This is a genomic window from Maribacter arcticus, from assembly GCF_900167935.1.
Classification (GTDB): domain Bacteria; phylum Bacteroidota; class Bacteroidia; order Flavobacteriales; family Flavobacteriaceae; genus Maribacter; species Maribacter arcticus.
The window spans coordinates 115,343-304,870 of sequence record NZ_FUYL01000005.1; the positions used below are offsets into that span (position 1 = coordinate 115,343).

A 189,528-nucleotide genomic window follows, 5' to 3' on the forward strand; every position below is an offset into this window, starting at 1 on the left:
TAAATTCTTCTTCACCTACAATCAATTTTATTTTATAATTTTTAGGTACCACTCTTGGGCCGAATTGACCGCGCCACAAATCTAAATCCCAAGTAACTAAAGGGCGCCATCCTTCACCATTTAGTTGTACCCATGGCCTTCCTGGAGGTGTTGTCTTTAATTTTGCTTTATAAGTGGGTTCATATCTCAAATCCCACATTACTCGATGTATTCCTGCATTCTGTTTGCCTTTTAAGGTTCTGATAATTTCATCGTTATCAGTTAATACTTGAATTTCTACTTTTTGATTGGTGCTATCCTGTAAATAATAATGGATGTCTGCTCCGTAAGCAGGGTTGGTTCCGGAGTTCAAACTTGGTCCATCAGTTTTTATACTTTGTTGGTCTATAAATCGATATGCTGGTCGTAGACTAAATAAATGTGCTGATTTATTCTTTGCATCTAAATCGAATTCACGTAATGGAGCTACATTATCTAAGATGTAATAACCTCGGCCATATGTACCCACAACTAAATCATCAAACCGTTCTTGTATCTCAAGCCAATAGACAGGAGCTGGTGGTAAGTTGTTTCGAAAACGCATCCAGTTAGCACCATCATCGTAGCTTATATAAAGACCGTTGTCAACGCCGAGGTATAACATGCCTTCTCTTTTGGGGTCTTCCTTTATTACATGTGCAAAGCTATGTACTGATTTTGGGACAGTGGAGCTTATCAATTTCCACGATAATCCATAATCTTCGGTTTTATATACATAAGGATTAAAATCTCCCATTTGATGTAAGTCTACGGTGATATATGACGTTCCTTTTTGATAACGAGATATTTCAATATTGGCAATGGTACCCCATTTAGGTAAATCTGGAATATTTGCGGTTACATTAGTCCAACTTGTACCTCCATTTTTTGTTAATTGAACTTGTCCGTCATTACTGCCTGTCCATATTAGGCCAGGTTCCAACTCAGATTCTTCAATACTGAATAATACAGAACCATCAAAGGTCATCAGATTATCAACGGCTATCCCTCCAGAATTTTGTTGGTGTGTTTTATCATTTAAAGTTAGATCAGGACTTATAACTTGCCAACTTTGACCTCCATCATCACTTTTATGTACAAATTGACTCCCTACATATACTCTATGTTTGGTATGCGGTGAAAATGCTAATGGAAAATTCCAATGCCAGCGATATTTTAATTTACCGGGCTCCCAACCATAACCTGCTTCTGGCCATACACGAACATCACGTACATGCCCTGTTTTTGCATTGTAGCGTTGTAGTCCCCCGTCATAACAGCCAGACCATACTATGTCATTATCAAAAGGGTCTGGTTGTGCAAAACCGCTTTCGCATCCTCCAACGCTTTGCCACAACCCTAAAGGAATATAACCTTGCCTACTATTGCTCGGTCCTTTATAAGAATAGCCATCTTGTCGATTACCATAAACGTTGTAAGGAATCTGATCATCTACTGAAACATGATACATTTGTGCTATTGGCAGCACGATGCGTTGAAAAGTCTCGCCGTGATTTATACTAATACTTGCTCCACCGTCATGAGCGACCATTATTCGGTCAGCATTAGAAGGGTCTATCCAAATATCATGATTGTCACCTCCTGCACTATACCCTCCTTTAATTGTCTTTCCTCCGTCTTTTGAAATACTAAACTTTACACTGGCAAAATATAGTTCGTTTGGATCTGTGGTAGATACCGCCATACGAGTATAATAAGGTGCTCTTTCTGCTATATCGTGATTTCGAGTTTGTAAAGTCCATGTTTCTCCAAAATCTTCGGAACGGTATAACGCTGGACTGTCAATTTCAAAAAGAGCATATACGATATTTGGATTTGAATGGGAAATGGCAACCGCCGTTTTACCTACAGGATTTTCTTTACCTCCAGGGAGTCCTTTTTTAGTAAGTGGTTCCCAATTTTCACCACCATCTGTTGTTCTGTATACACCGCCTCCAGGGCCGCCACTATTTAATCCCCAAGTATTTATTTGGATGGACCACATACCCACTAATAGGCGATTAGGATTTTTCGGGTCTATAGCTAGCTCGGCCGCACCGGTGTTTTCATCTATAAAAAATATGCGTTTCCAAGTTTCACCACCATCTACCGTTTTATAAACGCCACGTTCTTGTTGTTTACCATACGTATGGCCTAATGCTGCAGCGTATACGATGTCAGGATTAGTAGGATGCACGATTACGCGACCAATGCGACCCGTTTTTTCCAGACCCATATTTTTCCAGGTCTTTCCGCCGTCTATAGATTTATAGATACCATCTCCCATGGCGTGAGCAGGTCTAATAACAAAGGTCTCACCAGTACCAACCCATACAATATCTGGGTTGGTAGGTGTTATAGCTAAAGACCCTATGGAAGATACTTCTTGATTATCAAAAATTGGTTTCCAAGTAGTACCTGCATCGGTCGTTTTCCATAACCCGCCCGATGCTGCCCCAATATAAGTCGTCATTGGATCTTCTGGTATTCCTGCAATAGCAATGGTGCGATTGCCTTCAGGACCGATAAATCGAAATTCTAGATTTTCAAAAATAGAACTTTGAGTTTGGGCTAGTGTAGATAAGAATACTAAAAAAAATAGTGGTGTAATAAGAAGCCTATTTTTCATTAGTTATCAGTTTTTTTGGTTGAGACACACAAGTTAACTATTTGTCAGTTAAAATTGTTTTAACAGCAGTTCGATTCTCATATTTTTGAAAGCTGTTGAATGCTTAATTGATATGGATTTCTTAGTTTTAGTTTGAAGTTCAAATTCAATTTTATGATTAATAAAGTCGAAATAATAATTTTTGCATTGTTTTTTAGCACGTTTTCTTTCAACCAAAAAAGCTCGTCAGTTTTTATTAAATATTCTTCATTAGTACAGAAGGGAGAATCATTAGTGTTAGAAGATAATTTTAAAAAAGCATTGCATTACTATAATGTGGCATTTCAAACTTGCACCCCGCTTGCTTCAGATTGTTTTACGGCTATGCAATTAGCTGCTGTTAACAATAATAGTAAACTATTTAAAAAATTTATGATTAAAGGATTTCAAGTAGGACTAAAAAAAGTAGACCTTATTAAAGACTCTTTGCTTTATAGTTATTTTAATAAAAAAAAGCTTAACGATTTTGCAGAAGTTAAATACAGGAAAAATCAATTCAAATATGAAAAAGGGTTAAACCCCTTTCTAGTGGACACCTTGAATAAGCTCTCAAGTATAGATAATCGTTATAAAACAATGTATTTAGATTCTCTTGCGAGAGTGGATACACTAAATCGTAATATTTATGAAAAAATATATGATTCAATTGTATCCAATTTAGTTGAAAATAGTTTGATGCCTCTGATTGAGAAATATGGATTTCCAGGACAACGTTTAACGGGAGTAGCAAAAGTTGGTCAAATAAACGATCCCTATAACTATAGTTTTTCTAATAATAAAGCGCTTTTTATTTTACTGCATTACTATTCAAATCCTAAAACATGCGAATATAATTCACTTTTCAAAAATGAGGTGTTTAAGGGAAATATGCGTCCTGAAGTTTTTGCTAGCATAATGGATTTTCAATTTAAATACGGAAAGGATGCTTATTGTAAAGCCAAGCCCTATAACCAATGGCACAAAAGTGAAGATAGTGCTGAGTTTGAGATAATAAACGAAAGGCGTAGACAGATTGGTTTAGCGTCATTTCAAGATGAAGAAGAGAAGTACAAAAGAGGACTGAATATTTGTTACAAATATGATAATAGGGTTTATAAACACATCAGGTTATTCTACTGGTGTGGTTAAAATAGAAGTTTATACTTTAATATTAAAAGGCATATAATGAATCCTTAACTTTGGTTTTTAAACATAAATTCATGAAATACAATCAAATACCTAATTTGTTATTTATAAAGAACCGAAAGAAATTTATGGACCGCATGCAGCCTAAAAGCATTGCTGTCTTTAATTCGAATGATATTTACCCCATAAGTGCCGATAGTGTATTGCCTTTTGAGCAACATAGAGATATTTTTTACTTGTCTGGGGCAGATCAAGAAGAGACTATTTTAGTCATGTTTCCAGATTCAATTAATAAAAAACATCGTGAAATTTTGTTTGTTCGTGAGACAAACGAGCATATAGCAATTTGGGAAGGAGCCAAATTGACTAAAGAGATGGCAACAGAGGTTTCGGGAATTGAAACTATTCATTGGTTAAAAGATTTTGATAAAGTCTTTTTTGATTTGATGACCGAAGCAGAAACTATTTACATCAATACTAACGAACACTACAGACAAGCTGTAGAAACGGAAACTAGAGAGGATCGTTTTATTAAAAAGTATAAGCAACAGTTTCCAGCGCATCGTGTTGCAAAAAGCAATCCTATTTTACAAGAAATTCGTGGTATAAAGGAGCCCGAAGAATTAGAATTGATGCAAACGGCATGTAATATTACAGAGAAAGGTTTTCGAAGATTACTTGGTTTTGTAAAACCCGGAGTGATGGAATATGAGATTGAGGCAGAATTGGTTCATGAATTTGTAAGTAATCGCTCTAAAGGTTTTGCATATCCACCAATTATCGCTTCAGGCAACAACGCTAATGTGTTACACTATTTAGAAAACAACAGAGCTTGTAATGATGGTGATTTAATTTTGATGGATGTTGCTGCAGAATACGCAAACTACTCAAGTGATTTGACAAGAACTATTCCTGTAAACGGAAAATTCACAAAACGCCAAAAAGAGGTTTACAATGCTGTTTTACGCGTAAAAGATGATGCTACGAAAATGTTGGTTCCTGGTACGCTTTGGGCAGAGTACCATAAAGAATGTGGTAAATTAATGACTTCTGAATTACTAGGATTGGGTTTACTGGATAAGGCAGATGTTCAAAATGAGAACCCAGATTGGCCAGCATATAAAAAATATTTTATGCACGGCACTAGTCATCATATTGGTTTAAATACGCACGATTATGGTGCATTAAAAACACCTATGAAAGCAAACATGGTTTTTACTGTAGAACCAGGAATCTATATACCAGGGGAAAAAATGGGTGTTCGTTTAGAGGATGATGTAGTTATTCAAGATAAGGGAGAGCCTTTCAACTTAATGGCCAATATTCCTATACTTGCAGAGGAAATTGAAGAGTTAATGAACAAATAATACCAGAGAATGAAATTAGTATCATGGAACGTTAATGGCATTAGAGCTTCTGTAAAAAAAGGATTTGAAAAAATAGTCCAAGATTTTGACGCTGATATTTTTTGTATTCAAGAAACAAAGGCACAAGATGATCAGGTGAGTGAAGCATTGAAAGGTATAAGTGACTATGAACTGTTCACTAATAGTGCGGATAAAAAAGGATATTCTGGTACCGGAATTTTGACAAGACAAAAGCCAGTTCAATTCAAAAAGAACATGGGCATTGCAGAGCATGACTTAGAAGGTCGTATCACCCATTCTGAATTTGAGGATTTTCATTTGGTCAACGTGTACATTCCTAATAGTGGAAATGGACTAAAGCGATTGGATTATAGAGCTGGGTGGGACAAGGATTTTACAAACTACCTTAAAGAACTGTCAAAAAAGAAACCGTTGATTATTACAGGCGATTTTAATGTTGCCCATACTGAAAATGATTTGGCGAATCCGAAAAGTAATTACAACAAAACATCTGGCTTTACACAGATAGAAATTGATGGATTTGATAATATGCTGAACGAATTGAATTTGGTGGATAGTTTTAGAGCATTACACCCTGATACTTTTGATAAATATACATTTTGGAGTATGCGAGGTGGTGCACGAGATAGAAATGTAGGTTGGCGTCTCGATTACTTTTTAGTTAGTGAAGCCATTTGGGACAAAGTGAAATCTGCTGAAATTCATGATCAAGTTTTGGGTAGTGATCATTGCCCAATTAGTTTAGAAATAGAATTTTAGGATATGGGGTTATTTCTATTGTTTCAAGACGCTTCAGAGATTGAAAAAAAGATGCAAGAAGCACCTGATAGCTCCTATGAAATAGGTATAGCTATTGGAACCTACCTTCCTTTTGTAGTGTTGGTTTTAATAGCTTATGCCTTTTATTACTATTCGAAAAAGAAAAAAAGTCGGGAATAGGCATTTTGAAGTTTATTCAGGCTTATTTCTACTTATACTGTTAGTCGCAACAAATACAATCAGTGCTGGCAATACCCACCCCAAGCTATACTCTTGAAGCGGTATCCATGAGAAGGTATCAGCCGTAGGAGCGATAGCGCTAATACTTCCTAAGAAATCTGGAATACTAAATAAGATAGTCGCTATGGTAACAGCTTTAAAAACTAAAGGTGATCCATACTTGTCTGGTACTACATTTAGTAAAATTAAAATGATAGTAATAGGGTAGATGAACATTAATGATGGCAATGCAACTGCAATGATATAACCAACATTGAATTGGCCCATTAACACCCCTAAAATACTCCCTATAACTGCTGTTATGTTATATGCGGTTTGAGAATCGTTGAATCTCGATTTAACAAAGTCTGCAGTACCCGTAACAATACCTACTGCAGTAGTGAAACAAGCTATACCTACGAGTATGCTAAGAAACAAATTACCAACGCTACCAAGGCTGTTTATGGCTAAGCCAGACAGTAATGCTGTCCTACTTGTGTTTGCATCAAAAACGGAGTGCGCCAAAGCTCCAGACAGTATTAGACCTAAATAAATTAAGAATAGGGCCAAGCCCGCTAACCATCCTGCACTACGTATTAAAGATTTTTTGTCTTCATAAGATGCATCGGTATATCTTAAATTAATAGAAATAATGATTACTCCACCAACTACCACAGCCCCAATTGCATCAAAAGTTTGATAACCTTCCAGAATTCCATTGGTAAAAGGACTGGCAATCATTGTTGTTCCAAATTCGAATGGGAAAGAGAAAATTGTAATTCCGATAACAAAAAGTAAAATAAGAATAATTGCCGGCGTCAATATTTTTCCCAAAATGACCAATATTTTTGAGCGGTTCATGGCAAAAACGAATACTAAACCAAAATAAAAACTGCTAGTAAACCAAGGAGAAATATCCCAAAAAGGTTGTATTGCCATTTCATGTGTAACCGAAGCAGTCCTGGGGCTAGGTAATGCTATAGCTATGGCATAAATGAAAAAGGCGTAGATCAAACTAAAGGTCGGAGATATCTTTTTACCGAAATCCATTAACGTTCCTTGTAATTTGGCATGTGCTAAAATGCCTAGAATGGGAATTACCATGGCAGAAAGACAAAAACCTATGGTTACGATTAGCCATTGATTTCCAGAATTAAAACCTAATAATGGAGGTAATATTAAATTACCCGCTCCAAAGAAAAGGGAGAAAAGGGCAAAGGCGGTAACGAGAATTTCCTTCTTCTTGAACATGGTTACAAATTAAGTGAAAGATTATGAAATAACAGACATGCCGTTGTTTTTGATTTTGTAAGACACCAAAAAAAAGTGGATTGACAACATGTTAGGCAACACTCACAACAATTACTGGTGCAGTCGCTTAATATACAGTACTTTAATCAGAGGAAATTTAGCGTATGCGATTTCTCTTGTTAGTTCAACTTAAAATATTAATCGCATTTTCTCGATCACCCAAATCGAAATTCTCGCAAAAAACCTACAGCATGAAAAAAATATTCTGCAACATTTTCGGCCATCACTATTCCGTTTCAAAAAAAGTGACCTCTCATATTAAAGAATACAAGTGTATTCACTGTCAAAAAGAAGTAACAACAGATGTTAGTGGAAACCTTGCTTTACTAACACCTGAATTACAAGATATCAACAGAACTTTAGAGCATATTTATCAAAGAAGACACACTGCTACACAACAGGTAGCTTAGTAAATTCTCTATTAGGTAAAAGAATTCCAACCCTGAGCGGTTAATGGAATCTTCGAATTATTCCTGGAAATTAAGAAAGCACCTTCTTCTTTACCCGTGGTATGCCCCACGACGGTTAAGTTAGGATTGCCCTTTATTTTCGGGAATTCTTTTTGGTCTATCGTAAACAATAACTCATAATCTTCACCGCCACTTAAGGCTACAAGCGTACTATCTACCTTAAATTCTTCACAGGCAGCAATCACCGTTGGGTCTAAAGGAATTTTATCTTCATATAAATTGACACCCACACCGCTACTTTTACTTAAATGTAAAATTTCAGATGAAAGTCCGTCACTTATATCAATCATTGAAGTTGGGTGCACATCTAATTTTTTCAATAATTCAGTAATATCTTTTCGAGCTTCTGGTTTTAACTGTCGCTCTACGATATAGGAATAGGGCTCTAAGTCTGGCTGACTATTCGGGTTAACCTTAAACACCTCTTTTTCTCGCTCCAGGACTTGAAGGCCCATATATGCTGCGCCTAAATCACCCGAAACGACTAAAAGGTCATTTGGTTTGGCGCCTGATCTATACGCAATATCTTCTTCATTAGCTTCACCTATTGCAGTTACGCTAATCATTAAGCCTGTTTTAGAGGAGGTAGTGTCACCGCCAACTAAATCAACATTATAGGTTTTGCATGCTGTAGCTACACCTGCGTAAAATTCTTCTAATGCTTCTAAGGGAAATCTATTAGAAACCGCGATAGAAATGGTTACTTGTGTTGCAGTAGCATTCATCGCATAGATGTCTGATAAGTTCACTATGATAGCTTTGTAGCCTAAGTGTTTTAATGGCATATATGCAAGATCGAAATGCACACCTTCTATTAATAAATCAGTACTAATGACTGTTTTTTTGTCTTTAAAATCTAAAACGGCAGCATCATCACCAATACCTTTTAAAGTAGATTTTTGCTCAATTTTAAAGTCCTTTGTAAGATGTTCTATCAGGCCAAATTCACCTAATTTCTCTAAGGATGTCTTTTCTTGATTCTTGTCTTCTAGCATGCTGCAAAAATAAGAAGTATTACTAGACCAAGGACATAAAAAAAACCGAAGCTTTTCAGCCCCGGTTTTACTACTAAAATTTAGAATTAAATCTATCCTACTGAATAACCATCTCTATAAGTACGCTTAACGTATTTATTCGCTGGTTCGAAATTGGTAATTTTCATATTTGCGGCATCCCACTGTAAGCGTTTTCTACCGTGGTATTGTTTGCCGCTACCCCAGAAGCTTTGATTTTCAACTGTAGGGTCTACTTCGAAGTATGATTTTAATGCCAAGTTACCGATAAGAATACTCTCAGTAAACGGACCTGCATAATCGAATGAAGAACTGGTTTCTGCATTTCCATAACCCGCCATACAAGCATTTACCCATTGTAAATAATGACCTTCTGGTACACGTGCTATAGTTTGTTCTACCTCGAACTGTTCGTTTAAACTTAATGGAAGAAGTCTAGGGTTTGCACCATAACAATCTGCCATTAATTTTCCTTTGGTGCCAATAAATAAAACACCACCATCCCAGTTTCCTAAAGCTTCATCATCGCCTAGTTCTTCTGGTCTTTCAGGCAGTAAACCACCATCCATCCAAGTAACTTTTATTTTACCTTTTCCATCTGTTCTTGGGTAGCTTAAATGTATTTTGCTAGAGTTCGGAAAACTTTTTGGATAATCGGCAGTTTCGAACTTCCCTTTAAAAGAATCTGAAACACTGCATTCTACGGTATCAGGATACAATATTGGCAATATTCTGTAAACCGGATCCATAATATGACAAGCCATATCGCCTAGAGCTCCGGTACCAAAATCTGACCATCCTCTCCAATCAAAAGGTAAATATGCGTTGTTATAATCTCGCATTGCTGCGGTACCTAACCAAAGATCCCAATTTAAACCTTTTGGCACTCTGTCTTTTTTAGTAGGGGTTTGCAATGCTTGTGGCCAAATAGCTCTGTTTGTCCAACATTTTACGGTATGTACTTCACCTATGATTCCTGTATCATAAATTTCTTTCATGGTTCGAACACCATCTCCAGAACCACCTTGGTTACCCATTTGAGTAACTACTTGGAATTTTTTAGCAGCTTCGGTCAGCATTCTAGCTTCCCAAATATCATGGGTTAAAGGTTTCTGTACATATACATGCTTGCCCATTGACATTGCCTGGTAAGCTGCAACAGCATGGTTGTGATCAGGAGTAGAAACAGATACAGCATCGATATTGTCTCCTTCTTTTTCTAGCATTTCTCTAAAATCATTGAAATAACTAGCTTTTGGGAATGCTTCTCTAGAGGCAATTGCTTGTCTGTCGTCAACATCACAAAGTGATACAATATTTACATTCGGACTCTCAGCAAAGGAGGCAATGTCGCTTTGTCCTTTGCCGCCCACACCAATTCCCGCAATGTTTAGTTTATCGCTTGGAGCTATAAAACCAGGACCGCCCAAGACATGCCTGGGTACAATCATGAATCCGGCCGCCGCCATACCGGTATTTTTCATAAATTTTCGACGCGAGTTCTTTTTTAAATTCGTCTTTTTGCTTGACATAAAATGAAGTTGTTTTAGTTGCTTGATTATTTGGACTTCAAGATAATTCAATTAAGTCAATTACTTGAAGGTCGTTGCAGTTTTATGATTATTGAAACAATGCAATTAGTATCTTTAAGTATTGAAATTAAATCAATTACATGAAAAGGGGACTTTGGTTTTTAACATTTATTGTGATTTTCGGATGCTCTTCAGATGACAATATGGAAGTTGAGGTTGACGACCAAATGGAAGAACAAGTAGAAGAAACACCACCTTCAGAAAATAACATGACCGCTATTGTGCCATGTGAAAATGGAATGGCGGGTATTTACCCTTGTAACGGATATGATTTAGTCGCCCATATTTCTCTAGGCGAAATGTCTGCTGAGGAAGGTAATGATATCTGGGGTTGGACGGATGCCGAAAGTGGTAAAGAATACGCGTTAATGGGGTTAGATAATGGAACCGCTTTTATAGATATATCAGATGCAGTAAAGCCTATTTACCTTGGTAAGCTGCCTACTGCCACAAGTTCAAGTCCATGGAGAGATGTGAAAATTTATGGAGACTTTGCCTATATCGTATCAGAAGCTAATGGTCATGGCGTTCAAGTTTTTGACTTAAAAAAATTGCGAATCGTAAGTAATCCTCCTCAAATATTCTCTGCTGATGGGCGTTATACAGCCTTGGGGAATGCGCATAATATTGTGATTAATGAAGCATCTGGTTTTGCGTACCCTGTTGGCACCGATAGAGATGATCAGTTTAATGGTGGGGTGCATTTTTTAAATCTTGAAAACCCTATAGCCCCTGCTTTAGCCGGTGGCTGGGGGTTGAATGGGTATACGCATGATGCTCAGGTCATTACTTATAATGGTCCTGATAATGCCTATGTAGGGGCAGAAATATTTGTGGGTGCAAATGAGGATCAGGTAGTGGTGGTAGATATTTCAAATAAGAATGCACCTGTAACTTTAGCCAACTTGCCTTATCCAAATATTGGATATACACATCAAGGTTGGTTTACAGAGGATCATCGTTATTTTATATTGGGAGATGAGTTAGATGAGGTTCGGCAAGGGTTTAGAACACGTACCCTTATTTTTGATATGTTAGATTTAGATAATCCGGTTTTACATTATACCTATTTGGGTCCAACAAATGCAATTGACCACAACGGATATGTTTTAGGTGATGAATTTTTCTTAGCAAATTATACGGCAGGTGTCCGTGTTTTAGATATTACCGAAATTGAAGGTAAAACAATAATTGAGAAGGCATTTTTTGACACCTATCCTGCTAATAATAATACACAATTTGCAGGAGTTTGGAGTGTTTACCCCTATTTTGAAAGCAGTAATATTATCATTAGTGACATTAATAGCGGGTTTTTTATAATCCAAAAATCAAATTAATTATGCGAAAGGTATTTTTACTAGTACTCGCTTGTTTCATCTTTTCTTGTGCAAAAGAAGAAGCTGAAATTGCATTTGACTCATTAAATACTGAATTTAAGGGAGAACTTGATTTTATTAAAAATTTTGGAGGTAGTGGTAATGAAAGTACCCAGGCAATTATAAAAACCACCGACGGCGGTTTTGCAATTTTAGGATATACAGGAAGTACTAATGGTGATATCTCAACAAAAGCTAAAGAAGAAAATGATTATTGGTTATTGAAATTTGATGAAAATTCGAATTTGCAATGGAATAAAACTTACGGTGGAAGCAAAGATGATATAGGACAAAGCCTCGCTCAAACAAGTGATGGAGGCTTTATATTAACAGGCTATTCTATGAGCAGTGATGGCGATGCTTCAAATAACGAAGGCTTTCATGACAACTGGATTTTAAAGTTAGATGCTCAAGGTAATTTGGAATGGGAAACTAGTTACGGTTTTTCAGGTCACGATCATTCGTACGATATACTTGAAGCATCGCAAGGAGGATATTTTTTTACAGGATTTTTAGATATCACATCGGCTAGGGCGGATGGGAATACTGAAAAAGGCAATTCGTTAACTAGTCATGGCGTAGGAGAGTTTTGGGGAACGAAAATAGATGAAGAAGGTACCGTGCAGTGGCGAGGTTATTTTGGGGGAACCAATAATGACCGGGCACACGGGGTCGTGCAAACGAAAGATGGCGGCTTTGTGATGGCAGGTTTTACGGAGAGTGATGATTTTGATATCAGTAATACCAATGGTAGCTACGATTTTTGGGTGGTTAAAGTAGATTCTTTTGGCAATCTAATTTGGGAAAAATCTTTTGGGGGCGAGGGTATTGAAGTTTCTTATGATATTGCTAAAACGTCAGATAATGGTTTTGTAGTGGTAGGTAATACTTTTAGCACCAATGGAGATATTTTATTAAACCACGGAGAATCTGATATGTGGATGATAAAGCTTGATGAAGAGGGTAATTTGATTTGGGAACAAACGTATGGCGGTAGCCAGTTCGATTTGGCACAGGCTGTTGTTCAAAGTAAAGATGGGGGTTTTTTAATAACTGGTAATACTAAAAGCGATGATAAAGACAGTTCATTAAATAATGGTGAAAATGATATTTGGTTGGTTAAAACCAATGCTTTTGGTGACCTTGTTTGGGAAAAATCTTTTGGAGGTTCTGGACTGGATTTTGGTTTTGATCTTCTTGAAAATACAGACGGCAGTATACTTATTGTAGGCGAATCTTCAAGTACGGATTTCGGTTCAATATCTTCTAAAGGAAATTCAGACTTAATTCTTCTTAAAATCAAATAGTCGCTTCCGGTATTTCTTATAGTATTTCTCTATGAATACATACGTTATAATAATGTTAGAGCCGATGGGAAAACTTATATATACCGTATATTTGAAAACTATTTAGATTAAATCTAGATAATAATATTAGGTTTGATGAAAAAAACCGACTTATAGATTATATTTGTAAACTATTTAGATTAAATCTAGTTAATTATGATTCAAGTATCAGAAACGGCAAAACAAAAAGTCATCAACCTTATGACAGAAGGAGGTTTTGATGCGACAACTGATTATGTGCGTGTTGGAGTGAAGAGTGGTGGATGCAGTGGATTATCTTATGAGTTAGACTTCGACAATAAGAAGGATGATACTGATAAGGTTTTTGAAGACAACAACGTGCGAATTATTGTAGACAAAAAAAGTTTTTTATATTTAGTAGGTACTGTTTTGGAATACTCTGGTGGTCTCAACGGTAAGGGTTTTGTTTTTAATAACCCAAATGCTCAACGAACTTGTGGTTGTGGCGAGAGTTTTTCATTATAAATCGATAATTGTTAATTGAGTAAAACCAATTGACCAATTAAATTATATGGCATATACAGAAGAAGAATTAAAAAAAGAACTTGAAACCAAAGAGTACGAATATGGTTTCTATACAGATATTGAATCTGACACCTTTCCTATTGGCTTAAGCGAAGAAATTGTTATTGCCATTTCAAAGAAAAAAGAAGAGCCAGAGTGGATGACTGACTGGCGTTTAGAAGCTTTTCGAATTTGGGAAAAAATGGTAGAACCTGAATGGGCAAATGTCCATTATGAAAAACCAAATTTTCAGGCGATTAGTTATTATTCTGCTCCAAAAGCTGCAGACCCTAATAAATCATTAGATGATGTAGATCCTGATTTGTTGGAAATGTATCGCAAGCTTGGTATTTCGGTTGATGAGCAAAAGAAATTGCAAAATGTCGCTGTTGATATTGTTGTAGATTCTGTTTCTGTCGCAACAACCTTCAAGAAGACGTTGGCAGAAAAGGGAATTATTTTTATGCCTATTTCAGAGGCTATTCAAGAGTATCCAGAACTGGTAAAGAAATATATGGGCACGGTTGTGCCAAAGACTGATAATTTTTATGCCGCTTTAAATTCAGCGGTCTTTACAGATGGTAGTTTCTGTTATATTCCAAAAGGTGTACGTTGCCCAATGGAGCTTTCAACTTACTTTAGAATCAATCAGGCTGGTACAGGTCAGTTCGAACGTACCTTGTTAATTGCCGATGAAGATAGTTATGTAAGTTATTTAGAAGGTTGTACCGCTCCATCAAGAGATGAGAATCAACTGCATGCCGCCGTAGTAGAATTGATTGCTTTAGACGGTGCAGAAATTAAGTACTCAACAGTACAGAATTGGTTTCCTGGTAATAAAGAAGGTAAAGGAGGGGTGTTCAACTTCGTTACTAAAAGAGCGTTATGTGAAAAGAATGCCAAAGTATCTTGGACACAAGTTGAAACAGGTTCGGCCGTAACTTGGAAATATCCATCTTGTATCTTAAAAGGAGATAATTCTATCGGAGAATTTTATTCAATTGCGGTTACGAATAATTACCAACAAGCAGATACCGGTACCAAAATGATTCATTTGGGCAAGAATACAAGAAGTACCATTATTTCAAAAGGTATTTCTGCTGGAAAATCACAGAATAGTTACCGTGGTTTGGTACAGATAAATAGTCGTGCTGACAATGCTCGAAACTTTTCTCAATGTGATTCCTTGTTGATGGGTAACGAATGTGGAGCTCATACATTTCCATATATAGAAGTAAAAAATAAGTCTGCCCAGATAGAACACGAGGCTACAACAAGTAAGATTGGTGAAGATCAAATATTTTATTGCAACCAAAGAGGGATACCTACTGAAAAGGCAATTGCATTAATTGTAAATGGATTCAGTAAAGAAGTACTGAATAAATTACCGATGGAGTTTGCCGTAGAGGCTCAAAAGCTTTTGGAAATTAGTTTAGAGGGTTCTGTAGGATAAATTGAAAATAATAATGAAAAATTTTTTAATCATAGTAGTACTTTTTGTGGCATATAGCTGTAAAGAAAACAAGAGCAAAACCAAGGAGGCAATAGCTTCTGAGGAGGTAGCAAAGCCAGAGGTGAAATTATACACTTTTAATGGTGGTACTGTAATGGTAAATGATTTGGAGTTATTCTCTCAGGATACGACATATCATGGTCAGACAAAAGAATTTGCGGATCCTTTTTATGTGATAAGTCATCCGAAAGGAAATTTAATGTGGGATGCCGGACTTCCAGAAAGTTTGGTTGGAGCTGAAGCACCATTTACAACTCCAAATGGTAATTTTACGATTTCTCGAAAAGAAGGTGTTTTAGACCAGTTAAGTACTATTGGAATGTCGCCTTCGGATATAAATTATATTGTCCTATCACATACTCATTTTGACCATACGGGTCATGCCAATGTTTTTAAAAGTTCGGTATGGTTAGTTCAAAAAAATGAACATGACTTTATTACCAGTCCAGAGATTATGGAAGGTAATGCAGATTTACATAATGCAATATCACAATTGAACAATATACAAGAACTAAATGGTGATTTTGACGTATTTGGTGATGGGACTGTGGTTATTAAAACTATGCCTGGTCATACTCCAGGACATCAAGTTTTGTATTTAGATTTAGCTGAAAACGGACCAACATTATTAACAGGTGACTTGTATCACTTTTATGAAAATAGAGAAAACAGAGGCGTTCCTAGTTTTAATACTGATGTTAATCAAACCCTTGCCAGTATGGATGTGTTTGAGGCCTATGTGAAGGAAAATAATGCAAAAGTATATATACAACACTCAAAAGAAGATTTTAATAAAATGCCTAAGGCACCAGAATATTTAAAGTAGCATATTATGTTGAAAATCAAAAACTTACACGCTAGCGTGGAGGATAAGGAAATATTAAGAGGAATAAACCTAGAGGTAAAGGCAGGTGAAGTACATGCAATAATGGGGCCTAATGGTTCTGGTAAAAGTACATTGGCATCTGTAATTGCTGGTAAAGATGAATTTGAAGTTACCGAAGGTTCAATTGAATTATATGGTGAAGATTTAGAGGATATTTCTCCTGAGGAAAGAGCGCATATGGGTGTTTTTCTTTCTTTTCAGTATCCTGTAGAAATACCAGGGGTTTCTGTAACCAACTTTATGAAAACTGCAATTAATGAGTCTCGTAAAGCAAAAGGTTTAGAAGATATGCCTGCAAAGGAAATGTTAAAGCTAATCCGTGAAAAATCTGAGTTATTGGAAATTGATCGTAAGTTTTTATCTAGATCATTGAATGAAGGTTTTTCTGGTGGTGAGAAAAAGCGTAATGAAATCTTTCAAATGGCAATGTTAGAGCCTAAAGTGGCCATTTTAGATGAAACTGATTCTGGTTTAGATATCGATGCATTACGTATCGTAGCTAATGGTGTAAATAAATTGAAGAGTAAAGACAACGCCGTAATCTTAATTACACACTACCAACGTTTGTTAGAATATATTGTACCTGATTTTGTACATGTATTGCACAATGGTAAAATCGTTAAGTCTGGTGGTAAAGAATTAGCACTTGAGCTTGAGGAGAAAGGTTACGATTGGTTAAAACAAGAAGCAACAGTATAATTTGCAGTATACAGGATCAGTGAGCAGAATCTTCTGCCAACTGTAACTGAGCACTGCCAACTGAAAAAGTATGGATTTAAAAGATAAATTGATTTCCTCCTTTATGGCGTTTGAGAACAACGTGGATGTTGAACATCCGGTACACGACGTTCGTACGGCTGCCATTAAAAATTTTGAGGAAAAAGGGTTCCCTTCTAAAAAGGAAGAAGCTTGGAAATATACTTCGCTAAATAGCTTACAAAAAATTGATTTCAGTATTTTTCCAAAACAGGAGAATACCCTGGAGTATAAAGATGTTAAGCGTTATTTTCTTCATGAAATCGATTCTTATAAGATTGTTTTTGTTGATGGTATTTACAGCTCATATCTTTCAGAAACAACACATGATGGGGTAGATATCTGTTTAATGAGTTCGGCATTAACAAAGCCAATGTATAAGCAGGTTATAGATGTGTATTTTAATAAAATAGCATCAAAAGATGAGTCATTAACTTCGTTGAATACAGCATTTAGTCGTGAAGGGGCATATATCTATATCCCAAAAAATAAGATGCCTAAAAAGCCAATAGAGATTTTACATTTCTCTACAGGTAATGAAGCTTCGCTAATGTTACAGCCAAGAAACTTGGTAGTAGTAGAGGAAAATGCAGAAGTTCAGATTATTGAACGTCACCAGAGTTTAACGAAAAATGAGGTGCTTACCAACGCTGTTACTGAAATATATGCGGCTAAAAGCGCTATTGTTGATTTTTATAAAATACAGAATGATGCCTCAACTGCATCTTTAATCGATAATACATATATTGATCAGAAAGATAAAAGTGTTGTTAAGGTTCACACGTTCTCTTTTGGAGGAAAATTGACACGTAACAATCTTAATTTTTATCAAAATGGGGAGTTTATCGACTCTACCATGAAAGGTGTAACGATATTAGGTGAGAAACAACATGTGGATCATCATACTTTAGTACATCATATAGAGCCTAACTGCGAAAGTCACCAAGACTATAAAGGTATTTATGGTGATAGTTCAACAGGGGTGTTTAATGGTAAAATTATCGTTGATAAGATTGCCCAAAAAACAAACGCTTTTCAACAAAATAACAATATACTAATTAGCGATAAGGCTAGCATCAATACAAAACCTCAGTTAGAGATTTTTGCTGATGATGTGAAATGCTCACATGGTTGTACAATTGGTCAGTTAGATGAAGATGCAATGTTCTATTTAAGGTCAAGAGGTATTCCTGAAAAGGAAGCTAGAGCTTTGTTAATGTATGCGTTTGCAAATAATGTATTGTCTTCTGTTCGTATTCCTGAATTAAAGGCTAGAATTAATAAGTTGATTGCAAAAAAGCTAGGGGTGAACCTTGGTTTTGATTTGTAAAGTTCTGTGATATTATATTTTTAAGTGTATAAAAGGATAGTTAATTATTTAACTATCCTTATTTATTTAATTCTGAATTGGAGCGAAATAAAGTGCCTGCCATATATATGTTTTCATTATCGGGTATCTTTGTAAATAAGAAGATTGACTATGTTAGATATTAAAAAAATTAGAGCGGATTTTCCTATTCTAAAGCGTAATGTAAACGGTAAACCATTGGTTTATTTAGATAATGCGGCTACCTCTCAAACACCGCAGCAAGTGATTGATGCTATTGTAGACTATTACCAAAATTATAACGCTAATATTCATCGTGGTGTACACACGCTTTCGCAAGAAGCTACGGACAAATACGAACAGGCAAGAAATAAAATTCAAAAACATTTTAATGCAGCAAAGGCTTATGAAATAATTTTCACTTCAGGAACTACGCATAGTATAAACTTAGTTGCTAATGGTTTTTCTTCTTTAATTAAAAAAGGGGATGAAATACTGGTTTCTGCCATGGAGCATCATTCGAATATTGTGCCTTGGCAAATGCTTTGTGAACGAACAGGGGCTTTATTAAAGGTGATTCCAATGAACCAAGAAGGGGAATTGCGAATGGATGTTTATGACGAATTACTTAATAATAAGACCAAATTAGTTTTTTGTAATCATATCTCAAATGCCTTAGGGACTATTAATCCTATTGAGGAGATAATTGAGAAAGCGCACAAAGTAGGTGCGGCGGTTTTAATTGATGGTGCACAGGCTGCTCCACATTTAATAGCAGATGTTCAGGCACTAGATGTTGATTTTTATACGTGTTCGGCACATAAAATTTGCGGGCCAACGGGTGTTGGTATGTTGTATGGAAAGGAAAATTGGTTGAATAAATTACCGCCTTATCAAGGTGGTGGAGAAATGATTGCTGAGGTTACTTTTGAAAAAACTACCTATGCAGGTCTTCCACATAAATTTGAAGCAGGCACACCCAATATTTGTGGTGGTATTGCTTTTGGCGCAGCGTTAGATTATATGAATGCTATAGGTTTCGAAGAAATTGCCAAGTATGAGCATGAGTTATTGGAGTATGCAACTCAGGAGTTGTTAAAAATTGACGGACTCAAAATTTATGGTACTGCCAAGAACAAGACCTCTGTAATTTCATTTAATATAGAAGGAATACACCCGTATGATATGGGAAGTATTTTAGATAAACTAGGTATTGCTGTTCGAACTGGCCATCATTGTGCACAACCGATCATGGATTTTTATAAAATACCAGGTACTGTGCGGGCAAGCTTCGCTTTTTACAATACATTAGAAGAAGTAGATGTACTTATCACTGGGGTATTGAAAGCTAAAAGTATGTTGTTGTAAAACAACCAATTATCGTTTCTGTTAACTTTTGAAATCCATCAATTGTTATCGTATTTTTGCATAAAATAAAGCAATGGAAATTAAGGATATACAAGAAGAAATTATCGACGAATTTTCTATGTTTGATGATTGGATGCAAAGGTATGAGTACATGATAGACCTTGGCAAGTCACTTCCATTAATCAATGAAGCATATAAGACTGAAGATAATATTATTAAAGGTTGTCAAAGTAAGGTTTGGGTACACGCAGAATTAGAAAATAATAAATTGATTTTTACTGCCGATAGTGATGCAATTATTACAAAAGGAATTATTGCCATTTTAATACGTGTGTTTAGTAATCAAAAACCGCAAGATATATTAGATGCCGATACTCAGTTTATAGATGAAATTGGGTTGAAAGAGCATCTTTCGCCAACAAGAGCGAATGGTTTGGTTAGTATGATCAAACAATTGAAACTATACGCGGTAGCGTATCAAACACAAATTGAAGATTAGAACGTTATGAGTAAAGAAAATATAGCTGAGGATAGTGCAGATTTAGGAGAAAAAATAGTTAGAGTATTAAAGTCAATTTATGATCCAGAAATTCCTGTCGATATATATGAATTAGGATTGATATATGATGTTTTGGTCAACGAAGATAACGAGGTTAAAATTCTAATGACTTTAACCTCACCGAATTGCCCAGTTGCAGAATCTTTACCTGCAGAGGTTGAAGAAAAGGTGAAATCTCTTGATGCCATCAAAGATGCGGAGGTCGAAATTACTTTTGATCCACCTTGGACTCAAGACTTAATGAGCGAGGAAGCAAAATTAGAATTGGGACTTCTTTAATTAAAAGTCGATTTCTGTCTAGATTTTAAATCTATTCTTATGCAAGATGAAATAGTTAATAGAGTAGCCCAAAGTAAACTTATCACCTTTAATCTTGAGGATTATTATCCAAAAGGAGAAAGGATGGTTTTAGATATTAAAGACTGGCTTTTTGAAGGGTTTATTCTAAAAGAAAAAGATTTTAGAGCTTCTGTAGAAGCACATGATTGGGGCCAATATGAAGGAGCTTATGTCGCTATGCAATGTTCTACAGATGCTATTATACCAGGGTGGGCTTACCTATTGATTAGTTTAAAACTTGGTGCTTTCGCGAAAAAGGTGATACAAGGTACTTTGGTAGATTTAGAAACGAGTATTTATCAATCTATCATTGAAAAATTAGATGTTTCTGAGTTTCAGGATAAGTCGATTATCATTAAAGGATGCAGTAAAAAGCCAGTTCCAGAAAATGCATATTTATTTATTGCACAAAGGTTAAGACCTGTTGCTAAGTCTATTATGTATGGGGAGGCTTGTTCTTCAGTACCCTTATACAAAAGAAAATAACAATTTCCTATTCAGAGTTTTTGTTTACTATTCTTACCTTTGCGCCACTATAAACTATAAACATTTTATTATGAAGAAAATTATTTTAACCGTGGTGGTTGCATTCATTGCTACCATAGGTTTTTCTCAAACAGAGGAAGAACTTAAAGGTCAATTAGGGGCAGCGAAAGATTCGATAGCTGCTATTCAAGGTAGAGCTGACGCTTTACAAGGCCAAATCGATAAATTACCAGGATGGAAGAAAGGTGCTTTTGGCACTATTGGTGCTAATATCAGCAGCTTTAACAATTGGTATGCGCAAGCTTCACCAAATAATTCGACTGGTAATATTGGTGCAACAGTTAATGCGTTTGCGAATTTAAATCAAGATAAATTTTTCTGGAGAAACTCAGGAAATATCAACTTAGGATGGGTAAAGTTTGACGATAAAGATAACCCAGATGATGATGATAGCTTTAGACAAGCAGCAGATGTTTTTACTATTAATTCTTTATATGGTCGTAAATTGAGTGAAAAATTTGCGATATCAGCTTTAGGTGAATACCGTACAACTATTCTTGATAATTTTAATGATCCAGGATATTTAGATTTAGGAGTTGGTGCTACTTGGACACCAATTGCTGATCTTGTTGTGGTAATACATCCACTTAACTATAACTTTGTATTTAGTAGCAATGATGCAATTTTTGAGTCTTCTTTGGGAGCTAAAATTGTAGCTGATTATACTAAAAAAATCGGTGCAGTTAATTTCAAGACAAATTTTTCTACGTTCCAGAGTTATAAAAGTGGAGATTTATCAAATTTTACTTGGATCAATAGTTTAGGATATACGTTGTGGAACGGTATAGGTCTTGGTTTTGAATTCGGTTTACGTAATAGTAAACAAGAAGCTTTGAACTATGCAGCAGTAACAGGACCAGTTCCTGACCCTACAATTACTTTCGATAATGTTGATAACAATTTACAGACTTATCTATTGTTAGGTTTAAACTATGCATTCTAAATTCTGAAATAGATTTACGTTTTAAAAATAAAAAAGCCCTCTATAAGAGGGCTTTTTTCGGTTAAGTAATTATCGTAAAATTTGGGGTTTTACTTTTAGTCTTTATAAGATAAATATTGATTTGGGGTCAATACTTACACTTAAACACATGGTAAAATTAACCCAATACCTTTGCTGGTAATAATTTATGTTGTGAACACAACTTAAAATGTGGTGAGATTTATTAATCGTTTAATTTCATCGATGAACTACACATTTTTCATTATAATTGGTAATCAATATTCGTCTAAGTGTTCTGGATAAAGAAAATTATTATATGGAAAACGGGTCACATGAATGTCTCTTACTTCATCATAAACTCGTTTTCTAAACTCATCTAGATTTTCTTTATTCAAGGCAGAAATAAAAAGTGCTCTGTCTCCGACTTTTTCCATCCATGTGTTTTTCCAGTCTGCAATTGTAAAATGTCTTCCTGTGCGTTCTGTGATTAAATCATCATCATCAATAGTTTCATGCTCATACTGATCAATCTTATTAAAGACCATAATGATTTTTTTATCTGAACTTTTTATTTCAGCCAAAATCTTGTTTACAGATTCAATATGCTCTTCAAATTGAGGATGCGATATGTCTACTACATGTAGCAGTAAGTCTGCCTCACGCACTTCATCTAAGGTGCTTTTAAAACTTTCTACAAGTTGTGTAGGTAACTTTCTAATAAAGCCTACCGTATCGCTTAAAAGAAATGGTAAGTTGCCGATAACGACTTTTCTTACTGTAGTATCTAAAGTCGCGAAGAGTTTGTTTTCTGCGAAAACGTCACTTTTACTTATCACATTCATCAAGGTAGATTTACCTACATTGGTATAGCCTACTAGGGCAACCCTAACCAAGGCACCACGGTTACCTCTTTGGGTTTCCATTTGCCTGTCAATCTTGGTTAATTTCTTTTTAAGCAAGGTTATACGATCTCGAACGATACGTCTATCTGTTTCAATTTCCGTTTCACCAGGCCCACGCATACCAATACCACCTTTTTGACGCTCTAAGTGAGTCCAAAGTCCGGTAAGTCTAGGCAGTAGATATTCATATTGTGCGAGTTCTACCTGGGTACGAGCATAGCTAGTTTGAGCCCGTTGTGCAAAAATGTCAAGAATTAAACTAGTTCTATCAATTATCTTGCAACGCAGTTGTTTTTCTATGTTACGCTGTTGGCCAGGGGTAAGCTCATCATCAAAAATTACAGAACCGATCTCATGTTCTTCAACATATTTTTCGATTTCCTCCATTTTCCCTGTTCCAATCATGGTTTTTGGGTTGGGGATGTCCATGCGTTGTGTAAAACGTTTAAAAACCTCCCCACCGGCAGTGTAGGTCAAAAATTCTAGTTCATCTAGATATTCCTTAACCTTTTCCTCATTTTGGTCTTTATTGATAATACCAATAAGAACCGCCTTTTCATAATCTATACTCTTCTTTTCTATCATAATACTGTAAAGTGCAAAATTAAGCAATTAGCCATAAGCTATTTCGTATTTTTATTGATACAATAAATAGCTTCATGCGCATACCATTTTTTAAAAAAAAATCTAAAAAACAGCGATATACTATTGCATTCTACAATTTAGAAAATCTATTTGATCCAGAACGAAATAAAAATACCTTAGATAAGGATTATACACCTACCGGATTAAAAAAGTGGACGGTAGAACGGTATCGACGTAAGCTTTCTAAACTTGCAAAAACCATAACTAGAATTGGGGATGAAAATCATTCATATCCACCAGTATTAATTGGTGTTGCCGAGGCTGAAAACAACAGTGTTCTTGAGGCGCTTTTGGGTACGGATCCGATGGAGGATTTAGACTATGACTTTATACATTTCGATTCGCCCGATGAAAGAGGTATTGATACAGGACTAATTTATCGTAAAAAGTTTTTTAAAGTTCTTCATGCAGAACCTTTGGCCCTAATGGTCAATAACGCTGGTGGTATTAGAGATACTACTAGAGATATACTTTATGTAAAGGGTGAATTAAACAAAGAATTAGTTCACGTCTTTGTAAATCATTGGCCATCTAGGCGCGATGGTGATGTTGAAACTGAATACAAAAGAGTAATTGCTGCGAAAGAAATCATTCAAAAGATTGTAAGCATTAAGTTGCATGAGCTAGACCCGAACATTATTGTAATGGGTGATTTTAATGACGATCCATCCTCAAAGAGTATTCAAGTACTGAAGGAAGGCGCAAGTTTATTTAATGCAATGGAGACCTTACATATTCCTGATAGTAGAGGTACTTCTGTCTATGGCGGAAAATGGAATATGTTCGACCAAGTCTTGATTTCAAATTCATTCTTCAACTTTGAAAAGAATACCCATAGTTTTGATACTGCCGGTATTTATGATCATAAATCATTAAAAGAAAAGAAAGGTAAATTTAAAGGTACACCCTATAGAACCTTTGTAGCCCATAGATATATGGGTGGTTATAGCGATCATTTTCCAGTTTACGCTGTATTTACGCTGAACTTATGATGCATTAAATACGAAAGAAAAATCTTACACATCATAAATTGATGTTTTCACAACAGGTTCACCGTAATGTATAGGTAATTCATCGAATAAAAGTGTTCATTTATCGAACATAGCCATTGGTTTATATATTTGTAGTCCAAATCTTACACTTATATAACCTAACGATGAATACAAAAAACTCTACCTACAGCGCAAGTAGTATTCTAATATTACTTTTTTTGGTGTTCTCAGCAGTAACTAACCTCAGCGGTCAAACTACCGAGCAACGTTTACAGATAGCTTCGAACAATAAGAGTATCGAGCTGGCTAGTTTTAAATCTAATTTGGTTTCTGATTATGAAATGAAAAGAGTACAATTGAAAGAAGTTGCAAAACTGAACAATTGGAAAATTAAGGAAACACTTGCAAACGGTAAAAAAGTTGAATTACAAGAAATAGGTGAAGATGGTAGTCCTTTATATTATGAGACATATTCTGATGAGGCTGGTTTAGTATCCAGAGCTAGTGCGTTAAATACAAATGGTATGTTGGGTCTTCATTTAGATGGTGATGGTATGCAAGTAGGTGTTTGGGATTCAGGCGTAGCTTTAGAAAACCATGTTGAATACTCATCTAGAATTAAAATCGGTGATGCTGATACCGAAGTAGATTCTCATGCAACCCGAGTAACCGGCAGTATTATCTCAACTGGTCATAAGAAAGATGCGAAGGGCGTAGCTAGTATGGCAAGTGTTGTATCTCATGATTGGACAAGAGATAAAATTGAAGTTACTGAGGCTGCTGCTGACGGGCTTTTACTTTCTAACCACTCATACGGTATTAAAGCGGATCGTGTACCAGATTGGTATTTTGGTGCTTATACTAAAGTAGCTCAAGATTGGGACAAAATTATGTACAACGCACCTTACTACTTAATGGTTTCTGCTGCAGGTAATGCACAAAAAAGTAGAGATAACGAATCACCTACTTACGGTACAACTGCAGATGGTTTTGATGTATTGTTAGGTTTCACTTTAGCTAAAAACGGAATTACAGTAGCTGGCGCAAATTCTAAAATTGATAGAAACGGTAACTTGAAAAGTGCAGATGTTTCTGCTTACAGTAGTTTTGGTCCCGTTGATGATGGTAGAATTAAACCAGATATCGCTGGTAATGGTGGATCAGTGCTTTCTACAGATTCTTCTAGTAATACTAGTTACTATACCTCTTCCGGTACTTCAATGGCTACCCCAGGTGTTACTGGATCTTTATTATTGTTGCAACAGTATAATGAAGAATTATATGGTTCTTATATGAAGGCTGCTACTCTAAAAGGTTTGGCTTTGCATACAGCAGATGATGTTGATGCTCAAGGGCCTGATTATAAAATGGGATGGGGTATTATGAATGCAAAGAGTGCTGCTGAGGTTCTTTATAATAAGGACTTTACTAGTCATGTTGCCGAAGAGTCATTAGAAAACGGAGAAACATTTTCAATGACTGTTTCTGCAGAAGGAAATGAGACATTAATAGCTTCAATTTCTTGGACAGATTTAGAATCAAGCTTTATTAATAGAGGTGAATTAAATAATAACACTGCAGCTTTGATTAATGATTTAGATATTAGAATCACCCAGAATGGCAAGACTTTTTTGCCTTGGAAATTAAATCCTGCACAGGCAAGTAGTGCTGCAACCACAGGAGATAATAAGGTAGACCCTTTTGAACGTATAGAGATACTAAATGCAAATGGTACGTATACCATTACAGTTACTCATAAAGGTGAATTACAAAATAACACGCAAGATTTTTCTATCATTCTTTCAGGTGTAATGATGACTACTTGTTCAATTGAAGCTCCAGAACAAATTTCTTTAGAAGAAACCGAAATTTCTAGCGTAGGCCTTACTTGGGATGCTACTGTAGACGGACTTTATGAAATACAGTACAAAGAAGTTCACCAACAAGAATGGTCTACAGAATACATTACCATCAATAATTTTGCTTGGAATGGATTAATTGTTGATAATACGTATTCTTTTAGAATAAGAACTTTTTGTTCTCAAAATGTAGCTTCTGAATACAGCGATCCAGTTACTTTTATCTTTCAAGGTGAAGATACTGTATTGGAAACTTTTAATACATTAAGTATTGATTCTGAAATTCCTTTTAGTGTATATCCTAACCCTGCTGTTGACGAAATTCAATTGAATATTGAAACTACCGATAGTACAGTTTATAGAATTGTAAGTACAGGTGGTGTAGAGTTGAAAATGGATTCAGCTACCAATTCTAGAATTAATGTTTCTGATTTGCCTACAGGATTATATGTTTTACAAATTCAAGATTTTGACGTGAATAAGAGCACAAAATTCTATAAATATTAATATTATTTTATTCTTCTAGATTGTGTTGTAAATGAAAGTCCTTGTTGACCAACCGTTGAATTCATAACCCCTTCAAACAAAGGTTCAGGGGAACCTATAGGAGATTTCCATTCAAAAATAAAATTCGAACCAGTGCCGCCTTCAACATCCATCTCATCGATAATTATCGCAGTAGTTTCCAACGGTGCTAAATAAATAGGATGACTAAAGTAGTTCCTTAAAGAAGTGCCGTGGGTATCAAAATATTCTGCCTTCAATATAAAGAGTGTGTCCTTCTCACTGGTATTTCTTAAACTCACCATAGCAGTTAGGTTATGTGTTTTGTGTTCAGTACTACTATAAATTTGGGAATAGATGGATAAATATGATTTTCCATGCATTAAAGAATCTTTAGTTGGTATGGAGACTTCCCTTTTCGACCAGTTTTCAGGATTTATGGAACTGATTTCCTTTTCTTGCATACAACTGAATAGTGTTATAGTTACAAAGGATAATAAAATGAACTTTTTCATACGTAAGTGTTGTTTAGAACAAATTGCACTGCTAACAAAATTACATCATTCATGCTGTTTTTAGAGCTCTGATTTTTATTTTTAGTAAGAATTAAACCGTTTTTATGATATTATCTATTTGGCAACCTTCTTTACTTCATCATCTTTTAATAACGGTTCATTTCGTAGTCTTAAATAAACTTGTGCTGTAGTAAGAACATCTAACTCGCAATAAGTTACAATTCGTTTTAAATCGTTTTTCTCATAATAGATTGCTTTTACCATACTACCATCAATATCTTCTTTTGGAGAGGGTATGCCCAGAACATGAGCCATTAATTTTAAAGATGTATAATGTTTGTAGTCTCCAAACTTCCAAAGTTCCATCGTATCTATGTGTGGAATCTCCCAAGGTTTTTTGCCGAATAGGTCTAATTTGTTCGGTAAAGAAATGCCGTGAATAATCATTCTACGCGCTATATATGGAAAATCGAATTCTTTGCCATTGTGAGCACACAATATGTTTTTTGTATGGTTAAAATGATCATTCAACAATGTTTTAAATTCCTGTAATAACGTAGTTTCTTCTCCGTGAAAAGTAGTCAGTCTAAAACTTCTATCTTTTCCTTGAAATGTAAAATAGCCTACTGAAATGCAAATGATTTTGCCAAATTCTGCCCAAATTCCTGCTCGATCGTAATATTCTTCTGCAGTAAATTCCTCTTTACGTTGGTATTGAGATTTGTGCGCCCATAGTTCTTGTGTAGTATCATCTAATTGGTCAAAAGAACATTTTTCTGGTACTGTTTCAATATCTAAAAAAAGAATATGCTCAAGTTGTATCTTATTTGGCATAGAGATGTAAATTGCTATGAAATAGGAATTTAAGATTATTTCTTCAATTCTAAGCCTAATTTAATTGGTTTCAAAATATGGTATCTTTAAAACTGGATATCAATTGCTATGAAATCTTACAATTATATTTTAGCCGAATATTCTGCCTAATTACTTTTAAAACTATACATGATATCCATAATTACGGGTTATAAACGCCAAATTATTTTAGTTCTTTTTGCCGCGATTATTCTTTTTTCGTGTAGTAACGACAATATTCAAGAAACAGAGAATATTCAAGATTTTAATCTTACAATTATAGGTGAAGACTTGCAAGATGTTTACCAATATGACTATGAAAGTGTAAATAATACAGGAACCCAGACCAACCTTTCGAGTGAATTAGGTATACAGAATAATTACTTAACTCTGCGCGAATTTGAGGGTTCGTTGTCATTTTATTCGTTTTCAAATAATGCAATTTCTATTACTCAAAAGAATTTAGCCACAGGTAGAATTACTGATTTTCCTAATTTTTATACTATTAGCGCTGAACGGTCTTTGGTTTGGGGAATTAATGATGAGAGTTCAGTTTATTTCGGATTATACAAACCTCTTGGGTCTACTAATTTGACATTACGTGTTGTTTCTCTTGCCGAAATGCAGGGTTTTGATATTTCACTAGAATTTGGAATTGATAGGTTGTATGAACCTTTATATGATAATGGAAATTTGTTTATTACCTACTTAACTGGAAATGAAAATTATAAACTTATAATATATAATGCGGATGCTAACGCCATTGTGAAGACCTTTGAGTTTGGAAAAGAAAAACCTAGTTTTCTTATTACAGACTTGGGTAATTTGGCAATCTTCACGCAAGATGGCAATGGTAATACCAATTTAGAAATGTTTGATACATTAAACTTTCTTAGTATATCTACTTCCATATTTTCAATGACCCAACCTTTTAAAGTAGGTCCGATAAATGGCGCTATAGTGAATGAAAAATTATATTACCAATATGTCTATACCCAACCTTTTGAAATTGAGAACGGACCTGCTTTTCTAGACTTGACTTCTGGCGATAATAGGATTTTGGATATTATAGGTCTGATTAATAAAGTAAATGATGATGAAGGTATAATTATACGGCCGTTATTTGGTCAGTATCTTTCAGATATAAATCTCTTTGTCATTTCATATGCACTTCAAAATGCGATAGGGGAAGAAATAGGAGGCTTTTTATTGGTTTCCTTAGATGGTAATTTGGTCGTACAAAGAAATTTGGCATTCCTTCCAACACATTTTATTGATTAAGGCATTACCGACCACCTAGTCTATATTTCACTTGCAAATGGACTTAGGATTTTAAAAAAAGAAAGATGGAAAACTAATTTTTATCGACCAAAACCTATTTAACTGTCGAGAAACCTGTTTTTTAATTATAAAACAAACTGGATAGTCTGTTTAGTAAAACCTAAAAATAGATGCTTTAGAATAAACTCTGTTGTTTGTGCGGACTTTCATGTTCTAATAACCACTTTTTTCGGTGCAGTCCACCGGCATAACCAGTAAGAGAGCCATCACTGCCAATAACTCTATGGCAAGGAACAACAATCCAAAGTGGGTTTCTGCCATTTGCAGATCCTACAGCTCTAATGGCTTTGGCGTCACCAATCAATTTAGAAAGTTCCATATAGGAAGCAGTTCTACCATAGGGTATATTTTGCAGTTCTAACCACACCTTTTTTTGAAATTCTGTGCCCTCAGGGTTTAGGTCTAATTGAAATTCTGTTCGAATTCCTTCAAAATATTCATTCAGTTGATAAACGGCATCTTCTAATGATTCTGGTATAACATCAGTTAGTGGTTCTTCAGAATCTAATACAATGATAGAGGAAAGTCCTTCAGAGCTGCCAGTTATTTTCGCAACCCCTAATGGTGTAGTAATAAATGCAACATCCTCCATTGTAATAATTTGGTTTTTATTCGTCTGGTGAAACACTTGGCTTTTCAATGACTCCGGAAGCTTTTGCCCGTATTTCCCAATTTTTTCGGGCTAGCACCTGTAAATCTGCGATATTATCGCTTTCATCCATTATTTCTAGTCCTAATAAGGTTTCTATAACATCTTCCATAGTTACTAATCCACTCACAGAACCATATTCATCTACTACAAGTGCGATAGCTTCACGTTTTTGAATAAGGGTTTCAAACAATGTTGGGATTGGTGTGCTTCTTCTTGTTACAAGTATTTCGCGCTTAATCTCTTTTAATGGTATCTCTCCGTTTTGATCAATCATCTCTTCGAGAACATTATCCTTCAATACATATCCGGTAATGTTATCCATTATTTCTGTGTACACAGGAATTCTAGAAAAACGTAATTTTTGATTATCCTTGAAGAAATCTGCTATCGATTTCTCTTCAGAAGCTATTTTCATAACTGCTCTTGGTGTCATAATATCCTTTACAAGGATATCTTCAAAGCGCAATAAATTTTTAATAATTGTAGATTCAGATTTCTCGAAAACCCCTTCTTTATGAGCCATATCGGTCATGGCGTGGAAATCTTCTCGACTAAATACACTACCATGATGTTTGCCACCACCGACCATTTTTGTGAAAAGGCGTAATACCCAGAGTAGCCCTGTGTATTTTAAGCCTAACACCATAACATTTAAGGTTTTTGCCGAAAAATTAGCGAGTTGTTTCCAATAGGTAGCACCGATTGTTTTAGGGATAATTTCTGATGCAACAAGTATAAGAATTGTCATTATAGTAGATACAACACCTACCATAAGGTCTTCTGTAAATTCTAAACCAAAAAATGAACGACTTTCATCACCATATAATTCAGCATAGGCTGCTTTGGCCTGTACACCTACTAAAATTGCCCCCACCGTGTGGGCAATGGTATTTATAGTTAGTATAGCGATTAAAGGTTGATCTACGTCTTTCTTGAGAACCTCTAAAGTTTTACCAAACGATTTACCCTCTTTAAGTTTAACGTTTATAAATGTAGGCGTAATGCTTAACAATACTGCTTCTAATATGGAACATAAGAATGAAAAGAAAATGGAAATGAATGCGTAAAATGCTAATAGTCCCATAACATGGTTTTATAAATCGAAGATATCAATAAAATTACTAAGGTTTGTACTGTATTGCATTATCGAATGCCTGATAAAAGACTTGTTGAATAGCTGACCGAATATTAAGTTCGTAAATATTTCTATTATCTCTAGTGGGGTACACTCGATTTGAAAGAAAAATATAAATTAATTGATGCTCTGGATCTGCCCAGACAAAGGTTCCTGTGAAACCACTATGCCCAAAACTATTTTGACCTACTTCTGGAGCGGGGTAGGCATCTGTCAAGGTAAAATTGCTATTATTCAAGTATGGTTTGTCAAAACCTAAACCTCTTCTGTTTTCGTTTTCTGGATACTGTGTTCTGGTAAATTCTTCCATTGTTGTTTCTGAGATATATCGTTTACCTGAATAAATTCCTTTTTGAAGAAACATTTGCATGATTATAGCTAAATCGGCTGTAGTGCCAAATAGCCCGGCATTACCTGAAATACCACCTAATAACGAAGCATTTTCATCATGTACCCAACCCTTAGTTAAAGTATGTCTATAAATAGTATCTACCTCGGTTGGAACAATTTTGTTAGTGAAATTTTGATTGCTAGGTAGAAATCCAAAAGTTTTCATACCAAGTGGTTTGTAAAATTCCTGAGCCATATAATCCTCATATGGCATTCCTGTAATTTGCGAAACTACCTCTGGAAAGATTAGAAAAGTTAATCCTGAATATGTGTACTTTTTATCAGTTGAGACTTCAGAACGATTTATCATTCTGTACATTTTCCTATGAAATCTATTTTTTACATAGATGTTTTCATACGCTTCGTTCTGAAATCTTTTGCTCGTCTTACCACGCAAAAACCTTTTTTTAAACTGACCGTTATTTTTTAAAGCTTCACTTAGAAAAACAATATAGGGCTTAAGACCTGCTTGATGTGCTAATATTTCTCTAAGCGTAATGTTTCTTTTGTCTGCCCTGTGTTTCCAAGGTTTCCAATAGGAGCTAAAGGGTTGGTCTAAATCAAGTTTTTCTTCATCAACCAATTTCATGATTGCCGGTAATGGACCTAAAATTTTGGTTACTGAGGCCAAATCGTAAATATCATTTAGGGAAACAGATTGTATACTATCGTAGGTGTGAAACCCATAAGTTTCATGAAAAATAATGTTTCCTTCTTTTGCGATTAATAGTTGCGCTCCTGGAAAAGATTTATTTTTTATACCATTCGTTATGATACTATCTACCTTTTGGTAAATACTTAAAGAGTCTAATTCAAAATGTGCTAAAGAAGATTTTTGTAAAGTGGATTCTTCTGGTAACAATAAAATATTCAATTGATTTTCTTGCGCATTAAGCCCAAAAAATAATAAACCAAATAGTATTATATGTATTTTTTTCATGAAAAAACGGTCAAATAATTATCCCATAATCCGTATCACATCTTTCGCAAAGTAACTCGCGATGACATTGGCGCCAGCTCTTTTGATAGCAGTTAATTGTTCCATCACTACGGCATCGTGATTTAACCAACCTTTTTCTGCCGCTGCTTTTACCATAGCGTATTCACCAGATACTTGATAAACAGCAACAGGAACATCTACCTCATTCTTTATTTCGCGAACGATATCTAAATAGCATAAACCTGGTTTTACCATTACAATATCAGCTCCTTCTTCAATATCCATCTGAGTTTCTCTAATTGCTTCAAAGCGATTAGCGAAATCCATTTGGTAGGTATTTTTATCTTTGGGGACGTTTTTAATATCTACAGGGGCAGAGTCTAAAGCATCTCTAAACGGACCATAAAATGCACTAGCATATTTTGCACTATATGCCATAATTCCTGTATTTATATATCCTTCATCTTCTAAGGCTTCACGAATACTTAAAATACGGCCATCCATCATATCACTTGGAGCTACAAAATCAGCTCCCGCTTTCGCGTGCGATATGCTCATCTCTGCTAGAACTTCAACGCTTTCATCATTTAATATTTGTCCATTAGAAACAATACCGTCATGACCATATGAGGAATAGGGGTCAAGGGCAACATCGGTCATTACCAACATATCTGGACATGCATTTTTTACCGTTTTTATTGCTAATTGCATTAATCCGTTTTCGTTCAATGCTTCAGAACCGCTGTTATCCTTTAAACTATCAGGAACTTTTACAAATAATAAGACAGAGTGTAAGCCCATTTTCCAAAGTTCTTTCACCTCTTTTGTTAAATTGTCTAGGCTAAGACGGTAATAGTTGGGCATTGAAGCGATTTCCTCTTTTATCCCTTTACCCTCTACCACAAATAGTGGAACCAAAAAATCACTTGGACTAATTATGGTTTCGCGCACCATATTGCGAACTGCTTCTGAGCTTCTTAATCTTCTATTTCTTATAAGTGGGTACATGTATTTATTTTTATCTATTAGTTTATAATTTAATCTCTCCAATCAAATAGCAAACCGCATTTCCTGATATTTTAACACGGTCTCCATTATGTTGACATTGTAGCTCACCACCTCGTTCAGAAAGTTGTTTTGCAGATAATTGAAGCTTCCCAAGTTTTTTAGACCAATAAGGGGCTAAAGTGGTATGAGCAGAACCGGTCACCGGATCTTCTGGAATACCACATTGTGGTGCAAAAAATCGAGAAACGAAATCTACTTCATTCCCCTTTGAAGAAACAATAACTCCTCTGCAATCTAATTTATTTAAAAGATGAAAATTTGGTTGAATTGCTTCTATGTCCTTTTGTGTTTCATAGATTAGCATATAATCGGTTTTCCCTTTAAAGGTTTCTAACGGTTGTTTCCCTATCGCTTTTGAAATATCGAGTTGTTCTGAAACAGCGATTAAATCATCCGTAGGAAAATCCATAGTAAATAGTCCAACTTCATTTTTTTGAACTAATAGCTCACCACTTCGAGGAGAAATAAACCGAAGCGTATTTTCTTTGAACCCATAGTAATTATAAAGTACGAAAGAAGTTGCTAAAGTAGCATGACCGCATAGGTCCACTTCAATTTCTGGAGTAAACCAACGAAGCTCGTAGTGATTTTCTTTTTTAACCGCAAATGCGGTTTCAGCTAAATTATTCTCTGCAGCAATCTTCTGCATTAGTTCATTTGAAAGCCATTCATCTAGAATGCAAACTGCTGCGGGATTACCACCAAACAATTTTGTAGTGAATGCATCAATTTGATATATTTTTTGCTTCATGCTAAACTTTTAGTCTATACCAAATTTACGACTTATCTCGTCGGCCTTGTTAATCCACTTTTTTGGCGCATCAAAGCGATATCCCACATAGAACTCAAGAAAACTAATAGAGTCATCTAATATTAAATTATCTGCCGAGGTATGCGTCAATAATTGTGTGTTAATATTAACGCCGCTAAAAAATGTTTCGGAATTATAACCACCTGTTAATCTAAAAATTAACTGAGCAAGGCCAGTTAATGAAGTTTCTCCTTGCGATTTAGACAGGTTAAATCCTAAACCACCAGTAGCACCTGCTGAAATAAGATAATTCTCGTCGAACACCCAATTGTAGTAATATCCTGGTCCAACTGCCAGTTTGAATGAATGTTCAAGTTGATTTTCTATGATAGGATCTTCTAATTTAAACTTGGTGTAGTAATACGAAATGCTGGGAATAAAACTACCGACACTCTCTTTTTGCCATTCGTTTTGAAAACCTATTGCGCGAAAAGAAAAATCTGGATTAAAAATATAGCTCGATGTACCACCAATTTTGAATGTTTTTAAATCATCTATGGGTAATGTTAAATCTTGTGTTCTTATAAAGAATCCCTTTTGTTTATAGATATCTAAGGTCTGCATATATTGACCAAAAAAAGTACGAATATTGAACGTAATTAGCTTTGAGTCACCGTTGTCTTTATTTTCTGATAAAAAATTAGGGGCATAGCCAAAATCGATTTCTAAAAAGCGAAATAGCACCGATAGGCCTAAATAGCTTTTGTCATTTGGTATAAACTCGGTCTTGTTGCGTGTTATCTTGTCTCTAAGCGTGAAATTATTAGAAGTAGTCTGTAAGGCTAGCCGAAAAGTAATTTTATCAGGAAATGCTTCTTTATACGCTGAATGTTGCGCAATACCATATTGGGTTATACATAACACGCAACAAAATAGAATTGTTCTTAAACCCATTCCTTAGGTTTCATTAATATTTTCAATAATCGTTCTTCTTCACTACCTTTTTCAGGTTGATGATCATATACCCATTGCACATGAGGAGGAAGGCTCATTAGAATACTTTCAATTCGCCCGTTGGTCTTTAGACCGAACAAGGTTCCCTTGTCATGAACCAAATTGAATTCTACGTATCTGCCTCTTCTAATTTCTTGCCAATCCCTTTGTTCTTTGGAATATCCAAGTCCTTTTCTTTTTATAACAATCGGTACATATGAATTTAGAAAGCTGTTTCCTACTTCGGTTACAAAGTCATACCAAGCTTGCATATCCATTTCTGAAGTTGCTTTGCAGTAGTCAAAAAATAACCCTCCAATACCACGCGCTTCATTTCTATGGGTGTTCCAGAAATAGACATCGCAGCGTTTTTTGTAGGTGTTGTAAAAAGTGTCATTGTGTTTGTCGCAAGCGGATTTACATACCTCATGAAAATGCACTGCATCCTCATCAAATAAATAATACGGAGTCAAATCTTGACCGCCACCAAACCATTGGTCTACAATTTCGCCATCTTTTCCATACAATTCAAAATAACGCCAATTTGCGTGAACCGTTGGCACCATTGGGTTCTTAGGGTGTAACACTAAACTTAATCCGCATGCAAAGAAATTAGCGTCTTCCACGCCAAAATAAGCTTTCATACTATCAGGAAGTTTACCATGTACTCCAGAGATATTTACACCACCTTTCTCAAAAACAGACCCATTTTCAATAACTCGAGTTCTTCCACCACCACCTTCTGGGCGTGTCCAGATATCCTCTTTGAATTTAGCCGAACCATCAATTTCTTCCAATTTAGATGTAATGGTATTTTGTAGTTGTTCTATGTAAGCGTAAAATTTAACTTTCATAATGATAGAAATATAAAATCTTGTAAATAACAAAATTACGGTTAAAAAAAGGGTGTTTATTTAGTTTAATTATATAAAAATAGCGGACACTTAGTTAAGTGCCCGCTATTAAAATCTATTAGTATACGGATCTATTACTTAAAATCGCCTGCATTTACCACAGACCATTTTTCGTAAGGTTGAATATATTTTTGAATCGCAGCATTTACTTTAGTCACTGTTAAGGCACTTACTTTGTTTTCTATTGATTTTTGAAAATCCATAGTGCGCTTATAAAAAATGTTGTTGTTTATTAAGCTACTTAATTCATTATCCTTGGCCCTAGAGACATTTTGAGATTGGATCCAACCATTAATAGCATTGGTTAACTCTTCTTCAGTAATACCGTCTTTTATGAATCTAGCGATTTCTTCTTTGAAGCCTAGTTGTACTTTGTCAAAATTTTCTGGTGCATAGATAGCATATAAATACATTTGTGAGTTTTGATCATTGTTGTCGCCATCACCCTGAAAACCTGCTCCTGCACCATAACTAACACCGTCTTTTTGTCGTAAGCGGTCTGCAATACGTGAATTTAAAAAACCACCTCCCAAAATGGAAGAAGCAATTTCTAGTGCTGGATAATCTTCATGATATTCACTGATTTTAACACTGAAATTACCCAATGTCATTGCATTCTGCTTGTCTGGAGTAATGATGTTTTCATTTACCTCTTTCATTGGTTTGTATGGACTGGCAATTTTCGAATAAGGATATTTACTCTTAAATGTTCCAAATTTTTCTTCCATAAATGTTTTTACTTCCTCAGAGGGTACATTTCCAATACCGATAAGTATAGAATAGCCTAACCCGTAATAATCATTATAAAAAGCTTTTAAATCTTCAACTGATAGTTTTTTGATAGCCGCTTCTTGCTCTGCTAAACTCATTGAGTATAATGGGTGACCAATGGGGTAAGTATTATTAATTTCACTTAATTTTTGGGATGCCAAAAATTGGGGTTCAGTTTTATTGCTTTCTAAATAAGCAAGTTCCTCTGTTTTTAGTTTTTCAAGTTCTGCTGGGTCAAATGTTGGATTTTTTAATATATCTTCCATAAGAACAAGAGTGGGCATTAAGTCTTTTTCAGTAGAAGAAATATTTGCGTATATATTACCATTGGTTCCTCTAAAATAGATTGAACTTTTAAGTTTGCTTAATTCATCTTCTATTTGTTGGCGCGATTTGGTAGTTGTGCCCTTGTTCAGTATACTTGCCGTAAAACGTGGAATAATACCTTTATTCATTAATGAATTTACATCTCCGTTTCTTCCACTAAAACTCAAATTAACTGTATTTCCTCTATTATTTTTTTCGATAAAGGCATAATTTATGCCATTTGAGAGTTTACCACCGTCTATACTATTTTGAATTGCATCATAAGTAACATCAAAGGCATCTCCCATACTCATGGCTTCTTTTCCCTTGTAATCCTTCACAAGTGACTTAATGTCTTCAGTATGTGGTATAGAAATACGTTCTGGTGTTTTTGTCGGGTAAAATCGACCTATAGTTCTATTGGTGGGGATAAGATATTTAGTCATGGCTGTATTTACCTCATCTAAAGTTATATTCTCTATCCTGTCTCTTTGTAAAAAGGCTAAACGCCAGTCGCCTCCACCAATAAACTCGCTCATATAGGTACCTAAATAGGCTGAGTTCCTATAAATTTGATCTATTTGTTTTAGAATATTGGATTTTGCTCTGTCCAATTCCTCTGTTGTAATTGGATTATTTTTTAAATTATCTAAAGAGGTACGTAAAATGGTCGATACCTCGTCGGCATTTTTGTCTGAGGGTACGTCAATATTTATATACAGAAATCCTGGTTCTTTTGTAAATGGTGAAAAGGACCAAAGAGAAGATGCTTTTTGCGCTTCTATTAGGGCTTTATAGATTCGACCCGAAGGTTCATTTGTTAGTATATTTTCAATAACCGACATGGCTGCGTAGTCTGGACTTGAACCAGCAGGTGTGTGATATAAAGCACTTACCAATTGTAGGTCACCAACTCTACTTACAGTAACTGTTTTTTCACCGTCTTGTGCTGGTTCTTCAGTATGTGAATCGCGTAATGGTGTTGTTGGTTTTGGTATTGCACCAAATTTCTTTTCAATTAAGGCTAGTGTTTTTTCTTCTTCAAACTTACCAGTAACCATTAGTACTGCATTGTCTGGGCGATAGAATTTTTTATAAAAGGCTTTCAGGTTTTCAATAGGGACTCTCTCAATATCAGAACGGTTTCCGATGGTAGAATTACCGTAATTGTGCCATAAGTATGCACTGTTAATCACTTTTTCCATTAAAACTCCGGTAGGGTCGTTTTCACCGCTTTCAAATTCGTTTCGAACAACGGAAAACTCTGATTCAAGATCTTTTTTAGCAATGTAGGAGTTTACCATACGATCGGCCTCTAAATCTAAAGCCCAATCTAAATTCTCGTCAGTTGCATTAAATGTTTCGAAATAATTTGTTCGATCGTACCAAGTTGTTCCATTAGGTCTTGCGCCGTGAGAGGTCAATTCTTTTGGAATATCAGGATGGTTTGGAGTGCCCTTAAAAACCATATGCTCTAATAAATGCGCCATACCTTTTTCACCATATCCTTCATGTCTAGACCCTACTAAATATGTAATGTTTACGGTAATGGTTTGTGCAGAATTGTCTTGGAATAGTAATACTTTTAAGCCATTCTCCATTTTGTATTCTGTAATACCCTCAACGGAAGCTACTTTTGTCATTTGGGCAGAAGAAACTGCGAATCCTGCTATTAGAAAATAGCAAATGAGAAATTTTTTTATCATTTTCAATAAGTTTTTGGTGTAAGTTCAATATTACAAAAAATAAAGCTAAAGGCTTCAATTCTTGAAAATTAGTAGGGACGGAAGATTTAATATAAGATTTTGTAAATAGTGAAAGGGAGCTAAAATTATAATCCTAATTTTTAAAAATGTAAAGTTCCATATCTAACGGATCCTCGTTAGGTGGAGTGTGTTCTTTTGCTAATGTTTCTTTCCAAAGATAACCACAATTTTCTGCTACCTTAATACTCCCAATGTTAGATTTGTGAACTATGATTCTAAGTTGTATTAAATGTTGCTCTGTAAACCCCCATTCTGATATTTTTTGAACAGCGAGAGAAGCAAAGCCTTTGTTCTTATAGGGATAAGCAATGCAGTAAGCAAGTTCTGCTTCTTTGGCACTTCTTTTCAATTCTTTTAAATAAACCAGGCCAATGATTTTCCTATGTTCTAGTTCTTTTAATGTGAATAAGTATTCTTTGCCAGAAATAAAATCTGAAACTTTTTGTTCAACAAAAATGCTTGATAAATTCGGAGTAAGATTTGCAGCGACTGTCTTTGGAAAATATCGTTTTAAAAAGTCTGAATTAGATGTTATAAAATCACATAACCGCCAACCATCTCTTTCGGAAATAGGATTTATTTCAAATTGGGATAGTTGGAATGAATTCATGTTTTTAGGAACAGTTTAAGCAACCTATTAAAAAATCTCCTCCCTACCAGTAAAACATTATTCTGCTTTATACTCCTTTACAGCATCAATAAATGCCTTTGCATTTTCTACGGGTACATTTGGTAAGATGCCATGACCTAAATTAACGATATAGCTGTCCTTGCCAAATTCATTGATCATTTGGTGTACCATCTTTTTTATCATAGCAGGCGGCGATAACAAACGCGCAGGATCAAAGTTACCTTGCAAGGTTATTTTACCACCACTTAAATAACGAGCGTTTCTTGCAGAACAAGTCCAGTCTACACCAAGTGCAGAAGCACCTGATTTTGCCATATCGCCTAAAGCGAACCAGCATCCTTTTCCGAATACAATAACCGGCGCTTTATCTTTTAAAGCATCTATGATTTGTTGAATATATTGCCATGAGAATTCTTGGTAATCAGTAGGCGAAAGCATTCCTCCCCAAGAATCGAATATCTGAACAGCATCTACACCTGCAACAACTTTAGCTTTTAAATAGGCTATTGTAGTATCGGTAATTTTTTGTAAAAGTTCATGAGCCACCAAGGGTTGAGTAAAACACAATTCTTTGGCTTTGTCAAAAGTTTTGCTTCCTTGACCTTGAACACAGTAACATAAAATGGTCCACGGTGAACCGGCAAAACCTATTAAAGGAACTTCATCGTTCAATTTTTCCTTTGTAGCTTTTATGGCTTCCATCACATAGCCCAATGTTTCATGAACATTTGGTACTATTACACGGTCTAAGTCTTTTTGTGAACGAATAGGATTGGGCAAATACGGACCAAAATTTGGTTTCATTTCCACTTCAATATTCATGGCTTGTGGAATAACTAGAATGTCACTAAACAAAATTGCAGCATCCATCCCATACCTGCGAATTGGCTGAACAGTAATTTCCGAAGCTAATTCTGGAGTCTGGCAACGGGTGAAAAAATCATATTTTTCTTTGATAGCCATAAATTCAGGCAAATATCTACCTGCCTGGCGCATCATCCATACCGGAGGTCTTTCTAGAGTTTCTCCTTTTAAAGCTCTAAGGAATAAATCATTTTTTAAGCTCATACTTTCTTCTTATTCGTCTTTGCGAGCTGAGCGAAGCAATCTGTTTCCTAGGAACAACAATAGAGCAGTTTACTTCGTCGCCAAAAGCTCCTCGCAATGACGTTAATTTTTATAATCCTCGTTCACTAAATCAATAACACTTTCTACGGTCGGAATTTTTGCAACTTTTATTTCCTTAAAGTGTGCTTTGGCTGCATTAGCGGTGGTTTCACCAATACAGTATGCTATTTTATCTGCTGAATTCTCTTTTAAATAACTTTCTACATTTGAAGGACTGAAAAACATGATTCCTTTCACCTCCTCAGGTATTTTTTTGCCAGATAATTTTGTTCTATATGCTTCTATAGGATTAACAGTAATGTTATTTTCCGTTAGAATTTTTGGTAAATCTTCTAAACTGATATTACCATGAAAGTACGTAATTTCAGACCCTTCTATGAATTCCACTAAGTACTTGGCTAAATCTGTAGCGCTATTTTCGAAGTGGGCTACTTTTCCAAATTTATTTTTAATGAATCGGCGTGTTTTTCTGCCAACACAATAGATGTTTTCAAATTTTAACTCTGCCGCGCTACTACTTGTTAAAATAGCTTCGACCGCATTTTTACTTGTAAACACAACATTTTTGTGTTCTTTTTTCAATACGATAGGTGAAATACGGTTCGGACTTATTTTTATAAAATCATCTGAATCGGCATTCGCAGCTATATTCAGGCGTAACTGTTGTTCGTTGGTTAATTTTTTAGTCGAAAAAACGTTAACTGCAGCACCTGCATTCGCTAATTCTGTCATTAGTCTTTTGCCGCCTCTGGCCAAAATACTTTTGGCACAATCAATACCTAAATTTTGATGTTTTCCTAAAGGAGCTGTTAAATCGGCTTCTAATTTTTTACTTCCATCAACATTTAATAAAATTCCTTTAAGAGTTACCATATTTTCTTTATCGATATACGATAAAGCACCAATTGGGGCACTACAACCACCTTCAAGTTCTCTTAAGAATTCTCTTTCTAAGGTGACGCAAGTATCGGTTTCCTCATGGTTTAATTGAGCACATGCTTCACGAATTTCTTCATCATTTTCCATTGCTACAACCATAATTGCGCCCTGTGCTGGTGCAGGTAACATCCAAGTTAGTCCTATAGTATTTTCAGGCTCTAAACCAATACGTTCTAAACCGACAGCGGCAAATATGGCACCGTTCCATTCATTGTTGTATAGCTTTTCTAGTCTACTATTAATATTCCCCCTTAAATCTACGACCGTATGGGTCGGGTATCTATTTAGCCATTGCGCTTGGCGACGTAAACTACCGGTAGCAATAATACCTTCACGCTGCCCTAAGAACTCTTCATTTTCTTTAAAGGCAAGAATGTCCATGTAATTACCGCGTTTTAAAACTGCAGCTTTCACTATACCCTTTGGTAGTGCGGTAGGTACATCTTTCATGGAGTGTACAGCGATGTCGATGTCTCCATTGAGCATGGCTACATCTAAAGTTTTTGTGAAAATACCAGTTATACCCAACTCATAAAGAGGTTTGTCTAAGACTAAATCTCCTGTTGATTTTACCGGAACTAATTTAACAATATACCCTAAAGCTTGTAATTGGTCCTTAACGGTGTTTGCCTGCCATAACGCTAATTCGCTATCGCGTGTTCCTAATCGTATTATTTTACTCATTTTTGGTCCAATTCTAATTGAAATACTTTTTGGATAAATTCTAAGCTTGAATTGGAATCTACCGTGTCATCCTTAAGATGATTTGCAAATTGTGTAGTTATTTTTTGAATGATGCGATTCGTAATCACATCTGCCTGATCTGCGTTGAAATTAACTGTTTTCTTAGATTGATAGTCAAGCTCTTCATCTTTCATAGTCTTAAGCTTTTTCTTCAATGCTTTTATAACAGGGGCAAATTTTCTAGTTTCTAACCATTGGTTGAAATCATGCATTACCTCGTCATTGATAGCTTCCGCTTCGGGTATGAATTGTTTTCTTCGTTCTAGTGTTTCATCGGTCATTTGTGATAAATGATCTAAATGAATTACAGTAACGTTTTCCATATCTGAAATAGCATCGTCTACATTTTTAGGAACGGATAGGTCTAATATCAGCAATGGTTTTTTTGTATAAATTAACTCTTTCGTAATCGTAGGTTTCTGTGCACCTGTCGCTACAACCAATATATCAGATTTTCTAATTTCAGATTGTAGGTCACCGTAATCTTTCACCATAAGGTTAAACTTTCCGGCAATTTGTTCAGCCTTCCCTTTAGTTCTATTGATTAAGGTAATGTGTGGATTTTTAGTATGCTTGATAAGGTTCTCACAAGTGTTACGGCCTATCTTACCTGTTCCAAAAAGAAGAATATTCTTTTCTGAAACGTTAGGCACATTTCGCATGATGTATTGAACAGAAGCGAAAGCAACAGAAGTTACTCCTGATGAAATTTCCGTTTCATTTTTTATTCGCTTACTAGCTTGTATAATACAATTACACAATCGTTCTATAAAATGATTTGCAAGACCGAGTTCTTTAGAACGTTTGAAGCTTTGTCTAAGCTGACTTATGATTTCAAAATCTCCAAGAATTTGACTGTCAAGTCCAGTACCTACACGAAATAGGTGATTGATAGCTTCCTTATTTTTATAAACATAAGCTACTTCTTGAAAAGCTTCAACAGTACCATTAGAATGGTCACATAATAATTTGATAAGTTGAAATGGGTGTTGGGCAAAACCATGAAGCTCGGTACGGTTACAGGTCGATGTAACTAAAAGACCGTCAATCCCCTGATTTTTAGCTTCTACTAGAAGTGATTTTACAGCTACTTCGTCTAAACTGAATTTACCACGCGCTTCTGCATCAGCCTTTTTATAATTAAGGCCGATAGTATAAAAAGAGTTGTGTTTAGAAATATGGTAGTCTTTCATAAAGCGGATACAAAAGTATGGGCATCAATCTTATAAAAATAACGCTTGCGGTACAATAAGTGTCGTCTGCAGAATTTTTGGACGAAAAATGATATTTATCAGTTTAATAGTATAATTTTATAGGGTTGTCAGGCAAATGAAAACTATTTATTTAGATGCTTTCTAAATAGATTGAAAATTATTTTACTAATATGGAAGTTAAAAATAACGCTCAAAGGTCATATAATGAAGTTCTGATTGAAGACGGATTTTACGTGCTTAAATTTCAGAATGAGCAAGATCTTAATGTTGGCTATTCTCGTGAAATTAATAAGAAATTTATCCAATTTCATTTTTGCTTGAAGGGTAAGGGTACATTTTCATTTAATCAAGGTACTTATAGTTTAAATGTTACAGAAGAGAACTCTTTGTTGCTGTATAATACACAGTTAGACCTTCCGCTTAATTTAAAATTGGCGCCAAAATCTTCCATAGTTTCAGTGGTAATGACCTTGCGAAAATTTCATTCTCTATTTACTGCAGAAGCTGATTATATTCCTTTTCTAAGTACAGATAATAAAGAGAAGAAGTATTACGCTCAAGAACCTTTCTCGCCATCTATAGCGGTTATTTTGAGTCAGATCATTAATTACAATCTGCATCCATCTATAAAAGCGTTATATATAAAAGGTAAGATTTACGAATTAATCGCTTTGTATTTCAATAGGAGTCCGAATGCAGATATAGAGCAGTGTCCTTATTTAGCGGATGAAGAAAATGTCAAGAAAATAAAATTGGCAAAAGAAATTATATTGGATAGAATGGCAGAACCCCCGACCTTACCAGAATTGGCTTCTGAAATTGGGCTGAGTCTAAAGCGACTTAAAGAAGGGTTTAAGCAAATTTATGGTGATACTGTATATGGATTTCTATTTGATCATAAAATGGAGTACGCTCGTAAAATGTTAGAAACAGGTCAATTTAACGTTAATGAGGTTGGCTTAAAAGTAGGTTATAGTACAGCTAGTCATTTTATATCTGCCTTTAAAAAAAAGTACAGTACTACCCCTAAAAAATATTTGACCACTTTAATATAAAAATTAAGGCAGTCATTTTTTTTTGAATTAATATTCTATGTAATTAAGGTCTAATAATTAGAGAGGTCTTGCGACCATAATGCCAGTATTGCTTTTAATGCCTTTTAAGTACTCTGCCAATGGTTTTTTAGAAACTTCAACTTCCATAGAACCAGTTGAGGCATGCAGTAAATGAATTCTACCATCTTTTTCTCGTGTTGCAATACCTGTGTGCGTTACATCTAGTCCATTTATTGATGTGGCCAATGCAATGATATCTCCTGATTGAATAAGGTGATCGTTTTCAGCAATTTTATCCTGTGCCAAAACACATATTGCTTGACTATTAAGATAGTTTTCTGATGCCTTTATTTTCTCGAAGTTGGCATCATCAGCTAAAAATGGATATAAATCTCTGTGCGTACTCATAAAGTCAATATCCTTGGTGATTTCTGCGCCACCAATTTCACCAGTAATATCTTTTAAAAGTCCTTTTTCAGCATTATTGGCAATCCATTCTGAGAAGTAGTGTAAGCGTGAAGCGTATCCATCTAAATCTCCATCTTTATACCGAATAACTTCAAGGTTTTTAACAAATGCATCAAACGAATCTTCTTGCTGTTTAAGAAGCATAGAAAAAGCCAATACATTTTCCACGAACGTGGTACAATCCAATCCTTGAAGATTAACCACTAACGTTTCAGTATCCCCAATTTCCAACGTTTTGGCTACGTATGGTGTTTTCATAAAGGTTTTACCAACGGATACTATTGTGCTTCCAAAATCGGGCTGTAGCAATTCTTCAATGGCCTTGATTTTTTCTTCAACTGCAACTTTGTCTTTTGGAGAGCAGGTGATTTGTTGTGTGTGCCCTAACTGATAGTTGATAAGTACTATAAGAAGTAGTAAAACCTGTCGCATTGTATAAAATTATAAATTATTACTTTCCTCTATGTTATTTTCCATAATTACTCTAGTCCGAACAATACTCTCAGGATAATTCTCTTGTAAAAAAGTAATGAGTTTTTCGCGAACAAAAACACGTAAATCCCAAAGTGTAGAAGCATCTTGAGCGCTGACCATTGCCCTAATTTCAACACAAGTGGGCTTTGAATCTGTTACTTGTATGTTTTGGTTTACTCCATCCCATAAATCGGTAGTTTTTAAAACTCGCTCTAATTCTGTTCTAAGGGCATCAAAAGAAACCCTATAATCAGTGTATAAATATATAGTGCCTAATAAGTCGGCCGATTTTTTTGTCCAGTTTTGAAATGGTTTTTCAATAAAATATGAGGTAGGCACAATCAATCTTCTCTTATCCCAAATATTTACAACCACATAGGTTAATGTAATTTCCTCAATTCTACCCCACTCACTTTCGACAATAACGACATCATCAATTTTTATGGGTTGGGCAATAGCAATTTGAATACCCGCCAAAATACTCGCAATCATTTTTTGAGCAGAAAGACCTACAATGATACCTGCAACGCCAGCAGAGGTAAAAATGGTCAACCCAATTTCACGTATGCTTTCAAAACTCATAAGTGCAATGCTTACCCCTATGATGATAATGACGAACATGATTATACGCTCTAAAATATTGAATTGCGTGTAGACCTTACGCGCCCTGTAATTATCGACTGAATTTACATCGTAATTTTTTATAATTTTTCGTTTCGCGATTTTTAGCCCAATAATTAGCAGCCAGGTAAAGGCAAAAATTATAGAAATAGTACTTATTTTACTTAGGGCATAGGTAATCTCTTCAAATCCTAAAAGGCTATGAAACGTTTTAATACGAATGGCAATGGCCATAAAAATTATAAAAATGGGCTTCGTTATATTTTTTATATCCTCTTTATCAAGAAGGTATTTAGGGTTTTTGCCTAGCCTTCTTAACAATTTAACGGTTATTAATTGAAGCAATAACAATGCTAATATTGCACCAAATATGTAAGCTAGCAGTATCGGATTTTTGGTTAAATTTTGCATTCAGTGTAGCTTTCGTGTAGAAAGAACAAATTTAGACAATTAAATATGTAAAATAAGAAAGGTTAAACACTATCAACTTTACTTATACATTGATTTGAAACTTTTTTGGGTTCGCAAATGTGGGTAGTATTACTTGTGTTATTTTTGCAATTGGAAAAACTAACACTATGAAAGGAGTATTACTGGTCAATTTGGGTTCACCCGAAAGTCCTACTGCAAAAGATGTAAAGCCTTATTTAGATGAATTTTTAATGGATGAAAGGGTAATCGATGCCCCTAAATGGTTGCGCGCTTTTCTTGTAAAAGGGATTATTCTACAAACCAGACCAAAGAAATCTGCTAAGGCCTACGCTAAAATTTGGTGGGACGAAGGTTCTCCGCTAATAGTGCTTTCAGAACGTTTTGCCAATAAAGTGCAACAACATACAAAAATGCCGGTTGCATTAGGTATGCGTTATGGCAAGATGACAATTAAGAATGCGTTGCAAGAGTTAAAGGAGAAAGGAGTAGATGAGGTGCTTTTGGTTCCCTTATATCCTCACTACGCTATGTCTAGCTTTGAAACAGTTGTGGTAAAAGTTTTAGAGGAGCAACAGCAATATTTTCCTGAAATGGAAGTAACGACGTTACCTGCTTTTTACAAAAATGCAGATTATATTCAAGCCCTTTCAGAAAGTATTAAAGACGGATTAAAAGATTTCGATTACGACCACATATTGTTTTCATATCACGGTATTCCTGAACGTCATATTCGCAAAAGCGACCCTACACGTTTTCATTGTAAAATAGATGGTAGTTGTTGTAAGATTAATTCAGTAGCACATAATACGTGTTATAGACATCAAGTTTATGATACTACAGAAATGGTTAAGGCATATTTAGGATTGCCTGAAGAACAAGTTAGTTCTTCTTTTCAATCTCGTTTGGCGGGTGACCCATGGTTAAAACCGTATACGGATTTTGAATTTGTACGTTTAGCCAAAGAAGGTAAAAAACGCTTAGCAGTTATTACTCCGGCTTTTGTAAGTGATTGTTTAGAAACCTTAGAGGAAATTGCCATGGAGGGTAAAGAACAGTTTATGGAAGCTGGTGGTGAAAATTATAAGCACATACCCTGTATGAATGATAATGAAGCATGGGTGAAGGTGATGGCTAAATGGGTCAATGAGTGGGAAGCTAAAGGGGTTTTGGCTGTTACGCCAAGTACTTAATAAATATATTACAAATTCTTAGAAAATCACTGCTATGAAAATCGAAGAAATAGAAGTTTCATTATTGCCGTTAAGAGACCAATTAAGAACTCATGAGTTATATAAAAGTTTAAATTCTTTATCGGATATTAAAATATTCATGGAAAACCATGTGTATGCTGTTTGGGACTTTATGTCTCTTTTAAAAGGATTACAAATACACTTGACTTGTACTACCCTGCCTTGGCAACCTGCGAAAAATACTAATACCGCTCGATTTATTAATGAAATTGTTTTGGAGGAGGAAAGTGACCGTGATGAAGAGGGTATCTTTAATAGTCACTTTGAAATGTACTTGGACGCTATGGAAGAAGTTGGCGCTAGTACATCCAATGTGAAGAATTTTTTAAATAGCGTTTCCAATATTGAAACTATTCTTGAGGTTATTGAAGATTCAAACTTAAACGTTGCGGTAAAAAACTTTTTGAAATTTACGTTCGAGGTTATCAAAACTAATGAACCTCATAAAATAGCAGCTGCATTTACCTTCGGTAGAGAAGAGTTGATTCCAGATATGTTTCTAGAGATAATAGAACAAGCAGGAGAAGAAGAATACCCTAAATTAGGATATTATCTTAAAAGGCATATAGAACTTGATGGAGATGAACACGGACCATTATCTTTGAAAATGATTCAAGAACTTTGTGGTATCGACAATAAAAAATGGTTAGAAGTGGCAGAATGTTCTAAAAATGCGTTGGAAAAAAGAGTTCAACTTTGGGACTATATTTTGTTAGAAATTAGAAAGAACGCTACGGTTTTGGCATAGCATTTAATAAAACGTCCTTATAATTAAATAACTAAGCTTAAGAGAATGGCAAATGTATCCGCTGAACAATTAGGCTCGGAATCTATTTCAAGTTTACTTATTAAACAGGCCGTACCTGCCAGTATTGGAATATTGGTGATGTCCCTCAATGTTTTGGTGGATTCTATTTTCGTCGGTAATTGGATAGGTTCAATTGCCATAGCGGCAATAAACGTCGTATTACCAGTTTCTTTTTTCATTGGTGCGTTAGGCATGTCTATTGGTATTGGCGGTGCAAGTATTATATCCAGGGCATTAGGGGCTAATAATACAGAAAAGGCCTTACGAACGTTTGGTAACCAAATTAGCTTTACACTTTTAGTCACCATACTAATGGTTGTGTTAGGGCTTACCTATGTTGATTTCCTTATACCAGCTTTTGGTGGTAAAGGGTCCATTTTTGAACTGGCTAAAATCTACTATGTAATCGTTTTGTATGGCGTGCCACTTCTAGCTCTAAACATGATGGGTAATGCCGTTATTAGAGCTGAAGGGAAGCCTAAGTTCGCCATGATTGCTATGATTATCCCATCCTTAGGAAATTTAGTGATGGATTACCTTTTCATCAATGTATTGGATTATGGTATGGAAGGAGCGGCATGGGCAACCACTATTAGCTACTTTTTATGTTTTAGTTACATTCTATATTTCTTTCTATCTAAACATTCTGAACTAAAGCTAAATCTGCAATATTTTCGCATCAATTTTTCTATTCTAAAGGAAATTAGTTCACTTGGTTTCGTAACCTTATCTAGGCAAGCAGTGGTTAGTATTATTTACTTGTTGATGAACAATATTCTTTTTAATCTAGGAGGAGAAGCAATGGTCGCTGTTTATGCCATTGTTGGAAGAATGTTGATGTTTGCTCTTTTTCCGGTTTTTGGGATTACACAAGGATTTTTGCCCATTGCCGGATTCAATTACGGAGCTGGAAAATATGATAGGGTTAAAGAGTCTATTTACACAGCAATAAAATATGCTGCAATTTTAGCCACTGTTGTTTTTGTTGGGTTGATGCTCTTCCCAAATGAGATTGCAAGTCTTTTTTTAAGCGATAAACCTAATATGACCGCAATGGAATTGGCTACCAATGCCTTTGTTTTAGAAAATACGCCTTCCGCCATGCGTTGGGTGTTTGCCGCCACGCCTATCATTGCGTTACAGCTGATTGGCGCAGCCTATTTTCAAGCCATAGGAAAGGCAGTGCCAGCTTTGTTATTGACGTTATGTAGACAAGGGTTTTTCTTCATTCCTCTCATTCTTATTTTGCCAACTTATTTAGGTGAATTAGGGGTTTGGATATCTTTTCCCATTGCGGATGTTTTGGCTACTATTGTTACAGGTTACTATTTACGTAAAGAGGTAAATAGAACATTAGTTTCTGAAAAAATCTAGTAAAACCAAAACCAATAAAAAATCATTCGTAGGTAACTTTAGAAACACTAAAGTACACACGTATGATTTTTATCTTATCACAACTTATTGTCGTTGCTATTTTTTTTTGGTCGGGAAACTTAGGGAGTTGATAAGCAATCAGAATACCTATATAGAATTGCTAAAGGAAGACGCTATCAAGTCTCCAGTTTTCAGACAAAGAAATTAATTGGTTGGGTTAGCATGTAGCAACTCCATTCCGGTGGAGGACCTTGGCTTAAACCCTGTCCAATCTTTTTCGTTAGAATTTTCTTGTAGTTCCAGGAACTTGCCATAATCTTGATTTTTCAGATGGATGCCCAAAAATGCCGTCACAAAATGTTGATTGATGTTATTCAGTTTTCGTTGGTCCCAAGAGGGTTCCGCATACCTGTAATACTCATCTATATGCAACCCTAGAGCTAATGCTTCTGCTGGCGGTGGGTTTGGTGCTACATTGTGGCGTGCATTTTTATAGGTCAATAAAAAACGATCCGCATTAACAGCTCCTTCATATATGGCCTTAATTCCCTTTTCATATCCAGAGATATCATCTTGGCTACCTGCTACAAAGAATGTAGGTGTTTTTAAACCTTTTAATCCTTCTGCATCCCAAACACCTCGTTCCATTCCCCATGGTGCAAAGGCTACGATAGCTTTAATTCTATCATCTGCCAATTTCTTGTACTCTTCGTTATTAGCAGTGTTCACTGAAATAGATGTGCTACCACCAGTCATTCCGGTATAGAATCCAGCAAATGCTTCGCTATATCCAGCGCCACCAACATTAAGAACACCATACCCACCCATAGAATAGCCTATAATGCCGGTGTTATTGGAGTCAATAAGATTTTCTAATTTATTTTTTGAACCTATAGCACCAATTTTTTCCATTTCATTAATTATGAAGCGAATATCTTTCGGTCTGTTCAAAAGGGTGCTTTGAAATGCATTAGCATCTTTAAAAGTAGAATCGGTATGGTCTATGGCTGCTACGATATAGCCTTTTGATGCTAAATTTTCAGTTAAATAGGTCATTAAATAACGCGAGCCTACATAACCATGCGATACAACTATTAGGGGGAATTTACCTTTGCCTGTCATAGGCGTTGCATCTCTGTATGCTCTTCCCTTAAAGGCAAAAGGAGTCAAAGGTCTTAAGGTATCACCGGCTGTTCCCATTACTTCATCATAAACGACTGTTTTAGCATCTTCACTAACAGATGCAGGATACCAAATTTCAATAGTAATAGGTCGGTCATATAAGGGGTCTTTACCTTCTTTTGAATTTAGAATATCAACTTGATTTTTATGAACCAGGTTAATAGTTTGCACACCTACTTTGTATTCTCCTCTTGCACTTAATTCTGGTGCATCAGGTAGTTGGTCGCCATATAGAAAATTCCCTGATTGAGCATGAACAGATGGAATGAGTAATCCGTTTAAAAGAATAAGAAATAAGGATAAAGAGAATAATAGTGGTCTAAATTTCATAATTGTTAATTTGTTCGTCTAAATATAGGAATACTTTAAATATCGGTTAATTTTTTTCAATTTTGTTAAACTATTTTTTACATGGATACTTTTTTTATGTCTTTTTCTGAATTTTTCGATTCAGGAATAGACATAAAAGCTGGCATGCAATGAAGAGAATTTTTAGAACCTTTTTTTAAGAATATTGATTGAAACCATAAATTGATTGATAATTTGATAAATGTGCTTGTAGATAAGTGCTAATAAAACCTTAAAATCAACATTTTCACAACATTTTGTTTAATTTAGGATTGACTAATATCAAACCAAGAAAATGAAAAAGCACCTTACCAAGGCTAGCATCATCATGCTGGCACTTGTACTATTGCCATTATCCTTACTATCTCAAAGAAGGAACAAATCACAAATTAATACTCCAACCTACCCAGAAGAACTTTATTCTAGTTTAGAATATCGTTCAATAGGGCCGTATCGTGGAGGTCGTTCTGCTGCGGTAACCGGTGTGCCTGGTGAACCCAATTTGTTTTATTTTGGTGCTGCAGGTGGCGGAGTTTGGAAAACCCTTGATGGTGGACGTACATGGGATAATATTTCTGACGGATATTTCGGTGGAAGTATAGGTGCTGTTGAGGTAGCCAAAAGTGATCCAAACGTAATTTATGTTGGTGGTGGCGAAAAAACCTTAAGAGGAAATGTTTCTTCAGGTTATGGAGTATGGAAAACTGAAGATGGTGGTAAAACGTGGGCTACCGCAGGTTTAGAGAAAAGTAGACATGTGCCAAGGCTTCGTGTGCATCCAACAGATTATAATACGGTATATGCTGCTGTTTTAGGAGATATCTATAAACCAACTAAAGATCGTGGTGTTTATAAAAGCATCGATGGTGGAAAAAATTGGAAACAAGTTCTATTTGTAAACGAACAAGCGGGTGCGGTTGATTTAACTTTCGACCCTAATAACCCAAGAATATTATATGCTTCTACATGGCATGCACAACGTACACCTTATAGTTTAATTAGTGGTGGTGATGGTTCTGCTTTATGGAAGAGTGTGGATAGCGGTGAAACTTGGACAGAAATTTCTAATAACGAAGGTTTTCCAAAAGATACATTAGGGATTATCGGCGTAGCAGTTTCTCCAAAAAACTCTGAACGTGTTTGGGCAATTGTAGAGAATAAGGAAAAGGGAGGTTTATACCGTTCAGAAGATGGTGGTAAAACTTGGTCTGTTGTTAATGAAGAACGTAAAATTAGACAACGTGCTTGGTATTATACTAGAGTATATGCTGATACACAAGATGAAGATGTGGTTTATGTGTTAAATGTAAATTATCACAAGTCTACAGATGGAGGTAAATCGTTCAATACATTTAATGCACCACATGGGGACCATCATGATTTATGGGTTTCTCCAGAAGATTCGCAACGTATGATTATTGGTGATGACGGTGGTGCACAAATCTCTTATGATGGTGGAGAAACATGGAGTACCTATAACAATCAGCCTACCGCACAGTTTTACCGTGTAACTACCGATAATTCATTTCCATATAGAATTTATGTTGCGCAACAAGACAACTCTACATTGCGTATAGATCATAGAAGTGATGAAAATAATATTGGTAATGGTAATTGGGAAGAAACTGCAGGCGGTGAATCAGCTTGGATAGCTGTTGATCCTAAAGATAATGACATTGTTTATGGTGGTAGTTATGACGGATTCTTAACTCGAGTAAATCATAAGACAGGTACAGTTAGAGGTATAAATGTATGGCCAGATAACCCAATGGGTGCTGGAGCAGAAGCCATGAAATATCGTTTTCAATGGAATTTTCCTATTCTGTTCAGCAGACATAATCCAAAGAAACTATATACGTTTTCTAACTATGTTCATGTGACTGAAAATGAAGGTCAGAGTTGGGAAGTATTAAGTGGCGATTTAACTCGAAATGATCCTACAAAATTAGTTTCTAGTGGAGGTCCGATTACCCAAGATAATACCAGTGTAGAATACTACTGTACTATTTTTGCAGCGAATGAAAGTCCGTTGAAAGAAGGTATTCTTTGGGTAGGCAGTGATGACGGATTAATTCATGTATCAAAAGATTCTGGCGCAACATGGGATAATGTTACCCCAACCAATATGCCTGAATGGAACATGATTAATAGTATTGAACCTTCTTATTTTGATGAAGGTACGTGTTATGTGGCTGCTACAAGATATAAGTTGGGTGACTTTCAGCCGTACTTGTACAAAACCACTGACTATGGCAAAAGCTGGACAAAAATTACTAATGGTATACCAGCTGAACATTTTACTAGGGTAGTTAGAGAAGACCCTAAAAAGAAAGGGTTATTATATGCAGGTACAGAAACAGGTATGTATGTTTCTTTTAATGATGGTGCTAGTTGGAGTCCGTTTCAAATGAATTTACCAATAGTCCCGATTACTGATTTGGCTATTAAAGATGATAACTTGATTGTTGCAACACAAGGGCGTAGCTTATGGATTATTGATGATTTAACAGTGCTTCACCAATTAGATGAAAGCAAAAAGAATCAAAATACCATTCTTTTTAAGCCTAGAGATTCATATCGTACAAAAGGAAGAGCATCTAAAAAGCCTTCTAAAACATCGGGACAGAATTTAGAAAATGGAGTAATTACACATTTTCTACTTAAAAATTATACAGAAAAGGACACGGTTCAGTTGACGTACACAAGTATGGCTGGCGATACTTTAGCTAACTATAATTCGTCTGCGAAGAAAAAAGACAAAAAGTTAGAAGTAAAAAAGGGCGGTAACACATTTGTATGGGATACCCGTGGTAAGGGAGCTGAAAAATTGGAAGGAATGATTTTTTGGTGGGCCAGTTTCGACGGTGCTAAAGCAGTACCGGGTAATTACAAAGTTCATTTAAATGTTAACGGCAGTACTAGTTCTGAAACATTTACCATTTTGCCAGACCCAAGAGCAGAAAGCTCAGTGGCCGAAATGCAAAATCAGTTCGATTTTATTACCGATATAAATACAACAATCGAAAAAGCACATCAATCTATAAAGAAGATTAGAAATGTAACTGAACAATTGAATGCGTTTACTGAACAGTATAAGGATGATGAAAGAACTAAGGATCTTGTAGAAAAGGCTAAGGCAATGAAAGATAAGTTGGGTGAGGTGGAAAAGGCATTGTATCAAACTCAGAATAGAAGTGGTCAAGACCCATTGAATTTTCCAATTAAATTGACCAACAAATTAGGTCATTTAAATAGCTTAGTGTCTATTGACGATTTTCCGCCTACAGAGCAAGATATTGAGGTAAAGAATGAGTTGACCGCTAAAATAAACAAGGAGCTTAAAATATTCGATAATGTAATTTCATCAGAACTACTAGAATTTAACGCAGCATTTAATACATTAGAATTGAATTATTTGTTTATCGACGACAGCAAATAAGTACTCTAAAAAAACCTCTCTACTTCTAGAGAGGTTTTTTTATTCAATTCAGAACGTAATAAAAGAACAATCAAACATCACACTATATGAAAAAGCAACTAGTATCATTGCTAGTGGTCTTTATGACCACATTTACCTTTGCACAAACAGCAAATGATTATTTTAAACCTTTAAAATATCGAAATATTGGTCCGTTTAGAGGTGGTCGCTCTGTAACAGCAACCGGAGTTATTGGTGACCCAATGACCTATTATATGGGAACCACAGGCGGCGGACTATGGAAAACTGAATCTGCCGGTCAACGATGGGAAAATGTATCTGATGGATTTTTTGAATTAGGTTCCGTAGGGGCAGTGTCTGTTTCTGCATCTAATCCGAATATAGTCTATGTAGGTATGGGTGAGCATGCACCGAGAGGTGTTATGACTTCGTATGGTGACGGAGTTTATAAATCTACAGATGCTGGAAATACATGGAAAAAAATTGGCCTTGAAAAAACCCAACATATTTCCCGAATAATCATACATCCAACAAATCCAGATATCGTTTATGTCGCTGCACAAGGGGCTCTTTTTGAAGGCAATCCAGAACGTGGAGTGTACAAATCAATCGATGGTGGTAAGACTTGGACGAATACCCTTTTTGTAAATGAACTAACGGGTGCGTCTGAGCTTTCTATGGACGCTAATTATCCTGAAATTATGTATGCTGCGATGTGGGAACACCAACGAAAGCCAAATATGGTCGTTAGTGGTGGTGCGGGTAGCGGACTGTATAAATCTACTGATAGTGGAAATACTTGGAAAAAAATACACAAAGGCCTTCCAGAGGAAAAAGGGAAGATGGCAATTGCCGTAAGCCCATCAAATTCAAATAAAGTGTATGCTTTAATTGAGAGTGATTCAGATGCCGATAAAGGAGGCTTATTTGTATCTAATGATGCTGGGGAATCTTGGTCTATGATAAGTGGCGATAATCGTTTGGTGCAACGTGCTTGGTATTACATTGAAGTTTTTGTAGACCCTAATGATGAAGATACCGTGTATGTGTTAAGTGCCCCGGCACTTCGTTCTGAGGATGGTGGTAAAACTTGGAAAAATGTTGAGGTTGCCCATGGCGATACACATGATTTATGGATTAATCCTAACAACTCAAAAAATATGGTTTTAGCAGATGACGGTGGGGCTGCTGTTTCTTTTGATTACGGAAAAACATGGTCAACGCAAAGCAATATGCCTACAGCACAGTTTTATAGAATCAGTGTAGATAATTTGTTTCCATATAATATTTATGGCGGTCAGCAAGATAATGCGTCTGTAAAGATTGCTAGTCTTTCTACTGGCAGTGGAGGTATAACTACCAGAGATTGGACGGATTCTGCAGGTGGTGAAAGTGCATTTTTGGCTTTTGACCCAGATAACCCACGTTATGTAATGGGTGGTCAATATTTAGGTACTGTAGAGGTAATGGATATGGTATCAAAATCTTCTACTCAAATAATGCAAGCGCCGATTCAATATTTGGGTCGCGAGGCTAGAAACATGCGGTATTTGTTTAATTGGAATGCTCCGATTATAGCTTCAACACATGAGCTTGGAACTTTTTATCACGGTGCTCAATATGTGTTTAGAACAAGAGATATGGGGGTAACTTGGGATAAGATTTCTCCAGATTTAACGCGTGATATTGATGAAAAACAAGGTAATGGTGGCGGACCTTATACCAACGAAGCGGTAGGTGCCGAAAATTATGGAACACTTGCGTATATATTAGAATCTCCACATGAAAAAGGGCATATCTGGACAGGGAGTGATGATGGTTTGGTGCACTTGACCAAAAACGGAGGTGAATCATGGGAAAATGTGACGCCTAAAGGATTAAAGGAATGTTTAATCAATGCTATTGAAGTATCTCCGCATGACCCAGCAACTGCTTATATCGCTACAACAAGATATAAGTTCAATGACTACACGCCTGGGTTATATAAAACGACAGACTATGGTAAATCGTGGACTGCTATAAACAACGGTCTTCCTTATGGTGCTTTTACACGCGTAGTTCGAGAAGATGAATTTAAAAAGGACCTGTTGTATGCAGGTACTGAAAAGGGAATATATGCATCATGGAATGGTGGCAAAACTTGGGAGCCTTTTCAATTAAATTTACCGATGACTCCAATCACGGATTTGAAAATGCATAAGGGTGATATGGTAGTCGCCACTTCTGGTAGGTCATTTTGGATTCTTGATGATGTTATAGCTTTAAGTCAATACCAACCTTCTAAAAAAGGACTTCAGCTATTAAAACCTAAAGATACGTATAATGGTTCTTGGGGTAGCCCATTAAATGGTAATTCAGATAAGTTTAAAGGCAGTGACACTTTTGATGGTATAAACCCGGCAAACGGCGTGGTATTATATTATGAGCTTCCGAAGCTTAAGGATAGTACGGTAATAACGCTAGATATTTTAGATTCGAAAGGGAAAACTATTAGAACAATAAGTTCAGAAAAAGACCCAACATATAAGCCACATAATGGTGGTGGTGCTCCACCGGCTCCATTGCTTAGTAAAAAAGAAGGCTTGAACCGTTTTGTGTGGGATATGGAGTATCCAATTATGCCGGGAATACCAGGGGTTTATATTGAAGCAGGATTTGGCGGTCATAGCGTATCTCCAGGCACATATACTTTTAAATTAATGGTCGATGGGCAAACGGTTTCTACTACGGGAATAATTAAGGAGTTGCCTACGTACGAAACGATGTCTGGTCAATATGAAGAATATGATGCTTTTATGACAACTACCGAACAAGAGTTAACCAAAATGCATAACATGATTAATCAATTGCATGCAGTTCAGGGAAATCTAAAAGAGATGTTGAAAGAGGTTTCGGATCCTGATGTTAAAAAAGAAGGCGAAAAATTACTTGCCGACATGAAATCGTGGGATGAAGATATGGTTCAACGTAAATCTCAAGCCTATGATGATGTGGAAAATTTTCCAAATAAATTTTCAGCAGAATACATATTTATGATCAATCAGACCAGTAGTACTATACCAAGATTAAACAAGGCAAGCAAAGACCGCAAGGTAGAATTAGATGCGCAATGGGTTGGCTTAAAATCAAGAGGTAATCAATTCATCAACACCGCTATTCCTGCATATAATAAAGTATTGTGGGAAGCTGGTATTGGCGCTTTAAGATTATAATATAGAATCTATACGCTTTTGCTAACTTTGAGCTTGAACTTAGCATATTATGAGCGAATATTACAATTATATAAAGTCCCTGCATCTCATCTTCGTAATTACGTGGTTTGCAGGGCTTTTTTATATTCCTAGGTTATTCATTTATCATATTGAAGCCAATCAAAAACCTTCTCCTGAAAAGGAGATTCTTTCTAAGCAATTGAAACTGATGGCCAAAAGGCTTTGGTTCATTATTACTTGGCCTTCTGCGATATTGGCCACTATTTTTGCTTTATGGCTTTTAGTTATTTACCCTGGTTGGTTAACACAACCATGGATGCACGTTAAACTAGGTTTCGTATTATTATTAATTCTCTATCATTTAAAAAACCATCAAATTTTCAAGAAATTTCAACGTGATGAAATCAATTATACATCTAATTATATGCGTATTTGGAACGAGGGTGCTACTCTTATACTTTTCGCGATTGTTTTCTTGGTGATCTTAAAACATTCTTTTAATTGGATTTTTGGAGTCGTAGGAATCATAGTTTTGGGGATTCTACTCATGTTGGGTATTAAATTGTACAAGAGCATACGGAAAAAGAATCCGGAGGCTTAATTAATAGAGCGCAACATTTTTCAGTATTAATAGCTTTCAATTATAACTATATTTTACAAAAACTTTTTTGGTGCGATATTTGTTAACTTTAGACGAAATAACAGAATCTTGTTAACAAGAATATCTTTACGGTCCCGTATTTTTTTCGCCATGATATTTTTGGTGCTTATCGCATCAGTATTAATTGCTGGGGTAACGGTGTATCAATACCGCGAGCAATCTAAAGATTACCATGAGAATAGAATGGAGCGTAAAGAGGAGCAAATACGCCAAAGTATTGACCTTGCCATTCAGAAAACAACGTATCCGGTAACGACCGAAAACCTAGACCTTATTTTTAAAAATGAAATTTATGAAATTGCCGTAGTGCAAAACATGAATTTTAATATTTATAGTTTAGATGGTCAACTCATAAAAAGTTCGAGACCAAAATTTGCAAACGATTCTATATCTATGTGTTTAGATGCTGAGGTATTGAACAAATTAGAAATAAGTCCTGATAAACGATATGTGCGTGAAAATGCGTTGGCAGGCGATAAGTACCAAGCATCATTTACCTATATCGCAGACCAAAAGTTTAAGCCAATTGGTATACTCAACCTGCCTTATTTCGAAGACAATTCGTTTAATGATTATGAGCTGAAAGAATTTTTAATTCGCTTGTCTGGCGTATATCTCTTCATGCTACTCATTGCTATTTTATTTGCGTTTTTCATTTCAAAATACATCACCCGTTCTTTGGAGACTATTTCGGATATGATGGGGCGTACCAATTTGAATAAGCAAAACAAAAAGATTATTATAGATAATCCTGGGGAAGAAATCGAAAAGCTTATTTCTGCCTATAATGGAATGATTGATGAGCTGGGGCATAGTGCTGCAAAGTTGGCTAGAAGTGAAAGAGAGCAAGCTTGGCGTGAAATGGCAAAACAAGTAGCTCATGAAATTAAAAACCCGTTGACCCCCATGCGTTTGAGCGTGCAGAGTTTCGAGCGTAAATTCGACCCTCAGGATCCTAAAATTCAAGAAAAGGTCAAAGAATACTCAAGTACGTTAATACAGCAAATCGACACTCTTAGTAGCATTGCCTCGGCTTTTTCTAATTTTGCGGAAATGCCAGCCCAACAAAATGAGACCTTAAATGTGGTGAAAATTGTGAAGTTGGCTTTAGATATTTTTAATGAAGATTACATACATTTTATAGCAGATGAAGAGGAGATAATAGCGAAATTAGACCGTACTCAGTTAATACGGGTAGTGACTAATTTGGTTAAGAATGCCATACAAGCGGTACCTGATGTAAAATCACCAAGAGTTTTAGTGTCTGTAGCTTCTGAAGGTAATATGGTTAAACTGTCTGTAGCTGATAATGGTATTGGTATCGAAAAAGAGAACGAAGAAAAAATATTTGAACCTAAGTTCACGACTAAAACCAGTGGCATGGGGTTAGGTCTGGGTATGGTTAAGAATATTGTGGAAACCTATAAAGGCACTATAAATTTCACCTCGCAATTGGGCAAGGGTACGGTGTTTTGTGTAAAGTTTCCGAAGGAAAATTAAAATAGAAAAATAATCAATAAAAAATCAGAATATGTCTTTCGAAACCATACTTATTCAAAGAGAATTATCAACGGCAATTGTAACTATTAATCGTCCTAATAAGTTAAATGCACTAAATAAAGCAACCATTGATGAATTACAAGATGCTTTTAAAGAATTACAAAAAGATAAAAAAGTTAAAGCAATAATTCTAACAGGTAGTGGTGAGAAGGCGTTTGTAGCTGGTGCAGATATTTCAGAGTTTTCAGATTTCTCAGTAAAAGAAGGAAAAAAATTGGCCGCCAAAGGACAAAAGAAGCTATTTGACTTTATTGAAAATTTATCGACTCCGGTAATTGCTGCAGTTAATGGTTTTGCTTTAGGCGGTGGTTTAGAATTGGCAATGGCCTGTCACTTTAGAGTGGCCAGTGATAATGCTAAAATGGGACTACCTGAGGTTTCTCTAGGCGTAATACCTGGTTATGGAGGTACGCAGCGTTTACCTCAGTTAGTCGGCAAGGGCAGGGCAATGGAAATGATTATGACCGCAGGTATGATAACTGCAGAACAAGCATATTCATACGGTTTGGTCAATCATGTAACTACACAAGAAGAATTGTTGCCATTATGCCATAAGATTATCTCGAAGATTACTAATAACTCATCCGTAGCCATTTCTTATGCAATAAAAGCAGTAAATGCTGGTTTTAAGAATACTGTAAATGGTTATGAGCAGGAAATTGAAGCTTTTGGTGCTTGTTTCGGAACTGAAGATTTTACCGAAGGTACTACCGCTTTTTTAGAAAAGAGAAAAGCAAATTTTCCAGGTTCATGACATAAACCAAATCGGTTATGTTGAATCGTAGTATTTTTTTATTTCTATTAGTTATTGGTTCATTGAGCGTTTTCGCACAAGAAGAGCCAGTTACCTATACAATTGGTGAAAAATTCAATGATAAATATCGGTATTCTAATATGTTGGCCATTGCAGATGATGGCAATGAAGGTACTGTAGTCGTTCGTGCCTATTATACAGGAATTATTTTACGCCCTAAAGGGTATTTTATTGAACATTATAATAAGAGTCTTGAGCTTATATCTGAATATAATTATAAACTTAAGGATGCCAATTTTATTGATGCCTATGTAAGTAATGGACAAGTATATTTATTGTTTTTAGAATATAGTTATAGCGATAAAAGCTACCAGTACGAGGTACATAGAAGTCCGTTTTCTCAATTTCAGTTTACAAAAGAGACTATTCTGTCAATTGAGTCTGACCCAGTAGAACAGCCATTAGATAGAAATTTTTATAATAGAAATTTCTCCTCAGGATTTACAACATCGGTTCTTTTCAATGATGATAAATCGGCATTTGCTATTACAACGCATTACAAGAAGAAAAAGGTTGATCAGCATACAATTCATGTGTTCAATTCAAACTTGACTAAATTGATGGAGCATGACTTTTCTGATGAGGTTGAAGAAAAGAACTATGCCTTCGAGAATATCCTATTTTCAAAAGATTTACAAAACGTTTACCTTGTAGGTAAAGCTTACTTTAAAAAGAAACGGTTTAATGCTACAGAACGTAAATTTCAATATGAAATGGTTCGCATCTCGAAAGATAGCCGAAGTGTTCAATCTTTCTATACTCCCAATAAATTTCCAGAAGCGCTGAAGCCTATTTTTAAGGGTAATGAATTACTATGTATCGGGTTTTATGCTGACCGAAAGGATAATCGCTATAACGGAATTTCTTACTTCAAATTAAACCCTATTTCTTTAGAAATGGAGACGAGTAAGTTTAATCCTTTTTCAGAACAGTTTATGCTGGATAAATTTGGTAGGGAAGATGATAAAGCGATAAAAGATTTAGTTTTTAAAGGAATGGATGTCACCAAAGACGGTAACATTCTTTTTAATGCAGAGGAGTATTTTACAAGTTCGAGTATACAATCTAACACAAGTGGTGGTCGTGTACTGGTGACTAGGTATCACCATAATGACATCATTAGCGCAAAATTAAGTTCGACAGGAGATTTAGTATGGGCTCGAAACATTAATAAAACCGAAGTTACCCAAGGCGATGGAGCATATGCTTCCTATAGTGCGTATACAAAAGATGATACTACATACTTTTTTATAAGTACATCGGCAGAGAACCCACAGCTGTTAGGCGATGATAGAATCATGTTTAAACAGGGGTTGAGTAGAAATAGAAATGTTTTCCTAATTCGATTAGATGAACAGGGTCATATGACCTACAGCAAGGTTATTGATGACACTGAAGCGCGACTACCTTTAATGGTTTCAGTGCCCTATATTGACCATTTGAAAGATGAATTAGTATTCTACGCCAAAAGAGGAACTAAAAAGCAATTAGTACAAGTAGCTGTTAAATAACATCATTATTAGGATTATTTCCATAATTTTGGAATAAATCCTAATAATGAATTCTGATTCTTTTATTAAGGGTAGAGGTGCCCAACAAAATACCGACAATAAATTTTCAGCATATAGCTACGAAAGCCGTGATGATTTTTTGGAGTTTTGTAGATTGGAAGGTGAATCTGCGGATACCAACAAAACTCAGTACATTCCTATATTTCCTAAAACAATAGTCAACAAAGTTACTAGTACTGATATCGGTATGAGTTACTCCATGAACATGTATCAAGGTTGTGAACATGGTTGTATATATTGTTATGCTAGAAATTCACATGAGTATTGGGGTTACAGTGCAGGGCTTGATTTTGAACGCAAAATTTTAGTAAAACATGATGCGCCAAAATTATTAGAAGCCAAACTAAAAAGCAAAAGCTGGAAAGCATGTACTATCGTTTTATCGGGTAACACAGACTGTTATCAGCCTGCTGAAAAGGAATTTCAACTAACTAGAAAATGCTTAGAGGTATTCTTTAAATATAGACATCCGGTAGGTATTATTACTAAAAATACATTGATACTGCGTGACTTAGATATTCTAAAAGAATTGAATAATCACGGATTAATCGGAGTTAATATTTCAGTTACTTCACTTTCAGAAAAAACGAGAAGAATATTAGAGCCTAGAACTACCACGATTAAAAAACGATTAGAGGCTATGCGTGTTCTGTCTTCAGAAGGTATTCCTGTAAATGCGATGTTAGCGCCAATCATTCCAGGAATAAATAGTCATGAAATTCTAAATTTAGCTAAGGCAGTATCTGAAAATGGAGCGTTTTCAATGACTTTTACCATGGTGCGCCTAAATGGAGCAATCGGCGAAATATTTACCGATTGGATAAAAAAAGCACTTCCAGATAGAGCAGACAAAGTATTGCATCAAATACAAGAGTGCCATGGTGGTACCTTAAGCGATAGTAGGTTTGGTATTCGGGGTAGAGGAGAAGGTAAAATTGCAACCCAAATTCACGACATGGTCCGTTTGGCAAAGCATTTATATTTTATTGATAAAAAGTTTCCTAAACTTAACACCGAATTACATCAACCTTTTAAAGATGGACAAATGAAATTGTTTTAAAATCACTCCATTTTACGAGGGTGAATAGACTGGCCAACTAACTTCCATTCTCCACCAATTTTTTCTAACATACGAATTTCGTAGGTATACGTGATAACTCCTTCTTTGGTGGTTGATTCTTCATCATGACTTACCCAGGCATTATCACCGCTAACATTCATTTTGTAATTGGTATTTTTTGATGTCCCACCGTTACCCATCATATTTGCTGGAGGATTGATCATCATTTCTGGTGGTACATCAATACTATTTCCATCTGGTGTCGATACGAATATTCTACTGTAGGACTTAATTGACCAGCAATTTGCATGGCCTTCAATATCACCAGAACGCCAAGTTGAAGATTCTCTTTCGAGAAGCGAAATAATCGATTCTTCATCGGTTTGGCCGTAGCTGATTGAAATAGTTAAAACAAGTAGAAGAAATATACTTTTCATAGTTAGTTGGTTTAATTTTTAAATGTATGCTAAAAAGTTCAATTTCTTAAATTATCAGCATAAGCGCATGATAACTAGAAGAATATTACAAATAAGTTGAAAAATTCAATCAAAAAAAGTGTTGTTTCTAGATTGAATTTTATGCATTAGTTGAAGGGGGTAAATTATTTTAAAAGTTTTGTTAAATGAACGTTCAAAGAACGTCCAAAGAACAACTATGCACGTACATAGGTGGAATGTAATAAATAGTAGAACCATTTATGAAAACCAAGAATACTACCAAAAACGAATTGAATACCGCTAAAGAGAAAAATACCATCACCAAAAAGAAATCTTTTTTCGCTAAAATCGGACACCTAATAGAAAACGCCAATGCTTGGGGTATTTTTGTAATGGGAAGCACATTTGTGCTAATGTTCGGTTCAGCTTATCTAGCTTATATTTTACAAAACGATTTTACGCAGTTACATTTAGAAAGACGAAGCACTTTAATCGGCTTAATTTTTATGGTAGTGGCTGTAGTGTTTTTTATTTTCAAACTAAGCTTCTTCATATACACTTTTATAAGATTTTTAAAATATAAAGCAATACCATCAGTGTCAAATGAAGAATTGCCAACGGTTACCGTAATTGTACCAGCTTATAATGAAGGAAAACAAGTTTGGGCAACGTTAAAAAGTTTGGCAGAAAGTGATTATCCAGAACATAAGGTTCAGTTATTGGCTATTAATGATGGCAGTAAAGATGACACTTGGAATTGGATGTTAGAGGCAAAAAAAGAATTGGGTGACCGTGTTTCTATTTGTCAACAACCAAAGAATATAGGTAAACGTCATGCTTTATACAGGGGCTTTAAAGAAGGTACTGGTGAAATTTTCGTTACTGTTGACAGTGATTCCATAGTAGATAAGGATACGCTTAGAAACTTAGTTAGCCCTTTCATAGTTGATAAGAATTGTGGAGCAGTTGCAGGTAATATTCGCGTATTAAATAATAAGAGCGGAATTCTACCTAAGATGCTAGATGTAAGTTTTGCACTTAGTTTTGAGTTTGTTCGTTCATCTGAAAGTACTTTGAATTCGGTATTATGTACTCCTGGTGCTTTAGCAGCATATAGAGCCACAGCTGTATTCGCTTGTTTAGATGATTGGATTAATCAAACATTTATGGGTCAGCCTTCAGATATTGGTGAAGATAGAGCTATGACCAACATGATTTTAAGACAAGGATTTCATGTTCTTTTTCAAAGAAATTCATACGCTTATACCAATGTGCCTGAAAAATATCAAGGGTTATACAAAATGTTTATTAGATGGGGTAGAAGTAATGTTCGTGAGAATATTCAAATGTCTAAATACGTTTTCACAAACTTTAGAAAAGGTCCAAAAGCAGGAACAAGATTATTATTCTTTAGCCAATTTTCAAGAATAGTACTTTGTTACCCATTCGTATTGTTCATGTTGGTATTTGTAGTTACACATCCATTATTATTCATAAGCTCAACGTTCGTAAGCATAATGGTGTTATCAACTTTTCCAGTGATTTTTTACGCTAAAAGATATACTTTAATAGAATCTTTCTGGGCATATTCATATAGTGTGTTATATACTTTCGGCTTATTCTGGATTACACCTTATGCTATTGCAACTGCAAGTAGAAGAGGTTGGTTAACCAGAGAGTTACCACAGAAATAATTACACACTTGTAAGACTTAAAAAGGGTTTCAATATGTATATTGAACCCCTTTTTTTATAATTTAATTTTTTATTTAAAATTCAAAACAAGTTCTATGAATGTTTTTTAAATGATAATGGATTCCACTCATAATAAAATTGCTCTAGGTAATCTAACATGTATTGGTGTCTTTCTTCAGCTAAACGCTTACCTGTTTCGGTATTCATTTTACCTTTTAGTAAGAGTAACTTTTCGTAGAAATGATTAATAGTCGGTGCTGTAGAAGTTTTATACTCCTCTTTGGTCATATCAAGATTTGGTGGAGTACTAGGGTCATAAAGCATTCGGTTTTTGAATCCACCATAATTAAACGCGCGTGCTATTCCTATTGCACCAATAGCATCTAATCGGTCTGCATCTTGTACAACTTGCAGCTCTTTCGATGTAAATAGTTTCTTTTTTATCTTACCATCGCTCAATCCAGCCTTAAAAGAACTGAATTTTATAATTTTAACGACGTGGTTAATAGTCTCTATTGGTACATTTATAGAAAACAGAAAATTTTCAGCCATTTTAGGGCCTAATGATTCGTCGCCATCATTAAATTTTGCATCTGCAATATCATGAAGTAATGCTCCGAGACTCACTACTAAAACATTCACATCCTCTTCTTTAGAAATCAGAATGCTATTGTTGAATACCCGCTGTATATGAAACCAGTCGTGGCCTCCTTCTGCATTTAGCAAGGTTTCTTTAACAAAGACGATAGTCTCCTCTATAATCTCAGAGTTTGTCATTTAAAGCTGGTTACGCCATTAGTTACTGAAGATTCTATTTGAACGATAAGTTCATCTAAATCGCCCTTATTTTCAATAGGCTGTTGTACATCAAAACTAACTTTTGCGGCTAAGCCCATCGGAAATTGACCAAACCGTACTAATTTCCAAGAATTATTGATGCTTACAGGCACTATTAATGCAGATGGTGCTTTTTTAAGAAGCATTTTCAAGCCCATAGGTTTAAATGGTTTTGGATGACCATCTCTACTTCTTGTTCCTTCTGGAAAAATAACGGCACTCCTGTTATGCTTTTCAATATAGGAGCCAAGTTTTCCTATTTCCATTATGGCAGATTTACCATCATTTCTATCAATTAAAACAGAACCACCATGAACTAAATTGAAGGATACGCTTGGTATACCTTTTCCTAATTCTTTTTTACTGACAAATTTAGGGTGGTGTTTACGCATGTACCAAATTAATGGTGGAATGTCGTACATGCTCTGATGATTCGTGACGATTATTAGTGGCCTATTTGTGGGTAAATCATGATTGTTAGTGAACCTATATGTAGTGCCCAATATATTGGTACATCGCATTAAGCAAAAGTTGAGCTTACTGACTACTGGTTTTAAGCCAGAGTATCCAAAAAGTTTAAATCCCAGCCATTGTAACGGATGAAATATAAGCAGGCAGAGGCCAAAGGCTATGAAAAATACGGGTGTTATGAGGTAAGAAATCAACTTCTGCATATTGCAAAAATAAAAAACCGCTCTATTAAGAGCGGTTTTTTAAGACTATTATTTTATGCTAAATAAATTCTAGCAAAACTCGTCGTAAGCTTGTGCCAAGTTTTGAGCTATCATTTCAGCTGGCCTTCCTTCAATATGGTGACGTTCAATCATATGAACTAACTCACCATCTTTAAATAATGCCATTGAAGGAGATGATGGAGGAAAAGGAACCATAAGATTTCTTGCCGCATCAACAGCTTCTTTATCTACACCAGCAAATACCGTAACAGCATAATCTGGTTTTTTGCTATTCTGCAAGCTCATTTTGGCTGCAGGCCTTGCGTTTGCTGCTGCACAACCACAAACAGAATTTACAACTACCAAAGTAGTTCCTTCTTTTTTGATGGCATTTGCTACTGCATCTGCTGTATATAATTCTTCAAATCCGGCAGAGGCCAGATCATCTCTCATTGGTTTTACTAATTCTGCAGGGTACATAATGTTATATTTAAATTAATCTATTACAAAGATAACCAATTAGTCGTAGAGGTGCTTCACACCTTAACTTTTCATTGGCCTTACTTTCTATTTGTAATATTTTATCTTTGGCGAAATTGAGAACACGAAATGATTAAATGGTTGGGAGCCGTTGTAGGCTTTTTTTTAAGAGGACTGTCTGGAGCAGTTTTAGGATTTTTTGCAGGGAGTATTATAGATGGTTTTTTTGGCAATAATAAAAGTAATGCACGTTCAGTCTTTCAAGATTATACAAGAGCTAATGTCTCGCCCGCAGATTTTGAATTGAATTTACTTTCGTTATGCTCTATTGTTATAAAGGCAGATGGACAAGTGAGTCAATCTGAAATGGATTACGTGCGTCAGTATTTTGTAAGCACTTATGGTAAAGATAAAGCCAATGCTATTTTTAGAAGCTTCAATGAAATTAATAAAAAGGGTGAAATATCCGCACAACGAGTATGTACATTTTTAGCACAACGTACCCGATATGAGGTTCGTTTACAGTTGCTTCACTTTTTATTCGGTATCGCACAAGCAGATGGCACCATTAGTAATCCTGAAATTCAAAAAATACGGGAAATTGCTGGTTACCTTCGAGTGCCATTAAATGAATTTGACAGTATTAAGGCAATGTTCGTAAAATCTGCCAATAACTCCTATAAAATATTGGATGTTCCAAAATCGGCAACAGATGCAGAAGTTAAAAAGGCTTACAGGGAAATGGCCAAAAAGTATCATCCAGATCGTGTGAATACTCAAGATGAGGCTATTAAAAAAGGTGCCGAAGAAAAATTTAAACAAGTGCAAACGGCATACGAGACTATTCAGAAAGAGCGAGGTTTAAATTAATTGGAGACTTATAATAACTCTTATTATGGAAGAATTCTGGTTTTATATACAATTGGGCTTACATCACGTATTAGATGTCAATGCCTATGACCATATATTATTTTTATCTGCATTAGCACTTCCCTTTGCATTTAAAAGTTGGAAAAATGTATTGCTTTTGTCAACGGTTTTCACCATCACCCATTGTTTAGCTTTAGTAGTATCTGTTTATGAAATAATGCATATTGATGCTAGTTGGATAGAGTTTTTGATTCCTGTAACCATTTTATGTACTGCCATCTATAACTTAATAGATAAGAAAGTGCAAAAAGGAACAAAGACCATATGGTTTCATGCATTGGCAACTGGTTTCTTCGGATTAATACATGGTTTCGGATTTTCAAATTATTTCAAAATGATGATAATGGGAACTAATGAAAAATTGGGGCCATTATTCGGTTTTGCTGCTGGTATAGAAATTTCACAAGTGGTCATCGTTTTATTGGTTCTTGTACTGGCTTATATTGTTCAAATAATGTTTCATGTAAAACAAAGTTTGTTCGTTATCGTAGGTAGTATCTTAATAATGTTGATTACAATACCGTTATTATATCAAACGTTTCCATTTTAAGATTGTTAAATTTTAGCCTAAGATATTGTCCTTGCCTTACAAAGCAGGTACCTTAGTGGATTAAGCTTTTGAAAAGCTAGAAGAATGAAGAGAGAAAAACAATTGAAATACGACAGGGCCTATTTAAGAATGGCTAAGGAGTGGGGTAAACTGTCTTCCTGTAAGAGAAAGCAAGTAGGAGCTATCATCGTTAAAAATAGAATGATAATTTCCGATGGCTATAATGGCACACCTACTGGTTTTGAAAATTTTTGTGAAGATGATGAAGGTTATACAAAATGGTATGTCTTACATGCCGAAGCCAATGCTATTCTTAAGGTAGCGAGTTCTACACAATCGTGCCAAGGTGCTACGCTTTATATAACATTGTCCCCTTGTAGAGAATGCAGTAAGTTAATTCATCAGTCTGGCATTAAACGTGTAGTGTATCAGATTGGTTATAAAGATGATTCTGGATTAAAATTCTTGGAAAAGGCGGGAGTTGAATTGGAGCATATGCCAGAAATAAATGTTACTATCTAACGTTTGAACTAATGATGAACAAGAAAAATAGTTTTCTAATGCCCTTAATAATTGCCTCGGCTATCGCTGTTGGGTTTTTTATAGGAGGAAAACTTAGTTTTAATGATTCACCAGAAAGACTTTTCTCTACTAATTCTAAAAAGGATAAACTCAATAGACTTATTGATTATATCGATTATGAATATGTAGATGATGTTAACACAGATAGTATTGTTGATGTTACGGTAAATAGTATCCTCGAAAAGCTAGATCCACATTCGGTATACATTTCAGAGAAAGAAATGGATCGCGTATCTGAAAACATGAAAGGTGATTTTGTAGGTATTGGGGTAAATTTCTATGCTTATAAAGATACAATCACCGTTATTAAAACAGTAAAAGATGGCCCAAGTTTTTTAAAGGGTATTTTACCAGGTGACCGTATTTTAATGGCAGATAACGATACGTTGTACGGAAAAGATTTTCAAAGTGAAACGATTGTCGAAAAGCTAAAAGGTAAAGAAGGTACCACGGTCAACCTTAAGGTATTTAGAAAAGCAGAAAACAAAACGTTCAATGTTAAGGTTAAACGTGGTGTAGTGCCATTAAAAAGTGTAGAAGCTTTTTATATGTTGACTAAAGATATAGGTTACATAAAAGTGAATCGTTTTGCCGAATCGACCTATAAGGAATTTAAAAATTCACTAGTTGATTTACAAAAAAGAGGGGCGAAAAAATTGGTTCTCGATTTACGTGATAATCCAGGTGGCTATTTAGGAATGGCAGAAGAGATGGCCGATGAGTTTTTAGAAGATGGTAAACTTATATTGTTCACCAAGAATAAGAAAGGCAAGATAAATAAGAGTTTTGCTACTGATGAAGGTAGTTTTGAAGATAAACCCATCTATGTTCTTATAAATGAAAGGTCTGCGTCAGCAAGTGAGATCGTTGCAGGGGCGTTACAAGACAATGATATTGGAACAATTGTAGGTCGTCGTTCATTCGGTAAAGGATTGGTTCAACGTGAAATGGCACTAGGTGATGGTTCGGCCGTACGATTAACAGTTTCGAGGTATTATACTCCTACTGGGCGCAGTATTCAAAGAACATATGCCAACGGTACTAAAGATTACTACCAACGCTTTACAGACAGGTTTCATAGTGGCGAAATGGTTTCAGTGGATAGTATCAAAGTAGCAGATTCTTTAAAATTTGTGACTCCTAAAGGAAAGGTTGTTTATGGCGGAGGAGGAATAATTCCCGATGTATTTGTGCCTATTGGTAGTAATGAGGAAGAGGCTGTTGAGAGTATGGACAACTTGGGCTTCTTATCCTTTTTTGTATTTGAACACTTAGAAGAAGATCGTGATAGATATGCGAACTATTCACAAGAAGAGTATGTGAACGATTTTAAAGTTGATGATATACTTTTTGAAAAATTCGTAGAGTATTCTGTAAATAGAAATTTAAGGATGAATTTCTATGACCATGAACAAAGCATAAAGCGGTTTTTAAAGGCAAGCATTGCTGAGCAATTGTTCAATACTAATATACATGCGAAGATTAAGGCAGATGAAGACCCTATGCTTCAGAAAGTATTAGAATTGGATAGTAATGTAGTGCAACAACAAGAATCTAGCTTAATCAAAGCTAATAATTAATCCTTATTTATTTTATCTTGAATCTTTTTGCTTGTCACAAAAACCAAAAGTAGTATTATGGCACATAAAGAAGCCATAATACCAATAAGTGCAATGGTACTATCTTTCTCAAACGGATTGGCAAAATCTACCATCGTTACGTTATAGGCAATTAAAGCTACTGCAATAGCTATGAAGATAATTGATATTGTCTTGCTCATAAACTAGTTTTTTATAAAGTTACAACCTTCTTCTTTCCTAGAAAAGTTGATTGATATTGGCCGCGAATAATTTTACTGCAATTGCCATTAGAATAACCCCAAATACTTTTCGAATAACATTAACACCACCTGATCCCAGCATTTTTTCAATCTTAACAGATGACTTAAGAACTATAAAAACGAAAATAATGTTTACAATAATTGCAATTATTATATTTTCAACATAAAACTCAGCTCTTAATGAAAGAAGAGAGGTTAGGGTGCCTGCACCGGCAATTAATGGAAAAGCTATAGGTACAATAGATGCACTCTCGGGTTCATCATCTCTATATAATGTTATACCCAAAATCATTTCGATAGCTAAGAAAAATATAATGAAAGCACCAGCAACGGCAAATGAGTTTACATCAATACCTATAAGGTTTAAAATTTCTTCTCCAAGAAATAAAAAGGCAACCATAATAATTGCGGCAACAACAGAAGCCTTTTCAGATTGAATATGCCCAACCTTATTTCTAAGACCAATAATTATGGGAATACTCCCTAAAATATCAATAACAGCAAAGAGTACCATACTTGCTGTAATAATCTCCCTAAAATTAAAATGAAACTCCATGTTGAAAATTTTTGCAAATTTACGTTTATAAATTTCGACTTGGTTGATTATTCTAGAAATATTCTAAGACCATTACTTTTTAAAAAATGTATCTTGCGGCCTTTAAATTAGACCATGTTTCAATTAGGAAAAACTATTGTATCAGAAGAAATCATCGAGAATGATTTTGTATGTAATCTTAACGCCTGTAAAGGTGGTTGCTGTGTAGATGGCGAAGCTGGTGCGCCAGTAGAGGATTCTGAAACAGAGATTATGGTTGATATTTATGCTAAAGTAAAACCCTTTTTACGCCCAGAAGGCATAAAGGTTATAGAAGAACACGGTGCATTTGTAAAAGGTGAAGATGGTGAGTGGGAAACTCCATTAGTGAATGGTAGTGAGTGTGCATATGTTATTTTTGATGAGCGCAAAATCGCTAAATGTGGTATCGAAGAAGCGTATAACCAAGGTAAGATTAAATGGAAGAAACCTGTTTCATGTCATTTATATCCAGTAAGGGTTAAAGAGTATACCGAGTTAACTGCTGTAAATTATCATAAATGGCAAATTTGTGACCCTGCTTGTTCATTAGGTGAAGAATTAAAAGTTCCGGTTTACAAATTTGTAAAAGAAGCTTTAATTCGAAAATTTGGTGAAGTTTGGTATAAGGAGTTAGAAGAAGTGGCGAAAGACCATCTCAAATAATTGGTATATAAATAACTATTTGGGTGCCAATTGGGTTGGTGTCATCATCGAATTTATCTATGATTTCAACATGAAAATAGTTCTCGTAATCACGTGAAAAATTTGCTAATCGTTCTTTAGTTATATCTATACCGACAGATTTTCTTTTTAGAACTTTACTGTCTTTAATCTTTTCGGCAGCATCTCGTCCTACTCCGTTATCGGTTATGTTTATTTCTATAAAGCCGTTTTTTCCTTTTTTGATTTCTAGGTCAATATTTTTTGCTCCATCTTTAGAAGATAGTCCATGCCATAAAGCATTTTCTAAAAATGGCTGTAAAATTAGAGAGGGTATCTTTATATTATGAGTGTTAATGTCATCTTTTACATAAACATTAAAATTGATTTCGTTAGAAAATCTAATGTTTTCAATATTCATGTAAAGGGCAACCGTTTCTAATTCTTCAGCTAGTGATATTTCTCTTTGTGAAGAAGCTTCAAGTATTTTACGAACTAGTTTTGAAAACTTATTTAGATAATGAACAGCATTTTTTTTCTCGTTATTTATGATATATAATTTAATTGAATTTAAAGAATTGAATAGAAAATGAGGATTCATTTGACTTCGTAACATACTTTGTTCTAAAGTCAATAATTTTTTCTCGGCATTTAACTGACTTTGTCTGTATAGTATATAAAGTATGCCTATTAACAGTATTAAGAAGATTGCTATAACGATTAAGATTGTCCTGTTTTTCCTAAGTTTTAAACGAACAGATTCGTTTTCTTCTGAGAGTCTTTGTAATTGATTAGTCTTAATTTGAGATTCATACCTCAAAATCATATCATTTACATATCTCAAATTTAAGGAGTTTGTAATTCCCTCTTCATATTTTTTAAACTCTTTATAATAGTTCATACCTTTTTCATAGTCATCACGCTTAATCCAAAGTTCAGATAGAAACTTATTTGCTTCGGCGATTTCAGCATTTATATCATAGGTTTTAGCCAAGTTAAGCCCAGCTTTTAAGTTTGTTTCTGCCGTTTCATAATCACCTAAATGTATCAACGCCCAGCCAAGATTAATATAGATAATGGTGACTATGTTTTGGTCTCCCAAAGCAATTGCCTTGTTAAGGTTTGTTTGTAATATGTTTATTGCTTCATTAATTTTTCCGTTGTGGACATAAACATGGGCAATGCTATAATTACAAATAATCTTTCCTTTTTCAGAATCGATTATTTCATTGTAAACTAGAGATTTTCTGAAGTTTTGAAGTGCAGGTTCTAATTTTCCTTGAGCTTCATAACACTCTCCTAAATTTTGGTGATTAATTGCGAGACCTAATTTATTGTCGAGTTCTCTTTCAATAATCATTGACTTTTCGAATTTTTCTATGGCGAGATCATATTGCTCTAGTAATTGATAAATATTACCAATACTATTTAGTGAAACATTTTTGCTTCGCTTTAGGTCATTACTAGGTTCAGTCACTGTTTCAGCTAATTCAAGAGCTTCTTGACTATAGTCGAGAGCAGATTTTACAGCTTCCGTTTTTCTATATACTACACTGATCATGTTAAGACTATAGACCCTAAATTCTATACTATTCGCATTGACGGAGATTTTAAGTGCATCTTGAAATAAATCTAATGCCTTTGGATATAAAGAAACATCGCTATAAATTCTACCTAATTGATTAAGTGCATAAGCTTGTCCATATAAATACCCTTTATCCTCAGATATATTGTCAACGTATCGAATTAGGGTACTATCTTTTCTAAATTCTTTTAAAACTTTATCAATTTCTTCATAAGTTTTAGGAGCTGCTGTTATTAGGCTATCGACCTTCTTTTTGAATGTTGAAGGTATGGTTTGAGAATAGTTGTATTGTATGAAAAATAGTGTGCTTAAAAAACAAAATAGGAAGTTGAGCCTGTTACTATGTGCTGAATTCTCAGAATTAGGCATATGTATTCGTAGTGGATTAAACATAAAATGGTTTACAACAAATCTAAAAAATCTGATTTCTTTTGTCTGGAAACCGGTATTTTATGGTTCGATTTTAGCACCACATAACCATCAGTTTTCAAGAATTCTTTTATTTTGTTTAGATTGATAATATAGGAATTATGAATTCTAAAAAAGGAGTCTGACGGTAATAATTCGTTTACTTCTTTTAATTTTTTAGTAAGCACAATTTTCTGACCATCTGTTAAAAATATCGTACTATAATTACCGTCAGATTCGGCGTATAGAATTTCGTCACTCTCAAGAAAAAGTAATTTGCCATCTGTATTAAGGGTAATTCTTTTATGAATGGATCTAGAATTGAAATTGAGCATTGCCATCTCTAATTTTTCGACAGAGAAATTTTTATTGTTGAACTTTTTTATTTTGGCAATAGTATTTTCTAGATCATCAGTGTCAATAGGCTTAAGTAAGTAATCTAAAGCTTCATTTTTAATTGCTTTTAGGGCGTATTGGTTGTATGCTGTAGTAATAACAACAGGAAAGTTTTTATTGGTAAGCTTTTGTATAAATTGAAATCCATCCATAGTAGGCATTTCAATATCAAGAAAAAGACAATCCGGAGTGTTTTTTTCTAAATATTCTAAAGCATCATGTGGGTTGGTGAAAGAGGCTATAACATTGATTTCATCACTGAAATTTGTGAGTTCCCAAGTTAAACTTTGCAATGCCTTTATTTCATCATCAACAATTACGGCTTGTAGCATATTAAAATTATATCAAGTTAGAAAGTTAGGAAAAATTAGGGGGTTCACTAGCTCTAAGACACAAATTTGTATCAATGGATGCTATTCTCGTATAATCGGTTGAAAAAGTAATAATGCTGATGCAATTCTCTCGATTCAATACTTTTGAAAGAAAAAGATTACAAAATTAACAAGTAGGAGTTCTCTTCAAATTTTGCATAGCCCGTTTACACAAAAAAAAGGACAGGTTATACAATACTAACGTAGCTTTTTCCATCTTAATTTACCTTTAGGCAACAAGTTAGAATTAGTTTAAACCTAATTAACATGAAAAAATGTAGCATAATGTTTGCGCTATTTATAGTGTTCTTGGTGATTGCTTCTAAAGTTTTGAAAACTGATAATCAATTAAGCGAAAATTTAGTTGTCGAAAATGAAATTAAGGAGCAACCGATTATTCGACCATGAATATTTTTTTACGTCAACATGTAATCTATGATTCCAATAGTAGGTAAGTCTCTAAAATTGTTTTTTTTCGGTTTTATACCGTTGTTTTTGTTTTCTAGTGGTTCTAAGCCGACTGTAGATTACCCTGCTCTTAAGAGTGGGTCGTGTCAGTTTAATGTCACGGGTAAATATAATTTGAAAATTGAGGGGGTAGCAACCTTTCAATATAGTGCCGAAGAAGATGAATTGGGCAATAGGCGCAACAAGCTAATGCTGAATTTTGTGCCGAATGGTAATGCTGAAGTGCAAACAATTGAATTTGTTATCGCTCAGAATGAAATGCTAACTGGATTTTATAGAATAAAAACTTTGAATGGCTTAATTAATGGGTTTGACGGTGTTTATGGTTTTGCCGATATGGATGGGCCGAATGAGCTTCCTTTTTTTATTAAAACAGGTGGTGTTAGAATTATTAAAAACTATAACGATGCTATTGATGGTAGTCTAGAGGTACAATTTAAAAATGCAAATGGAGAATCTTTGAATATCAAAGGTTCTTTTAGTGCGGTTACAAAAATATAATAGTAAAAACATAAGTACGGTTCTTTATAAAATAGTGTATGTTATTTTATTTCTGATGTTTTGAGCGCCAATATAAGTAAGGTTACGGCTTATCCGTATAATTACATTCTAAGAAAAGGTTTCGGGGGAACTACCTTTATTAGTCTTGGTGGGCATTTTTCATAATATGAGCATTAGAGGGGCCGTACATTTTTTGTAAATTCTTCCAAATCCCTAATATTCTTTCAAATAACATTAATAAACCATCTAGTATGATTTTTTATACTTTTTGGTTTATAATTGTTTTGTTTAATATTTAAAAAAGTTACTCCAAAGAATCGATTAGTCTTAGGGCAATGAACATCACCTGTGAGCCTAGATTTCAACATTTTGTGTTAAAAACTTTGTTGCCTAAATGCTAAAACACCCTTTAAAAATTGAATGCATTTTTGAATCTTTGTTAGTCCCTACAAGAAGGTAGAATTCAACTTCTTTACAATTAATTTTTTAAAATATAATTATATGTCCACAGCCCTAGAGCCTATTTTGGAAGAAAATGCAGACCGATTTGTTATATTCCCTATAAAACATCATGATTTATGGGATTGGTACAAAAAATGTGAAGCTTGTTTCTGGACAGCAGAAGAAATCGATTTAAGTGAAGACTTAAATGACTGGAATAATAAGCTGAATGATGACGAGCGGTACTTTGTTAAGCACATACTTGCTTTTTTTGCCGCTTCTGATGGAATCGTAAATGAGAATTTAGCTGAAAATTTTGTAAGTGAAGTACAATATGCCGAGGCCAAGTTTTTCTACGGATTTCAGATTATGATGGAGAATATCCATTCAGAAACATATTCTTTATTAATCGATACCTATGTGAAGGACGAGAAAGAAAAGAATATACTTTTTAAGGCTTTAGAAAATTTCCCTGCAATTAAGAAAAAAGCTGACTGGGCCTTAAACTGGATAGAGTCTCCAAGTTTTGCAGAACGCCTAATTGCCTTTGCGGCCGTAGAAGGTATTTTCTTTTCAGGTGCTTTCTGTTCAATTTTCTGGTTAAAGAAAAGAGGTTTAATGCCAGGCTTAACGTTTTCCAATGAGTTGATTTCTAGGGATGAAGGAATGCATTGTGACTACGCTGTACATTTGCATAACAAGCATTTAATTAACAAGGTGCCAAAAGAGAGAATCACCGAGATTTTGACTGAAGCACTAGACATAGAACGTGAATTTATTACAGAATCGTTACCAGCAAGTTTAATTGGAATGAATTCTAAATTGATGACACAGTACCTAGAGTTTGTTACTGATAGACTTCTTGTAGAACTGGAGTGTGATAGGGTTTATAATACGACAAACCCATTCGACTTTATGGATATGATTTCGTTGCAAGGAAAAACAAACTTCTTTGAGAAAAGAGTTGCTGAATATCAGAAGGCAGGCGTAATGAATAATGATGAAGAAGCACAGAAAATCAGCTTCGACGCAGATTTCTAAATATAATTAAAGTCTAAATATGGCCAGTACAAACTGGTAAGACTTTTGATCCATAGTAGAGAATAACAACTTTAATTTTCGCCTACACTTTTTAGTTACGCTTACCCTTACTAGCTAAAAATTGTGGGCTTTGATGACCAATAGTAATAACCTTTAAAAATAACAGTAGCCACATGTATGTATTAAAAAGAGACGGAAGAAAAGAGTTGATCATGTTTGACAAGATCACGGCTCGAGTAAGAAAATTATGTTACGGTCTAAATGGACTTGTAGATCCTTTGAAGGTGGCTATGCGTGTTATCGAAGGTCTTTATGATGGGGTTACGACCTCAGAATTGGATAATCTTGCGGCAGAAATCGCTGCAACAATGACGACATCTCACCCAGATTACGCAAAATTGGCTGCTCGTATTTCTGTTTCTAATTTACATAAGAATACAAAGAAGTCGTTTTCTGAAACAATGGAAGATCTTTACCTATACGTTAATCCAAGAACAGGTAAGAAAGCACCATTATTATCAGACGAGGTGCACAAGGTTATTGCGGATAATGCAGAGCTTTTGGATTCAACAATTATCTATAACCGAGATTTTGGTTACGACTACTTCGGTTTTAAAACATTAGAACGCTCATACTTATTAAAGTTAAACGGTAAAATTGCAGAGCGTCCACAACATATGTTAATGCGTGTATCTGTTGGTATCCATTTAAATGATTTGGATTCTGCAATAGAAACGTATGAGTTGATGTCTAAGAAATACTTCACTCATGCTACACCTACATTGTTTAATTCGGGTACACCAAAACCTCAAATGTCATCATGTTTTCTTTTGGCTATGAAAGATGATAGTATTGATGGTATATACGATACGTTGAAGCAAACTGCCAAGATTTCACAATCTGCTGGGGGTATTGGTCTATCTATACATAATGTTAGGGCTACAGGTTCTTATATTGCTGGTACAAACGGTACATCTAATGGTATTGTACCAATGTTACAGGTGTTTAATGATACCGCTCGTTACGTAGATCAAGGAGGCGGAAAGCGTAAAGGAAGTTTTGCTATCTATATGGAGCCATGGCACGCCGATATTTATGAGTTTCTTGACCTGAAAAAGAATCATGGTAAAGAAGAAATGCGTGCTAGAGATTTATTCTATGCAATGTGGATTTCTGATTTGTTTATGAGAAGGGTTGAAGCAAATGAAGATTGGACATTAATGTGTCCTAACGAATGTCCAGATTTGTATAATAGGCATAGTGAAGAGTTCGAAAAACTATATCTTAAATACGAGGAAGAAGGTAAAGGGCGTAAGAAAGTTAAAGCACGTGAATTGTGGGAGAAAATCTTAGAATCACAGATTGAGACTGGTACGCCATATATGTTGTATAAAGATGCGGCCAACCGTAAGAGTAATCAAAAAAACCTAGGTACTATACGTTCTTCTAACTTATGTACCGAGATAATGGAGTACACCTCGCCAGATGAGGTTGCAGTATGTAATTTGGCCTCTATAGCGTTGCCAATGTTTATTAAGAACGGAGAATTCGACCATAAAGAATTGTTTAAGGTTACAAAACGTGTAACTAAAAACTTGAATAAAGTAATTGATAGAAACTACTACCCAGTTAAAGAAGCAGAAAATTCGAACATGCGTCATAGACCAATAGGTCTTGGTGTTCAAGGTTTGGCTGATGCTTTTATAATGCTACGTTTACCATTTACAAGTGATGAGGCTAAGAAGTTGAACCAAGAAATTTTTGAAACCTTGTATTTTGCCGCAGTGACAGCATCTGTAGAATTGGCAAAAGAAGAAGGTCCTTATTCTACTTTTGAAGGTTCGCCAATGTCTAAAGGAGAATTTCAACACAACATGTGGGGAATTAAAGATGATGAATTATCTGGAAGATGGGACTGGGAAAAACTAAGAAAAGAGGTTGTGAAAAACGGGGTGCGTAATTCATTATTAGTTGCCCCTATGCCTACAGCATCTACCTCTCAAATATTGGGTAACAACGAATGCTTTGAACCTTACACTTCAAATATTTATACAAGGCGTGTGCTTTCAGGTGAATTCATAGTGGTCAACAAGCACCTTTTAGAGGATTTAGTTGGATTGGGAATGTGGAATGAGAACATGAAGCAAGATTTAATGAGGGCGAATGGCTCAATTCAACATATAGAGACGATACCAAAAGATATAAGAGAACTATATAAGACGGTTTGGGAGTTAAGTATGAAGGATATCATAGACATGTCTAGACATAGAGGATATTTTATTGATCAAAGTCAATCTTTGAATTTATTCATGGAGAACGCAAACTATTCGAAATTGACTTCTATGCACTTTTATGCGTGGAAAAGTGGCTTAAAAACGGGTATGTATTACCTACGTACTAAAGCGGCGGTAGATGCAATTAAATTCACCTTAGATAATTCTAAGAAGAAGGAAGCTCCAGTAGCTGAGGCTGTAGAGGCAGAAGTTGTTACATCTGTTGTTAATGAAGCGGTAGTGAGTGATGGAGGGACTGTTTCTAAGTTGGCTCCACAAGCTGAGTTAGATATAAAGCCAATGTCTCCACAAGAGATGAAGGAGATGATTGCAAGGGCTAAGGAAGGTCAAGCAGATGATGATTGTTTAATGTGTGGTTCTTAGTTGAACGGCAGATACATAATAAAAAAGACCCCTTAATTAAGGGGTCTTTTTTATTTACGGCTAAAGCCGAGGTTAAGTCAGGGGATTCTTATTTATCATTCTTGATATAGGGCTTCAACACAGTTGTAAATACTAATGCAGCTGCGTAGATTATCAAAATTGTTACGTACTTTTCCATAGCTTAAGTATTAGGGTATAAGATATATACGAATAAAATCTCCTTTTGGATTACGGAAATTTTATCGTGTCATTGAAAAGACTGTTAAATACCAATCGTAAATGATTTTTAAAATTTATCCATTTAAAGATTAGTTTCAATTGATATAATTCGAAAGAAGTCGTTTTTATGTTCTTATAGATATAATAAGATAATTTGGAGGCCAAAAATAATCCGATGTAGACGAGTAATGTGTTTAAGTATGGGGACATATACAAAAGAACGAATAAGTAGGTAAATTCTTACTTTTGTGATATGTATTTCATCGAAATATTATTTTTTTTCGATGAAATACATTTTTTGCCTTTCTTTAATTACTTTGAGAGGAAGGTTTTAAAGTTCTAGGATGTTATAAAAAGTTATCCTCTTGCTTATAAGCATCTATTACTGCTTGTTCGCCTTCTTTGCCATCTTTAGAGTTACCATGTTCCATTCCAAGAACGCCATCGAAACCTTTTTCATGAATCCATTTAAAAACGTTGCGGTAATTAATTTCACCTGTAGTAGGTTCGTTTCTTCCAGGGTTGTCTCCAATTTGGATATAGGCTATTTCATTCCAAGTAAGTTCCATATTATGTATTAGATGCCCTTCATTCTTTTGCATATGATAGATATCGTACAATATCTTACACGATGGGCTATCTACACCTTTACAAATCAAATACGTTTGTTCAGAGGTCTGCAAATGAAGATCAGGAGAATCTGACAATGGTTCTAATACCATGGTCAATCCGTGTGGTTCAAGAATCTCTGCACCTCGACGCAATGCTTCTATTACATTGGCATTTTGAATACCGATTGGCAAGTTTCTTTCATAACCACCAGGTACAACAGTCATCCATTTCGCATTTACCCGTTTTGCTGTATCCACAGCTCTTCTGCATCCATCTAAAAAAATATCAAGATGTTCTTGTTTGCCAGCTGCCAAAGTATTTGCCATGTTACCACCTTTATCTACAACAAAAACCCCCATCGTCATGCCTCGTTTGGCCAAAGTGTCACCCATCTTTTCTTGTACGGCTTTATCGCGGCTCATCATTCCATTATCTTCAAATGCAGTAAAGCCTTGATCTGCCATAAAATTTAGCTGATCAATGGGATCATCACCGGCGAGATGTTTGAACATACCTAAATGTGGTGCGTATTTCAAATTAAATTGATGAGCATTCCCAGCACTAGTAAATTGGTTAGCGTAAGTTAGGGTGCCGGTTAATGACAACGCTCCAGTACTTAAGGCCGTTTTTTGAATAAAACTTCTTCTTTTCATTGGTTAGGATTTAAAAAGCCAAGAGTCATAAAATATAGGACCCTTGGCTTTAAGATATAAAATTATTGCCTTATAAAGACCAGGCCTTTCCACCTGTTAGCTCTTGAACATCACCACAAGCAATATACTCGCCAGGTACTGGTAAATAGGCTAAAACTTCTTCACCTACATATTCAGATGCCTTGTAACCCCAAATAGTTAGACCACGTAAATTATTTGCAAAAGCAAACCTTGTCGTCTCGTCATCTAATGCAGAAGTTTTACCTTCTACTAATGCTTCGGTATAACTGGTTATTGAATCATTCATTTTTATTTGGTCATCCTTGGAATATTTTAAGGAACTAGCTAAGACTGGCTCCAAATCTTCAGCGGTTAAATCTGCGGCTTTTTCTTTGCCAGAATCAGCTAAAGCTTTATCTAAAAATTTTCCCATTGACATTTTGAAAAAATCTTGTTGTTCTTTCTCCATTACATCATTGGCGAATTTATCAATAAATATATTGACATTAACCTCCGAAGCCGATAGGGTATCAGTTTTAGGTATAATGATGTCTACTAATTTGGTCAATACATTTCCTTCGTCTTGTGTTAAGAATTCGGGTGTCCAAGTTATTACAGGTTCACTCTTACAACTTTGTACAATTCCTAATAGTGTTGGGGTGGCCACCATATATCCAAGTGACAGCCCCATATTTTTCAATACACGTCTTCTATCCATTATATATTTCCTTTTTTAAGTTCTTGAACTGCATGGTCTGCAGCTCTGGCCGTAAAGGCCATGTACGTTAATGATGGGTTTACACAATTTGCGGAGGTCATGAAAGAACCATCTGTTACATAAACATTTGATACATCATGTAATTGGTTGTTGCCATTCAATACAGAAGTTTTTCTATCTCTACCCATACGTGCGGTTCCCATTTCATGAATTCCCAATCCAAGAGCACCTGGATTATCATAAGGAGTAACATCTTTTAAACCTGCTTTTGTCAACATGTCGACTGCAGATTGTTTCATGTCTTCACGCATTTTCCATTCGTTTTCTTTGAATTCTGCATCAAACGTAACAGTTGGTAAGCCCCAATCATCTAATTTATCATAATCTAAAGTAAACCTGTTTTCTTCATAAGGAAGAACTTCGCCAAAACCGGTCATACCGAATTGCCATCCACCAGGTTTTAATACCGCATCTTTTAAATCTTTACCATAGGCCAACTCGGCTACAGTGTCTTCCCAATTACCTCTAGAAGCACCACCTTGGTAGCCAAAACCTCTTTTGTATTCAGACTGTTCAGATTTTCCTCCCAAGTTTCTAAATCTTGGAATGTAGATACCACTTGGTTTACGACCTTTATAATAATTATCCTCAAAACCATCAAATTTGCCACTTGCACCAACACCTAAATGGTGATCCATGATATTACGGCCTAATTGGTCTGATTCATTACCCATTCCATTAGGGAACGTATCAGATTTTGATTGCATTAAAATTGAGGTAGAAGCGATTGCCGATGCACAAAGAAAAATTACTTTGGCCTTAAATTCAAAAGTTTCTTTGGTATTTGCATCAATAACTTTTACACCAGTTGCTTTTTTAGTATCGGGATCATACATTATTTCGTGTACAATTGAATCAGGTCTTAGTGTCATGTTCCCAGTCGCTTCTGCTGCTGGTAGGGTAGAAGAAAGACTACTGAAATAAGCGCCAAAAGGACACCCTCTTATACATCTGTTTCTAAATTGACATTTACTTCTGCCGTCAAACTGTTTTGTGCCAGTTAAGTGAGCTGTACGACCTGCGGTTACAACGCGACCATCAAAATTTTCTGCTACTTTTTCCCTAAAATGTTGCTCTACACAGTTAAGTTCCATCATAGGTAAAAACTCACTATCAGGCAACTGTGGTAGGTTCAATGCCTCTCCACTAACTCCTATGTAGGTCTCTACTTTAGAATACCAAGGTGCTATATCTTTATATCTTACAGGCCAGTCAATTGAAATACCTTCCTTTTTATTGGCATTAAAATCAATATCACTCCAACGGTAACTTTGACGCCCCCATTGTAAAGAACGACCTCCCAAATGATAACCACGCATCCAATCAAATCGTTTGGTTTCGTTGTATGGATGTTCTTTATCATTTACAAACCACATGTGGCTTGCCTGATTAGTAGTATATCCAGTTCTATTTTGCTTAGGTTGTTGTTCAATTATTTCCTTAGTTGCCTCACCACCATTTGGAAAATCCCATGGGTCTTTGTTTGCAGTTACATAATCATCTATATGCTTTACCATACGACCACGTTCTAAAACTAATGTCTTTAGGCCTGCTTCACATAATTCTTTAGCAGCCCAACCACCACTAATTCCCGTTCCTACAACAATGGCGTCATAGGATTCTTGTTCTTCGTTATAATAAAATTTGCTCATAAAAGTTGTTTATTCTCTAAATTTATTAAATATAAAATTAATTCTATACATTTAATGTCCATTCTTCTTGCGAAATTCGCTAAAATTAGAATCTAGTTAGATTAATGTATCAATTATTAATTTTAACGTTAACTGTTAAGGTTATATTTCAAACAACAACAAACTACCAAACATGAAAAGAAAAAGTTTTATTCGAATTGCCTCTGCTGTAGGTATTGGAATCTCGTTACTAGGAACTTACGCTTGTAAGGAAACGAAAAAAGAAAAAGTAGAAGATTCTGAAATCATTGTAAGTGATAGTAACTCAGAGCCATTTTTTGAGTTATCATTGGCACAATGGTCCATGCATAAAATGATTAATGAAGATGGTGTGGATCCATATTCTTTTGCCGAAAAAGCAAAAAATTGGGGATTTACCGGACTTGAATATGTTAGTCAGTTGTATAATCCTGAATTGGCAGATGCAAATTATTCTGAAGAGGCAATGGCAAATTTTGTTGCTAAATCTAATGCAGAGGCGAAAAAGTACGGTATGAAGAATGTTTTGATCATGATCGATGGTCAAGGTAATTTAGCCGTTAATGATGAAACCGAAAGAAATGAAACGGTCGAGAAACATAAGAAATGGGTTGATGCGGCAGCTGCTATGGGGTGCCATGCCATTAGAGTTAACCTATCGGGTAGTAATGTACCAGAAGAGTGGATTAAGAATTCTGTCGACGGATTGACTAAGTTAGCTACTTATGCGAAAACCAAAAACATAAATATATTGGTAGAGAACCATGGCGGCTTATCTTCTAACGGTGAACTTCATGCAGAAGTAATGAAAACCGTAAATATGGATAACTGCGGAAGTCTGCCTGATTTTGGCAATTTTTGTATAGAACGCAAACCAGATAGTTGGGATTGTTTAAAGGAGTATGATAAATACAAAGGTGTTAAAGAATTAATGCCATACGCTAAGGCGGTAAGTGCAAAATCTAACAATTTCGATGCTGATGGATATGACACTGGTATAGATTATGTACAAATGCTAAAAATTGTTAAGGAAGCTGGATACACCGGGTTCATTGGTGTTGAATTCGAGGGTTCTGAAATAAGCGAGGAAGCTGGAATAATTGCTACCAGAGATCTTTTATTAAAAGCAGCAAAAGAAATAGAATAATCTAGACAGAATCGAATATGAAGGCCTTTTTTAATGAAATTTTTGATTACAATTTTCAGTGTAACAAAAAACTTATCGATGAATGTTTAGGACTATCTGAGGTGTCACCAAAAACTAAAAGTTTATTTAGTCATATATTAAATGCACACCATATTTGGAATGCTCGAATATTACAAAAGGCAACTGAGTATGATGTTTGGCAAGAACATGATATTAAAGATTGGGCTGATATACATTATGAGAATCAACGCAGCTCTTTTGAAATTTTAACCAATGCTGACAGATTTGATAAGCGTATAGATTATGAAAATTCTGAGGGTAGACTTTTTACCAATACCTTAAAAGACATGCTGTTTCATATTGTAAATCATTCTACGAATCATAGAGGTCAAATAGCTGTAGATTTTAAAAGTAATGGTATAACTCCTTTAGGGCTAGATTATATTCATTATAAAAGATAGATGAAAAACAAAGTCAGAGTACAACTTTGCTTAATGATGTTTTTAGAGTTTTTTATCTGGGGCGCATGGTTTGTTACCCTTGGTACATTTCTTGGAAATAATTTAAAAGCTACAGATGGTGAAATCGCATTGGCATTTTCCACACAATCTTGGGGAGCAATAATTGCTCCCTTTGTTATTGGAATTATTGCTGACAGATATTTTAATGCTGAGCGTATATTAGGAATTCTACATTTACTGGGCGCTGTACTTATGTACTTCATGTACGAAAGCACAGAATTTAGCGGGTTTTATATCTTAGTCTTAGGGTATATGATTTTATATATGCCTACTCTGGCTTTAGTTAATTCAGTATCGTTTAATCAAATGAAGAACCCAGCGAAAGAGTTTTCAATGGTTAGGGTGTTTGGAACGTTAGGATGGATAACAGCCGGACTTTCAATCAGCTATGTTTTTTATTGGGACCATGGCACTAATATTGACCAAGGTTTATTGAAGAATACTTTTTTAATGACCGCAATTGCATCTTTAATTTTAGGAGTGTTCAGTTTTATGTTACCAAAGACACCGCCAAGAGCTGCAAAGTCAGAAAAATTTAATATCAAGGAAATTTTAGGTCTAGATTCTTTACGTCTTTTTAAAGACCGAAATTTTTCAATTTTCTTTATCTCGTCAGTTTTAATATGTATCCCGTTGGCATTCTATTATCAAAATGCAAATCCTTTTCTAGTAGAAATGGGAATGGAAAATCCAACAGGTAAAATGACGATAGGGCAAGGTTCTGAAATTCTATTTATGTTGTTATTACCTTATTTCTTTACCAAATTCGGTTTTAAGAAAACCATTCTCGTTGCCATGGCTGCTTGGGTGGTACGTTACGTATTGTTTGCCTTTGGTGATGCTGAAGGTTTGGGTGTTTCGTTGCTACTAGGTATTGCACTTCATGGTATATGCTATGATTTTTTCTTTGTCTCAGGGCAAATTTATACAGACAGTAAAGCCGGTGAAAAATTTAAAAGTTCTGCCCAAGGTCTTATAACATTAGCAACTTATGGAGTTGGTATGTTGATTGGTTTTTGGATAGCTGGTAAGATATCAACGGCCTATCTTTTAAATGATGGGAAACATGTTTGGGAAACCATTTGGCTATATCCGGCTGGTTTTGCCTTAGTGGTTTTTGTTTTGTTTGCGATTTTCTTTAAAACCGAGAAAATAGACTATCGGTCTTAGATAAATTCTTTAATTTAAACGCCTGAAAATTGTTTCTTAAGGAATGGCTTACCTGTTTCTTAATAGCTAGATAATTTTCAAAATTCAATAATTATATAAATCCATACGGATTTTAGAGAATAATATTTTCAATTTAAACCACAATAAAATGCCAAAGAAAATACGCTTAGGAATATTAGGAGGGGGAGGCGATTCCCTAATAGGAGTACTACACAGAGTAGCTTCACATATTAATGACAATTATCAAATTACAGGCGCGGTATTCAATCCAGATTTTGAATCAAATATGGCTTTTGCGAAGGAAATAGATGTGCCTTTGAATAGAATTTATAAAGATTTTGATACTTTAATAGAAGAAGAATTAAAGTTGCCAAAAGATGAACGTATTCAAGTATGTTCAATACTTACGCCAAACTTTTTGCACTATCCAATGGCCAAGAAATTATTGGACAATGGATTTCATGTTATCTGTGAAAAACCAATGACAACTTCTTTGGACGAAGCGAAAGATTTGCAAAAGGCTCATGAGAAGGCGGGTACAGTTTTCGCTTTGACCCATACATACACAGGTTACCCAATGGTGCGTCAAATGCGTGAAATGATTAAAGCTGGTGCTTTAGGTAAAATTCATAAAGTTGATGCGGTGTATTACCAAGGGTGGATTAATACCATTATTCATGATAAAGAGAAAAGATCTTCTGTTTGGAGATTAGATCCAAAAAAAGCAGGTATAAGTTCATGTATGGGTGATATAGGTGTTCATGCCTTTAACCTTGTAGAATATACAACAGGTCTTAAGGTGAATGAATTACTTTGTGACTTCAATTATCTTTACGAGGATAATAAAATGGATGTTGACGGTACTGTTCTTATACGAATGAGCGATCATGTTAAAGGTGTAATAAGAGGAAGTCAAGTTGCTACCGGAGAAGAGAATGGTTTGGCCATTGCTATTTACGGTGAGAAAGGTGCTTTTAGATGGGAGCAGGAGCGTCCAAACTTTTTATATAAATTGAGTGATACAGAACCAACCCAAGTGTATAAGCCAGGTCATGCTTACAACTCTGAATTATCGTTAGATGGAACAAAACTACCTGCTGGTCACCCAGAAGGAATTTTTGATTCTATGGCAAATATTTACAAAGGAGCTGCAAGGGCAATAAGAGGTGAGAAATATAATGACGGCGAATTTCCAACAATGAAAGATGGTGTTCGTGGTATGAATTTCATTGAAGCTACAGTAGATTCTCATAAAAATGGAAATACTTGGGTTGCATTAGAAAAATAATCAACTTAAACTAATACATAAAAGAGCCGCATTATGCGGCTCTTTGTATTTGGTAAAATATTGATATCGTTTAATAAACCTTTTCAAATTCTTGACAAATAATAATCATACTCTCTCTAGGTTCTCTCCCGAATTTTTGTAACTCTCTTGTGTAGTAATCCCAATGTGTTTTTTTCCAGTAGTCAAGTGATTTATCACCTTCACCCTCTATTTGGGCGTAAGCGGTATCAATACTAAAATAAGGTTTGAGTTTTACATTGGTTGTGCGAACAATGCATTGAGCTTCACCACTCCAATTAGTAACTACGATAAAGTCTCCTATTTTAGGTAGTTTTTCATTGCGATTTTGTAAGCCGAGCAAAGAATATGATGTTGCTTTTTTTACCCCTTTTTTTGTTAGGTCTGCCAACGTATTGGCATCTATTTCATTATCACCAAAAAAAGTTGTTGAGGGTGCATGTTCAAATGCATGTTCTAAATGTGCATTTAAATAATTACCCCACATATTTCTGGCCGAAGCATTTTCCATAAGCTAATATTTACTTTACTGTAACGAAATTAGTTGTCGTTATAGTTTAAATTGTAATTAAATAATTAAGAAAATTTACCCGCCTTTAATTGTTCGGCAGCATGGTTAGCTGCTCTTGCGGTAAATGCCATATAGGTTAGTGATGGGTTTACACAGCTTGACGAAGACATAAAAGCACCATCGGTTACATATACATTTGGAACTAAGTGAACTTGATTGTTTTTATTTAAAATGGAAGTTTTAGAGCTATGACCCATTCTTGCGCCACCCATTTCATGTATGCCTAATCCTGGTCCTGTTTTTTGATCATAGACATTCACATCTTTAAATCCTGCAGCATTGAACATGTTTGCGATTTGTGTTTTAATATCTTCACGCATATTATATTCATTTTCCTTGAATTCAACATCAAATGCTAATTGAGGTAAACCCCATTTATCTTTTTCGGTCGGGCTAAGTGTTACTCTATTGTCATCATAAGGTAAGAACTCTCCAAAACCAGTAACTCCAATAGTCCAATGACCTGGTTTTAGTATTTGCTCTTTTAGATCTTTACCGTAATTCATTTCTGCTATATTCTCAGACCAATCACCTCTACTTGCTCTACCTTGATAGCCAAAACCTCTTAAGTAATCTTTCTTTTTAGTTTTCTCATCCAGATTTACAAACCTAGGGATGTAAAATCCGGTCGGTTGTCGACCTTTATAATATTTGTCTAGATACCCATCTACTTTGGCCGATGCTCCAAGCTTATAATGATGATCCATAATTCCTCTACCTAAGGCATCAGAATCATTGCCCAACCCATTCGGGAACCTTTCAGATTTTGATTGTAGTAATATGCCTACTGAAGCCATGGCCGATGCACAAAGGAAAATAACCTTTGCTTTAAATTCAATTTTTTCATTGGTTTCGGCATCTATAACTCGAACTCCGGTTGCTTTTTTAGTAAGGTCATCATACATTATTTCATGAACTATTGAATTTGGTCTCAAGGTCATATTGCCTGTGCGTTCGGCAGCAGGTAGAGTAGATGAGTTACTGCTGAAATAACCTCCGAAAGGGCATCCTCGCCAACAGCGATCTCTATTTTGACAAGTACCTCTACCTTCAAAAGTTGCATTTGGGTCGGTGATATGAGCCGTGCGTCCAATTGTAATCAAACGGCCATCATCAAACTTCTCTGAGGTGCTTTTTTTAAAATCTTCTTCAACACAATTTAACTTCATGGGCGGTTGAAATTTACCATCGGGTAAAACTTTCAATCCTAAGTTTTCACCACTAACACCAATATACTCCTCTACTTTATCATACCATGGCGAAATATCTTTATATCTAACGGGCCAGTCAACTCCAATTTCTTCTTTCTTATTGGCTTCAAAATCAATATCACTCCATCGATAACTTTGACGCCCCCAAGTAAGTGATCTTCCGCCTACTTGATAACCTCTTATCCAATCGAATCTTTTGGTTTCTACATAAGGGTGATCTAGGTCGTTTACAAAAAAGTGTTTCACATCTTGTTTTGGAGCCCAATTTACACGCGACTGCTTTTGATATTTTTTCTTTTCCTCTTTAGATAATTCTCCCTTTAAAGGATAATCCCAAGGGTCATCATTCATGGTTGGGTAGTCTTCAATGTGTTTTACCATACGACCACGTTCTAAAACAAGGGTTTTTAATCCTTTCTCAGTTAATTCTTTAGCTGCCCAACCACCACTTATTCCTGTGCCAACAACAATTGCGTCGAATATTTCATTTTGATTCATGCTTGAATTTTTATCTTTTTCTATTGGTATTCCCTATATTTATAGCAAATCTTCATGGTATTGTGACTAACGCATTACAATTCTTAAATATAATATAATTTGACATATATAAAGTGTTGAATAGAGGAACTAAATCAAACAACAGATAGTATATTTTTATGAAAACAATCAAAGGACCAGCCGTATTTTTAGCACAATTTGTAGATAGTAAAGCACCGTTTAATACCTTAGATGGTATGTGTAAATGGGCTTCTGATCTTGGGTATAAAGGAATTCAAATTCCTACTTGGGAAAGTTTCTTAATCGATTTGGATAAAGCGGCCGAAAGTCAGGATTATTGTGACGAGTTAAAAGCTAAGGTGAATTCTTACGGGTTAGAAATAACAGAACTCTCTACTCACTTACAAGGTCAATTAGTAGCCGTACACCCAGCATATGATTTAATGTTTGATTCTTTTGCGCCAAAAGAAGTACACGGTAAACCAAAAGAAAGAACAAAGTGGGCTGTAGAAACAGTAAAGAAAGCGGCAACGGCGAGTAGACGATTAGGGTTAAATGTACACGCTACATTTTCTGGATCACTATTATGGCATACAATGCATCCTTGGCCACAAAGACCTGCGGGTTTGGTTGAAATGGGTTTTGAAGAATTGGCAAAAAGATGGACTCCTATTTTAAATCATTTTGATAAAGAAGGTGTTGATGTATGTTATGAAATTCACCCTGGTGAAGATTTACATGATGGCGATACGTTTGAGCGTTTCTTAGAGGCTACCGGTAATCATAAAAGAGTAAATATTCTTTATGACCCTAGTCATTTTGTTTTACAGCAGTTAGATTACATCACATACATAGACCACTATCATGAGTTTATAAAGTCTTTTCATGTTAAGGATTCAGAGTTTAATCCAACAGGTAAGAAAGGCGCTTTTGGGGGTTATAATGATTGGGGTAACAGAGCAGGTAGATATCGTTCTTTAGGTGATGGTCAAATAGATTTTAAAACAATATTTTCTAAACTTACCCAATACGGTTGCGATGTTTGGGCTGTAATGGAATGGGAATGTTGTATAAAGAGTCCTGAACAAGGCGCTCGTGAAGGAGCAAAGTTTATACAAGACCATATAATTGAAGCAACGGAGAAAACATTCGATAATTTTGCTGGTGCTGAAATAGATAAAGAGATGTTGAAAAAAATGTTAGGACTTTAAATAGAAGTGATATGAGAAAAGTAATTGTTAGTATTGCGTTTTTAATATTTTTCATCTCCTGTAAACAGGAAAAGAAAGAATCATCTGAATCAGTAGTTGAGAAAATTGAAATGCGTGAAAGTGAATGGGAAATTTTATTTGATGGCACATCATTAGATAAATGGAAAGAATTTCAGAATGATGCCGTTGGTGATGTTTGGAAGATTGAAGGTGATGTCTTGATCTACACTCCACCATCTGAAGGTGAAGAGAAAAAAAATCATGACCTTGTTACAAGGGATGAGTATACGGATTTTGTACTTTCTTTGGATTGGAAAATATCTGAAGCTGGCAACAGTGGTGTTTTTTGGGGTGTGAATGAGGATGCTAAATACGGTACGGGCTATCAAACAGGTCCTGAAGTTCAGATACTAGATAATGATAAACATCCTGATGCAAAAGCTGGTACTACCCATCAAGCAGGTGCATTATATGACATGGTTTCGCCGGCAGAAGATGTAACCAAACCAATAGGTGAATGGAATACCATGGTAATTACTGTAAACCATAAAGTCAATATGGGAAATGTTATTTTGAATGGTACTGAAATGGTCACCTTTCCTGTACAAGGCGAAGAATGGGATGCTATGGTTGCGGACTCTAAATTTGCAGGCTGGGATGGTTTTGGTAAGTTTACAACTGGTAAAATCGGATTACAAGACCACGGAAACATTGTGGCGTTTAGAAATATAAAAATCAAACAACTTTAAAAGCATAACCACGTATGAAAAATAAATATTCATTATTACTGTTAGTAACATCTTTCGGTATAATATCATGCCAAGAAAAAGTAGAGCCGATAGAGAATGAGAAAACTGTTGTAGAAGATAACGTTATCGTTTATGAAGAGTATATCGGAGACGAACCTACTACGCCTGAAGAAACGGAATTTTATGAGCCAAAGGTGGCAGTTGTAAAACCTGGGTCGATCGGTGCCGCACCAAGTGATGCCATTGTACTTTTTAATGGCACAAATTTGGATAACTGGATTAGTTCTAATGATAGCACAGCGGCTAAATGGCATTTAAACAAAGATGCTAGTATGACGGTTAATGATAAGACGGGAAATATACAGACGAAGCAAAATTTTGGTGATGTACAATTACATATTGAATGGAAATCACCTTTACCTGTTCAATTGGAGGGTCAGCATAGAGCTAATAGCGGTATTTTTTTAAATGGTATGTATGAAGTTCAAGTACTAGATCAAAATGATAACCCCACATATGTAAATGGCCAAGTAGGTTCTATATATAAGCAACATGTTCCTTTAGCGATGGCTTCGGTGCCAACAGGTGAATGGAATACGTATGAGATTATTTATCATGCACCAGAATTTAATGCTGATGGAGGCAAAATAAAATCAGGTGATATTACAGTAATTCATAATGGTGTTTTAGTTCAAGATCATGTAGAACTTAAAGGGACAACTCCTTATATAGGGTGGCCTAAAAACCCAGCGCATGGTAAAGGACCATTATTATTGCAAGATCATGGTGATGATAGTCGTGTAAGTTTTAGAAATATTTGGGTTAGAGAGTTATAGTCTAATTCATAAAGTATAGTTTAAAGGAGTGAACAAGAGATTATTTTTGTTTGCTCCTTTATTAATTAAGGACAGAGATAGGATTGAAATTAAATTTAACAATTATCTTACCTTTGTCTAAATCTAAAATGTATTTATGATTCAATCGATGACTGGCTTCGGAAAGTGTGTAGTTCAATTGCCAAACAAAAAAATTACGGTAGAGATAAAATCACTCAATAGTAAGAGTATTGACTTAAACGCTCGTATGCCTTCCAGTTATCGCGAAAAGGAGTTAGAATTAAGAAAATTGGTTGCTAACTCACTTCAACGTGGTAAAGTAGATTTTAGCCTGTATGTTGAGTTAACGGGCGACGAAACTACCTCTCAGGTAAATGAGGTTGCTGTAAAGCAATATATGGCTCAGTTGAAAAATATTGCTACTGGTGATGATCTTAGGTTGTTAGAAATGGCGTTACGTTTTCCAGATGCCATGAAAACGGCAAAAGAAGATATTGATGAAGAGGAATATGAAGCTATAAAGGAAGCATTAAAAGGTGCGTTGGTTGAGATAAATGAATTCAGATCTGAAGAAGGTAGCGTATTAGAGCAAGATTTTTTAGATAGAATAACTTCATTGAACAATCTCTTAGAAGAGGTGATTAAGATTGATCCAGATCGCCAAAGTACTATTCGTGAACGATTAGAAAAGGCTGTTCAAGATTTAAAGACAGATGTAGACGCAAATAGATTTGAGCAAGAGCTTATTTATTACCTAGAAAAATATGACATCACAGAAGAAAAAGTAAGATTAGCCAACCATTTAGATTATTTTGGAAAAACCCTAAAATCTGACGATAGCAATGGTAAAAAGCTGGGTTTTATTTCTCAAGAAATAGGTCGTGAAATCAATACAATAGGTTCAAAAGCCAATTATGCGCCAATGCAGCAGATAGTGGTTCAAATGAAAGATGAGCTTGAAAAAATTAAAGAACAAATGTTAAATGTGCTATAGATGAAAGGTGGAAAACTTATAATTTTTTCAGCGCCCTCTGGCAGTGGGAAAACAACAATCGTGCGTCATCTATTGGCTCAACCAGAATTGAATTTGGCTTTTTCTGTATCTGCGACTTCAAGACCAAGAAGAGGTAAAGAGAAGAATAAAGAACATTATTATTTCATGTCTGTTTCTGAATTTAAAAATCATATTAAAAATGATGATTTTTTGGAGTGGGAAGAAGTATACCGAGATAATTTTTATGGTACATTAAAAAGTGAAGTAGAGCGTATTTGGGCTGATGGAAAGAATGTTATTTTTGATATTGATGTCGTTGGTGGACTTCGAATTAAAAAGAAATTTCCAGAACAAACTTTGGCTGTTTTTGTAAAACCACCTAGTGTAGACGAATTAAAAATCAGACTTAAGAAACGAAGTACTGAAAGTGAAGATAAAATAAACATGCGTATTGCAAAGGCGTCTGTTGAATTAGCTACAGCACCTCAATTTGACAAAATCATCAAAAACTATGATTTAGATGTTGCTTTAAAGGAATCAGTTGATTTGGTGGCTTCTTTTATTGATGACGATAAGGAATAAGATTAGATGAAAAAGGTTGGACTTTATTTCGGAACGTTTAACCCTATTCATATTGGTCATTTGGTCATCGCGAACCATATGGTGGAGTTTTCAGATTTAGATGAGGTTTGGCTCGTAGTAACCCCTCAAAGTCCTTTTAAGACAAAGAAAACGCTTTTAGATAATCATCATAGATATGAAATGGTCTATGAGGCCACAAAAGAATACCCAAAATTACATCCTAGTAAGATTGAGTTCGATCTTCCCCAGCCAAATTATACGGTGAATACCTTGGTGCATTTAGATGATAAATATCCTTCTGGGTATAGTTTTTCATTGATTATGGGCGAGGATAATTTAAAAGGCCTGCATAAATGGAAGAATTATGAGACCATTTTAGAGAACTATACTATTTACGTGTATCCAAGAATTTCAGAAGGGACTTTAGAATCTCAGTTTATGCAACACAAGAGTATTCATCGGGTTAGTGCACCTATTATGGAAATATCTTCCACCTTTATAAGAAAAGAGCATAAAAACGGAAAGAACATAAAACCCATGTTACCTCCTGAAGTCTGGACTTATATTGATGAAATGAATTTTTATCGTTAGTCTAGTATTTTTCCTTTTACTAGTTTATCAGTTGCTAAATAAACATCCTCTTTATTATAATACCAAGCACGTACCTTCGGAATTTTAATACCGTTAACAGTAATCATCTCGGATAATAATATATATTCACCATCATTTTTACTTTCATCATGAAAGAATTGGTACACTTCCATAGCGTAGGTTTTTGGGTCAAAATAGAAATACCAAGTATCGCTACCAACTTCTTTTTCGTAACCTGCCTTAAGTACTAGATATTCTTTTCCTTTAAAGGTTTTTTTCTGAACTTTGGGGTCTATTATAGTGCCAGGGTCCTTTAGCTTCATCGGAAGTCCATACAGATAGGTGTAATAATTTTTCATCATTTTAGCCCTGTCACATGAGATTTTTAGACTATCCTTAACCTTAGCTGAAATAGTAGTACTACCATCTAATTTTAAAGTGCACTCTTCATTATTTAATTCAGATTCTATGGTGTAATTATCTTTTTTAACGGTAGACTTAAAGTAGTTAGAAGGTAAGTCTATTTGTATGGTAGTGCTTCTGGTACCGTTATTAGGACTCTCCATTTCAATAAGCATTTCGCCTTTAAATGATTTCCAATTATCATTAGGGTCATGAAAAGCTAGAGCTTTTTCAAGAAGTTGTTTTCCGCTAATTTCCTGTGCAAATGCAAGAATATTTACCTGTAGTGCTAAAAATAAAAAAAAGTACCTCATCATCATTTTAATTTGTGATGACAAGGTACTTATAATTTCAGTTTTTAAATACTGTTACGACTTTTTAGGGTGTTCAATAGTTGCTGGTGCTATAGAACTATCGTGTTCATTATGATATTGTTGTAACAAATTCATCGTAGAGGTTATCAAGTCTTTTGTTTCCAACAATAAAGAAAAGTATAGGGTCGTATTTTTCGGACTAGATTCTTCTGTACGTGTTCTAGCAATTTGAGTTTGAATTTTGTCAGAAACCATAGCGAACAGTTCTTCTTTCTGATCTAAGACAAAACCAATTTGTTCAAAAGATTGATTTGTAAAAGCTGTTTGAGTTTGATTTAAAATTTCTTCAAGTTTTAAATCAATTTGCTTCAACTCTTTTATCTGATTATATTTTAATTTCTTATGATTGTTATTGACATGCTTGTGGCTAACTTTTCCAATATACTCCAAAGATTGAGCTATATCTGTCAAGTAACCAAGTGCATTAATATAGAAGTTACTAGCACCAATACTATTTTCATCAAGATTTTTGATAAAATAAAAGATATGGTCACGTAAATCATCAATTTCATTTGAGAGTTTCTCTCCTTGTTTTTTGTTCTTTTTCAACAAATTAACATCTTGTTTTGCAAGACCGTTAATGGAGTTCGTGTAAATTTTATTTGTTCTTTTTAAAACATTTGAAATATTCTCAGCACTTTCTATTATTACACCTTGTATAGAACTACTCTCAGCTCTATTCAGCGAATCTTCTGCACGTAATTCTTTTGCCTTTTTATTATGTGAAATATAGTTTCTTGCAAGTAGTAATATGGCCAATAATAAAAGTACTGCTATCGCAGCGCCTTTACCAAAACTAATCAGCGCCAAAATAGTACCAGAGGCAACAAAAGCGATAATTGCTGTACCGAACCATCCACCGATAACATTAAGCACCCCTGCGACTCTATATACAGCACTTTCGGCACCCCAAGCTCTATCAGCTAAAGATGTTCCCATGGCGACCATAAACGTTACATAAGTGGTTGATAAGGGTAATTTATATGATGTAGCAACCGAGATTAAGATACCTGCTACCATAAGATTTACGGCCGCGCGCACCATATCAAAAGCAGGTAACTCATGTACCTTGTTTTTAGTTAAAGCAATTACAGGTTTTTCAAATTGCTTGTCAATCTTAGTTTGCCATGATTTAGGCAAAATATAAGTTAATGACTCTGAAATAGCTATCGCTAATCGAACCAAGCCACGTGATAGAAAATTTGGCTGAAACCTTTCTTTAGTATCTTCTTGACTAGAAAGATCTAAAGAAGTTTTAACCACACTTTTAGCTTTACTAGAAAACCACAAAGTAAGTACCATTACCATACCTGCTATAAATAAAAGCAAGGTTGGTGTGGGAACTTTTTTCGCCAATATACCCATACTAAATTCTGATGCAGCAACACCAGAAGCCACCCAAGCTTCATATGATTGCCATGCAGCAATTGGCACTCCAATAAAGTTTACCAAATCGTTACCAGCGAAAGCTAAGGCCAAAGCGAATGTACCAACTCCAATAATTAATTTATATATATTGGTGTTGGCGAATTTCATTAAAATGAAGGATAGAACTGACCAAATTAAAAAGTTAATAAGTACTAAGACCACTACTTTAGTCTCCAAGAATTCTTTTATAGTAATACCACCAATGATATCAAAACTCTCACCAGCAAAAGATGTACCGCCTATACCTTTCATTAGAATAAAGTAAGTTATAGAGGACAAAGCGAATCCACCAAAAAGAGCACCTACCCATGTTGGTTTTTTCTCAAAGTTATAAGATAAAAGTAATCTTGAAACCCATTGCACCAAAGCACCAATAGAAAAGGCAACTACAACAGAAAGTAATATTCCAAATATAATTTGAATGGCTTTGTCATTATTGATGTAATTAACTACCTCTGTAAAACTTCCATTATCTGCTCCAATTTTAATCAATGACATCGCCACTGCTGCACCTAAAAGCTCAAAAACTATTGAAACAGTTGTTGATGTTGGCATACCAAGGGTATTAAAGAAATCTAACAACAAAATATCAGTAATCATTACGGCCATAAAAATGAACATTATCTCATCGAAATAAAATTCACCTGGATTGAAGATTCCTTTTCTCGCAACCTCCATCATACCGCTAGAGAAAAGTGCACCTGCAGCGATACCAAAACTGGCTACGATCATTATAGTTTTAAATGATATGGCTTTAGAACCAATTGCCGAATTTAAAAAATTCACCGCATCGTTACTAACTCCTACAACAAGATCCGCTACAGCCAATATGGCAAGTGCGATAAGCATTAAAAAATAAATATTGTCCATAATATAGTACTCTAAGAATTTGCAAATATCATTATCGCTTCCCGCTGTAATGTTACGTAAAGGTTATTTTTTGTTAAAAATGAATGTCTAACTGTAATCTATACATCAAGCCATCTTGACCGCCATCTTCTGAAAGGTAGCTTAAGTCTGTCTGAACTTTTAATTTATGCCCTACAATGTATTTTGAAAGCCCAAAAGTGTATTGTGATTGAGGATTTCTTCCCGTTATTTCTTCATCAAGTTTAATATTGGTAAATCGGCCAGATACTTCTAGATTGTTCTTGAACAAATAGCCGGTTTGTAGGTTTATTCCATCTCCCACTAGTACTTCATCTCCGGTAAGCGAGCCATCTGAATTTATAGCTATGGGATTATCAGCAGTTCTATGCGCATATTCTCCCATAAGAGAGAACCCATTGTATTTAAACATTGCATCTATAAAAAGTGTGCTAATATCAGTTTCATAAAAACCTGTATCATTGAACATATAGGAGCCTTGATTACTTCTAGTTTTTACTGCATTTTGATTACTGTCGAAGGTTGCTGCCACCATTAATTTGGGAGTTTGCTCTCGCTTATGATCACTACCTTTATACTCCCCTTTACTTAAAAATTCTCCAAAAGGTAGTAATTCTAGACGAGTAGTATATTGATGACCACCTAGATTGCCTGTGGTAATATTTCTCCCCTCTCCTTGAGATACTGCAAATATTTCGCGAACTAAAAATTTTTCAGAAAGGTTGAATTTATGTCTTAACTGAAAGCCCATGTCACGGTCAATATTAAACCTGCTGTTTAATAAGGAGCGATTAACCTGCTGTAAATCGCCAGATGAAATTACACGTTCTATATTGCCGGGCAATTTAGTTTGGCCGAACCATAATACAAAATTTTCGTAAAAATTCCACTTAACCACTGCATCAAGAATATACCTTGGTGCGTTACTCGTAAACTGCGAAGCCCCTGAAATGTCTCGATTAGAAAGACCTAGTTCTAGTTTGTATTCTAATTTAGGTGAGTATGCATATCCGCCAAATTTAAGTCTCGCTCTACGGACAAGGAAATTTTGCTCAGGATTTATAAGACCACCATCAACCGCATCCCAATTACTTATTGCTAGTATTTGCATTCTAGCGCCTACATTCATGGTCCATGAACTATCTTTTCCAACTAGATTGAACAAGCCTTTACCAAAAGATGGAGAATTTGATTCTTGACTTATAGCGCTAGATGTAATTAATAAAATTAGGCATAGCCAAATTGGGGCAATTTTCATTATGTATTAGTTTTTGTCGACTGCAAATTACTTAAACGAATGTTAAGTTAATGTATTCTTAATATTAACATTTGGTGGTGTTCTTAATGTCTGGAGTATTAAGTTTATTTTAAACTTGACAAAACAAAGAATGTCTTCGCCAATGATAAGTAGTATTTATAAAAAAAGCTACCTTGAAGAAGGTAGCTTAAGATTTCAAAAAACTAGTCGACAAAAACTAATAGTATAAGAAATCGGGTTGTCAAAAGACAGTAACGAAGTTCAGTGTTATTCATCACAGTTGTGTAACGCTAACATTAAGTAATCTTTAATTTATGTGAGCGCTTTTATAAAACCAACTTTATGCTTAGTTGATTTTGAATATTTTGCCGCTTATTATTTTGAGGTGGTTTTTAAGGTAGATATACCAATTAAGCTTAAGGTTTTAGATTGTAGGCTAGCTTGAACGTTAATTGTTTCACCGGAAGTAATAGTAACTGGTAATTTAATAGTTTCATAGCCTAAAAATTGTACTATGATATTATAAGTTCCTGGTGTAAGGTTGTCAAACTCAAACTTACCATGAAAATTTGTGTGTGTAGATAATGTAGTATTTTCTATGGATACGGTAGCCATTAATAACGGTTCGTTAAAAAGTTCGCCATCTAATATATTGCCTTGTAGAGAACTGTTTTCCTGTCCAAAAGATAATGAGCAAATCATTAGTGTAATGAGAAAAAATACCTGTTTCATTTGTGTTTTTAATTTCTTCTACAAAGAAACTACGGCTAGGTTAAGTTAAGGTTATGCGAGGATTATTAATGTGTCTCTTAATGGTTAAGAGATTGTTCAACTAATTTCTAGTTTGACTTTTCTATTTCTATGATGAAATAGCAAAAAATGTATCTTGCAGACTTATAAAAGAGAATACATGAATTGGGAGCAATTACTTTCTTTACGCAGGCAAGGAGATAAGAATAAACGTTTACGAAACGAGCAGGATGAGACCCGATTAGGGTTCGATGTAGATTATGATCGAATTATTTTTTCTTCTGCCTTTAGAAGTTTGCAAGATAAAACTCAAGTAATACCATTATCAAAGACAGATTTTGTGCATACCAGATTAACTCATAGTCTTGAAGTTTCGGTTGTTGGTAGAAGTTTGGGTAGGTTAGCGGGCAAAAAAATTATAGAGAAGCATCCTTATCTAAAGGAGGTTCATGGTTATAAGTTTAATGATATTGGTGCCATTGTTGCTGCGGCTGCACTTGCGCATGATATTGGTAACCCGCCTTTTGGGCACAGTGGTGAAAAAGCGATTGGCGAGTATTTTAAAACAGGAAACGGTTTAAAATACAAAGAGCAACTTTCTGAAGTGGAATACCAAGATATTATAGATTTTGAAGGTAATGCCAATGGTTTTAGGTTAATGACTCAAGATAGAGCAGGGGTGTCAGGAGGTTTGCGATTAAGTTATGCTACTTTGGGTGCATTTATGAAATATCCAAAAGAATCACTTCCGAAAAAACCCACGAAGCATATTTGTGATAAAAAATTCGGGTTCTTTCAGAGTGAGAAATATATTTTTGAGGAAATAGCTCAAGATTTAGGCTTACCAACGAGAAGCAATCATGGTACGGTTTCTTATGGAAGGCATCCATTAACATTTTTAGTTGAAGCCGCCGATGATATTTGCTATACCATTATTGATTTTGAAGATGGTATTAATTTAGGACTTATCTCTGAAGATTATGCTTTAGAATACTTAATTAAATTGGTAAAGAACACTATAAATACCAATAAGTATAATTCTTTAGAGTATATGGAAGACAGGCTAAGTTATTTGCGTGCTTTAGCCATAAACACGCTGATTCAAGATGCGGTTTCTATTTTTATAGAGAATGAAGAGAGTATTTTAAATGGTACTTTTGAAGTATCTCTAATGGATAAAAGCGGTTATAAAGCTCAGATTGAAGATATCATTAGTCTAAGTGTTCAGAAAATATATCAATCTCAAGAAGTAGTTGAAAAGGAGATTGCTGGGTATACTATCATATCTGATATTTTAGATGTTTACATTGGGGCTTTAATTGGTAAGAAATATGATAATGCATCGAATTATCATAATCTTATGTTGCGAACCTTACCAGGGTTTTATCAGCAAACAGACAAGTCACTTTATGATATATTATTGAATACGTGCTGTTATGTTGCAAGCCTTTCAGATAGTGCAGCAGTTCATATTCACAATAAAATTAAAGGCAGGCAGCTTTAGAAACCATAAAGTATACCTACCGCCAATATTTGTTTGAATTGTATTTTGGGTATACCTGGGTTTAAAATGGTACCGTTGTCATTTTTAACGACGTCAAATAGGATATCGTCATCATAAATCATTTGTGTACCTAAACTGGTGCTTATGAACTTATTTACTTTCATATTAAGGTTCAGTTCCCAGTCTACGTCAATGTTACCAAAACTTTTAATGTAATCGGTATATAGATTAAGCCTACTTTTTAATTCGATGTTATCGGCAATGTTATAATTAAAATTATTTGTGATGAGTATCCCGATTTCAAGTAGATGATTTTCACCAGGGGTTATCACATTTCCATCAGCATCTAGTATTGCTTCATTTACACCAAATGCGCCATTATCTGCTAAGTCTTGATCCAATACAAAGGTCGATTTTTGTGTAAGGGGAGATAAATACAAATTGAATTTTTGATCTTTAGTTATAAATGAGGTACCTGCTCCAAATAACAGGTAACCAGGTGCCATAAATCTTGAAATTGGGGTATCCCTATCTGGATATTTATAACCGTTAGAAAACTGGGTGTTAAAGTTGAGCTGAACGGAATAAAACCAATTACTGATGGTGTCTTTTCGAAAACCTAGGTTTGAACTTAATCGAATTACATCTTCTGTTTTTCTAAGTTTTCGTCCATCTTGTGCATTAAGACCATAACGCAGTTCTAAATTATTATCCCACTGAAAGTGGCTGAACTTATATTTCCTAGCAAATTTCAAAAACCCTAGACCACTAACAGCATTATCACCCCCAGCATTCCAATTGACAAAGGCTACTTCACTAACATTTATACCGAAACTATTTTCTTTTTCCCAAAATGAGGGTACTCTAAATCGTTGAAAACCTTCTTGTAAGGTCTTGGTCTTATTAAAATTGATATTAGGAATATTTAAATTGACATCTTTTCTCGGCGAATATATTTTGTCTACCGTTCTTCGTATAACAATGGTATCAATTACAACGCTGTCAACTACAATGCTATCTACCAAAATAGGCGCCGGAATGGTGTCTTGGCCGAAAGACCAAATTGACACTAAAAGAAGTAAAGGGGCTATAAACTTAATGGGTTGCGAAAGTATTCTTCTCATAGAAACTGTTGTACATATTTTTTTACGGACATCTTATCTATTCCTGCTTCTTTATATAGTCTTTCGGTATTGCCGTGTGGAATAAAAAAATCAGGAATGCCAAATATCTTAATTATTTTATGGTTTCCAGTATTATTTGCAAATTCTAATACGGCAGTGCCAAATCCTCCAATTGCAGAACCATCTTCTAAAGTGATGATATGATTAAATTTTTGAATTATGTGTGCTAGCAATTCTGCATCTAAAGGTTTAATGAATGGAAAATTGAAATGAGCTAAGTTTGAATTTTGTTCAATCTCATTAATGATTTCGGTTGCTACATTTCCAATAGGCCCTGTGGTGAGAAAGGCAATTTTATTTCCTTCTTTTAAAAGTACACCTTTACCTATGGTCATTTTGCTCATAGATTTTTGCCAGTCTAAAATGTTACCCCTTCCTCTAGGGTAACGTATCGCAATAGGATGTTCTAATCCTAGTTGGGCGGTGTACATTATATTTCTTAATTCTATCTCGTTTATAGGAGAACAGATTATAAGATTTGGGATACATCTTAGGTATGCAATATCAAACACACCATGATGTGTAGGGCCATCTTCGCCAACTAGACCTGCACGGTCCAAACAAAAGATTACAGGTAGGTTTTGTATGGCTACATCATGAATAACTTGGTCATAAGCCCGTTGTAAAAATGTGGAGTATATATTACAAAATGGAATTAGACCATCAGTTGCCATACCCGCTGCAATGGTTACAGCATGTTGTTCGGCTATACCCACGTCAAAAGCTCTTTCTGGCAAGATATCCATCATAAATTTTAAAGAACTACCCGTTGGCATCGCTGGTGTAATACCTACTATTTTTTCATTTTTCAAGGCCAATTCAACCAAGGTTTTTCCGAATACATCTTGATATTTCGGAGGAAGTTGCTGAAGCTCTTTCTTTTGTAGTTCACCGGTTTGCTTGTTAAATTTACCAGGCGCATGATAAACTACTTGGTTTTCTTCAGCGCTCTTAAGTCCTTTACCCTTGGTAGTAATAATATGTAATAATTTGGGGCCTTCTATCTTTTTTAGTCGTTCTAATTCTTTTATTAATAAGGGTAGGTTATGACCATCAATGGGTCCGGTATAATGAAAATTTAGGCATTCGAATATATTCTCTTCTTTTGCAGTTCCTGTTTTTACATTAGTTAGGTATTTTTTTAAAGCACCAACACTGGGATCTATACCCATTGCGTTATCGTTTAGTACTACCAAAATATTGGTATTGGTTACCCCAGCATGATTTAATCCTTCAAATGCCATACCGCTAGCGATAGATGCGTCGCCAATTACAGCAATATGTTGTCTTTGTATATTTCCTTGTAATTGTGCTGAAAGTGCCATGCCTAAAAGCGCCGAAATAGAGGTAGAACTATGACCAGTTCCAAAAGCATCATAAATACTTTCTTCCATTTTTGGAAAACCACTTATACCACCAAATTGCCTATTGGTTTCAAATATTGATTTTCGGCCGGTAAGTATTTTGTGTCCGTAGGCTTGGTGACCTACATCCCAAATTAATTTGTCTATTGGCGTATTGAATGCATAATGAAGGGCAATCGTTAATTCTACCACCCCTAAACTTGCACCTAAGTGACCTTCTTTTACCGAAACAATATCTATGATGAATTCACGAAGTTCAATAGTCAATTGCTCTAAATCTTTAAGGTTTAAAGTTCTGAGATCTTGAGGAGTATTTATATGTTCTAGAATTGCTTTCAAATTACCTTTGTAATGGACAACAAAAATACTTTTTTAAAAATGAAACTATCGTATTTTTGAAGCTATGGTTTTACCTTATGATGATGCTTATTATATGAAAAAGGCGCTTCAAGAAGCAGAATATGCTTTAGAAGCGGGTGAAGTGCCAGTAGGTGCTGTAATTGTAGTGCAAGACCGCATTATTGCAAGGGCACATAATCTTACCGAAAAATTGAACGATGTAACGGCACATGCAGAAATGCAAGCGATTACATCAGCTGCTAATTTTCTAGGGGGTAAGTATTTAAAAGATTGTACACTGTATGTAACCTTAGAGCCTTGCCAAATGTGTGCGGGTGCTTTATACTGGAGCCAGATAGGTAAAATTGTTTATGGATCTACCGATGTACAACGAGGTTGTGGTGTAATGGGAACAACATTACACCCAAAAACGAGGATTATGGGTGGTATTCTTGCAGATGAGGCGGCTTCATTATTACAACAGTTTTTTCAAAAAAAAAGAAAGTAGTAGCTATGACTTAAAACAAAAAAACCACGCATTTGCGTGGTTAGATTGATTTTAGGCAAAAAAGAATATTTTTATAGTACTTGCACCTGTCCGGCTACAGTACCTTTTCTTCCCTCTTCTTCTTCATAACTCACTTTATCTCCTTCTCTAATTTCTGTTCCATGTAAAGCGGTGGCATGAACAAAAATATCTTTTCCTGTTTCTTCGTTTGTAATAAACCCAAAGCCTTTAGATTCATTGTAAAATTTGACGGTGCCAATCATTGTATTGAAATTTAATATTAACACTCTAATTTACTATATTTTTGCTTTGATTGGTAGTGAATGGATTTATTAATTTGTCGGAGTATCTTGATTATCAGTGTTTCTAGGTTTTTTCCCTTGCATTTTACGAACGTTTTCATCGGTCAACATATAATCATTGAATTTTTTGCCTTTACTCTCTTTGATTAAGAAGAGCGGCATGGCTAATAAAAACAATCCTAATGTGCCAGAGCCTATAAATTTATTGGCGGTATCTGCTTGTCCTTCCTCCAGGTTAAATCCGTAAATAATTAATCCAATAGAAATAAGTACAATTGTAGTAATTAGGTATTTCATATGTTTAATTGTTTTAGAGGTCGTTTAAAATTATGTTTGTTTAATTACTTGGTAAATCTTATCAATTCTCTTCTGTAGGCAGTCAGTAATTTAGATTTCGACACGAAACCCATGTATTTTCCATCTTTAACCACCGGAAGATTCCATGCGCCACTATCCTGAAATTTCTGCATCACTGTCTGCATACTATCTTCGCCATAATATATATGGTCAGGCGCCATATGAGTAAATGTTTCAACTTTGGTGGTAGCATATAATTTAGTGTCGAACATAAATTCTCGAATATCATCTAATAGAATAATACCTAAAAACTTATGGTCTACATCTACAACTGGGAATATATTTCGGGTCGATTTGGCAACGGAATCATGTAACATTTCGCCTAATGTCATTTCTGGGTGCACAATTTTAAAATTGGTTTCTATAACCGTATCCAATTCCATAAGTGTAAGAACCGCATGATCTTTATTGTGGGTCAATAGGTCGCCACTCTCCGCTAATTCACGCGTGTAAATTGTATAATCTACAGTGTTTTTGGTGATGATATATGAGATAGATGCTGTTATCATTAAGGGTACAAAAAGCGCATACCCGCCTGTTATTTCAGCGATAAGGAATATGGCTGTAAGTGGAGCATGCTGAACCCCTGCAATAAGACCTGCCATGCCTATTAAGGTGAAATTACTTTCAGATACCGAGAAGCCTAAGCCAGAATTATTGATGATTTTGGCAACAACATTACCTAGGGCACTGCCCATAACCATTGTTGGGATAAAAATACCCCCAGCACCACCAGCCGCTAATGTAGTGGTCATCGCTACCGCTTTAAAAATGGTTATGCCAAATAGTAAAGCGATAACCACCCAAATATTATTGATATAAGCATCAAAAGGAGTTTTACCTAAAGCTTGAATGTGATCTCCGATTAATAAATTATTAATAAACACAAAACCTTCACCATATAAAGGCGGAATCATATACAGCATTATTCCTATTGCGAGTCCGCCAACCAAAAGGCGATATTTCGGACTTTTTAAAGGCTTAAAGAGGTTGATGATGCCAAAGTACATTTTGGTGAAATAAATAGATGCAACAGCAGTACCAACACCAAGCAGAACATAAAACAAGGTGTCTTTAATTTCAAAAGATTCAGTTATCGTAAAATTGAAAAGCACTTCGTTACCCATAAAAAAGTAGGAGGTAAGTACACCACTTATCGAAGCTAGTAAGAGGGGTAGCATTGATATCATGGTGAGATCTAAACTAAATACCTCGACAGCAAAAATTATGGCTGCAATGGGTGATTGAAATATGGACGAAATTGCACCTGCTGAGGCACATGCAATTAATAAGGAACGAGTTTTTGAATTGATATGAAATAACCGACCAAGATTAGAACTAATTGCCGCACCCGTTGCTACTGCCGGACCCAATAAACCAACTGATCCACCGAAACCTACCGTTAAAGGCGCAATAATCAATTGTGTGTAAACTTGCTTTACGTCAATATTTCCTTTGTTTTTTGATAATGAGAATAGAATGGACGAAACGGCATGTTTTAATTTTTCTTTATGGATGTATTTTACATAAAGATATACAAGGGTAAGGCCGACTATAGGTAGAATGAAATATAGCTGATTACTAGAAAAAATGATACCTTTTTCTAGGGATGCCTCAATAAAATAAGTAATGTTTTTCAACGTCACTGCCGCCAAACCAGCCAAAAGACCAACTGCAACACTTAAGATATAGATAAAGGTCTTCTGGGAGATATGTTTATACCTCCACTTATAAATACGTCTTAAAATCTTGTTTTTTTGAATGGGCATGTTGCAACCATGTCATTTATAGTGTTCAAAGGTATTTAATTACTTGCTATGATTCTTTAAGAAATGAATAAGAGTATTTCTAAAAAACTATAAATGAGTGCTTTCGGTAACGAAAATATAATTAAAGGAAGAAGCATTTCGATTTATTCATAGGAATTTTAAATAGTTGTGATTGCTTTGCTCGAATTGAAGTCAATAGAAAATCCTGCACTAGGCAGGATTTTCAACTATTATTCAGATGGTGGATTTTATTTCAAATCCAACTTCAAACTCAGTTCCTTTAACTGTGCATCATCAATTGGTGCAGGAGCATCAATCATCACATCTCTTCCACTATTATTTTTAGGGAAGGCGATGAAATCTCTAATCGTTTCTTGTCCGCCTAAAATGGCAACTAGTCTATCTAAACCAAACGCAAGTCCGCCATGTGGTGGAGCTCCATATTGGAAAGCATCCATTAAAAATCCGAATTGTGCTTTTGCTTCTTCAGGAGTAAAACCTAAATGCTTGAACATGGTTGCTTGTGTATCTTTATCATGAATACGAATAGAACCACCACCAATTTCATTACCGTTTAACACAAGGTCATATGCATTAGCACGAACCGCACCTGGATCAGAATCTAATAATTCTAATTGACCAGGTTTAGGAGAGGTGAATGGGTGGTGCATAGCATGGTAATGCCCTGTTTCTTCATCAAGCTCTAATAATGGAAAATCTACTACCCATAATGGAGCAAATTCGTTTGGTTTTCTAAGGCCTAGTCTTGTAGCCATTTCCATTCTAAGCGCGCTTAGTTGTGTTCTTGTTTTATTGGCATCGCCAGATAATACACAGATGAGGTCACCTGATTTAGCGCCAGTTATTTCTGCCCATTTAGCTAAATCTTCTTGATTGTAGAATTTATCAACGGTAGATTTAAAACTTCCATCAGCGTTACATTTTACATAGACCATTCCTTTTGCGCCAACTTGCGGGCGTTTTACCCAGTCTACTAGTGCATCAAGTTCTTTTCTAGTGTATTCAGCCGCACTTGGTACAGCAATACCAACTACTAATTCAGCATCATTGAAAACTGAAAATTCTTTATGTTGAGCTATGGTATTCAGTTCTCCGAATTCCATGCCAAAACGAATATCGGGCTTATCGTTCCCGTATTTTGCCATGGCATCATCATAGGTCATCCGTGGAAAAGAATCGATTTCTACACCATTAACTTCTTTTAAAAGATATTTGGTTAAATCTTCAAATACGTTTAGGATATCTTCTTGTTCTACGAATGCCATTTCACAATCTATCTGCGTAAATTCTGGCTGTCTATCGGCACGTAAATCTTCATCTCTAAAGCATTTTACAATTTGAAAGTATTTATCCATACCACCTACCATCAACAATTGCTTGAAGGTTTGCGGTGATTGTGGCAAAGCATAAAATTGACCTTCATTCATTCGGCTAGGAACAACAAAATCTCGAGCACCTTCTGGGGTAGATTTTATTAAATATGGAGTTTCAACTTCTATAAAACCTTGGTTCGATAGAAATTTTCGCACCTCCATAGTTACCTTACTTCTAAAGATTAAGTTGTTTTTTACCGGATTTCTACGGATATCCAGATATCTATATTTCATACGAAGGTCTTCACCACCGTCAGTTTCATTTTCTATCGTAAATGGAGGAGTTTTAGATTCATTTAAGATGGTAAGCTCAGAAACCAAAACCTCTATATTCCCTGTAGGGATATTAGGGTTTTTTGAAGCTCTTTCTATTACCTCTCCTTTAATTTGAATCACGAATTCACGACCCAAATTTCTTGCTTGCTCTAATAATTCTTTTGAGGTACGGTCTTCATCTAAAACAAGTTGTGTAATACCATAGCGATCTCGTAAATCTACCCAAACAACGAAACCTTTGTCTCTAGTCTTAGCTACCCAACCAGATAGGGTAACTGTTTGGCCAATGTGTGATTCTCTTAACTCCCCGCAGGAATGGCTTCTATACATAATACTTACTTTAATGAAAGGGCAAATTTAAGAAGTCTATTTCATTAAAGATCTATTTAAGATGCAGGTTTTGCAATCTGAATTCAAACTAGAAAATATGTTTATATTAAAACATAATATACTGATAGTCAGGTCTTAAAATACTCAATGTAAAGTTAATGTAAATTAATAGTTATTAAAACATTGATTAAATAGAAGATAAATGTATATTTGTAGCGTATTACTACGCAATAATTTAATTAAAAAAATATAGATCATGAAAAAAATACTGATTTTGGCCGTAATGGCATTGTCTTTTGCAACGTATGCTCAAGTTGATCCAACCTTTGAAAAAGAAGGAGATATGGTAAAAGCAACGTATTTTCATGCAAATGGAGAAGTGTCTCAACAAGGTTACTTTTTAAACGAGAGATTAGAAGGTGAGTGGAAAATGTTTAATGTGAAAGGTGATAAAATTGCCATAGGGAATTATGAGAACGGAGTTAAATCTGGGAAATGGTTATTTTGGGAAGGTGACGTAAAAAAAGAAGTGAATTTTGATAATAACAGAATTGCTAGTGTTACCAATGCTAAAACAAAAGAGCCTGTTGCAGTAAATAAATAACAATAACTACATATTTAAAAGCCCGTATCGTTAGATACGGGCTTTTTGCTTTTTAAAAAGTAGTTGCAATTAAGCAACATTGCTCAATTGCTCTTTTTCTTCATCGTTTTTATCTCCTGTGCCTCTAAACTTTATTTTAATACGGTATACAATATTGAATAATACTGGCACAATAATTAGGGTTAAGAAGGTTGCCACAATTAATCCGAAGATTACTGTCCAAGCCAATGGTCCCCAGAAAATAACGTTATCTCCACCGATATAAATTTTAGGGTTGAACTCTGAGAATAGCGAAAAGAAATCGATATTAAGACCGATAGCTAAAGGTATTAACCCAAGAACAGTGGTAATTGCTGTTAAAATTACGGGTCTTAACCTAGCTTTACCACCTACAATCATAGAATCTGTAGCATCATCAATAGTTAAAAGGTCGCTATCATCCATACCTAATCTAACCTTTTTACGATCTACGAGAATCTGGGTGTAGTCGAGGAGAACCACCCCATTATTTACGACAATACCCGCTAAAGAGATAATACCCATCATGGTCATCATAATTACGAAAGACCACCCTGTTATCATTAATCCTCCAAATACGCCAATAAAGCTTAAGAAAATGGCAATCATAATTATTAATGGTTTCGAAATACCACCGAATTGAAATATTAAAATAAGCATGATTAATCCTAGGCCAGAGAAAAAGGCACCTACCAAGAACGCTTGTTGTTTCTCTTGTTCTTCTAATTGACCTGTGTAATCGATTTTAATAGTATCTGGTGTGCCCTCAAAGCTTTGCATTTCTCTTTGAATTTCACTTACAATTGCACCAGCATCTGTGAACCCTGGTTTTAATCCAGAATATACAGTAACCACTCTTTTACCATCACGGTGTTTAATGGCACTAAACCCAGAGGTGTTTTTTTCAGTTGCAACTGCAGAAATAGGAATTTCTTTAATTTGACCATTAGCGGGATCTCTAAAAATGATATTTTGATTGAAAAGTGCACTTTTATTATACCTTAAATCTTCGTTGAAGCGTATGTTAATATCATAATCATCACCGTCTTCTTTGTAAACACCTGCTTTTTCTCCAAAAATAGAGCGTCTTAATTGATTACCAACCTGACCTACTGCTACGCCCAATTCACCTGCTTTTTCGCGATCAACGATTACTTGCATAGATGGTTTGCCTTTGTTTACATCAATTTTCAATTCTTCAATACCAGCAATATTTTTGGTGTTAATGAAGTTTTTAATGTCTTCAGCGGTATTAATCAATTCATCATAATCTTTACCTTCTAATTCAATATTGATTGGGAAACCGGCCGGTGGGCCATTAGCATCTTTCTCAACTGAAATAGCAACACCAGGGTAAATTCCTTGAAGTGCTGCTTGAACACGGCCACGAATGTCTTCGGTGTTTAATCCTTCACGGTATTTAAATTCACTAAAGTTTACCGTAACTTTTCCTTTGTGTGGCATTTCTGCAGAAGAACCACCATCGGTTAGTGGGTTACCTGCACCTTCACCTACAACAGAAACAGCAGATGCCATCATAAAGTTTTCTCCGTTCTTCTTGTATTTCTCATCATCCATTATTGCATAAACTTGCTTTTCAACCTCTAGAGTGATTTCGTTGGTTTTCTCAATAGATGTCCCTTCAGGATATTCTACATAGACATATATTTCATTCGGTTTATTATCTGGGAAAAATTCAATTTTGGTACGGCCACTAATTAATGAAAAATAAAACAAGACAAATACACCTATCAGGGACATAAAGGTAAAACCAAAATACAAATAAACATTACGACCATTTAGTGCATGTTTTAAGCGACGTTCATACCAATTTTCAAAACGTGACATCGTTTTTTTCTGGAATTTGATGGCAGTGCCCTTAATTACATACTTATAGGCCCAGAACATGATTCCTGTTAAAATTAAAACAGAGCCTAAACCACGCATTGCACCACCAAATACTAATATTAATGTACCTAAAACGCCTAAAATTACACTCATTCTTATGAGCTGCTTTAGGGTAAGTTCTTTTTCATCGGTGCTCATAAATTTAGAAACAAGCATCGAGTTCATGAAAATTGCTACAAATAACGATGAACCTAAAACTACTGAAAGTGTGATAGGAAAATAGATCATAAATTGACCAAATATTCCTGGCCATAAACCTAACGGTACAAATGCAGCTACGGTTGTTGCTGTTGAAATTATAATAGGGTAGGCTATTTCGCCAATACCTTTTTTAGCGGCATCGATACGTGGCATACCTTCGTCCATAAGACGATACACGTTTTCAACCACCACAATACCATTGTCCACCAACATACCTAGACCCATAATCATTCCGAAGAGAATCATGGTGTTTAGGGTGTATCCAAGCCATGAGAGTATTACAAATGACATAAACATTGACATCGGTATAGCGAAACCAACAAAAAGGGCATTTCTAAATCCTAAGAAAAACATTAACACCGTAACAACAAGGATAATCCCAAAAATAATATTGTTCACCAAGTCATCTACTTGATTCAATGTACGGGTAGAGGAATCGTTTGCAATAGAAATGTTAAGGTCTGGTGGAAAGTAATTTGCTTTCTCATTCTTAACAATTTCTTTTATTTTATCTGCTGCAGAAATAGAGTTTCTACCTGCTCTTTTTTTAACATCGAGCATAACCACATTGTCACCGAATTCGCGGGCATACGTGGTTTTATCTTTTGCCTTAAAGTTAATACTTGCAATGTCTTTTAAATAAACCGCCCCGTTTTCAGATTTAACTACAAAGTTTTTAAGTTCATTCGGATTTTCTATTTCCCCTAAAATACGAATCGTACGTCTTTGCCCAACGGTTTTAAGATTACCCGCAGACATCGTCATGTTACCGTTGCTAATAGCACTAATAACATCTTGAAAACTAATTTTAGCAGCCATCATTTTATAAATATCAACAGCAACTTCTACTTCCTTATTTTGAGCTCCACGAATATCTGCTTTTTTAATTTCAGGAAGATCTTCAATTTCGTCTTGTAAGTATTCTGCATATTCTTTTAACTTTTCTACAGGGTAGTCACCAGTAAAGTTGATGTTCATAATAGGAACTTCTTCAGAAAAGTTTAAGTCAAAAACATTGGGCTCAACTTTGGCGCCATTAAAGGTAGGCCAGTCTTCACTTGCCTTTTCACTATCGACCTCATCCTTTACTTTTTGCTTAGCTTGCTCAACGGTAATTTCCTCATCGAATTCTACCGTTAAAACAGCGTAATCTTCTTGCGAAGTAGATGTGACTTCGACCACATTACTAATGTTCTTTAATCTATCTTCTAATGGGTCTGTAATTAGTTTTTCAATATCCTCAGCTGTGTTACCAGGGTAAGGGGTGCTAATGTAAATTTTAGTCTCTACAATTTCTGGAAAATCTTCTCTAGGCATGGCCATATAGGCATTGAAGCCTAACCATAAAAATATGCCAATCATTACATAAATAACTGATGGATTATCAATGGCCCAAGACGATAAACTGAATTCTTTATCAGCGTTTTTTTGTACTTTGCTCATCGATTTTTAATTTTTAATTTTTACTTTTTGACCATCTTTTACACTACGAGCACCTTCTTTTATAATAAGGTTCCCATCTTCTAGGCCAGTTAGTACTTCTATTTTTGCTCCTTGTGTTTTACCAGTTGAAATGATGGTCCTTTTTACCACTGCTTCATTGTCTGCATTTGGTTCCATGGCAACGAATACATATTGGTCGCCTTCCGCATTTTCAGATATAATACTGGTTGGTATTAATATGGCATTTTCATTGGTATAATCATTTAAATTAACCTTTGCCGTAAGGTTAGGCTTAATCTTACCTTCTTTATTTGGAACTGGAATTTCAACTTCAAAAGACCTGTTCGATGGATTTATAAAATTACCTGTTTCTCTAATCTTTGTGGTAATACTATCGTCCAATACAGGAAAATACACTAAAGCTTCTTTACCCTTTACAACACTACCTAAATAAGTTTCTGGCACTTCTACTTCAATAAACATATCAGATAGGTTTACAAGACGAAACACTTCTGAACCTTGACCTGGTGCTACTACGGTACCTTGATCTTTTATAACATTATCTATGATACCTGAAAAAGGAGCTCTTATACTAGATTTTCCTAATTGACTTTGCGCCTGGGAAACCATATTTTCTGATGATTCGTAGTTAGTTTTTGCTTGTAAATATTGAATTTCTGAACCTATATTCTGTTTCCACAAACGTTCTTGGCGTTCAAACGTAGTTTTCGCAAGTGTAGCTTGAGATTTTAATTGACTTAGTTGACTAGACATGCCCCCATCATCTATGGTAGCCAATAATTGTCCTTTAGATACTCTATCGCCTTTTTTTACATATACTTTTTGAAGTGTACCTGCCATTTCTGGGTAAATCAATACATTTTGTTTTGTGCTAACATCACCTTGTAATTCTAGATAATGATTAAAAACTTCTTTCTTAGCAGTCAATGTATTTACTAGTGGTAATTTTTCTTCACTGCCTAAAATTGCTATAGCCGAATCTAATGATTTAAGTTGCGCTTCAATTTGATTTTGTTGAAGAGTGATTTCGGTCTTCTTAGCTCTTATTTCTTCTAGGTTGCGTTTTTCAATAATTCCACTTACCGATTGGTCTCCACCGCCACAAGAAAATAGGCTGATGGTTACAATTAATAATACTATTACTTTCTTCATGATTATATTTTTAATGATTGATTATTTAGGCTTTTGTATTTAAAATGATTTCTAATTCGGTCTTTTTATTAATTACCTCTACCATAGATTGTAGAAATTCTTGCTGTGTTGTGTATAGTTGTGTTTGGGCTTGTCTCAGTTCAAAACTTGTTGCCAGACCCTCTTTATATTTTATCTGATTTTTATTTTCGATACGTTCAGAAAGGGTGAGATTTTGTTTTGCAGTCTCGTAATTGGCAATAGCAAGGGTGTAATTATTTTTTGCATTCTCTAACTGCAATCTAATTTGCTGTTCTGCTTCTGTTAATTGAGACTTAGCTTTTTCTAAGGCAATTTTAGCACGTTGTGTACTGGCACTTCTTTTAAGTGAACTGAAAATAGGAATACTTAGGTCAAAACCCATTACCGATGAATCGAACCATTGCTGTTCTCCATTCAAAAAACTAAAATTATCTGAAAAAGCACTGCTTCCATAATTAACAAAAGCATTCAATGTAGGTAGTGCACGGCTTTTGGCTAATTTCCATTCATAATACCGCTGTTGGTTAAGATTCTCCGCAAGTTTAAAATCAACATTTTCGTTTAGATTAAAGTCGTAATTAAGAATTCCCAAATCAATTTTTGCAACCGTTAAGTCTTCAAGGTTTTCTTTAAGTTTTGTAGGGGCTGTTAAATCTAGGCCCATACTAAGGTTTAACATTTGAAGGGTGATTTCTTGTAATCTTATTGCGTTCTGTAATTGGTTTTCGATGGATGAAAGTGTAATCTGAAGCTGATCTACACTCTCTTGTTCTCCGAGCCCGTTTTCGTAAAGTTTTGAAGTTTCGTAAAGGTTTTTCTCAAGAGTAACTTTATTTTTCTCAAGAATTTGAACACTTTCTTTGGCTAGTAATACATTTCCGTAAGCTTCTACAACTTGTTTTCTAACTTCTAAGGTTGTTTTTTCTTTATTATTTGCGCTATAACTTAAAAATGCTTTCGTTGCTTGTACGCCTACAATATATGAGCCATCAAAAATTTGTTGACGTAATGTAGCGGTTGCAGTTGCGGTTTGTGGTTGGCCAAAAACTACTTCAGCGAAAGTGCCTGGTTCGCCTCCAAATATTTCCGCAGGAATAACACTTACTGGTTGCTTTAATTGATTTTGATAACTAATGTCTCCATTTATTTGTGGTAGACCGCCAGCAATGGTTTCCCATTTTTGTTTTTGGGCATCAATAATATCCCTATCTGCATTAATGGCTGCATAATTGTTTTCTAATGCAAATTGTATAGCTTCTTCTAATGTGAAACTATAGGTCTGTTCTTGTGTGTAACTAAAACTTAAGCTAAGTAGCGTTAATAGTAGTGTTAATTGATTTCGCATTTATAATTGATTTGAATTGATGATTAGGTTTAATATTTTTTTCCCTTTAGGAGTAACAATTCCCCTTAAGTGATATTCTAAAAATGAGTCCATTAATTTTGAAACCGGAAATAGGGGTAAAGGAAATATGTTTTGGTCTTTAATGCTGTTCATACCTGTAAAGTATATTCTCGCAATAAACTCGGGATCTATATTACCCCTAAATAATTCTTGTTCTAAACCGCGTTCTACATTCGATAATACACATTTATGCATTTTTTCGAACTGCATTAGTTTTAGACTTTTATGAATTTTAGGATAATATTTCATCAATTGAAATTGCGGAGAGCTTTTCTCGTCGTTCAGGTGAGACATTACATATTTTTTAATTTCGTAAAGCTCTTCAATAGCATTTTTATCCATTGCTATAATTAAATCAATACCATCGCTTAAATGGCAAAATTTATTCATCACACAATCTTCTACTAAGCTCGTTTTATTGCTGTATTCACTATAAATAGTTTTTTTAGAAATGCCAATTTCATTGGCAATATCATCCATTGTAATGCTCTTAAAGCCGCGCTCTAAAAATAAATCTGATGCGGCGTCGCGAATTTTTTCTTTCATAACGGGTGCAAATATAGGACAGGAAACTTTAAAAACTAAAAAAGTTTCCAAAGTTTTACAATTATTTAATATTCCCCCATAATTATCACAAATTGTCGATAGAATGATTTCGGTCTACATAATTCTTGTATGCTTTATTGCCTTCCTTTTCCCTATATTCATCGTAATACTTCAATTGTGAAAAATCTTTTCTAATTGAGCTACATGGGTTGACATTGAATCGCTTTTTAGTTTTTTTATGTGTGTTGTGGCTATTTCCCCCACCAAATCTAAATATGATTTTAGATTTAATATAGCGCCTAAGCGAGCTATATTCTTCTTCAAAAGAAACTGTTCAGGTTAGTATTATTTTCTTGATTGGATGCCATTCAAGGGTTTTTCAATTGGTCTTCAGTTATAAAGACGCAAACTTTGAAGGCTTATGCATTTTTGGGGAAAGATTTTGCTTTTTTTTGAAATAAAGCACCTTTATTTTTTTACTAGCATGCTTTTGCGATATAAAAAATAAGCTATTATAAGTAATACTATGACACTTAAATAGTACCAAAAATAAGATTGGTATTTTGCTGGGATATTTGATTCTACTATATCTAATTGTTGATTTACATCTACTTGGGTTACTATTTGTTGTTTACCACCTGTCCAATCTACAATTACAGAATCGACCACTGAACTGGCGCCCAAACCAAAATGTGCTATCACTGAATTTTGAGAAAGATGGCTTGATCCGCCGCCATCTATTTCACGAATTATTTTTTTACCATTTGCAATAATGGATACTCTTGAACCAATACCATTAGCTTCTGCATCTATACCTTTAAGTGCCACTTTCAGCCAATTGCCTTTGGCTATGTCGTTTCGAAAGAGCTTCGTTGTAGACGGAATAGGATAATTTAATATGGGTTTTTGATTTACTACCAACAAATCCATATCCCCATCATTGTCCATATCAAAAATCACAGAACCTCTACCGATACCATAATCATTGATGGCTAATTCTCTTCCTTTCTCAGTAAAGGTATTTGCATTATTCTCGAAATAGAAATTACCCATTGGTGTACAATTCGGGTTTAGATCTCCATTTGAAACAAATAAATCTAAATCTTCATCGTGGTCAAAATCCGCGAAATTAGCACCCCAACTTATAGCTAAATTGTACGTACCTAGTTCTTTTGCTTTGTCAATAAAGGGCAAATCGTTACCCTGGTTCTCCATTAGCATATTGAACTTAATGTTGGTAATATAATAATCCATCCAACCGTCGTTATTATAATCACCGACTGCTGCGCCCATGGCATTAATTTTAAGGTCCATGCCTGTTTCTTTGCTAACATCTTCGAAATGCTCACTAGGATATTCATTTCTGTAAAGAAAATTTGGCACTGCTTTATATCCAAAATCTTGATTCACCAATAAATCTTGGTCTTTGTCATTGTCGAAATCTGTAAATACACCACCGAAACCAAAACCTTTATGGCCTAAACCATAATCTTCATAAACGTTTTCAAATTTTTCGCCATCGTTGTTTTGTAATAAATAGCTTTTAGCTGTTTGGTTAGCGCTCACTATGGTTGCATCTTTAATAACTCCTAGCTTACCAGTGAATTCTTGAAAATAATTACCAACGAATAGGTCAGGGTATCCATCTGCATTAAAATCTCCAAAACTAGGTCCGGTGCTAAAGGAGTTTAAATCTTCTAAGCCATATGCATCGGTAACATCTTTAAAAGTAGAGTCACCTTGATTTAAGAATAATAAGTTTTTTGCCCTTGGAATAACGTTTTTGCCATCTGTGGTAGTAATTGTTGTAATGAATAAATCTCTAAACCCATTTTTATCAACGTCAGCACTAACCACACCTTGGGTTACGTAGTCATTTGTCACCTCCAATCCAGAGCCTTTAAATATATCTTTAAAAGTTCCATTTCCATTATTTAGATATAGCCTATCCGATTTTATTCCGCCGGTTATGTAAAGGTCTTCGAAACCATCATTATTTACATCAAACACCGTAACGCCTCCGCCAAAAGTACCTTCATAAACTTGGTATTCATGGTCAATACCTGAAGGTTCTGTAATGTCGGTAAATGTTTGTTGTGCTAAGCCTTTCAATCCTAAAGAAAGAAAGAAGAGATTAAGGAGTATCGTTTTTATGATTAAGTTATTTTTCATCTGTTTTTTTCCACTCTAAGTCATATACATTTTTTGCTATTTCTATCCCTTTTTCAAGTCCTACTTCATTATCTAACTGTGTGTGAATACCACCATAAAATCTAGAATCTGCAGTTTCTTGGGCAGCTTCCCAAAAAGTATCAAAGGATCTAATAACAAAATCGGTCTCTTTGAGTTCATCTCGCTCCCTACCTTCATGAGCTTTGTCGGTAAATGTGAATTTTTTTCCGAAATTATGTTCTAAAATAGTGGCCGCAGCTGCAGCTTGAATTGCATGCCCTGAAGGAAAAGATGGAAAAGGTGGGTCTGGCCAAAATGATTCCCATTCTTCATCAATATATTTAGGTATAAAGGTATTTGGCCGTTCTGTAAAGAACTGATATTTCCATTTCCAACAATTGATAAAGGCATCTGCTACGGCCATGCCTACTTGAGCAAACACTTGTGCACATTCTATCATTGTAGAATCATGACCATCTAGCGCTAAAGTTGCAAAGTAATAGGAATGCCCTGGTGGTGTAAAACTCACATCGGGGTCATCGCCCCACCAAATGGCAGCTTCTTTTTCAAGCTGGGTCAATTCTAAATCCTTATGGTAAACATTTTCAAATTGTTTATAGTAAGGTGAACCCGGAGTAGTGTCGTACGGAATTATTTGTGGGTCAGATATTGTCTCATTAATTGATGCGAAAGTCCTATTTTCACCCCAATGTGGGTGTAATGGGTGATGGCTAAAAGATTGTGCGAATAATGGTGGTTTCCAAGATCCCGGTCTATCTGGATGTACCATGGTTTTGTCAAAATTATGAAGATACCCTCTATGACCACCATCGGTTTTTGACCACTCAAAGATTGTATTAGCCACTGATTTTCCAAATGCGACAGAACGTAAAACTGTTTCGTTATCAATACCTTGTTGAAATTGATTAAAAACAACTTGTTCAAGCGAATCAATTTTTAGAATATTTTCTTCGGATGTTTGAACGTATATTTTCTTTAAAATTTCTGATTGCCCTGCATTTAAGGAAAGTGCCCAGTTATATTCTTTTGTAGGGTCAATATCAGGAAGTGATACAAGACCTTTTAGTTGCCCATTCATTGAGTTGTATTCTTCAAAACCAGGAACAATCGATTCATACATTGTAAGCCCTATATAGCCAAATGCTCTTGAGGCAAAAGTAGGGGAGTTAGAAGGTGTGTATCGGGTAATGTACAAAGTCATATTCGCCCATTCCATAGCTACATCTTTATCGTTGAGTTTAGCTTGTTCTGTTGTAGAACATGCCATCAATATTATGAGCAGAAGAAATAGGGGCAATCTGTGTATTATTTTCTTTTTTGAAACAGTCATTGTATAAATAAAGCTATTTTAACAGTTTGTAAGTCTCGGTAGACAACCCATAACTGGTAAATATTAATTCGTCATTTATTAGTAATGCATGGGTGTTACTTCCTTTTATAGAAAGACCTGAATTACTTTGGGTAACATAGTTAAAATTCCCTTTACCATCACCGAAAAGGACAGTGCCGTAGTTAGCGTCAAATTTTCCTATTCTTAATTTATAATAGTCGTTGTTGCCTAGAAATAAAATATCAATATTGCCGTCTTTATTAAAGTCAGTAGTTAATATTTCTGAAATTGGTGAAAATTGAGCTTGCAGGGGTAATGTTGCCATTTCGTACTTTTCTTCAACTGTGCTCAGTAATACGGTAGTCTCTTGATGCGTACTCGATAGTTTTTTGGCATTTTGTAATTCGGCTTCATTAAAGAAGTCGGACATACCCGCGTCTGAATATTTCTCATAGCTTGTAAAGCGCTGGCGTAAACCAGATAACTGACCTAAAAGCTCATCTCTTGTTAAGTATGGGTAGCTTTTACCGTCAACATAAAAATTTAATATTGGGTCTATAGAGCCATTATTATCGAAATCTGAATAGTATAATTCTGCAGGGGTCTGAACGCTTAATTTAAATTGGGTATTAGTACCGATATTTCCAGCAATTATATCTGGCTTTCCATCTTTATTTAAATCCGTTAGTTTAAGGCTGGTCCATAGTCCAGATAAGGGTTCTTCGAAAAATCTATTGGTTTCATTTAACAATTTTCCATTCTTGTTTATATATATTGAGATGGGAGCCCACTCTCCTAATAGGACAAGGTCTTCTATCATGTCGCCATCCATATCCGCCCAAGCTGCGTCTGTAATCATACCAGGGTTTTCTAGAGCTGGTTGAATGTCTTTTGTTTGATCTGTATAGTTACCCTTGCCATCGTTAATTAAAATAAAGCTCCTAGGTATTTCTGGATATCTACCCGGAACAACATAGCCACCTATAAAAATATCGATGAATGAATCGTTATTGATGTCAGATACGGAAACTGTTCCTGTACTTACTTTCATAATCGGTAAAGCCGATTCAGTTTTTATAAAATCACCTTTTCCATTACCTCGATAAAGTCGGTCTTGTAATTTGGGATCAGTTTCAGCGAAATCGTGGTACCCCCCACTTGCAATATAGACATCTAAATTACCGTCTGCATTTGCATCGAACACGGCAATATCAGTATCAAAACTATTCTTGTCTAGCTCAAAATCTGGAACATCTTTTTGAATAAATTTCTTTGATTTAGTTTGGAGAAACAAACTAGCGGCTTGCCCTGCACCACCACCTACTATAATATCTTCAAGACCATCATTGTTTAGGTCTGCCTTTGTCATTGGCGGACCATCATGAGATAGTTGCTTTAATAAAAGCGATTGTCTTTTAAAATCATTAATCGTAGATGATTTATGCTTAAAGTTGATTAGAGATTCTGTTTTTGAAAATAGTAAGTCAGGGTTAACAACCTCTGTTTTTAATTGACTAGCAGTACTTTCGTCTAGAACCAACAATTTATTTGCTGAAATGTCTTTTACCGTTTCTTTTTTACCTGAATTCCATTCTACCCATAATGAATCAATTTTGGCATTCTCTCCAAAACCAAAATGTAATATGGTTGATACGGTTGACAAATAACCTTGAGTTGGCATCTGCTCTACAACCTGTAGGTGTCCGTTTGAGAATGCACTAATTTTTGTTCCAATACCATTGGTATTTTTGTTTTCTCCTTTAAGTTCAATATTTAAAAATGTATTATTCTTTTTAAAACTATCATTTCGGTAAATAAAAGCGGGTTTGTTTATGTTATTGACCACTAAGTCTAAATCGCCATCATTATCTAAATCGGTATATATAGCCCCATTGCTGTTTGCTGGTTGGTCTATACCAGCATATTTAGTGTTGTCTGTGAAATTGATTCCATCGGTATTGGTGTAATAGAAATTTGTCAAGTCTGACGCAGGCATTTTTTTAATAAGTTCTAAAACATCTTGACGTTGTAACCTTCCTTTCGATTGCACAAAATCTTCCATGTAATTGATGAAGTCTAGATTTGTATAATCCCTGTAATATCCATTGGTGATAAATAAATCTTTAAAACCGTCGTTGTCAAAATCTGCGAATAGGGGAGCCCAACTCCAATCTGTATTTGAAATGCCAGAAAGCTGACCAATTTCACTGAAAGTGTTGTCACCATTATTTAATTGTAGCATGTTTCGCATATACTGATGATGAAAACCACTTCTAATATTTAAATTGAATTTCTCATAGTTGTCGGGAGACAGTAATAATTTTTGACGTTTATTATTTTTAGGTAGCATGTCTAAAGTGAAGATATCTTGCCAACCATCATTATTTATATCTGCGACATTATTACCCATTGAGAAATGGCTCGTATGTCCCATTTGCGAACCTAATTGGTCTGTAAATGTGCCATTTTTATTGTTGATATATAAATAATCAGGAACCGTATAATCATTTGAAATATAGAAATCTTGCCAGCCATCATTGTTAATGTCACTTATAGCGATACCTAGACCATAAGTTAGGGCAGAACCACTAATACCCGATTTTTCAGTAACATCAAAAAATTTGTTTTCTCTTTGCTCAAAAAGGCGTGTGCCTTGCAGGGGGTCATCTTTTTTTAAAAATTCTTTGGTGCTTACTTCATTAAGAACTGGTAGTGATTTAGGGTTATGGTTCAATAGAAGCATATCTAAGTCACCATCTTTGTCATAATCAAAGAAATAACCTTGATTGCTATAAGCCGCACTCGCTAACCCGTATTCTTCAGCTTGTTCTTTAAAAATAGGAATATTATTATCGTCGTTTCCTTGATTAATAAAAAGTTGATTTTTTCTTTTAACATCTGGTAAGGCTCCTGAATAACATAAATACAAATCTAATTTTCCGTCGCCATTTACATCTGCAGAAGTTATACCAGTTTTCCATGGACCAGGTCTTCCTTCAACTTTCGAAAGAGCAGTAACATCTTTGAATTTAAACCCGCCTTCATTTAAATAAAATTTATTCTCCCCCATATTGGAAGAAAAATATAAGTCTTGTAGTCCGTCATTATTAAAATCACCTGTAGCCACACCGCCACCATTGTACAGGTATTCATAAACTAATACATTGGCATTTAAACCCTCCTTTAAGGTATTTTGAAATGAAATATTTGTTTCTCTTTCAGGTAAAAGAGTAAAAAGCGATGCTTTTTCATCGGTTTCTATTTTAGAAGTATTATCGTCTTTTTTAATCTCATTTGTACAACTTTGAAGTAGTAGAAATAAAATAAAAACTAAGGAAACTAGATTTTTTACCATTTGCTTAAAAGTAAAAAATCTATCCCAAAAAGGGATAGATTTTTTCATTAACTCAATTTAAAACTAACTCAACAATAAATTTATTTAATAACCAGGATTCTGAACTAATAATTCATTACGGTTAATTTCATCTCTACTTATCGGCATGTAGTACATTTTGTCATCCCAAGTTCTTGTTTCGTTATCATTATTGTCTACAACGGTATAGGTATAATCATATACTGTTTGGTCGTATTGATAAGGAGTTCTTGGAGTAGCACCTGCTTTTAGGGTAGCAGTAACTTTCATTACTTTAATGCCACGACCTAAAGTTTGGTCAGCTATCATCCATCTTCTTGCGTCATGATATCTATGCTCTTCATATGCCAATTCAACTCTTCTTTCGTTTATGTAGGCTTCCAATAAGTCTGTTCCGGATGAAGTAATTGCAGGCATACCTGCTCTAAAACGAATTTTGTTCAACCAATTTCTAGCTTCACCTTCATCTCCAGTAGCGATTGAAGCTTCAACATAATTAAGAAGTACTTCGGTATATCTGATAAATGGCCAAGGAACTACTTGTGCACTAGACTGGTTGTCTACTACAGCAGGATCTGCATCAATAAACTTTCGAACATAATAACCTGTTCTACTACCGTTCCAGTTCTCTATAGGAGAGTCTCTCATATCAACTCCATTTATTATTCCTCCAGAACCATCGGCATAGGTGCCGGTTTGAATCTCATCATTAGGGTCTATTGCAGCAACATCTGATGGTCTTGGTTTCCATCCAGAACCGTCATAAAGAATAGTTGCAGAAAGCCTTGGGTCTCTATTGTCATAAGGAGCAGCTGCATGCTCAGGATTGCTCCAGTCAAAATCAGAACCATCCATCATTTGATAATCATCAACCAATTGTTGTATAGGTGTGTTACCTGCCCAGTTATGATAACCATTAGGACCATTATTTATACCTTGGTGAATACCACCTAAAGGCCAATTACTTTCTACTGTAAATAATGGTGTATGTGTACGTTCAAATAATAATTCTGCTCTTGCTGCCGGATCACCTATAGCGCTTCCACCACCCATAGCAATCGAAACATAAGTTTCTTTAGCATCTTCCGCTGTTGCAGGTGCGGTTAAACCCAATTTGTAACCTGTTGTTTCATCTAAAACAGCCTTAGCTGCTGCTTTAGCCGTATTCCAACGTGCAGCTCTATCACCAGTAGTATACGCTACTAAATCAAGGTTAGAATAACTTCCTAATACTGAAGATTTAGCACTTGCTGTTGGGCCGTCACGTAAGTCACTTGCTGCATAAATCAATACTCTTGATTTAAGACCCATAGCACTTAACTTAGATGCTCTACCAGCGGTAATGTCCTTGCCATCTAGTAACGATATTGCTTGGTCTAAATCAGAAACAATGAAATCAACATTTTCAGCAAAGGTACCTCTGCCTACTGAATAGTCTTCATCCAAACCATAAGGTGTTTCAATTAGTGGTGCGCCTCCATAGTAGCGCATTAATTGATGGTAATAATAAGCCCTTAAAAAATGGGCTTCACCAAGTAAGCGATCTTTTAGACTTTGATCATCAAAAGTAGCGTTTGGTAATTCTTGTATGGCAATATTTGCCTTACGAACCGCCAAATATAATTCGTTCCATTGTGGAATAATGTTTACGTTCCCAGTTCCTGAGGGAGAAAGAGATCCTTCGTTAATTACATTGATGCCTCTTCCAGAGTGCGTAAACATTGCCTCATCCGTTAAAGATGCCAATCCTTCTTCTTCAAACCCACCATAGCCAAGGGATGAATATACATTAAATACAAATGCTTGCGACAATGCACCATCTGCCCAAGTAGCATCTGCTGATATAGAATCTAAGGGTTGTGTCTCTAAAAAGTCTTCATTACACGATATTGGTATTAAGGCTACCGTTAATAGGCCTAAGAGCACTAATTTTCTTTTTTTCATGATTTTTTTTTTAAAATGTTAAACTAAAACCTGTGTTAATAATGGTCTGCTGTGGATAAAACTGCCCACTATTACTCGTTGATTCAGGATCATAAATGTCTTGTGCTGCCCAAGTCGCCAAATTGAGACCACTCATGTAAACTCTAAATGCAGATAATCCGAATTGGCTAATCATTGCTTTTGGGAAATTGTATGCTATTTGTACGTTTTTAAGTCTGATATAATCCTTGCTAAATAAATTATAAGTGTTATTGCCGTATGAACCACCACTATAATAGGTATCACCCCTACTTGCCAATCTTGGGTTTACACTACTTGGATTATCTGGACTCCATCTATTATCAAAGCTATATTTAAGGTAATTACCTATATCACCTGACTCTGTCAGGATCGGTAGCTTTGCACCTGTAGCACCTTGTAAAAGTACTGATAAATCAAAATTCTTATAGGAGGCGTTAAAGGTTGCGCCAAAGTTAAAGTTTGGCACAATACTATTATCCAATCGAACCTGGTCCAAATCATTGATGGCGCCATCACCATTAATATCCTTAAATTTCATGTCTCCTGGTTCTAATTGTGGTTTTACAGCACTATAGTCTAATGTATTACTTGAAACGGCCGCCTCATCGATAAAAACACCATCAGACTCATACACTAAGTAAGAACCAATTGGTCTGCCTTCTTGCAATTGATAATCTGGTGCGCCAGGAATTTCATCTAAAAAGACTACACTGTTCTGAGCATAACCACCATTTACACCAACATCCCATTTAAAGCCATCTGCATCACCACCATAATAATTTAAGGCAAATTCAAACCCTTCATTATCTACTTTACCGGCATTAACAGGAGGCAATAAATCTGATATACCTGAAGAACCTGGTGTAGAACCTGTCTTTTGAATCAAGATTTGATCACGTCTGTTTAAAAAGTACTCGAAAGTAAAGCTCAATTTTCCATCAAGGATTATACCATCAAGGCCTAAGTTAAAGTTATTGGCTCTTTCCCAAGTAAAACTAGGGTTCGCCAATAAGGGTTCCGTAAGGGTGGTTTGCACCGACCCATCAATAGGATAACTGCCAAAATCATAAATGGATAAATAGGCATATTCCTGCAATGCACCTTGAAAGAATACTTGGTCATTACCCATTTGACCATAAGAGGCACGTAGTTTTAGGTAGTCTATAGATTCAACATTGAACCAATCTTCTTTATTGATGTTCCATCCTGCAAGCACACCAGGGAAGAAACCAAAACGATCATTACCTGGGAAGATGTAGGATCCATCATAACGCCAAATAAATTCAGCTAAATATTTTTCCTTGAAGTTGTATTGTGCACGACCGTAATATCCTAAGCGGGTCCTATTATAGCCAAAACCATTGGTAACCTGCCCATCTTCACCACCAACACCTATTTGATCAACGGCAGTGGACAAGTAATTTCTTCTAAAGGCCGACAAAAATTCGCCTTGAAAATTTTCACGGGTTACGCCCGCTAGTAAATTAATGGTATGATCATCACCTATGGTTTTATCATAATTCAATAAAGCCGTTAGGTTCGTATTTAAAACATTTGACGAGGATTGCGTTAACCTTGCATCTGTAAAATTAGAACGAATGGCTCCAGTCAACACCGGATTGCCGGTTGCAATATAATTGGCACGATCCAATGAATAAAGTGTCCAAGGTGTTTGCCATAATTTTCTGCGCTGTTGGCTTTGATCTACACCAGCCAATAAGGTTAAGGTTAAGCCTTTAACCCATGGGTTTTTAATATCTACAGAACCTGTAAATTGTAAAAAATCGGTTGGTTGTTTATCATAACCAGTTGCATTAGTAGTAATAACTACAGGCTGTTGTCCATTTTCAATATCTGGTCCTGGTAGTCCATTTGGCCAAACTGCTGGCTCATTGGGTCTACCTCTCATCAACATCCTGAAAATAGCCCCAGCACTTTCTGTTGGAAAATTTCTATATTCTTTTCTATATCCCATACTTAGTTTAGTGGATAGATATTCGTTGATTTTGGCATCTGTATTGATCCTAAAATTATATTGTTGATAGCGGTTTGCTGAATTTTTGTAAATAGCACCTTGATCTGAATACCCAAGTGATGCGTAGTATTTGAGGTCTTCACTTCCGCCACTTACAGAAAGATTATGCCGTTGTTGCTCTGCCCAATCTTGAAACGTAGCTCCGAACCAGTCTGTGTCAGGATATAAATATGGGTCAGCATTAGTTCTGTGATTATTTACAGTCTCAGGGCTAAACGCTGCGTTTACAGTTTCTGCAGGGCTACTTCCTGGAATAGTGTAGCTGCCAGTATTTTGAAATGCACTATTTGCTGCACCCCATTGTCCGGCAGGAATATTACTATTATAAATAGCCAATTCATTCATGATAGTCTGATACTCAACTGCACTAGCCATTTCAGGAACCCTAGTTGGTCTAGTAAGACCAAAATCAGCGTTATATTTCACTTCCATTTTACCGACATTTCCGGTTTTTGTTGTGACAATAATGGCGCCGTTTGCTGCTCTAGCGCCATAAATAGCAGCAGAAGCATCTTTCAAAACTGAGATATTTGCAATGTCATTTGAATTAATACGGCTAATACCACCATCTCTATCAGGAATACCATCAATAACAATCAATGGTTGATTGTTACCTAATGTATTGGTACCACGAATACTAATAGTAGATTGGTCATTACCGGGTTCTCCACTTGTTTGGATAATAACTACACCTGGTAATCTACCAGCAAGGGAGTTAGAGACACTAATTGCGGGTGAGCTTTCAAGAACTGGTCCTTGAACCGCTGTAACCGCACCGGTAACTGTTGCCTTCTTTTGAGTACCATACCCAACCACAACTACTTCTTCTAGATTTGCTACATCTTCTTCTAGAGAAACATTAATAGTGCTTTGATTGTTAACTGGAACTACAGCAGACTTAAAACCAATATAGCTAAAGCGCAAACTGGTATTACCGTCTTCTAGCGTAATCGTAAAATTTCCGTCAAAATCTGCTTGCACCCCTCTTGTAGGATTTTTTGCATCGATGACAGAAACGCCAGGTAATGGCATGTTGTCCGCAGCTGATGTTACGGTACCCGATACTTTTACTTCTTGCGCGTGCAAACTCGTTAAGAGTAGCCCGCCAAAAAAGAAAACCATCGTTAAGATTGCATGACTTCGAGTCATGAAAAACTTAGGAAAATTAATTAGTTGATTCATAAAAATAGGTTCTTATGGGTTGTTAGTTATTTTGTAATCATAGATATCGTAATTCTATTGAAAGCATTCTTCAAATGCGGAGACTATGATACACTATGCTACTACAAACAAATATATAATAAAATGTTAATTATATAAATTAAACTTTAAAATATTTTGAATTTGTCAAAATTGTTATAAAAATATAATAATCTGATATTTGCTTTTAAATTTGTAATTGGTATTTTTTAATAAAAATTTAATATTTAAGGACTAAAGGAGCCCAACTAAAAATTACCTTGAAAGGTTGTCTAATTCCAATAACACCCGTACAGCAATAACAATTTTTTCAAGATTATTACGTGCTAACATTTTTTTTTGGTGGGATGATTTTTTTAGGATTAATTATTTGTAAGACTCTTCTATAAATCGCGACATTTTGATAACCTTGATTAAATTGTATATTCGACGGTTTATATTTGTATTCTATGCCTATTGTTAAAAGAATTTTAAGTTTAACCCAAAACAATAATCTTTCAAAGCACGAACAATTGGTGCAAGGGGTTATAGAGTCAATTGAAGACGGCACCCTTTCTATTGGGGATCAATTGCCTTCAATTAATAACATGGTTGAAGAAATTGGCTATGCTAGAAAAACAATATTTAAGGCTTACGAAGAGCTTAAGAATAGAGGTTTAATTGAGTCTAGGCAACTCAAAGGCTATTTTGTTATAAGCCAAGAAACGAATATTACCAAAAGAATGGCCTTGCTTTTATTCGCTTTCCAAAGTTATCAGGAAGAATTTTACAAAACCTTTAGGAAAGAGATGGGTAAACGATTTCAAATCGATGTTTTTTTTCATCATAATAATTTAACCATTTTTGAAACCATACTTACGAATATTAAAGGTAAGTACGGTATGTATGTAATTGCTCCTATTCAAAACCAAAAGGTTGTGCCGTTATTACAAAGTATTGAGCCTAAAAAAATATTGTTGGTAGATAGGTATTTAGACCTAGGGGAATCATATTCTTATATTTCTCAAGAATTCGAAGAAGTTATTTATACATCGCTAGTGCAATTACTTCCAGAAATTAAAAAATACAAAAACCTTATTTTATATTTTAATGAAGAAAGTGATTACTCTCCAATTTCAATTCGAGTAGCGTTCGAGAGATTTCTGAAAGATTATGAAATTCATGGAACAGTAAAAAATAATTATTCATTAGACACAGCTAAAAAGGGTACTCTTTATTTTATTTTAGGAGATACTATTTTGTGGCATATTTTAAGAGATTGCGTTCGGAAAAAATATAAAATTGGAGAAGATATTGGAATCCTTTCTCAGAATGACAATGTTGCCAAAGAGATAGTATTTGGTGGAATTACAACGATTTCTACTGATTTTAAAGAGATGGCTAAAATGGCAGCCAAACATTTAAAGAATGAAGACACCACTCAAGTTATTATGCCCTCAAAGTTGATAAAGCGAAATTCTCTGTAGATGAATTATGGCTTATTTTTTATTTAAAACCTCAGATAGTTAAACTTTAATCTTTTCTATAACATATGCCTTCAAGAATCGAACCTTCAATGATTAAAAGGGCTTATTGCAAAACATATTTATTCTATTTTTGATAAAAATTGCGAGAATGCATTCTATAAATGAATATCGAGAAGAGTTTATCAATTATTTAAACTCTAAAAAGCTTACCAAAGAACCGAGAAACCTGTATGAACCAATCACCTATATTTTAGGTTTAGGAGGAAAAAGACTTAGGCCTGTATTGGTTCTACTAACAGCCGAAATTTTCAATACAGATTATAAAAAAGCATTGGATGCGGCGTTGGCAGTAGAAGTGTTTCATAATTTTTCATTGGTACATGATGATATTATGGATGATGCCCCTGTTCGTCGTGGTGAAATAACTGTACATGAAAAATGGGATATTAATACTGGTATTTTATCTGGAGATGCCATGTTGATTATGGCATACCAACTATTTGAAAATTATGAACCCTTAATTTTTAGACAGTTGGCGCAACTTTTCAGCAAAACAGCTTTAGAGGTTTGTGAAGGACAACAATATGATGTCGATTTTGAAACTCGAGACGATGTTATGTTGCCAGAATACTTAAAAATGATTGAGTATAAAACTGCTGTTTTAGTTGCGGCAGCTTTAAAAATGGGGGCTATCGTTGCTGGCGCATCTGAAAAATCACAAGAACAAATGTATGCTTTCGGCCTAAACTTAGGTATTGCGTTTCAGTTACAAGATGACTATTTAGATGTTTTCGGAGACCCAAAAACTTTTGGTAAACAAGTTGGTGGTGATATTATTGAAAATAAGAAAACCTTTCTTTATCTAAAGGCTATGAGTTCGGGTTCAGAAATGATGACTAAAGAGCTTGAACATTTATACTCTATACAACCTAAAGAGTCAGAAACGAAAGTAAACGCTGTTCGCTCTATTTTTGAAAGATCCAAAGCAGACGAGGCTACACGGGTTGCAATTTCTGATTACACTACAAAGGCTTTTGAAGTACTAAATGACATTGAATTGGAGCAAGATAAAAAAGACTTGTTGCAGCAGTTCGGTGAGAATTTAATGAATAGAACGGTTTAAAACAATCGTTTAAAAAAGGCTTTTATAAAAGGAGTTTTAGGGCAGGAATTTATATAGATGATATCTTCCCATAAATTGGTTTTCTCATCTAAAAACTTGAAAACCATTTGAGGGCTCAATGATTTAAAAAGTGATTCAAATACCTGATAACCAATTGCATTATCGTGGTGTAATACATCAAGAAATAGAAGGTCGTAAAACCAAAATTTATTTTTTAGTTTTAATTTTTTTAATGGCTTTCCATTTTTAATATGATGAACTAGCTGGGGTACTTTATTCGCTGTACTCATTAAGGTATAGCCTGTGCTGGGTTTAGCCCAGCCCCCAGCAGTTCCAATATATCGTATTCTATCTGAATGATGTTCTCTAAAATCATAAGCAGTCATAGGTATACTGCCAGACTCTTTATCTGTGATTGTATAATCTTCACATTTATACCTATCCCATATATAGTTTTTTATGGCCTCTTCATACTCTTGTTTTGGTAGTAATTTTTCTGAAAATAGAGTATACTCAATTAGTGCAGTATTATTTGAATATGGTAAAACATACATAAAACGAGTATTCCCTTTTTGAGGTATCGAGAAATCCATATAGGTAACTTCGGAAGCATTGAATATAGGATGTTTTGTTTTTATCTCCCAACCAACAAAATGCTGTTGTAAAACAGGATACTTCTTTTGCTGGATAGCCATTTTATAATCAAAAAGGCTTGTAAATATATAGTCTGCAACGTAACTATTATTTAAGGTGTCAACGGTTACCTCGTTACTTGTTTCATGTAATTCAACTACTTCTTCTTGTTTAAAAGTAATGTTTTCATAACCCTCAATTCTATGTAAATAGTAGTTGTAGAAATCAATACCCTTTATCATTTTATAGGAGTAAGGTGCTATTTCGTTTCTTTTTGAAATTTGTGAACCTTCGAAATGAAGTTCTCCCCATTGCTTATGAACGATTTCATCGAACTGGCCATTGCCTTTTTCCCAATAACACCAAGTGCGGTCATTGGTTTTTTTAGAGTCTTTATCTAAGATTAAAATCTTTTTTTGCGCAAAAAAGGAATCACTACCCATAGCATCAGCAAGCAAAAGGCCAGATGCACCGGCACCAATTATAATGTAATCGTAGTTATTCATTGACTTTTACAGATGCAGTAAGAATAGGCTGCCCTATATATTCAAAAATACAAAATAGGTTTTGTCTTTTTGCTTTAGTTTAAGGTATATCGTAACCCAAGAAAAGACCTGATGCCTTGATTAGGGCCATAAACATAAGTGGGGTCAAAGGTTAGCGCGTTCGGATTGTTGGTTGTGGCAACTGCGTTTCCATTGGCGTCAAAAGTTACTTCCTTATCAAAAGGGTCGTTGGCACGTGCTATTATAAACGGATTACCATTATTGGGAGTCCAGTTTAATAAGTTCTTCACTCCGGCATAAAGTTCAAAATCTTTTATTCCATTATACGTGAATTGTATATTTTGTATACTCCAAGTAGGTGAGAAATCTCTTCTTGGGTCAAGGTCGCCTAATGTCGGTAATCGCATAGGTCCATAGAAGTTTCCGGTGTAATCAAAAGTTAAATCCCAAGGTCTAATGGTATAACTTAATCCCCAATTTGCCGAATAGCTTTCAGTAAGAATTTGTCTTTTGGTAATACCTTTTTCGGTATTACTTACGTCTTGCAATGTTGCGCCAAACATTATTTTGAAACTACTAGGAAAAACGATATCTACATTGGCACTTACCCCCTTAGAAATAGATTTGCCATCTAAATTATCATAAATGATTTGATTTGGATTAGTATCATAATCGGGGATTATAATATTTTGAAAATTGGTGTAAAACATTGATGCATCGAGGGTTACGAAAGTGCCGTTATCTCCATATATTTTTTTTAAATAATTAAGATTTACGTTGAAAGAACGCTCTGGTTTCAACTCTTCTGTAATAATCACTTCACGTGAACCGGTAAGGGCGGCATGTTCTTCTGTAAATAAATTTACAACCCTAAAACCTGTGCCTGCATTTAATCGTAGTATATCGGTATCTGTAAATTTGAACCTATAGGCTCCTCTTGGTGTAAAAATAGAACCATGTCTATTATCATAATCATACCTAGCTCCTAATAATAAGGAGTGTTTTTTATTAAAGGCAATCTCATCTTGTAGAAAAATACTTGGTATAATTACTTCATCAGGTTTATTGCCATTTAAATCTAAAGTCGCTGGCGTATTATCGTCATAGTAATTATAACGTAATGCAGAACCTGCCAATACGCTATGCTTGCCTAAAGATTTGTCCCAGGTGAGTTGGGTAAAACCAATACGCTGGTTAGCTAAATAAGATACATCGCCATAAACAGAGTTTTGACTATGGTCATTGTATGAAAATGATAACATCAATTGTTCTTCAAAAGGGAGTTGATACTTGCCTAAAACTTCCCATCTTCGGGTATATATACTTTCTCCATAAATTTCATCTCCACCTCTAAATTCGGGGGTCCATTGTAATTCTCCTCCCCATCTATCTTCATAAAAAAAGCGACCGGCCAATGAGAGTATCCGTGATTTTTTTCTAGTGAAGTTCCATTTTTGAAATATGGATATTCGGTCTTGTAAAGTAAGATCTGTGAAATTGTCTCCATTATTATCAATCGGGTTATCATATTTAAAATAATTGATACCTAACAAAAGACTTATTTTTTTACTTACGTTTACTTTGGTTCCCACATCAAGATTGTATTCTCCCCAATCAGTTATAAAGCTATCTCCAGAAAAAATTGGTGCGGTAAGGTTGTTTTTGGTAATGATATTTATTAATCCACCAACAGCTTCACTGCCATAAAGAGTAGAAGCAGGCCCTTTTACAATTTCAATTTGTTCGATGAGAGAATTTGGTATGCCAGATAACCCGTAAACAGTTCCGAGTCCGCTAACAATGGGCATGCCGTCTATCAATACAAGAGTATATGGCCCTTCAAGACCATTTATATGAATATCACCAGTGTTGCAAACACTACAATTAATTTGTGGTCGTACACCATTTACATTCTGTAGCGCTTCGAAAATACTTGCTGTTGGGTTTTTTTTGAAAAATGAGGGCTTGTATACCTCAACTGGTACGGGACTTTCAAGCCTGCTTACAGGTTTCATAGTTCCGGTGACTACCATTTCGTCTAAAGATTCAATCGAAGGTTTTAGGTCGATATTTATGAACTGTTCCTGTTCTTTTTTTACAACAATTGATTGGCTAAAGGGTATATAGCCTATGGTAGAAGCTATAAGTGTATATTTTCCAGGAGGAATATTTTTTAATTCAAACCCTCCATTTTCATTAGATGAAGTGCCTAATTCAGTGTTCTTTAAATAAATATTTACGAACGGGGCAGGTGAGTTTTCAGATGTTACAGAACCAGAAAGGGTTACTTCTTGTGAGTAAGTACTCGAAAAAGTTACAATAGAAGCCACTAAAATAATAATTCTAAACATCTAAAAATAAATTTAGACAAAGCTAAAAAATTGTTTTTACGTATAAAAATGTATTTTTGTTATTATATTATTTTGAAATGACCTTATCAGAAGAAGATTATATAAAAGCGATTTATCATCTAAGTCAAATAGATAGTAAATCAGTGGCTACCAATGCTATTGCAGAACAAATGAAGACGAAGCCATCGTCTGTGACCGATATGGTAAAAAAATTATCAGAGAAGTCATTAGTAAAATATAAGAAGTACCAAGGGGTATCACTTTCTGAAAAAGGTAGACTCGTGGCACTTTCCATTATACGTAAGCATCGCCTTTGGGAAGTTTTTTTGGTGGATAAGCTTAATTTTTCTTGGGATGAGGTTCATGAGGTGGCAGAGCAATTAGAACATATAAAGAGTGATGCTTTAATTGATAAATTAGATGCTCATTTAGGATTTCCGAAGGTAGACCCACATGGTGATCCGATACCAAATAAAGAAGGATTTTTCACTAAGTCTGTGAAAAAATTAATTAGTGAATTACCTATTTTAAGTGAAGGTGTATGTGTTGGTGTAAATGATTCTTCTGTTACTTTTTTAAAGTTTTTGGATAAGAATAATATTGCTTTAGGCGATACATTTAAAATTTTGGATAGAGAAGAATTCGATGGTTCTGTTACCATTTCAACAAGAGCTGGCTCTATTCGAATTTCAGAACAGATAGCATCAAATTTATTTTTAGAGATTGTAGATGAGGAGTAAAAATTTTAACCAGTAAGATTTTCATTTTATGGAACAAATAATCAGATATTTCGAATCTATAGACCCAGTTTTAGCTGCATTTTATGCTACGTTATTTACTTGGGGGCTAACTGCTGCTGGTGCTGCATTGGTGTTTTTGTTTAAAACCCTAAATCGTGCAGTTTTAGATGGTATGCTTGGTTTCACCGGGGGTGTTATGGTGGCTGCCAGTTTTTGGAGCCTGTTGGCGCCAGGTATTGAAATGAGTCCTGGTGAGGGGTTTGTAAAAGTAATTCCGGCTGCTGTTGGTTTTCTACTTGGGGCTGCATTCATTTTCGGCTTGGATAAAATACTACCGCATTTGCACATAAATTTTAAGGAAAGTGAAGCGGAAGGAGTAAAGACGCCTTGGCATAGAACAACCTTGCTTACCTTAGCTATAACCCTTCATAACATTCCGGAAGGATTGGCCGTTGGTGTACTTTTTGGAGGAGTAGCAGCGGGTTTTGATGGCGCCACTATAGGTGGTGCGGTCGCACTTGCACTTGGTATCGGTTTACAGAACTTTCCTGAAGGTTTCGCCGTTGCCATGCCTTTAAGAAGACACGGACTTAGTAGAACCAAAAGCTTTATGTTTGGTCAAGCATCTGCATTAGTAGAACCAATAGCAGCTGTATTAGGTGCTTGGGCCGTAATGACCTTTCAGCCTATTTTGCCTTACGCTCTTTCATTTGCGGCAGGAGCCATGATTTTTGTTGTGGTTGAAGAGGTAATACCTGAAACACAGCAAGATAAATACACAGATATTGCGACAATGGGTTTCATCGGTGGTTTTATTATTATGATGACTTTAGACGTAGGTTTAAGTTAGAATTTGTAGAATACAATTACACGCAATAAACCGTCAAAAGTGTTTTTCACTGCCACAGTAATTTAATAGCACTTTTACCGTTTAAGCAATTAGAGATTATAACAATATACGTTTAAGAATATATGCGCTTGACTAAGAATCATTGGGTTTGGTCAGTTATGTTAATAGTAACTGTAATTCTCTGTGCTGTAATTTTAATATTGCATTTTAAAAACTGGATTAGTTCTGATAATGAAAGTCTAAAGTTGAGGTCAGGTTTTTATCATGTTGAAATTCCATATAGTGACTTAGATAGCGTTTTGTTGATCGACAGAATGCCTCCGATGGAGCGTTTAAATGGTTTTTCGGCACTTGAAAAAGAGAAAGGGGTTTTTAGGGAATTTAAAGATTCGCTAACAAATAAAAAAGTTCATGTATTTGTCGATAACATCAGCCAGCAGAAAGTAAAATTGGTATACGAAGATTCGGTTTATTTATATTTCAACCTGAAGGATTCGGTAGAAACTATTAATCTTTTAGATGATTTAACCGCCAAAATGAATACTCTTCGAATACCCAATTAATTGATTAATTCTTAGGTTTAAGTTTTTTAGCAGATAGAGAGACTATGGCATCAAAATTGGAATTACTTATAAAATTGAATTTTTAAAGTATGATACATAAGAATTTCTTATTACTCTTCCTTTTTGTAGTGATTTCAAATATGATTAATGCACAGCATAGTCTTAGTTTGAATATTGATGGTATAACTTCAGAAGAAGGAAATATTTGTTTCGCTATTTATACCAATGAAAGTTCTTTTTTAAAGTTTGATAAAGTATTCAAATCTGGCTCAGGTAAAGCTGTAAAAGGGAGTACCGCTTTTCAAATAACCGATTTGCCAGATGGTGACTACGCTATTGCAATTTTCCACGATGCAAATGGTAATAAAAATTTAGATACGAATATACTCGGCATTCCTAAAGAACAAATTGCCTTTTCGAAAGGTAAAATGAAAATGTTCGGTCCGCCAAAATTTGAAGAGTGCGTATTTACTTTGAATTCTAATATGGAAATGAAAATTAGCCTTCAGTAACTTACTATTTTTATTACTCCGTTCGATCCTTGAGAACCATAACTGGCAGCATCTGCACCTGTTAAAATGGTGATTTTTTTCACATTGTAATTTTCAATAATCTCGTTGATGGAATGAAAAGAATTGCCAATTACTTGATTGTTTAGAACGTATAAAGGTTCTTGATTTCCTGCTGATGCAAATGAATTAGCCGTTTTATTTATGACAGGTAAATTATTATGAAGTACAACGCCACGCATTTGAGTTATACGTTGTAATAAAGATATGTTCGCTCTATTTCTATCTTTTAATTCATCATTTAATGATGTGGAATTCGAACTGGCATTTGACTTTTTTAATGTACCACAACTACCTAAAATAACAATTGCTGCTATTAATAAAACCGATACTAACTTTTTCATATTTGTAGTATATTGTATGTGTTAATGTATGAATTTAAAAGGCAATGACAGTATCTTTGAGATAAAAACAGAATGGTTTTAGTATCACAGTTGATAGGGGCGTTGTTAGGTTTGTTGGCGGTAGTATTTGGTGCTTTTGGCGCCCATTTACTAAAAAAATTATTTACCGTTGATCAGTTAAATAGTTTTGAAACAGGGGTTAAATATCAAATGTACCACGCTTTAGTAATTTTGATGTTAAGCTTTAATTTTAACCTTGAAAGCTCTTTAGAGAAGAATATGATGTTCTGTTTTATTTTAGGAACTTTTCTTTTTTCTTTTAGTATTTACGGATTGTGTATTAGCGCAGCTAAAGGTAAGAAACTCAAAATTCTTGGTCCAATTACTCCACTGGGCGGACTCTTTCTCGTGATAGGTTGGGGATTATTACTTTATCACTTCATTAAAAATTTCATCTAAGTTTATTGTGAAGATGTAGAGGTAAATTCTTTTATAGCGGTATTTGGTTCCATAATAGCATATCCTTTCCAGAATTCAGGGTCATATTTGGGCATATACGTGGGTGATACGGCATTATTTTCTGTGAAAGAATCAAAAGTAGCCTGACTAATACTTTCCGATTCAAAAATGATTATTTCATTTTTTACTACGTTATTAAAAACAAAGTCCATATCACCAGATAGTTCGTTTTGTTTATTTCTGCCTTTAACTACTTTGTTCTTTTCAATTATTTTTAGAGGTCTTCTAATGCCGAATCGTTCACCTGTTTCAGATTCTAAGTATCGTAGACCATAAAATCCATTGGCGCCTTTATTGTAAATTATTTTTCCTTTTGAAAGATACTTGTTAGCTGAAATTCCTAATAAATTGAATTTTTTAACAGGCTTCATATTTGTATAATCTACTTGAAGTAAGGCAAAATCATCTGCATTTACATACAATGTGCCTCCATAATCGGCAGAACCACTTGGTTGAAATGAGATAACATATACAGCATCATTTCCCAAATAAGTAAATTCTTGTAATGTGAAATCATATTTTCTAGATTTCGATATAAAGTTTAAATCTGAATCTTCTTGTGTAGGTAGTGTACCTAAAATACGGGCTAAATTATTCCTTCTCCATTTACCATAATTTTTTTGTTCCTCTTCCTTATTTTTCTTTTTTTCTTCAAGCTCTTTATTAACTGCTGCAACATCTGTAGAGTCCATATCTTCTTCAAATAGCTGGTTAACTTCATCAGTATCTATTTTGAATGACAATAGTCCAGACTTAATCTTAAAATATGACCCTGGCTTTACATTGTCTTTAAGAATTTCATTGAATTTTTCTTCTAACTTTTCATAATCTATCTCGGTGTCTTTGTCGAATAGTTTTGATGCTTTTAATAAATCTAGCTTTTGTACTTCAGTATCATAATTGCCATACAGGTCACCTACTATTTCAGAATAATAGCTATCATTTTTGGGGACACTCGATATTACACTATCTATAAATTGCTGGTTTAAAACGTCAATTGAAGATTTTTTGACTTTAAAATTGCTTTGTGTCCAACGATTAAAACTAGACTCTCTATGAAAAAGTCTTTTTTTAGTGAGGTCATTGCTATAATTTTTTTCAAGGTTGTCCTCTACCAAATTCATTATTTCATCGGCCGTATAATTCTTGTTAGATACAATAACCTCTTTAAGCTCAATAGCTTTTGGTTTAAGTAAAATTCTATTGGTGTTGAATTCTGAAATCGGTTTGGCAAGGGTTTCATAACCCATTGAAGAAATAATTAAGGAGTCAGCTTCTGTAATAGTTTCGTTTAATATAAAATTGAAGTTTCCTTCTTCATTAGTAATTACTCCTTTTTCTTTTAATTGAACGGTAGCGTAGGGTATGGGTTGTTGGCTTACACTATCTATTACAAATGCACTTAAACTCTGGGCATTAGCAGTAAAAATGTTGGCGATTAAAATAGTAAAAAAGGCAAAGAGTAGTTTTTTTGTATTCATAGGTTCAATTATTGCAATGCAATCTAGACGAACCAATGTAAGAAACGTTACAGTTTTAGAAACCGTTAGGAGTGTTTTAGAATTTATTTAACTAAAACTTAAAACTTGTTGAATGTATAATGAAAAATAAATCATATTTAATGGCAGCCACAATCATCTTGCCCACATGCTTTTGAGCTTGACTTTTTGCTTGACCAAATTGATTTAGGAAGAAAAAATTTGGCAACTATATAACCCACGGATATTGCTAGTGTTATGTAAACTAATATGTGTTGTAAAGTGTCCATTTTATTTTAATAATTGATATGCAATAAAAGCAACAATATACGCAAAAAGACTCATAAAAACTAGTTGCCCTGCTGGCCATTTCCAAGAATTTGTCTCTCTTTTTACTACAGCCAAAGTACTCATACATTGCATGGCAAAAGCATAGAATAAAAGAAGTGAAATACCAGAAGCCAAATTAAAAAGCGGTTTTTTAGTTATTGGGTTAACTTCTGCAGCCATTCTGTTTTTAATAGTTTCTTCCTCATCATTACCTACGCTGTAAATTGTTGCAAGGGTGCCTACAAAAACTTCCCTTGCGGCAAAAGAAGTAAGTACTGCAATGCCTATTTTCCAATCATAACCCAATGGTCTTACAATAGGTTCTATTGCTTTACCCATATAGCCCATGTAAGAATGTTCTAGTTTATAGCTTGCAATCTCTTGGCTTAAGGCGCGCTCTTCAAGTTCTTTCTGTTGCATTGCTGCAGAATCTGCATCTATTTCTAAACTAGTATTTAATCCGTCTTGGTTGTTTTCAAAATAAAATTCACTATGGCTGCTAAAACCTTGTTCTTTAACCCTATTGGTTACAATTGTTTCTGCATTTTTAAATTCATCAGAAAATCCGTTAGAACCTAGAAACCAAAGAATAATTGAGATGGCAAGAATAATTTTACCTGCTCCAAAAACAAAGCTTTTAGTCTTTTCAAGAACTGTATAACCAACATTTTTTAATAAGGGTAATTTGTAATTGGGCATTTCAACTACAAAAAACGATTTACTCTTAATTTTTAATATCTTATTTAAGATAAGCGCCGAAAAAATGGAAGCCCCAAAACCTAATAGGTACAAAAGCATAAGGGTCATCGCTTTGTAGCTTAAACCTAGTAGGCTACCTTCAGGAATGACCAATGCGATAATAATCAAATAAACAGGTAGTCTGGCAGAGCACGTTGTAAAAGGAACAACCAATATGGTAATAAGCCTTTCTTTCCAGTTTTCTATTGTTCTCGTAGCCATTACCGCGGGTATTGCGCAGGCAGTACCAGAAATTAAAGGCACAACACTTTTACCGCTTAAACCAAAAGGACGCATTATTCTATCCATTAAAAAAACCACCCTACTCATATAGCCCGTCTCTTCAAGTAATGCTATAAAAAGGAATAAGAAAGCTATCTGTGGAATGAATATAACGATACCACCAATACCCGCTAAAATACCTTCTGCGATAAGGTTGGTGAAAACTCCTGGTGGTAATGTATCTTTTACCCATTCTGTGGCAGAGGCAAAGAAACCATCAATCAAATCCATAGGGTATTCACTCCATCCATAAATGGCTTGGAAAATAGTCAATAGAATTAATAAGAATATGACGTATCCAAATACTTTATGGGTCAATACTTTATCTAAAGTTGCCCTAAAGCCTTTGGCAGCATTAACATCGACCTTATAGGTCTCTTTTAAAATTCCATTAATAAACTGGTATCTTAAAATGGTCTCTTTTTGTTGAAGCCGCTTAAGTTCAGATTTCGATTTGGTTGCAAAAGAGGAGGCGTCTTTAAATAACTTCTTTTCTAAAGGCATGAAATTGACATCTTGTGTGATGACTAACCATAATTTGTAAACATCCTCTTTAGGAAATGTCTCTCGAAGTTTCTCAAAATATTCTGGGGCAATTACAGAGGTATCTACGTTTTGTACCTTAGAAAGATTCTTGTAATCTGCAATTAACTCCCTAAGCTTTTCAATACCTGTTTCTTTTCGGGTACTGACTAAAGCTATTTTGCAATTTAATTTCTTTTCTAATAAATCTATATCTATCGTAATGCCTTTGCGTGACATACGGTCGGCCATATTGATGACTAAAATGGCAGGTATTTTTAAATCTTTTATTTGTGTAAAAAGCAGAAGGTTTCTCTTTAGATTCTCTACATCAGAAATGACAACGGCAACGTCTGGGTGGTCTTTGTCATTTTTATTTAAGAGAAGTTCTACAGCTACACTTTCATCTAATGAGGTGGTATTTAAACTATAGGTGCCAGGTAAATCTAATATGTGTGCTTTAACACCTCTTGGTAATTTGCAAATACCTTCTTTTTTCTCAACCGTAATACCAGGATAATTACCAACCTTTTGATTGAGACCGGTTAACTGATTAAAAACAGATGTTTTACCTGTGTTAGGATTCCCTATTAAGGCTACATTAATTTGTTTGCTCATACGACCGCATTGTCTTCAATGATTTCAAGCGCTATATGAAGTGCCATTTCTCTTCTAATGGCAATATGAGATCCATTTACATTAATATATATAGGATCTTTTAATGGTGCTACTTGTACAAGTTCTACTAAATTACCAGGCAAACAACCTAGTTCAAGTAATTTTATAGGCAAAAAATCTTCGGTGAATTCTTTAATAATTCCCTTTTGGCCTCTTCTTAAGTCTGCAACGGTAGTTTCCAATCTTTATTTAGATTCATTATAAGTAAGGCAAAAGTAAAGGAAATATTTTAATTAGGGATTAATATCCTCTTAAAAAAAGCGGACTTTCTATGCCTTATGTTTGTAGTATTCGATTTATTCTTGATAGGATGCCCTTAGGATATTAAGGTCGGTCAAAAGTTGTTTTATATCTTCTTTATTGGTGCCGTCGTAAAAACCACGTATTCGCTTTTGTTTATCGACAAGGATGAAATTTTCGGTATGTATCATATCGAAAGGTCCACCATCACCATCGGTCTTAACAGCCAAATAAGACTTACGTGCAAGGTCATAAATTTGTTTTTTATCACCGGTAAGTAAATTCCATTTAGTATCATCCACACCTTTTTCAAGAGCATATTTCTTTAACTGAGCTACCGAATCTATTTCTGGGGTTACCGAATGAGATAAAAGTAGCACGTCATCATCATTAATAATCTCTTGTTGTATATCTGCCATGTTTTTGGTCATAATTGGGCAGATGGTGGGGCAAGTAGTGAAAAAGAAATCGGCTATATAAATTTTATCCTTGTAATCTTCTTGAGTAATAATGTCTCCGTTTTGGTTAGTCAACGAAAAATCTGCTATGGTATGGTACTTTCTAATATGTTGTATTTCTTCCGGCACCAATTCTGAATTTACCATGGCTGGCGAATAAACAGGAAGTAATTTTCTTGGAACCAAGGCATTGTAAAAAAGATACACGATAACTCCTGAAATTAATAAGAGTACCAAACCAAAAAACTTGAATTTAGCGAAAAAAGACCGCATGCTTTTTTTTGTAAAGGTACGTTAGGGTACATTAGCTTTCAAATGAATTAGAGGCTTAAGCTGATAAATTATTCTTAAAATATCTCGACCTTAACGTGTTTCTTTTTTTAAGCGGATGTAAAAATGTACTTTTGTCCGATTTTAATTTTCAGGAAAAAAGAATGAGCCCCATAATTATAAAGACGATACAATTTTTTTTAAGCCTTTCTATACTAATAGTTTTACATGAGTTAGGTCATTTTATACCCGCAAAATATTTTAAAACAAGAGTTGAAAAATTCTATTTGTTTTTTGATGTGAAATTTGCGCTTTTCAAGAAAAAAATAGGAGATACAGAATATGGTATCGGTTGGTTGCCTTTAGGTGGTTATGTGAAGATATCGGGTATGATCGATGAAAGCATGGATAAAGAAGCCATGGCTGAAGAACCAAAGGAGTGGGAATTTCGAAGCAAGCCAGCTTGGCAACGTTTAATTATCATGTTAGGTGGTGTTACTGTCAATTTCGTTCTTGCCGTTATAATTTTTATTGGTTTAGCGTTTACTTACGGAGAGCAATATATTTCAAATGATGGTCTAAAAGATGGTGTCTGGGTAACAGATACAACCTTAGGAGATGCGTTAGGTGTTAAAACAGGAGACCGATTTGTTGCAATTGATGGTAAAGAGGTAGAGAATCTTCAAACAATACCATACGAACTGGTTTATGGTGAAAAATTCACTATTGAAAGAGATGGTAGTAATATAGATAAAGAGGTACCAGTAGATTTTATTGAAACGATATCAGAAAATAGAGATCAAGCTCAATTTATTAAACCAAGATTACCTTTCGTAATTAGTCAAATACCAGCAGAGTCGCAAAATGTAGCTTCTGGTTTTGAACCTGGCGATGTGCTTACTAGTATTTCAGGAACTCAGGTTGCTTATCAAGATCAAGTATTTCCAATTCTTGAATCTAAAAAAGGATTAACTATTGACGTTATTGTAAATCGTAAAGGAACAGAAATACCATTAAAAGCTAAAATATCAGAAGATGCAAAATTCGGACTGATGATTGGTTTGACAACAACTGATGCAGAGGAACAAGGATATTTAAAAATAAAAACAACGGACTATACTTTTTTAGAGTCTATACCTGCTGGATGGAATAAAGGGGTTAAAACCCTTACCGATTACATTAAGGGTATGAAGAAGATATTCAACCCAGATACAGGCGCGTATAAAGAGGTTGGGGGTTTTGCTGCTATTGGTGGTATGTTTCCTGATACTTGGAACTGGCCTGCATTTTGGGCTACAACAGCCTTTATATCTATTATTTTAGCGTTTATGAACATATTACCTATTCCTGCTTTAGATGGTGGGCATGTAATGTTTTTGTTATATGAAATGGTGACTGGTAGAAAGCCAAGTGATAAGTTTTTAGAGTATGCACAAATCACCGGATTCTTTATTTTAATAGCACTTTTACTGTTCGCAAATGGTAACGATGTATACAAATGGTTATTTAAATAAAAAAACAGCATTTATTTATTTGGCGAGTTTCAAAAAACTACTATATTTGCACCCGCTTTAGGAAACTAAAACGGGTTATTTTCCTCCTTAGCTCAGTTGGTTAGAGCATCTGACTGTTAATCAGAGGGTCCTTGGTTCGAGCCCAAGAGGGGGAGCTACTAGCAGCAAAGGCTTCGCAGAAATGCGGAGCCTTTCTTTTTTGCCTAGGGTGAAACAATGGTGAAACACATTTAGTTTGCATATATCTTCCTATCTTCATGGACGGCTTTCGTGCAGTTATGAAATCTTCCTTTAAAAATACGATTATTTTGCTTTTCCGAAGCATCGACAAAATAGTTTTCGATCTACAGCGAACGGGCAAGCAATGGAAAAATATGAAAGTACCGCATTGGGCCGTTCTTTTTTTCGTGGTCGGAACTTACTTACTGATACTTTGGCAGCTTTGGCCATTTATATCGGCCTCAGAAGAACCTTTCTTCAGCTATTTCGGTATAGTCATGACCGCTATCTTCACCATACTATTCTTGATTTTCACCAAAATCTATGTTTCACAATTCCTGGATTACAAAAGTCCATATCTGGTTCAAACCAAAACGAGGCCTGTCGGCACCGAGTCGATAGCTCCGCCCATCCGTTTTTCGCAACTAGTGCATTCGATGGATTATACGAGCTCGAACCTGTTCAAGAATTACCTCAGGACCAGCGAGACCGATTTCAAGCGTTTCGCAGAGGGCAAGGTACCGAGCGACAAAATTGTTTGGCTACCGATTACGGATAGGAAACTGCCCAACTTTAGGTTGTTCTTCGAGTTCCTGAACCATATCTCCGAGGAGAACCTGGAAGGCTACTATGGGGAGAACCTTCTAAGGCTCTGTACCTATATCAAAACAATCTTCATGTCAAAGGATACCGAATGGACGGTAAAGCAGCTACAGAAGTCCCATTCGAGCTGGAAGAACTGCAACCCGAAACGACGAATGGACCTCAGAATCGATGTAGAGAACCAGTTCCTGTCCACGGTAGTAAATAAAATGTAAATGAAACCAAAGGAAAGGGGAGGAGGGCCTTCCTTTACTTGATTTCGTTGAGGATTACCATCAAATTGCTTTCAAATAGTTCCATGTACCTACCATGGAATACAAGTTAAAACTAACACGAAAGCATTATGAACAAACAGAACTCCTCCCTTGTACGATTACTACTTGATAAGATAGACCACCTTGACGAGGCCACCCTGGTCAAGAAAAAGGTGTTCAACGTGACCAACCTACAGATGTATACGGGTTGGAGCCTTTCCAAGATCTATAAGCTTACATCGGCACGTTTGATACCGTTCTCCAAGCCGACCAACGGTTCGCTTTTCTTCGAAAGGGAGAAAATAGAACAATGGCTGCTCCAAAACCCTTCCTATACAGAGGACGAGATAGAGGGAAGGGTCAACGACCATCTTAAAAAGCACCAACGGAACAATTCCTAATACTACCCTATGAAGGCCACCGACAGAAACTTTCAAGGGATATGGATTCCGAAACGCATCTACTTGAACCAAGAGGTGAACTGGTACGCCAAGATCCTTTTTCTGGAGATACATAGTTTTACCGAGCACGGCAAGGAATGCTATATGTCCAACAAGTACATAGCCACTTTTCTAAAGATATCCGAACGGCAGGTCTCCAGGTATATTACCGAACTGAAGACGGTAGGTTGGATAGCCGAAGTATCCTTTGACGGAAGAAGGCGGTTCCTAAAAAGCACCTTGGAGTTCAGCTTTCGAAAGGGCGAGCCTGCTAAGACAAAAGTGTCTAGGCAGCATGGACAAAGCTATCGTGGCAGCCACGACAAAAATGTCCAGTATATAAAACAAGGAACAAAACAAGACATAAAATCAATTACTTCCTTAAAAGGAAAAATAGGAAATAGAAGTCCAATACTGGAATAGGGATGATGAAAAAAAGGTTATCCATGCCGTTGAAAAGAAAAAAAGAACCGGTTACGCCGCTATGTTCACCGGAGCTTTTCAAAAAGGTCTTTTTCAAGGCCGCACAGAAATTCTATGCGGAAAACGACCTTGACTTTGGGGTGGACATCGATAACAAAAATTTTCTTGGGCATTTCTGCAGGTACTGGAACAGGGAAACCGCATTTGAAATGATGGAGAACATTTCGCTCAAGAAAGGGCTATTGGTCTTCGGGTCCTATGGCACCGGAAAGACCACAAGTTTCAGGATCATTCAAAACTTGGCCAAACATTATGGGGTCAAGGAGCTGTGGTTCCCATCCATTTCCGCACAAGAGGTAGTGGATAGGTTCAATATGGAAAAGAACAAAGAAGATGTGATACGGGATTATTCCAAAGGCACCTTCTTGTTCGATGACCTTGGCTCGGAGACAGCGGGAAACAACATTTACCAATATGGAAAGGAGGATGTGTTCGTAAGGATACTGCTCAACCGCTACCGGAACTTTGAGAACCTGGGGACCAAAACCCATATCACCACTAACTTGAGCCAAAAACAAATTGAGGAGCGCTACGGCAAACAATTGGCGGACCGTTTCGTTGAAATGTTCAATCTGTTGAAATTGGATGGTCCGAGCAGAAGAAAATAAAAGTCGAATCAAGTCCAAAGTAGTGCTTGGAAAAATCAATAGAATATTAATAATTAAAGAGGTATTCCGTTGGGAAGTGAAACGGAACAAAGGAATAGCAAGAGGATAACACGCTGGCGCGATGTTATGATATTTAAACAATTGAAATTCAGGTGTTTAAAAATTATTCCTTTTTGTTCTATGGTCTAATTTGCAACAAATGGAGCGGTAGCCCCAGTAACATTGAAATAATTTACAGTAAACTGTTTTTCTTGACATCGAATCAATAGGGCTAAACAATTAAAAATCAATACGTTGGCAACAATGATAAATTATTAAGGATTTCGGTATTGCGTCAAATCCCAACATAAACCGTAGGAAAGCCCATAAACCTGATACTTATTTACTGTAACGACTATGGAAAATACAAGAAAAAGCACTTTCTCGGCAATAAGCCTCAATAGGATAACGGCCCAGCGTTTCCGGGACTATTCGAAGACGGTGACAAGGTCACATTCGGAGACCATGGATGCCATGATCGATTTCTTCGAAAGGACGAGGATATCCCCAAAGAGCGAAGTGATGATTGGTTTTATAAAGTTCCAGAACTATATGATTGGCCGCTTTGATTATCTGGAAGAAATGCTTCGCACCATGGAGCGAGAACAGTTACGGCCGACACACGACATGCTCAAAAGTCTGTTCGATGGCACTGCACTGCATAAGAGACCGGAACAACCCTTGCTGGTCGATAGGGCATCCGTCAAAATGACCAGAGAAGAATGGAATATGGAAGAGGGGAAAGTTTCGTTTGAAAAACACCATGAGATTATAAAGGCGAGGGGCAAGGACAGTCGAACCTTTAAAAAGGTCCTTGATAGTATTACCAAAATTGAACCGACCTTCGGAAAACCTTATTTAAAAATGGAACTGGATGAAGCTGAACTAAAGTACATCCGACAACAGTTGAATCCAAAATAGATACTACCACGATTCAAGTAAAAGTAAGATGCGCCCTATGCGGTTTTTGCTTTACGTTTATCTACCGGAACACTACAAAAACCGCACAGGATCCTTGCGCGGTCAAGTTATGGTAAGATTTGGGGGATTTAGCTTAATGTGAAAATTAGGATGCTAATTGAAAGTCTAAATAAAGGTGGGATTAAACACGAATAGTTCAATTAAGCCTTAATAGGCTTAATTGAACTTTAAGCAGTAAAATGTAATTCCGAAAAACGTTCGTTTTAGATTTCAATTAAATTGTATTCTAAAATATATTTTAACACGAGGAAAAGATGGTTTAAGTTAACGCTATGCGTTCTATGAAATAATAATTATACAGTGAACTATACTAAAACCTATATGAATTTCGAAAGCATTGGTTTCGCAGGCGTAAAGGGCATCATTACCATTTGCCCGCCAATTGGGACTAGAGGATATTACACTCGAGTTAATCCTATATGGTGGAGCAATTACATAACCGCTCGGAACAACTCCAAAGAAACGCAGCAGTGTCGTTCACTAGGTTAAAACTGTCGATTACAGATTTGGAGTCTTATAAAAAGGTTAACAATCCTAAATTTGCTCTTTCATCTAATTTAAAACCAATGACAAGAACAATTCTAGTTTTACCCCTACTTTTTTTTGCAATTTTTTCCTTCGGACAAAGTGAAAATAAAAGTTTTGTTGTAAAACATACCACAGCAATTATAGAACCTGATGGTGTCCTTGACGAACCAATTTGGGAAACTACCGAAAGTGCTAGTGCCTTTAATCAATATTTTCCGCTCGATACCGTACAAGCACAAAACCAATCAGAAATTAAAATTTTGTATGATGATAAAAACCTGTATATAGGTATAAAAGCTTACTCTATTGGCAAGAACTATGCACTACAATCTTTAAAGCGCGATTTTAAAGGGAGTGGTAATGACAGCTTTTCATTGCTTTTTGACACCTACAACGATGGCACCAATGCGTTTTTATTTGGTATTAATCCGCAAGGTGTGCTTAGAGAAGGACTCATTTCGAACGGAGGTACTGACGTCAACAATTTGGATCTTTCTTGGGACGTAAAATGGCAAGGAGACTCCAAAATTTACGATGACTATTTTACTACCGAAATGATTATACCATTAACCTCTTTAAAATTTGAGGAAGGGGCAACTAAATGGAGATTAAATAGCTATCGTATTGATACCCAATCAAATGAGCGTAGCAGTTGGGTTAGAATTCCACAAAATCAATCGATTACCAATCTAGCATTTATGGGTGAAATGGTTTTCGAAAACCCCCTAGGTAAATCTAAAAGTCCGCTTGCCATTATACCATATATCAATGCCGTATCGCAAAAAGATTTTAAAACCAATGAAGGTTTTAATAACTTAAAAGTGGGTGGGGATGCCAAGGTTGCTATTGGCAATAGTTTGAATTTAGATTTGACATTAAATCCAGATTTTTCACAAGTAGAAGTTGACGATCAAATAACAAATTTAACGCGCTTCGAAGTTTCGCTTCCTGAGAAAAGGCAGTTTTTTATTGATAATAGCGATCTATTCGCAAGTTTTGGAGATGGACGCGATGCGAATCCGTTTTTCTCTAGGCGCATCGGTATCGCTAGAGATACGGCAGGTAATTCCATAGAAAATAAAATTATTGGTGGTGTTCGTTTAAGTGGAAAATTGACTAAAGACCTGAGAATAGGTGTTTTGAATATTCAGACGGCCAAAGATGAAGAAAATGAAATTCCCTCCAACAACAATACCATGATAGCCCTTCAGCAAAGAGTTTTTTCGAGGTCAAATATTGGAGTGTTCTATATCAATAGGCAATCATTTGAAAAGAATGACTTTGTTGATCGGGAAGATGAATACAACAGGGTGGTTGGTCTTGATTATAATTTGGCATCTAAAGATAATACGTGGACTGGTAAAATGTATGCCCACAAGTCTTTTCAGCCCGATGATAATGCAGGTAATATATCTGCAGGAGCAAATCTTAGATATAACTCTAGAAAATATAACTTCTACGTTAAAGGACTTTCGATAGATGAAGATTTTTCATCTGATTTGGGCTTTATCCAAAGAACAGGAACTTTCAAAGGGCTTGTAAGTGCTGAGCGTGTTTTTTGGCCAAATAAAGGTATCATTCAAAATCACGGATTTCGATTTTTCCCTATTCTTTTTTGGGATCCTAGTATGGATTTTAAAAACACCGATTATGATCTTATGAGTTCTTGGAAAGCAACTTTTAAAGATCAATCACAGTTCGAGATAGAACTAACGAATAGTTTTACCTTTCTATTTGACAGTTTTGACCCTACCAACACGGATGGTGCATTAGAACTACCTGGCGATCAAGGCTATCATTATAATAGTGTAAAATTTGGCTATCAATCAGATATGCGAAAACGTTTTGCTTTTGAAGCGGGCTCTCAGATTGGTCAGTTTTACAACGGAAAACGTTTTTCTGTAAATAGTATGATGACCTTGCGCTTTCAGCCAAAAGTCTTTCTTTCACTAGTTTTAAATTATGATCAAATTACATTGCCAGACCCTTACGCAAGTGCTGATATTTGGTTGATAAGTCCAAAAATTGATGTCACTTTTAGTAAGTCTATTTTTTGGTCCACATTAATTCAGTATAGTAATCAAAAAGACAACTTAGGGTTTAATTCAAGATTACAATGGCGTTTTGCTCCGCTCTCAGATTTGTTCATTGTCTATAATGATAATTACTTCGTGAATAGTTTTCAGCCTAAAACCCGATCTATCAATTTGAAATTAACCTATAGGTTTAATCTTTAATAATAAGGCTTTAACAACGCTGAGTTCAACCCGTAAGTGTGTTGCACTTATTACTTGAATTTAGATTTCAATTAATTCTATTCTAAAAATATATTTTAACGCAAGGAAAAGATGGTTTAAGTTAACGCTATGCGTTCTATGAAATAATAATTATACAGTGAACTATACTGCAAAAGAACATCATTACCATTTGCCCGCCAATTGGGACTAGAGGATATTACACTCGAGTTAATCCTATATGGTGGAGCAACTGCCTTCGCCTTCGTGATTCATATTGCTTGATTACATAACCGCTCGGAACAACTCCAAAGAAACGCAGCAGTGTCGTTCACTAGGTTAAAACTGTCGATTACAGATTTGGAGTCTTATAAAAAGGTTAAATAGAATATTTTTAGACATTCGCATACTACCGTAATAATCAAAATAAATCAGGAAGGGATAGAAAAAAAATTATTCCTAGTACTTCTAATTTCAGGAGTTTTTTTGACCAGCTGTTCCAAAAAATTCACAACCGAACAAAAAGACGGCTACGTTCAGGTCTCAAATAGAGATGGAAGTACCTTAGTCTATCATCCTGAATCTGATGTGCAATCAAACATATATAGTTAATAAAGTAATTTTCATGAAATCATAAACATTAGCTCAAAATGGAATTTAAATAACACCCTTAATCGAACTGTAGAAGTTGGTATAGAAATTTGACACGAAAAAAATATTCAATTAATCAAAAATTACTTATATGAGATCGGTAACTATTATTCTTATTGCTTCCTTTTCCGTTTTTACATCTGTTTTGTTTTCACAAACAGCATTAGTTGACTTGTCAAACATTAAAAGGAAGTGGCTGGATATAACCTATGCAAATTTATCGCCAGCTGAAAAATTAGATATCTATTTGCCTGATGATGGGGATGGACCTTTCCCTGTCATTATTAGTATTCACGGTGGGGGGTTTATGTTTGGTGATAAAGCCGATGAGCAACTCAACCCAATGCTTAAGGGGTTGAACCATGGATATGCCATTGTTTCAATTAACTATCGAATGAGTGGCGAAGCGATATTTCCTGCAAATATCAATGATGTAAAAGCTGCGATACGTTGGGTTAAAGCAAATGCAGCTGAATACAAATTTAGCCCAAAACGAATCGCTTTATGGGGTGGATCGGCAGGAGCTAATTTGGCTGCTTTGGCAGGGACTTCAGGCGATGTAAAGGAATTGGAAGATATGAGTATGGGCAATGCAAAGCAATCGAGCAGGGTGATGGCTGTAGTAGATTGGTTTGGGCCAACCAATTTTTTATTAATGGATGAGCAACTAAAAGAAACGGGTAATGGAAAACCTGATAAAAGTGAAGCCAATTCAATGCTATCAAAAGTATTAGGGCAAAAAATTACCGAGATTCCAGAGAAAGTAAAGATGGCAAACCCTGAATCGTATATTACGAGCGATGATCCACCATTTCTAATTCAACACGGCACAAAAGACCCGATAGTTCCAACACAACAGTCTGTCTTATTTTACGAGAAATTAGTAAAAGTATTAGGCAAAGAAAAAGTGACACTGCATTTGTTGGAAGGTGTACAACATGGCGGGAAGGAATTTGAAACACCGGAAAACCTGCAAATAGTATTTTCTTTTCTTGATAAAATATTAAAATAAAAATAGAACTCCTTACAAAATAAATCAGAAAATGATAGAAAAAAAATTATTCCTAGTACTTCTAATTTCAGGAGTTTTTTTGACCAGCTGTTCCAAAAAATTCACAACCGAACAAAAAGAGGGCTACGTTCAGGTCTCAAATAGAGATGGAAGTACTTTAGGCTATCATCCTGAATCTGGTGTGAAATTGTTAACCGTTGATGGATACGCCTTTAAGGATATGAACAAAAATGGAACATTAGATTCTTATGAAGATTGGCGATTATCTGCTGATGTTCGAGCAAACGACCTTGCTACTAAATTGACCTTGGTAGATATTGGAGGTTTAATGTTATATAGTTCGCACCAATCTATTCCCGGTGCTAGTAGCGGGTTTGGTTCTTCGAATTATAATGGAAAACCTTTTGGAGAAAGTGGCGCTTTGGCCAGTGATCTATCCGACGAACAAAAAAAGTTTTTAAAAGACGACCACTTGAGGCATGTCTTGATTACCCGTGTTGAAACTCCTTCGACAGTGGCGCAATGGAATAACAATGCACAAGCCTTCGCTGAAGGTCTTGATTTTGGAATTCCGGTCAACACAAGTTCGGATCCAAGGCACGGTACTGATTCGTATGCGGAGTTCAATGCCGGTGCGGGTGGAGCCATTTCTATGTGGCCTGGAACTTTGGGAATAGCCGCCACTTTTGACCCAACCTTGATGCAGCAATTCGGAGAAATAGCTTCTAAAGAGTACCGTGCTTTAGGTATTGCTACAGCGTTATCTCCACAAATCGATTTGGCAACAGAACCTAGATGGAGCCGTTTTGATGGAACCATGGGTGAAGACCCAGATTTGGCAACCGATTTGGCTAGGGCTTATGTAGACGGATTTCAGTCCACGAACGGAGGTGATTGGGGTTTTGAAAGTGTAAATGCTATGGTCAAGCATTGGCCAGGTGGTGGTCCAGAAGAAGGGGGTCGTGATGGTCACTTTGGTTACGGAGCATATGCTGTCTATCCTGGAAAAAACATCAAAGACCACATACAACCTTTTACCCAAGGTGCTTTCAAATTAGAAGGTGCGACTAAAATGGCTTCTGCCGTTATGCCTTATTACACTATTTCAACGGGAGAAGGGGAAGCCGTTGGCAATGGATTTAACAAATACTTGATTACCGATGTTCTTAGAGGAGAATACGGATATGACGGAGTACTTTGTACCGATTGGGGAATTACTAGGGATGTTTCCGCTATGGACAAGTTTGAAGGGAAAAGTTGGGGCGTTGAGACAATGAGCGTAGCCGAACGTCATTATAAGGCAATCGAAGCCGGAATGGACCAGTTTGGTGGCAATAATGCTTTGGGACCTATACTCGAAGCCTATAAAATGGGAGTTGCTGAACATGATGAAGACCAAATGCGAAAACGTTTTGAAACTTCCGCCGTTCGTTTGTTGAAGAACATTTTTAGAACCGGGCTTTTTGAAAACCCGTATTTGGATGTTGCAGAAACCGAAAAAATTGTTGGTAAGGCCGAATATATGCAAGCGGGATATGATGCCCAGTTGCGCTCGGTGATCTTACTCAAAAATCAAGGGAAAGCACTTCCGCTGAAGGAAAAACAGAAAGTGTATTTCCCCAAAAGATATATCGCGACCAGCACCAATTGGAAGGGGGAGGTAACACCTGAAAAGACAGAATATCCTTTTAATATAGAAGTAGTGTCGAAGTATTTCGAGGTGGTCGAAAACCCAAAAGAAGCCGACTTTGCATTGGTGGGCATCAAAAGTCCGGATAGTGGTGTAGGTTATGATAGGGCTGACCTCGAAAAAGGAAGCAATGGCTATGTGCCTATCAGCCTACAATATGAATCCTATACGGCCAAGGACGCCAGAGAAACGAGCTTGGCCGGAGGTAGCCCTTTGGAGGATTTTATAAATCGCACATACCAAGGTAAAACAGTGAAGACCAACAATACAACCGATATGAAATTGGTCAATGAAACAAAAGCAAAAATGGGAGATAAACCCGTTATCGTTATTATTCATGTTTCAAAACCCATGATATTTTCTGAAATTGAGTCATCTGCCTCTTCGATTTTGGTACACATGGGCGTGCAAGACCAAGCCTTGATGGAAATCATTTCAGGAGCAACAGAACCATCTGCTTTGTTACCCTTTCAAATGCCTGCAGATATGACCACGGTAGAAAAGCAATTTGAAGATGTGCCAAGGGATATGAAGCCCTACGTCGATTTTGATGGGAATATCTATGATTTTGCATTCGGACTGAACTGGAATGGAGTAATTTCCGATGAAAGGGTAGCCGCATATAAATAGGTTTTGGCTATTAAAATAGAATGATTGTAGAACATTGAATGTTGCTTCATAGCTGCTAACAAATCAAGGGTATTACTATGAATAATTATGTTTTTGTTAGTGCGGAGTTCAACACACTTATTATTTAGGACTTCAATTGGGTTATTATAATTAAACTTTCTAATGGGTCTGTAATTTAGTGATCTTTCCACTTCTTTTATTCTTCTGACAGATACTTCTCTCAGGGCGGTTTTCTTGGGTAAGAACCTTCTTATGGCCCCTATTCTATTTTCCACTGTTCCTTTGTTCTGAGAGGTATAAGGTCTAGTAAAGTAAGTTTTGCTTTTAAGTCCTTTGCGATTTTATGATGGTGCGCAAACTCCTTACCATTGTCAAAAGTGATGGTTTTTATCCAAGAACTATCGAAATTGGAAAGCCTTTTATTCATTTTGAGATATATTTCGTCCGCATTTGTACTGTGGAGTTTCTCCAACATGGTAACTAGTGTTGTCCTATCGGTCATTACCAGCAGCGCCGATTTATGGTTCTCCCCATCATCAGATGAACTTCTACGTCCCCTATACGTAATCTTTCGATCACAAACCACTGGACTCCATTTCTCATATTTCACAAGCTCTTCGATACGTCTTTTAAGCTACTCGCCCAAAAGAATCTGTTTGGGCTTGTTTGAATGTCGATAATCTGTCTTGCGTTGGGTGTGCTTCCCGATATAACGTCCTGCCGTTTGTCCTCTCCTTAGAACGTTACGCTTTAATTCGTGGCCAATAGTACTCTTGTGAACACCAATTTGACCAGCTATTTCCGTTTGTAACAATCCTACTTCAAGTAGTGATTGAATTTGACACCTTTGACCAAGGCACAGTTGATTGTGTTTTTTCATCCAAGACGAATATGAAAATTGAGCTTAAAACAGATGGGGTTAGCCCCATCTGTTTTAAGTATTCGTGTTGCACTTATTACTTGAACTTAGATATATTAAAAGGCATCTAAAAAGTTTATTTTAAAAGGAATTGAATATTTTAATCCGCCAAGCGAATATATAATAATCCTACTTCCTTAAGTAAGGATCAGTAATTCAAAAATGATTAATAGGGCCCTCCTGCTTTTTGTTAGAGGAGTTGCATTTTTATTATTTTCTTGTTCCCCTAAATTTCAAATGTAGCATTGCCAATTGAAAGGGTTCAAGAATTCTCATTCACCGGTTCAAGTGTTGTAGAGGATAAATGGTGGACGGCCTTTCAAGACGAGAACCTCAATAAATTGATTGATAGCGCAATGCAGTCGAATTTTGATTTGGCAACAATTTTTGGCGGCAAAAGCAACGGTTTCCAGGCAGGCTTAAAACAAATGTCCGTTTTACGGGACTATTTCCCCAGAGCACACAAATGTTCTGAAACAAGTTACCTCTTTTCCATCTAAAAAATAAAAGCCTATGACTAATTTTTCATAAACTGGAATTTCTCAACTAAACAAACAGTAAAATCAAGGTCAAAACAATCCCTCCTGCTGTAAAATAGAGTCCTTTTTTGAAAACTGAGGTCGTAGGTCTAAACATCCAAAAAGCTGATACCGCAAAGAACAGTAGAGATATTGCAAAGAATATTCCCAACCAAAACAACGGATGCCCTGAATGCATCTTATGAATATTATTCATTTTTTCAAGTAGAATAGGGAGTTTCTTTTCGGTATACTCTGCTACACCCGTTTTTTTGTTATAGGTTCCTCCTTGAAAGTAAATTAGGCCCCCTTCTTCTTTGTCCACGCTAAAGCGTCCTTTTTCTAAGGCCCCTCCCAAATCATCAGCTGCAATATTAGGCTTTAAGTTTTTTTCAATTTGAATTTCCTTTTGTAAAAAATCGGTATTCCTGAAGGTCAGCACTATGCCACTAATGGAGTAAACAATCATGATACCAGCAAGGAAAAATCCTAAATATCTGTGTATAACTCTAAAGGTTTGTTCTGTTTTTCGTCCCATAAGTAATATATTTAATTAGTTGTCCATAACAACCCAAATCAATATGGCAACATAAAGCAAATACCAAATGATATGCATGATATATTTTTTTGCCTTATGAACTGAGCTGGCCATTATAAATCTTTTAATATAATCAGATTAAATTTGTTAAAACAGCCTAAACATAAGTCTCCAGACCGTTCTTACTAACAAACACTATCTATTTTATTGTTGTGCCATTTCCAAATTGATCGTCATTTCGACTTCATCGCCCAAAGTTGGTGTCTCTCCGCCAACCTTATATGCCAAGCGATCTATCGTGCCAGTCAATTTGAGTCCGGCCTTTAGTTTGTTGCTTCGTTGGTCGGTAATGATGCCGTTGAGCTTTCCTTCCAATGTTACCGGTTTTGTTACACCGTGCATTGTCAAATCGCCCGTTAGTTTGAACATTTTCTCCCCCGTTTTTTCAAATGCGGTGGTTTTAAAAGTTATTGTTGGATGAGTCTCCGCGTCGAAAAAATCGGCACTACGTAAATGTTCGTTTCTACGATCATTGTCGGTATCAATACTACCCGTCTTTAATTCTACTGTAAAGGATGGCTCGCTAAAGGCATCATCGGCGGTTGCGGTAATGTCGAATTCACTAAAATGGCCTTCGACCTCTGAAATCAACAAATGGGTAATAGCAAAGCCGACTTTGGAATGGGCGTTGTCGGCCTTCCAAGTGCTCTGTACGGATATCGTGGCCTGAGATTGGGCGATATTTACAGTAAGAAGTAAAAATCCGAGAAAAAGTAAGTAAAATGTATTGCGTTTCATGCGTTCCCTATGTTAGATTATGAAATCCAAATGTGGGGTTTAATACTTAAGCTAAGTTTATATTTTCTGTAAACGACAGAAGTTGTACCATAAACAGCGCATACATATTAAATAGGTGTTTACCTGTCTAATTCTGTCGATGGCGGATTTTTTGGACATTACACAGAAAAGATAAATATATTTGTTTCTAAACCATAAACGTGAAATTAGGCCTCAGCTTTTTATTAATATTATTCTGTACTGTTTCCATAGCGCAGCAACGTGGAAAACGTACAATGCGGAAAACCATTACAGAAGCATCTAATGCTATCCTTGATTCATTCGAAAATGATATTCGAAATGAAATCGCTTCGAAAGAGATTGCTGGTGCGGCCTATGTTTTGTACCACAAAGGAGCTGTCGTTCGCATGAAAGCTTTTGGAGAATCCGATGTGGACTCCCACCGGCCAATGCAGACAACAGACATATTCAGACTGGCCTCGATGACCAAACCCATCGCATCGCTGGCACTTCTGTTGTTACAGGAAGACGGACTAATCAACATGAACGACAGACTGGAAGAGTACCTTCCGGCTTTTACCAATCTCGTTGTACTAGATAGGATTGATACATTGAACGGTATGACAGTACTTCAGACCCATCCTGCCAAAAATCCGATCCTCTTGAGGCATCTCCTCACCCACACGGCAGGTTTTGCCAGTCAGCATAACGGAGAATTGAAATCCTTGTACCAGTCCACTTTCAAAGATATTTCCGCCAATGACCTTACCTATTTTGCTGATCAACTAGCAAGCTTACCCCTCAATCACGAACCTGGTGATGGATGGATATATGGTCCTTCGATCAATATTGCCGCTAAGGTAATTGAGCAGGTAAGCGGAATGTCATTTCAGGATTTTCTAGAGAAAAGGATTTTGGGTCCAATGCAAATGCATGAAACCCGTTTTTACCTTGATTCAACCGAGGCTAATAAACTTACGAGTCTGTATACACGTGATGCAAATGGTGTTATGAAAGTCGTTGATCCCGGCACAGTTTCGAGTCGCTTGATCTCAGGCCCAAAAGTACATTACAGTGGCTCAGGTGGACTGACCTCCACGCTGAATGATTATCTGAAATTTTGTGTCATGATTCTCAACAACGGGGTGCATGAAGGAATAGTCGTTGCCAAACCGGAGACCATCGCACTTATGAAAACCGACCAGGTTCCCCTGAACATCAATGGGGATTTGAATACTCAGCCGGGTCAACTTACTGAAGGATTTACCTTTGGTTATCAAATTGCGCGAACAGAAAATAACAGATCGCTCAAACCCAAGGGAACCATATCCTGGTTTGGGGCAACTGGATCTATATTTTTCATAGACCCGCAAGAAAAAGTTATTGGCATATACATGACTCAAATGCAGCCCTATTTCCATATCAATTCAAGAAAAAACTTTTCGAACTCGATGTTAAAGTCAATAATGAAATGAATTAATTATACATACCGAGTAAATAGATTTTTAAAAAAAAAGCTAAGTACAAAACTTTGGAAATATCTATATTTAATTGGTTTTGAGCGTTTAATAAGATGTTAGCGATTAAATCTAATCCGTATTTAAAAATGCTTTTAGCCTTCTTGTCATATTTTTTTAGAATAATTGGAGTTATTAGATAGAGGTATATTTTTGCTTTATAGCACCAGACAAAGGGAATCATTACCAATAAAACAAGTTTCTTAATTCTCTCTAAATCTTGTATATGTGTATTTTTAATCTATCAAATCCGCTGGATTTTATAGATTAAAAATACATTTCTATCTGCCAGCGTTCTTTGTATGCTTGTTTTGCATTCTTAGGTTTTATTGAATTTTAAAATGTTTGATTTTTAGGGAAGGCTACACTAAGACTAAATCTTAGATTAAAATAGACCGCTTGTAATATAATTGCTTTTGGGAAACAATGACCTTTGAACACCTCTTTTTTAGCTTTCCTCTAGACTAGATGCGATAGAACCAGGGCGATACCCCCATAGGCCAAATTTTGGGATTAATGAGCAAAGAACGCTATTCATTTCCAGCCACCATTGAGTTGGAATATAAAATTCCGGAGGGTTCCGATGCCGTAAAGGAAGTGACCCGTTGTCTCGAGTTTTGTAGGCAGCAACTTAAAACCTAGTCTTAAGGGCTTTTTATTGCTAGAAAACACAATACGCTCAATCGATTCAAGCAAACGATTTATTAAACTCCAAAAAGAGAAAATTACAAGTACCAAAAAAAGGGAATACGATTCAAGCACAGAGACTTAAACCCTAAGAGTACAAAACCGACGTTGACCCTGCCAAATCAGTCGATGGCGGTTATTAATATACGATCTTAACATAAAATGGTATTTTTATAGCATGGCACCAAAACCATCCTTATTAAATAGCACCTCAAAAGAGGTAGTTTTTCAGATATTGCTCCATGTCGTGCTTTTCGTATTTTTCTCATTCGATAAGAATGAACCGTCGATACAAGAATTTAAAATAGTGACTTTTATAAACTACGCGCTGGGAGCCTTTGTTATCAATTACATTTTGTTGCCCCGTTTTTTCTACAAAAAGAACTATTTGCTTTTCTTTCTGTCCGTTGCGGTCATAGTTACTGCTATCATTATGATCGAGGAACTTGTTCTGGAGGCAGTCTATTATCCAGACACTCGTGGCAAGCATTTTCATGGTATTGTTTATAGTCTCTTGGATGTCATGCCCGTGATTATGATACTCGCAGGATTTAAGTTTGCTTGGGATGCATCTAAAAAACAATTGGAAGTTGAAGAACTACGCTCCTCTGTCAAGGAGAGCGAACTACAATTTCTGAAATCACAGATTAATCCACATTTTTTATTCAACAACCTGAACAATCTTTATTCTTACGCTATAGAGGAGTCACCGAAAACGCCCTCTATTATTTTGGAACTTTCATCCGTACTGCGATATATGCTATATGACTGCAAGGAGAAATATGTGGTCCTTCCAAAGGAAATAAATCATCTTAAAAACTTCACCCAATTGAACGAGCTACAGATTGAGGAACGTGGTACGGTTAGCTTTAAAACCGGGAACATCCAATCAGACTATCGTATCGCGCCTTTAATCTTGATGGTGTTTATCGAGAATGCTTTTAAGCACAGTACGGCGAGCCAATCAAAGGATATTTCCATTGAGATTGATATCCATGTAACAGACAGCGGGATATTGGAATTTAAATGTGAAAATTCATTTCGACCTGTAACAAATACTGATAATCTTTCTAAAGGCATAGGTCTTCAGAATGTTAAAAAACGATTGCTACTCTTATATCCTGATGTGCACGAACTAACTATTTTTGATTCTGGAGAAGTATATACCGTTCATTTGAAAATGCAATTAAAGAAGGACACCGCATGATACACTGCATCATTATTGAAGACCAACCGCCAGCTCAAAGGGTATTGAAAAAATACATCGGAGATATGAGTAATATGGCCTTGAAGGCAACTTTTGGGGATGCCCTACAGGCCATGGATTTTTTAAAATCCGAGCCTGTTGACCTCATTCTTTTGGACATTCACTTACCCAAGATTTCAGGTATCGATTTCTTAAAAGCATTGACACATAAGCCCCAAGTAATTTTGACCACTGCATTTTCTGAATATGCTTTGGAAAGCTATGAATATGATGTGGTCGACTATCTTTTAAAACCATTTTCTTTCGAGCGCTTCGTGCAAGCGGTCTCCAAGGTCCCGATACTGAAATCGGAAGGATTCAAGCCCGAAAATCAAATTGAAATCGTATCATCACCCGAAGTGATTTTTATTAAATCAGGTTACGAGCATATCAAAATTGATGTGGCCGATATCCGTTTTATTCAATCCGATGCTGATTATACCGAAATCTTCACGTCCGAAAAGAAATATCTTTCCCAAGAACCGCTTCGGCATTGGGAAGAATATCTAGATCCAAAAAAGTTTGTACGTATACACAAATCCTACATCCTCAATACTTCAAAAATAAAAAAAATCATAGGCAACCAAGTGCGTTTGGATGAAAGCACGAACCTTCCTATTGGCCGTGCCTATAAAGAACAATTTATGAAAAACCTAATTCGTAAAAGAAATCCTTAAGAAATTAAAAAAAGACATAATCCCTTGAATATGAAAAAAATTAGCTTTTTATTTTGTTTAGTATGTATGACTGTCCTTAATGCTCAGAGAGATTTTAGCAAGGCCAAAATAACCTCTGAAAAACTATCGGATAACATTTATGCTTTATTTGGTGAAGGAGGAAATATCGGTTTGGCCATAGGTGAAGATGCAGCCTATCTTATCGATGATCAATTTGGTCCTCTAACTGAAAAAATAGTGGCACATGTACAGACGCTTACCGATAAGCCCATCAATTTTGTTCTTAACACTCATATACATGGTGATCATATCGGAGGCAACGAAAACTTGGCCAAGGCGGGTGCCATAATAATAGCGCATGACAACGTTCGCAAAAGAATGGTGACTGCAGATGAGCCCCAGCGAGAGGGAGCCTTTCCTGTTGTAACATTTAATGATAAAATGACATTGTATTTGGGTAATGGCAAAAGTCTTCATGCAATGCATGTAAATCCGGCTCATACCGACGGGGATACCTATTATTATTTTCCCGAAGATAATGTGATACATATGGGAGATAATTTTTCTGGTGGCTACCCAAATATAGATTTTAATTCAGGAGGGGATATCGACGGATTGATATCAAACCTTTCAATGGCTTTAGGTATAGTCGACGATGGCACCAAAATAATACCAGGCCATGGAGCTGTCTCTTCAAAGGCAGATTTGGAAAGCTATAAGAGCGTTTTGGTCACCCTTCGTGCCCGTGTAAAAAAGGCCAGGGACGAAGGTAAGTCATTGGAAGAAACCCAAAAATTAGGCCTTTCGAAAGAATGGGATGCAACCCATGGACAGGGCTTTATCAACGCGGATAGGATTATTGAATTCATTTATAAGTCCGCTGATTAAAAAGATAATATTTAATACGTTTTCGGCTGTATTGAGGGTTATTTGTGTGATATAATAAACAGAGGTATGCTTCTGGGGACGTAATATTAGTTTTTTTTTGATAAGCTAAAATAAAGATCTATCCCTGGGCTATAACTGATGTATTAACCGGCCAAGAGGGAGCTTTATCAACCCCTTCCCTTTCCATTCTAGCTACACCAATATTTTTCAGGGCAATTCGGACTTGAATCCTTCATTTTAAGATGCCTTTGATCTTGGTTATTTAAAACGATTGGACGAACTTACTCTGACCTCCACTATTTACTACTAGAGGGAAACCAATTCCTTTGAAGTAATACAGGAAGAAACGGGACAAGTAACCTCAGACGGGATACGGATTATACGCTCCATCCCATAAACCTTTCTACTAAAAAGCAATTCTTCATACGTTAAGAATCATATATCGAGTAATATTCTGCTTGGTTAAAGACCTTCAATCCGAATCTTTTTTGAAGTTCAAAAATTTTAAACCGATGAAATTTAAAGGTTCATCGCAAACTTTTTCGGGTTCATCGCAAATTCCAAAAGTGACTGGTTTTGAGGCGTAAGTTTGTCCTGTAAATCATTAATAACCCGTCTGCAACATAGCAGACCTAAATTAAAATATCATGAAAAAATTTTTAAAAAGTACCGCAGCACTTGCCCTATTATTTGCAACCACAACAGGAATGGCAACCGAGCCTAAAATTAGTTTGGCTCATGGAAACGATGCAAAAAGTTTTATTGTTAAATTGGACTCGCAAGCCCAAGATTCAAAAATCAAATTGATCGATGATAATGAACAGACCATTTACTCTGAGAATATCCTCGATGCCAATTACACCAAAAAATTCAATTTTAAAAATCTTGCTATCGGCACATATTACTTTTCGGTCGAAAATGCTCTTTCATCGGTAGTTTATACGCTTACCATCAACGACAAAAACGTAAGTATAGCCAATACAAACGAAAGCACTAACAAACCCATTTTCAGGAAGACGGACAATAAAGTTTTTGTAAATCTTTTCAATGCCGACCAGCAAAAAGTTGATATTACAATTATCGATAGTGAAGAGATGGTTGTTTTTAAGGAATCAGCAAAAGACGAATTGATAATTGGAAAAATATTCAATTTTAAAAAGGCGTTGAAGGGGACTTACACCATTAGGGTGAATGACGGAGAGGACACCTATTATCAAAACATTACTATTGGATAGACGGTAATATATTCACCGAATTATAAAGTTGTTTGTTAGTGGAAAACGGTCTTTGAACAAAACTAAAGGCCGTTTTTCTATGCTCCGGCTTTTCAGCTAGAACGGTATAATTCAAACCATTCTTTGCTGGATGCTTATCTACATTTTAATTATCTTGGCTACCACGATTAACCAATTTCTATGCAACTTAATTCAACCACCTTAAAAACGAATCAGAAAATAGCCATCCATATTTTAGTATGGGCGGTATTATTTTCATTGCCCTATATCTTTGCGCTGCAGGCCGAGGATGGCGGGCCACTTTCGCAACTGAAAAGCAAGAGATTATTGTTGAACTCGTCAATGTATATCTTTTGGGCCTTGACTTTCTACTTTAATAGCTACGTCCTTATCCCCAAGATTCTTTATCAAAGTAGGCTGTTGCTTTTTGTATTTGCAAATCTCGGACTACTTGCTGGCATACTCTTCATCAACCGATGGATGTACAACCTTCTGATTTCCGAACATCCTTTTTTCTTTTCCAAAGCGATAACCTTCAATGGCCTACCGTTCCTGTTTTTTGTCTTGATAGGCATCGCGTTCAAAACGGTTTTCGACCGAATTAAAATGGACCGTATTGCCAAAGAGCGTGAGAGTGAAAACCTAAAAACGGAGCTTTCCTTTTTACGCTCCCAGATCAGTCCGCATTTTCTGTTCAACGTACTAAACAATATCGTTGCTTTAGTAAGGTTGAAAAGTGATGAATTGGAACCCACCATATTAAAATTGTCCTCCTTGATGCAATATATGTTGTACGAGACGGATGATGAAAAAGTATTGTTGAAAAGCGAAGCCGATTATCTTCAAAGTTATATCGACCTTCAGAAACTACGCTTTGGCGATCGGCTGAAGCTAAACGTAGATTTGGGATTGAAGGAAGATTGGCACACCATTGAACCCATGCTCTTGATCCCCTTTGTGGAGAATGCCTTTAAACATGGTACTGGAATGATAGAAAACCCCATAATAGATATTTCGTTGCAAGCAGTCAACAATGAACTTGCCTTTATAGTAAAGAACAAGTACATCGATGATGACCAGGCCAAGGACAAGGTTTCTGGAATAGGACTGACCAATGTTAAACGACGGTTGCAACTTTTATATGGTAAAAACCATGACCTAAATATCCATAGTACGGACGAATGGTTTACCATTACCCTAAAACTAGCATTTGAGCCATGATGAACTGTATAGCCATCGACGATGAACCCTTAGCATTAGAACTGTTAAAAGATAACATAGGAAAGATACCTTTCCTGAATCTGGTAGCTGCTTGCAACAATGCTTTTGAGGCGATGGAAACGATGCAGACACAATCCGTTGACCTCATATTCATCGATATACAGATGCCCGGCCTTACCGGACTCCAATTTATCGCCAGTCTTGAAAAGAAACCCTTAGTAATATTTATTACCGCTTATAAACAATACGCCGTGGAAAGCTATGACCTTGATGTTGTGGACTACCTAGTAAAACCAGTACCTCTGGAACGTTTTATAAAAGCTTGTAATCGTGCCAAGGAACTACATGAACTGAAATCCGTTAAAAGTTCTGTTACAAAAGAGAAGACCCCAAGCCATTTTTTCGTAAACGTAGATTACAGTCAGCTAAAAGTGAAATTCGATGATATTATCTGGATGAGAGGCTATGGAGATTACATAAAGTTTCATTTAAAAAGTATCGAACATCCACTTGTGGTACGTACCACTTTTAAGGACTTAGAAATGGAACTGCCACAGAATAAATTCATCAGGATTCATAAATCGTACTCAGTTGCCATAGACGAGATTACCGCCATTCGTAAGAACAGTATTTTTCTGGGCGAAAAAGAACTGTCGGTCGGCGAGACCTTTCGGGAAAGTGTAGAAAAATTGATCGGGAAGAGAAATTAGATTTTTCCCGGATATGACAATTTGTGCCAATCCCATAAATCGGCCGTTTTACGGAACAGTTCAAGCATCATTCAAAAATATCCGTTTCCAGTTCCATTTGTCGTTCTTTTTAATAGTTCTGGTAATTCACCTTTTACGGAACTAAAAAAGTTCATTTAAACGGTCGTTTATCTATATTCTTTCGACATCCTAGTTTTATTGTCCTTGAAAGTATAATTTTCCATATCATTTAATGAAAGTCTATTTATACTTTTAACTATAGATTTTTGGATATGCTTGAATCAAAAGGAATGAGTAGAATTTAGATTTTTAAATCGATGATTTCTTCAAAGAAGGAATATATTTTAAGTTGATTAATGTGCATAAGGTTTTAAGCACAAATAAGGTTGCAGGAGTTTAAGAATATTTCTGAAATATGGCCGCGAGGGAAATACGGTTATAGATTAATCAAAAGCCTATTTCACTTGGAGAACTTTTTAAAGTAGACAAATGAATTGGGTAATAATTTCGGAGGTACTATAGCACCCTTTCTTAATACTAGCACTAAGTCACCCCACCTCCAGCATTTATCTTATCCCTCATTACGCAGGCTACATTCACTAAAAAATAAGCGCTTCCGGTTCCGCTCAATACAGATTGTGATTATTCAACCTCGTAGTGTTTATTGAAACATAAGAAATAACAATCCGTATTTTTTCACCTCTTGCCTATCTCCATCAGAGTTTTGGCTATTAGTTTTTTGGAATCTGCACTAACGTAAGAATCCTTAGCATAAACTTTCCATTCGGCTATTACAGTTTTTACTTCTTCAATAATAGTTTTAGGGTTTTTAACCCCAAAGGTATTCGCCAATTCCAACAAATGTTGCTGCCCAGGGGATTTACTCTCCCCTGCTATCATAGTGCTATGCATGCCGTGCGATGAATTTGAAAAGGTAAGGTCATAGGCCGGCGCCAATTTCCATGCTCCAATAGCATTCATAAGAAAGGAAATATTCTTGCTATGGTCGTCCCGGTTATGACTATACACATTAAATGCCGCCAGCCTAAGTATTTTTGAATATGCCGCAACATGATTTTCTAAACGAAAGGCACAGTCCATTACATTACCATAGTCTAGATTGCTGTAACGAAAATTATCATTTAGCAGTCCGCTCGCAGAATGTAAGTGCAAACGGTCATTGTGAATTCTATCAAATCTTTTAGTTGCAAAATAGGTTTTCCCTGATGGCCCCTCGAACAATTTGCATTCCGACATTTCAATACCCACAGCTAAAGCCATTTTATAATAAGCGTATTCTATTTGTGCAATATCCGGTAAGTCGGTTGATGATGGGAATTTGATAATCCAATGTTCATAACCTTCAGGCAGTTCTGACGTGCCATGAATGAGATGATTGGTTTCCTTATGGTAGCCCACTAAAATTTTAGGTCTTGCTCCACCGGAAGACCCTCCAAGATTATATAGTTCTTCTATTACATCAGAAGGTGTACCGGCCAACACCTTATTCATCTCTTTAGAAATTTCGTCCAATTCTAAAAGGATATCGGCTTGAACATCGGAGCTTAGATTTGGTTTATAGGTCAATGCGCCCATACCGCTAGAACCTACATAGGCCAGACGATTTAAGGGTGTTATCTGATTTAGCGATATTCCTTTTGATGACAATGTTCTATCTAATAACAACCTGCCCCAACCATCTGGGAGTGAATCGCTGAATACGCCAAAGAGCCCATCAAAAATTGAGGTTTCAGGAGTTAGAATAGCGTCTGTAGGTTTCAGTTTAAAAGGAGAAATATCTAAACCGCTATTTATGAAATCAGTATCGTACTTAAAAAAAATAGTTCCATTATCGATTACCATTTGTCCAACAGGAATGGAAGTATCGGTAAAGCGAAGGTAAACATCTAGTTGTTCAATTGGTTCCATCAGCTTTTCCTTTTTGAATCGAATAATTTCTCAATATGTTTAAGGTTTTCATCTGGCTTTAGTATACTTTCAAAATCAGATAACCGACCTAGAACAAAAACAAGTTTCAAAAGTGATTCCAAAGAAACTTGCCCTTTGGTTTCAAACCGTTTTAAGCTACCTAGTGATACTCCCGAACGTTCCGCTAGTTCTGTTTGGGAGAGTCCCCTTTGTTTACGAAGCTTTCTGTGTTTGTGCGCAATTTCTATACGGATGTCTCTTGGAAGTTTGTCAACACTATACTTATTCATGATAGAGATAATATATTAGCTAATAATATGCTAAAGTACCAAAAATAGATAACATATTAGCTAATAATTATATTTATTGTATTTACCATAGTAATACTTCAACCGCTTCATCCAATACTTCTACACCAAATTCACGAACATAGGCTTTAGTAGTCAGGACACTTTGATGTCCCAATGTCTCTCCGATTACGTCAATACTAATCCCTTTTTCGCGCAGGCACATTGCAAAGCTATGACGTGCAACGTAACTTGTCACATTTTTTGAAATTCCTGCTTTTTCAGCTAGGATTTTAAGAGCTTTATTGTATTGTCCCAAAATCTTTTGCTTGCGATTTTCAATTTGCATCGGAGTCAAAACATCATGCAGTAAAATTGGAAAGACATAGTTGGTGTCCCTCCTATTCTTATCGTAATAATTTAAAACCTCTCTAACCGGCGGAATAATCTTTAGGGAAAAATTGCCCTGTGTTTTAGCCCTAGCGTAGGTAACACGTTGATTGGTTATATCTGACCATCTAAGACGCATCATATCCGCAAAATTCATACCTCGGGTATAAAAGCTGAATAGAAAGTAATTTTTAGCATTGATGTACTGGATATCTCCTTCACAATCTACATTTTTGAACAACTCTATTTCTGCCATCGTTAGGGCATGCTTAATCCGTTTACCTCGAAGCTTCGATATCTTGTATTTATGAAAAGGGTAGAGGTTCTGTTTTATCAAATCTCTACGTATCGCTAAATTAAAGATGGTACGAAGGCTCCTCATACGAACTGCTATACCGCCGTTGGAGCCGCCCCTGCTTCTTAAGAATACCTCGTACTTATCCAGAAAGGTCACATTGATTTCACGCATGTGTAAAACTGGTTTTTTATAAAACCGTTTTAGAGAACGAATGGTATCACGGTTATTACGTGCATAACCCGTTCTTCCTGAAATAATCAAATCTTTAACAAAAGATTCCCAAAATCCGAACAGGTCTATTTTGCTTCTTTTAGAACCAAATCGGAAGCGTCTTTCAAATTCATTTAAGGTAAAATCAATATCATCTATTTCGAATTCCGATATAATATTCCGGGCCTTTATTTTTATGGTGTCCAAAAGGCGATTGTTCTGCATCGCATTCGGATGTCTTGTCTTAAAACAATGCTCCTTATTGTCCCATCCCTCTTTTTTTACCAATAGCCCAGTAGCGATGATCTTTTTCTGACGGTCTTTTAGGACTTGTAAGATGATGGAATGCTCCCCGTCCAAGTTTGTTTTAGTCTTCAGTTTTAGTTTGATACTTACCATTATTTTGCTTTTAAGGGGTGAAACATAGGTGAAACAAATGGCACTTTTTGTGCAAACGCATGAAAACAAGTAAAAACAAAAAACCAGTGAAAACAAGGGTTTCGAGAGATTGAAGAGAAATGAAAACGAATGAAAAGACAAATAATCGCGCTGTTAATCAGAGGGTCCTTGGTTCGAGCCCAAGAGGGGGAGCAAAAAGCGAAAACCTTATCAGAAATGATAAGGTTTTTTTGTTTTCTGTGATTTAGGTATTGCCTAATTTTTTTCTAAAACCAAGATGCCTCTCCCATTCCTTATTCCTAGTTTTGCAGTATTAAAATTTAAACTATGATTTCAGTTGATAATTTAGCTGTAGAATTTAGCGGAACCACCTTATTTAGTGACGTATCTTTTGTAATTAACCCTACCGATAAGATTGCACTTATGGGCAAGAACGGTGCGGGTAAGTCTACTATGATGAAAATTATTGCAGGGGAACAAAATGCAAATCGCGGTAGTGTAAGGGTGCCAAAAGATGCCATAATCGCGTACTTACCGCAGCATTTATTGACAGAGGATAATTGTACCGTTTTCGAGGAAGCCGCCAAGGCTTTCAAGCATGTTTTTGAAATGCGTGATGAAATGGCACGGCTAAATAAAGAATTGGAAACTAGAACAGATTATGAGAGCGATGCTTATATGGGCATTATTGAGAAGGTATCTGATCTTGGCGAAAAATTTTATTCGTTAGAAGATGTAAATTATGACGCGGAGGTTGAAAAGGCATTAAAGGGCCTTGGTTTTAAACAAGAAGATTTTACAAGGCAAACTAAAGAATTTAGCGGTGGATGGCGTATGCGAATTGAACTTGCTAAAATTCTGCTACAAAAACCAGATCTAATTTTATTAGATGAGCCTACCAATCATATAGATATTGAATCTGTGATTTGGTTAGAAGATTTTCTGCTTAATAAAGCCAATGCTGTAATGGTGATTTCACATGATAGGGCATTTATAGACAATATTACCAACAGGACTATTGAAGTAACCATGGGTCGTATCTACGATTACAAGGCTAATTATACCCACTATCTGCAATTACGAGAAGATCGCAGGTCTCATCAGATTAAAGCTTATCAAGAACAGCAAAAATTTATTGCTGATAATATGACCTTTATTGAACGGTTCAAGGGAACGTACTCCAAGACAAATCAAGTAACGTCTCGTGAGCGAATGTTAGAAAAATTGGTAATCATTGAAATTGATGAAATAGATACATCATCTTTAAAATTGAGTTTTCCGCCAGCACCACGTTCAGGTGATTATCCTGTAACGGTTAAAGATGTTTCCAAATCTTATGGAGAACAAGTGGTATTCAAAAATGCGAATATGTCTATTGCAAGGGGTGAAAAAGTATCCTTTGTTGGTAGAAATGGTGAAGGAAAATCTACCATGATCAAAGCTATTTTAGGTGAGATTGAAGTAGAAGGTACATGCCAATTGGGTCATAATGCAAAAGTTGGATATTTTGCCCAGAATCAAGCTTCATTATTAGATCCTGAATTGACCATTTTTCAAACAGTAGATGAGGTAGCCTTTGGGGATGTTCGCAATCAAATAAAGAATATTTTGGGAAGGTTTATGTTCAGCGGTGATGATATAGATAAAAAAGTAAGTATGCTATCCGGTGGAGAAAAAACCCGTTTGGCGATGGTTAAATTATTATTGGAACCTGTAAACCTTTTAATTCTAGATGAGCCTACCAATCATTTAGATTTAAAATCAAAAGATGTCTTAAAAGAAGCACTATCCACTTTTGACGGTACGTTGATTTTGGTTTCCCATGATCGTGATTTTTTACAAGGCCTTTCTGAAAAGGTATTTGAATTTAAAGACCAAAGGGTAATAGAGCATTTTGAAACTATTGATGCCTTTTTAGAACGCAATAGAATTAAAAGTATATCAGAAATCAATCTGATGAAATAATAGCACCCAATCAAATACCCCCCCCCCCTTAATACATAAAACCAACTATGTCATTTCATAGGTTTGCTCATTAGCTGCGTAATTGCTGATCCAAGAAGTGTTTAAAACTGGTTTCTGCGTATAGAGGTGATTTCCTAAAGCCTATTGTGATGAAGTTCTAAGGAATAATACTCGACTTCTTTTTCAATAAATTTGTATTATTCATTTTTATTCGGTCTTTGGTACTCAATACTATTAAACAATACCTTTGAGAAGTTAGGATTAGAATAACTGCTCGACAAATAAAATTCTATAAGTAAAATTTGAGAAGCCGGTTTCAATTATTTCAATTTTAATTTTTATTTTCAAAACATGAAGAAACATTTTATAATAGTAACTGTTATTTTGTTAATAGCCGTAGGATGTAAAGACTTTCAAAAGGATGATAAAAATGCATCGCAAATCGAAAAATCTGCTCAAGAATTAAGTAATGAGAATACCCAATCTATAGTAAATGAGGCAATTAAAGCTCATGGTGGAACTCTCTATGATTCTGCGCATTATCAATTTGTCTTTCGAGATAAGCTATACTCTTTTGAAAATAAAAACGGATTTACATATAAGGTAAGTTCAAAGGATAGTTTGGGTAATCAAATTGAAGATTTTTTACAAGATGGAAAGCTTGCCAGAACTGTAAATAATGAGCTGGTAGAACTATCGAAAAAGGATATTGCTAAATATAGTGAGGCTTTAAACTCAGTTATTTATTTTGCCACATTACCGCACAAACTAAATGATAAAGCCGTACAAAAGGAAGCCATAGGCGAAACGATTATTAAAGGGGAAGATTATGATGTAGTTAAGGTCACTTTTGGTAAAGTAGGTGGTGGTAAAGACTACGATGATGTTTTTATGTACTGGATAAATAAAAAATCGCATTACATAAATTATTTAGCATACAGCTATAGTGTTAATGAAGGCGGAGTACGATTTAGGAGTGCCTATAACCCAAGAACGATTGATGGTATTCGTTTTCAAGATTACATTAATTGGGAAGCACCAGTTGGTACCCCACTAAAAGAATTGCCAGCTATGTTTGAAAAAGGACAATTGAAAGAACTTTCTAGAATTGAGACGAAGGATATTCAGAATTTGAATGCCAGCGAAGTGGTGGAGTAGGCATTTTTGTAGAACACAATTTACTTATCGTATCTTTGATAAGCGCTGTTTGAGGTTTTCAAATACGTATTATTAAAACTTGTTTTTTAATTTAACTCCGTCTTATATGAAGGGTGAAACCTTATTCGAAAATTTTAGGGAGGTTTCTGCAAAAGAGTGGAAACAAAAAATTCAATACGATTTAAAAGGTAAGGATTATAATGAGGAAGTTGTTTGGGATTCTCCAGAAGGAATTAAAATAAAACCTTTTTACCACGCTGACGATATAGAGAATCTTAAAGTAGAATCGTTGCCATCAACCCCTTGGAGAATAGGCCAATCCATTTACGCAGGTAATGCAATTATGGCCAATGAAAAAGCTCATAAGTTAATTAAGAAAGGTGCTGAGGTTTTACATTTTGTAATTGCTACAGAAACAATTGATGTTGTAAAGCTTTTGAACAATATTGATTTAAATACAACAGGTGTTTCTTTCGATATGCAATTTATGTCCAAAAATTTCATTGAGAAGATTGTTGAACTAGTTTCAAATTCTAATAATGTTTATTTTCAAACTGATCCTATTGGCCATCTAGCTAGGTCTGGTAATTGGTACGATTCTTTGACTTCAGATTTCGCGGTTTTTAACGAATTAATAGATATAAATGTTAAAAATCTAGTAAGCGTAGATCTTACGCTTTATGATAATGCCGGGGCAGATATTTCTCAACAATTGGCATACGCACTAGCACATGCCAATGAGTATTTAAACGTATTGCATGAGAATGGAAACCTGCAAAAGCTAAAGAGTATAGAATTCAAAGTTTCAGTTGGGGGCAATTATTTTTTTGAGATAGCAAAGTTGAAGGCGTTACGAAAACTTTGGAAAGTTCTTATTGAGGTATATGAGATTTCTCCTCGTTGTCATATATCAACAATACCATCAAATCGAAACAAAACCATATTTGATTTTAATGTAAATATGCTAAGAACGACAACGGAGTGTATGTCTGCTGTTCTTGGAGGTTCTGATACCGTTTATAATTTACCTTATGATTCCATTTATAAAAAGGATAATGATTTCGCAAATCGCATTGCCTTAAATCAATTAGTGTTGATGAAAGAGGAAAGCTATTTTGATAAGGTCGAAAACCCTGCAGAGGGCAGTTACTATATTGAAACCATAACAAATCAATTAGCAGAAAAGGCTTTGATTCTTTTTAAGTCTATTGAAAAAGAAGGTGGCTTTCTTAAACAATTAAAAAATCATTCCATACAGAATAAAATAGCTGATAGTGCGAAAAAACAACAAGAAAAGTTTAATGATAAAAAGGCGGTTTTGGTAGGGACAAATGCTTATCAAAATGATAGTGATAGCATGGGTGGGGAGTTGGAGATTTATCCATTTCTTAAGAAGAAACCTAGAAAAACATTAATTACGCCTATAATCGAAAAGCGATTAGCAGAAGAATTGGAGCAAAACCGGTTATCACATGAGTAGAAAGAACTTGCAACATATTAGTTTAAAGAACTCAGATAATCATACCGCTATAATTGGTGAGACAAACCAATCGAATACGGTTTATGAAACAGCGGAAACTATTGCTATAAAAAAAAGATATTCTGCAGATGATGTAGCCCAAATGGAGCACCTTAACTTTGCAGCGGGTATGCCCCCTTTTCTTCGGGGTCCTTATGCTACCATGTATGTGCAACGCCCTTGGACCATACGTCAATATGCGGGGTTTTCAACCGCTACCGAGAGTAATGCATTTTACAGGAAAAACTTAAAAGCCGGTCAAAAAGGATTATCAGTTGCCTTCGATTTACCTACACATAGAGGTTATGACAGTGACCATGAACGTGTTGTTGGTGATGTTGGTAAAGCAGGTGTGGCAATTGATACCGTCGAGGATATGAAAATTCTGTTCGAGGGTATTCCACTAAATGAAATGTCGGTTTCTATGACCATGAACGGGGCGGTTTTGCCTATCATGGCCTTTTATATCGTTGCCGCCGAAGAACAGGGTGTTTCGTTAGAACAATTGTCGGGTACGATACAGAACGATATACTTAAAGAGTTTATGGTTCGCAACACGTACATCTATCCGCCAAAACCATCTATGCAGCTGGTTGCCGACATATTCAAATATACGAGCATGTATATGCCTAAATACAATAGTATTAGTATTTCTGGGTATCATATGCATGAAGCTGGGGCACCAGCGCATTTAGAGCTGGCATATACCTTGTCTGATGGATTGGAGTATATTAGAACAGGAATAGAAGCAGGATTGAAAATTGATGATTTTGCTCCTCGACTTTCATTTTTCTGGGGAATTGGCATGAATCATTTTATGGAAATTGCCAAAATGCGAGCTGCGAGAATGTTATGGGCCAAAGTGGTAAATAAATTCGACCCCAAGAGTGAAAAATCATTAATGCTTAGAACACACTGTCAAACGAGTGGTTGGAGTCTTACTGAACAGGACCCGTTCAACAATGTAGCGCGAACTACCATAGAGGCTTCTGCGGCAGTTTTCGGCGGAACACAAAGCTTACACACCAATGCTTTAGATGAGGCGATAGCATTGCCTACCGATTTCTCTGCGCGTATTGCAAGGGAAACCCAATTGTATCTACAGCACGAAACCAATATTACCAAAACAGTGGATCCCTGGGCAGGCAGTTATTATGTAGAGAAATTAACGCATGATTTGGCGCATAAAGCGTGGGAATTAATGGAGGAGGTCGAAAACCTTGGTGGAATGACCAAAGCAATTGAAACCGGAATTCCGAAAACACGTATAGAAGAAGCTGCAGCAAGAAAGCAAGCGCGTATTGACAGTCTTCAAGATGTAATTGTTGGGGTTAATAAATATCAATTGTCAGCGGAAGATGAACTTCAAATATTGGAGGTTGATAATAAAGAAGTACGCAGACAGCAATTACAACGATTAAAAGAGATAAAAACAAAACGTAATACTACTAAAGTAGAGGCATGCTTAAATGCCATTTCAAAGGCGGCAACAAATAAATTGGCTGGTAGCGATTCGGAAGAAAATTTATTAGCTTTAGCGGTAGCTGCGGCTCGAGAAAGAGCAACTTTGGGAGAGATAAGTAGTGCTTTAGAAAAGGCGTATGGCAGACATAAAGCAATCATTAATACATTTACTGGTGTGTATTCAAGGGAGATTAAAGAAGACGGAAGTTTTAAAAAAGCGCAAGAGTTAGCGGATCGTTTTGCCGAGCAAGATGGCAGAAGACCTCGTATTATGGTTGCAAAAATGGGTCAAGATGGCCATGATCGTGGGGCAAAGGTTGTGGCTACTGGGTATGCCGATTTAGGTTTTGATGTAGATATTGGACCTCTTTTTCAAACACCAAAAGAAACAGCAAAACAAGCTGTTGAGAACGATGTGCATATTTTAGGAATTTCTTCTCTGGCCGGGGGGCATAAAACTTTGGTGCCAGAAGTTATCAAAGAATTGAAAAACTACGGCCGTGAAGATATTATGGTTATTGTTGGTGGAGTAGTGCCGAAACAAGATTATGCATTTTTGAAGGATGCTGGTGCAACTGCAGTATTCGGACCAGGAACTAAAATTAGTGATGCGGCCATTCAGATATTAGAATTACTTTTGGAATAAGACTTTAAAAGGCTTAAAATAAAAAAGGCCGAACAAGTAATTTGTTCGGCCTTTTTTATAGTTAAAAGATGCATTATGCTGTAGCAACTTCTACTTCACTTTTTTTATTCTTCATCCAAAAATAGAGGATAGTGAAAAGAACTATCAATATAGCTGGGAATATTACCATTGTACCTAAAGTTTCCTGTCCAGAAACTAATTCTAGTTCATCACCTGTAAATCCTTGAGCTGAGGCAGCTGCTCTATCGGCATCAATCCATCCACCAATGATAGGTTGAAAAATTGAAGTTGAGAACATACCAATGGCACCTATTATAGACATACCTAAAGCACCTGTTTTTGGTGTTTTTGTTGCCGCCAAGCCTATCATGTTAGGCCAGAAATAAGCAATTCCTAAAGCAAAAATAATAGCAGCGACGTAAGCCATAGCGCCCGTTTGTGTACTAAACAGATAAATACCAATGGTTGCTAAAATAGCTGAACCTAATAGTACGCCTGTTTGGTCAAATCTTTTTACCATATCCCCACCAAAAAATCTTGCAACGGCCATTAAACCGGCTGTCAAAGCTAAAATTAAAGTAGGTTCAGCACCACTTTTTGATAATATGAGACCAACCCATTGATTTGGTCCAAATTCAGATATTGCAGTAAGCGCCATACATATTGCAATAAATGCAAACAATGGGGTAAGCATACCTTTGAAATTTCCACTTAGGGTTGCAGCTTCCTCTATTTTTGCTTTAGGCCAAGTTTGTCCATAAAACAAATAGGCGTAAATAACTGCAGGGATTAAAAGTAACCATACTTGACTTTGTCCAATGATTCCGAAATTTGTCATGAAACCAGATAGCAGACTACCTACTGCAATACCTCCAGGAAACCACATGTGAAAACGGTTTAGCATCTTGCTCATTCTAGTTCCTTTGTAAGCGTCAGCAATCATAGGATTACAAGCTGCTTCGGTACAACCATTTCCTAACCCAATGAGTAAGTTAGCTACTAATAAGCCAACATAACTTCCGGAGAATATTAATAATAAAATACCAATTGTATGTGCAAAGAAGGCAAATTGCATTATAATTTTACCACCTACTTTATGATAAATAAGTCCTCCTATTACCATTGCAATAGGGAATCCTGCAAACCACATTGAAGTAATTAAACCTGCTTGGCTTGCGGTTAATTCTAATTCTGTTTTTAATTGATCCAAAATCCCCGCTGCTATAGCAAAAGAGAAGGCTGTCGTGATTAATGCGAAACAGCTGGCATAAAACAGTCTATTGGCATTTACATTAGAAGTTGTACTAGAACTTTCCATATTTGTATTGATTTAGTTGTTGTTGGTTTAACTGCTAAACTAATAAAAATGAAATAATATCAGGGCTTTTTTAGTAAAATGATATCTTAAGTGCGACATATGGCACAAAAAATAATATTTGTGAAAGTTTTTATGGATTTTATGCAATGCTAAATGTGGTAATAATATACTTTATCTCTTTGATTATGAACTATTAACTAACTTGTAACCTCAATAATCCTATTTAATCGAATATCTATGAAAACCTACGTTTGTATACTAACTATTGTTTTGTTTTTTAGTTGTGCCGATGTTGAAAAGGGCCTAAATCGAGAAATACAAACTTCTACCGATACTGTAGATGCACATTATAACCCCCAAGCAAATTTAGATAGTTTGGGTATAAAGCTGAGAGATCAAGGAATACCTGTGGCAAATTATGTTCATGCAGTAAGAAGCGGTAATCTTTTGTTTTTAGCGGGTAAAGGACCAAAACAAGCCAATGGTGAGAATATAGTAGGCAAACTAGGACAAGATTTAAGCATTGATGAGGGTTATGCTGCAGCTCGTGAAGTTGGTATCAATCAACTGTCAGTTTTAAAAATGGAATTAGGTGATTTGAATAAGATTAAAAGGATAGTTAAAGTTCACGGTATGGTCAACGCAACGCCTGATTTTACAGAACATTCTAAAGTAATCAACGGGTACTCTGATTTAATGGTAGCGGTTTTTGGTGAAAATGGAAAACATGCACGTGCCGCAGTTGGCATGGGATCACTGCCTGGGAATATGGCAGTTGAAGTTGAGATGATTGTTGAGGTTTATGAAGAATAGATAAATGAAGTATAATTCATATTTATGATATTCAAATTAAGTCTATTTTTGCGCTCAATTTAAAATATTGGCCTCGTAGTTCAATGGATAGAATAGAAGTTTCCTAAACTTTAGATGCAAGTTCGATTCTTGCCGAGGTCACTTTTTGACTTATAAACGAATTCAATATAGTATATAATATATTGATTATCAATGTTTTGATATTTTTTGGTTTCAAATGATATCATTTAGAACCACCTATTAGAGTTCACAAATCGTCAACATTTTTTTCAAATGTTTTCGTATTTTGTAATTGTTTATTTTAAATCTGTTAAATTAACGATTTGTAGGTGATTTGACTTTCGTCCTTAATTAAGTTTAACTTAAAGACGTTTGTTATGCGTACTACTTCCACATTTTCAATCTTATTTTGGCTATACGCCAAAAGAATTAAGAACAATCAAGCTCCCCTTTATGCCAGGATAACCATAGACGGCAAAAAGCTCAACATTAGCCTTAAAAGAAGAATTGACACGCAACTTTGGAGTCCTGAAAAGCAGCGAGTCAAGGGTTTAAGTGCAAACGCCAAAAGTATTAATCAATACCTTAATGAAGTACATGCAAAGTTGTTTCAGGGCTATCAAGAATTAAGGGCAGATGATAAGCGGATTACTCCACAAACGATAAAATCCAAATTCCTAGGGGACGATAAGCCAAAGGAATTTACGCTTACTGATATAATTGCCTACCATAATGATAAAATGTTTTACAAACTGCATAGAAACACTTCAAGGCTCTATTTAATTAGTCAAAAATACATTCTACTCTATTTAAAAAAGGAATATAAGCTTGACGACATAGAACTATCGCTTCTTGATTATAAATTTATACTCGGTTTTGAAAATTTTCTACGAGGCCATAAACCAAGGCATTATCAAAAGCAGATTGGGAACAACGCAGTAATGAAACATATCCAGCGTTTAAGGAGAATGGTCACTTTAGCTTATGATATTGAATGGATTGGTCAAGACCCCTTCCGTAAATTCAAACAAAAACTAATTCCCACACACCGCGGTCATCTAACAGGCAAAGAATTAGAACTTTTAGAGGAGTTGACATTACACTCTTTGAGATTGAGAACGGTAAAAGACTTATTTGTATTCAGCTGCTACACAGGGATTAGTTATATAGATATGATGCTACTCTCGGAAGAGAGTTTGGTTATGGGTTTGGATAAACGAATGTGGATTGCAACTAAAAGGCAAAAGACCAGGAATCCAGTTAAAATTCCTTTACTATCGAAAGCTTTAAATATTATCAAAATTTACCGAGAAGATAAACGGTGTCAGATTTATGGCACGTTGTTTCCTAAAATATCAAATCAAAAAGTGAATGCTTACCTAAAAGAAATTGCAATAGCAGCTGGCATTCAAAAAAATCTCACCTTTCACATGGCTAGACATACTTTTGCGACAACCGTTACGATGACTAACGGAGTGCCCATAGAAACTATTTCTAAAATGTTAGGACACAGAAAGCTAACCACCACACAAATTTATGCCAAAGTAATTGAGCAAAAAGTATTTGACGATATGGAAATACTTCGTGAGAAATTGGAAATAAATAGAGCGCCATATAAAAGTAAAAATACAAAGAGAATTCACTAGGTCAAATGTTCAATAAAATCAAAATATCAATTTTTGATTGAAACTTAAATGGTAAGTGGAAATAGAGAACTTTTATAGAATCCATTCTTAAAAAAAAGATCTTTGATGGATTTAAAATTTTTTAGTAGAGGGATTTTCAATTGTTGATAACCTAGAATTACCTTACAAATCGCACACTTTGCCAAGATTCAAAATGGTTCCATTTGGTATCAAATGGAACCGAATAAAATTTGTGCTTCCTCAACTTAATCCCGTTTGGTCCATTTTGGTTCAAGATACTGTATATCAATTATTTGTGGATAACTAATTGTATCGTTCCATAGTGCTGTTCACCTATTTTCATACATTTATCCAGTAAAAATATTGAAGGAAAACAAAAGCGCTTTTGTTCATTTCGTAACCTTAAAAAGAAACAAAATGGACACTATTTTAATACTCGAACGGCTGGACCGTTTGGAAAAACTTTTGATGGCGAACAAGGAGGTAATGACCTTCGAGGAGACCTGTGACTATACGGGAATATCCAGAAGCTACCTGTACAAACTTACCGCTTCGGGAACCGTTCCGCACTCCAAACCCAACGGGAAACTTATTTTTTTCGAACGGAGGAAAATCGAGAATTGGCTGCTCCAGAACGAACGAAGACCCATAAATGAAATCGAAACGATAGCTAAGCCCGTTCGTTAGGAATTTGCATCTCTAAACTTTTCAAAATTCATTATTACATCTTGGGAATCCCCTGGGAGTTCAAAACATTTTTTATGAAAACAGTACCTTACTTACGGGTAGGCACATCGTACTATAAATTGGTGCAGGCACCTACCATCGCTGGACATTTCAACGAGATCCTTGTGCATTGGAACATCGAGACCATTCGCCAGGACCATGGCAAGGATTACCTGAGCAAGGTTCCCAAATACGATGGCTTTACCTGTATCCCCAACCATATCCATTTTAAACAGGAATATAAAGGGTTCTACAATACCTATTCCCCGTTGCCGGCAATCCCAAAAGAGGGGGAATGCCAACATTCATTGAATTTTGTGAAACACATTTTCGGGAAACACTATGAACTAGGATTGGATTACCTACAATTACTGTATACAAAACCGGTACAGGTACTGCCCATTCTTTGTTTAGTTTCCAAGGAACGTTCCACAGGCAAGAGTACTTTTTTGAAATGGCTGAAGGCCATCTTCGACAATAACATGACCTATCTGACCAATGATAGTTTCAGCAGCCAGTTCAATGCAGACTGGGCGAACAAGCTGCTCATCTGCATTGACGAAGTACTGTTCAACAAAGAAGAATTGACGGAACGTATCAAGTACCTGAGTACCACCAATATCAACAAGTTGGAGGCTAAGGGAAAGGACAAAAGGGAAGTGGAGTTCTTCGGTAAGTTCATCCTGTGCAGTAACAACGAGGACAACTTCATAAAAATTGACGGGAACGAGACCCGTTTTTGGGTTTTGAAAATACCCGTGCTCAAAAAAGAGGAGACCGATTTCCTGAATCAACTGAAATCGGAGATACCCGCCTTTCTACATTACATGCAAAAGCGGCAGTTATCGAGTGAGCACACCACCAGAATGTGGTTCACCCCAAAACAGATTAGAACAGCCGCGTTAAAAAGGTTGGTACAGAACAACCGGAACCGGGTGGAGAAGGAACTGGCCAGTATCCTGTTCAGTGTCATGGAAAAGTTCGAACTGGAGGAGATACATCTCTGTCCCATCGATGCGCTGCACCTGCTGAACAAAACCCGTGTCAAGACCGACCTGACCCAATTGCGAAAATTGTTGAAGAACGATTGGAAACTTGTCAACCAGGACAACTCCAACAAATACCAAAAAGTGACCATTTGGAGCGATGGGGATATCCACATGATTGATGCTAAAGGGAGGTACTTTACGGTGGAAAAAGACTTTTTGAACAAAAATTTTGATGATACGATGACGGAATAGGACGGGGCCAATGTTCATAGGGGCCGAAGCCGTCATCAAATTGTCATCATTTTGTCATCAAAAAAAATAATGATGACGGAAAAAGCTTGTAAAAAAAGAAGAACGATGACGTGATGACAAAACGATGACATGGAAAACCTAATACTGTAGGGGCCTTAGGAGGTGTTGTCATCATATCATCAAAAAAATAGGTAAAACCATTTGGCTTATGAAAGAAAAAAGAAAAACAGGATTATCGTGTGAAAGAGCCCGAGCTTTTCCCATCGAAAGGGCGCTGGCAAAACTCGGGCACTTTCCGACCAGGACGAACGAAAAAGAAGCTTGGTTCCTGAGCCCTATCCGCTCAGAAACCCAAGCCTCTTTCAAGGTGTCCAAGAAACTCAATAGATGGTACGACCATGGGGAAGGAACCGGAGGCAATGTTATCGATCTGGTGTGTAAAATCACCAAATCCTCGGTAAAGGAAACTTTAAGGTTTTTGGAACAGGACCGGGCCTCTTTCTCTTTTCAACAGCGGCCAGTTTTAAGCAACGATAACCATAATGGAATACAGATTCTTCATGCACGGCCTACCCTGCATTATGGTCTGTTACAATATCTATTTGAACGAAGGATTTCCATTTCGACAGCATCGGCCATTTGTATGGAAGTACATTACCTGAACAAGGGAAGACGATATTTTGCCATTGGATTGAAGAACGTTTCGGGTGGATGGGAACTACGGAACAAATATTATAAGAATAGTAGTTCGCCCAAGGATATCACGCATATCAAAAATGGAATTGAAAAACTCATCGTTACCGAAGGGATGTTCGACCTGTTATCGATTTTAGAGGGTACCGAAGAATCAAATTTGGAATATGATTTTCTGGTCCTGAACTCAACTGCTTTCGTTTCAAAAGCAATAGAAATAATGAAAGGTTATTTGCAAATCGACCTCTACTTGGACAACGATTCAAATGGAAGAAGGACAACCCAAAAATTAATGGCCCATTCCATAAACTGCCTGGACAAATCAATGCTTTACGAAGGATTCAAGGATATGAACGAATGGCTCATCTATAATGCTAAAAAGAGACTTGGTCAGGAAGCGCGAGATGTGTCTTTGTTGCCACAAAAACAAACTCGCTTTACTCCCGATGGTCGCAAAGTAAAAAAGAAATGAAACGTACGTACATCAAATTTAGATGCTCCATCTACGAGAAAAAACTGCTCAGGAAAAGGGCCGCACGGGCAGGACTTTCTCTATCCGAATATTGCCGCAGCTCAGCTTTTAAAAATACCGTCATCGAACGGTTGACCGAGGAACAATTGGCCCATTATAAAATGCTGGTGAAATACAAGGGAAATTTTACCCGCATCGGTAATATGTTCAGAAAGCATAACCCGAAACTGGCCAGCGAGGTCGAGCAATTGGCGGAAGAAATACGCACACAACTTTATAATTTCAAAAAAATAAAGTAATGATAGGTAAGGGAACTTCCATAGCGCATACGGGAACAAGTATCGATTACGGCTGGAACCAGGAGAAAGCTGCAGAAATCGTATTCAGTGAAAATTTGGCAGGGAATAATCCCCAAGAGATTACCGAGGAGTTCAGGTTGATACAGGAAGAGAATACCCGTTGTCAAAAGAACACCTTAAGCTTTATACTCAGTCCGACACAAGTGGATGGCAGGAACCTTTCCAAGGAACAGTTAGGGGAACTGACCCAAAAGTTTATCAAAGAAATGCAGCTGAAGGAACGGCAGGCCATCGCCTTTGTCCATAGGGACAAGGCACATACCCATGTGCACCTGTACGTGAACCGTATCGGTTTCGATGGAAAGGCCTACAACGATAGTTTTATCGGGAAACGAAGCCAACTCGCAGCCGAAAATGTTGCCAAGGAAATGGGACTGACCACGGTCAAGGAAGTACAACTGGAAAGGGAACTGAATTCGATACAGGTACGTCTCGAAATAAAGAACATACATCAAAGGGTAATGGAAACCGAAAGGCCAAAAACATTAGACTCCTACATCAAGGCCATGCAGGATAGCAACGTGGAAGTCATCCCGACAATAAACCGGGCCAATAAGTTACAGGGCTTCCGGTTCCAATATGAGGGCCATAATTTCAAGGCAAGCGAGGTACACCGCTCCATGTCCGGAGGTAGGATCATGGCACAACTTTCCCAGAATAAAGGTATAGCAAAACCGATAAAGGTGGACAAGTCAGTCCAGCTACTAGGGAAAACCTTGGAAATGAGTACCAATCTTGCAACGAGCATCGCCAAGAACATCATCAAAAAAACCATCAAAAGGGCCATCGATACCGGAATAGGATTTTAAAACAAGAAGCTATGGGATATAAAAAACTGGACGAGGTAATGGAACTGCTAACCGACGAGTTGGATGGGTTCAACAAGTCCATCGTTAGATTGGAAAAGTTGACCCAAAATACGGACAACATCAAAGTGATACCTGATACTTCGGAAATCGAACGATTGCTCCAAGAGCATCTGAATTCCGAGAAGGTGAATACCGAAAGGCTTCTGGAGTCGGTTCAAGATATTAGGAGTAAGATTTCAAAAGCAAGACTGGTTCCAAAAATACAATTATGGATTCATTACTCGATTTGGTTCATTTCCTTGGTCATCATAGGATACCTGTCTCTACGGTTCTCCCGAATCGGGGATGTCCAGGAAAGGGCCTTTACTGAGGGAGGGCAAGAAGTAATCCCTAACCTAAAAGGATATTTTGACCAGAATCCAGGACATTACGAATCGTACCAGAAATGGATGCAGAAAAAGGATAGTGTTCCAAATAAAAAGTAATGTGCGCCCTATGGAATTTTTGCTTGACGCTTATCTGCCGGAACACTACAAAAATTCCACAGGATCCATGCGCAGGTAAGTTATGGTAAGATTTGGGAATTGATTGATTCGAAAAATCGTTCTGGGAAAAGTAACGAGCTCTTACTATCCTAAACAGCAAAAAAAATGAGAACATTTTGATTTTCTAGATGCTAAAGCTTTGTGTTTTTTGTATACATATTTCATCACTAGAGAGTCGAAACAAGAAATGGGCAAAAGACCAAGATCAAAGACCGGGTGCAGGTAACAAAGGGGCTAAGTATACCAGTAACAATACACATTACAGTCCTACGGACCCCGATGCCAGGATAAGCGTAAAGCCCGGCAAGGCCAGAAAGCTGAACTACTTGAGTCAGCTTAGTGTCGACACGGCACCAAGAAAAAGTCTTATCGAGCATCAAGTAAGCTCTGCAAGGGTTGTAGGTTCAGGGCAGCCTGCCTTGGTAAGGTGAATGAAAAGTAGTTCTCGGTCACGTATTTTAGGGAACAGTACGAGCGTAATATAGAAAGGGTGAACAGTCCACAGGGCAGGTATATGAAAAGCAAGCATCAAAGTACGGTAGAGCCAGTTTTTGACACTTTAACTCAATTCATGGGTATGCGCAAGATAAATACGATAGGACTCGAACAGGCCAACAAGGTGATGCACCTCTCCGCCATGGCCTATAACCTAAAGAAGTACCTGAAATTCGAACAAAAACGCTCCAATAGTGGGCTAGGACAACTTTCTTTTAAGGCTTTTATAGAAAGTGTTGTGCAATATCTATTTTTAGGCTTGCCAAGCCATCAGAAATTTACCGTCCAATACTAATGAAGCAATAAAAAAGCCTCTTAAAGAGGCTTATATTCAATCTGTATTTTGAAAATTATAGGCTTGTGCCACAGTTACCATTGTTAGCCAATGTCTCTATTTTATTCACAATACTCTTCAGGCCAATATTCCTTGCAAGGTTATTCAAAAACTATTCGAATCGAGGCAATGATTTTATAGAACGAATCTTAATATCTTTATAGAAGATTTCTGCGGACTCCGATTGCAGTTGAATTTTACCTTTAGTTAACGGGCTTTCTTTTCCGTCTACCAATTGCCTAGAATTTTCAAGTACCATGACAACTTTACCGTTGATTATATGTACACTTTTTCCTCCAAAGCAATATAAATCAACTGTGTTCCATTTTCCGGTCTGGTTTTCGCCATCTGGATACTTTATACAATGCCTCCCATTTTCACTTTCTGAGCTAAATGTCAATAAATTGCCTTTTTCATCATATCGATAATCATCGTTGCCGGTTTTGGTTGCCCTTATATCTAACAAGGCCCCGGCAACTCCCCAGTAATCACCGCAATCTCCCTCCTGTATTTGAAACTCTTGGGATCTGAGCCAAAATTTATCTCCATCAGCATGGTCGCCAACGGCATGATATAATAGCCCACTATCTCTTTTATCGGATAACTTTTCTCTTGGGTACCATTTTTTATCGCCCCATTTGAATTGCAACTGTAAATGATAATTTTCAAACTCCCTTTTTGTAGAGATTCCGCCCCAGCATTCACCAGAAATCCGGAGTACTTTCTCACCGTCTACATCAGCAATTGTAAACACACCAATCGGGTCGTTGTTCAAGCCATATGGAATCTGTTCATCTATTTTCTCCATAGGTACTCCTTCTATGAACTGGGGCCCTAAATACGTATCCCAGTTTTTTAAATCGAATCCATTGAAAAGCGTTTCCCAATCTTTAGTGGATTCTTGTGAAAGGATACATTGCGATACGATTAAGAAACTATAAAAGAATAATTTTTTAAAATGTTTAGTCATAATCTTTAGTTTGTCATTTTTATATTAACTATACCTTCTGAAACCAATCAATAAAATTTTTTTAATCCAATCATCAGATGGTAAATTTCAATTTTTGCCCTGAAGAAAGTCCGTGTGCATTTTTCAATAATTGTTCATGATATTCTATCAAATTCATTGCTTTTTGAATATGTTCGCTAACGTTCAAGCTATGGCAAGTAGGGCAGGCAAAGAAACTTTTAGTTTCCGTCTGCGCACTTAGCCAAAGCTTTTTGTTTTGATTTAAATTTTTGTTTTCAGAGCAAAATCCTAAAGATTTTTCGGACACATAAATATACACAAACCTTTGAATTAACCACCAAACTCCGCATTACTTATAGGTATTGTGCCTGTTGCACAAGTACTTGTTAAAAATAGTGATATTGATTAACTTTAGTTATGCAAGGACATAAAGATTATCAAGAGAAGCTTTTCAATAGTTTTCAGTTAAGTGAACGCATACCCAAGGCCAATTTTTACAGGCGTTTAAAAGGAGTCTTAGATTTGAGTTTTCTTTATAAGTTGACCAATTCTTATTATGGACAGAGTGGTCAAAAGAGTATTGACCCTGTAGTATTTTTTAAGCTTTGTTTAGTGGGTTATTTAGAGAACCTTATCAGTGACCGCAAGCTAATAGCACATTGTTCAATGCGCTTAGATATTTTGTATTTCATAGGCTATGATATAGATGAAGAGTTACCCTGGC

The 189,528-nt window shown here is 35.8% G+C and carries 161 protein-coding genes, 2 tRNA genes and 1 pseudogene (1 of these 164 running past the window's edge); 95 read left to right on the forward strand and 69 right to left on the reverse strand.

Annotated features, from left to right (window positions below):
• On the reverse strand, positions 1 to 2,647 hold the 5' portion of the coding sequence (locus B5X55_RS09360; RefSeq protein ID WP_079512361.1) for a WD40/YVTN/BNR-like repeat-containing protein. The gene continues 515 nt to the left of window position 1, outside the view; the window shows 2,647 of its 3,162 coding nt (coding positions 1-2,647); the start codon lies at positions 2,645 to 2,647; its stop codon lies off the left edge, out of view.
• Between the two features lie 153 nt (positions 2,648 to 2,800).
• Between B5X55_RS09360 and B5X55_RS09365 the strand changes: the two genes are divergently transcribed.
• The 4 genes from B5X55_RS09365 (at position 2,801) to B5X55_RS18870 (ending at position 6,138) form a co-directional block, all read left to right on the forward strand.
• Positions 2,801 to 3,814 carry a hypothetical protein gene (locus tag B5X55_RS09365; RefSeq protein WP_079512362.1) on the forward strand — a complete coding sequence of 338 codons (1,014 nt, stop codon included), beginning with the start codon at positions 2,801 to 2,803 and terminating at the stop codon, positions 3,812 to 3,814.
• 71 nt (positions 3,815 to 3,885) lie between these two features.
• Positions 3,886 to 5,178 (forward strand): aminopeptidase P family protein, encoded by a 1,293-nt coding sequence (locus B5X55_RS09370; RefSeq protein ID WP_079512363.1) that lies wholly within the window; start codon positions 3,886 to 3,888, stop codon positions 5,176 to 5,178.
• 9 nt (positions 5,179 to 5,187) lie between these two features.
• A complete protein-coding gene (locus B5X55_RS09375; RefSeq protein ID WP_079512364.1) occupies positions 5,188 to 5,958 on the forward strand; it encodes an exodeoxyribonuclease III in 771 nt (256 codons plus the stop codon).
• 3 nt (positions 5,959 to 5,961) lie between these two features.
• Positions 5,962 to 6,138: a hypothetical protein gene (locus B5X55_RS18870; RefSeq protein ID WP_200811604.1), complete on the forward strand. Its 177-nt coding sequence runs from the start codon at positions 5,962 to 5,964 to the stop codon at positions 6,136 to 6,138.
• A gap of 12 nt (positions 6,139 to 6,150) precedes the next feature.
• On the opposite strand, the gene B5X55_RS09380 is transcribed toward B5X55_RS18870, so the two are convergent.
• Positions 6,151 to 7,428: a branched-chain amino acid transport system II carrier protein gene (locus B5X55_RS09380; protein WP_079512365.1), complete on the reverse strand. Its 1,278-nt coding sequence runs from the start codon at positions 7,426 to 7,428 to the stop codon at positions 6,151 to 6,153.
• A 251-nt stretch (positions 7,429 to 7,679) separates the two neighbouring features.
• Here B5X55_RS09380 and B5X55_RS09385 point away from each other — a divergent pair, with 251 nt between their 5' ends.
• On the forward strand, positions 7,680 to 7,898 hold the full coding sequence (locus tag B5X55_RS09385) for a DUF1660 family phage protein (protein WP_079512521.1): 219 nt from the start codon (positions 7,680 to 7,682) through the stop codon (positions 7,896 to 7,898).
• Positions 7,899 to 7,909: 11 nt separating this feature from the next.
• Here B5X55_RS09385 and thiL read toward each other — a convergent pair whose 3' ends face one another.
• Together thiL and B5X55_RS09395 are read right to left on the reverse strand one after the other, a co-directional pair.
• Positions 7,910 to 8,953: a thiamine-phosphate kinase gene (thiL, locus tag B5X55_RS09390; protein WP_079512366.1), complete on the reverse strand. Its 1,044-nt coding sequence runs from the start codon at positions 8,951 to 8,953 to the stop codon at positions 7,910 to 7,912.
• Positions 8,954 to 9,045: 92 nt separating this feature from the next.
• Entirely contained in the window at positions 9,046 to 10,455 is a 1,410-nt protein-coding gene (locus B5X55_RS09395) for a Gfo/Idh/MocA family protein (RefSeq protein ID WP_234999704.1), read from the reverse strand.
• Between the two features lie 188 nt (positions 10,456 to 10,643).
• Between B5X55_RS09395 and B5X55_RS09400 the strand changes: the two genes are divergently transcribed.
• The 12 genes from B5X55_RS09400 (at position 10,644) to B5X55_RS09455 (ending at position 22,047) form a co-directional block, all read left to right on the forward strand.
• The gene (locus tag B5X55_RS09400; protein WP_079512368.1) at positions 10,644 to 11,900 is read left to right on the forward strand and encodes a choice-of-anchor B family protein; all 1,257 of its coding nucleotides are present in this window, start codon (positions 10,644 to 10,646) and stop codon (positions 11,898 to 11,900) included.
• 2 nt (positions 11,901 to 11,902) lie between these two features.
• A complete protein-coding gene (locus B5X55_RS09405; protein WP_079512369.1) occupies positions 11,903 to 13,246 on the forward strand; it encodes a hypothetical protein in 1,344 nt (447 codons plus the stop codon).
• A 195-nt stretch (positions 13,247 to 13,441) separates the two neighbouring features.
• Complete coding sequence (locus tag B5X55_RS09410; RefSeq protein WP_079512370.1) at positions 13,442 to 13,771, forward strand: HesB/IscA family protein; 330 nt, start codon at positions 13,442 to 13,444, stop codon at positions 13,769 to 13,771.
• 46 nt (positions 13,772 to 13,817) lie between these two features.
• Entirely contained in the window at positions 13,818 to 15,263 is a 1,446-nt protein-coding gene (gene sufB, locus B5X55_RS09415) for a Fe-S cluster assembly protein SufB (protein ID WP_079512371.1), read from the forward strand.
• A gap of 13 nt (positions 15,264 to 15,276) precedes the next feature.
• Positions 15,277 to 16,149: an N-acyl homoserine lactonase family protein gene (locus B5X55_RS09420; RefSeq protein WP_079512522.1), complete on the forward strand. Its 873-nt coding sequence runs from the start codon at positions 15,277 to 15,279 to the stop codon at positions 16,147 to 16,149.
• Positions 16,150 to 16,155: 6 nt separating this feature from the next.
• A complete protein-coding gene (gene sufC / locus B5X55_RS09425) occupies positions 16,156 to 16,908 on the forward strand; it encodes a Fe-S cluster assembly ATPase SufC (RefSeq protein ID WP_079512372.1) in 753 nt (250 codons plus the stop codon).
• Positions 16,909 to 16,978: 70 nt separating this feature from the next.
• On the forward strand, positions 16,979 to 18,295 hold the full coding sequence (gene sufD / locus B5X55_RS09430) for a Fe-S cluster assembly protein SufD (RefSeq protein WP_079512373.1): 1,317 nt from the start codon (positions 16,979 to 16,981) through the stop codon (positions 18,293 to 18,295).
• Positions 18,296 to 18,445: 150 nt separating this feature from the next.
• Positions 18,446 to 19,660, forward strand: coding sequence for an aminotransferase class V-fold PLP-dependent enzyme (locus tag B5X55_RS09435; RefSeq protein ID WP_079512374.1), 1,215 nt, complete (start codon positions 18,446 to 18,448; stop codon positions 19,658 to 19,660).
• A 73-nt stretch (positions 19,661 to 19,733) separates the two neighbouring features.
• Positions 19,734 to 20,159, forward strand: a complete 426-nt coding sequence (locus B5X55_RS09440; RefSeq protein ID WP_079512375.1) for a SufE family protein — start codon at positions 19,734 to 19,736, stop codon at positions 20,157 to 20,159.
• A gap of 6 nt (positions 20,160 to 20,165) precedes the next feature.
• Complete coding sequence (locus B5X55_RS09445) at positions 20,166 to 20,498, forward strand: SUF system Fe-S cluster assembly protein (protein ID WP_079512376.1); 333 nt, start codon at positions 20,166 to 20,168, stop codon at positions 20,496 to 20,498.
• A gap of 39 nt (positions 20,499 to 20,537) precedes the next feature.
• A complete protein-coding gene (locus tag B5X55_RS09450; RefSeq protein WP_079512377.1) occupies positions 20,538 to 21,044 on the forward strand; it encodes a DUF2480 family protein in 507 nt (168 codons plus the stop codon).
• A gap of 70 nt (positions 21,045 to 21,114) precedes the next feature.
• Complete coding sequence (locus tag B5X55_RS09455; RefSeq protein ID WP_079512378.1) at positions 21,115 to 22,047, forward strand: DUF3078 domain-containing protein; 933 nt, start codon at positions 21,115 to 21,117, stop codon at positions 22,045 to 22,047.
• A 275-nt stretch (positions 22,048 to 22,322) separates the two neighbouring features.
• On the opposite strand, the gene hflX is transcribed toward B5X55_RS09455, so the two are convergent.
• The gene (gene hflX, locus B5X55_RS09460) at positions 22,323 to 23,534 is read right to left on the reverse strand and encodes a GTPase HflX (RefSeq protein ID WP_079512379.1); all 1,212 of its coding nucleotides are present in this window, start codon (positions 23,532 to 23,534) and stop codon (positions 22,323 to 22,325) included.
• Positions 23,535 to 23,608: 74 nt separating this feature from the next.
• Between hflX and B5X55_RS09465 the strand changes: the two genes are divergently transcribed.
• Together B5X55_RS09465 and B5X55_RS09470 are read left to right on the forward strand one after the other, a co-directional pair.
• On the forward strand, positions 23,609 to 24,586 hold the full coding sequence (locus B5X55_RS09465) for an endonuclease/exonuclease/phosphatase family protein (RefSeq protein ID WP_079512380.1): 978 nt from the start codon (positions 23,609 to 23,611) through the stop codon (positions 24,584 to 24,586).
• Positions 24,587 to 24,750: 164 nt separating this feature from the next.
• Complete coding sequence (locus B5X55_RS09470; protein ID WP_079512381.1) at positions 24,751 to 26,952, forward strand: S8 family serine peptidase; 2,202 nt, start codon at positions 24,751 to 24,753, stop codon at positions 26,950 to 26,952.
• A gap of 2 nt (positions 26,953 to 26,954) precedes the next feature.
• On the opposite strand, the gene B5X55_RS09475 is transcribed toward B5X55_RS09470, so the two are convergent.
• Both B5X55_RS09475 and B5X55_RS09480 read right to left on the reverse strand, forming a co-directional pair.
• Positions 26,955 to 27,464, reverse strand: coding sequence for a DUF3124 domain-containing protein (locus B5X55_RS09475; protein WP_079512382.1), 510 nt, complete (start codon positions 27,462 to 27,464; stop codon positions 26,955 to 26,957).
• 114 nt (positions 27,465 to 27,578) lie between these two features.
• Entirely contained in the window at positions 27,579 to 28,298 is a 720-nt protein-coding gene (locus tag B5X55_RS09480; RefSeq protein WP_079512383.1) for a 3'-5' exonuclease, read from the reverse strand.
• A gap of 168 nt (positions 28,299 to 28,466) precedes the next feature.
• Between B5X55_RS09480 and B5X55_RS09485 the strand changes: the two genes are divergently transcribed.
• Positions 28,467 to 29,597 carry a hypothetical protein gene (locus tag B5X55_RS09485; RefSeq protein WP_079512384.1) on the forward strand — a complete coding sequence of 377 codons (1,131 nt, stop codon included), beginning with the start codon at positions 28,467 to 28,469 and terminating at the stop codon, positions 29,595 to 29,597.
• Between the two features lie 175 nt (positions 29,598 to 29,772).
• Here the strand turns inward: B5X55_RS09485 and B5X55_RS09490 are convergent, their stop codons facing one another.
• The 12 genes from B5X55_RS09490 to hemA form a co-directional block, all read right to left on the reverse strand.
• On the reverse strand, positions 29,773 to 30,249 hold the full coding sequence (locus B5X55_RS09490) for a methylated-DNA--[protein]-cysteine S-methyltransferase (protein ID WP_079512385.1): 477 nt from the start codon (positions 30,247 to 30,249) through the stop codon (positions 29,773 to 29,775).
• A gap of 16 nt (positions 30,250 to 30,265) precedes the next feature.
• Complete coding sequence (locus B5X55_RS09495) at positions 30,266 to 31,393, reverse strand: CNNM domain-containing protein (protein WP_079512386.1); 1,128 nt, start codon at positions 31,391 to 31,393, stop codon at positions 30,266 to 30,268.
• 37 nt (positions 31,394 to 31,430) lie between these two features.
• Positions 31,431 to 32,774: a serine hydrolase domain-containing protein gene (locus tag B5X55_RS09500; protein ID WP_079512387.1), complete on the reverse strand. Its 1,344-nt coding sequence runs from the start codon at positions 32,772 to 32,774 to the stop codon at positions 31,431 to 31,433.
• 18 nt (positions 32,775 to 32,792) lie between these two features.
• A complete protein-coding gene (hemB, locus tag B5X55_RS09505) occupies positions 32,793 to 33,782 on the reverse strand; it encodes a porphobilinogen synthase (RefSeq protein WP_079512523.1) in 990 nt (329 codons plus the stop codon).
• A gap of 22 nt (positions 33,783 to 33,804) precedes the next feature.
• Complete coding sequence (locus B5X55_RS09510; RefSeq protein WP_079512388.1) at positions 33,805 to 34,593, reverse strand: PhzF family protein; 789 nt, start codon at positions 34,591 to 34,593, stop codon at positions 33,805 to 33,807.
• 9 nt (positions 34,594 to 34,602) lie between these two features.
• Entirely contained in the window at positions 34,603 to 35,547 is a 945-nt protein-coding gene (locus B5X55_RS09515; protein ID WP_079512389.1) for a DUF4421 family protein, read from the reverse strand.
• Positions 35,538 to 36,440: an oxygen-dependent coproporphyrinogen oxidase gene (gene hemF, locus B5X55_RS09520; RefSeq protein ID WP_079512390.1), complete on the reverse strand. Its 903-nt coding sequence runs from the start codon at positions 36,438 to 36,440 to the stop codon at positions 35,538 to 35,540. The genes B5X55_RS09515 and hemF overlap by 10 nt, the downstream gene beginning before the upstream one ends.
• A gap of 134 nt (positions 36,441 to 36,574) precedes the next feature.
• Positions 36,575 to 39,283, reverse strand: coding sequence for a M16 family metallopeptidase (locus tag B5X55_RS09525; RefSeq protein ID WP_079512391.1), 2,709 nt, complete (start codon positions 39,281 to 39,283; stop codon positions 36,575 to 36,577).
• Between the two features lie 133 nt (positions 39,284 to 39,416).
• Positions 39,417 to 39,953 (reverse strand): GNAT family N-acetyltransferase, encoded by a 537-nt coding sequence (locus B5X55_RS09530; RefSeq protein WP_079512392.1) that lies wholly within the window; start codon positions 39,951 to 39,953, stop codon positions 39,417 to 39,419.
• Positions 39,954 to 40,010: 57 nt separating this feature from the next.
• Positions 40,011 to 41,042: a uroporphyrinogen decarboxylase gene (gene hemE / locus B5X55_RS09535; protein ID WP_079512393.1), complete on the reverse strand. Its 1,032-nt coding sequence runs from the start codon at positions 41,040 to 41,042 to the stop codon at positions 40,011 to 40,013.
• Positions 41,043 to 41,144: 102 nt separating this feature from the next.
• On the reverse strand, positions 41,145 to 42,725 hold the full coding sequence (gene hemC / locus B5X55_RS09540; protein WP_079512394.1) for a hydroxymethylbilane synthase: 1,581 nt from the start codon (positions 42,723 to 42,725) through the stop codon (positions 41,145 to 41,147).
• Positions 42,722 to 43,978: a glutamyl-tRNA reductase gene (gene hemA, locus B5X55_RS09545; protein ID WP_079512395.1), complete on the reverse strand. Its 1,257-nt coding sequence runs from the start codon at positions 43,976 to 43,978 to the stop codon at positions 42,722 to 42,724. The genes hemC and hemA overlap by 4 nt, the downstream gene beginning before the upstream one ends.
• A 191-nt stretch (positions 43,979 to 44,169) precedes the next feature.
• Here hemA and B5X55_RS09550 point away from each other — a divergent pair, with 191 nt between their 5' ends.
• Positions 44,170 to 45,054, forward strand: coding sequence for a helix-turn-helix transcriptional regulator (locus B5X55_RS09550; protein WP_079512396.1), 885 nt, complete (start codon positions 44,170 to 44,172; stop codon positions 45,052 to 45,054).
• Positions 45,055 to 45,111: 57 nt separating this feature from the next.
• Here B5X55_RS09550 and B5X55_RS09555 read toward each other — a convergent pair whose 3' ends face one another.
• Both B5X55_RS09555 and B5X55_RS09560 read right to left on the reverse strand, forming a co-directional pair.
• Positions 45,112 to 45,954, reverse strand: coding sequence for an N-acetylmuramoyl-L-alanine amidase-like domain-containing protein (locus tag B5X55_RS09555; protein ID WP_079512397.1), 843 nt, complete (start codon positions 45,952 to 45,954; stop codon positions 45,112 to 45,114).
• A 9-nt stretch (positions 45,955 to 45,963) separates the two neighbouring features.
• A complete protein-coding gene (locus B5X55_RS09560) occupies positions 45,964 to 47,028 on the reverse strand; it encodes a mechanosensitive ion channel family protein (RefSeq protein ID WP_079512398.1) in 1,065 nt (354 codons plus the stop codon).
• A 167-nt stretch (positions 47,029 to 47,195) separates the two neighbouring features.
• Here B5X55_RS09560 and hemH point away from each other — a divergent pair, with 167 nt between their 5' ends.
• Genes hemH through B5X55_RS09575 form a run of 3 tightly spaced genes read left to right on the forward strand, consistent with a single transcriptional unit; the run spans position 47,196 to position 50,481 of the window.
• Positions 47,196 to 48,239: a ferrochelatase gene (gene hemH, locus B5X55_RS09565; protein ID WP_079512524.1), complete on the forward strand. Its 1,044-nt coding sequence runs from the start codon at positions 47,196 to 47,198 to the stop codon at positions 48,237 to 48,239.
• 34 nt (positions 48,240 to 48,273) lie between these two features.
• The gene (locus B5X55_RS09570; protein WP_079512399.1) at positions 48,274 to 49,047 is read left to right on the forward strand and encodes a DUF3050 domain-containing protein; all 774 of its coding nucleotides are present in this window, start codon (positions 48,274 to 48,276) and stop codon (positions 49,045 to 49,047) included.
• Positions 49,048 to 49,092: 45 nt separating this feature from the next.
• Positions 49,093 to 50,481, forward strand: a complete 1,389-nt coding sequence (locus B5X55_RS09575; RefSeq protein ID WP_079512400.1) for an MATE family efflux transporter — start codon at positions 49,093 to 49,095, stop codon at positions 50,479 to 50,481.
• Between the two features lie 204 nt (positions 50,482 to 50,685).
• Here B5X55_RS09575 and B5X55_RS09580 read toward each other — a convergent pair whose 3' ends face one another.
• Positions 50,686 to 51,993, reverse strand: coding sequence for an alpha/beta hydrolase family protein (locus B5X55_RS09580; protein ID WP_079512401.1), 1,308 nt, complete (start codon positions 51,991 to 51,993; stop codon positions 50,686 to 50,688).
• Positions 51,994 to 52,306: 313 nt separating this feature from the next.
• Between B5X55_RS09580 and B5X55_RS09585 the strand changes: the two genes are divergently transcribed.
• From B5X55_RS09585 to B5X55_RS09615, 7 genes are all read left to right on the forward strand, one after another.
• On the forward strand, positions 52,307 to 55,450 hold the full coding sequence (locus B5X55_RS09585) for a WD40/YVTN/BNR-like repeat-containing protein (RefSeq protein WP_079512402.1): 3,144 nt from the start codon (positions 52,307 to 52,309) through the stop codon (positions 55,448 to 55,450).
• A gap of 86 nt (positions 55,451 to 55,536) precedes the next feature.
• Positions 55,537 to 58,662 carry a VPS10 domain-containing protein gene (locus B5X55_RS09590; protein ID WP_079512403.1) on the forward strand — a complete coding sequence of 1,042 codons (3,126 nt, stop codon included), beginning with the start codon at positions 55,537 to 55,539 and terminating at the stop codon, positions 58,660 to 58,662.
• A 49-nt stretch (positions 58,663 to 58,711) separates the two neighbouring features.
• On the forward strand, positions 58,712 to 59,263 hold the full coding sequence (locus B5X55_RS09595; protein ID WP_079512404.1) for a CopD family protein: 552 nt from the start codon (positions 58,712 to 58,714) through the stop codon (positions 59,261 to 59,263).
• Between the two features lie 150 nt (positions 59,264 to 59,413).
• Positions 59,414 to 60,823, forward strand: coding sequence for a sensor histidine kinase (locus B5X55_RS09600; protein WP_079512405.1), 1,410 nt, complete (start codon positions 59,414 to 59,416; stop codon positions 60,821 to 60,823).
• Between the two features lie 31 nt (positions 60,824 to 60,854).
• The gene (locus B5X55_RS09605; RefSeq protein WP_079512406.1) at positions 60,855 to 61,637 is read left to right on the forward strand and encodes an enoyl-CoA hydratase/isomerase family protein; all 783 of its coding nucleotides are present in this window, start codon (positions 60,855 to 60,857) and stop codon (positions 61,635 to 61,637) included.
• Between the two features lie 17 nt (positions 61,638 to 61,654).
• Entirely contained in the window at positions 61,655 to 63,208 is a 1,554-nt protein-coding gene (locus B5X55_RS09610) for a hypothetical protein (protein ID WP_079512407.1), read from the forward strand.
• A gap of 46 nt (positions 63,209 to 63,254) precedes the next feature.
• Complete coding sequence (locus tag B5X55_RS09615) at positions 63,255 to 64,328, forward strand: PA0069 family radical SAM protein (protein WP_079512408.1); 1,074 nt, start codon at positions 63,255 to 63,257, stop codon at positions 64,326 to 64,328.
• A gap of 2 nt (positions 64,329 to 64,330) precedes the next feature.
• Here B5X55_RS09615 and B5X55_RS09620 read toward each other — a convergent pair whose 3' ends face one another.
• Entirely contained in the window at positions 64,331 to 64,765 is a 435-nt protein-coding gene (locus tag B5X55_RS09620) for a nuclear transport factor 2 family protein (protein WP_079512409.1), read from the reverse strand.
• Positions 64,766 to 65,025: 260 nt separating this feature from the next.
• On the opposite strand from B5X55_RS09620, the gene B5X55_RS09625 reads away from it, so the two are divergent.
• Positions 65,026 to 66,459: a glycosyltransferase family 2 protein gene (locus B5X55_RS09625; protein ID WP_079512410.1), complete on the forward strand. Its 1,434-nt coding sequence runs from the start codon at positions 65,026 to 65,028 to the stop codon at positions 66,457 to 66,459.
• A gap of 93 nt (positions 66,460 to 66,552) precedes the next feature.
• Here B5X55_RS09625 and B5X55_RS09630 read toward each other — a convergent pair whose 3' ends face one another.
• The 3 genes from B5X55_RS09630 to B5X55_RS09640 all read right to left on the reverse strand — a co-directional run bounded on the left by B5X55_RS09630 (position 66,553) and on the right by B5X55_RS09640 (position 68,450).
• Positions 66,553 to 67,236 (reverse strand): HD domain-containing protein, encoded by a 684-nt coding sequence (locus B5X55_RS09630; RefSeq protein WP_079512411.1) that lies wholly within the window; start codon positions 67,234 to 67,236, stop codon positions 66,553 to 66,555.
• Positions 67,233 to 67,970 (reverse strand): lysophospholipid acyltransferase family protein, encoded by a 738-nt coding sequence (locus B5X55_RS09635; RefSeq protein ID WP_079512412.1) that lies wholly within the window; start codon positions 67,968 to 67,970, stop codon positions 67,233 to 67,235. Before B5X55_RS09635 ends, B5X55_RS09630 begins: the two co-directional genes overlap by 4 nt.
• A gap of 69 nt (positions 67,971 to 68,039) precedes the next feature.
• Positions 68,040 to 68,450 carry a BrxA/BrxB family bacilliredoxin gene (locus B5X55_RS09640; RefSeq protein ID WP_079512413.1) on the reverse strand — a complete coding sequence of 137 codons (411 nt, stop codon included), beginning with the start codon at positions 68,448 to 68,450 and terminating at the stop codon, positions 68,040 to 68,042.
• Between the two features lie 129 nt (positions 68,451 to 68,579).
• Here B5X55_RS09640 and B5X55_RS09645 point away from each other — a divergent pair, with 129 nt between their 5' ends.
• The 4 genes from B5X55_RS09645 (at position 68,580) to B5X55_RS09660 (ending at position 72,092) form a co-directional block, all read left to right on the forward strand.
• Positions 68,580 to 69,320 carry a TerB family tellurite resistance protein gene (locus tag B5X55_RS09645; protein WP_079512414.1) on the forward strand — a complete coding sequence of 247 codons (741 nt, stop codon included), beginning with the start codon at positions 68,580 to 68,582 and terminating at the stop codon, positions 69,318 to 69,320.
• 25 nt (positions 69,321 to 69,345) lie between these two features.
• Positions 69,346 to 69,930 carry a HupE/UreJ family protein gene (locus tag B5X55_RS09650; protein WP_079512415.1) on the forward strand — a complete coding sequence of 195 codons (585 nt, stop codon included), beginning with the start codon at positions 69,346 to 69,348 and terminating at the stop codon, positions 69,928 to 69,930.
• Positions 69,931 to 70,014: 84 nt separating this feature from the next.
• Positions 70,015 to 70,452, forward strand: coding sequence for a deoxycytidylate deaminase (locus tag B5X55_RS09655; RefSeq protein WP_079512416.1), 438 nt, complete (start codon positions 70,015 to 70,017; stop codon positions 70,450 to 70,452).
• 14 nt (positions 70,453 to 70,466) lie between these two features.
• Positions 70,467 to 72,092, forward strand: coding sequence for a S41 family peptidase (locus B5X55_RS09660; RefSeq protein WP_079512417.1), 1,626 nt, complete (start codon positions 70,467 to 70,469; stop codon positions 72,090 to 72,092).
• Here B5X55_RS09660 and B5X55_RS09665 read toward each other — a convergent pair.
• On the reverse strand, positions 72,089 to 72,292 hold the full coding sequence (locus tag B5X55_RS09665; RefSeq protein ID WP_079512418.1) for a hypothetical protein: 204 nt from the start codon (positions 72,290 to 72,292) through the stop codon (positions 72,089 to 72,091). The two genes, B5X55_RS09660 and B5X55_RS09665, sit on opposite strands and share 4 nt — an antisense overlap.
• A 37-nt stretch (positions 72,293 to 72,329) precedes the next feature.
• Entirely contained in the window at positions 72,330 to 72,908 is a 579-nt protein-coding gene (locus B5X55_RS09670) for a MarC family protein (RefSeq protein WP_079512419.1), read from the reverse strand.
• Between the two features lie 114 nt (positions 72,909 to 73,022).
• On the opposite strand from B5X55_RS09670, the gene B5X55_RS09675 reads away from it, so the two are divergent.
• Positions 73,023 to 73,592, forward strand: coding sequence for a DUF3109 family protein (locus B5X55_RS09675; protein WP_079512420.1), 570 nt, complete (start codon positions 73,023 to 73,025; stop codon positions 73,590 to 73,592).
• On the opposite strand, the gene B5X55_RS09680 is transcribed toward B5X55_RS09675, so the two are convergent.
• Both B5X55_RS09680 and B5X55_RS09685 read right to left on the reverse strand, forming a co-directional pair.
• Positions 73,585 to 75,567: a tetratricopeptide repeat-containing sensor histidine kinase gene (locus tag B5X55_RS09680; protein ID WP_234999705.1), complete on the reverse strand. Its 1,983-nt coding sequence runs from the start codon at positions 75,565 to 75,567 to the stop codon at positions 73,585 to 73,587. The genes B5X55_RS09675 and B5X55_RS09680 overlap by 8 nt on opposite strands.
• An 8-nt stretch (positions 75,568 to 75,575) precedes the next feature.
• Complete coding sequence (locus B5X55_RS09685; RefSeq protein ID WP_079512422.1) at positions 75,576 to 76,310, reverse strand: LytR/AlgR family response regulator transcription factor; 735 nt, start codon at positions 76,308 to 76,310, stop codon at positions 75,576 to 75,578.
• A 474-nt stretch (positions 76,311 to 76,784) separates the two neighbouring features.
• On the opposite strand from B5X55_RS09685, the gene B5X55_RS09690 reads away from it, so the two are divergent.
• The 3 genes from B5X55_RS09690 (at position 76,785) to B5X55_RS09700 (ending at position 81,457) form a co-directional block, all read left to right on the forward strand.
• Complete coding sequence (locus B5X55_RS09690) at positions 76,785 to 77,318, forward strand: hypothetical protein (RefSeq protein ID WP_079512423.1); 534 nt, start codon at positions 76,785 to 76,787, stop codon at positions 77,316 to 77,318.
• 501 nt (positions 77,319 to 77,819) lie between these two features.
• Complete coding sequence (locus tag B5X55_RS09695) at positions 77,820 to 78,800, forward strand: ribonucleotide-diphosphate reductase subunit beta (RefSeq protein WP_079512424.1); 981 nt, start codon at positions 77,820 to 77,822, stop codon at positions 78,798 to 78,800.
• 173 nt (positions 78,801 to 78,973) lie between these two features.
• Positions 78,974 to 81,457, forward strand: a complete 2,484-nt coding sequence (locus B5X55_RS09700) for a ribonucleoside-diphosphate reductase subunit alpha (RefSeq protein WP_079512425.1) — start codon at positions 78,974 to 78,976, stop codon at positions 81,455 to 81,457.
• Between the two features lie 566 nt (positions 81,458 to 82,023).
• Here the strand turns inward: B5X55_RS09700 and B5X55_RS09705 are convergent.
• The 3 genes from B5X55_RS09705 to B5X55_RS09715 all read right to left on the reverse strand — a co-directional run bounded on the left by B5X55_RS09705 (position 82,024) and on the right by B5X55_RS09715 (position 85,371).
• The gene (locus B5X55_RS09705) at positions 82,024 to 82,941 is read right to left on the reverse strand and encodes a hydroxypyruvate isomerase family protein (RefSeq protein WP_079512426.1); all 918 of its coding nucleotides are present in this window, start codon (positions 82,939 to 82,941) and stop codon (positions 82,024 to 82,026) included.
• A 70-nt stretch (positions 82,942 to 83,011) separates the two neighbouring features.
• Complete coding sequence (locus B5X55_RS09710; protein ID WP_079512427.1) at positions 83,012 to 83,659, reverse strand: gluconate 2-dehydrogenase subunit 3 family protein; 648 nt, start codon at positions 83,657 to 83,659, stop codon at positions 83,012 to 83,014.
• Entirely contained in the window at positions 83,659 to 85,371 is a 1,713-nt protein-coding gene (locus B5X55_RS09715) for a GMC oxidoreductase (RefSeq protein ID WP_079512428.1), read from the reverse strand. Before B5X55_RS09715 ends, B5X55_RS09710 begins: the two co-directional genes overlap by 1 nt.
• Positions 85,372 to 85,543: 172 nt before the next feature.
• Here B5X55_RS09715 and B5X55_RS09720 point away from each other — a divergent pair, with 172 nt between their 5' ends.
• The 4 genes from B5X55_RS09720 (at position 85,544) to B5X55_RS09735 (ending at position 89,515) form a co-directional block, all read left to right on the forward strand.
• Positions 85,544 to 86,536, forward strand: coding sequence for a sugar phosphate isomerase/epimerase family protein (locus tag B5X55_RS09720; RefSeq protein WP_079512429.1), 993 nt, complete (start codon positions 85,544 to 85,546; stop codon positions 86,534 to 86,536).
• A 17-nt stretch (positions 86,537 to 86,553) separates the two neighbouring features.
• On the forward strand, positions 86,554 to 86,997 hold the full coding sequence (locus tag B5X55_RS09725; protein WP_079512430.1) for a DinB family protein: 444 nt from the start codon (positions 86,554 to 86,556) through the stop codon (positions 86,995 to 86,997).
• Positions 86,998 to 88,227, forward strand: coding sequence for a nucleoside permease (locus B5X55_RS09730; protein WP_079512431.1), 1,230 nt, complete (start codon positions 86,998 to 87,000; stop codon positions 88,225 to 88,227). It abuts the gene before it with no gap.
• A 148-nt stretch (positions 88,228 to 88,375) separates the two neighbouring features.
• Complete coding sequence (locus B5X55_RS09735) at positions 88,376 to 89,515, forward strand: Gfo/Idh/MocA family protein (protein ID WP_079512432.1); 1,140 nt, start codon at positions 88,376 to 88,378, stop codon at positions 89,513 to 89,515.
• Between the two features lie 70 nt (positions 89,516 to 89,585).
• Here B5X55_RS09735 and B5X55_RS09740 read toward each other — a convergent pair whose 3' ends face one another.
• Together B5X55_RS09740 and B5X55_RS09745 are read right to left on the reverse strand one after the other, a co-directional pair.
• Positions 89,586 to 90,044, reverse strand: coding sequence for an ASCH domain-containing protein (locus tag B5X55_RS09740; protein ID WP_079512433.1), 459 nt, complete (start codon positions 90,042 to 90,044; stop codon positions 89,586 to 89,588).
• A gap of 65 nt (positions 90,045 to 90,109) precedes the next feature.
• Complete coding sequence (locus B5X55_RS09745) at positions 90,110 to 91,813, reverse strand: GMC oxidoreductase (RefSeq protein WP_079512434.1); 1,704 nt, start codon at positions 91,811 to 91,813, stop codon at positions 90,110 to 90,112.
• Between the two features lie 158 nt (positions 91,814 to 91,971).
• Between B5X55_RS09745 and B5X55_RS09750 the strand changes: the two genes are divergently transcribed.
• The 6 genes from B5X55_RS09750 (at position 91,972) to nadD (ending at position 96,776) form a co-directional block, all read left to right on the forward strand.
• Complete coding sequence (locus B5X55_RS09750) at positions 91,972 to 93,024, forward strand: sugar phosphate isomerase/epimerase family protein (protein ID WP_079512435.1); 1,053 nt, start codon at positions 91,972 to 91,974, stop codon at positions 93,022 to 93,024.
• Positions 93,025 to 93,035: 11 nt separating this feature from the next.
• Positions 93,036 to 93,773 carry a 3-keto-disaccharide hydrolase gene (locus tag B5X55_RS09755; RefSeq protein WP_079512436.1) on the forward strand — a complete coding sequence of 246 codons (738 nt, stop codon included), beginning with the start codon at positions 93,036 to 93,038 and terminating at the stop codon, positions 93,771 to 93,773.
• A gap of 14 nt (positions 93,774 to 93,787) precedes the next feature.
• Positions 93,788 to 94,609, forward strand: coding sequence for a 3-keto-disaccharide hydrolase (locus tag B5X55_RS09760; RefSeq protein ID WP_079512437.1), 822 nt, complete (start codon positions 93,788 to 93,790; stop codon positions 94,607 to 94,609).
• Positions 94,610 to 94,745: 136 nt separating this feature from the next.
• Positions 94,746 to 95,603, forward strand: coding sequence for a YicC/YloC family endoribonuclease (locus tag B5X55_RS09765; RefSeq protein ID WP_079512438.1), 858 nt, complete (start codon positions 94,746 to 94,748; stop codon positions 95,601 to 95,603).
• Positions 95,604 to 96,185: a guanylate kinase gene (gene gmk, locus B5X55_RS09770; protein WP_079512439.1), complete on the forward strand. Its 582-nt coding sequence runs from the start codon at positions 95,604 to 95,606 to the stop codon at positions 96,183 to 96,185.
• 6 nt (positions 96,186 to 96,191) lie between these two features.
• Positions 96,192 to 96,776 carry a nicotinate (nicotinamide) nucleotide adenylyltransferase gene (gene nadD, locus B5X55_RS09775; RefSeq protein ID WP_079512440.1) on the forward strand — a complete coding sequence of 195 codons (585 nt, stop codon included), beginning with the start codon at positions 96,192 to 96,194 and terminating at the stop codon, positions 96,774 to 96,776.
• Here the strand turns inward: nadD and B5X55_RS09780 are convergent.
• The 4 genes from B5X55_RS09780 to B5X55_RS09795 all read right to left on the reverse strand — a co-directional run bounded on the left by B5X55_RS09780 (position 96,773) and on the right by B5X55_RS09795 (position 101,858).
• Positions 96,773 to 97,492: a DUF6503 family protein gene (locus tag B5X55_RS09780; RefSeq protein ID WP_317042705.1), complete on the reverse strand. Its 720-nt coding sequence runs from the start codon at positions 97,490 to 97,492 to the stop codon at positions 96,773 to 96,775. The two genes, nadD and B5X55_RS09780, sit on opposite strands and share 4 nt — an antisense overlap.
• Positions 97,493 to 97,546: 54 nt before the next feature.
• Positions 97,547 to 99,850, reverse strand: coding sequence for an inorganic phosphate transporter (locus B5X55_RS09785; RefSeq protein ID WP_079512442.1), 2,304 nt, complete (start codon positions 99,848 to 99,850; stop codon positions 97,547 to 97,549).
• A gap of 73 nt (positions 99,851 to 99,923) precedes the next feature.
• Complete coding sequence (locus B5X55_RS09790; protein ID WP_079512443.1) at positions 99,924 to 101,126, reverse strand: porin; 1,203 nt, start codon at positions 101,124 to 101,126, stop codon at positions 99,924 to 99,926.
• A gap of 375 nt (positions 101,127 to 101,501) precedes the next feature.
• Entirely contained in the window at positions 101,502 to 101,858 is a 357-nt protein-coding gene (locus B5X55_RS09795; RefSeq protein ID WP_079512444.1) for a carboxypeptidase-like regulatory domain-containing protein, read from the reverse strand.
• A gap of 178 nt (positions 101,859 to 102,036) precedes the next feature.
• Between B5X55_RS09795 and B5X55_RS09800 the strand changes: the two genes are divergently transcribed.
• The gene (locus B5X55_RS09800; protein ID WP_079512445.1) at positions 102,037 to 103,380 is read left to right on the forward strand and encodes a deoxyguanosinetriphosphate triphosphohydrolase; all 1,344 of its coding nucleotides are present in this window, start codon (positions 102,037 to 102,039) and stop codon (positions 103,378 to 103,380) included.
• On the opposite strand, the gene B5X55_RS09805 is transcribed toward B5X55_RS09800, so the two are convergent.
• Positions 103,377 to 104,504, reverse strand: a complete 1,128-nt coding sequence (locus B5X55_RS09805; RefSeq protein WP_079512446.1) for a DUF3078 domain-containing protein — start codon at positions 104,502 to 104,504, stop codon at positions 103,377 to 103,379. The two genes, B5X55_RS09800 and B5X55_RS09805, sit on opposite strands and share 4 nt — an antisense overlap.
• Complete coding sequence (locus tag B5X55_RS09810; protein WP_079512447.1) at positions 104,501 to 106,267, reverse strand: 1-deoxy-D-xylulose-5-phosphate synthase; 1,767 nt, start codon at positions 106,265 to 106,267, stop codon at positions 104,501 to 104,503. Before B5X55_RS09810 ends, B5X55_RS09805 begins: the two co-directional genes overlap by 4 nt.
• A 64-nt stretch (positions 106,268 to 106,331) precedes the next feature.
• Here B5X55_RS09810 and B5X55_RS09815 point away from each other — a divergent pair, with 64 nt between their 5' ends.
• Positions 106,332 to 106,775 (forward strand): nucleoside deaminase, encoded by a 444-nt coding sequence (locus B5X55_RS09815; protein ID WP_079512448.1) that lies wholly within the window; start codon positions 106,332 to 106,334, stop codon positions 106,773 to 106,775.
• A gap of 71 nt (positions 106,776 to 106,846) precedes the next feature.
• Here the strand turns inward: B5X55_RS09815 and B5X55_RS09820 are convergent, their stop codons facing one another.
• From B5X55_RS09820 to aspS, 4 genes are all read right to left on the reverse strand, one after another.
• Positions 106,847 to 107,038, reverse strand: a complete 192-nt coding sequence (locus B5X55_RS09820; protein ID WP_079512449.1) for a cold-shock protein — start codon at positions 107,036 to 107,038, stop codon at positions 106,847 to 106,849.
• A 69-nt stretch (positions 107,039 to 107,107) separates the two neighbouring features.
• Positions 107,108 to 107,374, reverse strand: coding sequence for a hypothetical protein (locus B5X55_RS09825; RefSeq protein ID WP_079512450.1), 267 nt, complete (start codon positions 107,372 to 107,374; stop codon positions 107,108 to 107,110).
• Positions 107,375 to 107,418: 44 nt separating this feature from the next.
• The gene (locus B5X55_RS09830; RefSeq protein ID WP_079512451.1) at positions 107,419 to 109,203 is read right to left on the reverse strand and encodes a chloride channel protein; all 1,785 of its coding nucleotides are present in this window, start codon (positions 109,201 to 109,203) and stop codon (positions 107,419 to 107,421) included.
• Positions 109,204 to 109,451: 248 nt separating this feature from the next.
• On the reverse strand, positions 109,452 to 111,203 hold the full coding sequence (aspS, locus tag B5X55_RS09835; protein WP_079512452.1) for an aspartate--tRNA ligase: 1,752 nt from the start codon (positions 111,201 to 111,203) through the stop codon (positions 109,452 to 109,454).
• Positions 111,204 to 111,459: 256 nt separating this feature from the next.
• Here aspS and B5X55_RS09840 point away from each other — a divergent pair, with 256 nt between their 5' ends.
• Positions 111,460 to 111,807: a toxin-antitoxin system YwqK family antitoxin gene (locus tag B5X55_RS09840; protein ID WP_079512453.1), complete on the forward strand. Its 348-nt coding sequence runs from the start codon at positions 111,460 to 111,462 to the stop codon at positions 111,805 to 111,807.
• 69 nt (positions 111,808 to 111,876) lie between these two features.
• Here B5X55_RS09840 and B5X55_RS09845 read toward each other — a convergent pair whose 3' ends face one another.
• The 9 genes from B5X55_RS09845 to B5X55_RS09885 form a co-directional block, all read right to left on the reverse strand.
• A complete protein-coding gene (locus B5X55_RS09845) occupies positions 111,877 to 115,377 on the reverse strand; it encodes an efflux RND transporter permease subunit (RefSeq protein WP_079512454.1) in 3,501 nt (1,166 codons plus the stop codon).
• 6 nt (positions 115,378 to 115,383) lie between these two features.
• Positions 115,384 to 116,550 carry an efflux RND transporter periplasmic adaptor subunit gene (locus B5X55_RS09850; RefSeq protein WP_079512455.1) on the reverse strand — a complete coding sequence of 389 codons (1,167 nt, stop codon included), beginning with the start codon at positions 116,548 to 116,550 and terminating at the stop codon, positions 115,384 to 115,386.
• Between the two features lie 25 nt (positions 116,551 to 116,575).
• A complete protein-coding gene (locus tag B5X55_RS09855) occupies positions 116,576 to 117,916 on the reverse strand; it encodes a TolC family protein (RefSeq protein WP_079512456.1) in 1,341 nt (446 codons plus the stop codon).
• Positions 117,917 to 118,522 carry a TetR/AcrR family transcriptional regulator gene (locus B5X55_RS09860; protein WP_079512457.1) on the reverse strand — a complete coding sequence of 202 codons (606 nt, stop codon included), beginning with the start codon at positions 118,520 to 118,522 and terminating at the stop codon, positions 117,917 to 117,919. It abuts the gene before it with no gap.
• 468 nt (positions 118,523 to 118,990) lie between these two features.
• Positions 118,991 to 120,694 carry a CRTAC1 family protein gene (locus tag B5X55_RS09865; RefSeq protein ID WP_079512458.1) on the reverse strand — a complete coding sequence of 568 codons (1,704 nt, stop codon included), beginning with the start codon at positions 120,692 to 120,694 and terminating at the stop codon, positions 118,991 to 118,993.
• Entirely contained in the window at positions 120,684 to 121,982 is a 1,299-nt protein-coding gene (locus B5X55_RS09870) for a phosphatase PAP2 family protein (RefSeq protein WP_234999706.1), read from the reverse strand. The genes B5X55_RS09865 and B5X55_RS09870 overlap by 11 nt, the downstream gene beginning before the upstream one ends.
• A 76-nt stretch (positions 121,983 to 122,058) precedes the next feature.
• Positions 122,059 to 125,448, reverse strand: a complete 3,390-nt coding sequence (locus B5X55_RS09875; protein WP_234999707.1) for a VCBS repeat-containing protein — start codon at positions 125,446 to 125,448, stop codon at positions 122,059 to 122,061.
• Positions 125,449 to 125,484: 36 nt separating this feature from the next.
• Positions 125,485 to 127,362: a RagB/SusD family nutrient uptake outer membrane protein gene (locus tag B5X55_RS09880; RefSeq protein WP_079512460.1), complete on the reverse strand. Its 1,878-nt coding sequence runs from the start codon at positions 127,360 to 127,362 to the stop codon at positions 125,485 to 125,487.
• Positions 127,363 to 127,372: 10 nt separating this feature from the next.
• Positions 127,373 to 130,600, reverse strand: coding sequence for a SusC/RagA family TonB-linked outer membrane protein (locus tag B5X55_RS09885; protein WP_079512461.1), 3,228 nt, complete (start codon positions 130,598 to 130,600; stop codon positions 127,373 to 127,375).
• Between the two features lie 467 nt (positions 130,601 to 131,067).
• On the opposite strand from B5X55_RS09885, the gene B5X55_RS09890 reads away from it, so the two are divergent.
• Together B5X55_RS09890 and B5X55_RS09895 are read left to right on the forward strand one after the other, a co-directional pair.
• Positions 131,068 to 132,084 (forward strand): GntR family transcriptional regulator, encoded by a 1,017-nt coding sequence (locus tag B5X55_RS09890; protein ID WP_079512462.1) that lies wholly within the window; start codon positions 131,068 to 131,070, stop codon positions 132,082 to 132,084.
• Positions 132,085 to 132,232: 148 nt separating this feature from the next.
• Complete coding sequence (locus tag B5X55_RS09895; protein WP_079512463.1) at positions 132,233 to 133,207, forward strand: polyprenyl synthetase family protein; 975 nt, start codon at positions 132,233 to 132,235, stop codon at positions 133,205 to 133,207.
• Here B5X55_RS09895 and B5X55_RS09900 read toward each other — a convergent pair.
• Positions 133,204 to 134,346 (reverse strand): lycopene cyclase family protein, encoded by a 1,143-nt coding sequence (locus tag B5X55_RS09900; RefSeq protein WP_079512464.1) that lies wholly within the window; start codon positions 134,344 to 134,346, stop codon positions 133,204 to 133,206. The genes B5X55_RS09895 and B5X55_RS09900 overlap by 4 nt on opposite strands.
• A 74-nt stretch (positions 134,347 to 134,420) precedes the next feature.
• Positions 134,421 to 136,697 (reverse strand): TonB-dependent receptor, encoded by a 2,277-nt coding sequence (locus tag B5X55_RS09905; protein ID WP_079512465.1) that lies wholly within the window; start codon positions 136,695 to 136,697, stop codon positions 134,421 to 134,423.
• 77 nt (positions 136,698 to 136,774) lie between these two features.
• On the opposite strand from B5X55_RS09905, the gene B5X55_RS09910 reads away from it, so the two are divergent.
• The 4 genes from B5X55_RS09910 to B5X55_RS09925 all read left to right on the forward strand — a co-directional run bounded on the left by B5X55_RS09910 (position 136,775) and on the right by B5X55_RS09925 (position 139,362).
• Positions 136,775 to 137,437: a metal-dependent transcriptional regulator gene (locus B5X55_RS09910; RefSeq protein WP_079512466.1), complete on the forward strand. Its 663-nt coding sequence runs from the start codon at positions 136,775 to 136,777 to the stop codon at positions 137,435 to 137,437.
• A gap of 28 nt (positions 137,438 to 137,465) precedes the next feature.
• On the forward strand, positions 137,466 to 138,287 hold the full coding sequence (locus B5X55_RS09915; RefSeq protein ID WP_079512467.1) for a ZIP family metal transporter: 822 nt from the start codon (positions 137,466 to 137,468) through the stop codon (positions 138,285 to 138,287).
• Between the two features lie 122 nt (positions 138,288 to 138,409).
• A complete protein-coding gene (locus B5X55_RS09920; RefSeq protein WP_079512468.1) occupies positions 138,410 to 138,850 on the forward strand; it encodes a hypothetical protein in 441 nt (146 codons plus the stop codon).
• Positions 138,851 to 138,939: 89 nt separating this feature from the next.
• On the forward strand, positions 138,940 to 139,362 hold the full coding sequence (locus B5X55_RS09925) for a DUF2141 domain-containing protein (protein ID WP_079512469.1): 423 nt from the start codon (positions 138,940 to 138,942) through the stop codon (positions 139,360 to 139,362).
• Here B5X55_RS09925 and B5X55_RS09930 read toward each other — a convergent pair.
• Complete coding sequence (locus B5X55_RS09930) at positions 139,356 to 139,763, reverse strand: TonB-dependent receptor plug domain-containing protein (RefSeq protein ID WP_079512470.1); 408 nt, start codon at positions 139,761 to 139,763, stop codon at positions 139,356 to 139,358. The two genes, B5X55_RS09925 and B5X55_RS09930, sit on opposite strands and share 7 nt — an antisense overlap.
• 72 nt (positions 139,764 to 139,835) lie before the next feature.
• Between B5X55_RS09930 and B5X55_RS09935 the strand changes: the two genes are divergently transcribed.
• Positions 139,836 to 140,222: a DUF423 domain-containing protein gene (locus B5X55_RS09935; protein ID WP_079512471.1), complete on the forward strand. Its 387-nt coding sequence runs from the start codon at positions 139,836 to 139,838 to the stop codon at positions 140,220 to 140,222.
• Positions 140,223 to 140,224: 2 nt separating this feature from the next.
• On the opposite strand, the gene B5X55_RS09940 is transcribed toward B5X55_RS09935, so the two are convergent.
• The 4 genes from B5X55_RS09940 to B5X55_RS09955 all read right to left on the reverse strand — a co-directional run bounded on the left by B5X55_RS09940 (position 140,225) and on the right by B5X55_RS09955 (position 145,281).
• On the reverse strand, positions 140,225 to 141,763 hold the full coding sequence (locus B5X55_RS09940) for a carboxypeptidase-like regulatory domain-containing protein (RefSeq protein ID WP_079512472.1): 1,539 nt from the start codon (positions 141,761 to 141,763) through the stop codon (positions 140,225 to 140,227).
• 288 nt (positions 141,764 to 142,051) lie between these two features.
• Entirely contained in the window at positions 142,052 to 144,250 is a 2,199-nt protein-coding gene (feoB, locus tag B5X55_RS09945) for a ferrous iron transport protein B (protein WP_079512473.1), read from the reverse strand.
• Positions 144,247 to 144,492, reverse strand: a complete 246-nt coding sequence (locus B5X55_RS09950; RefSeq protein WP_079512474.1) for a FeoA family protein — start codon at positions 144,490 to 144,492, stop codon at positions 144,247 to 144,249. Before B5X55_RS09950 ends, feoB begins: the two co-directional genes overlap by 4 nt.
• A 114-nt stretch (positions 144,493 to 144,606) precedes the next feature.
• The gene (locus B5X55_RS09955) at positions 144,607 to 145,281 is read right to left on the reverse strand and encodes an SCO family protein (protein WP_079512475.1); all 675 of its coding nucleotides are present in this window, start codon (positions 145,279 to 145,281) and stop codon (positions 144,607 to 144,609) included.
• 161 nt (positions 145,282 to 145,442) lie between these two features.
• Between B5X55_RS09955 and rseP the strand changes: the two genes are divergently transcribed.
• The 10 genes from rseP (at position 145,443) to B5X55_RS10000 (ending at position 157,164) form a co-directional block, all read left to right on the forward strand.
• Positions 145,443 to 146,792: an RIP metalloprotease RseP gene (gene rseP / locus B5X55_RS09960; protein ID WP_079512476.1), complete on the forward strand. Its 1,350-nt coding sequence runs from the start codon at positions 145,443 to 145,445 to the stop codon at positions 146,790 to 146,792.
• Between the two features lie 81 nt (positions 146,793 to 146,873).
• A tRNA-Asn gene (locus B5X55_RS09965) sits at positions 146,874 to 146,947 on the forward strand.
• Positions 146,948 to 147,166: 219 nt separating this feature from the next.
• Positions 147,167 to 147,829 carry a hypothetical protein gene (locus B5X55_RS09970; protein WP_143814452.1) on the forward strand — a complete coding sequence of 221 codons (663 nt, stop codon included), beginning with the start codon at positions 147,167 to 147,169 and terminating at the stop codon, positions 147,827 to 147,829.
• A gap of 128 nt (positions 147,830 to 147,957) precedes the next feature.
• A complete protein-coding gene (locus B5X55_RS18655; RefSeq protein ID WP_143814453.1) occupies positions 147,958 to 148,269 on the forward strand; it encodes a DNA-binding protein in 312 nt (103 codons plus the stop codon).
• Positions 148,270 to 148,278: 9 nt separating this feature from the next.
• A complete protein-coding gene (locus tag B5X55_RS09975; RefSeq protein ID WP_079512478.1) occupies positions 148,279 to 148,731 on the forward strand; it encodes a helix-turn-helix domain-containing protein in 453 nt (150 codons plus the stop codon).
• A 23-nt stretch (positions 148,732 to 148,754) separates the two neighbouring features.
• On the forward strand, positions 148,755 to 149,399 hold the full coding sequence (locus B5X55_RS09980) for a P-loop NTPase family protein (RefSeq protein WP_143814454.1): 645 nt from the start codon (positions 148,755 to 148,757) through the stop codon (positions 149,397 to 149,399).
• A gap of 396 nt (positions 149,400 to 149,795) precedes the next feature.
• Positions 149,796 to 150,359 carry a BfmA/BtgA family mobilization protein gene (locus tag B5X55_RS09985; protein WP_143814455.1) on the forward strand — a complete coding sequence of 188 codons (564 nt, stop codon included), beginning with the start codon at positions 149,796 to 149,798 and terminating at the stop codon, positions 150,357 to 150,359.
• A 626-nt stretch (positions 150,360 to 150,985) separates the two neighbouring features.
• Positions 150,986 to 153,184, forward strand: coding sequence for a DUF5916 domain-containing protein (locus tag B5X55_RS09990; protein WP_079512481.1), 2,199 nt, complete (start codon positions 150,986 to 150,988; stop codon positions 153,182 to 153,184).
• A gap of 739 nt (positions 153,185 to 153,923) precedes the next feature.
• On the forward strand, positions 153,924 to 154,844 hold the full coding sequence (locus B5X55_RS09995; protein WP_079512482.1) for an alpha/beta hydrolase: 921 nt from the start codon (positions 153,924 to 153,926) through the stop codon (positions 154,842 to 154,844).
• Positions 154,845 to 154,875: 31 nt separating this feature from the next.
• A complete protein-coding gene (locus B5X55_RS10000; protein WP_079512483.1) occupies positions 154,876 to 157,164 on the forward strand; it encodes a glycoside hydrolase family 3 protein in 2,289 nt (762 codons plus the stop codon).
• On the opposite strand, the pseudogene B5X55_RS19335 reads toward B5X55_RS10000, so the two are convergent.
• Positions 157,095 to 158,044 (reverse strand): annotated as a pseudogene (locus B5X55_RS19335) (IS30 family transposase). The gene B5X55_RS10000 and the pseudogene B5X55_RS19335 overlap by 70 nt on opposite strands.
• A gap of 284 nt (positions 158,045 to 158,328) precedes the next feature.
• Here B5X55_RS19335 and B5X55_RS10015 point away from each other — a divergent pair.
• On the forward strand, positions 158,329 to 158,583 hold the full coding sequence (locus B5X55_RS10015; protein WP_079512486.1) for a hypothetical protein: 255 nt from the start codon (positions 158,329 to 158,331) through the stop codon (positions 158,581 to 158,583).
• A 46-nt stretch (positions 158,584 to 158,629) separates the two neighbouring features.
• Here B5X55_RS10015 and B5X55_RS10020 read toward each other — a convergent pair whose 3' ends face one another.
• Both B5X55_RS10020 and B5X55_RS10025 read right to left on the reverse strand, forming a co-directional pair.
• Positions 158,630 to 159,139: a PepSY-associated transmembrane domain-containing protein gene (locus tag B5X55_RS10020; protein WP_079512487.1), complete on the reverse strand. Its 510-nt coding sequence runs from the start codon at positions 159,137 to 159,139 to the stop codon at positions 158,630 to 158,632.
• A gap of 204 nt (positions 159,140 to 159,343) precedes the next feature.
• Positions 159,344 to 159,880, reverse strand: coding sequence for a YceI family protein (locus B5X55_RS10025; RefSeq protein ID WP_317042707.1), 537 nt, complete (start codon positions 159,878 to 159,880; stop codon positions 159,344 to 159,346).
• A gap of 257 nt (positions 159,881 to 160,137) precedes the next feature.
• Here B5X55_RS10025 and B5X55_RS10030 point away from each other — a divergent pair, with 257 nt between their 5' ends.
• The 8 genes from B5X55_RS10030 to B5X55_RS10065 all read left to right on the forward strand — a co-directional run bounded on the left by B5X55_RS10030 (position 160,138) and on the right by B5X55_RS10065 (position 168,118).
• Positions 160,138 to 161,412, forward strand: coding sequence for a serine hydrolase domain-containing protein (locus B5X55_RS10030; protein ID WP_079512489.1), 1,275 nt, complete (start codon positions 160,138 to 160,140; stop codon positions 161,410 to 161,412).
• A gap of 1,264 nt (positions 161,413 to 162,676) precedes the next feature.
• Positions 162,677 to 163,348 carry a sensor histidine kinase gene (locus B5X55_RS10040; protein ID WP_234999709.1) on the forward strand — a complete coding sequence of 224 codons (672 nt, stop codon included), beginning with the start codon at positions 162,677 to 162,679 and terminating at the stop codon, positions 163,346 to 163,348.
• Complete coding sequence (locus tag B5X55_RS10045; protein WP_079512492.1) at positions 163,345 to 164,064, forward strand: LytR/AlgR family response regulator transcription factor; 720 nt, start codon at positions 163,345 to 163,347, stop codon at positions 164,062 to 164,064. Before B5X55_RS10040 ends, B5X55_RS10045 begins: the two co-directional genes overlap by 4 nt.
• Before the next feature lie 30 nt (positions 164,065 to 164,094).
• Complete coding sequence (locus B5X55_RS10050; protein WP_079512493.1) at positions 164,095 to 164,952, forward strand: MBL fold metallo-hydrolase; 858 nt, start codon at positions 164,095 to 164,097, stop codon at positions 164,950 to 164,952.
• 166 nt (positions 164,953 to 165,118) lie between these two features.
• Entirely contained in the window at positions 165,119 to 165,193 is a 75-nt protein-coding gene (locus B5X55_RS19220) for a hypothetical protein (RefSeq protein WP_317042708.1), read from the forward strand.
• 406 nt (positions 165,194 to 165,599) lie between these two features.
• Entirely contained in the window at positions 165,600 to 166,187 is a 588-nt protein-coding gene (locus tag B5X55_RS10055; protein ID WP_079512494.1) for a T9SS type A sorting domain-containing protein, read from the forward strand.
• Positions 166,188 to 166,367: 180 nt separating this feature from the next.
• Positions 166,368 to 167,408, forward strand: a complete 1,041-nt coding sequence (locus B5X55_RS10060; protein WP_079512495.1) for a sensor histidine kinase — start codon at positions 166,368 to 166,370, stop codon at positions 167,406 to 167,408.
• Positions 167,408 to 168,118, forward strand: coding sequence for a LytR/AlgR family response regulator transcription factor (locus B5X55_RS10065; protein ID WP_234999712.1), 711 nt, complete (start codon positions 167,408 to 167,410; stop codon positions 168,116 to 168,118). The genes B5X55_RS10060 and B5X55_RS10065 overlap by 1 nt, the downstream gene beginning before the upstream one ends.
• Before the next feature lie 696 nt (positions 168,119 to 168,814).
• Here B5X55_RS10065 and B5X55_RS10070 read toward each other — a convergent pair.
• The 3 genes from B5X55_RS10070 to B5X55_RS10080 all read right to left on the reverse strand — a co-directional run bounded on the left by B5X55_RS10070 (position 168,815) and on the right by B5X55_RS10080 (position 171,631).
• The gene (locus B5X55_RS10070) at positions 168,815 to 170,047 is read right to left on the reverse strand and encodes a type II toxin-antitoxin system HipA family toxin (protein ID WP_079512497.1); all 1,233 of its coding nucleotides are present in this window, start codon (positions 170,045 to 170,047) and stop codon (positions 168,815 to 168,817) included.
• The gene (locus B5X55_RS10075) at positions 170,047 to 170,337 is read right to left on the reverse strand and encodes a helix-turn-helix domain-containing protein (protein WP_079512498.1); all 291 of its coding nucleotides are present in this window, start codon (positions 170,335 to 170,337) and stop codon (positions 170,047 to 170,049) included. Before B5X55_RS10075 ends, B5X55_RS10070 begins: the two co-directional genes overlap by 1 nt.
• A gap of 82 nt (positions 170,338 to 170,419) precedes the next feature.
• Complete coding sequence (locus tag B5X55_RS10080) at positions 170,420 to 171,631, reverse strand: site-specific integrase (protein WP_079512499.1); 1,212 nt, start codon at positions 171,629 to 171,631, stop codon at positions 170,420 to 170,422.
• A gap of 327 nt (positions 171,632 to 171,958) precedes the next feature.
• Here B5X55_RS10080 and B5X55_RS10085 point away from each other — a divergent pair, with 327 nt between their 5' ends.
• The 4 genes from B5X55_RS10085 to scpA all read left to right on the forward strand — a co-directional run bounded on the left by B5X55_RS10085 (position 171,959) and on the right by scpA (position 178,383).
• Positions 171,959 to 173,596 carry an ABC-F family ATP-binding cassette domain-containing protein gene (locus B5X55_RS10085; RefSeq protein ID WP_079512500.1) on the forward strand — a complete coding sequence of 546 codons (1,638 nt, stop codon included), beginning with the start codon at positions 171,959 to 171,961 and terminating at the stop codon, positions 173,594 to 173,596.
• Between the two features lie 351 nt (positions 173,597 to 173,947).
• Positions 173,948 to 174,754: a DUF6503 family protein gene (locus B5X55_RS10090; protein ID WP_079512501.1), complete on the forward strand. Its 807-nt coding sequence runs from the start codon at positions 173,948 to 173,950 to the stop codon at positions 174,752 to 174,754.
• Between the two features lie 106 nt (positions 174,755 to 174,860).
• Entirely contained in the window at positions 174,861 to 176,234 is a 1,374-nt protein-coding gene (locus B5X55_RS10095; RefSeq protein ID WP_079512502.1) for a methylmalonyl-CoA mutase subunit beta, read from the forward strand.
• The gene (scpA, locus tag B5X55_RS10100) at positions 176,227 to 178,383 is read left to right on the forward strand and encodes a methylmalonyl-CoA mutase (RefSeq protein ID WP_079512503.1); all 2,157 of its coding nucleotides are present in this window, start codon (positions 176,227 to 176,229) and stop codon (positions 178,381 to 178,383) included. The genes B5X55_RS10095 and scpA overlap by 8 nt, the downstream gene beginning before the upstream one ends.
• Positions 178,384 to 178,456: 73 nt before the next feature.
• Here the strand turns inward: scpA and B5X55_RS10105 are convergent, their stop codons facing one another.
• Positions 178,457 to 179,701 (reverse strand): MFS transporter, encoded by a 1,245-nt coding sequence (locus tag B5X55_RS10105; RefSeq protein WP_079512504.1) that lies wholly within the window; start codon positions 179,699 to 179,701, stop codon positions 178,457 to 178,459.
• 237 nt (positions 179,702 to 179,938) lie between these two features.
• Between B5X55_RS10105 and B5X55_RS10110 the strand changes: the two genes are divergently transcribed.
• From B5X55_RS10110 to B5X55_RS10160, 11 genes are all read left to right on the forward strand, one after another.
• The gene (locus B5X55_RS10110; RefSeq protein WP_079512505.1) at positions 179,939 to 180,514 is read left to right on the forward strand and encodes a RidA family protein; all 576 of its coding nucleotides are present in this window, start codon (positions 179,939 to 179,941) and stop codon (positions 180,512 to 180,514) included.
• Positions 180,515 to 180,583: 69 nt separating this feature from the next.
• Positions 180,584 to 180,655 (forward strand) — tRNA-Arg (locus B5X55_RS10115).
• A 236-nt stretch (positions 180,656 to 180,891) separates the two neighbouring features.
• Complete coding sequence (locus B5X55_RS10120) at positions 180,892 to 182,160, forward strand: site-specific integrase (protein WP_079512506.1); 1,269 nt, start codon at positions 180,892 to 180,894, stop codon at positions 182,158 to 182,160.
• A gap of 486 nt (positions 182,161 to 182,646) precedes the next feature.
• Positions 182,647 to 182,847, forward strand: a complete 201-nt coding sequence (locus tag B5X55_RS10125) for a helix-turn-helix transcriptional regulator (RefSeq protein ID WP_317042709.1) — start codon at positions 182,647 to 182,649, stop codon at positions 182,845 to 182,847.
• Between the two features lie 74 nt (positions 182,848 to 182,921).
• Entirely contained in the window at positions 182,922 to 184,127 is a 1,206-nt protein-coding gene (locus tag B5X55_RS10130) for a primase-helicase family protein (RefSeq protein ID WP_079512526.1), read from the forward strand.
• Positions 184,128 to 184,494: 367 nt separating this feature from the next.
• Complete coding sequence (locus tag B5X55_RS10135; protein ID WP_234999710.1) at positions 184,495 to 185,292, forward strand: DUF8464 domain-containing protein; 798 nt, start codon at positions 184,495 to 184,497, stop codon at positions 185,290 to 185,292.
• Positions 185,289 to 185,591, forward strand: coding sequence for a mobilization protein MbpA (mbpA, locus tag B5X55_RS10140; RefSeq protein WP_079512509.1), 303 nt, complete (start codon positions 185,289 to 185,291; stop codon positions 185,589 to 185,591). The genes B5X55_RS10135 and mbpA overlap by 4 nt, the downstream gene beginning before the upstream one ends.
• Positions 185,591 to 186,460, forward strand: coding sequence for a relaxase/mobilization nuclease domain-containing protein (locus B5X55_RS10145; protein WP_079512510.1), 870 nt, complete (start codon positions 185,591 to 185,593; stop codon positions 186,458 to 186,460). The genes mbpA and B5X55_RS10145 overlap by 1 nt, the downstream gene beginning before the upstream one ends.
• Positions 186,461 to 186,471: 11 nt before the next feature.
• Positions 186,472 to 186,945, forward strand: coding sequence for a DUF6730 family protein (locus B5X55_RS10150; protein WP_079512511.1), 474 nt, complete (start codon positions 186,472 to 186,474; stop codon positions 186,943 to 186,945).
• A gap of 188 nt (positions 186,946 to 187,133) precedes the next feature.
• The gene (locus B5X55_RS10155) at positions 187,134 to 187,436 is read left to right on the forward strand and encodes a hypothetical protein (protein ID WP_079512512.1); all 303 of its coding nucleotides are present in this window, start codon (positions 187,134 to 187,136) and stop codon (positions 187,434 to 187,436) included.
• Between the two features lie 59 nt (positions 187,437 to 187,495).
• Positions 187,496 to 187,795: a transposase gene (locus B5X55_RS10160; RefSeq protein WP_234999711.1), complete on the forward strand. Its 300-nt coding sequence runs from the start codon at positions 187,496 to 187,498 to the stop codon at positions 187,793 to 187,795.
• 151 nt (positions 187,796 to 187,946) lie between these two features.
• On the opposite strand, the gene B5X55_RS10165 is transcribed toward B5X55_RS10160, so the two are convergent.
• Entirely contained in the window at positions 187,947 to 188,804 is an 858-nt protein-coding gene (locus B5X55_RS10165) for a 3-keto-disaccharide hydrolase (protein WP_079512513.1), read from the reverse strand.
• A 417-nt stretch (positions 188,805 to 189,221) separates the two neighbouring features.
• Here B5X55_RS10165 and B5X55_RS10175 point away from each other — a divergent pair.
• A partial coding sequence (locus B5X55_RS10175) for a transposase (RefSeq protein ID WP_143814458.1) occupies positions 189,222 to 189,528 on the forward strand: 307 nt, incomplete at its 3' end.

What these genes read in the sequence shown, in the direction of transcription:
- B5X55_RS09365 (WP_079512362.1), top strand. Translation starts at nt 2,801, where the DNA reads ATGATTAATAAAGTCGAAATAATAATTTTTGCATTGTTTTTTAGCACG.
- B5X55_RS09370 (WP_079512363.1), top strand. Translation starts at nt 3,886, where the DNA reads ATGAAATACAATCAAATACCTAATTTGTTATTTATAAAGAACCGAAAG.
- B5X55_RS09375 (WP_079512364.1), top strand. Translation starts at nt 5,188, where the DNA reads ATGAAATTAGTATCATGGAACGTTAATGGCATTAGAGCTTCTGTAAAA.
- B5X55_RS18870 (WP_200811604.1), top strand. Translation starts at nt 5,962, where the DNA reads ATGGGGTTATTTCTATTGTTTCAAGACGCTTCAGAGATTGAAAAAAAG.
- B5X55_RS09380 (WP_079512365.1), bottom strand. Translation starts at nt 7,428, where the DNA reads ATGTTCAAGAAGAAGGAAATTCTCGTTACCGCCTTTGCCCTTTTCTCC.
- B5X55_RS09385 (WP_079512521.1), top strand. Translation starts at nt 7,680, where the DNA reads ATGAAAAAAATATTCTGCAACATTTTCGGCCATCACTATTCCGTTTCA.
- thiL (WP_079512366.1), bottom strand. Translation starts at nt 8,953, where the DNA reads ATGCTAGAAGACAAGAATCAAGAAAAGACATCCTTAGAGAAATTAGGT.
- B5X55_RS09395 (WP_234999704.1), bottom strand. Translation starts at nt 10,455, where the DNA reads ATGAAAAATACCGGTATGGCGGCGGCCGGATTCATGATTGTACCCAGG.
- B5X55_RS09400 (WP_079512368.1), top strand. Translation starts at nt 10,644, where the DNA reads ATGAAAAGGGGACTTTGGTTTTTAACATTTATTGTGATTTTCGGATGC.
- B5X55_RS09405 (WP_079512369.1), top strand. Translation starts at nt 11,903, where the DNA reads ATGCGAAAGGTATTTTTACTAGTACTCGCTTGTTTCATCTTTTCTTGT.
- B5X55_RS09410 (WP_079512370.1), top strand. Translation starts at nt 13,442, where the DNA reads ATGATTCAAGTATCAGAAACGGCAAAACAAAAAGTCATCAACCTTATG.
- sufB (WP_079512371.1), top strand. Translation starts at nt 13,818, where the DNA reads ATGGCATATACAGAAGAAGAATTAAAAAAAGAACTTGAAACCAAAGAG.
- B5X55_RS09420 (WP_079512522.1), top strand. Translation starts at nt 15,277, where the DNA reads ATGAAAAATTTTTTAATCATAGTAGTACTTTTTGTGGCATATAGCTGT.
- sufC (WP_079512372.1), top strand. Translation starts at nt 16,156, where the DNA reads ATGTTGAAAATCAAAAACTTACACGCTAGCGTGGAGGATAAGGAAATA.
- sufD (WP_079512373.1), top strand. Translation starts at nt 16,979, where the DNA reads ATGGATTTAAAAGATAAATTGATTTCCTCCTTTATGGCGTTTGAGAAC.
- B5X55_RS09435 (WP_079512374.1), top strand. Translation starts at nt 18,446, where the DNA reads ATGTTAGATATTAAAAAAATTAGAGCGGATTTTCCTATTCTAAAGCGT.
- B5X55_RS09440 (WP_079512375.1), top strand. Translation starts at nt 19,734, where the DNA reads ATGGAAATTAAGGATATACAAGAAGAAATTATCGACGAATTTTCTATG.
- B5X55_RS09445 (WP_079512376.1), top strand. Translation starts at nt 20,166, where the DNA reads ATGAGTAAAGAAAATATAGCTGAGGATAGTGCAGATTTAGGAGAAAAA.
- B5X55_RS09450 (WP_079512377.1), top strand. Translation starts at nt 20,538, where the DNA reads ATGCAAGATGAAATAGTTAATAGAGTAGCCCAAAGTAAACTTATCACC.
- B5X55_RS09455 (WP_079512378.1), top strand. Translation starts at nt 21,115, where the DNA reads ATGAAGAAAATTATTTTAACCGTGGTGGTTGCATTCATTGCTACCATA.
- hflX (WP_079512379.1), bottom strand. Translation starts at nt 23,534, where the DNA reads ATGATAGAAAAGAAGAGTATAGATTATGAAAAGGCGGTTCTTATTGGT.
- B5X55_RS09465 (WP_079512380.1), top strand. Translation starts at nt 23,609, where the DNA reads ATGCGCATACCATTTTTTAAAAAAAAATCTAAAAAACAGCGATATACT.
- B5X55_RS09470 (WP_079512381.1), top strand. Translation starts at nt 24,751, where the DNA reads ATGAATACAAAAAACTCTACCTACAGCGCAAGTAGTATTCTAATATTA.
- B5X55_RS09475 (WP_079512382.1), bottom strand. Translation starts at nt 27,464, where the DNA reads ATGAAAAAGTTCATTTTATTATCCTTTGTAACTATAACACTATTCAGT.
- B5X55_RS09480 (WP_079512383.1), bottom strand. Translation starts at nt 28,298, where the DNA reads ATGCCAAATAAGATACAACTTGAGCATATTCTTTTTTTAGATATTGAA.
- B5X55_RS09485 (WP_079512384.1), top strand. Translation starts at nt 28,467, where the DNA reads ATGATATCCATAATTACGGGTTATAAACGCCAAATTATTTTAGTTCTT.
- B5X55_RS09490 (WP_079512385.1), bottom strand. Translation starts at nt 30,249, where the DNA reads ATGGAGGATGTTGCATTTATTACTACACCATTAGGGGTTGCGAAAATA.
- B5X55_RS09495 (WP_079512386.1), bottom strand. Translation starts at nt 31,393, where the DNA reads ATGGGACTATTAGCATTTTACGCATTCATTTCCATTTTCTTTTCATTC.
- B5X55_RS09500 (WP_079512387.1), bottom strand. Translation starts at nt 32,774, where the DNA reads ATGAAAAAAATACATATAATACTATTTGGTTTATTATTTTTTGGGCTT.
- hemB (WP_079512523.1), bottom strand. Translation starts at nt 33,782, where the DNA reads ATGTACCCACTTATAAGAAATAGAAGATTAAGAAGCTCAGAAGCAGTT.
- B5X55_RS09510 (WP_079512388.1), bottom strand. Translation starts at nt 34,593, where the DNA reads ATGAAGCAAAAAATATATCAAATTGATGCATTCACTACAAAATTGTTT.
- B5X55_RS09515 (WP_079512389.1), bottom strand. Translation starts at nt 35,547, where the DNA reads ATGGGTTTAAGAACAATTCTATTTTGTTGCGTGTTATGTATAACCCAA.
- hemF (WP_079512390.1), bottom strand. Translation starts at nt 36,440, where the DNA reads ATGAAAGTTAAATTTTACGCTTACATAGAACAACTACAAAATACCATT.
- B5X55_RS09525 (WP_079512391.1), bottom strand. Translation starts at nt 39,283, where the DNA reads ATGATAAAAAAATTTCTCATTTGCTATTTTCTAATAGCAGGATTCGCA.
- B5X55_RS09530 (WP_079512392.1), bottom strand. Translation starts at nt 39,953, where the DNA reads ATGAATTCATTCCAACTATCCCAATTTGAAATAAATCCTATTTCCGAA.
- hemE (WP_079512393.1), bottom strand. Translation starts at nt 41,042, where the DNA reads ATGAGCTTAAAAAATGATTTATTCCTTAGAGCTTTAAAAGGAGAAACT.
- hemC (WP_079512394.1), bottom strand. Translation starts at nt 42,725, where the DNA reads ATGAGTAAAATAATACGATTAGGAACACGCGATAGCGAATTAGCGTTA.
- hemA (WP_079512395.1), bottom strand. Translation starts at nt 43,978, where the DNA reads ATGAAAGACTACCATATTTCTAAACACAACTCTTTTTATACTATCGGC.
- B5X55_RS09550 (WP_079512396.1), top strand. Translation starts at nt 44,170, where the DNA reads ATGGAAGTTAAAAATAACGCTCAAAGGTCATATAATGAAGTTCTGATT.
- B5X55_RS09555 (WP_079512397.1), bottom strand. Translation starts at nt 45,954, where the DNA reads ATGCGACAGGTTTTACTACTTCTTATAGTACTTATCAACTATCAGTTA.
- B5X55_RS09560 (WP_079512398.1), bottom strand. Translation starts at nt 47,028, where the DNA reads ATGCAAAATTTAACCAAAAATCCGATACTGCTAGCTTACATATTTGGT.
- hemH (WP_079512524.1), top strand. Translation starts at nt 47,196, where the DNA reads ATGAAAGGAGTATTACTGGTCAATTTGGGTTCACCCGAAAGTCCTACT.
- B5X55_RS09570 (WP_079512399.1), top strand. Translation starts at nt 48,274, where the DNA reads ATGAAAATCGAAGAAATAGAAGTTTCATTATTGCCGTTAAGAGACCAA.
- B5X55_RS09575 (WP_079512400.1), top strand. Translation starts at nt 49,093, where the DNA reads ATGGCAAATGTATCCGCTGAACAATTAGGCTCGGAATCTATTTCAAGT.
- B5X55_RS09580 (WP_079512401.1), bottom strand. Translation starts at nt 51,993, where the DNA reads ATGAAATTTAGACCACTATTATTCTCTTTATCCTTATTTCTTATTCTT.
- B5X55_RS09585 (WP_079512402.1), top strand. Translation starts at nt 52,307, where the DNA reads ATGAAAAAGCACCTTACCAAGGCTAGCATCATCATGCTGGCACTTGTA.
- B5X55_RS09590 (WP_079512403.1), top strand. Translation starts at nt 55,537, where the DNA reads ATGAAAAAGCAACTAGTATCATTGCTAGTGGTCTTTATGACCACATTT.
- B5X55_RS09595 (WP_079512404.1), top strand. Translation starts at nt 58,712, where the DNA reads ATGAGCGAATATTACAATTATATAAAGTCCCTGCATCTCATCTTCGTA.
- B5X55_RS09600 (WP_079512405.1), top strand. Translation starts at nt 59,414, where the DNA reads ATGATATTTTTGGTGCTTATCGCATCAGTATTAATTGCTGGGGTAACG.
- B5X55_RS09605 (WP_079512406.1), top strand. Translation starts at nt 60,855, where the DNA reads ATGTCTTTCGAAACCATACTTATTCAAAGAGAATTATCAACGGCAATT.
- B5X55_RS09610 (WP_079512407.1), top strand. Translation starts at nt 61,655, where the DNA reads ATGTTGAATCGTAGTATTTTTTTATTTCTATTAGTTATTGGTTCATTG.
- B5X55_RS09615 (WP_079512408.1), top strand. Translation starts at nt 63,255, where the DNA reads ATGAATTCTGATTCTTTTATTAAGGGTAGAGGTGCCCAACAAAATACC.
- B5X55_RS09620 (WP_079512409.1), bottom strand. Translation starts at nt 64,765, where the DNA reads ATGAAAAGTATATTTCTTCTACTTGTTTTAACTATTTCAATCAGCTAC.
- B5X55_RS09625 (WP_079512410.1), top strand. Translation starts at nt 65,026, where the DNA reads ATGAAAACCAAGAATACTACCAAAAACGAATTGAATACCGCTAAAGAG.
- B5X55_RS09630 (WP_079512411.1), bottom strand. Translation starts at nt 67,236, where the DNA reads ATGACAAACTCTGAGATTATAGAGGAGACTATCGTCTTTGTTAAAGAA.
- B5X55_RS09635 (WP_079512412.1), bottom strand. Translation starts at nt 67,970, where the DNA reads ATGCAGAAGTTGATTTCTTACCTCATAACACCCGTATTTTTCATAGCC.
- B5X55_RS09640 (WP_079512413.1), bottom strand. Translation starts at nt 68,450, where the DNA reads ATGTACCCTGCAGAATTAGTAAAACCAATGAGAGATGATCTGGCCTCT.
- B5X55_RS09645 (WP_079512414.1), top strand. Translation starts at nt 68,580, where the DNA reads ATGATTAAATGGTTGGGAGCCGTTGTAGGCTTTTTTTTAAGAGGACTG.
- B5X55_RS09650 (WP_079512415.1), top strand. Translation starts at nt 69,346, where the DNA reads ATGGAAGAATTCTGGTTTTATATACAATTGGGCTTACATCACGTATTA.
- B5X55_RS09655 (WP_079512416.1), top strand. Translation starts at nt 70,015, where the DNA reads ATGAAGAGAGAAAAACAATTGAAATACGACAGGGCCTATTTAAGAATG.
- B5X55_RS09660 (WP_079512417.1), top strand. Translation starts at nt 70,467, where the DNA reads ATGAACAAGAAAAATAGTTTTCTAATGCCCTTAATAATTGCCTCGGCT.
- B5X55_RS09665 (WP_079512418.1), bottom strand. Translation starts at nt 72,292, where the DNA reads ATGAGCAAGACAATATCAATTATCTTCATAGCTATTGCAGTAGCTTTA.
- B5X55_RS09670 (WP_079512419.1), bottom strand. Translation starts at nt 72,908, where the DNA reads ATGGAGTTTCATTTTAATTTTAGGGAGATTATTACAGCAAGTATGGTA.
- B5X55_RS09675 (WP_079512420.1), top strand. Translation starts at nt 73,023, where the DNA reads ATGTTTCAATTAGGAAAAACTATTGTATCAGAAGAAATCATCGAGAAT.
- B5X55_RS09680 (WP_234999705.1), bottom strand. Translation starts at nt 75,567, where the DNA reads ATGTTTAATCCACTACGAATACATATGCCTAATTCTGAGAATTCAGCA.
- B5X55_RS09685 (WP_079512422.1), bottom strand. Translation starts at nt 76,310, where the DNA reads ATGCTACAAGCCGTAATTGTTGATGATGAAATAAAGGCATTGCAAAGT.
- B5X55_RS09690 (WP_079512423.1), top strand. Translation starts at nt 76,785, where the DNA reads ATGATTCCAATAGTAGGTAAGTCTCTAAAATTGTTTTTTTTCGGTTTT.
- B5X55_RS09695 (WP_079512424.1), top strand. Translation starts at nt 77,820, where the DNA reads ATGTCCACAGCCCTAGAGCCTATTTTGGAAGAAAATGCAGACCGATTT.
- B5X55_RS09700 (WP_079512425.1), top strand. Translation starts at nt 78,974, where the DNA reads ATGTATGTATTAAAAAGAGACGGAAGAAAAGAGTTGATCATGTTTGAC.
- B5X55_RS09705 (WP_079512426.1), bottom strand. Translation starts at nt 82,941, where the DNA reads ATGAAAAGAAGAAGTTTTATTCAAAAAACGGCCTTAAGTACTGGAGCG.
- B5X55_RS09710 (WP_079512427.1), bottom strand. Translation starts at nt 83,659, where the DNA reads ATGGATAGAAGACGTGTATTGAAAAATATGGGGCTGTCACTTGGATAT.
- B5X55_RS09715 (WP_079512428.1), bottom strand. Translation starts at nt 85,371, where the DNA reads ATGAGCAAATTTTATTATAACGAAGAACAAGAATCCTATGACGCCATT.
- B5X55_RS09720 (WP_079512429.1), top strand. Translation starts at nt 85,544, where the DNA reads ATGAAAAGAAAAAGTTTTATTCGAATTGCCTCTGCTGTAGGTATTGGA.
- B5X55_RS09725 (WP_079512430.1), top strand. Translation starts at nt 86,554, where the DNA reads ATGAAGGCCTTTTTTAATGAAATTTTTGATTACAATTTTCAGTGTAAC.
- B5X55_RS09730 (WP_079512431.1), top strand. Translation starts at nt 86,998, where the DNA reads ATGAAAAACAAAGTCAGAGTACAACTTTGCTTAATGATGTTTTTAGAG.
- B5X55_RS09735 (WP_079512432.1), top strand. Translation starts at nt 88,376, where the DNA reads ATGCCAAAGAAAATACGCTTAGGAATATTAGGAGGGGGAGGCGATTCC.
- B5X55_RS09740 (WP_079512433.1), bottom strand. Translation starts at nt 90,044, where the DNA reads ATGGAAAATGCTTCGGCCAGAAATATGTGGGGTAATTATTTAAATGCA.
- B5X55_RS09745 (WP_079512434.1), bottom strand. Translation starts at nt 91,813, where the DNA reads ATGAATCAAAATGAAATATTCGACGCAATTGTTGTTGGCACAGGAATA.
- B5X55_RS09750 (WP_079512435.1), top strand. Translation starts at nt 91,972, where the DNA reads ATGAAAACAATCAAAGGACCAGCCGTATTTTTAGCACAATTTGTAGAT.
- B5X55_RS09755 (WP_079512436.1), top strand. Translation starts at nt 93,036, where the DNA reads ATGAGAAAAGTAATTGTTAGTATTGCGTTTTTAATATTTTTCATCTCC.
- B5X55_RS09760 (WP_079512437.1), top strand. Translation starts at nt 93,788, where the DNA reads ATGAAAAATAAATATTCATTATTACTGTTAGTAACATCTTTCGGTATA.
- B5X55_RS09765 (WP_079512438.1), top strand. Translation starts at nt 94,746, where the DNA reads ATGATTCAATCGATGACTGGCTTCGGAAAGTGTGTAGTTCAATTGCCA.
- gmk (WP_079512439.1), top strand. Translation starts at nt 95,604, where the DNA reads ATGAAAGGTGGAAAACTTATAATTTTTTCAGCGCCCTCTGGCAGTGGG.
- nadD (WP_079512440.1), top strand. Translation starts at nt 96,192, where the DNA reads ATGAAAAAGGTTGGACTTTATTTCGGAACGTTTAACCCTATTCATATT.
- B5X55_RS09780 (WP_317042705.1), bottom strand. Translation starts at nt 97,492, where the DNA reads ATGAGGTACTTTTTTTTATTTTTAGCACTACAGGTAAATATTCTTGCA.
- B5X55_RS09785 (WP_079512442.1), bottom strand. Translation starts at nt 99,850, where the DNA reads ATGGACAATATTTATTTTTTAATGCTTATCGCACTTGCCATATTGGCT.
- B5X55_RS09790 (WP_079512443.1), bottom strand. Translation starts at nt 101,126, where the DNA reads ATGAAAATTGCCCCAATTTGGCTATGCCTAATTTTATTAATTACATCT.
- B5X55_RS09795 (WP_079512444.1), bottom strand. Translation starts at nt 101,858, where the DNA reads ATGAAACAGGTATTTTTTCTCATTACACTAATGATTTGCTCATTATCT.
- B5X55_RS09800 (WP_079512445.1), top strand. Translation starts at nt 102,037, where the DNA reads ATGAATTGGGAGCAATTACTTTCTTTACGCAGGCAAGGAGATAAGAAT.
- B5X55_RS09805 (WP_079512446.1), bottom strand. Translation starts at nt 104,504, where the DNA reads ATGAGAAGAATACTTTCGCAACCCATTAAGTTTATAGCCCCTTTACTT.
- B5X55_RS09815 (WP_079512448.1), top strand. Translation starts at nt 106,332, where the DNA reads ATGGTTTTACCTTATGATGATGCTTATTATATGAAAAAGGCGCTTCAA.
- B5X55_RS09820 (WP_079512449.1), bottom strand. Translation starts at nt 107,038, where the DNA reads ATGATTGGCACCGTCAAATTTTACAATGAATCTAAAGGCTTTGGGTTT.
- B5X55_RS09825 (WP_079512450.1), bottom strand. Translation starts at nt 107,374, where the DNA reads ATGAAATACCTAATTACTACAATTGTACTTATTTCTATTGGATTAATT.
- B5X55_RS09830 (WP_079512451.1), bottom strand. Translation starts at nt 109,203, where the DNA reads ATGCCCATTCAAAAAAACAAGATTTTAAGACGTATTTATAAGTGGAGG.
- aspS (WP_079512452.1), bottom strand. Translation starts at nt 111,203, where the DNA reads ATGTATAGAAGCCATTCCTGCGGGGAGTTAAGAGAATCACACATTGGC.
- B5X55_RS09840 (WP_079512453.1), top strand. Translation starts at nt 111,460, where the DNA reads ATGAAAAAAATACTGATTTTGGCCGTAATGGCATTGTCTTTTGCAACG.
- B5X55_RS09845 (WP_079512454.1), bottom strand. Translation starts at nt 115,377, where the DNA reads ATGAGCAAAGTACAAAAAAACGCTGATAAAGAATTCAGTTTATCGTCT.
- B5X55_RS09850 (WP_079512455.1), bottom strand. Translation starts at nt 116,550, where the DNA reads ATGAAGAAAGTAATAGTATTATTAATTGTAACCATCAGCCTATTTTCT.
- B5X55_RS09855 (WP_079512456.1), bottom strand. Translation starts at nt 117,916, where the DNA reads ATGCGAAATCAATTAACACTACTATTAACGCTACTTAGCTTAAGTTTT.
- B5X55_RS09860 (WP_079512457.1), bottom strand. Translation starts at nt 118,522, where the DNA reads ATGAAAGAAAAAATTCGCGACGCCGCATCAGATTTATTTTTAGAGCGC.
- B5X55_RS09865 (WP_079512458.1), bottom strand. Translation starts at nt 120,694, where the DNA reads ATGAAAAATAACTTAATCATAAAAACGATACTCCTTAATCTCTTCTTT.
- B5X55_RS09870 (WP_234999706.1), bottom strand. Translation starts at nt 121,982, where the DNA reads ATGGCATGTTCTACAACAGAACAAGCTAAACTCAACGATAAAGATGTA.
- B5X55_RS09875 (WP_234999707.1), bottom strand. Translation starts at nt 125,448, where the DNA reads ATGAAAAAATCTATCCCTTTTTGGGATAGATTTTTTACTTTTAAGCAA.
- B5X55_RS09880 (WP_079512460.1), bottom strand. Translation starts at nt 127,362, where the DNA reads ATGAAAAAAAGAAAATTAGTGCTCTTAGGCCTATTAACGGTAGCCTTA.
- B5X55_RS09885 (WP_079512461.1), bottom strand. Translation starts at nt 130,600, where the DNA reads ATGAATCAACTAATTAATTTTCCTAAGTTTTTCATGACTCGAAGTCAT.
- B5X55_RS09890 (WP_079512462.1), top strand. Translation starts at nt 131,068, where the DNA reads ATGCCTATTGTTAAAAGAATTTTAAGTTTAACCCAAAACAATAATCTT.
- B5X55_RS09895 (WP_079512463.1), top strand. Translation starts at nt 132,233, where the DNA reads ATGCATTCTATAAATGAATATCGAGAAGAGTTTATCAATTATTTAAAC.
- B5X55_RS09900 (WP_079512464.1), bottom strand. Translation starts at nt 134,346, where the DNA reads ATGAATAACTACGATTACATTATAATTGGTGCCGGTGCATCTGGCCTT.
- B5X55_RS09905 (WP_079512465.1), bottom strand. Translation starts at nt 136,697, where the DNA reads ATGTTTAGAATTATTATTTTAGTGGCTTCTATTGTAACTTTTTCGAGT.
- B5X55_RS09910 (WP_079512466.1), top strand. Translation starts at nt 136,775, where the DNA reads ATGACCTTATCAGAAGAAGATTATATAAAAGCGATTTATCATCTAAGT.
- B5X55_RS09915 (WP_079512467.1), top strand. Translation starts at nt 137,466, where the DNA reads ATGGAACAAATAATCAGATATTTCGAATCTATAGACCCAGTTTTAGCT.
- B5X55_RS09920 (WP_079512468.1), top strand. Translation starts at nt 138,410, where the DNA reads ATGCGCTTGACTAAGAATCATTGGGTTTGGTCAGTTATGTTAATAGTA.
- B5X55_RS09925 (WP_079512469.1), top strand. Translation starts at nt 138,940, where the DNA reads ATGATACATAAGAATTTCTTATTACTCTTCCTTTTTGTAGTGATTTCA.
- B5X55_RS09930 (WP_079512470.1), bottom strand. Translation starts at nt 139,763, where the DNA reads ATGAAAAAGTTAGTATCGGTTTTATTAATAGCAGCAATTGTTATTTTA.
- B5X55_RS09935 (WP_079512471.1), top strand. Translation starts at nt 139,836, where the DNA reads ATGGTTTTAGTATCACAGTTGATAGGGGCGTTGTTAGGTTTGTTGGCG.
- B5X55_RS09940 (WP_079512472.1), bottom strand. Translation starts at nt 141,763, where the DNA reads ATGAATACAAAAAAACTACTCTTTGCCTTTTTTACTATTTTAATCGCC.
- feoB (WP_079512473.1), bottom strand. Translation starts at nt 144,250, where the DNA reads ATGAGCAAACAAATTAATGTAGCCTTAATAGGGAATCCTAACACAGGT.
- B5X55_RS09955 (WP_079512475.1), bottom strand. Translation starts at nt 145,281, where the DNA reads ATGCGGTCTTTTTTCGCTAAATTCAAGTTTTTTGGTTTGGTACTCTTA.
- rseP (WP_079512476.1), top strand. Translation starts at nt 145,443, where the DNA reads ATGAGCCCCATAATTATAAAGACGATACAATTTTTTTTAAGCCTTTCT.
- B5X55_RS09970 (WP_143814452.1), top strand. Translation starts at nt 147,167, where the DNA reads ATGAAAGTACCGCATTGGGCCGTTCTTTTTTTCGTGGTCGGAACTTAC.
- B5X55_RS18655 (WP_143814453.1), top strand. Translation starts at nt 147,958, where the DNA reads ATGAACAAACAGAACTCCTCCCTTGTACGATTACTACTTGATAAGATA.
- B5X55_RS09975 (WP_079512478.1), top strand. Translation starts at nt 148,279, where the DNA reads ATGAAGGCCACCGACAGAAACTTTCAAGGGATATGGATTCCGAAACGC.
- B5X55_RS09980 (WP_143814454.1), top strand. Translation starts at nt 148,755, where the DNA reads ATGCCGTTGAAAAGAAAAAAAGAACCGGTTACGCCGCTATGTTCACCG.
- B5X55_RS09985 (WP_143814455.1), top strand. Translation starts at nt 149,796, where the DNA reads ATGGAAAATACAAGAAAAAGCACTTTCTCGGCAATAAGCCTCAATAGG.
- B5X55_RS09990 (WP_079512481.1), top strand. Translation starts at nt 150,986, where the DNA reads ATGACAAGAACAATTCTAGTTTTACCCCTACTTTTTTTTGCAATTTTT.
- B5X55_RS09995 (WP_079512482.1), top strand. Translation starts at nt 153,924, where the DNA reads ATGAGATCGGTAACTATTATTCTTATTGCTTCCTTTTCCGTTTTTACA.
- B5X55_RS10000 (WP_079512483.1), top strand. Translation starts at nt 154,876, where the DNA reads ATGATAGAAAAAAAATTATTCCTAGTACTTCTAATTTCAGGAGTTTTT.
- B5X55_RS10020 (WP_079512487.1), bottom strand. Translation starts at nt 159,139, where the DNA reads ATGGGACGAAAAACAGAACAAACCTTTAGAGTTATACACAGATATTTA.
- B5X55_RS10040 (WP_234999709.1), top strand. Translation starts at nt 162,677, where the DNA reads ATGATACTCGCAGGATTTAAGTTTGCTTGGGATGCATCTAAAAAACAA.
- B5X55_RS10045 (WP_079512492.1), top strand. Translation starts at nt 163,345, where the DNA reads ATGATACACTGCATCATTATTGAAGACCAACCGCCAGCTCAAAGGGTA.
- B5X55_RS10050 (WP_079512493.1), top strand. Translation starts at nt 164,095, where the DNA reads ATGAAAAAAATTAGCTTTTTATTTTGTTTAGTATGTATGACTGTCCTT.
- B5X55_RS10055 (WP_079512494.1), top strand. Translation starts at nt 165,600, where the DNA reads ATGAAAAAATTTTTAAAAAGTACCGCAGCACTTGCCCTATTATTTGCA.
- B5X55_RS10060 (WP_079512495.1), top strand. Translation starts at nt 166,368, where the DNA reads ATGCAACTTAATTCAACCACCTTAAAAACGAATCAGAAAATAGCCATC.
- B5X55_RS10065 (WP_234999712.1), top strand. Translation starts at nt 167,408, where the DNA reads ATGAACTGTATAGCCATCGACGATGAACCCTTAGCATTAGAACTGTTA.
- B5X55_RS10070 (WP_079512497.1), bottom strand. Translation starts at nt 170,047, where the DNA reads ATGGAACCAATTGAACAACTAGATGTTTACCTTCGCTTTACCGATACT.
- B5X55_RS10075 (WP_079512498.1), bottom strand. Translation starts at nt 170,337, where the DNA reads ATGAATAAGTATAGTGTTGACAAACTTCCAAGAGACATCCGTATAGAA.
- B5X55_RS10080 (WP_079512499.1), bottom strand. Translation starts at nt 171,631, where the DNA reads ATGGTAAGTATCAAACTAAAACTGAAGACTAAAACAAACTTGGACGGG.
- B5X55_RS10085 (WP_079512500.1), top strand. Translation starts at nt 171,959, where the DNA reads ATGATTTCAGTTGATAATTTAGCTGTAGAATTTAGCGGAACCACCTTA.
- B5X55_RS10090 (WP_079512501.1), top strand. Translation starts at nt 173,948, where the DNA reads ATGAAGAAACATTTTATAATAGTAACTGTTATTTTGTTAATAGCCGTA.
- B5X55_RS10095 (WP_079512502.1), top strand. Translation starts at nt 174,861, where the DNA reads ATGAAGGGTGAAACCTTATTCGAAAATTTTAGGGAGGTTTCTGCAAAA.
- scpA (WP_079512503.1), top strand. Translation starts at nt 176,227, where the DNA reads ATGAGTAGAAAGAACTTGCAACATATTAGTTTAAAGAACTCAGATAAT.
- B5X55_RS10105 (WP_079512504.1), bottom strand. Translation starts at nt 179,701, where the DNA reads ATGGAAAGTTCTAGTACAACTTCTAATGTAAATGCCAATAGACTGTTT.
- B5X55_RS10110 (WP_079512505.1), top strand. Translation starts at nt 179,939, where the DNA reads ATGAAAACCTACGTTTGTATACTAACTATTGTTTTGTTTTTTAGTTGT.
- B5X55_RS10120 (WP_079512506.1), top strand. Translation starts at nt 180,892, where the DNA reads ATGCGTACTACTTCCACATTTTCAATCTTATTTTGGCTATACGCCAAA.
- B5X55_RS10125 (WP_317042709.1), top strand. Translation starts at nt 182,647, where the DNA reads ATGACCTTCGAGGAGACCTGTGACTATACGGGAATATCCAGAAGCTAC.
- B5X55_RS10130 (WP_079512526.1), top strand. Translation starts at nt 182,922, where the DNA reads ATGAAAACAGTACCTTACTTACGGGTAGGCACATCGTACTATAAATTG.
- mbpA (WP_079512509.1), top strand. Translation starts at nt 185,289, where the DNA reads ATGAAACGTACGTACATCAAATTTAGATGCTCCATCTACGAGAAAAAA.
- B5X55_RS10145 (WP_079512510.1), top strand. Translation starts at nt 185,591, where the DNA reads ATGATAGGTAAGGGAACTTCCATAGCGCATACGGGAACAAGTATCGAT.
- B5X55_RS10150 (WP_079512511.1), top strand. Translation starts at nt 186,472, where the DNA reads ATGGGATATAAAAAACTGGACGAGGTAATGGAACTGCTAACCGACGAG.
- B5X55_RS10155 (WP_079512512.1), top strand. Translation starts at nt 187,134, where the DNA reads ATGCTAAAGCTTTGTGTTTTTTGTATACATATTTCATCACTAGAGAGT.
- B5X55_RS10165 (WP_079512513.1), bottom strand. Translation starts at nt 188,804, where the DNA reads ATGACTAAACATTTTAAAAAATTATTCTTTTATAGTTTCTTAATCGTA.